145 protein-coding genes, 2 tRNA genes and 1 riboswitch (1 of these 148 only partly in view) are annotated in these 170998 nt (G+C 69.8%); of the genes, 78 read left to right on the top strand and 69 right to left on the bottom strand.

The annotated features are described in order from the left end of the window. The 8 genes from HMPREF9058_RS12745 to HMPREF9058_RS12710 all read left to right on the top strand — a co-directional run. The coding region (locus tag HMPREF9058_RS12745; protein ID WP_009407713.1) for an iron ABC transporter permease at positions 1-932 on the top strand (932 nt) is incomplete at its 5' end. Continuing rightward, positions 929-2191: an ABC transporter ATP-binding protein gene (locus tag HMPREF9058_RS12740; RefSeq protein ID WP_009407599.1), complete on the top strand. Its 1263-nt coding sequence runs from the start codon at positions 929-931 to the stop codon at positions 2189-2191. The genes HMPREF9058_RS12745 and HMPREF9058_RS12740, both read left to right, overlap by 4 nt. A 530-nt stretch (positions 2192-2721) precedes the next feature. After that, positions 2722-3777: a hypothetical protein gene (locus HMPREF9058_RS12735; RefSeq protein WP_009407651.1), complete on the top strand. Its 1056-nt coding sequence runs from the start codon at positions 2722-2724 to the stop codon at positions 3775-3777. A 161-nt stretch (positions 3778-3938) separates the two neighbouring features. Continuing rightward, positions 3939-4430 (top strand): hypothetical protein, encoded by a 492-nt coding sequence (locus HMPREF9058_RS12730; protein WP_009407787.1) that lies wholly within the window; start codon positions 3939-3941, stop codon positions 4428-4430. 123 nt (positions 4431-4553) lie between these two features. Beyond that, complete coding sequence (locus HMPREF9058_RS12725; protein WP_009407703.1) at positions 4554-4994, top strand: YbjN domain-containing protein; 441 nt, start codon at positions 4554-4556, stop codon at positions 4992-4994. Continuing rightward, a complete protein-coding gene (locus tag HMPREF9058_RS12720; RefSeq protein WP_009407492.1) occupies positions 4994-5845 on the top strand; it encodes a hypothetical protein in 852 nt (283 codons plus the stop codon). The genes HMPREF9058_RS12725 and HMPREF9058_RS12720 overlap by 1 nt, the downstream gene beginning before the upstream one ends. Before the next feature lie 390 nt (positions 5846-6235). Then, positions 6236-9271 carry a hypothetical protein gene (locus HMPREF9058_RS12715; RefSeq protein WP_009407623.1) on the top strand — a complete coding sequence of 1012 codons (3036 nt, stop codon included), beginning with the start codon at positions 6236-6238 and terminating at the stop codon, positions 9269-9271. Between the two features lie 314 nt (positions 9272-9585). Continuing rightward, positions 9586-10452 (top strand): glutathione S-transferase C-terminal domain-containing protein, encoded by an 867-nt coding sequence (locus tag HMPREF9058_RS12710; protein WP_009407709.1) that lies wholly within the window; start codon positions 9586-9588, stop codon positions 10450-10452. A gap of 54 nt (positions 10453-10506) precedes the next feature. On the opposite strand, the gene HMPREF9058_RS12705 is transcribed toward HMPREF9058_RS12710, so the two are convergent. Then, positions 10507-11853, bottom strand: a complete 1347-nt coding sequence (locus HMPREF9058_RS12705) for a DUF4921 family protein (protein WP_043538410.1) — start codon at positions 11851-11853, stop codon at positions 10507-10509. A 170-nt stretch (positions 11854-12023) separates the two neighbouring features. Between HMPREF9058_RS12705 and HMPREF9058_RS12700 the strand changes: the two genes are divergently transcribed. Continuing rightward, positions 12024-13634, top strand: coding sequence for a cation:proton antiporter (locus HMPREF9058_RS12700; RefSeq protein ID WP_009407698.1), 1611 nt, complete (start codon positions 12024-12026; stop codon positions 13632-13634). A 377-nt stretch (positions 13635-14011) separates the two neighbouring features. Here the strand turns inward: HMPREF9058_RS12700 and HMPREF9058_RS12695 are convergent, their stop codons facing one another. Then, entirely contained in the window at positions 14012-14671 is a 660-nt protein-coding gene (locus tag HMPREF9058_RS12695) for a GPP34 family phosphoprotein (protein ID WP_009407530.1), read from the bottom strand. Positions 14672-14927: 256 nt separating this feature from the next. On the opposite strand from HMPREF9058_RS12695, the gene HMPREF9058_RS12690 reads away from it, so the two are divergent. The 5 genes from HMPREF9058_RS12690 (at position 14928) to HMPREF9058_RS12670 (ending at position 20234) form a co-directional block, all read left to right on the top strand. Beyond that, positions 14928-18599: a DEAD/DEAH box helicase gene (locus HMPREF9058_RS12690; protein ID WP_043538409.1), complete on the top strand. Its 3672-nt coding sequence runs from the start codon at positions 14928-14930 to the stop codon at positions 18597-18599. A 506-nt stretch (positions 18600-19105) separates the two neighbouring features. Next, positions 19106-19348, top strand: a complete 243-nt coding sequence (locus tag HMPREF9058_RS12685; protein ID WP_043538408.1) for a DUF4244 domain-containing protein — start codon at positions 19106-19108, stop codon at positions 19346-19348. 21 nt (positions 19349-19369) lie between these two features. Beyond that, the gene (locus HMPREF9058_RS12680; RefSeq protein ID WP_009407656.1) at positions 19370-19555 is read left to right on the top strand and encodes a hypothetical protein; all 186 of its coding nucleotides are present in this window, start codon (positions 19370-19372) and stop codon (positions 19553-19555) included. Further along, on the top strand, positions 19549-19863 hold the full coding sequence (locus tag HMPREF9058_RS12675) for a TadE family type IV pilus minor pilin (protein WP_043538407.1): 315 nt from the start codon (positions 19549-19551) through the stop codon (positions 19861-19863). Before HMPREF9058_RS12680 ends, HMPREF9058_RS12675 begins: the two co-directional genes overlap by 7 nt. Further along, positions 19860-20234: an Rv3654c family TadE-like protein gene (locus HMPREF9058_RS12670; RefSeq protein ID WP_009407515.1), complete on the top strand. Its 375-nt coding sequence runs from the start codon at positions 19860-19862 to the stop codon at positions 20232-20234. The genes HMPREF9058_RS12675 and HMPREF9058_RS12670 overlap by 4 nt, the downstream gene beginning before the upstream one ends. Before the next feature lie 190 nt (positions 20235-20424). On the opposite strand, the gene HMPREF9058_RS12665 is transcribed toward HMPREF9058_RS12670, so the two are convergent. The 7 genes from HMPREF9058_RS12665 to HMPREF9058_RS13255 all read right to left on the bottom strand — a co-directional run bounded on the left by HMPREF9058_RS12665 (position 20425) and on the right by HMPREF9058_RS13255 (position 31931). Further along, entirely contained in the window at positions 20425-22569 is a 2145-nt protein-coding gene (locus HMPREF9058_RS12665; protein ID WP_009407539.1) for an ABC transporter ATP-binding protein, read from the bottom strand. After that, positions 22566-24299, bottom strand: coding sequence for an ABC transporter ATP-binding protein (locus HMPREF9058_RS12660; protein WP_009407506.1), 1734 nt, complete (start codon positions 24297-24299; stop codon positions 22566-22568). Before HMPREF9058_RS12660 ends, HMPREF9058_RS12665 begins: the two co-directional genes overlap by 4 nt. Before the next feature lie 210 nt (positions 24300-24509). Beyond that, positions 24510-27443: a DEAD/DEAH box helicase gene (locus HMPREF9058_RS12655; protein WP_009407637.1), complete on the bottom strand. Its 2934-nt coding sequence runs from the start codon at positions 27441-27443 to the stop codon at positions 24510-24512. A 500-nt stretch (positions 27444-27943) separates the two neighbouring features. After that, on the bottom strand, positions 27944-28450 hold the full coding sequence (locus tag HMPREF9058_RS13930) for a zinc transporter (RefSeq protein WP_254654173.1): 507 nt from the start codon (positions 28448-28450) through the stop codon (positions 27944-27946). A 317-nt stretch (positions 28451-28767) separates the two neighbouring features. Further along, positions 28768-29409: a DUF6318 family protein gene (locus HMPREF9058_RS12645; protein WP_139019063.1), complete on the bottom strand. Its 642-nt coding sequence runs from the start codon at positions 29407-29409 to the stop codon at positions 28768-28770. A gap of 409 nt (positions 29410-29818) precedes the next feature. Then, positions 29819-31609 carry a M20/M25/M40 family metallo-hydrolase gene (locus HMPREF9058_RS12640; protein ID WP_009407636.1) on the bottom strand — a complete coding sequence of 597 codons (1791 nt, stop codon included), beginning with the start codon at positions 31607-31609 and terminating at the stop codon, positions 29819-29821. 139 nt (positions 31610-31748) lie between these two features. Beyond that, positions 31749-31931 (bottom strand): hypothetical protein, encoded by a 183-nt coding sequence (locus tag HMPREF9058_RS13255; protein WP_009407476.1) that lies wholly within the window; start codon positions 31929-31931, stop codon positions 31749-31751. A 610-nt stretch (positions 31932-32541) separates the two neighbouring features. On the opposite strand from HMPREF9058_RS13255, the gene HMPREF9058_RS12635 reads away from it, so the two are divergent. The 8 genes from HMPREF9058_RS12635 to HMPREF9058_RS12600 all read left to right on the top strand — a co-directional run bounded on the left by HMPREF9058_RS12635 (position 32542) and on the right by HMPREF9058_RS12600 (position 40776). After that, complete coding sequence (locus HMPREF9058_RS12635) at positions 32542-33435, top strand: hypothetical protein (RefSeq protein WP_050798079.1); 894 nt, start codon at positions 32542-32544, stop codon at positions 33433-33435. Between the two features lie 572 nt (positions 33436-34007). Continuing rightward, entirely contained in the window at positions 34008-35987 is a 1980-nt protein-coding gene (locus HMPREF9058_RS12630; RefSeq protein WP_009407781.1) for a ribonucleoside triphosphate reductase, read from the top strand. A 267-nt stretch (positions 35988-36254) separates the two neighbouring features. Continuing rightward, positions 36255-36965, top strand: coding sequence for an anaerobic ribonucleoside-triphosphate reductase activating protein (locus HMPREF9058_RS12625; RefSeq protein ID WP_043538434.1), 711 nt, complete (start codon positions 36255-36257; stop codon positions 36963-36965). Positions 36966-37022: 57 nt separating this feature from the next. Then, the gene (locus HMPREF9058_RS12620; RefSeq protein WP_009407685.1) at positions 37023-37475 is read left to right on the top strand and encodes a hypothetical protein; all 453 of its coding nucleotides are present in this window, start codon (positions 37023-37025) and stop codon (positions 37473-37475) included. 347 nt (positions 37476-37822) lie between these two features. Next, positions 37823-39454, top strand: a complete 1632-nt coding sequence (locus tag HMPREF9058_RS12615) for a catalase (RefSeq protein WP_175284739.1) — start codon at positions 37823-37825, stop codon at positions 39452-39454. A gap of 125 nt (positions 39455-39579) precedes the next feature. Continuing rightward, entirely contained in the window at positions 39580-39966 is a 387-nt protein-coding gene (locus tag HMPREF9058_RS12610; protein ID WP_043538406.1) for a hypothetical protein, read from the top strand. Positions 39967-40066: 100 nt separating this feature from the next. Beyond that, positions 40067-40378 carry a type II toxin-antitoxin system Phd/YefM family antitoxin gene (locus tag HMPREF9058_RS12605; protein WP_050798069.1) on the top strand — a complete coding sequence of 104 codons (312 nt, stop codon included), beginning with the start codon at positions 40067-40069 and terminating at the stop codon, positions 40376-40378. After that, positions 40375-40776 carry a PIN domain-containing protein gene (locus HMPREF9058_RS12600; protein ID WP_009407595.1) on the top strand — a complete coding sequence of 134 codons (402 nt, stop codon included), beginning with the start codon at positions 40375-40377 and terminating at the stop codon, positions 40774-40776. The genes HMPREF9058_RS12605 and HMPREF9058_RS12600 overlap by 4 nt, the downstream gene beginning before the upstream one ends. Here the strand turns inward: HMPREF9058_RS12600 and HMPREF9058_RS12595 are convergent. Continuing rightward, entirely contained in the window at positions 40771-41409 is a 639-nt protein-coding gene (locus HMPREF9058_RS12595) for a malonic semialdehyde reductase (RefSeq protein ID WP_009407767.1), read from the bottom strand. The genes HMPREF9058_RS12600 and HMPREF9058_RS12595 overlap by 6 nt on opposite strands. Before the next feature lie 456 nt (positions 41410-41865). After that, complete coding sequence (locus HMPREF9058_RS12590) at positions 41866-42651, bottom strand: CPBP family intramembrane glutamic endopeptidase (protein ID WP_009407659.1); 786 nt, start codon at positions 42649-42651, stop codon at positions 41866-41868. A 464-nt stretch (positions 42652-43115) separates the two neighbouring features. Between HMPREF9058_RS12590 and HMPREF9058_RS12585 the strand changes: the two genes are divergently transcribed. Next, positions 43116-43544, top strand: coding sequence for an excalibur calcium-binding domain-containing protein (locus HMPREF9058_RS12585; protein ID WP_009407558.1), 429 nt, complete (start codon positions 43116-43118; stop codon positions 43542-43544). A 224-nt stretch (positions 43545-43768) separates the two neighbouring features. On the opposite strand, the gene HMPREF9058_RS13925 is transcribed toward HMPREF9058_RS12585, so the two are convergent. Further along, positions 43769-44149, bottom strand: a complete 381-nt coding sequence (locus HMPREF9058_RS13925) for a hypothetical protein (protein WP_254654172.1) — start codon at positions 44147-44149, stop codon at positions 43769-43771. A gap of 34 nt (positions 44150-44183) precedes the next feature. Between HMPREF9058_RS13925 and HMPREF9058_RS13920 the strand changes: the two genes are divergently transcribed. Together HMPREF9058_RS13920 and HMPREF9058_RS13660 are read left to right on the top strand one after the other, a co-directional pair. Continuing rightward, the gene (locus HMPREF9058_RS13920; protein ID WP_254654170.1) at positions 44184-44258 is read left to right on the top strand and encodes an excalibur calcium-binding domain-containing protein; all 75 of its coding nucleotides are present in this window, start codon (positions 44184-44186) and stop codon (positions 44256-44258) included. Between the two features lie 541 nt (positions 44259-44799). Beyond that, the gene (locus HMPREF9058_RS13660) at positions 44800-45042 is read left to right on the top strand and encodes a hypothetical protein (RefSeq protein ID WP_175284734.1); all 243 of its coding nucleotides are present in this window, start codon (positions 44800-44802) and stop codon (positions 45040-45042) included. A gap of 78 nt (positions 45043-45120) precedes the next feature. Here HMPREF9058_RS13660 and HMPREF9058_RS12575 read toward each other — a convergent pair whose 3' ends face one another. The 4 genes from HMPREF9058_RS12575 to HMPREF9058_RS12560 all read right to left on the bottom strand — a co-directional run bounded on the left by HMPREF9058_RS12575 (position 45121) and on the right by HMPREF9058_RS12560 (position 48619). Beyond that, positions 45121-46080, bottom strand: a complete 960-nt coding sequence (locus HMPREF9058_RS12575; RefSeq protein WP_254654165.1) for an HNH endonuclease — start codon at positions 46078-46080, stop codon at positions 45121-45123. Positions 46081-46269: 189 nt separating this feature from the next. Next, complete coding sequence (locus HMPREF9058_RS12570; protein ID WP_009407661.1) at positions 46270-47013, bottom strand: cupin; 744 nt, start codon at positions 47011-47013, stop codon at positions 46270-46272. After that, positions 47010-47819 carry an ABC transporter gene (locus HMPREF9058_RS12565; RefSeq protein ID WP_009407802.1) on the bottom strand — a complete coding sequence of 270 codons (810 nt, stop codon included), beginning with the start codon at positions 47817-47819 and terminating at the stop codon, positions 47010-47012. The genes HMPREF9058_RS12570 and HMPREF9058_RS12565 overlap by 4 nt, the downstream gene beginning before the upstream one ends. Beyond that, on the bottom strand, positions 47816-48619 hold the full coding sequence (locus HMPREF9058_RS12560; RefSeq protein WP_009407593.1) for an ABC transporter ATP-binding protein: 804 nt from the start codon (positions 48617-48619) through the stop codon (positions 47816-47818). Before HMPREF9058_RS12560 ends, HMPREF9058_RS12565 begins: the two co-directional genes overlap by 4 nt. A 130-nt stretch (positions 48620-48749) precedes the next feature. On the opposite strand from HMPREF9058_RS12560, the gene HMPREF9058_RS12555 reads away from it, so the two are divergent. Beyond that, on the top strand, positions 48750-49811 hold the full coding sequence (locus tag HMPREF9058_RS12555) for a sensor histidine kinase (protein WP_009407582.1): 1062 nt from the start codon (positions 48750-48752) through the stop codon (positions 49809-49811). Beyond that, positions 49808-50530, top strand: a complete 723-nt coding sequence (locus HMPREF9058_RS12550; RefSeq protein WP_009407704.1) for a response regulator transcription factor — start codon at positions 49808-49810, stop codon at positions 50528-50530. The genes HMPREF9058_RS12555 and HMPREF9058_RS12550 overlap by 4 nt, the downstream gene beginning before the upstream one ends. 137 nt (positions 50531-50667) lie before the next feature. Here the strand turns inward: HMPREF9058_RS12550 and HMPREF9058_RS12545 are convergent, their stop codons facing one another. Together HMPREF9058_RS12545 and HMPREF9058_RS12540 are read right to left on the bottom strand one after the other, a co-directional pair. Then, on the bottom strand, positions 50668-51831 hold the full coding sequence (locus HMPREF9058_RS12545; RefSeq protein WP_009407760.1) for a bifunctional glycosyltransferase family 2/GtrA family protein: 1164 nt from the start codon (positions 51829-51831) through the stop codon (positions 50668-50670). Between the two features lies 1 nt (position 51832). Continuing rightward, complete coding sequence (locus HMPREF9058_RS12540) at positions 51833-52864, bottom strand: phosphodiester glycosidase family protein (RefSeq protein ID WP_009407511.1); 1032 nt, start codon at positions 52862-52864, stop codon at positions 51833-51835. 612 nt (positions 52865-53476) lie between these two features. Here HMPREF9058_RS12540 and HMPREF9058_RS13245 point away from each other — a divergent pair. The 4 genes from HMPREF9058_RS13245 to HMPREF9058_RS12525 all read left to right on the top strand — a co-directional run bounded on the left by HMPREF9058_RS13245 (position 53477) and on the right by HMPREF9058_RS12525 (position 56992). Next, a complete protein-coding gene (locus tag HMPREF9058_RS13245) occupies positions 53477-53671 on the top strand; it encodes a hypothetical protein (protein ID WP_009407662.1) in 195 nt (64 codons plus the stop codon). Positions 53672-53889: 218 nt separating this feature from the next. Next, the gene (locus HMPREF9058_RS12535) at positions 53890-55062 is read left to right on the top strand and encodes an ABC transporter substrate-binding protein (RefSeq protein WP_009407496.1); all 1173 of its coding nucleotides are present in this window, start codon (positions 53890-53892) and stop codon (positions 55060-55062) included. Then, positions 55062-56237: an iron ABC transporter permease gene (locus HMPREF9058_RS12530; protein WP_009407696.1), complete on the top strand. Its 1176-nt coding sequence runs from the start codon at positions 55062-55064 to the stop codon at positions 56235-56237. The genes HMPREF9058_RS12535 and HMPREF9058_RS12530 overlap by 1 nt, the downstream gene beginning before the upstream one ends. Further along, complete coding sequence (locus tag HMPREF9058_RS12525) at positions 56234-56992, top strand: ABC transporter ATP-binding protein (RefSeq protein WP_009407579.1); 759 nt, start codon at positions 56234-56236, stop codon at positions 56990-56992. Before HMPREF9058_RS12530 ends, HMPREF9058_RS12525 begins: the two co-directional genes overlap by 4 nt. A gap of 17 nt (positions 56993-57009) precedes the next feature. On the opposite strand, the gene HMPREF9058_RS12520 is transcribed toward HMPREF9058_RS12525, so the two are convergent. The 5 genes from HMPREF9058_RS12520 to HMPREF9058_RS12505 all read right to left on the bottom strand — a co-directional run bounded on the left by HMPREF9058_RS12520 (position 57010) and on the right by HMPREF9058_RS12505 (position 60727). Beyond that, on the bottom strand, positions 57010-58083 hold the full coding sequence (locus HMPREF9058_RS12520) for a tetratricopeptide repeat protein (protein WP_050798068.1): 1074 nt from the start codon (positions 58081-58083) through the stop codon (positions 57010-57012). Next, a complete protein-coding gene (locus HMPREF9058_RS12515; protein WP_009407598.1) occupies positions 58080-59489 on the bottom strand; it encodes an AAA family ATPase in 1410 nt (469 codons plus the stop codon). Before HMPREF9058_RS12515 ends, HMPREF9058_RS12520 begins: the two co-directional genes overlap by 4 nt. A 245-nt stretch (positions 59490-59734) precedes the next feature. Further along, a complete protein-coding gene (locus HMPREF9058_RS12510) occupies positions 59735-60148 on the bottom strand; it encodes a hypothetical protein (protein WP_009407754.1) in 414 nt (137 codons plus the stop codon). Between the two features lie 76 nt (positions 60149-60224). Beyond that, a complete protein-coding gene (locus tag HMPREF9058_RS13240; RefSeq protein ID WP_254654164.1) occupies positions 60225-60494 on the bottom strand; it encodes a hypothetical protein in 270 nt (89 codons plus the stop codon). 5 nt (positions 60495-60499) lie between these two features. Continuing rightward, a complete protein-coding gene (locus HMPREF9058_RS12505; RefSeq protein WP_009407640.1) occupies positions 60500-60727 on the bottom strand; it encodes a hypothetical protein in 228 nt (75 codons plus the stop codon). Between the two features lie 699 nt (positions 60728-61426). On the opposite strand from HMPREF9058_RS12505, the gene dnaK reads away from it, so the two are divergent. From dnaK to HMPREF9058_RS12465, 8 genes are all read left to right on the top strand, one after another. Then, positions 61427-63286: a molecular chaperone DnaK gene (gene dnaK / locus HMPREF9058_RS12500; RefSeq protein ID WP_009407705.1), complete on the top strand. Its 1860-nt coding sequence runs from the start codon at positions 61427-61429 to the stop codon at positions 63284-63286. Then, positions 63283-63912, top strand: a complete 630-nt coding sequence (locus HMPREF9058_RS12495; protein WP_009407629.1) for a nucleotide exchange factor GrpE — start codon at positions 63283-63285, stop codon at positions 63910-63912. Before dnaK ends, HMPREF9058_RS12495 begins: the two co-directional genes overlap by 4 nt. A gap of 194 nt (positions 63913-64106) precedes the next feature. Beyond that, on the top strand, positions 64107-65150 hold the full coding sequence (locus HMPREF9058_RS12490) for a DnaJ C-terminal domain-containing protein (RefSeq protein ID WP_009407621.1): 1044 nt from the start codon (positions 64107-64109) through the stop codon (positions 65148-65150). Further along, entirely contained in the window at positions 65147-65644 is a 498-nt protein-coding gene (locus tag HMPREF9058_RS12485) for a helix-turn-helix transcriptional regulator (protein WP_009407583.1), read from the top strand. Before HMPREF9058_RS12490 ends, HMPREF9058_RS12485 begins: the two co-directional genes overlap by 4 nt. Positions 65645-65848: 204 nt before the next feature. After that, the gene (locus HMPREF9058_RS12480; protein ID WP_009407498.1) at positions 65849-67300 is read left to right on the top strand and encodes a DUF418 domain-containing protein; all 1452 of its coding nucleotides are present in this window, start codon (positions 65849-65851) and stop codon (positions 67298-67300) included. Between the two features lie 124 nt (positions 67301-67424). Further along, a complete protein-coding gene (locus HMPREF9058_RS12475) occupies positions 67425-68789 on the top strand; it encodes a DUF418 domain-containing protein (RefSeq protein WP_009407676.1) in 1365 nt (454 codons plus the stop codon). Between the two features lie 161 nt (positions 68790-68950). Next, positions 68951-70279, top strand: a complete 1329-nt coding sequence (locus HMPREF9058_RS12470) for a DUF418 domain-containing protein (RefSeq protein ID WP_043538404.1) — start codon at positions 68951-68953, stop codon at positions 70277-70279. A 258-nt stretch (positions 70280-70537) separates the two neighbouring features. Next, complete coding sequence (locus HMPREF9058_RS12465) at positions 70538-70993, top strand: hypothetical protein (RefSeq protein WP_009407644.1); 456 nt, start codon at positions 70538-70540, stop codon at positions 70991-70993. 80 nt (positions 70994-71073) lie between these two features. Here HMPREF9058_RS12465 and HMPREF9058_RS12460 read toward each other — a convergent pair whose 3' ends face one another. Both HMPREF9058_RS12460 and HMPREF9058_RS12455 read right to left on the bottom strand, forming a co-directional pair. Then, the gene (locus HMPREF9058_RS12460) at positions 71074-72339 is read right to left on the bottom strand and encodes a cell wall metabolism sensor histidine kinase WalK (protein WP_043538403.1); all 1266 of its coding nucleotides are present in this window, start codon (positions 72337-72339) and stop codon (positions 71074-71076) included. After that, a complete protein-coding gene (locus HMPREF9058_RS12455) occupies positions 72336-72995 on the bottom strand; it encodes a response regulator transcription factor (RefSeq protein ID WP_009407792.1) in 660 nt (219 codons plus the stop codon). Before HMPREF9058_RS12455 ends, HMPREF9058_RS12460 begins: the two co-directional genes overlap by 4 nt. Before the next feature lie 178 nt (positions 72996-73173). Between HMPREF9058_RS12455 and HMPREF9058_RS12450 the strand changes: the two genes are divergently transcribed. From HMPREF9058_RS12450 to HMPREF9058_RS12435, 4 genes are all read left to right on the top strand, one after another. Next, a complete protein-coding gene (locus HMPREF9058_RS12450; protein ID WP_009407646.1) occupies positions 73174-73641 on the top strand; it encodes a hypothetical protein in 468 nt (155 codons plus the stop codon). A gap of 83 nt (positions 73642-73724) precedes the next feature. After that, a complete protein-coding gene (locus HMPREF9058_RS12445) occupies positions 73725-74900 on the top strand; it encodes a peptidoglycan-binding protein (protein ID WP_009407686.1) in 1176 nt (391 codons plus the stop codon). After that, entirely contained in the window at positions 74897-75610 is a 714-nt protein-coding gene (locus tag HMPREF9058_RS12440) for an ABC transporter ATP-binding protein (protein WP_009407635.1), read from the top strand. The genes HMPREF9058_RS12445 and HMPREF9058_RS12440 overlap by 4 nt, the downstream gene beginning before the upstream one ends. Beyond that, a complete protein-coding gene (locus HMPREF9058_RS12435; RefSeq protein WP_009407569.1) occupies positions 75585-76838 on the top strand; it encodes an ABC transporter permease in 1254 nt (417 codons plus the stop codon). Before HMPREF9058_RS12440 ends, HMPREF9058_RS12435 begins: the two co-directional genes overlap by 26 nt. Before the next feature lie 221 nt (positions 76839-77059). On the opposite strand, the gene HMPREF9058_RS12430 is transcribed toward HMPREF9058_RS12435, so the two are convergent. The 6 genes from HMPREF9058_RS12430 to HMPREF9058_RS12405 form a co-directional block, all read right to left on the bottom strand. Continuing rightward, complete coding sequence (locus tag HMPREF9058_RS12430; protein ID WP_009407609.1) at positions 77060-77242, bottom strand: Rv0909 family putative TA system antitoxin; 183 nt, start codon at positions 77240-77242, stop codon at positions 77060-77062. Between the two features lie 126 nt (positions 77243-77368). After that, on the bottom strand, positions 77369-77842 hold the full coding sequence (locus HMPREF9058_RS12425) for an MmcQ/YjbR family DNA-binding protein (RefSeq protein WP_009407683.1): 474 nt from the start codon (positions 77840-77842) through the stop codon (positions 77369-77371). Between the two features lie 333 nt (positions 77843-78175). Continuing rightward, the gene (locus tag HMPREF9058_RS12420; protein WP_003788881.1) at positions 78176-78385 is read right to left on the bottom strand and encodes a helix-turn-helix transcriptional regulator; all 210 of its coding nucleotides are present in this window, start codon (positions 78383-78385) and stop codon (positions 78176-78178) included. Beyond that, positions 78382-79149, bottom strand: coding sequence for a hypothetical protein (locus HMPREF9058_RS12415; protein ID WP_009407610.1), 768 nt, complete (start codon positions 79147-79149; stop codon positions 78382-78384). The genes HMPREF9058_RS12420 and HMPREF9058_RS12415 overlap by 4 nt, the downstream gene beginning before the upstream one ends. A gap of 309 nt (positions 79150-79458) precedes the next feature. Beyond that, positions 79459-80211: a hypothetical protein gene (locus HMPREF9058_RS12410; protein ID WP_009407779.1), complete on the bottom strand. Its 753-nt coding sequence runs from the start codon at positions 80209-80211 to the stop codon at positions 79459-79461. Positions 80212-80352: 141 nt separating this feature from the next. Beyond that, on the bottom strand, positions 80353-81033 hold the full coding sequence (locus tag HMPREF9058_RS12405) for a hypothetical protein (RefSeq protein WP_043538402.1): 681 nt from the start codon (positions 81031-81033) through the stop codon (positions 80353-80355). Positions 81034-81277: 244 nt separating this feature from the next. Here HMPREF9058_RS12405 and clpB point away from each other — a divergent pair, with 244 nt between their 5' ends. Further along, entirely contained in the window at positions 81278-83959 is a 2682-nt protein-coding gene (gene clpB / locus HMPREF9058_RS12400) for an ATP-dependent chaperone ClpB (RefSeq protein WP_009407594.1), read from the top strand. A 143-nt stretch (positions 83960-84102) separates the two neighbouring features. On the opposite strand, the gene HMPREF9058_RS12395 is transcribed toward clpB, so the two are convergent. The 3 genes from HMPREF9058_RS12395 to HMPREF9058_RS12385 all read right to left on the bottom strand — a co-directional run bounded on the left by HMPREF9058_RS12395 (position 84103) and on the right by HMPREF9058_RS12385 (position 86436). After that, complete coding sequence (locus tag HMPREF9058_RS12395; RefSeq protein ID WP_009407745.1) at positions 84103-85134, bottom strand: DUF3152 domain-containing protein; 1032 nt, start codon at positions 85132-85134, stop codon at positions 84103-84105. Positions 85135-85219: 85 nt separating this feature from the next. Beyond that, positions 85220-85783: an RES family NAD+ phosphorylase gene (locus HMPREF9058_RS12390; RefSeq protein WP_009407513.1), complete on the bottom strand. Its 564-nt coding sequence runs from the start codon at positions 85781-85783 to the stop codon at positions 85220-85222. 62 nt (positions 85784-85845) lie between these two features. Further along, positions 85846-86436, bottom strand: coding sequence for a hypothetical protein (locus HMPREF9058_RS12385; protein ID WP_009407538.1), 591 nt, complete (start codon positions 86434-86436; stop codon positions 85846-85848). Positions 86437-86859: 423 nt separating this feature from the next. Between HMPREF9058_RS12385 and HMPREF9058_RS12380 the strand changes: the two genes are divergently transcribed. Further along, positions 86860-87663 carry a TetR/AcrR family transcriptional regulator gene (locus HMPREF9058_RS12380; protein WP_302621228.1) on the top strand — a complete coding sequence of 268 codons (804 nt, stop codon included), beginning with the start codon at positions 86860-86862 and terminating at the stop codon, positions 87661-87663. A gap of 157 nt (positions 87664-87820) precedes the next feature. Here HMPREF9058_RS12380 and HMPREF9058_RS12375 read toward each other — a convergent pair whose 3' ends face one another. Next, on the bottom strand, positions 87821-88501 hold the full coding sequence (locus tag HMPREF9058_RS12375; protein ID WP_009407541.1) for an HAD family phosphatase: 681 nt from the start codon (positions 88499-88501) through the stop codon (positions 87821-87823). 198 nt (positions 88502-88699) lie between these two features. On the opposite strand from HMPREF9058_RS12375, the gene HMPREF9058_RS12370 reads away from it, so the two are divergent. After that, positions 88700-89710 carry a LacI family DNA-binding transcriptional regulator gene (locus HMPREF9058_RS12370; protein ID WP_009407695.1) on the top strand — a complete coding sequence of 337 codons (1011 nt, stop codon included), beginning with the start codon at positions 88700-88702 and terminating at the stop codon, positions 89708-89710. Between the two features lie 206 nt (positions 89711-89916). On the opposite strand, the gene HMPREF9058_RS12365 is transcribed toward HMPREF9058_RS12370, so the two are convergent. Further along, positions 89917-92748, bottom strand: coding sequence for a GH32 C-terminal domain-containing protein (locus HMPREF9058_RS12365; protein ID WP_009407716.1), 2832 nt, complete (start codon positions 92746-92748; stop codon positions 89917-89919). Between the two features lie 244 nt (positions 92749-92992). On the opposite strand from HMPREF9058_RS12365, the gene HMPREF9058_RS12360 reads away from it, so the two are divergent. From HMPREF9058_RS12360 to HMPREF9058_RS12315, 10 genes are all read left to right on the top strand, one after another. Further along, the gene (locus HMPREF9058_RS12360) at positions 92993-93289 is read left to right on the top strand and encodes a PspC domain-containing protein (protein WP_043538429.1); all 297 of its coding nucleotides are present in this window, start codon (positions 92993-92995) and stop codon (positions 93287-93289) included. A gap of 446 nt (positions 93290-93735) precedes the next feature. Further along, positions 93736-95967, top strand: coding sequence for an NAD(+) synthase (locus HMPREF9058_RS12355; RefSeq protein WP_009407766.1), 2232 nt, complete (start codon positions 93736-93738; stop codon positions 95965-95967). A 302-nt stretch (positions 95968-96269) separates the two neighbouring features. Next, complete coding sequence (locus tag HMPREF9058_RS12350) at positions 96270-96710, top strand: PTS sugar transporter subunit IIA (protein ID WP_009407652.1); 441 nt, start codon at positions 96270-96272, stop codon at positions 96708-96710. Next, positions 96710-97201, top strand: coding sequence for a PTS sugar transporter subunit IIB (locus HMPREF9058_RS12345; RefSeq protein ID WP_009407462.1), 492 nt, complete (start codon positions 96710-96712; stop codon positions 97199-97201). The genes HMPREF9058_RS12350 and HMPREF9058_RS12345 overlap by 1 nt, the downstream gene beginning before the upstream one ends. Positions 97202-97310: 109 nt before the next feature. Continuing rightward, positions 97311-98243: a PTS mannose/fructose/sorbose transporter subunit IIC gene (locus HMPREF9058_RS12340; protein ID WP_009407672.1), complete on the top strand. Its 933-nt coding sequence runs from the start codon at positions 97311-97313 to the stop codon at positions 98241-98243. Positions 98244-98264: 21 nt separating this feature from the next. Next, positions 98265-99122 carry a PTS system mannose/fructose/sorbose family transporter subunit IID gene (locus tag HMPREF9058_RS12335; RefSeq protein WP_009407764.1) on the top strand — a complete coding sequence of 286 codons (858 nt, stop codon included), beginning with the start codon at positions 98265-98267 and terminating at the stop codon, positions 99120-99122. Positions 99123-99351: 229 nt separating this feature from the next. Beyond that, positions 99352-100134, top strand: a complete 783-nt coding sequence (locus HMPREF9058_RS12330) for an HAD family hydrolase (protein WP_009407804.1) — start codon at positions 99352-99354, stop codon at positions 100132-100134. Beyond that, positions 100127-100726 (top strand): hypothetical protein, encoded by a 600-nt coding sequence (locus HMPREF9058_RS12325; RefSeq protein ID WP_009407466.1) that lies wholly within the window; start codon positions 100127-100129, stop codon positions 100724-100726. Before HMPREF9058_RS12330 ends, HMPREF9058_RS12325 begins: the two co-directional genes overlap by 8 nt. Before the next feature lie 82 nt (positions 100727-100808). Further along, on the top strand, positions 100809-101687 hold the full coding sequence (locus HMPREF9058_RS12320; protein WP_009407522.1) for an HAD family hydrolase: 879 nt from the start codon (positions 100809-100811) through the stop codon (positions 101685-101687). A 169-nt stretch (positions 101688-101856) separates the two neighbouring features. Continuing rightward, positions 101857-102660: an HAD family hydrolase gene (locus HMPREF9058_RS12315; RefSeq protein WP_254654163.1), complete on the top strand. Its 804-nt coding sequence runs from the start codon at positions 101857-101859 to the stop codon at positions 102658-102660. 206 nt (positions 102661-102866) lie between these two features. Here the strand turns inward: HMPREF9058_RS12315 and HMPREF9058_RS12310 are convergent, their stop codons facing one another. Both HMPREF9058_RS12310 and HMPREF9058_RS12305 read right to left on the bottom strand, forming a co-directional pair. After that, entirely contained in the window at positions 102867-103313 is a 447-nt protein-coding gene (locus tag HMPREF9058_RS12310) for an N-acetyltransferase (protein WP_009407693.1), read from the bottom strand. A 390-nt stretch (positions 103314-103703) separates the two neighbouring features. Then, positions 103704-105047, bottom strand: a complete 1344-nt coding sequence (locus HMPREF9058_RS12305) for a serpin family protein (RefSeq protein ID WP_009407588.1) — start codon at positions 105045-105047, stop codon at positions 103704-103706. Between the two features lie 309 nt (positions 105048-105356). Between HMPREF9058_RS12305 and HMPREF9058_RS12300 the strand changes: the two genes are divergently transcribed. Beyond that, entirely contained in the window at positions 105357-106721 is a 1365-nt protein-coding gene (locus HMPREF9058_RS12300; RefSeq protein WP_009407808.1) for a PAS domain-containing protein, read from the top strand. Positions 106722-106729: 8 nt separating this feature from the next. Here HMPREF9058_RS12300 and HMPREF9058_RS12295 read toward each other — a convergent pair whose 3' ends face one another. The 3 genes from HMPREF9058_RS12295 to HMPREF9058_RS12285 all read right to left on the bottom strand — a co-directional run bounded on the left by HMPREF9058_RS12295 (position 106730) and on the right by HMPREF9058_RS12285 (position 109209). Then, positions 106730-107980, bottom strand: a complete 1251-nt coding sequence (locus HMPREF9058_RS12295; protein WP_083816399.1) for a methyltransferase domain-containing protein — start codon at positions 107978-107980, stop codon at positions 106730-106732. A gap of 59 nt (positions 107981-108039) precedes the next feature. Next, positions 108040-108115, bottom strand: a tRNA-Thr gene (locus HMPREF9058_RS12290). Between the two features lie 164 nt (positions 108116-108279). Beyond that, positions 108280-109209, bottom strand: a complete 930-nt coding sequence (locus HMPREF9058_RS12285) for a thioredoxin domain-containing protein (protein ID WP_009407630.1) — start codon at positions 109207-109209, stop codon at positions 108280-108282. Positions 109210-109465: 256 nt separating this feature from the next. Here HMPREF9058_RS12285 and HMPREF9058_RS12280 point away from each other — a divergent pair, with 256 nt between their 5' ends. Both HMPREF9058_RS12280 and HMPREF9058_RS13915 read left to right on the top strand, forming a co-directional pair. After that, positions 109466-109906: a hypothetical protein gene (locus tag HMPREF9058_RS12280; RefSeq protein WP_009407725.1), complete on the top strand. Its 441-nt coding sequence runs from the start codon at positions 109466-109468 to the stop codon at positions 109904-109906. 175 nt (positions 109907-110081) lie between these two features. Continuing rightward, on the top strand, positions 110082-110738 hold the full coding sequence (locus tag HMPREF9058_RS13915; RefSeq protein WP_254654161.1) for a hypothetical protein: 657 nt from the start codon (positions 110082-110084) through the stop codon (positions 110736-110738). Between the two features lie 99 nt (positions 110739-110837). On the opposite strand, the gene HMPREF9058_RS12270 is transcribed toward HMPREF9058_RS13915, so the two are convergent. Beyond that, entirely contained in the window at positions 110838-112889 is a 2052-nt protein-coding gene (locus HMPREF9058_RS12270; RefSeq protein ID WP_009407528.1) for a serine/threonine-protein kinase, read from the bottom strand. 354 nt (positions 112890-113243) lie between these two features. On the opposite strand from HMPREF9058_RS12270, the gene HMPREF9058_RS12265 reads away from it, so the two are divergent. The 3 genes from HMPREF9058_RS12265 (at position 113244) to HMPREF9058_RS12255 (ending at position 116497) form a co-directional block, all read left to right on the top strand. Then, a complete protein-coding gene (locus HMPREF9058_RS12265) occupies positions 113244-114371 on the top strand; it encodes an ABC transporter ATP-binding protein (protein WP_003788927.1) in 1128 nt (375 codons plus the stop codon). A 181-nt stretch (positions 114372-114552) separates the two neighbouring features. Next, a complete protein-coding gene (locus HMPREF9058_RS12260) occupies positions 114553-115929 on the top strand; it encodes a DUF4032 domain-containing protein (RefSeq protein WP_009407706.1) in 1377 nt (458 codons plus the stop codon). A 112-nt stretch (positions 115930-116041) separates the two neighbouring features. Beyond that, on the top strand, positions 116042-116497 hold the full coding sequence (locus tag HMPREF9058_RS12255; protein ID WP_043538399.1) for a hypothetical protein: 456 nt from the start codon (positions 116042-116044) through the stop codon (positions 116495-116497). A gap of 195 nt (positions 116498-116692) precedes the next feature. Here HMPREF9058_RS12255 and HMPREF9058_RS12250 read toward each other — a convergent pair whose 3' ends face one another. Further along, positions 116693-117487, bottom strand: coding sequence for an SDR family oxidoreductase (locus HMPREF9058_RS12250; RefSeq protein WP_050798067.1), 795 nt, complete (start codon positions 117485-117487; stop codon positions 116693-116695). A gap of 55 nt (positions 117488-117542) precedes the next feature. On the opposite strand from HMPREF9058_RS12250, the gene HMPREF9058_RS12245 reads away from it, so the two are divergent. After that, positions 117543-118091 carry a TetR/AcrR family transcriptional regulator gene (locus HMPREF9058_RS12245; RefSeq protein WP_009407663.1) on the top strand — a complete coding sequence of 183 codons (549 nt, stop codon included), beginning with the start codon at positions 117543-117545 and terminating at the stop codon, positions 118089-118091. 26 nt (positions 118092-118117) lie between these two features. On the opposite strand, the gene HMPREF9058_RS12240 is transcribed toward HMPREF9058_RS12245, so the two are convergent. The 4 genes from HMPREF9058_RS12240 to ispF all read right to left on the bottom strand — a co-directional run bounded on the left by HMPREF9058_RS12240 (position 118118) and on the right by ispF (position 122824). Further along, the gene (locus HMPREF9058_RS12240) at positions 118118-119359 is read right to left on the bottom strand and encodes a hypothetical protein (RefSeq protein ID WP_009407605.1); all 1242 of its coding nucleotides are present in this window, start codon (positions 119357-119359) and stop codon (positions 118118-118120) included. A gap of 159 nt (positions 119360-119518) precedes the next feature. After that, positions 119519-120517 carry a 23S rRNA (guanosine(2251)-2'-O)-methyltransferase RlmB gene (gene rlmB, locus HMPREF9058_RS12235; protein ID WP_009407464.1) on the bottom strand — a complete coding sequence of 333 codons (999 nt, stop codon included), beginning with the start codon at positions 120515-120517 and terminating at the stop codon, positions 119519-119521. A gap of 64 nt (positions 120518-120581) precedes the next feature. After that, positions 120582-122174, bottom strand: coding sequence for a cysteine--tRNA ligase (gene cysS / locus HMPREF9058_RS12230; RefSeq protein WP_009407478.1), 1593 nt, complete (start codon positions 122172-122174; stop codon positions 120582-120584). 125 nt (positions 122175-122299) lie between these two features. Beyond that, positions 122300-122824 (bottom strand): 2-C-methyl-D-erythritol 2,4-cyclodiphosphate synthase, encoded by a 525-nt coding sequence (gene ispF, locus HMPREF9058_RS12225; protein ID WP_083816402.1) that lies wholly within the window; start codon positions 122822-122824, stop codon positions 122300-122302. A 331-nt stretch (positions 122825-123155) separates the two neighbouring features. Between ispF and HMPREF9058_RS12220 the strand changes: the two genes are divergently transcribed. Continuing rightward, entirely contained in the window at positions 123156-123623 is a 468-nt protein-coding gene (locus tag HMPREF9058_RS12220) for a hypothetical protein (RefSeq protein WP_009407550.1), read from the top strand. A 48-nt stretch (positions 123624-123671) separates the two neighbouring features. On the opposite strand, the gene HMPREF9058_RS12215 is transcribed toward HMPREF9058_RS12220, so the two are convergent. Next, positions 123672-124349: a uracil-DNA glycosylase gene (locus HMPREF9058_RS12215; protein ID WP_009407674.1), complete on the bottom strand. Its 678-nt coding sequence runs from the start codon at positions 124347-124349 to the stop codon at positions 123672-123674. 118 nt (positions 124350-124467) lie between these two features. Between HMPREF9058_RS12215 and HMPREF9058_RS12210 the strand changes: the two genes are divergently transcribed. From HMPREF9058_RS12210 to groL, 3 genes are all read left to right on the top strand, one after another. Next, the gene (locus HMPREF9058_RS12210) at positions 124468-125106 is read left to right on the top strand and encodes a LytR C-terminal domain-containing protein (RefSeq protein WP_009407645.1); all 639 of its coding nucleotides are present in this window, start codon (positions 124468-124470) and stop codon (positions 125104-125106) included. Positions 125107-125112: 6 nt separating this feature from the next. Continuing rightward, positions 125113-126600: a hypothetical protein gene (locus HMPREF9058_RS12205; protein WP_009407658.1), complete on the top strand. Its 1488-nt coding sequence runs from the start codon at positions 125113-125115 to the stop codon at positions 126598-126600. 315 nt (positions 126601-126915) lie between these two features. Continuing rightward, complete coding sequence (groL, locus tag HMPREF9058_RS12200) at positions 126916-128538, top strand: chaperonin GroEL (protein ID WP_003788944.1); 1623 nt, start codon at positions 126916-126918, stop codon at positions 128536-128538. Positions 128539-128766: 228 nt separating this feature from the next. Here the strand turns inward: groL and HMPREF9058_RS12195 are convergent, their stop codons facing one another. The 7 genes from HMPREF9058_RS12195 to HMPREF9058_RS13235 form a co-directional block, all read right to left on the bottom strand. Next, the gene (locus HMPREF9058_RS12195) at positions 128767-129126 is read right to left on the bottom strand and encodes a WXG100 family type VII secretion target (protein ID WP_009407692.1); all 360 of its coding nucleotides are present in this window, start codon (positions 129124-129126) and stop codon (positions 128767-128769) included. A 205-nt stretch (positions 129127-129331) separates the two neighbouring features. Then, complete coding sequence (locus HMPREF9058_RS12190; protein WP_009407516.1) at positions 129332-130741, bottom strand: hypothetical protein; 1410 nt, start codon at positions 130739-130741, stop codon at positions 129332-129334. Between the two features lie 141 nt (positions 130742-130882). Beyond that, positions 130883-132481, bottom strand: coding sequence for a cell wall metabolism sensor histidine kinase WalK (locus HMPREF9058_RS12185; RefSeq protein ID WP_009407667.1), 1599 nt, complete (start codon positions 132479-132481; stop codon positions 130883-130885). Beyond that, complete coding sequence (locus HMPREF9058_RS12180) at positions 132481-133218, bottom strand: response regulator transcription factor (RefSeq protein WP_009407606.1); 738 nt, start codon at positions 133216-133218, stop codon at positions 132481-132483. The genes HMPREF9058_RS12185 and HMPREF9058_RS12180 overlap by 1 nt, the downstream gene beginning before the upstream one ends. A gap of 243 nt (positions 133219-133461) precedes the next feature. Next, positions 133462-134064 carry an NYN domain-containing protein gene (locus HMPREF9058_RS12175; RefSeq protein WP_043538398.1) on the bottom strand — a complete coding sequence of 201 codons (603 nt, stop codon included), beginning with the start codon at positions 134062-134064 and terminating at the stop codon, positions 133462-133464. 302 nt (positions 134065-134366) lie between these two features. Beyond that, positions 134367-135215 (bottom strand): PspA/IM30 family protein, encoded by an 849-nt coding sequence (locus HMPREF9058_RS12170; RefSeq protein WP_009407809.1) that lies wholly within the window; start codon positions 135213-135215, stop codon positions 134367-134369. A gap of 209 nt (positions 135216-135424) precedes the next feature. Next, positions 135425-137602, bottom strand: coding sequence for a TPM domain-containing protein (locus tag HMPREF9058_RS13235; RefSeq protein ID WP_009407611.1), 2178 nt, complete (start codon positions 137600-137602; stop codon positions 135425-135427). Positions 137603-137714: 112 nt separating this feature from the next. On the opposite strand from HMPREF9058_RS13235, the gene HMPREF9058_RS12160 reads away from it, so the two are divergent. Further along, positions 137715-138623: a type 1 glutamine amidotransferase gene (locus HMPREF9058_RS12160; protein ID WP_009407670.1), complete on the top strand. Its 909-nt coding sequence runs from the start codon at positions 137715-137717 to the stop codon at positions 138621-138623. A gap of 73 nt (positions 138624-138696) precedes the next feature. On the opposite strand, the gene HMPREF9058_RS12155 is transcribed toward HMPREF9058_RS12160, so the two are convergent. Continuing rightward, positions 138697-140391, bottom strand: coding sequence for a DNA repair helicase XPB (locus tag HMPREF9058_RS12155; protein WP_009407584.1), 1695 nt, complete (start codon positions 140389-140391; stop codon positions 138697-138699). Positions 140392-140886: 495 nt separating this feature from the next. On the opposite strand from HMPREF9058_RS12155, the gene HMPREF9058_RS12150 reads away from it, so the two are divergent. Continuing rightward, positions 140887-143445, top strand: coding sequence for a helicase-associated domain-containing protein (locus HMPREF9058_RS12150; RefSeq protein WP_254654160.1), 2559 nt, complete (start codon positions 140887-140889; stop codon positions 143443-143445). 152 nt (positions 143446-143597) lie between these two features. Continuing rightward, positions 143598-145304 (top strand): DUF3027 domain-containing protein, encoded by a 1707-nt coding sequence (locus HMPREF9058_RS12145; RefSeq protein WP_009407586.1) that lies wholly within the window; start codon positions 143598-143600, stop codon positions 145302-145304. A gap of 21 nt (positions 145305-145325) precedes the next feature. Here HMPREF9058_RS12145 and HMPREF9058_RS12140 read toward each other — a convergent pair whose 3' ends face one another. From HMPREF9058_RS12140 to HMPREF9058_RS13905, 3 genes are all read right to left on the bottom strand, one after another. Further along, positions 145326-146165: a uracil-DNA glycosylase gene (locus tag HMPREF9058_RS12140; RefSeq protein ID WP_009407600.1), complete on the bottom strand. Its 840-nt coding sequence runs from the start codon at positions 146163-146165 to the stop codon at positions 145326-145328. Positions 146166-146233: 68 nt separating this feature from the next. Then, positions 146234-149302 (bottom strand): hypothetical protein, encoded by a 3069-nt coding sequence (locus HMPREF9058_RS13910; protein ID WP_254654168.1) that lies wholly within the window; start codon positions 149300-149302, stop codon positions 146234-146236. A 317-nt stretch (positions 149303-149619) separates the two neighbouring features. Then, entirely contained in the window at positions 149620-151230 is a 1611-nt protein-coding gene (locus tag HMPREF9058_RS13905) for a DEAD/DEAH box helicase (RefSeq protein WP_254654159.1), read from the bottom strand. A 133-nt stretch (positions 151231-151363) separates the two neighbouring features. Between HMPREF9058_RS13905 and HMPREF9058_RS12130 the strand changes: the two genes are divergently transcribed. Beyond that, entirely contained in the window at positions 151364-152854 is a 1491-nt protein-coding gene (locus HMPREF9058_RS12130) for an NCS2 family permease (RefSeq protein WP_175284737.1), read from the top strand. A gap of 338 nt (positions 152855-153192) precedes the next feature. Here the strand turns inward: HMPREF9058_RS12130 and HMPREF9058_RS14045 are convergent, their stop codons facing one another. From HMPREF9058_RS14045 to HMPREF9058_RS12090, 10 genes are all read right to left on the bottom strand, one after another. Then, on the bottom strand, positions 153193-154284 hold the full coding sequence (locus HMPREF9058_RS14045) for a Tox-REase-5 domain-containing protein (RefSeq protein WP_009407731.1): 1092 nt from the start codon (positions 154282-154284) through the stop codon (positions 153193-153195). A gap of 18 nt (positions 154285-154302) precedes the next feature. Next, positions 154303-154860, bottom strand: coding sequence for a DUF6301 family protein (locus tag HMPREF9058_RS13555; RefSeq protein WP_009407710.1), 558 nt, complete (start codon positions 154858-154860; stop codon positions 154303-154305). Positions 154861-154879: 19 nt separating this feature from the next. Next, positions 154880-155329, bottom strand: a complete 450-nt coding sequence (locus tag HMPREF9058_RS13550; RefSeq protein ID WP_139019051.1) for a DUF6301 family protein — start codon at positions 155327-155329, stop codon at positions 154880-154882. Positions 155330-155525: 196 nt separating this feature from the next. Further along, positions 155526-156089, bottom strand: a complete 564-nt coding sequence (locus HMPREF9058_RS13545) for a DUF6301 family protein (protein WP_009407616.1) — start codon at positions 156087-156089, stop codon at positions 155526-155528. A 39-nt stretch (positions 156090-156128) separates the two neighbouring features. Then, a complete protein-coding gene (locus HMPREF9058_RS12115) occupies positions 156129-156665 on the bottom strand; it encodes a DUF6301 family protein (RefSeq protein WP_009407796.1) in 537 nt (178 codons plus the stop codon). 120 nt (positions 156666-156785) lie between these two features. Beyond that, positions 156786-157427 (bottom strand): hypothetical protein, encoded by a 642-nt coding sequence (locus HMPREF9058_RS12110; RefSeq protein WP_009407601.1) that lies wholly within the window; start codon positions 157425-157427, stop codon positions 156786-156788. Between the two features lie 13 nt (positions 157428-157440). Then, the gene (locus HMPREF9058_RS13890) at positions 157441-157701 is read right to left on the bottom strand and encodes a hypothetical protein (RefSeq protein ID WP_254654158.1); all 261 of its coding nucleotides are present in this window, start codon (positions 157699-157701) and stop codon (positions 157441-157443) included. A gap of 548 nt (positions 157702-158249) precedes the next feature. Then, positions 158250-158786 carry a DUF6301 family protein gene (locus HMPREF9058_RS12100; RefSeq protein WP_009407737.1) on the bottom strand — a complete coding sequence of 179 codons (537 nt, stop codon included), beginning with the start codon at positions 158784-158786 and terminating at the stop codon, positions 158250-158252. 131 nt (positions 158787-158917) lie between these two features. After that, on the bottom strand, positions 158918-159529 hold the full coding sequence (locus HMPREF9058_RS12095; RefSeq protein ID WP_009407643.1) for a hypothetical protein: 612 nt from the start codon (positions 159527-159529) through the stop codon (positions 158918-158920). 59 nt (positions 159530-159588) lie between these two features. After that, positions 159589-161877: a Tox-REase-5 domain-containing protein gene (locus tag HMPREF9058_RS12090; RefSeq protein WP_254654157.1), complete on the bottom strand. Its 2289-nt coding sequence runs from the start codon at positions 161875-161877 to the stop codon at positions 159589-159591. A gap of 22 nt (positions 161878-161899) precedes the next feature. On the opposite strand from HMPREF9058_RS12090, the gene HMPREF9058_RS13655 reads away from it, so the two are divergent. The 7 genes from HMPREF9058_RS13655 to HMPREF9058_RS12060 form a co-directional block, all read left to right on the top strand. Then, entirely contained in the window at positions 161900-162145 is a 246-nt protein-coding gene (locus HMPREF9058_RS13655) for a hypothetical protein (protein ID WP_175284729.1), read from the top strand. 549 nt (positions 162146-162694) lie between these two features. Next, positions 162695-164029 (top strand): MFS transporter, encoded by a 1335-nt coding sequence (locus HMPREF9058_RS12085; protein ID WP_009407702.1) that lies wholly within the window; start codon positions 162695-162697, stop codon positions 164027-164029. 263 nt (positions 164030-164292) lie between these two features. After that, the gene (locus tag HMPREF9058_RS12080) at positions 164293-164964 is read left to right on the top strand and encodes a metal-dependent transcriptional regulator (protein ID WP_003788968.1); all 672 of its coding nucleotides are present in this window, start codon (positions 164293-164295) and stop codon (positions 164962-164964) included. Between the two features lie 449 nt (positions 164965-165413). Continuing rightward, positions 165414-165576, top strand: a riboswitch (cyclic di-AMP (ydaO/yuaA leader). 3 nt (positions 165577-165579) lie between these two features. Beyond that, positions 165580-166398, top strand: a complete 819-nt coding sequence (locus HMPREF9058_RS12075) for a C40 family peptidase (RefSeq protein WP_009407554.1) — start codon at positions 165580-165582, stop codon at positions 166396-166398. Between the two features lie 235 nt (positions 166399-166633). Continuing rightward, entirely contained in the window at positions 166634-167572 is a 939-nt protein-coding gene (locus HMPREF9058_RS12070) for a universal stress protein (protein WP_009407622.1), read from the top strand. Between the two features lie 101 nt (positions 167573-167673). After that, positions 167674-167746 (top strand) — tRNA-Arg (locus HMPREF9058_RS12065). A gap of 219 nt (positions 167747-167965) precedes the next feature. Then, on the top strand, positions 167966-170998 hold the 5' portion of the coding sequence (locus tag HMPREF9058_RS12060; RefSeq protein ID WP_009407468.1) for a hypothetical protein. 1281 nt of this gene lie beyond the right edge of the window; the window shows 3033 of its 4314 coding nt (coding positions 1-3033); its start codon is at positions 167966-167968; its stop codon lies off the right edge, out of view.

Here is a 170998-nt window from a genome sequence, read left to right as displayed (position 1 = left end):
TGCTGGTGGCGCCGATGGCGGTGCTGGTGGCGCGCTCCCTGCAGCGTGACGGCGCCTGGACCCTGGCGAACTACACCGACCTGGGCTCGACCGGCGGGCGCAGCGCCCTGCTCGTGACCGTGTGGGAGGCGGCCGCCAACTCGGTGGCCGTGGCCGTGGCGGCTGCGGCCATCGCCCTGAGCCTAGGGGTGGCGGTATGCCTGGTCGTCTCGCGCCGACCCCGCAGCCGGGCGCTGGCCCGGGTCATCACCGGGCTCGACGCCGCCTTCATGCTGCCGCTGGGCGTCTCCGCCGTGACGGTCGGCTTCGGCTTCCTCATCACCCTGGCGCGCCCGCCGCTGGCCCTGACCCGCTCCTGGTGGATCCTGCCGCTGGCGCAGGCCGTGGTGGCCGTGCCGCTCGTGGTGCGCACCCTGCTGCCGGCACTGCGCGCCATCGACCCGCGTCAACGCGAGGCGGCCGCTGCCTTGGGGGCCGGACCCGGCCGGGTGCTGGCGACCGTGGACGGCCCCCAGCTGCTGCGCGCCGGCGGACTGGCGGCCGGCTTCGCCCTGGCGACGTCGCTGGGGGAGTTCGGGGCGACGTCGTTCCTGGCCCGCCCCCAGGAGCCGACCCTGCCGGTGGTCGTCTACCGGCTCATCGGCAGCCCCGGCTCCCAGAACCAGGGGATGGCGCTGGCCGGGGGCGTCGTCCTGGCGGTGGGCAGCGCCGCCGTCATGCTCGGCTGTGAGTGGCTCCAGACCCGGCTCGGCCCCGGGCGGGGCGGGAACGCGGGCGCGGCGTCGAGGCCCGGTGGGGCGTCGGCGCCTCAGCCGGCTCCGCAGCGCGCGGTATCCGTGGACGCCGGTCGGCATGCGGCGGGCACGACGGGCGGAAACAACGAGACGGCCCGGTCGCGCGGGCCCAGGACGGACGGAGGCGAGCGGCCATGAGCCCGACTGCCAGTGACACCAGTGCTTCTGCGGGCCTGTCCGTGCGCGGGCTCGCCGTGACCTACGGGGACCTGCGCGCCGTCGACGGCGTCGACCTGGAGGTGGCCGCCGGGGAGGTCGTCGCCCTCCTGGGGGCCTCGGGCTCGGGCAAGTCCTCCCTGCTGCGGGCGGTGGCCGGCCTGGAGGATGTGGCCGCCGGCGAGGTCGCCTGGGACGGGCGGAGCATGGTGCGTGTGCCCGTCCACAAGCGCGGCTTCGGCCTCATGTTCCAGGACGGCCAGCTCTTCGAGCACCGCGATGTCGGCAGCAACATCGCCTACGGGCTCACCGGCCTGCCGCGCGCCCAGCGGGACGAGCGCGTGCGCGAGATGCTCGAGCTCGTCGGCCTGCCCGGATTCGAGCGGCGGCGCGTGACCACCCTGTCCGGCGGGCAGGCCCAGCGGGTGGCCCTGGCCCGAGCCCTGGCCCCGGCGCCGAGGCTCCTCCTGCTCGACGAGCCCCTGTCCGCCCTGGACCGGGCCCTGCGCGAGCAGCTGGCCACCGACGTGCGCACCATCCTGCGCCGGCGCGGCACGACGGCGCTCTACGTCACCCACGACCAGGACGAGGCCATGACCGTGGCCGACCAGGTCGGCGTCATGGAGGCCGGCCGCCTCCTGCGCCTGGACACCCCCCAGCGCCTGTGGGCCGACCCCGGAACCAGCAAGGTGGCGCGGTTCCTGGGCTTCGACGTCGTCGGCGACCTCGCCCTCGCCCCCGGCGCGCTGCGCGTAGTGGAGGCCGCGGCGGGGGAACCGAGAGAGCCGGGGGAGCCGGACGGGCCCGCGCAGACGGAGATACCGGCGACACCGGAGACCCTGCCGGCCACTCTGCCGGCCACCGTGCTGGCCTCGCGGCTGCGTCGCGGACAGTGGGAGGTGGAGGTCGAGCTCGACCCCGAGCGGCTCGCCGCGCTGACCAACGTCACCGAACCATCAGAGCACGCTGAACCGGCTGGACGCGCTGAACTGGCTGACGTGACTGAATCGGCTGAGTATGCCGATCTGGTTGGGCTGGCCGAATCAACCGGACCGACTGGTGCTGGAATCAAAGCCGTAGCTGAGAGGCATGCCGGGCGGGTCGATGCTGGCGCGGCGGTCATGGCCGGTACTGCCGGCAGCTGTGAGCCGGCCCGTGCCACCGCCCTGACCCGACGCCCCCACGCGCCCGGGGCGCGCGTCGCCCTGAGCCTCGACCCCGCCCGCACCGCCCGGCTGTAAGACACGGGTGCGGAAGCCCCGTCGTCGCGGTCGTACCTTGTGTCTCGGGATCGAGGGTTAAGGGCACGATCTCGCGACCTACCCTACGACCGCGCGGTTCAACGCCGTTGGGCCACCTGCCGATCACGGAAAGGTCTCGCCGTGCGCGCCAGCAGGGCGGATCGCGCCCGCAGTGACGCCGTGATCCTTGTCACTTGCTGGCGTTTCCCGGCTTGCTCCGGCACGGCCTCCACCAGGACTTTTCTCCCGTGTGGCGCCGCCGTTGTGGGCGGGCGAGAAGCCATAGCGTCGGAGGAATGGCAAGGGGGAGTCCTGCCCGGATGTCGAGCCTGGCGATGCCAAAAGATCACGAACAGGTCGCAGTTGAAGTCTCCAGTTGAGTAGCATCCACAGTGCTGGCAGCCGTGGGCGCCTCTGCGCTGGGCTCGTGCGTCGGCGTTGTCGCCGGCCCCGGGGTCGCGTGTCTCCATCCTCGGCAATCGGCGCCTTCCTCAGTGATAATCCCGATCCTCCACCGCAAGGAGCCTGACATGTCCGCCTACGTCCGCTACTACCGGCGGCTTCAGGCACTCACTCAGCGCCTGAGCACCTACCTGGACCGGTTGGAGGCTCGCGCCCGGGAGTTCGGCGTCAGCTCGGCCCGCACCGCGATGGAGATGCAGATCACCGACCCGGCCTCCGTCTCAGCCTTCCGCTCGGAGGTCGAGGCCCAGATCATGTTCCTGCACACCAAGGCCCAGCGGGTCTTCGCCAAGCACTTCGCCCCCTTCCTGGACATCGACGCCGACCTGTCCATTGATGAGGACCGTCAGCTCTCCGCCCGCCTCCAGGACGCGGCCAACCTCGTGGGCAGCTTCGAGGTGCGCCTTCGCAACATCATCGAGGAGGTCTTCGCCCCCGGCCGTGCCGAGCAGGCCCGCGAGGAGTGGAACCGGGCCATGACCGACTGGCGCCAGGCTCAGTTCTCCTTCACCTGCGACAAGTGCGGCGACCCGGTGCCGCTGCCTGAGCTCTACCACATGCCGGTGTTCATCACCTGCCCGCGCTGCAAGTCGCGCGTGGCCTTCCAGCCCACCGAGGCCATGGCGGCCGCGCCCACCTGGGCCAAGGAGGTCGCCAAGACCACCTGCTACGCCGAGTGGCAGAAGTCCGAGTCGGAGCAGGCCGCCGAGGAGGGTGTGGGCCTGGCCTTCTTCTACTACGTCGACTACGCCATCGCCCACCACCTCATGATGAACCGGCTGCTGCCCTTCTACGTGCGCTCCCAGGGCGGCCAGGAGGCCCTGCGCCGCGACGTGCGCAAGGCGCTGGAGACCCGCACCCACCAGCTGCGCCCCGACGAGGTCTCCCCCCAGTACCACGCCATGGAGTACGTCAACTTCATGGGCGGCCTGGGCCGCTCGGCCCAGATCCTGGGCCAGGAGGGCCTCGAGGACCGCCGCGAGCTCATCCTGCAGACGGTGCGCGACATCATGCGCCCCGACGAGCCCCTGGCCCGCTCCATCCTGGACAACACCTTCACCGAGGAGCTGTGGAGCCAGCAGGCCCATGCCGCCGACCAGCTCTCCTGCGAGGTGCCCCGCTAGCGTTCCCACCCGCCGTCCGCCCGGCCTGGCACGCAGGCGGCGCGCAGACGGCCCGAGCCCGACGGCGCATCGCGCGACTCCTTCGCCGTCCCGTCGGCCTGTCAGCTCTTCGTCCCCCGGGCGGCCCGACGCCGCTCGGAACCGTTCCCGAAAGGACCACCATGGTCGGCTTCCGCAAGAAGTCCCAAGACAGCGCCTCCTTCTCCCGGTCATCCGGTGCTAAGGCGGACGGGAGAGCGGGGGCCGTCTCCTCGGGTGCTGCTCAGCGCTCCCGCACCGGGCGCACCGAGCCCACCGCGCGCGCAGGCAAAGGGCGACGCAGCCCGGCCGCCGGCCGCCGCGGGTACAAGGCCTCCGAGCAGATGGACTCGCGCTGCCTGACCCTGGCCGAGTCGGCCTCCGGCGTCCTGGGGCGCTCCCTGGACCAGGCGCTGGCACGACTCCCGGAGGGTCCCGGCGCCCCCGCCGCCTCCCGGGGCCCCGCCGGACCGGCGGGCGCAGCGGGCCCGGCTACCGGGAACCGCCCCGACGCCGTCGGCGCCCCGCGCTCGACTAGGGGCCGGGGGGCTTCAGCGGGTAGCGTGCGCAGCACACAGGCCGGCGCCGGCCAGGTCGACACGGTCGCGGACATCGCCTCCGACATCGAGTTCTGACGGCCCGCCCTGCGCCTGAACCGGCCCCGAGCCGGCTCACCAGCTGCGCGCCGCACCCCCAAGCGGCGCCATCCGCACCGAATCCGCATCACGTCCCGCACCGGGAAGGAGGCGAGAGATCCCATGAGCGCCCAACCGGCTCTGACCCTTCAGCGGGTCGAGACCTGGCTGTCCCAGCACGACATCACCGCCGGCCCCGAGGAGGACGGCGCCGTCTTCATGGGCTTCCCGGGCTGCGACATCGGCGTCTACCTGCATGACGAGGAGGACGCCCTCGTCGTGGCCGGCATGTGGCGCGGGCGCCCGGCGGCCGAGCGCCTCGATGAGATGCGTGCCTTCATCGATGCCCAGCACCGCTCCACCTACGGCCCGGACCTGGCCGTCACCCCCGCCCACGACCCCGGCCACCTCCTGCTGAGCACCCAGATGGTGGCCTACGTCGGCGCGGGCATGAGCCAGGCCCAGCTCGACGCCTTCATGGATATGGGCCTGGGCATGACCCGCGCCTTCTTCTCCACGGTGGAGGAGCGCTTCCCCGAGCTCGTCACCTGGGAGGAGGACTGATGGCCTGGTGGAATCAGCCGGAGGGGTCGGTGACCCCGACCGTGACCCTCAGGCGGCTCGCCGCCTGGCTGGCCGTGCGCGGCCACCGCTACGACCTCGATCTGTCCGAGGGGGTGGTGCACTTCTCGGTGGCCGGATTCGACTACGTGCTCATGGTGGTCGACCGCCGGATCCTCGCCGTGCGCGCCCACCACCGGCTCGCCGCCACCCGGCCGGGCTCCGCGGAGCTCTCCCGGGTGCGCGCCGTGGCCCAGGAGGTCTCCAGCGGCCGGCTCATCCCCGCCTTCTACACCGAGGTCGACGACGCCGGCCTGAGCCTGTGCGCCGAGGTCCTCACCAACATCGGGGCCGGGCTCGACGACGCCCAGCTGGCCGGCACCCTGGACTTCATCCTCGACGGCGTCGATGAGGCCCTGCGCGAGGTCCTCGACCTTCTGGCCGCCCAGGACGCCGCTGCCGACAGCCGGCCCGACGCCGGGACGGAGGCTGAGAGCGCGCCCCGGGCTGAGAGCGCGCCGGAGACCGTCGGTGAGATCGACACTGAGGGAGAGGACGGCGGGGCGACCGTGATCGCCCTGCCCGATGCGCCCCGGCCCGCCCGGGCCGTCGGCGCCGTCGACCCTGCTGAGGTCGCGGGAGGAGGGCCCACGCAGGTGAGCCAGCAGGCTCCTGCGGTGGCGACGCAGGGCACGGCTGCCGGCATGGCTGCCGACACAGCTGCCGGCATCGCCGACGCGACGGTGGAGATGGCCGCCGTCGTCGACGGGCCGGGCCCCGCAGCCCCGAGTGATGCTGAGGGCGGAACCGGGTCTGAGACAACCGACACCCCCAAGCCCCTGCTCGTGTCCTAGCGCGCGCCGGCCTCGCCGACGCGGTGCGGCGGCATCCGTTGGAAATACTGGAGTGACGGGAGTCGGCGTCGGGGAGCCCGGTCCTGGGGCCGGCCGGTGCGGTCGGAGGGTACCCGCCTCCGACATGCCCCGCGGCCGAGTTGCCGCTGGCCGTTGCAGTAGCGGATTCTATAACTGTTCGGTAACACTGGATGTCGGACAACCGCCCTCTGGACGAAAGGAGCCCGCTATGCCCATGCCGCCGTTCACCGGTGAGCGGTGCGGGATGACGCTCCACCCACGGCATCCCTGGGGTCGGCGGAGCGCATTCCGTGCGTTCTTGCAGCACACGGTGGAAGCCTTCGCCTCATGACGGTGCAACGTCAGGCTCCGCCCGGAAGGACAGACTCCATGACCACACGCGAAGACATCCTCGAGCGTCTGGCCTACGCCGATGCCCTCGGCCACGGCCCCCAGACCTCGGCCCTCATCGCGGAGGCCGTCAGCTGGGCGGACGCACTGGGCGACGAGGACCTGCGGATCGCCACCCGGCTGGCCCTGACCGAGGCCTACCAGCAGGGCAACGAGGCGTGGAAGGCGCTGGCGCCCTTCTCGTGGAACCTCGGCCGCTACCAGCGCCGCCCCGAGGCCTTCGACGACGCCCAGGTGCGCACCCTGCACTGGCACTTCAAGTGGGCGGTGGCCGTGGCGGGCGCCAACCCCAGGGTCTCCAAGGACAAGGTGCGCCAGCTCGAGGCCAGCCTCGAGGAGTTCTACCGCTCCGGGGGCGCCTCCATGCACGTCGTCCACGGTGAGCGCGCCTCGGTCGCCGGCCTGCTGGGTCTCGAGGAGGAGGCCGCCGAGGAGCTGGCCGCCTGGCGGGCCACTCACCGCGACGAGAACGCCGACTGCGAGGGCTGTGACCCCATGCGTCAGGTCGCCTTCGCCTACCGCACCGAGGCCTGGGAGCTTGCCGTGGCCACTGCCGTGCCCGTGCTGACCGGCGCCGTCAGCTGCTCCGTGCAGCCCCAGACCACGCAGTCCCTCGTGCTGCTGCCCCTGCTGGCCTCCGGTCGGCCCCGGGCGGCCTGGGAGGCGCACCTGCGCTCCTACCGGGAGATCCGCCGCAACCCCAAGGCCCTCATCTCCCTGGCCTATCACCTGGAGTACCTGGCCCTTGTGGGGCGGGTGGACCGGGGCCTGGAGCTCCTGCGCCGCCACCTGTCCTGGCTGGCGCAGGCCGAGTCCGCCTATGTGCTGCTGTCGGCTCTGCGCGGCATGAGCCTGGTGCTGCGCGAGGCCGAGCGGGCCGGCCGCGGTGAGGAGGCCCTCGGCGTCGAGGTCCCGGCCGCCGACCTGTGGTACCCGCTGCCGGGACTGGAGGCCTCCACCACCATCTCGCGCGTCTACGCCGAGATGACCGGCTGGGCCCGGCGCCTGGCCCAGCAGTTCGACATGCGCAACGGCAACTCCACCATCTCCGACCACCTGGAGCGTTCCCTGGCCCGGGCCGCCTTCGATGCCGCCCCTGGCGCGGTCCACGGGCTGGGCGTGGAAGTCGACCTCCTGGAGCCCTCCGAGGAGCTGCCCGAGGCGGCCCAGACGAGCCTGACCGTGGACGAGGACGGCGCTGCGCCCGACGTCGCCTCCCTCCTGGGCCTCGTGGCCGACGACGACGGCCTGGTTCAGGAGCACGCGCCCCGCCCGACGTCGTCGAGCCAGGAAGCGGCCGGCCGACGAGCCCGCGCCGCCACCAGCCACCAGAGCGGCGACGCGCCCTTCCCCCTGGTGGACCTCGTGCGGCCCCGGCCGGTGCGCAACGGCGAGGAGGCGGTGCGTCGCTACGTCGACCACCGCCGCACCATCGGCTCCTCGACGATGGACTACTGGTACGTCGTCGACCAGGTGGCCACGCGCGACCTGCTGCCCCCGCGCGGCGAGGAGATCCCGGGACTGGAGTACCACACGGGACTGCTGCGGGCCGCCGCCATGACCTGCCGCACCGAGATGGATGAGGCCATCGCCGAGCGCCTGCGGATCCGCCCCCTCATCGAGCTGGCCTTCGGGCCGCTGGGCGCCTACTACGTGGACCTGCTCAACCTCGACAACGAGATCACCGCCGACTCCATCGCCGAGCTGTCCCAGGACGTCGTGCGCGATGAGCGTCTGCAGCGGGCCACCTCCCTCATCGGGCAGATCGAGGCCCAGGTCGAGGACCTGGTGTCCACCGAGCTGCTCGACCCCGGGGGCACCGATGCCCTCGTTCTGGCCGCCGACGCCCTGCTCGTGGGGGCCTCGGTCCTCACCGACCTGCACGCCAAGGACGAGGCGCTCGGGGCGATCCAGGTCGTCGCCCGCGCCGCTGAGGCCGTCCCCGAGGACCGTCATGCCGAGCGGATGGAGGACATCCTCGACATGGCGCGCGCCGAGGTCCTGGCCGAGTGCGGCGACGTCTACAACGGCTGCCTGCTGGCCGAGGAGGTCATGCGCCGCCACGAGAAGGTCTCCCCGGTCCTGGCCGCCCGCGGTCGGCGCCTGCTGGGCATCTCCTCGATGGAGGTGGGCCAGTTCGACGAGGCCATCGCCCAGTTCCGCGAGCAGGCCAACATCATGCTGGCCGCCGGCATCACCCTGTACGCCGTGGCCTCCCTGCTGTCCCTGGGCTCGGCGCTGGAGGCCTCCGAGCGCTACCTGGAGAGCGCCGAGGTCCTGGAGTCCGCGCTGTCCCTGGCCCAGCGCACCGGGGCCAAGAGCGTCGCCCTGTACCTGCACCGGCTCCTGGCCCAGACCGGCATGGCCATGGGCGAGGAGGAGAGCGTCGCCGAGCACTCGCTGGCCGCCGCCCGCATCCTGCAGGAGCAGGGGCGCCGGGCGCTGGCGGGGGAGTACCTCTCGCATGCGGCGATGGCCGCCTCCAACCTCAAGGACAATGTGGGCGCCGCCGCCCTGTTCCGCCAGGCCGCCGACCTGGAGGACACCCGCACCGACCAGGGCTGCCTGGATCGGGGGCGGGCGCTGCGCCGCTCGGCGCGGGCGCTGGTGGACGACCTCACCCTGCCCATGGCCCGGGGGCGGCTCGACGAGGCCCGCCAGATCATGGAGGAGGCCCGTCAGGCCTTCGCCGGCGTGGCCGACACCGAGGGCTACTCCTCGGCCTGGGAGATCGGCGACTGGCACGACGACATGGCCTGGATCCTGTGGCGCACCGGCCAGAACTGGCAGGCCGTCCAGCACTGCGAGTCCGCCTACGACGGCTACATGGACACCGAGGACCGCGACTCGGCCTCGCGGGCCCTGTGCATGCTGGCCCGCCTGCACGCCGAGCGCGGCGAGCGCGATGAGGCCCTGGCCGCCTGCGCCCGCGTGCGCGACCTGCTGGGCGAGCCGCACTGGGACGGGCATGACGCCCTGGAGTTCGTGGCCTCCGTGGAGGAGACGCTGCGCTGACGTGAGGCGCGGGCTCTGCCGCTGTTGCCCCCGGCCGGGGACATTCCGCGCGGCCGGGTGCGTGTCCTTCCAGACGGGGGCGTTCGACGCCGTCGGGGACCGGAATCCTGTCTCCGAACGCGCAGGATGTCCCCGGCCGAGAGATGGTGCACCCCCACGCGCAGGATGTCCCTGTCGAGTGAGGCCTGTCGTCGTTGTCGGGCGAGAGGTGCGAGATTCCGCCCCGTGAGAATCGGGTGACGGTGGCCGGCGCGCGAGGAATGATTAGCCGTGGGCATCACGACCCCTCGACCGACCCCTCCGGGAGGCATCCCTTGGCCATCGCAGTCTCACACCGATTCTCACCCAGCGGCGACCTTCCCGTGGAGGTGGGGCGCTACCGACTCGTGGCGTCCGGGGCCTGCCCGTGGTGCCGCCGCGTCCTCATCGCTCGGCGCCTGCTGGGCCTGACCGAGGCGATTCCCGTGTCCTGGAGCTACGGCAAGGGCGCGGACGGGTACTGGGAGCTGACCGGCCCCGACGGCGAGCCCGGCGTGGATCCGGCGCTCGGCGCCCGCTCCCTAGCTGAGGTCTACGCGAAGACCCCCGGCTACGAGCCTCCCCCCACCGTCCCGGCCCTCGTGGACACCACCACTGGCCAGGTCGTCAGCGATGACTCCGGTGACCTGCTCTTCGACCTGTCCACCGCCTGGTGGGACCTCCACCGCGAGGGCGCCCCGGACCTCTATCCGCTCGACCGCCGCAACTCCACCGACGCCTGGGACGCCTGGATCGGCTCGCAGATCAACGTCGGCCACGCGGTGGCCACCCACTCCCAGGACCCGGAGAAGGCCGCGGCGGCGGCCAACGGCGTCCTCGTGGGCTTCGACGTCATTGACACTCTCCTGGCCCGGGCCACACGGATGGAGGCCTCCCGCGAGGACGGCCTGACGATGCTCGACGGGCCGGCCCTGTCCGCCGTCGTCGCCATCGGCCAGTACCTGTGCGGCGACAAGCCCACCGGCAGCGACATCCGCCTGTTCACCACCGTCCAGTCCTACGAGTACGGCGGGCGCCAGCACTACCCCGGCGGGGAGGCGCCGTCGATCTCCTTCTGGCCGGCGCTGGCCCGCTGGTTCCGCGCCCTGGAGAGCCGTTCGGGCTGGGTGGGGCCCGAGGAGCGCAGCGCCCTCGGCTGCTGAAGGCTGCGTCGGTCCGGCGCTGGGCCGGCGACGGTCCCCCGGGCCTGCCGGCTGCTACGGCCGGGCGGTGAGGACCGGGTTGTACAGGAGCCGGTTGGGCGCCGTCGGGCACTCCTCGCCCACGGCCATCGGCGCGATGAGCCGGTCGGCCCGCAGGTCCTCCAGTCGCGCCACCACACGGTCGCGCAGCGTCCACGGGTCGATGGTGTTGAGGTAGATCTTCGTGCCGCCCTCGAAGCCCGCCAGGGTGGAGACCCGCCACTTGAGCGTGATGTGCCAGGGCATGGGCTGGTCCACGTCGAGCGGCTTGTGATGCCACTCCTCGTTGCTGGGCACGTCCGCGCCCGTGGCCGCGTGCAGGGCGTGCACCAGGTCAGAGACGGCGTCGACCTCCTCGCGGCTCATGAGCCACGGCTCGGGCATGGCCGACGTCGAGTACACCTCCAGCGTCGGGTAGCGGTGCCCGAACCCGGCGAAGGCCACCGCGTGCTCGTTGCTCGCCACGAGCAGTCCCTGGTAGGCGGCGTAGTCCACTGCCATCTCGTTGTACAGGTTGGGGTTGGCCCGTACCTTCTGCAGCTCCAGCTGGCTGGTGACCCCGCGCTCGTCGATGCCCACCAGCTGCTTGTGCAGGTGGTCGAAGCTCGCCCCGGCCGGCCGCAGCCAGTTCTGGAAGACGGCCACGTAACGCACCCACCGGTTGGCCTCGTACAGGCTGTGCATCGCATGGATCGCCAGGCGCGTGTAGGCGCGGTGCTCGGCCACGCTCAGCGTCCCCGAGCCGGCCAGGCCCGTGGTGTCGTGAGCGTCGTCGATGAAATGGCGCCGGCCGATGATGACGTCATGGCCCCCGGCGAAGAAGGCCGCCAGGAAGGTGTGGCGGGTCCGCTCGTCCATCGAGTCCCAGGAGTCCGGGTCCGCGCCCGCGGCCGCCAGCTTGGTGCGAGCCACCCGCTCCACGTGCTCGACGCCGACCGGGTCAGCCAGGTAGGCCTCCATGCGCTCGCGGGCGGCGTCGGGGATCTCGTAGCCGTGGTTGATGTGCCAGTAGTCGAAGGAGAGGATCTCGAAGAGGTTGGGCACCCGCCGGAACTCGGCCACCGTGTCGAACAGGGCGGAGGCGGCGACGGCGTCGAGGCGCTCGAAACCGCCGTCGGCCCCGCGCACGACGCGCGCCTTCTCCGGAGGCGTCTCCAGGTAGCGCGCTGAGCAGAAGGCGCAGCTGCGGGTGCGGTCGGCCTCCTCCAGCGGGCGGACCTCTGCCACCGGGTGCGAGATGGGCCGGTTGGCGCGGCCCGGCACGGTCCACACCTCGGTGCCGGTGAAGGGACTGATCTGCTTGACCGTCCCATCGGCCAGGCGCGTGAGTGGTTCGGCGGAGGGAGAGTACGGCATGAGCATGCTTCCATTGTGACGCCTTGTGGCGGCTCGCGCGCCCGGTAGCCCCGACAGTGGGCCCGGCCGGCCGAGGTCGGGGTAGTCTCACAGGCTCGTGCGGACCTGCGCCGGACCCGGCCCTGCGCCCCGCACTTCCCCCATCCCCCGCACCCGACTGGAGACAAGGAGACGATATGGCCGAGGTCTTCACCTCCCTGCTGCTCATCGTCGCGGTGGCCTTCGTGGCGCCGCTGATCTCCTGGACCATCCCCAAGCGGCTCGTGCCCGAGGTCGTCCTGCTCATCCTGGGCGGGATGCTCATCGGCCCCCACGGCCTGGGGCTGGCCGTCGAGGACTCCTCGATCGAGCTGCTGCGCGAGCTCGGCGTCGCCTTCCTCTTCCTCATGGCCGGCTACGAGATCGACATCAACGAGCTGCGCGGGGCGGGCGGGCGCCATGCCGCCATCGCCTGGCTGCTCTCACTGGGGCTGGCCTTCGGCGCAGTCAGCGTCATCGGGGTGACCGGAGGGGCGGCGTCGGCCAACGGCATCGCCATCGCCACCGCCATGACCTCCACGGCCATCGGCACGATCCTGCCGATCCTGCGCGACCGCGGCCTGCTGCCCACGGCGGTGGGCGCCTCGATCCTCAACCACGGCGCCGTCGGCGAGGTCGGGCCGGTCATCGTCATGGCGCTGCTGCTGGGATCGCGCTCCACCTGGGCGAGCATGGTGATCCTGGGCGTCTTCCTCATCATTACCCTCCTCATCGTCCGCTTCACCAGCCGCGTCAAGCGCGTGGGACGCCGCCTGGTCGAGGCCATCCACCTGGGGGCCTCGACGACGGCGCAGACCACCATCCGGGCCACCGTCCTGCTCCTGGTGGGGCTGTGCGCCATCGCCGCCATCTTCGACCTCGACGTCATCCTGGGGGCCTTCGCCGCAGGCTTCGTCCTGCGTCACGCTCTGCCCGAGGGGGATGCCGAGTTCGAGGAGAAGCTTGACGGGCTGGCCTACGGGTTCTTCGTCCCGATCTTCTTCGTCACCTCCGGCATGGGCATCGAGGCCGGGCTCGACGCCGGAGACCTGGTCAACCTCCTGGCCTTCTTCGTACTGCTGGTGCTCGTTCGGGGCGTGCCGGTGTGGCTGGCCTCCCGGGCGGAGCGCCGCAGGGACGGCACGCGCATCTACTCGATGCGCCAGAGCCTCCAGATCGCCGTCTACTCGACGACCGCCCTGCCCATCATCGTGGCTGTCACCCAGGTGGCGGTCAGTGCGGGGGCCATGTCGACCTCCTTCGCCTCCACCCTCGTGCTGGCCGGGGTGCTGTCGGTGCTGGTCCTGCCGGCCGCCGGGCTGGCGCTGGGCCACCGGAGCGACCACGTGCCGGCCAACGAGGTGATGCGCGTGGTCCAGGGGCCGGCCGCCCCCGACGGACGCACCCCCGAGGAGGCCACGGCCCCGGTCGGCGAGCAGGTCTCGGAGCCGCGCCGACCGGCGTCGCCGCCCAGTGGTATCAGGCTGCCGGCGGGGGAGCGCACCGCGGCGACAGGCGTGAGGCGGCCGGCGCAGCCCGACCTGGTGGGCCTGCCCGACCTGCGCGAGCAGGCGACACCGGCGATGGCGCGCCAGGCCGAGCTGGGGATGCACGCCCGAGGGCTGTCGCTGGAGGAGTCGCACCGCCTGGCCGCGCGCCTGGCCGAGATCGAGCAGGATCACGCCCTGTGGCGCGAGCGCTGGCACCGCGCGCGCAAGCACGGCGGCACCTCCCGGGCGGCCCGCCGTCGTCGGCCCCGCGGCGAGTGACGGCCCCGGCCCAGCCCTAGTGGCGGCCCCGGCACCGGCCTTCACTGACGGTCCCAGCCTCTCGTCTAGCCTCCTGCCCGTCGTCGTGTCCGTCCTCCCGCCGACCCCCGCCGACAGGGACATCTCACGCGGCCGGGGACGTTCCGCTCCAGCGGGGGACATGGTGCGCGTTCGGTGACAGGATTTCGGTCCCCGACGGCGTCGAAGGTCCCCGCCCGGAAGGACACGCACCCGGCCGCGCAGAATGTCCCCCGCCGCATCCTTCGTCGTGCTGCGCCAGGGGTGGTGTCCCCGTCTGCGCGGAATGTCCCCCGCGGCGCGGAATGTCCCCGACGGGGCCGGGGTGGGGGCGGTGGTGCCCGGAGAGCCGGTCCCGATCAGCTCGACGAGGCCGCCGCAACGCTCCCGGCGGCGATGATGGCCATCGTCACGGCCTCCACGGCCCGCTGCACCGCGCGCCCCACGGGGCTCTCCCCCGCGAGCTCCTTGATCCGGCGCTTGAGCTCGCCGCGGCTGAGACCGGTCTCCTGCTGCGGCAGGACGGTCGGTGCGACACCAAGCGCCTGCAGGATCGACAGCAGGGCGACGTCGGAGGCGGTCGGCGGCTGCACCCCGCGCAGGGCGGCGTCGATGCGGGCGCGCAGCTGCCGCTCGGGGACGGGGTCGAGCGTGGGGTAACTGGGGTGCAGCGAACCGAACAGCCCGCCGGTGTGGATGCGCACCACCCCGGCCGCCTCCAAGGACTCGGCGATGTGGCGGGTGGGGTTGAGCTTGCCCCACGACACCAGGGAGGAGAATCGCTTGCCGTCCTTGGCGGGCAGGATCTCCAGGGCCCGGTCCAGGACGGGGTGCCCGGTCGGCTCGGCGCTGACGATGTAGACGCGGGGGCTGCGCTCCTCGGTCAGGCTGATACGGCCGGCCAGCAGCAGATCGGTGAGTAGCGCGCCGGTGAGCCCGTAGGCCGGGTACGTCATGCGGCTCTCCGGCTTGCCGGAGTCCTTGGTCAGCAGCAGGAACAGCTCTTCACAGGTCAGCATCGCGTTCATGAATCCAGTACAACGCACCGTCATCGGAATGTGATCCACCCGGGGTGCGAGATCCGGGACCGACCTGGCTCCTCCTCACGGGGGAGGCCTCCACCCGCGCGTCCGACCGGGCTACGGCCGGTCGCTCACCCCATCCCTCACCCGGCCCCACGTGACCGGGTGCGAGACCGGCGCCGTTCGCGCCCAGCGTGCGATCAGCAGCCGGACGGCGCCCGAAGTTGTCGTACCGCGCGTTTAACCTGGGGTCATGGCTCGCGCGATTCGGCATGACGACTGGCCGGTGGAGCTCACTGATGACCAGATCATCAGTCGGGTCGGCCACCGGGCCTTTGAGCGCGGCCTGGACTATGCGCGCAAAGGGCGGGTGCGGGGCATCAGCGTCGCCGGGGACGGGGACATCATCAGCGCCCAGTCCAAGGGCTCGGGCGCGCACACCTACCAGACCATGGTCTTCCGTAAGCAGGGCGCCCGCAGCGCCCCGGCATCCTGGGCCGGCACCTGCTCGTGCCCGGTGGGCAGCAACTGCAAGCACACGGCCGCCCTGCTCATCACCGCGCGCGCCCTGGCGCAGGCCGAGCCCGACGTCGCCGCCCCCTCCGGCGGGCCCGCCCCCTGGGAGAGCCGGCTGGCCGACCTGCTGCAGGTGGAGCGAGCCCCGCGCCGTCGGATGGCCCTGGAGATCATCGACGACCCCGGCGACATGTGGGGCACCCCCGCCGGCCTGTCCATGCTGCCGCTCATCGAGGGCAAACGCGGCTGGAACCGGCAGGGCGCCGCCTGGAGCCAGATCGTCTCCGGGGGCCTGGACGACGACGTCGACCCCACCGTCATGGGCATCCTGCGCGAGCTGGCCGGCATGGCCGGCGGCTACGGCTTCTACTACGCCGACGACCGCCTCTCCCTGACGACCGCGCCCGCCCACGTCTGGGATGTGCTGCGCCGCGGGGTAGCGGCCGGCCTGACCCTCACCACCGCTCAGCGCCATGGCATGCCCGTCTACCTTGCCGACGGGCTGCGCGGCGGCATCCACCTCACCCGGGAGGGCGACGGCGACATCGCCATCACCCCTGCCCTCGAGATCGACGACGTCGAGGAGCTGCGCCGCCTCCAGGTCCCCGGACTGCGCCTGAGCTTCTCCCTCATGCCGATCGGCGACCCGGTCCACGGCTTCTACACGTGGATGCCTGGGCGCGAGCTGCTCCTCATGCCGCTCGAGCCGCGCCCCACCGAGGCCCTCTCCCGGGTGCTGCGGGGCGACGGCGAGGCCATCACCATCCCGGCCGGGGACGTCGAGCGTTTCGAGACTGAGCACCTTGAGGCCCTCACCCGGGCGCTGCCGGTCCTGTCCGCCGACACCTCCATCCGCATGCCCCGCCCCACGACGCTGCGCGCCGCGCTCGCGGTCCACGTCGATACCGCCGAGCACCACCTGAGCACCGAGTGGTCCATCCGTTACGTCGGGGAGGACGGCGAGGTCCGGAGCAGTCACGCCCTGCCCGACCTGGCCGCGGCGGCCGAGGGCCGCGTTGAGGACAGGACCGCCGGCCGGGACATTGAGGGGGAGACCCGCCTGGCCCGCGAGGTCCTCAACCACCTGCTGCCCCTGGCCGGGCGGCACCCGGCCCTCTGGCAGCCCCTGGACCTGCGCGGCATGGACACGGCCCGTTTCATGACTGAGACGCTGCCGGTCCTGCGCGAGCTGGAGGCCTTCGATATTGAGGTCGACGACGACGTCCCCGACTACCGCGAGGCCGAGGCCGCCCCGGTCATCACCACCAGCGTCAGCGACGACGAGGACCGTCCCGACTGGTTCTCCCTGTCCGTGCGCGTCCACGTGGGGCAGGAGGAGATCCCCCTTGCGCTGCTCATGGCGGCTGTGGCCACCGGGGAGCCCGAGGTGCTCCTGGAGTCGGGCACCTGGGTGAGCATCGACCGCCCGGAGATCGAGGCCCTGGCCCGCCTCATGGAGGAGGGCCGCGAGCTGGCCGACCCGCAGGCGCAGGGCGAGCTGCGGGTCAGTGCCCTGCACGCCGGCTACTACGAGGTCCTGGAGTCACTCGGCGTCATCGAGCGGGCCACGGCCCGCTGGAAGGAGCGGGTCGGGCGGCTACTGGAGCGGGCGCGCGCCGCCGAGGCCGCGGCTGAAGCGCCTGGTGGACGGTCCGTCGAAGGCGACGACGTGGGCGGCACCGCTGAGAGGACCGGTGAAGGGACCGGCGGGGCGGCCGTGCCCGAGGGGATGCGGGCGACGCTGCGCCCCTACCAGCTCGAGGGCTACCGGTGGCTGGACTTCCTGCGCCAGGCGGGCCTCGGCGGGGTCCTCGCCGACGACATGGGACTGGGCAAGACCGTCCAGGTACTCGCCGCCGTCCAGCGACTCATCGAACAGCGTGAGGAGACCCAAGGGAGCGAGCCGACCAGCTCCGGCGACCCCGGTGAGCCGGAGGGGACCGGGCCGGTGCTCGTCATCGCGCCGACCTCCGTCGTCGGATCCTGGGTGGAGCAGGCCGAGCGCTTCTGCCCGGGGCTGCGGGTCCGGGCCGTGAGGCGGACCGCCGCCAAGCGTGAGGAGACTCTGGCGCAGATCGTGGAGGGCTGCGACGTCGTCGTCACCTCCTACACGATCGCGCGCCTGTGCGAGGAGGAGTTCATCGCCCAGGACTGGGCCTGGGTGGTGTGTGACGAGGCCCAGTTCGTCAAGAACCACACCTCGGCCACCTACAAGGCGGTGCGGCGGCTGCGGTCGCCGTCGACCATCGCGATCACGGGCACGCCGCTGGAGAACTCGCTCATGGACCTGTGGGCGCTCATGAGCATCGCGGCGCCGGGGCTGCTGCCCGACCCGGAGCGCTTCGGGCAGGTCTACCGCAAGCCGATCGACCGCGGGGACGCCGAGGCGCTGGGGCGGCTGCGGCGCAGGATGCGTCCCTTCCTGCTGCGGCGCACCAAGGAGCAGGTGGCCGCGGACCTGCCGGCGAAGACCGAGCAGGTCCTGGCGGTCGAGCTGGGCGCCAAGCACCGCAAGGCCTACGACCAGCGCCTGGCCCGCGAGCGGCAGCGGATCCTCGGGTTGCTGGAGGAGGACACCGCCCAGTCGCGCTTCATCGCGCTCAAGGCGCTGACCACCCTGCGGCAGATGGCGCTCGACCCGGCGCTCGTCGACGGCGAGGACGGGATGGAGCCTGAGACCGCCGAGAGCGCGGGTGGTGAGGAAGCCGGCGAGGCCGCCGGCGGGACGGGCGGTTCCGGCAGGAGGGCGGCCCGCGGCGCGAAAGCCGCGAAGGGCAGGGATGCCGGCGCCCCCGCAACGGGCCGTAGGGGACCGGGGAGGCGGCCGAGCCCGTCGGCCAAGGTCGAGGTGCTGGTCGAGCACTTGGGGCCGATCCTCTCCGAGGGGCACCGCGCCCTCGTCTTCTCCCAGTTCACGCGCTACCTCTCCGGTGTGCGCGAGCACCTGGAGGCCACCGGTGTGCGAACCGCCTACATGGACGGCTCCACCCCCGACCGGCAGAAGGTCATCGACGCCTTCCGGGCCGGCGAGGCCGACGTCTTCCTCATCTCCCTCAAGGCCGGCGGCTTCGGGCTCACGCTCACCGAGGCCGACTACGTCTTCCTGCTGGACCCGTGGTGGAACCCGCAGGCCGAGGAGCAGGCCGTCGACCGCACCCACCGGATCGGCCAGGACAAGCCGGTCATGGTCTACCGGCTCGTCTCGGCCGACACCATCGAGGAGAAGGTCATGGCCCTCAAGGAGAAGAAGGCCGAGCTCTTCGCCCGGGTCGTCGAGGGGGCCGGGGAGACTGAGACTGGCGGCGAGGGTGCTGGTGCCGCCGGTGGTGCGGATGCTGCGGCGGGCTCGGGCGGACTCAGCCCGGCGGCCCTGACCGCCGCCGAGATCCGCGAGCTCATCGAGGGCTGAGGCGCTCGACGTCGTCGGGCGTGGCCTGGGCCCGCCGTGCCCAAGCAACTGCGCTGCGGCCCCCATCCGGTTGTGCCCGGGCGGGGGCTTTCTGCGTGGCCGGGGACATTTTCTTCTGGTCGGGGGCATGTTGCGCGTTGGGGGACGGGATTGCTGTCCCCGACGGCGTCGAATGCCCCCGCCCGGAACGACACGCACCCGGCCGCGCGGAATGTCCCCGGCCGGGAGTGATGGGGTGGCGGCCGGTGGCAGTCTGCACCTCCTCCCCGGTGTCCTCCGCAGCATCCGGCCATCGCGCCGTCGGTGCCTCCATCCACGCGGCCGGGCCGATCGGCCAGGGCTCAGGCGGTCCCCGATGCCACAGAGCCGGGACTGCAGGTGGTCTCCACAGGGCTGACAAGCCCCTGAGCGCGGCGGCTCGGGGCGGCCCGATGCTGGTGGGGCGGGCACGGCGCCCGCTGGGGAGCGGCGGTGTGCTGGTCCCCACCGACCAGAGGAGAACCACCATGAGGAGACCCACCCGGACCACCTTGCGCACCAGCGTGATGCTGGCCCGCCCGAGTGACGCCTCGACGCTGCCAGCGCTCCTGCGGCGCTTGACGAGCAAGGAGGAGGGCATGGCCACCGCCGAGTACGCCATCGGCACCTTGGCGGCCGCGGCCTTCGCCGGCCTGCTGCTGGCGCTCATGCGCTCGGGCAGCCTGAGCGGGGCGTTGCAGTCCATCATCGAGCAGGCGCTCTCGGTGTGATGTGCGCTGTCATCGCAGCAGGTGGGCGCGCTCGCCCCCGAGTGGCCCGGGTACCCGGCGGTGGCCGACGTCGCCGCCCGGGTCCCGCTTCCCGCCGGCATTCCGGCCGCGTGGAACCGCATCCCTCACCTGGTCGCCGGCCCCGACGAGGCCGCTGGGGCGGCGACCAGGGCGGGTGCACCGGAGGAGGAGAGGAGGGGATGGTGACGGCTGAGACGGCGTTGTCACTGCCTGCCGTCGTCCTCGTCCTGCTGATGGTGCTGGCGGCGGTCAGCGCTGGCGTCACTCAGTTGCGGGTGGCCGACGCCGCCCGCACCGCCGCCCGTCAGGCCGCCATCGGCCAGGAGGACTACGCCGGCGCCGCCCAGCGCGTGGCCGGAGGGGTGAGCCTCGGCGTCGAGCAGGGCGAGCTCACCTGCGTCACCGCAGCCCGCCCTGTCCCCGGCCCCCTGGGCGGGCTGGGCCTGACGGCCCGGGCCCGCGCCTGCACCTACACCGAGCCGAGCAGCCCATGAACCGCCCCGGCTGTGACGAGCGCGGCTCGGGGACCGTCTACGCGCTCGGCGTCATCGCCGTGCTGCTGGCCGCGGCAGTCGGCATCACGGGCCTCATCCAGGCCCAGAGCGCCACCGGCCGGGCCCGGGCCGCGGCCGATCTCGCGGCCATCTCCGGTGCCACGGTCCTGTCCTCGGTCGTTGCCCCGGGCGACCCCTGCGCCATGGCGCAGCGCGTGGCTGCAGCCAATGGCGCCTCGGTGAGCGCCTGCTCCGTGGCCGGTGAGGACGTCACCGTCAGCGTCGTCGTCCCGACGACGATCCTCGGTCGACCCCGCCAGGCCACCGCCCGGGCCCGTGCCGGCCCCGTCGACGCCCCACCCACGCCGTGAACCGGCCCGAATCCGGTCGTTGAGACGGTGCGCCCGGGCGCCTGAGGCGTCGAGGACGCACGTCAGCCTTCGACGACGCCTGTCACGGGTACAGTCCGCGAGGCCTACCGTGCATCCTCGAGGGTGGGGACCGGCGAGAACCGGCCTCCACTCGGGCCGGCGCCGCCGGACATCGGGGGCAGTCCGGCCCTCAGTCCTCGACGGCGACGGTGGCGCCGCCCGCGAACTGGGCCGCGTGGAGGCGCGCGTAGGCACCGCCCGCTGCGATGAGCTCATCGTGGCTGCCCTGCTCGACGATGTCGCCGTGCTCCATCACCAGGATGGTGTCGGCGTCACGGATCGTGGACAGACGGTGAGCGATGATGAAGCTCGTGCGGCCCTCGCGCAGCGCGTTCATCGCCTGCTGGACCAGCAGCTCCGTGCGGGTGTCCACCGAGCTGGTGGCCTCATCGAGGATGAGCACTGCCGGGTTGGCCACGAAGGCCCGCGCGATCGTGAGCAGCTGGCGCTCGCCGGCGGAGATGTTCGCGGCGTCCTCCTCCAGAACCGTGTCGTAGCCCTGCGGCAGGGCCTTGATGATGTGGTCGACGAAGCATGCCCTCGCGGCGGCCTCGACCTCCTCATCACTGGCCCTGGGCCGCCCGTAGCGGATGTTCTCGCGGATCGTGCCCGCGAACAGCCACGGGTCCTGCAGGACCATGCCGGTGCGGCGACGCACGTCGTGACGCGTCATGGTGGCAATGTCGCGCCCGTCGATGAGGATGCGTCCCCCGTCGAGCTCGTAGAAGCGCATGAGCAGGTTGACCAGCGTGGTCTTGCCCGCCCCCGTGGGCCCCACGATCGCAACCGTGTGCCCGGGGTCCACCCGCAGCGACAGATCCCGGATGAGCTCGACCTCCGGACTGTAGGAGAAGCGCACGTGCTCCATCTCGATGACACCCGGGCCCGCCGGGCTCTTCGGCGAAGCCGCCGAGGTGCTGGGACCGGTCCCCGCGGCGCCGGTGCTCTTCGGTGCGACGTCGTCGGGACGCTCCTCCTCGGCGTCGAGCAGTTCGAAGATCCGCTCGGCGCTCGCGGTCCCGGACTGCACGGCCGTGGCCATGCCGCCGAGCTGGCCCAGGGGCTGGGAGAACTGCTGGGAGTACTGGATGAAGGCCTGCACATCGCCCAGGCGCAGCGACCCGGAGGCGACCATGGCGCCGCCGACCACCGCGATGGCCACATAGTTGATGTTCCCGATGACCAGCATGATCGGCATCATGATCCCGGAGAGGAACTGCGCGCGCAGCGAGGCCCGGAACAGCTCCTCGTTCTCGGCGGCGAAGGCCTCGCGCACCGAGGCCGTGCGCCCGTAGACCTGCACCAGGGCGTGCCCGGAGAAGGACTCCTCCACCCGGGTGTTGATCTTGCCGGTGCGTGCCCACTGGTGGGTGAAGGCCTTCTGCGAGCGCGGCCCGATCACCCCGAAGACCACACCCATGAGCGGGAACATGATGAGTGCCACCAGCGCCAGCTTCCAGGAGATGGAGAACATCATCCCCAGCACGCCCACCACCGTGAGGATCGCGGTCAGGGCGCCGGACAGGGACTGCTGGAGGGTGTTGGTGACGTTGTCGACGTCGTTGGTCAGGCGGCTGAGCAGCTCGCCGCGCTGGACGGTGTCGAAGTAGCTCAGCGGCAGGCGGTGGACCTTGTCCTCCACCTGGGCGCGTAGCCGGTAGAGGGCCTTGATCGTGATGCGGTTGATGAGCCAGCCCTCAAGCCAGTTGAGCAGGCTTGAACCCACGTACAGGCCCAGCACCACTGTCAGGATCCGGCCCAGGCGGGTGTAGTCGATGCCCGCACCGGGGACGACGTCCATCGCCGAGAGCATCGTGGCGAAGTCATCCATCCCCCGCGCCCGCAGAGCCTCGATGGCCTGGGCCTTGGTGGTGCCGGCCGGCAGCATCGTGGAGACCACGCCCTCGAAGATGACGTTGGTGGCCTGCCCCAGCACCTTGGGGGCCGCCACGGCCAGCACCACCGTGCCCACGGCGGCCAGGGCCACGATCATCAGGGAGACCCGGTAGGCGCCCAGCAGCCCGACCATCCGCTTGAAGGAGGGCCAGAAGGCCTCGGCCTTGCCCGGAGGCGGACCGTCGTGCCAGTCGCCCGAGGCGGCCTGCGCCTCAACGGCCAGCTTGAGGTCCTCCTCGCTGAGCTCATCGGGGCCGACGGCGGCGCTCGCGGCGGTCCGCGCACCGCTCCCGGCCTTCTCGCCGGCGATCTTGTCAGTGTTCTCTCCGGTGTTCCTGCCGGCCTTCTTGCCCATGTGGCTGCTTGCGTTCCTGCTCATGCTGCGGCCTCCGCTCCGAGCTGGGAGGTGACGATCTCGCGGTAGACGGCGCAGGTGGCCAGCAGCTCGGTATGCGTGCCGCTACCCACCAGGTGTCCGCCGTCCAGGACGAGGATCTGGTCGGCCTCGACGATCGTGGAGACGCGCTGGGCCACGATCACCTTCGTGATACCGGCCGTCGCCGGCCCCATGGCCTCGCGTAGCCGCGCGTCGGTGGACACGTCCAGGGCCGAGAAGGAGTCGTCGAAGATGAGGATGTCGGGCCGGCGCACCAGGGCCCGGGCGATGGCCAGGCGCTGACGCTGACCACCCGAGACATTCGTGCCGCCCTGGGCGATGGGTGCCTCCAGCCCCCCGTCCATCTTGGAGACGAAGTCCTTGGCCTGGGCGACTTCCAGGGCCTCCCACAGCTCGTCGTCGGTGGCCTCCTCGCGCCCCAGGCGCAGGTTGGAGGCCACGGTCCCGGCGAACAGGAAGGGCTGCTGGGGCACGAGCCCCATCTGTGACCACAGCGCCTCGGGGTCGGCCTCGCGCACGTCGGTGCCGCCGATGAGCACCTGCCCGCTGCTGGCCTGAAGCAGCCGGGCCAGCAGCCGCACCACCGTGGACTTGCCCGACGCCGTCGAGCCGACGATCGCCGTCGTCGTCCCGGGCTGGACGGTGAAGCTCACCTCTGCCAGGACGCGGGCGTCGGCGTTGGGGTAGACGAAGGTGACGTCCCGCATCTCAACCGTTCCGGGAGTCGGGAAGGTGTCGACGGCGTCGGGGGAGGAGGTGATGGTCGGCGGCGTCGCCAGCACCTCGCTGATGCGCTCGGCGCACACGGCGGCGCGCGGGATCATGATCGTCATGAAGCTCGCCATGACGATGCCCATGAGGATCTGCATGAGGTAGGACATGAAGGCGATGAGGGTGCCGACCTCCACGTCGCCGTCACCGACCTGGTGGCCGCCGAACCAGATGACGCCGACGATCGTCACGTCCAGCACCAGCATCACCAGCGGGAACAGCAGGACGAAGAGCTGCCCCACGCGCTCGCCGACCCGGGCGATATCGGTGTTGGCGTCCCCGAATCGCTCGGTCTCGGCCTCCTCGCGCACGAAGGCGCGGATCACTCGGATGCCGGTGAGCTGCTCGCGCATCACCCGGTTGATGGCGTCGAGCTTGTCCTGGTAGGAGCGGAACAGGGGCAGCATCCGGCTCACGATGAGGCCCACCGCCACCAGCAGGACCGGCACCGACACCCCGATCAGCCACGACAGGCCCGGGGCGCGCGTGACCGCCATGACGATGCCGCCCACCGCCATGACCGGCGCCGTCACCAGCATCGTGGCGCTCATCATCACCAACATCTGGACCTGCTGGACGTCGTTGGTATTGCGGGTGATGAGCGAGCCAGCCCCAAAGGCGGAGATCTCCCGCTCGGAGAAGCCGCTGACCCGGTCGAAGACCTCGCCGCGCAGGTCCCGGCCCATGCTCATCGCCGCGCGCGCCGCGAGATACGTCGCCGCGACCGAACACACGCCCTGGGCCAGGCTCACCCCCAGCATGAATGCGCCCATCCGCCAGATATATCCGGTGTCCCCGGTGGCCACACCCTTGTCGATGATGTCGGCGTTGAGGGTGGGGAGGTACAGGGAGGCCATCACCTGTGCGAACTGAAGCACCAGGACGCACACCAGTAGCCCCGTATACGGTCGCAGGTGCCTGCGCAGTAATCGAACGAGCATGCTGGGAACGTATCAGCCTCACGGTGCGTGAGGGCGAGCATCTCATGAATATGAGGGAGAGCGTCTTATGAATTTTGGTCATGCCCGCGTAGGGGGTGGGCTCACGTCGCGTCAGGTCCGGCGGCTGGATTGACCGTGTCGGACGACGTTGCCACCGCTTCTGCGAGGTGTGACTCGCAGAGCAGCAGGTCGGAGCTCAGTTGCCTCTGGTCACTGGGGTCGAGGGGCGTCCGAGTCGTCCGTTCTGGACAGGTCTCGGTGAGCGGGGTCGGTGGTCGAGGGGGTCTGGGGCGCCGCCTCGAGTAGGAGCCGCAGCAGGACGGTGGCCCCGGCCTTGTCCAGGGGCTCGTTGTTGTTGCCGCACTTGGGCGACTGCACGCAGGAGGGGCAGCCGCTCGCGCAGCCGCAGCCCTCGATGACGGCCAGCGTCGCCTCCAGCCAGTCGCGCCCGGCCCGGTAGCCGCGCTCGGCGAAGCCCGCGCCGCCGGCGTGCCCGTCGTGGACGAAGACCGTGGGCGCCCCCGTCTGCGGGTGCGCTGCGGTTGACAGCCCGCCGATGTCCCAGCGATCGCAGGTGGCCAGCAACGGCAGCATCCCGATGCTCGCGTGCTCGGCCGCGTGCAGGGCCCCGGGAAGGTCGGTGGGCTCCAGGCCCGCCGCCTCGCAGACCTCCTGCGGGATCGTCCACCACACGGCGGCGGTGGGCAGCACGTGCTCGCCCATCTCCAGGGAGTGCTGGGAGACGACCTCCCCGCCCGGCAGCGCCATCCGCTGGTAGCCGGTCACCTGACTGGTGACCTCCACCGAACCGAAGGACCAGGTGATGGTGCCTGCGCCCGGGGGTTCGGGGGCGTCACCGGGGGCAGAACTGGCCCGCCCGCTGCCGGCCGGATCGGGGCCGATACCGGCTGGAACGGAACCGTCGCCGGAGCCGCTGCCGAGACCGGAGCCTGCAGCGGAGACGGCCGGCTCTTCCGGCTCGCGCGCCGACGGCTCACGGCAGTCCTCCGGCGTCGTCTGACCCGGCCGCCCCCAGACCTGCTGCTCGCGCTCGGCGATGATGCGCACGCTCGAGCGCGACCGGGCCCGCGTGCGGTAGCCGACCGCCGCCTTCTGCCGCACGAGGGCGACGTCGTCGGCCAGCTCCTCGACCACGTAGACGCGCCCCTGGTGGACGTAGACCGCGCCCTCGTGGACGGTGGAGTCGGCGGCCGCGCCGTCGACCGTGCCGATGATGACGCCCGTGTCGGCCTCCACCACCGGCACCTCGGGCGGCCCGTCGCCGCGCAGGGAGGTCAGGTCCTGGGGCCGCCCGGGCAGGTTGACGTTCCAGAACCAGCCCGTGGGCCGACGCCGCAGTGCGCCCCGACCCTCCAGCTCGCGCAGCAGGGCGTCGTCGGGCAGGCCGAACAGGGCCAGGTCCGAGGCCCGCAAGGGCGCCTCGGAGGCGGCGGCGCACAGGTGGGGTGCGAGCACGTAGGGGTTGGCCGGGTCGAAGACCGTGGCCTCGGGGGCGGCGAAGACCGCCTCGGGGTGGTGCACCAGGTAGGCGTCCAGCGGGTTGTCGGAGGCGATGAGGACGGCCAGGCCGCGGGTGCCGGCGCGTCCGGCCCGGCCCGCCTGCTGCCCTAGCGAGACGCGCGTGCCCGGCCAGCCGGCGATGAGGACCGCGTCCAGTCCGGTGACGTCGATGCCCAGCTCCAGGGCATTGGTGGTGGCCAGGGCGCGCAGCCGGCCCGAACGCAGGTCGGCCTCCAGGGCCCGACGCTCCTCGGGCAGGTAACCGCCGCGGTAGGCCGACACCGTGCCGACGAGCTCGGGCAGCGAGAGCCCCAGCGTGTGGCGGGCCCGCTCGGCCACGACCTCCGCCGAGCGACGCGAGCGCACGAACACCAGCGCCCGGGCGCCCACGCTCAGCAGATCCACGAGCAGCTCGGCGGCCTCGACGACGGCGCTGCGCCGCGCCGAGGGGTCCTCGCCAGGGTCGCCCGAGTCCGGTTCGGCGCTGCCGGGCGGGGTAGCGCCGCTCGTGACTGGAGGCCGGCGGTGGGCGGCGGAGGCGATGGCGTCGGTGCCGGTCCTCGGCGGGGTCTCTGTTCCCGTGACCTGCTGCGGGGGCGGCGTGACGTTGGGGGTGGGGAGGCTTTCTCCGTCGGCTGTGGCGTGTGTGGGCTGGGGTGCATCGGGGCTCGGGGAGTCCGCGGGGGCCGGACCGCCGTCGCCGGGGGCCGGCAGCACCCAGGGGTCGCGCAGGGCCGGCTGCCACAGGGCCAGGGTGCGCTCCCCGGCGGGTGCGGCGTCGTCGGTGACGGCCACGACGTCGTCGGGCTCGACGCCGATGAGGCGGGCCGCGGTGAGGGCCGGCTCGGCCGCCGTCGCCGAGGCGCACAGGACGACCGGCTGCGGGCCGCGCGGGCGCAGGCGCGCCACGAGTCGCAGGAGGCGGCGCAGCACGAGGGCGACGTGCGCGCCTAGGATCCCGCGGTAGGCGTGGCACTCGTCGATGACGATGTAGCGCAGGCCCCGCAGGAGGCGGCTCCAGCGCTCGTGGCCCGGCAGCAGGGAGAAGTGGAGGAAGTCGGGATTGGTCAGGACGACGTCGGCATGAGCGCGCACCCAGTCGCGCTCAGGCAGGGGAGTGTCGCCGTCGCAGGTGCCGGCGCGCACCGTGCGCAGGGAGCCCGCGGGCGTGCCAGCCTCGCGCTGGACGGCCTCGAGCTCGCCGATGAGCCGGGCCAGGGCGGCGGCCTGGTCGGCGGCGAGCGCCTTGGTGGGGGAGAGGTAGAGGGTGGTGGGGCGCCGGGTGTGGGCGGAGATGCGCGAGTCGGCGCCGGGGGACTGGGCGGCCAGGACGTCGGAGAGCGCCGGCAGCCAGGCCGCCAGGGACTTGCCCGAACCGGTGCCGGTCGCCAGGACCGTGTGGCGGCCGGCGTGGGCGGAGTGCGCGGCGGCGACCTGGTGCGTCCAGGGGCGCTCGACGCCCAGGCGGCGGTAGGCGGCCACGAGGTCGGGGTCCGCCCAGTCGGGCCAGTCGGCGTGGTGGCCGGGGCGGGCCGGGGTGCGCTGGAGGTGGACGAGCCGGCCGTCGCGCCCGCCGATGGACTCCAGGAGCCCGGTGAGGTCGCGTGCGGTCCCGTCTGCCATGGGGCACAGTCTGCACCACCGGTGGATGAAGGCGTCTGTGGGGTCTCGGCGGTGGGTTGTGGGGTCTTGGTGTCACGGATGGCGACTTTTAGGCCGTCCATCGGTTGGCGCGCCTGGGCCTGTATGGCTCTGACCTGCGCATATGCACCGGGGCGTGATGTCCATGAGTCTGGCTCGTCCCTAAAAGTCGCCCACAGTGACACCATTCGCCGAGCGAGCCAGCGGCCTGCTCTCCGGCCGCGTGTGCCGGCTCTGGGGCTTAGGTGCCGTGGGTTGAGTGGGGTCTCGGCGGTGGTCTGAGAGGTCTTGGTGTCACGGTTGGCGACTTTTATGTTACCTGTCGGCTGGTGTGCCCGGGTCTGTGGGGCTCTGGCCAGCGCATACGTGTGCCAGGGTGCGATGTTGTCGGCCAGGTGTGCTCCTAAAAGTCGCCGATTGTGACACCGTTCGCCGGCCGAGCTGGTGGTCTGGGGTGCGGCCGCGTGTGCTGGGTGTGGGGGTTAGTGGCCTTGGGCTTCTTCGGCGTCGTCGGTGAGGTAGGTGATGGCGCGGACCAGGTCGTAGGGGGTGGTGGTCTCGGTGGTGGTGATGGTGCCCTCGATGGGCCGCCACTGGCTCTCGCCGGCGGGGCGGAACCTCGTGGTCCAGGTGGTGGTCAGGGTGGTGGTCACGCTGGTGGCGGTGTGCTGGTAGTAGTGGGTGACGGTCTGGTGGGGGTAGGGGGCGCCTGGGTCGGTGGTGGTTGTGGTGGTGCCGTCTCCCCAGCCCCAGGTGTAGGAGGTGGGGGCGAACTCGACCTCGATGGGGGTGCCCAGGATGGTGGTGGTCTGGTAGCGCACGGCGGGGTTGGTGTAGACGATGAAGGCCTTGGAGATGATGACCTTGGGGCCCGGGGGCTGGCGCGTGATACCCGAGCCGGAAGCGATCAGCGTGGCGGCCTGGCGGGTGGTCAGCGTAATGACGGTCGGCTCTGCTGATGGCTCGGAGGGCTCAGGATCTGGAGCCAAATTGCATGCAGCCCGCATTTTCTTGTTCTCATCTTGATAAGATTTGCAGTTGCCGTGAGGTATCGCTAATTTGGTTTGACTGTCTGAGTACTGCACCGTCGTTCCAGGCGGGCTGGAAGGCTCAGGATGCTCTGCTGGCTGAGGTGGAGTCACAGTTTCACGACGTTCTCCATGAGTGACGACATGATTGTCGCCGGACTCCGCTCCCCAGCTTACAGCTGTTCCAGAGTCCTGAGAGGAACCTGGTGCACTCACGGCACTTGGAGACAGCGCTCCCGCGCATAGCAATAGGGTAATGGTGAAATGGTCGTGGAATTTCATTGTTCCAACACCTTGACTCCGCCGATCATCCAGCGAGTTCCGTTGTATCGGATTGCGAAGTCCAGGACTTGGTTATCTTTGGGGTCGGAAATTGTCGGATCTTTCCCTCCGCCTGGGTGCGACACTACCTTTCCCTGATTGGCGGTGACATCTAGTTCGTTGTAGTCGTATCCGTCGATTTTCTCGTAGTATGTGTAGTTCGTGATTTCTTGGTCCCACTTATCGGTCCATCCGCCGTCCTCGTGGAGCTTGGTGGCTCGATCGATAACGGATTTGCAGAACTGGCAGCGGTCGTCGCTCATCTTTGCTAGTTCGGTGGTGTTGCCGGTCATGTAGGCGTAGCGGTACAGCTCGAGGAAGTACCAGGCCGTCATGGCTGCCCCCTCGCGTGTCTGGTCATTCATCTGCTCGGGCTTGGCCGGTGCGGGTTCGGCCAGGGCGGCATCGCGCTTGGCGCGCAGCTCAGGAGTCAGGGCCGCTTCCCGCGAGGCGGTCGCACTCGCGTTGGCATCAGCGATGCCCTTCTCAGCCCGAGCAACAGCAGCCGACGCGCTGGCACTGGCGCTTGCACTGGCCTCAGCCTTGGCGTCCCTCACCGAGCAGGCCGCCACCCCCAGCGCCAGCACACACACCGCCACCAACCCGGCCACACCCCTGCGGCGGCTGTGCGCGGCAGGGCGGCGCTCCAAGATGGTGACCCGGCCATGGCCGGATGCAGGACGCTGCACACCCACGGGCGCAGCGGATTGTAGGGACGCACTCATCACGGAAGCCTCCTCGCCACCGAAACAACTCCATACCCCGCCCGGCCGGGCGACGCTGTCCGTCCAGACGGTGCATTGACATTACCTGCCCCAACGCCCCCAAACCAGGCCCCGAGGACACCCTGTGGAAAACCTCGAAAAGAGACTCGTGCACCAGCCCCGTCGCACCCGGCCGGGACCTTGATCCACCCCGCTCAACAGGCCGGGGCCTCGGTGCCACTCACTAGGAGTGGTCCCGAGGCCCCGAGGCCGCGCTTGCAGCGGCGGCTTTCTGTGCGCCTCCCTACGCCGTCGCGGCAGCCCGACCTGCCGTGGCAGCGCCGTCGGGAACGCCGTCAGAACTGCTGCTGGTCCACGCGGTGGCGCCCCGGGCGTGCCGGGAACCGGCCTGCAGGAGCACGAGCGCCAGCGGTGCCACCGGCACGATCGCGAAGAACACGGTCACCCACACCGCGCCCAGGCTGAGCATCTCGTGGATGAGCAGGACCGCGGGGGCAAGGATCGCCACGATGATGAAGGCCGCCAGCGCCCCGACCACCGGCCGCACCCGCCTCGGCGCCAGCGCGGTCAGCGCCAGGGCGAGCGTGGGAAGGACCAGGACGTAGGCAGCGCCGGGCAATAGCACCATGAGCGGCACGCAGGCCGCCGCCAGCAGGAGCACCACCGCGGCGAGGGTCTCCTGACCGAGCCCCTCCTTCCACCGCCGCACCACGAAGTGCACCGTGAGCCCGGACCCGATCAGGGCCCCGCCGGCGAACATCCACACCAGCAGCGGGTTCGGCCCGAGCCCGCTCTCCGGCGCCCACTTCATCGCCATGGCCCCGCGCTGCACCAGCCCCGCGGCGGCAGAGGCGAACGCGGCCCGCCACGTCAGACCCCAGACGCTCCCCAGGACCCGCTTCCAGCGCAGCGACCGTGCCCGCACCGCAACGACGCCGAGCGCGGCGATGACGGCCAGGCACCCCAGCCCCGTCCCGACCGCCGCCGGGTAGCGCACCGTCAGCCCCCGCCACAGCTGGAAGAAGTGAAGGTCGCCGTCGGCCGTGAGCGTGGGGGCCTGCCCGTCGAAGGCCCAGGCCCGCGCGAGGTCCAGGACCTGGTCGCCGTAGTGCTGGAGGGTCGAGTGGTCGACGTAGCGCGGGGCGTCGGTGGGGTGGTGGTAGTGCTCGGCCGCCCCAATCGCCGCGATGTTGAGCACCGTGAAACCCTTGGGGATGAACGCCGCCATGTCAGTGGTGTTGGGCATGCGCGCGTACAGCGAGGGGAGGAGCGAGCCGGCCACGGGCTGCTTCACGTGGCTGAGGAAGTAGCCGGCGACGGCCCTGTTGTTCGGGGAGGTCTCGAACATGAGTGCCGGGCCGCTTGTGCCGCGCGCCTCGAGGTTGAGGACCAGGTCGACGCTCTCGTAGTCGGCGCGGTGGTGGCGCATCTCGTTGCGGGCGCCGATGAGGCCGATCTCCTCGCCGTCGGTGATGACGATCTTCAGCGAGTTCTCCGGCTGGCGCCCCTCGGCCTTGAGGGCCCGAAGCGTCTCGACGATGGCGGCCACGCCGTAGCCATCGTCGGCTGCCCCGAGAGAGGTGCCGTCGGTGATGTGCTGATGGCCGCTCTCGTCCGCCTCGACCGTGGCCGAGTCGTAGTGGGCCATGAGCGCCATGGTGTGCTCGGACTTCCCCGGCACGTCGACGACGATCGTGTCGGCTTTCGCGTCCTTGAGCGTCGCCTGCTGCTCGGCGGACAAGTCATCGAAAATCCTCTTGTCCGCCGGGTCGCTGAGATCGAACATCGGGTCGGAGTGCACGGTGGGGGTGTAGTCGAGGTCGGTGAACATGCCGATGACGTCGTCGCGCGCCCGGCCGTGCGCCCCGCGGCGCAGGACACTGTGGGGCTCGTCGGCGAGGCGGTTGATGGCGGCCATGGCGCGCTCGGCGGAGAACGTGGTCGGGTCGGCGGTGGTCGGTGCGGGGGAGGGCAGGATGAGGACGCTCAGGCCCGCCACCAGACCCAGCAGGGCGGCGATCGGGGCCAGCAGGTGCCGGGTGAGACCGGGCGCGGAGAAACGGCGATCAGTCATGGTGTCAGCTTTCCGGACGTGAATCGGTGGTGAATGAGGGGAGGGGCAGCGTCGCCTTCACGCCTTCAGCTCGCCGGTGGTGAGGACAGGGCCCCGGGATGCGGCGTGGGGTACGAACGCGGTGCCAGGCGTGGCCGGCTCAGGCCTTGGGCCAGGCGACGACCAGGCAGACGGCGACGAAGGCGACAGTCAGCGCCACCTGCGTCCAGCCGAGCCAGGCCCGGAGACGCGGCAGGGCGGGCAGATCCGGCCACAGCGTGATGCCCCGGACGATCCCGTACAGGCCGGGCAGCGACACCGCCGCCAGGATCCAGGTGGGCACATACGCCCAGGGCCCCGAGACTGGATGGGAGATATGGGTCTGACCTGCTGCGACGGAGGTCGGGAACGGTGGAAGGGAGAGGTATCCGTGCTCATGGGACCAGGCTGTCGGAGCGTGATCGCCCACACGATCCAGCCACCTGGTCGGTCGATGTCGGGCCAGCCCGACAACACCGTGACGGTCCACGAGAAGGACGGGGTGGCGGGGTGAGGTGGGGTGTCCCGCCCGGATCTGGGTGAGCGCGGGCAACGGTGATGCCGGCGAACGGCCTCCCGTGTGGTCCCGGGCGTGCAGAGGGCCTTGGAGAGGTGGGGAGTGTCCAAATCGGATACAAAGGCGGCAACGAGTACTGAGTGCGCCTGACAGAACCTCATGATTCCGCGGTTCGTATCGCTGGGTGAAACGTTGTTGGGATCCTTTGTGTCCGATTTGGACACCATGCCCGGGCTGCCGGGCGTGATGTCTCTGGACATGGGTGACAGTTCTGTGTCACGACATCGGTGACACTTCGATGGGTCCTGGAGGCCACAGGCTGACGGATGCGCCAGTTGTCCACAGGGCGTCGGCGGCCGGGTTGCACCCACTCCGCAGCCGGGCGGCAATGGGCTCCATGAGCACCTTGGGCACAGACCTGCTCGCCGTTGTTCGTGGCTGCTACGGAGCGGTGCGCGTTCGGGACCTTGACCTGTCCCGCACCCAGCGCCGTCATGTCGCCTCGCTGGTGAGAACCGGTGAGCTCATCGCCTATGAGCATGGGGTTGTCGGTATCCCGGGTGCTGAGCGCGCGGTTGTGCTGGCGCGCATTCATGGAGGGCTCCTCACCTGCCAGGCCGCTATGCGCTACTACGGGCTGCCCGTGGCCCAAGGGACCGAGCAGATTCATCTTGTGGTTGCGCCCGGCAGGCGATTCTCGACCGCCGGGCGGGAGGTGCTCCATGCAGACCGGTACCGGACTCGTATATCGCCAACCTCTTATCCGGTTCAGCCACTCCCTGAGGCGCTGGCTCGTTTCCTGCGCTGCCACGTCCAAGACGACTCCCCACTCATCGCTCTCGATGCGGCACTTCACGACGAGCGCGTTACTGCCGAGCAGATTCGCAATCTGCTTCGCGGCCCCGGCTCGGCTCGGGCGCTTGCTCGACTCGATCGCGCCAGCGACCGGGCCCGTTCCCCGTTGGAGACGCTGGTGCGAATGGACCTTGAGGCTGCGGGCCTGGGCTTTGATGACGGAGTGGAGATCGAGGGAGTCGGCGAGGTGGACCTGGTGATCGAGGACTGGGTGGTCGTCGAGCTCGACGGCTACACCTACCACTGCGACGAGTACCAGTTCGGCCTCGACCGCTGGCGCGACCGCCGGCTCGTCGCCCGCGGCTTCCTGCCGCTGCGCTTTACGAGGAAGGATGTCTATGCACATCAGGTCGTTCCGGACGTGCTGAGGGTCTTGGAGAGGTGGGGAGTGTCCAAATCGGATACAAAGGCGGCAACGAGTACTGAGTGCGTCTGATAGAACCGCATGATTCCGCGGTTCGTGTGGCGCGGTGAAAAGTGGTTGGACTCCTTTGTATCCGATTTGGGCACGAACCTCCCTCAAGAGGGCTTCCACGGTTCCGGTGATGCCACTTCGCCGGGGATGACAGGAGGTCGGCGGCAATGATGCCGGGGCGCGTGGGGCGCGTGGGGCCTGTGGTGAATGATTGCGCGCGGGGATGAGGGGTGTGCTTCCGACCTCGCCCCAACACGCCGGGCAGGAGTGATCTGGACCTCATGTGCGCTCTCCGGGTGGTCCTGCCGGCTCGCGTTCCAGCTTCGACGGCATCCGCGAGATCGTGCGGGAAGGCGTAACCTATCGGGACGAAAGTCCATACCTCTATCGCAAGATGTTGTGGTTGAGATACAATTTAGACACAAGATGATGTGTCTCATCGATGTGATTTGGGAGTATGGTCGGCACCGGTGCCGCCGACCGCCCCGCTCCCCGCAGGCAGCGCGCAGCCGCTGACGGCACCCGGAAGGACCGGCCCTATCCATGCTCGGCAGGGCCGCGAACAGGAACGAGAAGGACCATCGGAGAGACCCGTGCTCGAGAAGAACCTTGCCTCCACCGCCCCCGCAGCTGACGGCTCGGCGCAGCCGCCGGCCGCCACCCCCGCCACCGACCCGCGCCTCGTGGCCCCCGGCTCAGCCGACTCGGCCGTCGCCCGCGGCGAGCGCCCCACTGTGGACGCCATCGCCACCATCACCGAGTACCTGGACCGCTCCGACTGGCGCGTCAACGCCAACGCCAACCAGGGATACTCGCTGGGTGGGATGATGCTCAACACCTCCGGCAAGGTCGTCGCCAACTACTGGCTCAGCCAGGTCTACCCGGCCGTCGCCGGCCAGGCCCACCGCAACGCGGACCTCCACATCCACGACCTGGACATGTTCGCCGGCTACTGCGCCGGCTGGTCCCTCAAGGACCTCCTCCAGCAGGGCTTCAACGGCGTCCGTGGCGCCATCGCCGCCGGCCCCGCCAAGCACTTCTCCTCGGCGGTCGGGCAGATCGTCAACTTCCTGGGGACCCTGCAGAACGAGTGGGCCGGCGCCCAGGCCTTCTCCTCCTTCGACACCTACATGGCGCCCTTCGTCCGCCTGGACGACATGACCTACGCCCAGGTCAAGCAGTGCATGCAGGAACTCATCTTCAACCTCAACGTCCCCTCGCGCTGGGGCACCCAGACCCCCTTCACCAACCTCACCTTCGACTGGACCTGCCCCGCGGACCTCGCGGACGAGCACCCCCTCATCGGCGACGAGGTCTGCGACTTCGCCTACGGCGACCTTCAGGCGGAGATGGACCTCATCAACCGCGCCTTCATGGAGGTTATGACCGAGGGTGACGCCGAGGGCCGGGTCTTCACCTTCCCCATCCCCACCTACAACATCACCCGCGACTTCGACTGGGACGCCCCTAACACCGAGCTCCTGTTCACCATGACCGCGAAGTACGGCCTGCCCTACTTCCAGAACTTCATCAACTCCGAGCTTGACCCCGGCATGATCCGCTCCATGTGCTGCCGCCTCCAGCTCGACCTGCGCGAGCTGCTCAAGCGCGGCAACGGCCTGTTCGGCTCGGCCGAGCAGACCGGTTCGGTCGGCGTCGTCACCATCAACATGGCCCGCCTCGGCTACCTCTACGCCGACGACGAGGCCGCCCTGACCGCCCGGCTCGACGAGTTGCTCGAGATCGGCCGCGACACCCTCGAGCTCAAGCGCACCGTCATCCAGCACCACATCGACGCCGGCCTGTTCCCCTTCACCAAGCGGTACCTGGGCACCCTGGACAACCACTTCTCCACCCTGGGCGTCAACGGCATGAACGAGATGGTCCGCAACTTCACCCACGACGCCTACGACCTGACCGACCCGCGCGGCCACGCCATGTGCGTGCGCCTCCTGGACCACGTGCGCGACAAGATGGTCGAGTTCCAGGAGGCCACCGGCCACCTCTACAACCTCGAGGCCACGCCGGCCGAGGGCACCACCTACCGCTTCGCCAAGGAGGACCGCAAGCGCTACCCCGGCATCCTTCAGGCCGGCACGGAGTCCAACCCCTACTACACGAACTCCTCCCAGATCCCCGTGGGCTACACCGACGACCCCTTCGAGGCCCAGGAGATGCAGGAGGAGCTCCAGACCAAGTACACCGGCGGCACCGTCCTGCACCTGTACATGAACGAGCGCATCTCCTCGGCCGCCGCCTGCAAGGAGCTGGTGCGCCGCTCCCTGACCGCCTTCCGCACGCCCTACATCACCATCACGCCGACCTTCTCCATCTGCCCCGTCCACGGCTACCTCGTCGGCGAGCACCTCACCTGCGACAAGTGCGCCGAGCTCCACCCGGAGGCCGAGCCGGTCGAGTGTGAGGTGTGGACGCGCGTCATGGGCTACTTCCGCCCGGTGCGCTCCTTCAATATCGGCAAGAAGGGCGAGTACGCCGAGCGGCAGATGTTCACCGAGGTCGCCGCCGGCGGCCACGGCCCGGCTGTCTCGCGCCTGAGTGCGGTGAGCGCCTGAGAGGACCCGCCGGGACCGCTGGGCGCCGTCGGATGATCCGGCGACGGCGCCCAGCGGGCTCGGTGTCGCGACGACGCCGGCCCTCGGGTCGGCCCCGCAGCCCGGCAGTTCCCCGCAGTCCCGACAACGTTCCGAGAGGAGGGGGCAGTGACCTCACCGCAGACACGTCCGCCGACCAACTCACAGACTGCCCAGCCGGCCCGGGTCACTGAGGACGGTGCGGGTCGGGGCGCCTCCGCCGGCCCCGACCGCCGGCCCGCTGACGACCTGGTGATCGCCGGGCTCGTCCCCATGAGCACAGTCGACTGGCCTGACCACCTGACCGCGACCGTCTTCCTGCAGGGCTGCCCCTGGAACTGCTTCTACTGCCACAACCAGGCCCTCATCCCCGCCCGCACGCCCGGCCAGGTGGCGTGGGAGGAGGTGCGCGCCCTGCTGCGCCGCCGGCGCGGGCTGCTCGACGGCGTCGTCCTCACCGGCGGAGAGGCCCTGCGCCAGAACGCCCTGGCCGACGCCGCCCGCGAGGTCATCGACATGGGCTTCCAGGTGGGGCTGCACACGGCCGGGCCCTACCCGCGGCGGCTGCGGGACATGATCGAGGCCGGGCTCGTCGATTGGGTGGGGCTGGACATCAAGGCCCTGCCCGAGCACTACGGGCAGGTGGTCGGCCGGGCGAACGCGGCCGCGAGGGCCTGGAAGAGCCTGGAGGTGCTCATCGAGGCGGCCGGCCGCGGCGGGCCCGACTTCGAGGTGCGCACCACCGTGGTGCCCGGGGACGTGACGGCCGACGACGCCGTCGAGGTGGCCCGGCGGGTGCACGCGGCGGGGGCGCGGGTCTACGCCCTCCAGCAGGCCCGCTCCGAGGGGACGAGCGGCGAGTTCGACGTCGTGGCGCCCGGCTGGGATGGGATGTGCGAGCGCATGGCCGAGCGCATCGAGGCCCTGGGCTGGGACCGCTTCACCTATCGCCCGGCGTAGAGGGGGGCGGGCTGCAGTGCTCGCTGATGGAGGCGTCCGCGCTGCTAGCCTCGAAGCATGAGCTACGACATCCTGATCTTCGAGCCTGGGGTGGTTACGGATGAGGACTTTCCCCAGTGGTGGGATCGGGTCTCCCGGTGGGAGGAGCCGCATGACTATGACAGCATTGAGCGCGCCACCCCGGCGATCAGGTCCTTCTATCGCGACCTCGTCCGAACCTTCCCTCCGTTCAACGGCCCCGACGCGCTGAGTGATGACGAGGTCGATGCGCGTCTCGCCCAGGGGCTGCCGGTCGCCGACTACACCATCGGTGAAGACCTGGTATACGTCGGTGTCAGCTGGTCGGCCGCTGATGCGCTGGTGGTGACCGCCGGTGAGCTCGCGTGGACGCACCGGCTCGCCGTGGCGTACGTCAGCGACGACGGAGCGATCGTGCGGCCACCGGACCAGCCGGCGCAGCCCGCCTCCAGCGTCCGGGTGGACTACGTCGTCCAGCACGCCACAAGGTGAAACCGGCCGTGTAAGTGCAGCGTCCGACACCCACCTACACATTAGTGATCCCATTCAGTGGGTCAACTACTGAGACATCTCCTTATTGTTCGGCTATGGTTGCTGACAGGCGGTCATCTCGTCGTCGCGGCTGACAGCGGTCAGCGGTACCCACGGCGCCCTGACCGGCTCAGGCGCACCTCGCGCGTCGCGACACCCCGGCCCGCTGGCCGAGCAAGGAGATACTCATGAACGACACCAACCTGCCCGAGACCCCTCAGGACAGTGCTCCCGCCGGCTGCCCCATGTCCCGCGCCGGCCTCGGCGAGCACCTGCCCAGCCGCAACAACGCCGTCGGCCAGGGCCGTATGACGATGGCCAACGGCTCGCCCGTCTACAACAACCAGGACTCCATGACCGCCGGGCCCCGCGGCCCCGTCGCCCTCCAGGACGCCTGGCTGCTGGAGAAGCACGCCCACTTCAACCGCGAGGTCATCCCCGAGCGCCGCATGCACGCCAAGGGCTCAGGCGCCTGGGGCACCTTCACCGTCACCCGCGCCATTCCCGAGCTCACTCGCGCCGCGATCTTCTCCACCGAGGGCAACCAGTGCGAGCTCTTCATGCGCTTCTCCACCGTCGCCGGCGAGCGCGGGGCCGCCGACGCCGAGCGCGACATCCGCGGCTTCGCCATGCGTTTCTTCACCTCCGAGGGCAACTGGGACGTCGTCGGCAACAACACCCCCGTCTTCTTCTTCCGTGACGGCAAGAAGTTCATCGACCTCAACCACGCCGTCAAGCGTGACCCCCGCACCAACCTGCGCAGCCCCAACACCAACTGGGACTTCTGGACCAGCCTGCCCGAGTCGCTCCTCCAGGTGACCATCACGATGTCCGACCGCGGCATCCCGCTGTCCTACCGCTACATGCACGGCTTCTCCTCGCACGCCTACTCCTTCATCAATGCCGAGGGCGTACGCACCTGGGTGAAGTTCCACTTCCGCTCCCAGCAGGGTCTCGCCAACCTCACGGACCAGGAGGCCGCCACCGTCATCGCCCAGGACCGCGAGTCCAACCAGCGCGACCTGTACGAGTCCATCGAGAAGGGCCAGTACCCCCGCTGGACCATGTACGTCCAGACCATGACCGTTGAGCAGGCCGAGGCCCTGACCGACTTCAACCCCTTCGACCTGACGAAGATGTGGCCCAAGGCGGACTTCCCCTTCCAGGAGGTCGGTGTCCTCGAGCTCAACAGGAACCCCGACAACTACTTCCAGGACGTCGAGCAGGCCGGCTTCACGCCCCAGAACATCGTGCCCGGCATCGGCTACTCGCCGGACAGGATGCTCCAGGCCCGCCTCTTCTCCTACGGTGACGCTCAGCGCTACCGCCTCGGCGTCAACCACCACCAGATTCCGGTCAACGCCCCGCGCGGCGTCGCCTGCCCCCACGGCTTCCACCGCGACGGCGCCATGCGGGTGGACGGCAACGCCGGGTCCCAGAACGCCTACGAGCCCAACTCATACGGCAACTGGCAGGACTCGCGCGAGCTCTCCGAGCCCGTCCAGGCCGGAGGCGACGTCGCCATGTACGACTTCCGCGAGGACGACCACAACTACTACACCCAGCCCGGCATGCTCTGGCGCGCCATGACGCCCGAGCAGCAGCTCGTCCTGTGCGAGAACACCGCCCGCGCCATGGGGGACTCGACCCTGCAGATCAAGCACCGCCACATCTTCAACTGCTACCAGGCGGACCCCGACTACGGCCGTGGCGTGGCCCAGGCGCTGGGCATCGACATCGACAGCGTGGACCTCGACGGCGCCACCGCCGACTCCTACGAGCTGTGGCTCGCGCGCAACCGCGCCAACGCCGAGCTCGACGTCCCGACGTCGCCCGCCGCCCCCGCCTCGGCCGCGAACCTCGGCCCGGCCGGCCGTGACACGAACGTGGCTGACCCGACCGCCCTCACCGACCCGATGAACGACCCCTACGTGCTCTGAGCACTGCGTCCCGGTACCCGACGGCGGCCCGCCACCTCCCGGCGGAGGTGGCGGGCCGCCGTCGGGGATCGCCGTGGGGAGCGGTGTCCATGGTCGGGCGGTGGGGGCGCTACTAGCCTCGGGGCATGAGCTACGACATTATGATCTTCGAGCCGGCGGCGGTCTCAGACGAGGACTTCCCGCAGTGGTGGGAACAGGTCTCCCGGTGGGAGGAGCCGCGCGACTACTACACCACCGAGGGCTCTACCCCGGCGATCAGGTCCTTCTACCGCGACCTCATCCGCGCTTTCCCACCGTTCAACGGCCCCGATGCGCTGAGCGAGGAGGAGCTCGAGGAGCGGGAGGCCGAAGGGCTGCCGGTCGCCGACTACACCATCGGCGCGGACTACATCTACATCGGTGTCGGCTGGTCGGATGCGGACGCGCTCGTCAAGATCGTCGGCCAGATGGCCTGGACGCATCGGCTTGCAGTTGCCTACGTCAGTGACGACAGTTCGATCGTCCGGCCGTAGCGGTGGGCGGGGCTGACGCTGAGTCTCGAGCCTTCGGCCCCGCCTCCGACCCCACAGCCACAAAGTAGTACATGTAGAACATTTGTCGTATTCTCGTGTCATGAGTGCAGTGGGTGACCCGGTTTCTCCGGGGAGCAGGACTGTCGGACTGCGGGAGGTCAATCAGCAGGCCGGGCGGGTCTACCGTGAGGTCGAGTCCACTGGTGTACCTGTGACGGTCACCGACCGTGGCCGCCCGATCGCCCAGATCGTTCCGATCCGTGATGACGAGACCTGGTACGGGCGGATGGTCCGTGAGGGCAAGGTCCGTCGAGCCGCAGGCGACTGGGCGCTGCCCGCCAGGCGGTGGGGGGTGCCTGAGGGTTTCGACCGGGAGCAGTTCCTCCTCGGTGAGCGCGAGGAGGACAGGTGATCTACCTCGACACCTCGGTGGCGCTGCTCTCCCTCCTCGGGCAGCCCGGAGCCGATGAGGCTGCGCAGCTCATCATGGATGCGCACGCCACCGAGGGGCTGGTCTCCTCCTGTTTGCTCACGGTGGAGATGGCTCGGGCGGCGCATCGGGAGCACTTCGATATCCGCGTGGTCGATGAGTTCATCGCGGGAGTGGAGCTCATCGAGATCGGCCCGGATGTCATTGCGCGCGCCAGCGCCCTGACTGGTGAGCTGAAGTCTCTCGATGCCATTCACCTGGCGACTGCGACGCTGCTGGACGATCCTCGCCACCCGGTCACGGTTCTCACTCATGACGCCCGCCTCGCCGACGCCGCCCGGTCCCGAGGCCTGGGCGCGATCGACCCGCTGGGCTCATAGCACCTGATAGACCTCCTCGAAGGGCAGGCGCGGGTTGCGCTCCTGGTAGGCGTCTGGCCCTGGGTGACCGACGTTGATGACCAGCAGCACCTCCACGTCCTGACCGGCGAAGAACTCGGTGGCCAACGCCTCAGCGTCGTCTCCGTTCATGGGGCCGGCTGCCAGCCCGACGGCGCGAATCGCCTGAATGACGTAGGCCGTCTGGATCAGCGCTGAGGCGCGCGCCCACTGTGCCCGCATCTCCGCCCCGCCCTCCTCCAGCAGCCGCTGGTAGCGCTCGCCGCGCGGGTGCAGCCGTGGCAGGGACCCGGTGAAGGAGCGGTCGGCTGCGCATACGAGGGTGAGAGGCGCGCCTGCGGCCTGCTCGCGATTACCGCGGGGAAGACAGGGCAGCAGGCGCTCGCGGGCTGCCGCCGATCGGACGGCTACTACCCGTAGCGGCTGGGCGTTGACCGCCGTCGGCGCCCACTTGGCCAGCTCATGGATCGCCCGCAGCTGGGCGTCGGTCACCGGCTCGTCGGTGAAGGTGTAGGCGGTGCGTGCCCCGCTGAACAGCAGCGAGGCGTCGGACTCGGTCAGGATGGACTCGTCGGGCACAGGGCCCGGAACCGGAACGGGGGAGACGACTGCCATGCTCCGATTCAAGCACGCGCCGTCTCCCCCGGGGCGGATGTTGTCCCGACAAGGCAGTCTTGCTGTCCCCGCCCTTGCTCTCCTCACCCTCCTGACGTGCGGCCTCGCAGCGGGTCTCCGTCGCGCAGGCGATCCATGCGATGGCGGAGAGTGTGCGCTGTGAGGGCCACGGTCCTGCTGCTCGAGAAGTAGCCGTTCTCCTCGATGGAAGGGTGAGGCTCCGGGCCGAGCGCTGTAGGGAATGAGGCAGGAAGTTATGGATGAGAATGCCGCTCCCGGCGCTCGGCCTGACTGTGGTGGTCTGTATCTCCTCCTCGTGTCCCGTGCTGACGGGGCGCCTCGGGCGCCGTCAACAGTGAAGCTGTCGAGGGCAAGCCAACCGGAGCCGGTGTTGCGAGGACGTTGGCGCAAACGCTTATGTTCCCGCAACGCTCGGGCGTGGCGGCGGGAAGTGTTTCAGTACAGGAGGAGGGGCAGGAAGGCGCTGAGGTTGTTGAGGCAGTGGATGCTCGCCGGGTAGAGCAGGTTGCGGTCGGTCTTGATATAGAGCAGCCCGCAGCTGAGTCCGAAGAAGGCGTGCGGGATGACGCTCAGTACCTCGGAGAGCGCGAACGAGTGCATGTGCAGCGCACCGAACAGAACGCTGGAGACGACAACAGCCACCCAGGTCGGTGCGAAGCGCTCGATGAGCCCAATGAGGAGCTGACGGAAGAACATCTCCTCCACAATCGGCCCTACGATCCCGAGCACGACGACGATGATGATCGGCGGGAACATCTGAATGACTTCGGCAACGCTGGCGTCATTCTGCAGGGTTGCTCCGGACAGGCCGGCGAGGTTGAGCAGGGCCGACGAGGCCAGGCCACCGACGAGCTCGATCACCAAGGTGGCGAGTCCGCCCACGATGAGAGTGAGGACGGCCCGCCGCTTACGGGCCGCTACCTGACGGGCGGCCCGGGCCAGCGGGTGGCGGAAGGCGACGCAACCGACGGCGAAGAGAGCGATGTAGAGCGCGAGGCCGGTTGTGGGGCCGGCGTCCCCAGGGATGAGAAAGTGGCCAAGGTGGAGAGGGAAGAAGAAGGCGTAGACGCTCGTGAAGATGACCAGCGCGACGGTGCTCAGTCGGTCGGGCCGGGTGCTTGCGGTCGGAGCCGAGACCGGAGCGGAGTCCGACGGCGCAGGATCCGGTGCTCCGAAGGCGGTCGGCGTCTGCTGGGACAGGGACGTGCGGGAAGTGCTCATGGCCGGAAGTGTGGAGTGGCCGGCCTGCGAGCCACATCGCCCCGGCGGCCGAGCCTCGGTGCGCCCCTCAGACCCTGGTTCGTCAGACTCCGGGTTGACTCCTCCTAAGTCTCACTGAGCCGCCTGAGCGCATGTGCGTTCGGCTGTCGTGGGGATGGAAGTCTACCCAATAATCGTAACAATAAGGGACAATTGTCAAGCGGTCTCACTTCAATTTCTATTCTCGGCAACAGTAAAAAATGTGTATATCAATCCGATTGCATTTTATGGCTGCGTGAGTTATTACTGCCCCTGGAGTGCTTCAATTCTATCGGCTAGCCGCCCACCATCCCTTCTCCTGACTCGAGGCTCTCGTGAACGCGCCCTTTTTGTCCCCTATGTCTCCCATATTTTCCCGTTCGTCTGTTTCATCAGTGTCTTCCTCGACGTCGAGGCGGCGGGGGCTGCTGAGGACCTCGGCTCCTGTGCTCCTCGCCCTGGTTCTTGGCGTTGGAATCGCCGGCTGCGACGACGTGTCCAGCGCCAGCAGTGATGCTGCGTCGTCCGCTGCGCCGGCCGAGTCCCAGCAGGAGGCTGGTGGAGGCGACTCCGCCGCCTCCGAGGAGGTGCCCGCCGAAGAGTCTGGTGAGGAGCCTGCCGCGGAGCCGACGGAGGACTCGTCCGGTTGGAGTGGCTGGCTAGGCGGCTCGGACTCGGGGGAGGGCTCCGAGTCAGGGGCGGACTCCGAATCGGAGTCTCAGAAGAAGTCGGAGTCGGCACCCGAGCCTCAGAAGGAGTTCTACGCCAACTGCAAGGAGGCCAAGGCGGCGGGAGCTGCGCCGATGTACAAGGGTGACCCTGGCTACCGTCCTGAGTTGGACAGAGATGGGGATGGTTCTGCCTGCGACAAATAGGCTCCGTCTTTCGCTGCTGCGAGTTGCTGCCGGCGCTCCACTCAAGGTTTGTTGATAGGTGTCTCGTCGTGTCGCGTGGAGTGCTGTGCGGCATGACGTGACGCAACGTACTGTCTTTTGTTTCCCCTTATCGAGGTTCTCATGAAGGTATTTCCATCCCATTCTGGATTCTTACTGTCCTCCTGCACTGGAGTGAGCCGGCTGGCCGCGCGGATGTCGGGTCGTCAGAGGATGGTGGTGAGGTCGGCGTCCGCGGCCTTGGCCATGGCGACCTGCGCCGGCCTGGCCGGGTGCGGGATTCCGTCCGTGGCTGACGATGCCGGGGCGCCTGCACCGGCAACATCTCCGACGGTGACTGCTTCGCCGTCGCCGTCACCCACTCCGACTCCCTCCCCGTCGCCTACTCCGAGTCCCACCCCATCCCCGACCCCGAGTCCTACGCCGTCGCCGATTCCGACGACGCAGGCCCCGCCGTCGGAGTCTCCTGCACCAGCTGCGACGCAGGAGCCCGAGCCGACACCAGAGGCGACGACGCAGGCCGGCGGTGGCGCAGCGGCTCCCGCGCCCGCCGAGGAGCCGAAGCAGGAGAGCACGTACTTTCCCAACTGCAAGAAGGCGAAGGAGTCGGGTGCGGCCCCCTTGCATCGGGGCGACCCTGGATACTGTGAAGAGCTGGATCGGGACGGGGACGGCGTCGCCTGCGAGTTCAGGTAAGGTCCCGTCGATTCCCGCCGTCTCGAGCGGTGGTGATGCGCAAGTCTCACCTGCTCCATGTGCGTCGTTCGCAACGTCCAGACGTTGCGAACGACGCACATCGGCTTGAGCGGCGGGGACTATGTTCGCGGTAGGTGACGCGTGCTCACATCGTGCGAGGTGAGGTGGCGTGATGTGAGCGGAGATTGACCACGGGCAGACGGGGCCTGCGGAGCCCTCGAATCCAGCGTGCTTTGCGGGCGAGCAGTGCCTGCGATGGGCAGGACTTCACTGACGCCGCCTCAGGCAACTGGTCGGGTGGCTGACCTCCGATTCCGTGTGACGGAGTGGGTGCTCAGAAAGTGTAAGCATCTCAGGAGGCAGGTCGGTCCACACGTGACGCTGCTCGGACTGCGTCTGCTGCGGTGGGTGCCTGAACCTGTGTGCTCCAGGCGCCGATGGCTACCTCCGGGCGGCGGCGTCCCGGGAGGACAGCGACGGGTTCTCTCTGACCGTCCTTGGTCGTGCCGATGACGGTGAACCAGGTCGGCCGGCCGAGGCGGTGGAGCAGATCGGCACCTTCGGGCTCGGCGGCGAGATGATCCATGACTACATCGAGTGCGGCTCTCCAAGTTTGCATCTCAATCCCCGTCTCGGCGTGCGCGCGCAGGAGATCGGCGACGAGCAGCATGACGTCGTCTCGAGCGGTGTCGTCCGTGGGATGCCAGTGCTTGCCGATGACGGCGGCGAGGCGATCGGCGTGTTCAAGCACCGCCGCCTCGGCTTCAGTCGTGATGTCTCGTGAGTGGATCATGATGGGCTCCTTCGAGTGGTGAAAGCCCATTGTCTGGAGTGGTGCGTAGCTTGCTGGAAGCTTTGGGGCCTACCCGACTGTCTGCTCCTCTGTCTGGAGGAACTCTTTGAAGTGTTCGGCAAGGCGGTCGCCATCAGGGCGCATCTGTTTGGCGGCAGGCACGTGCGTCAGGGAGCGGCCTTCAAATGGCAGTAAGCCAGTTTGCAGATGGACGGTCTCGATGCGTTTTGCTCGTGTCGCCACGTGGATACGACGGTCGGCGTCGATGCCGAGGAGGTGACGGTCGTAGGCGGTGTGGTGGAGCCTGCACAGGGCTAAACCATTGCTGACCTCAGGGACTCCCGATTCCCTGGAGTCGGCGATGATGTGCGAGGCTTCCAGGAGCTGTGCGTGCGGAAGATCGCAGACTGCGCAAGAGATCTGGTAGGCACTGAGTACGTGCTCCCTGAAGTCGTGCTGGTGGATACGCGCCTTCGTCCACCGGGAAACGTACTTCTTCTCGATCTGGCCAGAATCCTTGTGATGTGAGGTGGCTGGTGTCGTCTCATCAATGGCGATGATGAACTCCGCATTACGTTCGTCGATGTCAACGATGTAGGCGGGGAATCGGGCGTAATAGAACAGCGTTGACGGGGTCGGCTTCACTCCCACGAGCCAGGCGAGGGGATAGTTCCGCAGAGCGGCTACCTTCATCGCGTCGTTCGCCCACTTCTTCGTGTCGGAGAACTTGTAGCGAAGTAGTCCACTGTCGTCAATCCGGTCGGCGTATGGTGTTTCTTTTCTGGGATCGGGGGCTGCTGTTTTGAATGTCAGGGCGGCCTCAAATTCTTGTGGCTTCCAAATCCCCTGGGATTGATGAGTGAGGCGGAAGTGGTGGCCATGCCAAGAGAAACCGTCCATTAACTCTTTGTGAGTGAAGAGTTCGTGGCCACTCATCTGCTTCGCCTCGAACCACTGCATGGCGGCCAAGTGCGCATCACACTCCTCCAAAGGAGTAAAAATTTGCCGGTCCATGGTGGCGTTCCTCATGAAAAGAGCAGGTGAGAGATGGGGATGTCTGCCTGCGATGGCAGAATGTCTCTGCGAGAGTATATCGCGCGGGAACGATGCTGAGTGATCTGGGTCTACTCGGCAAGGGATAGGGGTGGGAGCGTCCTCACCTGCCCCACCTTCGGATTTGATGGGCGGTGGCTGGGTCGACCTGTGGCGTCCTGATACTCATCCATCCGCCCGCACTAGCCGGACGATGCCGGCGGCCTGGGCGGCCGTCGTCCAGGCCAGGATGATGAGTCCGGCAGAGGCGACGTCCGCCCGCGATGTGTCGGCCGCCAGCCAGATCTGGGCCGCCTGCCCCGGGAGCCAGCGGGCGGCGTCGCCCAGGAACACGGCCAGCTGCGGTGCCAGAACCACCAGCACCACAGCCGCTGTCGAGGCACCAATGACGCTGCGCAGCGCCGCACCGAGCCCAGCCGACAGCAGCAGCACCGCGGTCAACCAGACCACGGTTCTTCCGCCGGCCCACAGCGCCGCCGTCGACATCGCCGGACACGCCGCCAGACTCGCCCCGACCAGGACGCTCGCCGCCACCAGTCCCGTACCGGCCAGCATTATGAGTCGTGCCGCCGCCAACCGCCTCCGCGCCGGCGTCACCAGCAGACTCGTCATGCCCTGAGCCGTGGAGTGCTCGGCACCCGCCGCGGCCACCCCGGCCGCCACGAAGCCGATCTGCACCGCCAGCGTCCACACCGGAGCGACCTCCTCGAAACCGAGGTCCCGCCCATCCACCACGTCACGCAGAACTGACATCATCGTGGCGACCGCCGCCGCGCCCGCCACCGCCGCCGACCACCACATCGCCGGCAGCGTCACCACCTTCACCAGCTCCGCGCGCAGCGCCCGCCCCCAGACTGTCGTCACCCCAGCGGTGGCCCTCACCCTGCTGGTTGCACCGGCTCCGCTCATGCGTCCCGCCTCATCCATACCCAGCAGCACACCGCCGCGCACCCGCCCGCCCATGCCGCGCAGACGGCGGCCGCCATCGGGATCGACAGCAGCTCGACGAGCCGGTCGTAGTTGAGCGTCGTCGGGTTCGCAATGAGCCGCACCGCCGCCGTGTCCGGCAGGAACCGGGCCGCATCGGTGGACTTGATGAGCAGCACCCCCGGCGAGAGCATCGTCGACATCGCGACGAGGACCGTCATCGACACCAGCGCGCTGCGCGTCACCATCGCCAGCGCCATCGACGCCATCGCCGAGAACCCCCACCACGTCAGGATCCCCGTCAGCATCCACCACGGCACCGACTCGAAGGGCACGCTCGACCCCAGCAGGTGCCGGCATAGCGAGTAGGTCGCCGCCCACGCCGTCGCCAGCAGCACCGTCGCAGCCCCCAGCACCACGAGCAGCTTCGCGGCCACCGCCGCCCCGCGTCGCGGCTGCACCAGCATCGTCGTCGCCACCTGACGCGGAGCGCTGGAGGCCCCGCTCGTGCGAGGATCACTCGTGTACTCGCTGACCACGACACTCACCGCCAGCACCACGATCCCCGTGGTCCCCACGTACAGCCCGATGACGCCGACGTCGCCCAGCCGTGCTGGCGCATCCGGGTCGCCGGCCGCCAGCCGCGCCGCCAGGTCATGATCCGTGTAGTACTCGATCAGGAGCGGCAGGACAATCGCCAACGCCGCCCCCAGCCAGGCCCCCGGCAGACCCACCGTCTTGCGCACCTCCGCCGTGACGGAGCGCACCAGTGCCGTCGCCGCGCTCATGAATGGACCCCGTCCTCGCGCTCGGCCTGGCCTGCCCGGTCGGCCCGTCCAGTCCGGCCGGCCTGACCGGCCCCACCGCCGACCTCGCTGCCGGCCTCGCCCCCGGTCGGGGCAGTCAGTGAGAAGAACGCCTCCTCAAGGTTCGCGTAGCCCGCCGCGACCTCCTCCAGCGTCCCGGCCGCCCGCACCCGCCCGCCGGCGATGACGACGACGTCGTCGGCCACCTCAGCCAGCTCGGCCAGAACATGACTGGACAGCAGGACCGTGCCCCCGGCGTCGGCCCGCTGCCGAAGCAGCCTGCGGATCCACCGGATCCCCTCCGGGTCCAGGCCGTTGACCGGCTCGTCGAGGATGAGCACCTCCGGGTCACCCAGCAGCGCCGTCGCCAGCCCCAGGCGCTGCCCCATTCCCAGGGAGAAGGTGCGCACCCGCCGCCCGGCCGCCTCACTCAGCCCGACGACGTCGAGCACCTCAGCCACCCGACGCCGACTGATTCCCGCACCCGAGGCCACCCAACCCAGGTGACCGCGGGCCGTGCGCGAGGGGTGCGCGCCCGAGCCATCGAGCACCGCCCCCACCGTGCGCAGCGGCTCACGCAGCTCGCGGTAGGGGCGACCGCCGATGAGCGCCCGCCCGCCGTCGGCCCGGTCCAGACCCAGCAGACACCTCAAGGTCGAGGACTTCCCGGCGCCATTCGGCCCCACGAATCCGGTGACGCGGCCCGGACGCGCCTCCAGGCTCACGCCGTGAAGCACCTCCCGCGCCCCGTGCCGCTTGACGAGGTTCTCAATAGCGATCATGGGCCAACTCCAGCGCACCGAGCGGCAGCGCGCATCGGCCGCCCAGCCGAGGCGGTCCCGCCGCCTCAGACCCAGGTCCGTCAGACCCCGGTTCGATGAAGCGTCCGAGCCGCCTTCCTAGACTGGCCGCGTGCCAGTCCCAGACGTCCCACCGCGCCACTCGCCGCTCGGGCGCGCCATCACCGGGCTGACCGTGATTGTTCTTGGCCTGGGCACCCTGGTCGGCTACTCCCCGGATCCTTCTCGGCGCGCCCAGATGACGGTGCTGCTCGTCATGGCTGGGCTCGTCGCCGCCTCCCTGTGGCTGCGGCGGCGTGACCGGCGTGCCCACGAGCGGCGCCTGACCCAGGAGACCGCCGCGCGCGCCGTCGCCGAGGACCGCCTCATCATTGCCCGCGAGCTGCACGACGCCGTCTCCGGCAATCTCGGAGCCATCACCGTGCGCTGCGCCGTGGCCCGGCGCCTCGAGACCACCCCCGACGGGCTGCGAACCGCACTCGACGACGTTGAGACCGCCTCCCGCGAGGCCACTGACGCGTTGCGGCGCATGCTCGCCGTCCTGCGCGACGAGAACAGGCCCCCGACGCCCGGGGCGCTGGCGGCCCCGGCGGGACACACACCGGCAGCTGGCCCCGGCCCCGTCAACAGTCTCGCCGAGAGCCTTCGGGAGCTGATCGGCAGGGCCCGCCGCACCGGCGTCACCGTCGATCTCGACGCCGATGCGCCGCACATCGGCGCGGATGCGGGCGCTGCCCAAGCCGCGGCGATGACCGATGGTCTCCCGGCTCCGACGGCGCAGGCCGCTACCCGGGTCGTGGCCGAGGCCCTGGCCAACACTGCCCGCCACGCCGGCCCCACGCGCGCCCGCGTGATCCTCCGCCGGGAGCCGGGACGGCTGCGCATCGCCGTCGTCGACGACGGACCCGCGACCGGATGGGAGCCTCACCCCGGGGCCGGGCAAGGACTGCGCGGACTTCACGAGACCCTGACCGCGCTCGGTGGAACCCTGACCGCAGGACCCCGCGCCGGCGCTCCCGGCTTCGCCGTCGAAGCCATCCTGCCCGTCCCCACCGACGACGCGGCTGGGGCTACCAGCAGCACCCGGGGTTCCGGGGACAGTGCGGGCCCGGAACGCAGAGCCGCCAGTGAGTCACCGGATACCGATCCCAGGAGCGACAGGGGCAAGCCATGACGGACTCCAGCAACGCGCCGACCGACAAGACCGGTGGGTCTCCCGGCGCCCCCATCCGGATCCTCATCGCCGAGGACCAGGCCCTCCTGCGCACCACCCTGGCCGCCCTGCTCGAGGCCGAGCCCGGCATGAGCGTCGTCGGCCTGGCCGAGGACGGTGCCCGCGCGGTCACCCTGGCCGCCGAGCTGCGCCCCGACGTCGTCCTCATGGACATCCAGATGCCGGGCCTGACCGGCATCGAGGCCACCAGAAGGATCTGCGCCGACCCGGTGCTCGCGGCCACGCGCGTCCTCATCCTCACCATGTTCGAGATCGACGACTACGTCCTGGGCGCCCTGCGCGCCGGCGCCTGTGGCTTCCTCCTCAAGGACGCCGACCCCCAGTCCCTCGTTGACGCCGTGCGCACCGTCCATGAGGGGCAGTCGCTGCTCAGCCCCCAGGTGCTGGCCCGCCTCGTGGCCCGCATGCCGAGCACGACGTCGACTGGCACCTCCCGTAGCACCTGGACCGGTGAGGTCGAGGCCCTCACGCCCCGCCAGCGCGAGGTCCTCCTGCTCATCGCCCGGGGCCTGTCCAACAGTGAGATCGAGGTTGAGCTCGGCATCACCCGGGCCACTTGCCGCAGCCACATCACCGCGCTCCTGGCCCGCCTGGGCGCCCGCGACCGCGCCCAGCTCGTCATCGCCGCCTACGAGGCCGGCCTCATCAGCCCCCGCTGAGGTCCACTGGGACGCTCTGGCGCGAGGTCGTACCTTAGGGCGTGAGATCGAGGGGTAAGGGTACGACCTCGAGACCTACGGTACGACCTCGCGGAGGCCGGCACCGCCCTGGTCGCCCCCACCGCCCCGGGCCCGCCTCACCTCCGCTCCTTGAACACCAGTCGGCGCTGCGCCGCATAGCTGGCCACATAGATGGCCCCGTCGCCGAGAACCTTGGCGATCCCCAGCGGAATCCCGACCGCCGTGAGCGCCTTGAGCGCCAGGTAGCTGGCCGCCAGCAGGCTCACCGCCAGGACCGCGTAGCGCACCGCCGTGCGCACCACGGTCCCGCGCCGCGCCCGGAACACCCGGCGATTCATGAAGAAGTTCGCCGTCCCGGACACCAGTCGCGCCCCCACGACCGCCGCCAGCAGGCTGCCCGTCATCGCGAAGATGACCATGACACCCAGCCAGTCGATCCCGAAGCTCGCCAGCGACGCCCCCATGAACCGCAGCAGCGGAGCATAGATCCGCGCCGAGTCCTGCACCGGCCGGAAGTGGGAGGAGGTGTTGCCCGGCTCGTAGACCGTGGCGATCTCCACCTGCTCCACCGCCATCCCCAGCTCGTGAGCGCGCAGCAGCGCGGAGAGCTCGTACTCGTAGCGGTCCCCGGGAACCTCCTGCAGCCACGCCAGCTGCCCGGCCGGGTAGCCGCGCAGACCCGTCTGGGTGTCGCCCAGCCTCCAGCCGGTCGCGCCCCGGAACAGCAGGGCAGTCACGTCGTTACCGATCCGGCTGCGCAGCGGCACCGGCCCGGTGAAGCGCCGCACCCCCAGGGTCATGTGCCCGGTCTCGCGCACCCGCGCGGCTACGGCCTCAATGTCCGACGGCGTGTGCTGCCCGTCGGCGTCGGCGCACACCACGTCCGCCTCGGGCCAGGTGGCGGCCGCGTGAGCCAGGCCCGTGCGCAGCGCCTGACCCTTGCCCTGGTTGACCGGAGAGCTGACGACCTCGGCGCCCCGGGCGCGGGCGGCGGAGAAGAAGGGCGCGTACTGCGGCCCCGAGCCGTCGTCGACGACCAGAACCGCGCAGTCCCGGCGCACACCGCGCAGACGGGCCACGAGCACGGCCAGACGCTCATCGGGCTTGTAGGCCGGGATGAGAACCACGAGCGTCACCGCCGCCCGGGGACGGCGCTCGCCCCCGGTCCGCGCCGCCGTCCGGTTGCCCGCCGTCCGATTGGCAGCGGTCCGGTTCGCGGGGGCGACGACTCGCGGCAGGATGCGCGGCGAGATCTGAAGGGCTGTGTCGGTGCCGTTCATCTCAGGCTCCGTTCGCGATGTAGAGGATGTCGGAGGTGTCGCGCTCGCCCCCGTTGGAGGGCTGGTTGATGATCGAGCCGTTGAAGTACATGGCTGACGAGCCGCCGCCGTCGATGTTGTAGGCGCAGGCGCACCCCAGGTCGGCCATGATCTGGGCGAGCTCGGTCATGGTCACGCCGCGCGAGTAGCCCTCGTTGCGGCCGTCGACGACGACGAGCTTGAGGTGGTTCGTCTCCACCCACCCCACGGCGGTACGCGGCTGCTTGCCCTGGATGGAGTGGTTGCCGACGTTGGTGTCCACCTCGACCTGGTCGATACCGGAGAGCACCTTGGAATCGTTGACCAGCGCCGGCCCGAAGGACAGCGTGTTCCACACGCCTGCGTCCAGAAGCGTCTGGGCCTTGGTAGTGGTCTCGTCGTAGACCTCCACGCGCCCGTCGCTGTAGAAGGCCATGCCGTCGCGCGTGCCGCTGTCGCGGTAGATGACGCCGTTGCGGATGAGGATGCCGTCGCTGCGGAAGCCGTAGTAGTCGCCGTTGATGGCCAGGACGGCGTCGTGCTCAGAGGCCATCGTGGTGGGCTTGGCGACGATGTTGGTGCCGTAGGAGTTGTTGGCGAAGGCGCTGCGCAGGTCGGTGGCGTTGGTGAGCTTGACGTCGGCCACGTAGTAGGTGACGGTGTCGCTGCCCGAGCCCGTGGAGACCTGCTCAATCTTGATGCTCGTATTCGATGAGGAGTAGGAGTTGTCACCGACCGTCACGTTCGTGGCCGGGGACGCCGAGGAGTTGGCCGCGTTCTGTGCCTTGGCCTCCAGCGCGGTGACGTCGCCGACCTCCACGTGTTCGATGACGAAGCGGTTGAGCGCCCAGGCGCTGGTGCCGGTGGCGGCCAGACCCAGGACGGCGGCGCCGCCCAGGAGGAAACGGCGGCGCGGGTGCTTGCTGGACTTCGTGGAGCGGTCGCGCCGGCCGGAGTCGTGGTCCTGGCCGGACTGGGGTGACTCGGGCGGGCTGAGGGTGTCGGAACTGTGCATGACTCAACCGTGTCGGCGCCGCGTATGCCAGACGTAGGTTGACCTTGTGGGTCTCCTGTGAAGCCGCGGCGGGCGTGGTGGCCCCACGAGCGCAGGGATATCGCGATGGACACTCGAGCCGGTCCCGAGGCACAATGAGTGGGAGCCACCCGGCGGCTATCCGGGCGGCTCCCGAAGGGGCTCAGCCCCTCAGGAGCTGAATCAAGCTAATCAGGACTCCGACGGCGGTTGCGAGCGAGCCAACAATCTCGCACCACGTCGGGGTTCTGCGCTGTCCAGCATCCTTCCGTGCCGCATGCCGAAGACGGTCACGCATACCCCTTCACCTCCTTCCGGTGGATCGACACCCTGCTGAATCAAGCAGGAAGGTGCCAGGGCAGATCCGCCGTTGAAGGCCTCCCCACCATGCCACGGCCCTCCGACATCGAGCCGGCGGCTCAAGAACCGGTTTGAGCGACGTCGGAGGATGGCGTCGCATCAGGTGCCAATACTTCAGGAGGGTGAGAGTCCTACGCGGAGACGGTCCCTGAAATCCTTCGACGGGGCCTGGCCTGGGCCTATGGTGAGGGTGGTCGCCGCTCCTGGCGTGACGTTCAACAGGGAGGTGTCAGTATGTTCTCTACCCGAAACATCAAAATTCTCCGGCTGATCGTGGGGGTGCTCGCGATCATCTCCGCGGTCATGAATTTCGCCCAGGGAAACCGGGCGGTCGCGATCATCTTCATCGGCATCGGAGTCATTTTTCTGGCCCAGGTGACGTCATCGTCATCTGATGGCGGTAGTCGCCGTCCTCCGTCGAACTCATGAGCGCCGTCGAGCTTGCGGCGTCGTGGGTGAGTGGCCGGCGTTGGCCCGCTCGGCCTGCGGCGACTCGCCGCAAGCGGCACCTGTGCCAACCTCTACATACCTCCCGTAAGATTTGTATGACCTTACTAAAATTAGATGACATCCCTTGGCAAATTAACTGAGGTAGCCCTAAGGTCCTAGGTGCTTCGTATTCGCCCTCGCCTCACCGAAGGACTCCTATGCGCCGTCGTACTCTGCTCATGGCCCTCCCGCTCACCGCCGTCCTCGCCAGCTGTGGAGTCGCCTCCCGCGCCGGCAAGGGCTCCAGCGCCGGCGCCTCGGCGGGCGCCTCCGGCGGCGGCTTCGAGGTTACCGACGTCGTCGGCCGCAAGGTCTCCTTCAGCGCCCAGCCCCAGAAGATCGTCCTGAGCGAGTCCCGCCACGTGTACTCCCTGGCCTTCCTCAACAAGGACAACCCCATCGACAAGGTGGTCGCCTGGGGAGACGACCTCCAGGGCGCCGCCCCCGACTTTTACGACAAGATCGTCTCCAAAGCCCCCGATGCCGCCAAGCTGCCGAAGATCGGCAACATCGCCAAGGACGGCCTGCCCATCGAGACCCTGGTGAGCCACAAGCCCGACGTCTTCATCATGACCCTGGACGCCTACAAGGCCGCCAAGGAGAAGGGCTACCTCGAGAAGCTGGACGGGCAGAAGATCACCTACGTCGTCACCGACTTCCGCCGCGACCCGGTCAAGAACACCGTCCCCTCGGTCACCCTCATGGGCGCCCTCTTCGACAAGCGCAAGGAGGCCGAGGCCTTCGTCTCCTTCTACAAGAAGCAGGTCGACCCCATCGTGGCGAAGGTGAAGTCCCTGTCCTCCAAGCCCACCACTTTCCTGTGGCGCAGCCCCGGCGTCAACGAGCCCGGTGCCACCTACTCCACCGCGAACCTCGGTGCGATCATCACCGCCACCGGCGGCACCAACATCGCCGACAGCCACCTGTCCGGCGAGGAGGGCACGCTCACCCTCGAGCAGATCATCGCCTCCAACCCCAAGAACATCATCGCCACCGGCGGCGAGTGGCAGAAGCAGAAGATCAACGAAAAAGCCCAGACCAGCTACGTCCACCTCGGCTACAAGGCCGACGAGGCCTCTGCCAAGGCCAGCCTGGAGCAGCTGAAGAAGCAGCCCGGCTTCGAGCAGATCCAGGCCTTCACCGATCGGCACGTCTACGGCATCTACCACCAGTTCTACGACGCCCCCTACAACTTCATCGCCTACCTCACCTTCGCCAAGTGGCAGAACCCCGAGGCCTTCTCCGACGTCGACCCCGCCAAGGTCTGGAAGGAGTTCCACGAGCAGTACATGCCCTGGAAGGCCGAGGGCGTCTTCTTCACCTCCATCTGATGGGAGCGCCCACGGCCAAGGGGCCTTCCGGCGACGTCGCAGCGCACCCGTCCGATACCGCCCGGGTCCCGGACGGGGCGACGTCGGTGACGAAGGCCGACGGGCCGGCCGATGCGCCCACGGACACAGCGGCGTCGGCCTACGTCTCGTACCGCCGTCGAACCGCGCGGCGCGTCGCGATGCTCATGGGGCTGGCCACCCTGCTCCTGGCCGTCTTCCTCGTGGCCCTCATGGTGGGGCCGCTGGGGTTCAGTCCGGCCCAGGTGCTCGGATCCCTTCTCTACGCCGACTACGACCCGTGGGTCGCCAACATCGTCATCAACCTGCGCCTGCCGCCAACGCTCCTGGCTGTCCTGGTGGGTGGGGCGCTGTCCCTGGCCGGCGTGCAGATGCAGACGATCCTCGACAACCCGCTGGCCGAGCCCTTCACCCTGGGGATCTCAGCGGCCTCCGCCCTGGGGGCCGCGCTGGCCATCGTCACAGGTCTCACGCTGCCTGTGGCCACCGGTGCCACCCTGCCAATCGTGGCGATGACGGCGGGACTGGCGGCCTCCCTCTCCATCGCGATGGTCTCGAGGCTGCCGTCGGTGACCAAGGAGATGACGATCCTGCTGGGCATCGCCCTGGTCTTCAGCTGTCAGGCGCTCATGGCGCTCGTGCAGTACCGGGCCTCCACCGAGAGCCTCCAGCAGATCGTCTTCTGGTCGATGGGCTCCCTCATGCGCGCCACCTGGCCGGCCGTGGCCACCGTCTCGACGGCCCTGCTCGTGGCCACGCCCGTCTTCTGGGTCAACGGCTGGCGGCTGACCGCCATCACCCTGGGGGAGGCGCGCGCCGCGGCCATGGGCATCAACGTGGCGCGCCTGCGCGCGTGGACCCTGGTTGGCGTCTCCCTGCTGGCCGCCCTGTCCGTGGCCTTCGTGGGGATCATCGGATTCGTGGGACTCGTGGGGCCGCACATGGCCCGAGGCCTGGTGGGGGAGGACCAGCGCTTCCTCGTACCCGCCTCCATCCTGTGCGGCGCCACCCTGCTGACCGCCGCCCACGCCGCCAGCCAGGTCATTGTGCCCGGTGTCGCCGTGCCCGTCGGCATCCTGACCGCCCTGGTGGGTGTGCCGGTGTTCCTCGCCATCATCTTCGGGCGCCAGCGCTCGGCGGTCAGGAGCGGTTCATGAGCCTGACGCTGAACAACCTCACCTTCTCCTACGGCAGGCGGGCCGTCCTGAAGGGCGTCGACGCCACCTGGGAGACGGGCCAGACGGTCGGGCTGCTCGGCCCCAACGGCGCAGGCAAGTCCACCCTGGTCACCTGCGTGGCCCAACTGCGCCGCCACCTGGGGGAGGTGAGCTTCGCCGGGCGCCGGGGCCACGACCTGCGCGGCACGATCGGCTACATGCCGCAGGGCCTGCCCGGCGACGCCGCCCTGACTGCGCTGGAGTCGGTGCTCACCGCCTCGCGGCGCGGCATGACCTGGCACACGAGCCGGGCCGATATCGACCTGGCCTGGAGCGCCCTGGACGAGCTCGGGGTGGCCGAGCTGGCCGACCGCCCGCTGGGCCAGCTCTCCGGCGGGCAGCGCCAGCTCGTCGCCCTGGCCCAGACGCTCGTGCGCGAGCCCGGACTCATCCTGCTCGACGAGCCCACCTCCGCCCTCGACCTGCGCCGCCAGGTCTCGGTGCTCTCCCACGTGCGCCGGATCTGCCACCGGGACACCGGCCGCCTCGCCGTCGTCGCCCTGCACGACCTCAACCTGGCGGCTCGCTTCTGCGACCGCCTCGCCATCCTCGCCGGTGGGACGATCCGCGCCGAGGGATCGCCCGCCGAGGTGCTTCAGCCCGACATCCTCGCCGAGGTCTACGGGCTGCGAGTGCGGATTGTGCCCGACGGCGACCACGTCATGGTCGCCCCCGAGGCCGAGCAGGGGGCTTGAGCGGGGGCCTGGCGCCGTCAGGCGCTCCGGCCTCGGATGAAGGGGATGATCCGGAGAACGATCCAGCCGAGCGCCAAGTGACCAAGGCTGGCTCCGGCCACGCCGAAGAGAACGGCGTCGGCCCCCCATATCGCACAGATGGTGCCGAGGACGAGCCCCAGCCAGAGAACGACGGCTGCGGCGGACCACAGGCTGAGGAATCGATGGGTCCGGATGAAGGAACGCAGTATTCGCTCGCTACGGCTGGTGAATGCGCGCCGAAACGCCCGAATGCGTGAGTTGGCCGACTGATACGTGGGGATCACCGCCAGGATCAGCGGCAGAAGAAGGAGATTGCCGGGCAGGTTCATGGACCTGACGAGCGGCAGGAACAGCAGCGTCAGGATCGTGGCCCCCCACAACCCGAGGCACGTGCTGCTGGCGAGCTTCATGAGGAAGCCGTCGACCATGAGACGTGACGTCTCATAGTCGGAGGTCTGGGTCGTGTACGCGGCGAGCGCCTTGGCGGCGTCGTGGTGGTTTCCGCGCTCATCGAGCATCCAGGACCGCAGGAGGAGGGCGTCGTCGAACATGGGGTCGAGTGCGAGCGTCTCCTGCAGGGCGGTCTCCGCCGCCTGCGGGTCGGTCTCCATCTGCGCCACTGCCAGAATCATGTGGTTGTCAGCTGAACCCGGTGAGAGCCTGGCGGCCTCACGGGCATAAAACAGCGCCTCCTCCGTGCGCCCCATCCTGATCAGCGCTATGGACGTGAGGGAGAGCAGTGCATCATCCTCGGGGGCCAGCTGCAGGGCCGTCCTCAGAGAGGGCTCCGCCTCCGGATCGCGGTCCTGGGCGATCAGGGCCTCAGCCAGAAGCCGGTGGGCGTCAGGATCATTCGGTTGCACCGCCAGGGCCTTGCGGGCCGCGGCCTCGGCGTCCCCGAAGCGGTCCACACTGTTGTGGGCGAGCGCCATGACCTTGTACGTGATGCTGGCGTTGTCCGGGTAGCCGGCGAGCAGGTGAGCGAGGATCTGCATGGCCCGCTCGTACTGACCGACTTCGATGAGCCAACCGGCCCGAGTGACCTCCTGGCTGTACTGGTCCTCGCTCATAACATGCGGTGCCGCTTCATCCACTCGCGCAGATCCGCATACTCCCCGGAGGAATCGGCGTACTCGATGACGGTGCGAGCGGTCTCGAACCAGGGGCCGGTCGAGGGGCGGACCTCCTGGACGGCCGCGTACATGTCCTGCATGTTCATCAACCGAGGCCGGCCGGTGCGCACCGAGTCGATGAGCGCCTTCTCCGCAGCGGAGTCGCACACGTGCGACAGATCCGCTCCGGTCAGCCCCTCGGTCATGCGCGCCAGGACCTGCAGGTCGATGCCCTCCACGGGGCGCTCACGCAAGTGCGTGTGCAGAATGGTGGCGCGCGCCGGCTCATCCGGAGGCAGGACGAGCAGGGTCCGGTCCAGCCGCCCCGGCCGGCGCAGCGCCGGATCGATGTCCCAGGGGGTGTTGGTGGCGGCCAGGATGTAGACGCCATCGTTGTCGTTACCGATGCCGTCGAGCTCTTCGAGGAGCTGGTTGACGACACTGCGCATACCTGAGTTGCGTGTGAGTGAGCGCTTGATTCCGAGAGCGTCGATCTCGTCGAGGAAGAGGACGCAGGGAGCGTGGTTGCGTGCCTTCTGGAAGATCCTGTGGAGGTTGTTCTCGGAGATGCCCATGTAATGGTCGAGGATGTCAGTGAGCGTCACCGACAAGAACCCAGCACCCATCTCGCCGGCGATGGCGCGGGCGATGAAGGTCTTTCCCGTCCCCGGCGGACCGTACAGGAGCAGGCCGCCGCGCAGGCTCTTGCCGTAGAGCCGGCGCAGCTCGGGATTGCGCATCGGGGCCAGGAAGGAGGCCTCGAGCCGGTTCTTGACCTCGACCATGCCGCCGACGTCGGCCAGGCAGATATCGGCCCGCTCCACCTCCCAGTCCCCCGGGAGGCTGTAGTTGTCGTTACTGACCAGGTGCGACTCGGAGAGAGCCGGGTCGGAGCCGGAGGACTTCTCGGAGGACTCTGAGGACACGAAAGGGGCGGCGGGTCCGCCGTCGAAGTCCTTCTCGGCCCGCTGCCAGTCGAAGTCCTTGAAGTCGTCCGATGCTGTCGAGTCCTTGGGGGCTGGAGCCGCTGGAGAGCTGGGGGCCGAGGGGGCAACTGAGGGGGCAGGGGCCTCGGGGGCTGTGGGTGAGTCGTCTGGGACGTCGACTGGTGACGCTGCGCTGGGCGCCGGTTCTGCTGGCTGCCCCACGGGTGGTTGCGCGGCCTGCAGTGAGAGCGCCCTGGCCATGATGGTGCGGGCACGCTCATCGGTGGGGGCGTACTGAAGGGCGACTGCGCAGTGGGTGACTGCTTCAGCGTTGCGGTCGGCCTCGACGAGGAGCTCGGCCAGGTGGGTGCGCAGCCGGATGTCGTCGGGAGTGGCTTCTACGGCACGCGTCAGGGATTCAATCAGGGGATCGGTCACCCGGTCAGTGTAGAACCGGGAAGGGCGACAGGTGTCGGCGTCACCGTGCGGAACGGTCTGGCCGTACCGTGCACCGCATCACGCATGGGCGCACTGACGCCTCGGTCGGAACTCTCCGTACTCTCAGGACATGACAGCTTCGCCGGCCGCTCCGTCCGACCACGGGCTGAGGATGACCTTCCCCGCCACGCTCCTCATCGCCCTGGCTGCGCTCGCGCTCGAGCGCATCAGCCGGTAGCGCGCGTTCAGGAGGCTGAGCGCAGCCGCGTCGTCGGAAGAGGTAGTTCGATGGCGCCGATGAGGTCCACGGACTTGGCGATGTTGGTGGCCGAGAGGTCCTCCATCGCCCTGGCGACGATGACGCGGTCTCGGTGAATCTCGCGGATCCTGACCCGGGTCCAGCTCGCCTCGCCCGTCTGCAGATCGTCCTCCTCAAGGAGCCAGTCCTCCGCCAGAAGCCGCAGGCCGATCGCGTCCAGGACCGCCTCGGCCTCATCGAGCTCCATGGCCTCGCCGCGCCGGGCCCACAGCCGGTCATACGGGATGAACCGGCCGTCCGCACTCATCTCGATATAGCCCACGTGCTCGCCGTCCTCGCGGCGCAGGTGGTCGAAGACGTCCTCGGGATCGGGCAGGCCTTCCGGTGGCGGGGCACTCATGCGTGCCAGGTTATCGGGCTGGCGAATGCCTCCCCATCAGCGCAGGCCTGTTGCTTCCGACGTGGCCTGATCTACTTCAAGCCACGAGTGGCTGATAGCGCTGGCGAGCTGCCTCACCGGAGGTTCCGACCATATTTCCAATGGCCGCCCAGGACATCCCAGCATCCCGAGCACCTCTGATGGCATCAAGGACATGCCGTTCGGCCTGGGCCTGTTCAGCAACTGCGTCTCGCAAGGCCGCTAATGCGGCCACGTCGACCTCATCGGCTGCGACTGGCTCGTAGCTCTCGAATCGAGCGGCCAGCTCGTCGGCATGTGTCAGGATCTCGTCAACAGTACGGGGCATCGTCATCACCTCAGAAACTTCTCTCGGGCACGCATGGCGTGGACGATGACGATTGCGGTGATGCCTTGAATGTAGCCAATCTCGAGAACAAGGGCAGCCCGGTTGGCTCCCAGGAGCATGGTGAAACCATCTCCCATGTCCCAGGCCCGGATGGGGTGGTGATAGGCGTGAAGGATGTCGGCCTCGCTCAGGCCGTGCTTCAGCGCCGATCTGGCAATGATCGGATCGTCCACAGATCCAAGGTAACTTGCGGCGCGCTGTTTGGTCGAGGGGTGTGGTCCCGGGGTGACGCCGGTGGTTGTCGCAGGTTTGACTGCCCGGTGAGCGTGCGGATGCCGCAGATGTGTTGGCTGACATCGGCGTGGAGCGGGGCGCTCATATGCGCCAGGCTATCGGGCTGGTGAATGCCTCCCCATCGGTGCAGGTCTGGCGCTTTTGCTGACTGGTGTCACGATTGGCGACTTTTCCGGGGGTGGTACGGCATCTGCCGGCAACCTCGCAGAGGTGACTTGGGGGCGTCTGTGCTGGTCAGGGCTGGTTGCGGGGAGGGGGAGTGTGGCGGGGCGAGGCTGGTGGGCTCTGAAAAGTCGCCAATCGTGACACGTCGGTGGTGCGTGGGGCTGGGATGCGCCGCTCTGACGCGGCCGGAACCGTCCGTCACCTTGTCGCAGCCAGGGCGCCTCGTGAGGCAAGTGGCTCGCGCTGTGCTCACATGGCAGACCTGTGTCACAGGTCACTGTAGACCTCGGGAATGGACTGCGACCCACCAAGGTTGAGCCAGTCAGACTCAAGGTTGTATGCAGTCAAGTTGACAGAGCCTGACTCAATCACAATCCTGAGTGCATACGACTCAACCTGAAGGCGCCGGAACCTCCGGCCCTCACCTCGAACATCGACTGACAACACCTCAGCAATCACAAGGAGCACATCACATGGCACGCGCTGTCGGTATCGACCTGGGTACCACCAACTCTGCTATCGCCGTCCTCGAGGGTGGCGAGCCCACCATCATCCCGAACGCCGAGGGCGGTCGCACCACCCCCTCCGTCGTCGCCTTCTCCAAGTCCGGCGAGATCCTCGTCGGCGAGATCGCCAAGCGTCAGGCGGTCACCAACGTCGACCGCACCATCTCCTCGGTCAAGCGCCACATGGGCACCGACTGGTCCGTGGAGATCGACGACAAGAAGTACACCGCCCAGGAGATCAGCGCCCGCATCCTGGCCAAGCTCAAGGCCGACGCCGAGGCCTACCTGGGTGAGCCCGTCACCAACGCGGTCATCACCGTCCCGGCCTACTTCAACGACGCCGAGCGCCAGGCCACCAAGGAGGCCGGCACCATCGCGGGCCTGACCGTGGACCGTATCGTCAACGAGCCCACCGCCGCGGCCCTGGCTTACGGCCTGGACAAGGGCAAGGAGGACGAGCTCATCCTCGTCTTCGACCTCGGTGGCGGTACCTTCGACGTCTCCCTGCTCGAGGTCGGCAAGGACGACGACGGCTTCTCCACCATCCAGGTGCGCGCCACCAACGGTGACAACCGTCTGGGCGGTGACGACTGGGATGCCCGCATCGTCGACTGGCTGGTCAAGCAGGTCAAGAGCAAGGACGGCGTGGACCTGTCCAAGGACAAGATCGCCATGCAGCGTCTCAAGGACGCCGCCGAGCAGGCCAAGAAGGAGCTGTCCTCGGCGACCTCCACGAACATCAACCTGCAGTACCTCTCCATGAGCGAGTCCGGCCCCATCCACCTCGATGAGAAGCTCACCCGCTCCAACTTCCAGGAGATGACCGCGGACCTGCTCGAGCGCACCAAGATCCCCTTCCACAACGTCATCAAGGACGCCGGGGTCAAGGTCTCCGACATCGACCACGTGGTCCTCGTGGGCGGCTCCACCCGCATGCCCGCCGTCGCCGACGTGGTGCGCGAGCTGACCGGCAAGGACCCCAACAAGGGCGTCAACCCCGATGAGGTCGTCGCCGTCGGCGCGGCCCTCCAGGCCGGCGTCATCCAGGGCGACCGCAGCGACGTCCTGCTCATCGACGTCACGCCGCTGTCCCTGGGCATCGAGACCAAGGGCGGGGTCATGACCAAGCTCATCGAGCGCAACACGGCCATCCCGACCAAGCGCTCCGAGGTCTTCTCCACCGCCGAGGACAACCAGCCCTCCGTGCTCATCCAGGTCTACCAGGGCGAGCGCGAGTTCGCCCGGGACAACAAGCCGCTGGGCACCTTCGAGCTGACCGGCATCGCCCCGGCCCCCCGTGGCGTGCCCCAGATCGAGGTCTCCTTCGACATCGACGCCAACGGCATCGTCCACGTCTCGGCCAAGGACCGCGGCACCGGCAAGGAGCAGTCCATGACCATCTCCGGCGGCTCCGCCCTGCCCAAGGAGGACATCGACCGCATGGTCAAGGAGGCCGAGGCCCACGCCGAGGAGGACAAGAAGCGCCGCGAGGACGCCGAGACCCGCAACTCCGCCGAGCAGCAGGCCTACTCCATCGAGAAGCTCCTCAAGGACAACAAGGACAAGCTGCCCGAGGACGTCCACTCCGAGGTCTCCGAGGCCGTCGCCGACCTCAAGAAGGCCCTCGAGGGTGACGACATCGAGCCGGTCAAGACCGCTCAGGAGAAGCTGAACTCGGTGGCCCAGAAGGTCGGCGAGGCCCTCTACCAGGCCGACGCCGCCGCCCAGGCCGCGGGTGACGCCTCCGCCTCCTCGGCCGGCTCCACGTCCTCCGACGACGAGGACATCGTGGACGCCGAGATCGTCGACGACGAGGACTCCAAGTGACCTCGGCCGGCCCCACCCCCGAGAACGAGGGCGTCGACCCCGAGCTCCAGGCGGCCGTCGAGTCGGCCTTCGAGGAAGTGCCCGACGACGTCCGTGAAGGACTCGCCCAGGGCTCGCCCGAGGGCGCGGCCGGCCAGGCCGACGCCGCCTCCGATGAGGCGGCGGGGGAGGACCCCCTGGCCCAGGCGCAGGCCCAGGCCGCTCAGGCGGCCGACGACCTGGCCCGGGCCCGGGCGGACCTCTACAACCTCCAGCAGGAGTACCAGGGGTTCGTGCGCCGCTCCCGTGAGGGCGCGGCCTCCCACCGGGACGCTGGTGCCGCCGGCGTCGTCGAGGCCCTCATCCCGGTCCTCGACGAGATCGAGCTGGCCCGCCAGCACGGCGACCTGACCGGCACCTTCGAGACCACGGCCGGCAAGCTCGAGTCGATCCTGGCCGAGAAGTACTCCCTGGAGCGCTTCGGCGCCGTGGGTGAGGTCTTCGACCCCACGCTGCACGAGGCCCTCATGGCCACCGAGTCCAGCGAGGTCACCGAGCCCACCATCGCCGCGGTCCTGCAGCCCGGATACCGCCTGGGTGAGCGCGTCGTGCGCGCCGCCCGCGTCCAGGTCGCCAACCCGGCCTGATACCCACCGCACCACACACCCCGGCCCGACGGCGGACCCGAGCCAGCAGTTCTGGCGGGTCCGAGTCCGCCGTCGGGCCGGCTGGTGCACCAGGGCGCCCCAGGCCCAGGGCCGCGGAGCCGTCCACCCCCACAATCTTCAGCTTCAGTAAGGAAAACCCACGATCACCCGGATAAGGAGGCGGTGAGACGACCATGGCCAGTCAGGACTGGATGACGAAGGACTTCTATGCGGTCCTCGGCGTGAGTAAGGACGCCGACGCCGCCGCGATCAAGAAGGCCTATCGCACACTCGCAAAGAAGTACCACCCCGACCGCAACCCCGACGACGCCGCGGCGGCCGAGAAGTTCAAGGAGATCGGGGAGGCCTACGCGGTCCTGTCCGACGAGGCCGAGCGCAAGCAGTACGACGCGATCCGCTCGATGGCCGGAGGCGGCGCCCGCTTCCAGGCCGGTGGCCCGGGAGGGGCCGGTGGCGCCGGCTTCGAGGACATCTTCTCCTCCATGTTCGGCGGCCAGGGAGGCGGCGTCCGCTTCGAGACCGGCGGCGGCGCCGGCGAGCCCGACCTTGACGACCTGCTGCGCATGTTCGGCGGCACCCCCAGCCCCACCCGCTCCGGTGGCCGTTCCGGCCCCTTCGGATTCGGTGGCTTCGGTGGCTTCGGTTCCCAGCCCCAGCCGCAGAAGGGCTCTGACGTCCTGACCTCGGCGACGCTGGACCTGCGCGACGCCGTCGCCGGTACCACCGTGGAGCTCACCGCGGACGGGCGCACCATGAAGGTCCGCATCCCGGCCGGTGTGCGTGACGGCCAGAAGATCCGCCTGCGCGGCAAGGGCCGAGCCGGCCTGAACGGCGGCGAGAACGGCGACATGGTGGTGACCATCAGCATCAAGAAGCACCCCGTGTACTCGGTCGACCCGGTCGACGGCGCCAACCTGCGCATGGACCTGCCGGTCACGCTGCGCGAGGCCGCCCTGGGCGCCACGGTCGAGGTCCCGTTGCTCGACGGCGGCACCTCCAAGATCAAGATCAAGCCCGGCACCTCCTCGGGCACCGTCATGCGCCTGCGCGGCAAGGGCGCCACCACCGGGAAGAAGACCGGCGACCTGCTGGTGACCATCCAGGTGGCCGTGCCCAAGAAGCTCTCCAAGGCCGCCAAGCAGGCCCTCGAGGCCTTCGATGAGGCCATGGGTGACACCGACCCGCGGGCCACCCTCATGGAGGAGGCGGCGACATGAGCCGGCACCGGGCCGGGCAGGGCCTGGGGCACCTGGCCGACGACGCCGCCGAGCGCGCGGTCTACGTGGTCTCGGTGGCGGCCGACCTCGCCGGGATGCACCCCCAGACCCTGCGCCAGTACGACCGGCTCGGGCTGGTCAGCCCCGCCCGGACCCGCGGGCGGGGTCGGCGCTACTCCCACCGCGACGTCGAGCGCCTGCGTCGCATCCAGTCCCTGTCCCAGGAGGGCATCAACCTCGAGGGCATCCGCCGCATCCTTGCCCTGGAGGCTCGCGTGGAGGAGCTGGAGGCCGACAACGCCCGCATGCGCAGCCGCGAGGCCGTCGTCCAGCGGATCTTCGCGGCGGCGGCCGACGGCGAGGTTCAGGTCGTCGCCCCCGGGCGCCAGGGCCGTGGACCCGCCGCGCGCCACCCCGGGGCGGGGCGCGCACGCGCCGCCGGTACAGCGGGAGGCGCGAGCACTGCGCTCGTGCCCGTGCGCCGGTGGTACTGACCGACACGGATTGGAACTGACTGGGACTGACGAGCGCCGGCGGGCAATGATGAGCGCCGGTGCGTCCTGGATGCAGACACTGAGACGCGGTCACTGATGCGGTACTGAGCCCATCGGCCGCTGCGGCGGAACAGGCGGCCGGCCCCCGCACCTCATTCTCCAGGCGGATGCCGCCGGTCTACAACCGCCCGTAAGGTTCCGCTCATGCGGATGACGACCTCCTTCACCGGTGCCCGGGGCGTGCGATACCCCGCCCCCGACGTGGCCCGTGGCTTCATGCTCCTGCTCATCGCGGTCGCCAATGTTCCGTCGTGGAACAAGATGCCGAACGGGGCCGAGCCTCCGGTCTCCTCCGTTGACGGCTGGTGGATGTTCGTCCGCACGCTGGTGGTGGACCACCGGGCCTACCCGCTGTTCGCGATGCTCTTCGGCTTCGGGCTCATGACCATGATTAACCGGCGCATCGCCTCCGGGACCGAGACCTACCTCGCCTCCCTTCCCGGCGCGCCGGAGGGCCGCGAGCCGATGCCGCACGAGGCGGCCTGGGCCCGCGAGATGGCCACCATTGACGCCTACCGCCTGGTGCGACGCCGCGGCTGGTGGATGCTGCTGATCGGATTCGTCCACGGCCTCGTCTTCCCCGGTGACATCATCGGCGCCTATGGGCTGGTCGCCGTCCTCCTGGCCAACCTGCTGGCCCGCAAGAACTACTCGGCGCTCTACCTCACCGGGGGCATCATCTCCGTGCTGGCCCTGGCGACGTATCTGGCCTCAGGGACCCTGTCGGGCGGCGACACCCTGACGGCCTCCGGGGAGCAGTCGGTCTCGCTGACAGTGGCGCTGCTCTGGGTCGTCACCAATGCCCTGCAGTGGGCCGTGGTGCTGGTCGTGCAGGTGCTCATCGCCCTTATCGTCCCGGCTGCGGTGATCGGTGCCCGCCTGGCCGACACCGACCTCCTCACTCATCCGGAGCGGCACCGGCGCCTGTTGATCTCCGTGGGCCTGGGCGGTCTGGCGCTGGGGGCACTCGCGGCGTTCCACGGCGCGCTGACGCTCGCGACGACGGCGCAGCTCTGGCCGTGGGACTTCGCCATGACGGAGTTCTTCGGCCTGGCCGGCGCCTGCGGCTGGCTGGCGCTGCTGGCCCTGTATGCCGGTGGGCCCAGGCCGGATGGCCGGCTGACTGGCCTGCGCTGGCTGGCTTCCGCCGTCGGCCGCCGTTCCATGACCGTCTACCTGAGCCAGACGATCCTGTTCGGCATCATCTTCGGCGTCGTTCCACTCCTGGTGACGGGCAGGCGCCTGTGGATGGGGCAGGCCGCGGCCGCCCTCGTCGCCCTGGGTGTCTGGCTGGCGAGCGTGGTCCTGTGCGCCGTTCTGGAGCGCGGTGGTCATGCCGGACCCTTCGAGACCCTGCTGCGCACGGCCGTCGCCCGCAGCGAGCGCAGGAGGCCGACGCCGCCGCCCCCGCCCGCCGTCTGGCCCGGGATGCAGGCGGGACCGTGGCCGATGATGCAGATGGGGACCCACCCGGGAGCGCCGGCGCCGATGCAGCCGGGCATGCCGCCAGTGGCTCAGCCGGGAGTCCAGCCGGAGGCACCGGTCCAACCGGGCATGCCGCCTGCGCCGCAGCCGGGACCGCAGCCGGCCCCCTGAGCCGGCCCGACCCGGGGCCGTCCGCCGGAAGAATGGCCGGGCGGCAGGCTCCACCTTTCGGTGGACATGATCTCGGCGCTTAAGGCGGACGCCGCGGAACCCCTGGTTTTCATACGGTCGAGTCATGAACACGACGACTTCCTCCGCGACCTCATTCACTGGTTCCCGCGGCCTGCGCTACCCCGCCCCCGACGTCGCCCGCGGCTTCATGCTGCTGCTTATCGCCCTGGCCAATGTGGGGTACTGGGTGGCGGGTCCCGAGGGCCGTGCGCCATCGACCGCCGACAGGACCTGGGCCTTCATACGTGCCCTATTCATCGACCAGCGCGCCTACCCGCTGTTCGCACTGCTCTTCGGCTTCGGGCTGGCCACCATGGTCAACCGGCGCATGGCATCGGGCATCGACGCCCACTGCCAGCAGTTGACCGGCGGGCTCCGGGCGCCGTCGGCGGCTGAGCTCGACCAGGCCCGGGAGCAGGCCGCCATCGACGCCCGCCGCCTCGTGCGGCGCCGCGGCCTGTGGATGGTCCTGTTCGGGCTCATCCACGGCGCCTTCTTCCCCTCGGAGATCATCGGCACCTACGGCATCGTCGCCGTCGTCTTCGCCGGGTGGTTCGCCCACAAGCACCACAAGCGCCAGCTGGCGGTCTGCGCCCTCATTCTTCTGTTCCAGATCGTGACGGTGGTCCTGGCCATGCTCATGGGCCCCGGAGGTGAGGCGGCCGGTGTGGCGGGGCCCGCTGCCCCGGCGGCGGCACCCACCGGAGCAGGCGAGTCCGTGGCGTCAGCGCTGCCCTGGTTCGTGACCAACGTGAATGAGTGGTTCTTCACCGCCCTGGGAGCCGCCTTCACCACGATGGTTCTTCCCGCCGCCTTCCTCGGTGCCCGCCTGGCCGACACCGACCTCATCTCCCACCCCGAGCGCCACCGCGGTCTGCTGACGGTGGCCGGGATCGGCGGCCTGGCCCTGGGGGCACTCGGCGCGCTTCACGAGCTCCTGGTCCCGCTCACCAGCGCTCAGTCCTGGGAGGCCGACTCCGCCCTGATCATGATCCTGGGTCTGGCCGGGGGCTGCGGCTGGCTCGCCGTCCTGGCCCTCTACGCCGGCGGGCCGACGGCGGACAACCGGCTGACCGGCCTCAGGAGGCTGCTGTCCAACGTGGGGCGCCGCTCCATGACCGCCTACCTGTCCCAGACGGTCATGTTCGCCGGCATCTTCGTCATCGCGCCGCGACTGACCGGGAGGTCCGTGTCGCTGGGAGTGACGGCATCCGCAGCGGTGGCGGTGATGGTCTGGCTGACGACCGTGATCCTGTGCGCGGTGCTTGAGCGGCTCGGCATGCCCGGTCCCTTCGAGTCCCTCCTGCGCATCGCCGTCGCTCGCAGCGAGCGCAGCCGCACGAACCCGTTCCCCCAGCAGATCCCCGCCCAGCGCGCGGCCCAGTTCCTCGGTCGGTCGACGAGCGCCCCGGTTACCGCGGGAGCCTGAGAGCGGGTCGGGTGCCCGATGCCATCGCAAGAGGGAAGAGCCCTGGTCCTCCGGGAGGAGGACCAGGGCTCGGTCCACTCTCCGGGGAGGAGAGGATCAGCCTGCCACGATGGCCCCGGAGGGGGAGGTGGCTCTGGCGGCTGATCCCTAACGTGGAGGGCATGAAACTTGCGACGTCATTCACCGGCACTCGGGGGGTGCGCTATCCCGCCCCGGACGTGGCCCGTGGCTTCATGCTCCTGCTCATCGCCCTGGCCAACCTCCCCTTCTGGACCGATGTGACGCACGCTTCCGCCCCATCTGACGCGGTCGACACGGCATGGCTGTGGGTGCGCTCCCTCCTGGTCGACTCGCGCGCCTACCCGCTGTTCGCGATGCTCTTCGGCTTCGGACTGGTCACCATGGTCAACCGGCGCATCGCCTCCGGTGCCGCGTCCTACCTCAGCTCCCTGCCCGGCGTGGAGGACGGCCGTGAGCCGACGTCGCAGGAGGCGGCCTGGGCCCGTGAGCAGGCCACCGTCGATGCGCGTCGACTGGTGCGGCGTCGGGGCTTGTGGATGATCCTCTTCGGCGCCGTGCACGCCGTGCTCTTCTCCGGTGACATCATCGGCCCCTACGGCCTGGTCGCCGTCATCTTCGCCGGCTGGATCGCCCGCAAGCACTGGAAACGGGCCGTGGCCTTCTGCACCATCGTCGTTGTTGCCGGCACCACCACCTTCCTCAACATGGGCAGCTTCCTGGCCTCCCAGGGCACGACCTCGGCGGCTGACGCGCACCAGGGGGCCGGCGCCTCGACCGATACGGTCCTGTCCTACGTCTCCGACGGACTCCTGGCCTGGGGTGGAAGCCTGGTCTCGGCACTGTTCTTCTCCATGATCGTTCCGGCGATGTTCCTCGGTGCCCGGCTGGCCGACACCGATCTCATCACCCACCCCGAGCGCCACCGCCGGCTCCTGGTCGCCGTCGGCCTGGGCGGTCTGGGGATCGGTGCCGCGGGCGGTATCGGGTTCGCCGTGTGGGCCGCGGGCGGCTCCCTGGTCGCCTGGACCATGCCCCTTCACGCGGCCACGGGCGTGGCCGGGGCCTGCGGCTGGTTGGCGCTGTTGGCCCTGTACGCCGGCGGGCCGAGGCCGGATGGCCGGTTGACGGGGCTGCGCCGGCTGGCCTCCAGTGTGGGGCGCCGCTCCATGACGGCCTACCTGAGCCAGACCTTCCTCTTCGCCACCATCTTCATGGTTCTGCCCGCCCTGACCGGGATCGAGCTTCACCTGGGCGAGGCCCGGGCCGCCGGGATCGCGCTGGCGGTCTGGCTGGTGACAGTCGGTCTGTGCGCCGCCCTGGAGCGCGGCGGTCACGCCGGCCCCTTCGAGACCCTGCTGCGCACCGCCGTGGCCCGTAGTGAGCGCCGACGCCGGCTGCCGGCCCCTCCTGCCCCTGCGACCCCGGCCTCACCGGTGGGCACCTCCAGCACCTACGACCTGGTGCGCTGAGAGCCCGGAACGCAGATAGGCGCCCAGGACGATGGGGAGGGCTTCCCCGCGGGCCGGCGGGTGCGTTCCAACACGGCCTTCAGGGATTCTGTATGGTGGGATGGCCCGATGACCGCCTTCAGGGCGCGTCATCGCACCATGCCCTGAGGACTGTGAGTCGCCTCGCAGAACGCGAGGGGTCACTTGAGCGTTTCACAGGGCATCGTTGACACGGTAGCCTGCCTGCGTCCCCAACTCTGAAGGAAGCGAACAGTCCTCATGACTCAGCCCCCCAACCCTGGTCAGCCCTTCTACCAGCAGCAGCCCTCGGCACCCTCGGCTCCGGCCCCGGGGCAGCCCTACCCGCCCCAGCAGCAGTTCCAGGGCGCTCCCGGCGCGCCTGCTGCTCCCGGCGCCCCCGGCCAGCCCTTCCCGCAGGCTCCGGCGGGGGACAGCTTCATGGGCAACCTCTTCGACACCGCCAAGCCCTTCGCCGAGAAGTTCGGCAAGGTGCTCTTCTACATCGCCGCCATCGCCCTGGTCGTGAGCTGGCTCTACTCGGCTTACAAGGCCGGCGACCTCACCGGTGGCCACGACATCCAGCTGGAGGGCGGGAACTTCAACTTCGGCAGGTTCCTGCTGAGCCTGCTCTTCGACGCCCCCTGGGTCGTCGCTGAGATCGGCCTCATCCGCCTCTTCATCGAGCTGGTCATCAACTCCGGCAAGAAGAACTAGTCGCCGCCCGGCGGGGTCTCGTCTCCGCCGCAGCCAGCTGCTCGACCCTGACGGTCGCCGGCCCGCGTGGCCGGCGACCGTCAGTCGTTGGGGTCGGCTGTGCTCGAGGCATCCTCGACCTGTCCCACCGGGAGCTCGAGGACGGCCGTCAGACCGCCGTCGGGGTTGGCGCTCAGGCGCAGCTCGCCGCCGTGCGCGGTGGCCACCGCCGTGACGATGGCCAGGCCCAGCCCGTGCCCGGAGCCCCGGGTCCGCCCCCGCCCCTCGCCGCGCACGAAGGGCTCGCGCAGGGACTCCACGCTCTCGGCCGCCACCACGGGGCCCTCGTTGCGGATCGTCAGGCGCATGCCGTCGTCCAGACGCGCCATGCCCACAGTGATGCGGCCGCCCTCGACGTTGTAGCGGGCCGCGTTGCGCAGCAGGTTGGAGACGCTCTGGCGCAGCAGCACCGGATCCCCGGGGACCCGGGCGGGCAGCAGATGGGTGGAGACGTGAAGCCCGCGTTCGGCGACCTCCGCAGCGATGAGGCCCAGGGCGTCACGGACCGTGGCCTCCATGTCCACGTCCTCGTGGGCCAGCTTGCCGGACTGGGCGTCGGCCAGGTCCAGCAGGGCGTCGATCGTCTCCCGGTTGGCGCGGTTGGTCTCCAGGACCCGGGTCAGCACCCGGCGCAGATCCTCGGCCGAGGCCTGCGGGTCGGACAGGGCGACGTCGATCATCGTCTGCGTGGTGGCCAGGGGAGTGCGCAGCTCGTGGGAGGCGTTGGCCGCGAACCGGCGGTGGACGGAGAAGGACCGCTCCAGGGAGGCCAGCATGTTGTCGAAGGTGTCCGCCAGGTCGTGGATCTCGTCGCGCGGGCCGGACAGGTCCAGCCGCTGACTGAGGTCGCCCGAGGCGGCGCGCTTGGCGGCCGCATTCATCGAGGACAGCGGCTGCAGCATCCGCCCCGCCAGGATCCAGCCGACGGTCCCGGAGAGCACCACGAGCAGCGCCAGCGCGCCGACGGCCGAGCGCATGATGCTGCTGAGCAGATCGAACAGGTTCGTGTCCACCTTGGCGGCCTCGCCGACCTGGGAGACCGGCACGGCGGCGGTCTCCCCGACCGGGTCGCCGATCTGGATGCTCAGCGTGACGTAGCGCGTGTAGAAGTAGACCAGGGCGATGAGGACCACGCCGGCAGCCGTCACCATCCCGGCGTAGGTCAGGGTCAGACGGGCCCGGATACTCAGGTGCCGGGCGCGACGCATGTGCTCCGTGCGGCCAGGCCGGGCGCCGTGGGGCCAGCTGTCGGCGCCGGGCCGCGCCGCGTCGTCGGCCCGGGTCCCCGCAGCCCCCTGCCCGCTCATGCGCTGAACCTGTAGCCCGCGCCGGGGACCGTCTGGATCACGCGCGGCTCACCGAGCTTGCGACGCAGGTGGGAGATCGTCACCCGCGTGGAGTTGGTGAAGGGGTCGGCGTTGGCGTCCCAGGCCTTCTCCAGGAGCGTCTCGGCGCTGAGCACCCCGCCCTCGGCCTCCATGAGGACCTGAAGGACCGCGAACTCCTTGGGACTGAGGTGAATGAAGCGCCCGTCCCGGTAGACCTCCCGGCGGAAGGGATCCAGGCGCACCCCGTGGGCATCGAGGACCGGGGTGCGCGCCGGCTGGCTGCGTCGCCCCAGGGCCCGCAGCCGGGCCACCAGCTCGGGGAACTCGAAGGGCTTAGTGAGGTAGTCGTCGGCTCCCAGCTCGAAACCGCCCACGCGCGCGTCCAACGTCCGGGACGCGGTGAGCATGAGGACCCGCGTGCTGGGGTGATCGCGCACCACCCGCCGGCAGACCTCGTCGCCGTGGACCACGGGCAGGTCCCGGTCCAGGACGATGATGTCGTAGTCGTTGACCGCCACCTGCTCCAGGGCGCTGGCCCCGTCGCCGACGACGTCCACGGCCATCGCCTCACGCCGCAGCCCGGTGGCGATGGCCTCAGCCAGGTACTCCTCATCCTCCACGACGAGCACGCGCATCGCCCTGCCTCCTTCACTGTGGATTCTTTCGGCTGGTCCCTCAGCGAACCAGCCGCTGTGTTGCCACAACATAAGCGAATTTGTGAACCCCGTGGCAACACCGCTCCCGGTTGGCTGTTCCCCGAACGAACGGACGCCACCGCGCCCCGACCCACGTGAGCCGAAAGGACCCTCTCCCATGAAGCAGCCCCTCAACACCCGGATCCTCACCCGCGCCGCCACAGTGCTGACCTGCGCCGTGTGCGCCGTCGGCCTCATGACCGGATGCTCCCAGGGCTCGAAGGCGGACTCGGCCGCCTCCGCCTCCGCCACCAGCGGGGACGACTACCTGCTCAAGATGGCCAAGTGCATGCGCGACAAGGGCATCGACGTCTCCGACCCCGACGCCAACGGCAACGTGCAGTTCCCCGACAACGAGGCCGCCACCAAGGCCGCCCAGGAGTGCGAGCAGATCGTCGGCCCCGCCCCCGGCACCGAGGACCTCGCCAAGCCCGAGACGCAGCAGGACCTGGTCAAGGCCGCCGAGTGCCTGCGCAAGGAGGGCTACGACGTGCCCGACCCCGAGGCCGGCAAGGGCATCCAGATCAACGGCGACATCCCCCAGGACGTCATGAACAAGTGCTTCTCCCAGGTCGGGAGCAAGTAACACCGCGCCCCTGCAGGCGCCACCAGACCACAGGCCCGCGCGGCCAGGCTGCCGCGCAGACACACACTCAGACAGGCAGACACATGGATCAGACCACCACCTCCACGCAGGCCGACGACGGCTCGACCGGCACCGCGGACAAGCCGGGCACGGCCCACCGCACCCGACGCCGGGCCTTCCTGGCCATGGGTGCCGCCGCGATCCTGGCGGCGGGCGCTGGTGCGGGCGCCTTCGCCTCCAGGTCGGGCCCCTTCGCGGCCAAGGCCAAGCCGACGACGTCGACCTTCAGCGGCGCCACCGACACCGTCACCAAGGGCGACCTCCAGGGACAGACCTCGGTGTCCGGGACCCTGCGCTACTCCGACTCGCGCAAGTTCAAGTCGGGCTTCGAGGGCGTTCTCATCCAGGTGCCGGCCTCCGGGGCCGTCCTGACCCAGGGCGACGTCCTCTACCGAACCGGCAACGAGACCGCCTACCTCATGCGCGGCAACCTGCCCGCCTGGCGCAGCTTCGAGGCCGGCATGGAGGACGGCGAGGACATCCGCCAGCTCGAGACGGCCCTGCGGGACCTGGGGTACTTCGACTACGAGCCCGACGACCACTTCAGCTGGGCCACCACCAGCGCCATCCTGAAGTGGCAGAAGGACCTCGACCTGCCCCGGACCGGGACCCTCCCACTGGGACGGATCGTCTTCACCCCCGGGGATCTGCGCGTGGGGACGGTCACCGCCCGCGTGGGGGACCGCGTCGCCGCCGACACCGAGCTCTTCGACGTCACCTCCACCACCCAGGTGGTCGACGCCAACATCAAGCTCTCCGACCAGAAGCTCGCCGTTGCCGGCACCGCCGTGACCATCAAGCTGCCCGACGCCAAGAAGACCGCCGGGAAGATCACCTCCGTGGGTACCCCCACCGAGAAGTCCTCCGGCTCCGGGTCCGGCGCCGGCTCCGGCTCGGGTGAGTCCAAGGAGCGGGTCATCCCCATCACCGTCACCCTCACCGACGCCTCGGCGACCACCAACTTCCAGGAGGTCTCCGTCACCGTCGACCTGCCCAGCGAGAAGCGCACGGGCGTCCTGTCGGTGCCGGTCGGGGCCCTGCTGGCCCTGAGCGCCGACCAGTACGGCGTCGAGATCGTCGAGGCCGGCGGCACCACCCGCAAGGTGCCGGTCACCATCGGGCTGTTCGCCGGCGGGCGCGTGGAGATCTCCGGTCAGGACATCTCCGAGGGACAGCGAGTGGTGGTGCCGCAGACATGAGCCGCATCCTGTCCCTGCGCGACGTGAAGCGCACCTACGGTGAGCCGCCCGTGGCCGCCTGCGCGGGCGTGAGCCTGGAGATCGACGACGGCGAGTTCGTCGCCATCGTCGGCCCCTCCGGCTCGGGCAAGTCCACACTCCTCAACCTCATCGGCACCCTGGACCGGCCCAGCTCCGGCACCGTCGAGATCGACGGCGTCGACGTCGGCTCCCTGTCCGACGCCAAGCTCTCGGCCCTGCGGGCCAGCCGCATCGGCTTCGTCTTCCAGCAGTTCCACCTGGCAGACGGCGTCAACGCGGTCGACAACGTCGCCGACGGCCTGCTCTACAGCGGGGTCCCCCGCTCCGAGCGGCGCCGGCGCGCCCGGGCCGCCCTGGAGCGCGTCGGCCTGGCCCACCGGCTCGACCACCGCCCCCACCAGATGAGCGGCGGCGAGCGCCAGCGGGTGGCCATCGCCCGGGCCGTCGTCGGCGAGCCCCCGCTGCTGCTGGCCGACGAGCCCACCGGGAACCTCGACTCCACCTCCGGGGCCTCGATCGTCGAGCTCCTTCACGAGCTCCACGCCCAAGGCACCACGATCATCGTCATCACCCACGACAACGAGCTGGCCGCCCAGCTCCCCAGGCAGATCGCCATCCGCGACGGCCGCATCGTGGGGGACTCAAGCCTGAAGGAGATCGTCCATGACGACGTCTACGCACCGGCGTGACCGGTCCGCGGCCGAGCGGGCCGGCCGCGCCCCGGTCCGGCGGATCCAGCGCTCGCGGCTGCGTCTGGCCGACGTGCTGCGCCTGGGAGGCACCGGCATCAAGGCCCGCCCCACCCGCGCCTTCCTGTCCGCACTGGGGATCGCCATCGGTATTGCCGCCATGATCTCGGTGGTGGGCATCTCTGCGTCCAGCCGCGCCCAGCTCTCCGCCCAGCTCGACTCGCTGGGGACCAACCTGCTGACGGCCACCGCCGGCCAGGACCTCTTCGGTAACTCCTCCTCCCTGCCGCAGGACAGCGTCGGCAAGGTCCGCCTCATCGACAACGTCCAGAGCGCCTCGAGCACCGGGCTGGTCAAGAACTCACTGGTCTACCGCACTCCGCTCATCGACAAGAACGCCTCCGGCGGCATCACCACCCTGGCCGCGGACAAGTCACTGCTCGACGTCGTGGCCGGACAGGTGGACAAGGGCACCTGGCTCAATGAGGCCACCAGCAAGTACCCGGCCACGGTCCTGGGGCAGACGGCGGCCCAGCGCCTCGGCGTCGTCTCACCGGGAACCAAGGTGTGGATCGGCGGGAACTGGTTCACCGTGGTCGGCATCCTCAAGCCGGTGGTGCTGGCCCCCGAGCTCAATAATGCCGCTCTCATCGGTCAGGGAGTGGCCAGCGACCTGCTGGGGCACGACGCCAAGCCGACGACGGTCTACACGCGCAGCCAGGACGCCGCCGTCCCCACGGTGCGCAAGCTGCTGGCGCCGTCGATCTCGCCGCAGGCCCCCAATGAGGTCAAGGTCTCGCGCCCCTCGGACGCGCTGGAGGCCAAGAACGCGGCCGACAAGGCCTTCACCGGCCTGCTGCTGGGCGTGGGCTCGATCGCCCTGCTCGTCGGCGGCATCGGGGTGGCCAACACGATGATCATCTCGGTGCTCGAGCGCCGTCGGGAGATCGGACTGAGACGGTCCCTGGGGGCGATGCGCGGACACATCCTTGTGCAGTTCATGACCGAGGCGCTGCTGCTGGCCTCCCTGGGCGGCGCCCTGGGGTGCATCATCGGGATCGGGGTGACCGCCGGGATGTCGGCCGCCAACGGCTGGCCCTTCAGTCTGCCGGTGATCGCCGTTGTCGGCGGTCTGGGAGTCACCATCGCCATCGGCGCCCTGGCCGGCGTGTACCCGGCCGTTCGGGCCTCCCGCACTCCTCCGACCGCCGCGCTCAACGCGCAATAGGCGAGCGCCGCCGGCCCGAGGGGAGGCTGATGAGACGTCCCGGTGGGAGACGGCTGGGCCCCGTGGTGGCGGCACCGGACTGTGGCGGCCGGTGCTTGAAAGAGATGGGGAGAGCCCAGCTGGCCGGGAACGCGTGAGGGCCCCGCACCGAACGGTGCGGGGCCCTCACTCCTGCGATCAGAAGACCGCGGTGCCTGTGGGTAGGCAGGCTCTCAGCCGGGTCACTCCGTGCCGAGCTTGCCGTCGACGGCGTCGCGGGCGGCGTCGATCTTGTCGTCGTACTTGCCGCCGGTCGCCTTCTTGGCAGCACCGGCTGCGGCGTCCAGCGCCTTGTCGCTGATCGCCTCGGCCTTGTCGGAGCTGAGAGCGTCACCGGCCTTCTTCGCCAGGTCATCAAGTCCCATCTGTGTCTCCTTCCGTCGGGTGGCCAGACGTCGGATGACGACGGCCTCGGCTGAATAGTGCCAGGTTTGCGCACCTGCGTCATCTGAGGTCGGCTCGGCCGCCGGCGGTGCCATCGGGGCGGCGCCTCACCACTGCCAGGTGGGGCGGGCGGGGGAGCCTGCGGCGTCGGCCAGGAGGACGGCCTCGCGCACGCGGCGGGTCAGGAGGGATAGGACGAGTCGGTAGGAGTCCTCGACCATGGCGGTGGCCTCGTCCGCGTGGTAGTCCGGGCTGGTGAGGTCGATGCTCACCCAGTGCCGCTTGGACTGGTGGAATCCCGGCTCCACCCACTCGAAGGTGGCCCGCACGGCGACGACGTCCTCGGGGTCGAGCTTGACGTTGGCCAGGAGGCGGCCGTCGGTGTGGGGGATGAGCAGCAGGAAGAGGCGGGGGCCCACGGAGGCGACAGGGATGTCCCACTCGGGCTTGTGCCCCGCCCAGGCGCCGGGCAGCGTGGCCGCCTTGGCCAGGAGCTCGTCGCGCCGGGCAGCCGCGGTGGCCTCGTCGACGCGCGTGGAGGACCCGTCGGGGCGAGGGCTGCGGCGGAGCGGTGCGGTCATCGACGTCGAGCCTACGTCCTCCCCCGCGGCTGGAGGACATGGTGTGCGGCCGGGTGCAGGAACTTCTGGCCAGGGACATCCTGTGCGGCGGGGTGCGGAAACTTCCGGCCGGGGACATCCTGCGCGTGCGGGGACGGGATTGCTGTCCCCGACGGCGTCGAATGCCCCCGGCTGGAAGGAAAAGTCCCCGGCCGCGTGGAGTGCCCCCTCCCGCGCAGCCCCCGGACATGAGAGAAAGTCCCCGGCTGCGTGGAGTGTCTCCGGCTGTAGGGAATGGTCCCCGACGGCGAGGACTGGCGGCGGGAGGGGCGCCGGGGACGCGTACTGGGCGGGTCAGTCCGACACGACCTCCAGCAGCTCTCCGACCGAGCACCCCAAGGCCTCGCAGATGGCGCAGAGTGTGGAGTAGCGAATGGCCTTGGCGCGGTCGTTCTTGAGCACGGAGAGGTTGACGGTGGTGACCCCGACCTTCTCGGAGAGCTCCACGAGCGTCATCCCGCGGGCGGCCAGCAGTTCATCGAGGTGGCAGACGACGCGACTCACACGAGCCCCTCGGTCTCCTCGCGCAGCACGGTGTTCTCCGCGGCCAGCCTGCCGGCGCGCTGGTACACGCGGTGCAGGGCGAGCAGCAGATGCATGGCGAGGATGAGGATGATGATGCTCTTGAGGGTCGGGATGTCGTTGCCGGTGGGGATGAACCCGGTCAGCTCTCCGTCTGCTCGGGCACCGGTGAGGTACTCGTCCGAGATCGCCATGCCTGAGATGTGCAGCGCTAAGGCGCTCAGCTGCTGTCCCAAGAGCAGCCAGAACAGGTGACCGCCCCGAGTGAAGAGGTGGTCGACGAATCCTGCTCGGTTCGGGCGGATCGCGGCGATGAACCGGATGAAGGCGACGGCGCAGGCCGCGATGAGGAGGAGGTGGATGACGATAACCAGGCCGACGAGGAACCGCGCGCCGCCGGACATCCCATGCAGAATCCCGTGGCTCACCGAGTAGCCGCCGAGCATCTCCATCGTCGCGTGCTTGAAGGACAACTGCTGGTCCAAGGCGGGGTCGCTGTCGGTGAACTCCAGCAGCAGTCCGCGGCCGTCGATGAGGCCCCACAGGTTGGAGCCGAGCGTGTAGAAGGGGGACAGGCACAGCAGGAACACCAGGAATGAGGTGAAGGCCAGGCTGCCGGTGCCGACGCCGGCGTCGGCACCGGGGGTGGCTCCGGCGTCATTCGTTGGGGACTGGTCGGCGGTCACCTTGCCGTCGAGGTCGGTGCCAGGGGTGGTGTCCGAGCCGGCTTCAGTGCTGGTCGTCATGATGACACTCCATATCGACTATCGATGCATCGATAGTCGATATGGTGCGCCTGCCTGCCCGGCTTGTCAACCATTCGTCCTGGACTCCGGGGTGGTGTCATCGGTCGGTGTCGATGGCTTCGCACAGAGGTGCCGCCCGCTGCCGGGGACATGGCGCGCGGTCGGGTGCAGCCCGCTCCCGGCGGGGACGGCCCACGCGTTGGGGGACGGGATTCTGGTCCCCGAACGCGCGAACCGCCCCCGGCCGGACAGAAATGTCCCCGACGGCGTCGAAGGTCCCCGGCTGAAGGAGAGAGTCCCCGAACGCGCTCAGTGGATCGTGTCGAGGATCGTGTTGGTGATCTCCTTCGCGTCCTGCGAGTTGCTGGCCGACACGTTGATGGTCGCATAGGTGGTGCGGCCGCCCGTGGACGGGGAGGTCGGCACCATGATGATGCTCCCGGCGAAGACGCTGCCGCCCTGCTCCGTCAGATAGACCGCTGCTGCGGCCTCGCCATGGGGGGTCTGTTTCGTCGAGTACTCCTGGAGCCTTCCGCCTTGAGCGGTGAGCTGCGACTTGAGGTCGGATTCGGACGGCAGGGAATCCGAGGGCTGTGTCTGCGAGAGCACGCTGACGTTGTTGTGGAACTGGAGGGCGTTCGCGTCCCTGGCCCGGTAGAAGAGGTCGTATGTGCCCAGCGTCTGCTCGAAGTCGGCGCGACTCATGTTCAGGTTCTGGGCGATCGCCTCCTTCTCCGCGGCGGAGAGTGTCTTGACGTCCACCCAGTCCTTCGGGACGGTGAAGGTGAGGCCGGTGCTGGCGCCGGTGACTTCCTGGCTGTCGGCGGGGATCGGCTTCGCCGACGCGTCGTCCTGGCTGGATGAAGTGCTGCCGGCGGAGGTCTCCTTGTCCTTGTCGTCCTTCTCCTCGGTGTCGCTCGTCGCTGAGGCCGAGGCGCTGTCGGAGGCGGCTGAGCTGGAGGTGCCGGAACCCCGAGTCGCCTGGGAACAGGCGGTCAGCACGGGGGCTGTGGTCAGAGTGAGGACGGCCAGTGCGGTCGCAGCGGTGCGTAGGCGTTTCATGATGCTCCAGTGCCTGAGATCGGGTGTGGCAACCAGGACATCACCTTCCGGCGGGAATGCTCGATGGAGACGACTCCCCGTCGTGGGGCCGCGGGGCTCGTGGTGGCTGGGCAGCGCGAGGCCCGTCGTTGCGCCCGCCCGTCAGCGGACCGTCGTGAGGATGGTGGACACGATGGTGTTGACCTCCTCGGCGCTGCCGGCGGTCACGGCGATGCGCACGTAGGTGCCCGACGACGTCGGAACGGCGATGACCGCGCCGGCCGTCTGGGTGCCCTGAACCTGTGCGGTGGAGGTGTCGACGGCGGCCTGTCCGTAGGTGGACGGCTTGGTGGAGTAGCCCGTCGGCGTGCCTCCCTGTCGGGTGATGATCTCATCCAGGCTCGCCTGGGACGGGGGCGTGGAGGAGGTCTCGGCCTCCTTGGCGACCGCGACGCTGTTGAAGGACAGGCCACCGCTCTGCGAGAACCGGCCGTAGAAGGCGTCGGTGCTGTTCAGACGCTGGGTGAGGGTGGAGGGGTCCACCCCCTGGGCCCGGGCGAGCAGCGCCTTCTGGGCCTCGGGAAGAGCGTTGAGGTCCTCCCAGTCCTCGGGGATCGCGAAGGTGAGCCCGGATGTCGGTGCGGTGACCGCCTGGTGGCCCGCCGGGATGGAGGGGGTCGTGCTGCCGGAGGCGCTCGCGCCGCCCCCGCTCGACGACGTCGCCGTGGCCGCGGGGGCCGAACCGGTTGCTGCGGCCGAGCCCGCCGACGAGGGGCTGGTCTGCGAGCAGCCCGCCAGAATGAGGATGGTGGCCAGGGCCAGGGTGGCGCGCGTGGTTCTCATGAGGTCTCCGGGGTGAGGACGGGGTCGTGATGTGACGATAGCGGCGTCGTGGAACAACGGTGTTTCAAGCGGTTGGTTGGCATGTTGCAGGTCGGCGCGATGACCGGCGGAATGTCTCCGGCAGAACCCCAATGAGTAGTCCACGTCACTGCCGGTCTCAGAAGTTGAGTGGAATAGACTCAACTCTGCGAAGGTTGTGGTGACCAGAAGACGCAACACGTCACTACCTCTGAAGGAGATCCGCATGGACACCAACTACACCACCAAGTCGCAGGAGGCGATCTCCGGGGCCATGCAGGCCGCCGCCGCGGCCGGCAACCCCCAGATCGCGCCCGCGCACCTGCTCGTTGAGCTCCTCTCCCAGCCCGACGGCGTCGCCGCCGGCCTCCTGGCCGCGGTCTGCCCCGACGCGGCGGCCCGCCAGGCTGTCGGCGCCTCCGCGCGCCGCATCCTCACCCAGCTGCCCGCCTCCTCTGGCTCCTCCATGACCCAGCCTCAGCCCTCGCGCTCCCTGCTGGCCGCCCTCGAGGCCGCCTCGACGGTCGCCAAGGAGCTGTCTGACGAGTACATCTCCACCGAGCACCTGCTCATCGGCCTGGCCAAGGGCGACGCCTCCGGCTCCGCCCCCACCGTGGCCCGCATCCTGGCCGACGCCGGCGCCACCCCGGAGGCCCTCATCGAGGCCCTGCCCCAGGTCCGCGGCTCGTCCCGCGTCACTTCCGCCAACCCCGAGGGCACCTACAAGACCCTCGAGAAGTACGGCACCGACCTCACCGAGGCCGCCCGGGAGGGCCGCCTCGACCCGGTCATCGGCCGCGACGCCGAGATCCGCCGCGTCGTGCAGGTCCTGTCCCGGCGCACCAAGAACAACCCCGTCCTCATCGGGGAGCCGGGCGTGGGCAAGACCGCCGTCGTCGAGGGCCTGGCCCAGCGCATCGTCGCGGGCGACGTCCCCGAGTCCCTGCGCGGCAAGCGCCTCATCTCCCTGGACCTGTCCGGGATGGTGGCCGGCGCCAAGTACCGCGGTGAGTTCGAGGAGCGCCTCAAGGCCGTCCTCAAGGAGATCAAGGACTCCGACGGCGAGGTCATCACCTTCATCGACGAGCTGCACACCGTCGTCGGCGCCGGTGGCGGCTCCGAGGGCGCCATGGACGCCGGCAACATGCTCAAGCCCATGCTGGCCCGCGGCGAGCTGCGCATGGTGGGAGCCACCACCCTGGACGAGTACCGCGAGAACATCGAGAAGGACCCCGCCCTGGAGCGCCGCTTCCAGCAGGTCTTCGTCGGTGAGCCCAGTGTCGAGGACACCGTGGCCATCCTGCGCGGCATCGCCCCCAAGTACGAGGCCCACCACCAGGTGACCATCTCCGACGGCGCCCTCGTGGCCGCCGCGACCCTCTCAGACCGCTACATCACCGGTCGCCAGCTGCCCGACAAGGCCATCGACCTGGTCGATGAGGCCGCCTCCCGGCTGCGCATGGAGCTCGACTCCAGCCCCGTCGAGATCGACGAGCTGCGCCGTCGCGTGGACCGCATGCGCATGGAGGAGGCCTACCTGGACGAGTCCATCGAGGACGTCTCCAAGGCCGACCCGGCTGACGTCGAGCGCCTCGAGCGCCTGCGCGCCGAGCTGGCCGACGCCTCCGAGGAGCTGGCCTCGCTCAACGCCCGCTGGGAGGCCGAGAAGGCCGGCCACAACAAGGTCGGTGAGCTGCGCGCCGCCCTGGACGAGATGCGCACCCGCGCCGACCTGGCCGAGCGCGAGGGCAACTTCGAGGAGGCCGGTCGTCTGCGCTACGGCGACATGCCCGCCCTGGAGCGCCAGATCCGCGAGGCCGAGGCCGCCGACGACGCCGCCGAGCAGACCGCCGGCGAGCCCATGATCGCCGAGAAGGTCGGCGCCCCCGAGATCGCCGAGGTCGTGGGCTCCTGGACCGGCATCCCCGTGGGCAAGCTCCTCCAGGGGGAGACCGAGAAGCTCCTGACCATGGAGGACGTCATCGGCGAGCGCCTCATCGGCCAGAAGGCCGCCGTGGCCGCCGTGGCCGACGCGGTGCGCCGCTCGCGGGCCGGCATCTCCGACCCCGACCGCCCCACCGGCTCCTTCCTCTTCCTGGGTCCCACGGGCGTGGGCAAGACCGAGCTGGCCAAGGCCCTGGCCGAGTTCCTCTTCGACGACGAGCGCGCCATCGTGCGCATCGACATGTCCGAGTACTCCGAGAAGCACTCCGTGGCGCGCCTCGTGGGCGCCCCTCCCGGGTACGTCGGCTACGAGGAGGGCGGCCAGCTCACCGAGGCCGTGCGGCGTCGGCCCTACTCCGTGGTCCTTCTCGACGAGGTCGAGAAGGCCCACCCCGAGGTCTTCGACATCCTCCTGCAGGTGCTCGACGACGGCCGCCTTACCGACGGCCAGGGGCGCACGGTCGACTTCCGCAACGTCATCCTCGTGCTCACCTCGAACCTGGGCAGCCAGTTCCTCACCGACCCGCTCACCAGCCCCGAGGAGAAGCGCAACGGGGTCATGAGCGTGGTCCAGGCCTCCTTCAAGCCGGAGTTCCTCAACCGCCTCGACGACATCATCATCTTCGAGGCCCTCTCCAAGGAGGAGCTGGGCGAGATCGTCGAGATCCAGCTGGCGCGCATCGCTCAGCGCCTGACGGACCGGCGCCTGAGCCTGGAGGTCACCGACGCCGCCCGCAGCTGGCTGGCCGACGAGGGCTACGACCCCGCCTACGGGGCCCGGCCACTGCGCCGCCTCGTCCAGCGCGAGATCGGCGACCGCCTGGCCCGCATGCTGCTGGCCGGGGAGGTCCTCGACGGGCAGAAGGTCGTCGTCGACAAGGTTGACGGCTCCGAGGGGCTCACGCTGCGGGCCGAGGGCGAGGCGCACCCGCCGTCGGCCTCCTCGGCGGCGTCGCCGGCCTGATCCCGGAACCCGACCGAGCCCACCGCCTGGAGCAGAGGCTGTGACAGGCCAGTGATGAAGGGGCGGGCCCACCTGAGTGGTGGGCCCGCCCCTTTGTGCTGCCAGCGCGCTGCCGGCTCACGCTGCCGGCGGCGTCGCGGACCTCAGCCGGGCTGGTTGTCCTGGGTGGGCCAGGCGTTGTACACGCAGCCGCCGGCCAGGTCGTGGCTCTGCTGAGCCATGAGCGGGGCCTTGAGGCCGGCCCCGGCGCAGAACTCGTGCTCGTGGCCGAGGAAGTGACCCACCTCGTGGTTGGTGACATAGGTGCGGTAGGAGTCGACGTCGGGGTAGGTGACGGCGCCCCAGTTCCACCGGTCGGAGTTGATGACCACGTTGTCCCCGTTGCGGCAGCTCCACATGCCGCCGGTGTCCAGCGGTGAGCACAGGGCGTCGGCGCTGGGCGGCGTGGCGATGTTGAAGGTGAAGTCCGCGCTCGCGGGGTCGGCCACCGGCTGGAAGGAGGTGTTCTGCGCGGTGGGCCAGCCGCGCTCGTCATTGAGGATGCGCTCCACGATGGGGGCCGCCGTTGCGGCGTCGACATGTGTGCCGCCCTCGACCCGCAGCACGTAGCGGTAGACGGTGGCGGCCGCGGGGCGGGAGATGGGCACGGCCGGTGCGATGGTCCAGCTGCCGTTGCCGACGGCGCCGGAGTGCGCGAAGCCCTCGGAGTCCAGCTGCGGGGACGGCAGCGCCGAGGCCGACGGCGTTGATGAGGCGGAGGGGGTGGCCGAGGCTGACGGCGAGGCCGCGCGGCTGGCGGACGCCCGGGCGGAGGGCTGGGCCGCGGCCTTGGCCGGGGTTGCGGACCGGCTTGCGGAGGAGCTAAGCGGCAGGGCAAAACCGGGGTGGAGCCCCCAGGCTCGCAGTCCGACGACGATCAGGGCCAGTGCCACGACGAAGGTCGTGCCGTACAGGAGCCGGTTGCGGGCGCGACGCCGACGTCGCTCCCGGCGGGCGATGGTGAGGGCTCGCCGGCTGGCGGGATCGGGCGCGTCCGACGAAGGGCGCTGCGGGGAGGGCCGGCCCTCAGGGCTGCGTCGATGACCGGCGGATGTTCGACGGCGTCCAGGTGCCGACGATGAGGCGCGGCCGGGGCGGGAGGGGCGCCGCGGCGGCTGCGGGGTCGAGGGACGCATGCGACCATCGTAGGGGCGTGCGCCCGACCGACCCGCCGGGAGGTGCCCCTGCGCGCCCAAGGTCACATGCGGCGTCGGGGTAGGCTCAGACGATCTCGTAGCCGATGTCGGGGGCGAGCGTCTTCAGCAGGGCGTAGAGCGTGGCGTCGGCCAGCGGGGCGGTGTCCCGGGGCAGGGTCGGCAGGCTGTCGCGCGCGGGGGAGAACAGCACTGTCATCTCGCTCCCGGTCATCGTCGAGCGGGCGCGCAGACCGTCGATGTCGGGCAGCTGAATCCGGATGGCTCGCGCCCAGGCTCGGCACGTCGAGCGCAGGGCGCTGTCGAGGCTGACCGAGGCTCCGTTGCGCAGCGCCCAGGTGCTGGTGAGATCGAGCAGGCGCAGCGGACGAGTCGCCTCCCAGACCTGCAGAAGGGGCATATCGCTGTGCGTGTCGATGACGCGGGTATCGGCGAAGACCTCCGCGACGCACGTGAGTAGGTCGTCGGCGGTGTACAGGACCCCGTGCTCCGGATGCTCCCCCGTCGGCAGCGGGTGCGGATCCCAACGGCATCGCGGGTGCGGCCCCCAGGTCCGCAGCTCGCCCCACGGCAGGGGATGAGGGCTGTGTGCGAAGGCGACGCGGGCGAGCTCGGCGTGCTCCACCGTCACGATGTCCTCCGGGCGGGTGTGGAGCGTCGACGGCGGTTGTGGAGGATTCTTCGGTCGGGGACTCACCGGTGGTCCGCATCCGAGAGCTGCTGGACGACCGCCGCCGGGTCCCCGCCGGCGATCAGCCACTGCGCGGGTGTCGCCCCGTCGAGCAGCTCGGGGTCCGACGTCGTCATCCGCGCCTCGATGGTGGCCGGCGTCAGCCCCTCGCGCAGGGTGGGCACCACCGTTGCCAGGCCCGGGATCGGGCGGCCCTCATGGAACTGCCACGTGGGGAACCTCAGCGACCGCGCCTCGCGGTAGGCGTAGAGAGTGCGCCCGGCCGCTCGGGTGATCGTCGTCGTTGTCCGGCTGAGCAGGGTGGCGACCTGGCGGGTGCTCAGAGAGCGCGCCAGCGTGCAGGCCGCCTGGACGGCCTCATGCTGGGCGGTGAGCTGCTCGGCGTACGTGCGATCGGACAGGATGCGCTCCACTGTGCGGGCTGTGGACTTGCTGCGGCCGCGAGGGGTGGTTCGGGCCAGGAAGTCGGTCATGCCGGCGGACACCGGGCCGGCGCCGCCCTGCGACGTGCGGGCAGTGGCCTCGCGCATCGCGTCCGCGAGCTCCTCTTCGCCGAGGTCGAGCTGGTCGAGCAGTCCGGCAAGAACAGTCATGGCACGAGTGTAATGCATTGAGTTTGCATGTGCATGCGTACACGATGCGCCTCGGTGGCCCCTGATGGGGGTGGTGGCCGGTCGTCAGGGAGGCTCGCGGCATGTATTTGAACCGGAAACAAGAATCTCGCAAGTGTTACACAACTGTGACCAATGTGGCGCTGCACTGCGAACCTGGATGAAATCACCAAAGAGCCTGGGTGTCGACGGGAGGTTGCGGTGGCCAGCAATCCCAGCAGCCCCAACAGACCGCGCGGTCGGGGAACTCTGTGCTGGTAGGAGCCGGTTAATTGTGTGAAAACCGAGACCAAGTCGTCACTCACGTCACGGGGAGGGCACGTGGAGGTCACACTTGAGCGGATTATTCCGATGAGGGCCTTTCTGCCTTGCAATTCCCTTACTGGAAGGTGCCATGATGCCGCCATGAACACTGTCAGTACCCCGACTTCGCCCCAAGCTGCCCCGGCTAGGCGGCGCGGACCCGGGCGCCCCCGAGCGGGTAGCGAGGACAAGCGAGCACGCATCCTCAATGAAGCCGTGGTTCTCTTCGGAGAGCACGGGTATGCCGGCACCTCCCTGGCCGACATCGCCAACGCGGCAGACATTTCCAAGGCCGGACTCCTGCACCACTTCTCCTCCAAGGACGAGCTCTTCTGCAAGGTGCTGGAGCGCCGTGACCGCGAGGACGCCCTGAGCATTCTCGTGGAGTCCCCGGCCGTCGAGGGCGACGCCGCTGAGGCTCCCGTCGACACCATCGGCAACCTGGACACCCTCGACGTCGCGGGTGCCTCCGACCTGGACGGCAACCCCTGGGCCCTGCTGGAGCGCTACATCGAGCTGCTCGAGCGCAACGTCGCTCACCGGGACCTCACGGCGATCTACACCGCGACGGCGGTCTCGGTCCTTGATGCCGAGCACCCCGCGCACCGGTGGATGGCCAACCACCTCAACAGCGCCGTCGAGCGCTTCGAGTCCAGCTTCGAGGCCGGCAAGACCGCCGGGCTCGTGGACCCGGAGATGCCCTCGCGCCTCGTGGCGCGCAGCCTGGTCGCCCTCATCGATGGCCTCCAGCTGCAGTGGCTGTGCTCGACGACGCCCGGGACGGCCGCTGCGGAGTCCCTGTCCACCGACCTGGTGGCGGAGATCCGCCTCTACGCCGACTGCCTGCGCAGCCAGTGGGAGGTCCAGGAGACCCCGGAGACCCCTCAGCGCCCTAAGGCCGCCTGACGGTCAGAGGCGCCGCGTCGCCCTGGGCTCGGCGCCTCCACGAATCCTCATCTGAATCCCTATCCATCCCATCCGGCTCGGGAACCTCGTGTTCCCGAGCCGGTCCTGTCCTCGGGCGCCGGTCGTGAGCGGGTGGCCCGCCTGATTCCGGGCCGATTCAGCGGTCCGCCCACAGCAGCAGGTGCGGGGTGATCGAGGCCAGGTCCGGGACGACGACGAGGCCGGGGTCGGCCGGGAAGTGCTTGGTCGTCCCGATCTGCACGACGTGGATCCCGTTGCCCCGGGCCGAGGCGGCCCCCGTGGGGGAGTCCTCGACGACGACGCAGTCCTGGGGACGCAGGGCGAGGCGCTCGACCGCCGTGGCGTAGGGCAGCGGATCGGGCTTGGCGCCGACGCCGTCGTCACCGGTGACCAGGACGGCGAAGACGTCGCCGAGTGCGGAGGCCACCTTCTCGACGATCCGGCGCGGTGAGGCCGACACGATTCCCTGGGCCAGCCCCACCTCTGACAGTGCCGAGGTGATCCGCAGCGCCCCGGGCAGCAGGGGAGGGGCGGCGCTCACGGAGGCCTCGACGTCGTGCGCGATCGCCTCGAAGACCTCCTGCGTGGCCGGATCGTCCCAGGAGCGGGTGGCGCCGGTGGCGGCAATGAGCTCGCGGGCCTGACGGATCGAGGCTCCCGTCATCTGGGCGACGAGCTCGGGGCGCGGGTCGCCGCCCAGGGCCTGGCAGTGGTGGATGAATGCCTCGTCCCAGAAGGGCTGGGAGTCCATGAGGGTGCCGTCCATGTCCCACAGGACAGCGCGCACCGTGAAGTTGGGAGTGGGGGAGGTCGTCATGAGAAATAGCCTAGCCGGAGGGTGGCGCGGCGCACAGGTACTGGGTGCGCTGCCTCATGACCCGCCTGCCGGCGCTCAGGGTTATGCGCTGCGTCCTCGTCCTGGCAGACTGCCGTCAGGACGCCAGGTGGTGCACGTGCCGGAACCCAACGGGGTGTGCAGGTGGCGGCGCAGTCGGAGGGGCCGGGAGGAGAGCGGGTGGGCGACACCTACAGGACCACGATGGCGGACGTGGCCAAGGCGGCCGGCGTCTCGCGCACCACGGTGTCCTTCGTGCTCAACAACCGCGACGGGGCTCGTATCCCACCGCAGACCCGCGAGCGCGTCCAGCAGGTGGCTGCCGAGCTCGGCTACCGCCCGCACGGCGGGGCGCGGGCCCTGGCTTCGCGCCGGTCCTCCCTGATCGGCCTGGTCTCCGAGATCGTTACCAGTCCCTTTGCCGCCGCCACGATCCGCGGGATCCAGGACAGCGTCCGGGCCGCCGGCTACACCCTGTTCATCGTGCCGACCTCGACGGAGGCCACCGTGGATGGCGAGGCCTTCGAGACGCTGCTGAAGTCCCGGGTCGAGGGGATCATCTACGCCACCGGCTGGAACTGTCGGGTTCGCATGCCGGCGCAGGCCCGCGAGATCCCCACCGTCCTGGTCCACTGCATCGACCCGGTCTCCGGCCTTCCCTGCGTGCGCCCTGACGAGGAGCAGATGGGGCGCCTGGCCGCGCAGGCGCTCCTGGAGGGCCACCACCGCGACATCGGCGTCATCGAGCTCGACCCCAACGACGGTGAGGCCGCTCCGGGGCGGCGCGTCGGCTGCCGGACCTACCTGGAGCAGGCCGGCATTCCTTGGAGCACCGTGCACGTGGCTGTCGGCCACGGCACCGCCCGGGACGGGTATGCGGCTGCCTCCCGCCTCCTGACGGACCATCCCTGGCTGACCGGGCTGGTGTGCGGCAACGACTGCATGGCGATGGGGGCCTATGCCGCGATCCGTGAACAGGGGCTGAGGGTGCGTGAGGACGTGGCCGTCATCGGGATCGACGACCAAGAGCTCATCGCCGACCAGGTCCATCCGGCCCTGACGACGGTCGCGCTGCCCTTCGAGGAGATGGGACAGGTGGCCGTCTCCCACCTGCTGGCCCTCATGGAGGGCGAGGAGGTGCCCGCTGAGACGCTCCTGCCGGGCACGATCATCCGTCGCTCCTCGGCCTGACAGCGCATCGTGCCGTCTATGCGGCCGGGGACATTGTGCGCGTACGGGTGCGGAACCTTCCCGGCGGGGACATGCTGCGCCGTCGGGGACAGGATTCCGGTCCCCGACGGCGTCGAACGTCCCTGACCGCACCGAAATGTCCCCGACGGCGTCGAATGTCCCTGGTCGCAGGGGAAGGTCCCCGGCCGTGAGGGAGACGCTGCCGCTCAGGAGTGCCGACGGCGCAGGCGCAGCGTGTAGGCGCCGGTCGCGGCGGCGGCCGCCCCCAGGACGCCCAGGGTCAGGGAGGTGCCGGTGCGGGCCAGCGGGAAGCGGGCGGAGACGCTCTTACCGGCCGCAGCGGCGGTGGGGCTCGCCGACGCCGATGCCGCCTTCGCCTGGCCGCGGGCCGGCCCCTGGACGGCGGGCTTGCCGGCCCCGGGGGAGTCGGGGCCCTCGGCCGGGGCACCGGCGTCCTGAACGGAACCCAGGTGCCACAGGCTCAGGGAACCCAGATGTGCCGTGCCGCCCTCGGCGTAGAGCGAGACCCCCGTGGCGTCCTGTTCGGGGTAGACGGTCTGGGTGATGACCGGAGTGCCGTCGGCCACGAAGACCTCCACGGAGTGGGCGTCAACAATGATGCGCAGGTGGACCTGTCCCTTGCTGTCCGGTGACAGCGGCGCGGTGGACCGGGCCGGGAACTTCGGGGAGAAGTCGGTGACCCCGGAGTGGGTGCGGTCCACGACGAGCTGCTTGGCCTGGGAGTCGTAGCCGATGAGCGTGTACTGCTCGCCGTTGTCGAGGACCTTGAGACCGGCGAAGGAGGAGGCGCCGGGGCTCAGGTCCACGCTGATGTCCAGGGAGGTGCCCTGAGCGGCCTTGCCCAGAGAGGTCTCTCCCGCCGGGATGTCGGTGTCCTTCCGGGTGAGCTCCTGGCCGGTGCGCAGGGACTCCAGGGCGGTGACGGGCTGAGCGGTCAGGCGCAGCTTGCCGTTCACCCGGGTCAGTCCCATCTCGCGCACCGTGGACATGGCGGTGCGCCAGGTGGTGGTGGGCAGGTCGCGCACGTAGGCCCAGTTGCTCATCCAGCCCACCTGGTAGCGCTTGCCGTTGGGGACGTTGTCCCAGGTGACGGCCGCGTAGTAGTCCTTGCCGTAGTCCAGGCGCGGGACGACGTCGGCCCCGGAGAAGGCCTTGGTGTCCGACTGGAGAATCTGGTCGACCATGAGGTGGCCCCAGTCCTCGGCGTTGCCGTTGTGGTCCTCGATGACGAGCCGGGCCTTGCGGCCCTTGTAGGCCGTCACGTCCATGCTCGTCCACTCCAGGGTCCCGGAGTTGTTGCCGGTGGCGGAGGCGACGACCTTGCCGTCCACGACGAGGTTGACGGAGGTGTTGTCCGCGATGGGGGAGGCCTTCTTGTCCGAGGCGCGCACCTCGTCCAGGAGGATGTGTCCCCAGGGGCCGGTGGCCGTGTCGGTGACGACGATCTGGGCGGACTTGCCCTTGAGATCGCTGACGTCCCAGCTCTGCCAGTTGAGCTCCTCCAGGTTGCGGCCAGTGGCCGAGCGCACCACCTTGCCGTCGACGACCAGCTCGACGACGCTCACCCCGGAGCCCCCGTCGGCGCCGCCCTCGGGGCGTGGGTTGTTGCCGCCGCCCATGAGGAGGTTGAGGTAGGGGGAGTCGATGGTGAAGGTCGGTGAGGTCGCGGTGCCGGTGGTGGCATCCGAGCCCTGCCCGGTGGCGGCGTCGAGATAGGTGTTGAGCAGCCCGGCGCTGGAGTGGTTGACCAGCGGCTGCTGGCCGGGGGTGGCGCCCTGAGGTGGCGTGGCCCCGAAGGCACTGCCCTCCACGGTCCAGCCCTCCCAGGAGCCGTCGAAGCCGGCCAGGAGCCTGCCGCCGCCGTTGTCGCCGGTGGCCTGCGGGTTGTAGGGGTGCTTGCCGCCGGCGGTGCGCAGGTTGATGTAGGACGAGGAGACCGTGAACTCATCCGAGGTCAGCGTGCCGGTGTCGGCGTCGCCACTGCCGAAGGAGTCCACGTAGGCCTTGCCCTGGTGACCGGGCAGGTCCCCGGTGGCCGGGCCCGAGCCGAAGGCGGCGCCGTCGGCCTTCCAGCCGGCGTAGCCGTTCTCGAAGTCGGCCAGGGTCGTGCCCTCATCGCCGGCGTAGTGGGGAATCTCGTCGGGGGTGAAGGTGGTGCCGTCCCAGCTGCCCACGAAGTACTGGGCGGAGTCGGCCACCGTGACCACAAGGACCCACTTGACCTCCTTGGAACTGCCGTCGACCGGCAGCGGAAAGAAGTCCGGGCACTCCCACACCGCCGAGGTGATGCCCTCCCCACCGAAGCTGGACTGCTCGGTCCAGTGGATGAGGTCGGGGGAGGAGTAGAAGGAGACCCGGTGCTCGGTGGCGTGGGAGACCACCATGGTCCAGCGCCCGGAGGTCTGGTCCCAGAAGACCTTCGGGTCGCGGAACTCCTTGGAGCCGATGTCCAGGACCGGGTCCCCGTTGTTGTACAGGTTCCAGGTGCGGCCCTTGTCCGTGGAGTAGGCCAGGGACTGGGACTGGTTGCCGCCGACGTCGGCCCGCGTCCACACCGCGACCATGGCCGGGTTGTCCGGACTGCCCAGGCCGGAGGTGTTCTTGGTGTCGATGACCGCCGATCCGGAGAACACCCCGTACTGCGAGGTGTACGGGATCGCCACCCCCAGCTCCTGCCAGTGCACCAGGTCCTTGGAGACGGCATGGCCCCAGGACATGTTGCCCCAGTCCGAGCCCTCGGGGTTGTACTGGTAGAACATGTGGTACTCGCCGTCGTAGTAGACGAGTCCGTTGGGGTCGTTCATCCAGTTCTTCTGGGGGGTGTAGTGGCTCTGCGGGCGCCACCGCTCGCCGGACTGGTCGGCCTTCGGCGGCGCCGGTGCGGCTGGTGCGTTCGGTGCGACGGAGGCCGGTCGGGCCTGGCCGGAGGCGGCTGCGGGCATGGAGGTCAGCGTAGAGGCGGCTGCCAGCAGGCAGAAGGCGGTCAGGGCGCTGAGTGCTCGGGTGGTCCGACTCATGTGCTGTCCTCCGGGAAGCGGGCTCGGCGTGAACGAGGGCGGGCGCCGTTGCGGGTCGGGGTGGTGCTCAGGGGCTGCAGCCCCGTTTCCCACGCCGATCCGATAACGCGCGTTAGCGCCGGTAATAAGTTACGCGGCCCCTCGACGTCGGGCAAGCACCCGGGGTCATTCCCGATCAGCATCGGGGACTTCTCAGGGTGCTCCCCGATAGTCGATGGCGGGCCTCATCGTCCAGACTGTTGCCATGACGCAGCAGCAGTACCCCGGTCAGTTCAGCCAGTCCGCCCGCTCCGAGGGCGGGGGCTCCGCCTCCGGTCGGACGGGCGAGTTCTTCCGTTTCTGCGACTCCCTGCCCCGCCGTTCCCGCGAGCACCGCATTCTCGGTGGTGTCTGCGGGGGGCTGGCCGAGGCCTGGAACATGCCCGTGACCGCGGTGCGCGTCGGGGTGATCCTGGCCAGCTTCCTGCCCGGCCCCATGTTCCTGGTCTACGTCGGAGCCTGGTGCCTCATGCTCGACGAGCCCGCCCCCGCCCAGTACTGACTGTTCCCAGCCTGCCCGGGCGGGTCCGAGCCGACCGGCCCGGGCCGTGACAGTCCTCCGGAGACCTTGAGCGCTTCGGTAACACGACCCGTACCAGACTCACGACTACCGACATCGGCCGAGGACGTCGACGTCCTCGGCCTCGTAGAAAGAAAGGTGATGGCTGTCTCTTCGCTCTCCTCAATGCTTCTCTCCTGCCGTCTGTCCATCACTCGTTTTCTCCTGACGCATGCCCGTCCCTGCTGCCATCGGTTCCAGGCGGCGCCTCGGGTCCACGCGTGAGTGATGGGCTGCGCCCACCTCGCCGCCCCCGGTTCCACGGGTGACGTGGTGGGCGCAGTGCGTGGCGGCGCCCATCGGCCGGAGCCCGGAGCAGGCAGCGTTCCCGGCCGTGACACGGGGGCGGCGGCTTCGCGGGAAGGCGCCGTCGATGGGAGGATCGAGCCGTGACCGACACCGTGAATGACGCCGTAACCGACGCCGTGACTGCTCCAGCGACTGACATCGAGTTCCTCTCCGCCTACGACCAGGGCTTCGCCCGCGTCGCCGCCGTCACCCTGCCGGTGGTGCCCGTCGACCCGGCCGCCAACGCCGCCGCCATCATCGAGCAGGCCCGTACCCTGGCCGAGGACGGCGTCTGCCTGGCCGCCTTCCCCGAGCTGTGCCTGACGGGCTACGCCATTGACGACCTCCTGCTGTCCGACGTCCTGCTGTCCGACGTGCTCGCCGCCATCGAGACCCTGCGCGCCGCCAGCGCCGACCTCCTGACCGCTCTCGTCGTCGGCGCGCCCCTGCGCCTGGGCGACCGCCTCTACAACTGCGCCCTGGTCATCCAGGGCGGGCGGGTGCGCGGCGTCGCCCCCAAGTCCTACCTCCCCACCTACCGGGAGTTCTACGAGAAGCGGCACTTCGCCCCCGGCGACGCCCTGCCCGCCGGGGTGGAGAGCATCGAGCTGCCCGGTGTGCACGGCGGTTCCGGCAGCGGCGACGGCGTCGAGCCCTCAGCCCGGGTCCCCTTCGGGGCGAACCTCCTGTTCGAGGTCGAGGACGTCCCCGGCCTGACCTTCCACGTCGAGGTCTGCGAGGACATGTGGGTGCCCGTCCCGCCGTCGTCGCTGGCGGCGCTGGCCGGGGCGACGGTCCTGGTCAACCTCTCCGGCTCGCCCATCACGGTGGGGCGGGCCGAGGACCGTGAGCTGCTGGCCCGCTCCTCCTCGGCCCGGGGACTGGCCGCCTACGTGTACGCCGCCGCCGGGCAGGGCGAGTCCTCCACGGACCTGGCCTGGGACGGCCAGACCCTCGTCTACGAGAACGGCGAGCTGCTCGGCACCACCGAGCGCTTCCCCGACGGGCCGCGCGCCACCGTCGTCGACGTCGACATCGAAGGCCTGCGCGCCGAGCGCCTGCGCCAGGGGACCTTCGCCGACAACGCCCGCACCTTGAGCTCCCCGGTCGCCGGCGCCCCGACCGCGGCCACCACCTTCACCGACCCGGCGGCCTTCCGGCGCATCCGGATCGACGCCGCCGACCTGGCCGCCCCGCGTACGGATATCGGCCTGCGCCGCCGCGTGGACCGCTTCCCCTTCGTGCCCGACGACCCGGCCCGGCTCGCCCAGGACTGCTACGAGGCCTACAACATCCAGGTGGCCGCCCTCGTCCAGCGCCTGGGGGCCATCGGCAACCCCAAGATCGTTATCGGTGTCAGCGGCGGCCTGGACTCCACCCACGCCCTCATCGTCGCCGCCCGCGCCATGGACCGCCTGGGCCGGCCCCGCTCGGACATCCACGCCATCACCATGCCCGGCTTCGCCACGAGCGCCGGCACCCGCCGCAACGCCGAGGACCTCGCCGTCGGCCTGGGCTGCACCTTCGAGGAGCTCGACATCCGGGCCACCGCCACCCAGATGCTCACCGAGATGGGCCACCCCTACGGCGAGTACGCCCGCACCGGGGTCCTGCCGGAGGGAGCGAGCGAGCGGGACCTCTACGACGTCACCTTCGAGAACGTCCAGGCGGGCCTGCGCACCGACTTCCTCTTCCGCATCGCCAACCACCGCGGCGGCATCGTCCTGGGCACCGGGGACCTCTCCGAGCTCGCCCTGGGCTGGTGCACCTTCGGGGTGGGCGACCAGATGGCCCACTACGGCGTCAACGCCGGCATCCCCAAGACCCTCATCCAGCACCTCATCCGCTGGGTGGTGGCCGAAGAGCTGTTCGACGACGCCGTCGGCCGCACGCTGCTGTCCATCCTGGACACCGAGATCAGCCCCGAGCTGGTGCCGGCCGAGGCTGGTGGCGCCATCCAGTCCACCCAGGCCAAGATCGGCCCCTACGCCCTGCAGGACTTCACCCTGTGGCACGTGCTGCGCCGCGGCTCGCGCCCCAGCCGCATCGCCTTCCTGGCGCACAAGGCGTGGGCGGACGCGCAGAGCGGGGACTGGCCCGAGGGGCTGCCGTCGTCGGAGAAGGTGGCCTACGACCTGCCCGAGATCCGGCGCTGGCTCGAGCTTTTCCACCGGCGCTTCTTCACCAACCAGTTCAAGCGCTCCACCCTGCCCAACGGGCCCAAGGTGGTGGCCGGCGGCTCGCTGTCCCCCCGGGGCGACTGGCGCATGCCCTCCGACGCCGCCGCGACCGCCTGGCTGGCCGAGCTCGAGCGCAACGTGCCGCGGGCGTGAGGCTCCCGTGAAGAACCGGGACTATTGTCCTATGATGTGAGGCACAACACAATGTGACTCCTGAGGTCCGCCTTGTTCGGGATTGATTTGAGCAAAGCGCATATTTACGGCGAAAAGTTACGGCGATGTTCTGGTAACGCGCGTTACCAACGTTGGTTTTGTGCGCTTCTGTGTGAAAGTGGTGGGCGCCTGAGTGGTGGCGATCACGCTGATCCTTTTTATCGTCGCCATGTCACACACGTTGCTGTTGCCCAGGCCATACACACCTTCGGCGGCAGCCCGGATGGGAAAGGTCCCCGCCCATGGTCTGCCTGGTCGTAGCCGCGCACGGACACCTGGCTGAAGGTCTTGTCGCCTCCTCAGCGATGATCGTCGGTCCCAGTGACGACGTCGTCGCCGTCACCTTCGAACCCTCCGAGGGCCCCGATGACCTGCTGGCGAAGTACGCCGCCGCGGTCGAGGCCTCCTCCAGCCAGGAGTACCTCATCCTCGTCGACCTCTTCGGCGGCAGCCCCTACAACGCCGCCGCCCGGTTCGCGGCGGGGCGCGACGATGCCGACGTCGTCACCGGCGTCAACCTGCCCATGGTCATCGAGGTCCTGTCCCGACGTCTGACCGGCGCCGGTCTCGCCGAGCTCGTGGAGGCCGCCCGCACCTCCGCCGTCGACGGCGTCAAGGTCCTCTCCGAAGTCTTCACCCCTGCCCCCACCACCACTTCCGACGATGAAGGAGACGAGCTCTGATGGACGTCAAGCTCCTGCGTATTGATTCCCGCCTGGTTCACGGACAGGTCGCCAACAACTGGGCCGGATCCCTGGGCGCTGAGGCCATCCTCGCCGTCTCCGACGGCGCCGCCAACGACGAGCTGCGCAAGACCCTCATGCTGCAGACCGGCGGCGGCAAGGTGAAGGTCCACGTGCTGGGAGTGGAGAAGGCCGCGCGCGTCTACAAGAACCCCAAGTACGAGACCCTCAAGGCCGTCATCGTCGTCGAGACCCCGGCCGACATCGTGCGCCTGCTCGACCTGGGCGTGGAGGCCAAGGAGGTCAACGTCGGCGGCATGACCTTCAAGCAGGGCACCAGCCAGGTCTCCCAGGCCGTCTACGCCAGCCCCGCCGACGTCGAGGCCTTCAAGGAGATCGACTCGCGCGGCATCAAGCAGTACATCCAGCAGGTGCCCTCCACCGCGAGCTCCGACCTCATGGGGGCCCTCAAGGAGAAGGGCCTGCTCTAAGGGCGCGGCCTTCGTCCCCACACCTCCCTCGCACACCTCCATCCCGTCACCCTTCGGTGGCGGGCTCAGCAGGAGTGTGCTGTCAACCCTCACATGAGAGAGACATACCGTGCATGACATCAATCTGATCCAGATCATTCTGGTCACGCTCGTGGCGTTCGTCGCGGGTATGGCCAGCGTCCTGGACGAGCGGCAGTTCCACCGCCCGCTCGTCGCCTGCACCCTGACCGGTATCGCCCTGGGCAACCCCGCCGTCGGCATCATGGTCGGTGGCTCCCTGGAGCTGCTCGCCCTGGGCTGGATGAACGTCGGTGCCGCCATGGCTCCCGACTCCGCCCTGGCGTCCACCGTCTCCACCATCATCGCCGTGGCCTCGGTCGGTGACGCCTCCTCCACCAAGGGCGCCATCGCGGCCGCCATCGGTGTGGCCGTCCCGCTGGCCGTCGCCGGCCAGGCCCTGACGATCTTCGTGCGAACGATCGCCATCTTCTTCGCCCACCAGGCCGACCGCTTCGCCGAGCAGGCCAACTACCGGGGTATCGCCATCATGCACTTCACGACCCTGGGTCTGCAGGGACTGCGTGTGGCCATCCCGACCGCAGTGGTTGCCGCACTGGCCTCGGGCGACACGGTCAAGCACGCCCTCGACGCCATTCCGAAGGTCATCACCGAGGGCCTGGGCATCGCCGGAGGCTTCATCGTCGTCGTCGGTTACGCCATGGTCATCAACATGATGAAGGCGCGCAAGCTCATGCCCTTCTTCTTCCTGGGCTTCATCTTCGCCACCTTCGCCACCACCGTGGGCGGCTCGGCCTCGGTCAGCGACCACAGCAAGGGTATCGACAAGTGGGTCATCGACCTCGCTCCCAACGGCGCCACCCTTGTGGCGCTGGGCATTCTGGGGGCCTGCCTGGCCGTCATCTACGTCCAGCTCAACCCCGAGTTCCACGACTCCGTGCGTCTGCCCGCCGCCGCCTCCCCCGCGGCCAGCGGCGGCTCCAGCAGCGACCTGGATGACGACCTCGACGACGAGCTCGACTGAGCTGGAAGAAGGAAGACTGTTATGACTACTGAAACCGCTCCGGCCACCTCGGAGAAGATGCTCACCACTCGTGACCTGCGCCGGATGTACTGGCGCTCCACCTTCCTGCTCGGCTCCTTCAACTTCGAGCGCATGCAGGCCATGGGCTTCTGCTACACGCTCATGCCCGCCATCCGGAAGTTCTACCGCGACGACAAGAGCGCCCAGGCCGCCGCTCTCAAGCGGCACCTGGAGTTCTACAACACCCATCCCTGGGTCTCCTCGGTCGTCTTCGGCGTCACCGCCGCCATGGAGGAGCAGAAGGCCAAGGGCGAGGAGATCTCCGAGGAGACCATCACCTCGGTCAAGGTCGGCCTCATGGGGCCGCTGGCCGGCGTCGGCGACCCCATCTTCTGGGGGACCGCTCGCCCCGTCCTGGCGGCGCTGGGCGCCTCCCTGGCCCTCAACGGCTCGATCGTGGGCCCGCTGCTGTTCTTCGTCGGCATCAACCTCCTGCGTGTGCTCACCCGCTGGTACGGCCTGAAGTTCGGCTACGAGCGCGGGACCGAGATGGTCACCGAGGTCGGCGGTGGGCAGCTCAAGAAGATCACCCAGATGGCCGCCATCATGGGTCTGTTCGTCATGGGCGCCCTGGTCTCCAAGTGGACCACCATCAAGTTCCCGACCGTGGTCTCCAAGGTCGCCGACCCCGACACCCAGATCGTCAAGGTGACGACCGTTCAGAGCATCCTCGACCAGCTGCTGCCCGGCCTGGCGGCGCTGGGCCTGACCTTCCTGTGCATGTGGCTGCTCAATAAGAAGGTCAACGCCCTGTGGATCATCCTGGGCATGTTCGCCTTCGGCATCCTGGGGCGCTGGACCGGCTTCCTGGGAGTCTGACGACGGCATCCGCATCCCGTCTCTGAGCGGGGAGGGGGCGTAGGACTTGCTTCCAGCCCTCTCCCCGTTCCGTGTGTTCGGTAGAATGCGCGGGGCCGGCGCCGGCTCTCCCGGCGCGCCATCAGTGCTCCACCGGGGCCGTCCGACGCCTTCTCCCGGCTCTCCTCCTCCCGCCCCGTTCCGCTCCGACGTCGTCCCCGTCCTCCGCCCCCTCAAGCAAGGAACCCGCGTGACCCGACTCCTCGTCACCGACCTGGACGCCACCATCGTCTTCGACCGCTCCGTCTCACCTGCCGACCGTGAGGCCATGGCCCGCTGGCGGGCCGCCGGCAACCTCCTGGCCGTGGACACCGGCAAGTCCTCCTTCGCCACCCGCGACGTCCTGGCGCCCCTGGGCGTCGACTTCGACTACGGCGTCGTCTTCACCGGGGCGGTCCTCATCGACGGCGGCTATCAGGTCCTCTCGGCCCGCTACCTGCCCGACGGCGTCGCCCGCGACGTGGCGACCCGCACCGTTGACCTGCCGGGGGTGACCACCTACGCCACCACCATCGAGACCGACTACATCCTGGCCGACAACAACGAGGAGATCTCCTCCATCCTCGCGGTCTTCGAGCACCTGAGCCTGGAGGAGATGGACGCCCACCGCTTCATCGGCGTGCCCCTGCGCGTCACCGACGACGCCCTGCGCGAGCGCCTCCACCACGACCTCACCCGGCGCTGGGAGGGCGTCCTGGACTGCCACCGCAACCAGGAGTTCCTCGACCTCGTGCCCGCCGGCGCCACCAAGGGCGCGGGCCTGCGCGCCCTCCTGGACGGGCCCCTGGCGGGACAGGATGTCGAAGTCTGGACCATCGGCGACTCCTGGAACGACCTGGACATGCACGCCGTCGCCGACCACGCCGTCGCCCTGCCCTGGTCCCCGCCGGAGGTGACGGCCGCGTGCGAGACCACCGTGGGCTCCATGGCCGAGCTCATCACCACGATCCTGGAAGGCGACCGGCATGAGTGAGAACAGCAAGACCGACGGCGCACGGACCCTGGGCGCCCGGGTGCGCGACTGGTTCAACGGCGGGGATCCCGACGGGCGCGCCAAGCTGCGCGCCTGGGCCACCGGGGAGGACGGCCGCTGGCGCGGCTACACCCACTCCATGGGCAGGTACGTCACCTGGCTCATGGTCATCGCCTGCGTCCTCTACCCCTTCACCCGGGGCATCGGCTCGATCCTGGCCCTGCTCGTGGCCATCTTCCTCATGGGCGGACGCGCCATGATCGAGCGGCAGGTGCGCCGCGACGTCTCCGACCTGGAGGAGGCCAAGCGCCAGTGGGGGCTCACCCGAAACCCCGAGTACCTGCGGTTCATGACCCTGCGCGCCGAGGGGCTGCTCGAGGACAACAAGATCCTCACCCCCGACTCGCGCAGCCTCCTGCAGGGCTACGCCCAGTGGGCCCACGAGCGCCTGGAGCGCGAGGACAAGAAGCAGGCCAAGAAGGCCCGCAAGGCCGAGAAGAAGGCTCGCCGGGAGGGAACGGGTCACGAGTCTGACGAGTCCGCTGACGCTGCGGCGAAGAATGAGGAGAATAAGGCTGCTGACGGCTCCTAGCGATTCTGGGCGGCTCGAGGGTCGCCCGCAGGCCGCTCTGAGGCGGCTGGAGACCGGCAGGACCGGAACGGAAAGGACTCCCATGCCACGCAGGCTCATCTCCACCGACCTGGACGGCACCATCGTCTTCAACGGGACGATCTCGCTGCGTGACCGCGAGGCCATGGCCCGGTGGCGGGCGGCCGGCAACCTCCTGGTCATCAACACCGGCCGGTCGGTCTCGGCGCTGGAGCACGTCGTGGTGCCCATGGGCCTGGAGTTCGACAACGCCATCCTCTACACGGGGGCCGCCATCGTGGATGAGGACATCCGGGTGCAGTGCTCCACGGCGCTGCCGGCCGGCGTCGTCGAGGACATCCTCGACTTCGTCGAAGGGGCGCCGGGCGTCACCGTCTTCACCACTGGGCTGGACGAGGACCTGCTCATCTACGACACGATCGGCTCCGGCTCCGAGCTGCTGACCCTGTTCCGGCCGGCCACCCGGCGCGAGCTCGACGGGCGCGAGGTCATCGGGGTGCCGATGCGCTTCACCGACCCGGAGATGGCCGCACGCACCGAGACCTACCTGCACCGGCGCTGGGAGGGGCAGGCGGCGGGCTTCCGCAACCAGGACTTCATCGACGTCGTGCCCGCCTCGGCCTCCAAGGGGGAGGGCCTCAGGCGGCTGGTGGCGAGCCTGGTCGAGCCGCCCGCCGGGGAGACGGACGGCAGGACCGGGGAGGGTGCGTCCGGGGAGGCGCCGGTCGGCGGCTCGGCGGGGCTCGACGTCGGTCCGTGGACGGCGGAGCCGGTAGAGACCTGGTCCATCGGGGACTCCTGGAATGACATCTCCATGCATGCCGCTGCCGACCACTCCTACGCCCTGCCCTGGTCGCCGCCGGAGGTGGTGGCCCAGTGCGACGGCACGGTCTCCAGCCTCGCTGACCTCATCGACTCCCTCATGGGGCGACCGGCTTTCTAGTCCCCACACACTTCGACAGAAACTTCAGAATCGACGCGGCTCCGGGTCTGTTTTGAAGATTCGGTCGAAGTGTTGCGGCGTTGCGGCGTTGATGCGCCGGTGGGCTGGGGTGTCGCGGCGCGCGGCGGGAGCGGAGCGGAAGCGGGGAGTGCGGGCTATGCTCGCCGGCATGCGTTTGCTCGCCACGGATCTCGACGGCACCCTCGTCTTCCACCGCGCCGTCAGGCAGGCCGACGCCGAGGCCCTCGTGCGCTGGCGGGCCGCCGGCAATCTCCTCGTGCTGGCCACGGGGCGCTCGGTGCGGCTGGTGCAGCACGCCGTCGAGGTGGCCCGGGCCTCGACGTCCATCGGCCTGGACTACGACTACGCCGTGTGCGCCACGGGCACGACCGTCATCGACGCCGCAGGTCGGGTCCACCGCACCCGGACGCTTGAGGCCGAACAGGTGCGGGCGGTCGTGCGGGCAATCGGCGATGTCACCCAGGCCCCCGTCTCCGTGTTCGCCTCAACCCTCGAGCGCGACTACGTGCTGGACGACCCGATCGGCCTGTCCACCGACCAGCGCACGCCGCCGGACCGCTTCACCGCGGCGCCCCTGTCGCAGGTTGCGGGCCTGGGAGTGACCTCCATGCCGTTGCACATCCCCGATGTTCGGGCCGCCGCGGCGCTGGCCAGCGGCCTGGAGGAGACGGTGGAAGGCATCAGTTGCACCCGCTCGACCGGCTTCGTGGACGTCACGGCCGCAGGCGAGTCCAAGGGGATGGGCCTGGGCCGGCTCGCCGAGCTGCTGGCCGACCAGGGCATGGAGGTCAGTGAGGTGGCCGCCGTGGGCGACTCCTGGAATGACATCTCGATGTTCGAGCAGGCCGACATCCCCTGCGCGATGGCCGGTGCCCCGGGCGAGGTCGTCGAGGCCGCCGGCGGGCGCACCACCCCAAGCGTGGCCGCCTTCGTCGACGCCCTGCTGGCCTGAGGGCGCGTGGAGGCTGGGCCCGCTCGCTGCGCCCGTGCCTTCCGACCGCCTTGGGTGCACACACTTCGACCGAATCTTCAGAATCGACGCGGCTCCGGGTCCATTTTGAAGATTCGGTCGAAGTGATGGCGGTGGTTGGTGCCAGCGGCGGTGTTGCCAGCCCGCGGTGAGGAGACGGCCGCCGAGGGGCCGCGGGGCGCGCCCGCTCAGGCCTGGGCGTAGCGGTAGACGTTGGTCTCCCGCAGCTCGAAGCCGGCGCGGCGGTAGAGGCGGTTGGCGGCCTCGCGCGTGGGGCGGGAGGTGAGGTCCACGGTGCGCGCGCCCAGCTTCCCGGCGTGCTCGACGGCGGCCTCCACGAGGGCCTGCCCGGCGCCCTGGCCGCGGGTCTCACCGTCGACGACGACGTCCTCCACCCAGGCGCGCAGGCCCGTGGGGATCGTGAAGGTCGCCAGGGTGAGCATGCCCAGGATCGGTGCGTTCTGGCCGGCCTCGGCCTCAGGCCGGAAGACGAAGAGGAAAACCCCCTCCTGAGCGATGAGGGCCTCGCACTGCTCGGCGGTCAGCGCCGGGGCGCTGCGGGAGAGCTGCGGGATGAGGCGCTCCATGGCCTCGACGATCTCCGGGCTGGAGGTGGTGACGAGCTCAACGGTCATGAGGAGTTCTCCTGCTGGTTCAAAAGAGGCGGCGGGCCGAGACGGGTTGGTCCCGCGACGGCTTCCTGTCAGCCCTGGAGCCTACCGTCTGGGAGCGCTCCGAGCGGCGAGATGCCCCACCGACCGGAAGAATCTAGCGGAGAGTCTCGGCCGGTGAGGTGGGGCGCCTGGGTTTGTGGAGAACCTGGGCTCATGGGGTGGCTCGGCCGGGGGAGCCTGAGCGACAGGGCAAGGGCTGGCAGGGTGGAGTTCCCTGACCGATAGGGCACCTCGGCTGTTGGAATGGTTGCGCTGGGGCGCCTGGGCTCGTGGGGAGCCTTGGCCGACGGGCCACCTTGGTTTGCGGAGCCACGGTCCGAGGGTGCCCCGGCCGGCCGCCAGCAGGCCCGGTCAGGCCGAGCCGCTGATCTCCTTGACGGTGGGATCCATGATGGCGGCCTCGAGCAGAGCGGTGCCGCTGGTCAGGTCCCGCAGTCGCAGCACGTAGGGGTGGTCCACCGTGAACTCGACTGGCTTGGTCTGCTCCGCCGGCGCCGCCATCGCCGCTGCCTGGCCCTCGCTCAAAGCGGCTGCGACGGTGCCCTCCTCATCCAGGATGAGGCGTATCTGCTGGACCACCTGGGTCAGTGCCAGCTCGGGCGCGATCTTGTCCAGGCCCTCGGGCTTGAGTCCCTGCTCCTTGAGGAAGTCGAGGAGCTCCTTGGGCTCGGAGGTGAGGTCCAGCTTGGGCAGTGCCAGCTCCACCTCTCGGGGGCGCACCTTGTCCAGGGCCTTGGATGCCTCGGCCCATGTGCCGGCATCCATGGCACTCGGCAGGGTTCCGGCGTCGGGCAGGACGACGTCGAGAGCGAGGTCGGAGTCCCTGCCGTCCTCCCCGCCGGCGTAGGCCAGGCGCACTGCCGCCCAGCCCTTCCCGGTGGCGTGGGGGATGGAGCGCGTGTCGTGCATGAGGTCGGCCTTGACGGTCTTGCCCCCGGCGAGCGTGAAGTTCTTCTGCGAAGTGCTCCCGGCCTCGAAGGGGGATTCCCACTGGGCCGCGAAGAGCAGCGCGTTCTGCACCACCAGGCGGGTGTCCTGGGTGACATCTATGCCGCTTTCCGGGATGAGGCCGGCCGTGTTGCGTGAGGCCCAGGCATTGAGGTTCTCCTTCATGGAGCTCACGCCGACCTGCTCGATCTCAGTGGAGAACCAGCGCAGCACCGCATCGAGGTAGGTCTGCTTGACCTTGAACTTCTTGTCGTCGGAGATGAGGGCGTGGTTGGCCAGGTGAACGAGCGGCTTGTCGGGGGCCTTGTCCGGGTCGAAGCCCTTGAGATCACTGTCGTAGCGGTTCAGGGAGTTCTGGATGGCCGACCAGGCCCGGTCGCGGTCTTCACCCGAGAGCCCCAGGAGCGCGTCATAGCCCTGGGCCGCAGCGTCCGTGGCGCCGTCGGCCAGGATCGCCAGGACGAAGGCGAGACTGAGAGGGGAGGCCAACGCCGTCGCGGCCGAGTCCTCCTTGAGGTAGTGGGTCAGGAGCTTGCTCCCGAGCTGTTCGCAGGCGGTGGCGGCCTTGGTCACCTGGGAGGCGACGTCGGAGAGACTGACCTTCTCGTGGGCGACCTTGGAGGTCAGCTGCGTGCCTGAGGCCAGGGAGCAGCCGCCCAGCAGCGCCACTGCTGCGGGAACCAGGGCGCCCAGTGCCAGCACCTGACGACGGGCCAAGCCGCAGTGCTCGGAGGCGGACAGGCTCATCAGAGGATCACTCGGGGTCATGGCGCCAGGTTAGGGAGCCCGCCCGGCCCTGTCAGCGCCTTGGCGCGCTCACACCATGGGGAATCATCCCCGGGCCGGTGGCGGGTGGGCCGCAGCAGCTTGCGCCCGTGACCACTCGATCGGCAGAAAACGGCCCCATCGCGCCGTGACCACGGTGACGCGTTCTCCCTGCGGGATCAGCCGCCTCGAAGGCCGCTCAAGAGTAGGCTTCCGACCAAGGTCCCACAACGCCCCGCAGGCCCCGCAGCTCCGACGCCGCGCGCCTGCGCCGCCCCAGGAAGGTCACTCATGGTCGAGTCCGCCGCTCACGTCGAGCACGTCTTCGCCGCCGACGAGCTCTTCTTCTCCACCACGGACTCCCACGGGCGCATCCGCCGCGCCAACTCCACCTTCATGCGCCTGTCCGGCTACCCGCGCGGCGCCCTGGTGGGGCGGGCCCACAACGTGGTGCGGCACGCGGACATGCCCGCCGGCCTGTTCCGCTCCATCTGGGACGCCATCGAGGAGGGCCGGGCCGCCAGCGCCTACATCACCAACCGCTCCTCCGACGACGGCCACTACCGGGTCTTCGCCACGATCGTGCCCTCCGGCTCCGGCTACCTGTCGGTGCGCACCCTGCCGATGCTCACCGACCTGCGTGACGACATCGAGGCCGCCTACGCTCGGGTCCGCGACGTCGAGGAGGCCTCCGCCGCGGCCGGCTCCACCCGCCGGGAGGTGGCCGCCGCCGGGCAGGCCGCCCTCCAGGCCGAGCTGCAGGCCCTGGGCTACGCCGACGCCATCGACTTCACCCGCAGGGTGCTGGTCGCCGAGGTCGGTGAGCTGCTGGCCCACGGCGTCGGCATCCCCGACAGCCCACAGACCGAAGGCCCCGTGGCCCGCATCCTGGGGGCCATGGGCCGGATCGAGGCCGAGACCGCCGGGCTGGTCGGCATCCTCCAGGAGGGGCAGCGGCTCGCCGACCTCCTGGGCGAGAGGGCCGGCGAGATCGAGGCCCTCTCGACCCGCCTGGGCACCCTGCGCGAGGCCATGCGCGCCGTCGGCACCGACGTCGAGGTCCTGGGCCACGGAGAGCAGGCCGACGACGTCGCCGCGCGCTGCCAGCAGGTCGACGCCCTGGTCCTGGAGTGCTCCGAGCAGCTCCACCCGCTGAGCAGCCAGATCGAGGCGCTGCGTGGCGACCTGGACTCGGTGAGCTTCCGCATCGCCCTGGCTCGCCTGCACAACCTGGCCGCTGGGCTCTTCGCCCTGCAGATCCTCCAGGGCCAGGACGAGGTTGACGCCAACGACGCCGTCGGCAGCCTCACCGAGCTGTGCTCGGCGCTGAGCGACGGCGCCGACAACCTGACCCAGCGCGTCGGCCTGCTCGACGCGCGCCGCGAGCTGGTGGGTGGCGAGCTGGATGTTGTGGCCGAGGATCTCGGCGTCATCCAGGGCCCGATCCTGGAGGTTCTCGAGGCGGCCGCAGCCGCCGGCGCCGGGCAGGCCGACTCCGTGACCACCGCCCGTACCCTGGCCGAGCAGGGCTTCGGCGAGGCCCGGGACCTGGCCGACCTGGCCGTGCGCCTGCGCGACCTCGAGGTCCCCTTTGAGGCCGAGGCCATCAACAGCGCCCTGGCCGACGTTCGCGCCGCCCTGGCCGAGCTCGGCTAGCCGCGGGTTCAGTCCCGCACCAGCTCCACGAGTACCTCGGCGTGATCGGTGTGCGGGAACATGTCGAACAGGCGCGAGCGCACCACCCGCATCGAGGGCAGGTGCGCCAGGTCCGTCGCCAGCGTGCGCGGGTTGCAGGAGGAGTAGAGCACCCGCTCCACGCCGGAGGCCTCGATCCGAGTGGCCAGCTGCTCCCCGATCCCGCGCCGGGGCGGGTTGACCACGAGCAGGTCCGGGCGCCGCGCCCCGGCGGCGCGATCCCCGGCGGCCGGGTCCAGGACGTGGGCGTCACCGGCCTCGAAACGCACCAGGGCCGGGTCCAGCCCCATGAGGTCGGCCGCCGCGCGCGCCCCGTCAATGGCCGGCGCCGAGACCTCCACCCCCAGCACCTGCCGGCCTGGCGCCGCCAGGGCCAGGGCGAAGCCGCCGACGCCGCAGAACAGGTCCCACACCCGGGCCGGCTCGGCCTCCTGGGCCCAGTCGCGGGCGGTGGCGTAGAGCGCCTCGGCCACGGCCGTGTTGGTCTGGAAGAAGGAACGGGTGGGTAGGTAGAGGGGCAGCTCGACGTCGTCGGTGCGCCGGCCGGCCCGGCCACCGAGCTCCGGGGACGGCAGGCTCAGGCGCATGAGGAGGCGGTCCTCCTCGGTCAGGACGATCTCCTCGGGTCCCTCGATGACGGCCTGGTGGACGCTCTGGATGTTGACTGCGGCCACCGCCAGCTGAGGCAGGCGCCGGTGCAGGTCCGCCAGGGCGGCGCGCAGCCGCTCCAGGTAGCGGCGGGAGCGCAGGACGAAGCGCACCATGAGGTCGTCGTCGGGGGAGGCGGTCACCAGGACGTACTTGAGCTCGCCGCGGCGCGCGGGCACGTCGTAGGGGCGCAGGCCCAGCTCGGTGATGAGGTCGGCCAGCACCGGCAGGGCCACCTCGATGGCCGGCACGTGCAGCGGGCAGGTGCGCAGGTCGACGCCGCACCCGGCGCCGTCGAGGATTCCCAGGGTGGGGCGGGCGGCGGTCCCGGCCACCGCCATCTTCGCCTTGTTGCGGAAGCCGGTGGGGGCGCTCGCGGCCGGTGCCTGCCACAGCTCGGCCGGGATGTGCTCGGCCAGGAGGGCGGCGACGCGTGACTGCTTGGCGGCCAGCTGGTCGGGCATCGGCAGGGACAGGTGGGGGCAGGATCGGCAGGTGCCGGCGTCGTGGAGGGCACAGGACGCCGCGTCTGCTGCGGTCACCGACATGTCCCCTCCCGGTGGTGCGCTCATGGCCGGGCCGTGGGGCTGCGACAGGAGTGACCGGGCCCCGGACGGCTGCGGGCGATGAATGGAGCCGCTTGTCGGACTCGAACCGACGACCTGCTGTTTACAAGACAGCTGCTCTACCAACTGAGCTAAAGCGGCGCGCGGCCGGCCAGGCGGCCGCAGGTGCGTGGGACAGTCTGACACAGACCGCCCCACGGCGGGAAACCAGGGGAGACGGTACTGCGCCCGTCGCCGCCCGGGCCTGTGAGTGCTGGGAGGAGCCTGTGCTGGACGCCGCCCCGGGCAGGCGCGATGGGCCCCGGTCAGCCCTGCTGAGTCGGCTGCGGGCTGGGCTGCTGAGACGCCTGCTGGCTGGGCTGCGCCGTCGGGGTGGCGGCGGCGACGAGCTCGGTCAGGGAGGTCCGAGTCTGAAGCTTGTTCAGGTCGACCTTCTCGCCCTTGAAGAAGACGGTGGGGGTGCCCTCCAGCTTCCGGGCCTTGAAGGCCTCATCGCCGAGCGTGACCCACTTGCCGTACTTGTCGGAGTCGACGGCCGCCTTGAACTTGCCGGAGACCTCCTTGGGGACGTTCACCTTGGTGGCGGCGGCTACCAGGCCCTCCACCGTCATGTTGCTCTGGTTCTTGGTCTGCAAGAACTGGGAGAAGATCTCGAAGGCGGCGTTGTGGAAGCTCAGGGACTGGGCCGGGGCCTCATCGAGGACCACGCCCATCGCGTTCATGACGACGCTGGTCCACTCCTGCTCGAGGAGCTTGCAGGGGTGGAGGGCCAGGGTGATCTTCTTCTCGCTCAGGAGCTGGTTGATCTCCTGGGTGTGGAGGCCCTCGAACTGGGCGCAGTGAGAGCAGGAGTAGTCGAAGTAGATGTCCAGGACGGGGGCCGAGGCGGCGACGGTGTCGAGGGCGGGGCCCTCACCGTAGGTCCAGGAGGCATCGGAGAGGACCTGCTTGGGGATACCACTCTGGTTCGCCTTCGCGGTGGCCAGGCCCTCGCTCGGTGCGGGGAACTTCGACGACGCCTTGTTGTCCTTGGTGCCGTTCTTGGCCTCGATGCCGCGGTAGGCGAGGTAGCCGAGCCCACCGGTCACTCCCAGGCCTGCGACCCCGATGAAGCTGCGGCGGGCGATCTTGTTGCGGCGCTCGCGGCGGGCTGAGGCCTCGCGCAGCTCCTTGGCCTTGAGGCGCGCGGCCTCACGGCGCTGGGCCTTGGTCTGGCGGGGCTGGTTACTGGACACGCGGTGCTCCTTGTGGTGCGGTGACGAGCGGACGACCAGGAAGACGAAAAGTCAACGAGTGATGGCTGTCGTGACGACATTCTGCCCGAGGATCCTGGAGGAAACCACGCCTGGTGTCTGCCGGTGGCGGATTGTGACGCATCGGTCGTCGTTGTCCCGGCGCGTGCAGTCGGGGTCGGGCAGAATCGGGGGAAATCAGACCGAACGGTTCGAGAGTGACCGGGTGGAGGGGATTGTGACCATGATGGATGGGCCTATGGGCGGTCAGATGGAGGAGCAGATGGTCCTGCTCCAGAACATGTCGACTGAGTGGGGCCGTTGGATGCAGTCCCTAGACGCCCGGGAGGTCGTGGTGGAGGTCGAGGGGGTGGGGACGCGCGCCGCCGTGACGAGCCGGGTGCTCAGGCCCCGTGGCATTCTGCGCCGTGCCCAGTGGGCCGAGAACGAGATGCCCGTTGAGCTGGTCCGTGAGGCCGTGCGCCTGCGGGCGCTCATGGCCCACCCCCGTGGCGGGACCTGGACCTGGGCGGCGCTGTCCATGAAGAGCAGCGAGGGCTACAAGCTCATCTCCGACTTCGACTATGACCGCGAGCCGGTCCTCGACCCGCCCTACACGGCAGAGGACTGCGCCAAGGAGCTGGAGGTCTTCCCCCGTGACCCCGGCGCGATCCCCGACTGGATGAAGATCGGGGTCTGAAAGCAGAGGAGCGGCCCGGAGGGGTGCGGCGGGAGCAAAGGGCGCGCGACTGCATCAAGACGTGCCGCAGCAAGAGTGCGGGAGAGTGGGTTGACGTCAAGTACTCAGAGAGACCCGGGAAACCCGGTGGCCTCGAAGTGTGAGGTTTTGTTGCGTGGCTGGCTGACTGAGGGCGATGGTGCTGATGAGCCTGATTCGGGTAGGGTCGGCCGCTCTGATATTGAGTGAGCGGGGGAATTGCGTGAGTGAGATGCGGGAGCCTGAGGCCGTGGCGTCCTCTGGTGGTTACTACACCATGCTGGAGTCGGCCCCGGAGGTCGACCCGGCAAGGCGGTCTGTGGCGGGCTACGGCGCCTTTCCTGCGCCTGGGGATCCGGGTGCGTCGGCCCCTGGGGTGGTGCCTGCGCCGATGATGGCTCCAGTGCCTGTGAAGGCGCCTGCTCCGTCGGGTGCTGAGGCGTGGAGTGCAGGGCTGTTCGGGCTGTTGGCGCCTCTGCCGATCCTCGACGTGCTGCTCGCCATGGTGGCGATGATCGTGGTCGGCCTGTGGAACAAGAAGGACCTGCGTGAACCGGCCCGGACGAATCGCCGCCTGGCGGCGAGCTGGGGACTGACGCTGTTGCTGGTGGAGCTGGCTCTGTTGGTGATCCAGATCGCCCTGGTCTCCATCGCGCACAGTTTCTATGAATCGCTGCCTTTCATCCCGTGGGGCACCCCGATCATCATGGCGCTGGTCATGGTCGGGGTCCATGTGCTGGTGTGCACCGTCCAAATGATCCGGGCCTACCGCGGCAAGACCCTCCGCTTCGGAGGCTTCCCCTTCTTCCGCTGACCATGCCCTCGCCGGAGTCAGCAGTGAGTCCAGCGCCACCGCGGGCCCCGGAGGTGGAAGTCGCCGGGCAGCCATGGCGCTCGCCGCTGAGGCGGCATCTCAGCTCGCGAAGGGGACCAGGCTCGGAATCGGCAGCGCTCCGGCGAATGTCAAGATGCAGAACAAGGCGCCAACACCCAACATGGCCATGACCAGGTTCCTTCGGACATTGTCGCTGGGGGTGAAGGAGTTGAGAAGATGCGCCCCACCGCGTCGCGTCGCCGCCCCCCACGGTGCCAGCCACAGGATGAGAAGGTACAAGGAGACCGCGGCGAAATAGAGGAAGTAGATGCGACTACTGGGGGGTAACGATCCGAGAATCAGTGCGTCGTCGTTCGCTGCACCCGCCGAGTAAGTGGTCGTGAGGAAGATGGCCGTGGTCCCCAGGGCCAGAAGAAAAGCGAAGCCAACAGAGATCGCCGAACGCACCAGGTACCACGGGGTCATGGCCCACATGCGGGAGTCGTCCGACGGCGAGGTGCCGCCCCGCTGAAGCCGGTTCCAACGCCGAGCGTCCTGGGCCCGGCCCACAGCGCCGGCCACCACTGTCAGAATCGCCCCGACAATCGCCATCAAGCCCGGCCTGACGATCCCGATGGAGGCCAGCATGAACCACATGGCCAGCATCGCCAGCGGACGACGTACCGGCTCCTGCGCCCACCGGGGCAGCTCCCCGGGACGTCTGGGAGCGTTGCCCCGGCTGATCTGCGCCCCCCGGGCGCCAGCTGCCATCGGTCCCGCCATCGCTCCCACCGAAGGCGCAGCCGTCGGACCGGCGACGGCCTGGGAGTAACCGGGCTGATACGCCGTCGGATGCTGACCCGAATAGGGGAACATCGGCACCTGCCCCGACGGCGCCGGCCGCGGGTACGCCCCCGAGGCGGCCGCAGGTGCAGGAGCGCCCACGCCGTACTGCATCGACTGCGCCCCCCGTGAGGGCATCGCCGAACTGTTCTGGTACCACTGGCGCGGCGGGATGGCCGGTGGGGGCTGAGTGGAAGCGCCGGACGCGGCCGACGGCGCCGAGTACCCGTACCCTCCTTCCGCGCCGGAGGGCGCGGAGACGGGGCTGCCGTAAGCGGCCGGGGAGGCCGAGGTCGCGCTGCGAGCATCCCGAGGTGACCCCGAGGTCGAGCCGTAACCCGGGATGAAGGTGCTGGTGTTCCGCTCCAGCTCGCTGAACTCCGGCTCCTCGTCCTCGGGTCCCAGGAGCCGGTCGACCGCCTCCTGCCCGGTCCCGCCCTCGGCGATCTCATCGAGCACCTCCAGCAGGCCGTCCGGGGTCAGACGGTTCTCCGCCTCAGGGGCGAGCGCCGCAGTGAAGGCCCGTGCCAGCGCCGGGCACTCCTCCTCCAGGTTCCCCAGCTCCGGGGTGCCCGCGTAGACGCGCCGGAAGACCACCTGCCAGGCGCCCGAACCGAAGGGTGCCAGACCGGTGACGGTGAACAGAAGCACGCCCGCGCAGGCGTACCAGTCGACGTCGGCATTCGGCTCCCCGCCGTCGAGCATCTCCGGAGGGATGAACCCCGGCGTACCGGTGACCTGGCCGGTCTGCGTGAGGCGGACGTCGTCGGCCACCTGGGCGATGCCGAAGTCGATGAGAACCGGCCCCTGCGCGCCGAGCATGACGTTGGAGGGCTTGAGGTCGCGGTGGATGACGCCGGCGGCGTGCACCGCGCGCAGTGAGTCGACCAGTCCGTGGGCCAGGTCGGCCAGGTCGCGGGCGTCAGTGGTCAGGTCGTAGACGCCCTCGTGCTCCACCTCGTGCTGCAGGGTGGGACCCTCGATGAGCTCGGTGATGACGAAGGTGATGCCCTGGGAGCCGTCCCCGGTCTCGATGTCCAGGATGCGCGCCACGCGCGTGTCCCTCACCCGGGCCAGGACGCTGGCCTCCCGGTCCAGGCGGCGCCGAGCCGTAGGGTCCGCGGCGATCTGCGGGTGGAGGATCTTCATGGCCACATGGCGCCCACCCTCATCGGTGGCCTCCCACACCACGCCCATGCCGCCGGCGCCCAGGCGACGCAGAAGCCGGTATCCCCCCACTGAGGTGCCGGCGCGCAGTTTGCTCAGGGTGACCGGCTCGCCCGGGTGCGCGTCGAAGTTCTGCGTCATGGCCCCCACAGTACCGGCCCGGATTCGCTCGTGGGCGCCCCGAACCTGTGGGGCTCTTCGCCCGACTGTGGGCCATGTCGCGGGAGTAAAGCCAGTGGTGGAGCCGGATTGCCGGTATCGGGTCGGGCGGATTCCGACGGCGGGGATGGGGAGGTCTCCACCGTCCGCCATCGCCGTCGAGGACCGCGCTGACTGATTGCTGAGAATCTCTGGTCAAAGCGGGAAACCTGTGTCAAGATGAGCCCGTCCGCGGTCGAACGGCTGATCGCGGCACGTGTCAATGCGGACACGCATCGGCACCTTTCACGACGGATCGTCCGGCACGTACCTGCCGGTGAAGGGATAGCACCACTCATGGCAACTGTGACTTTCGAGAACGCCACACGTATCTACCCGGGCAATGACCGCCCCAGCGTTGACGCTCTCAACCTCGAGATCGCCGATGGCGAGTTCCTCGTACTCGTTGGCCCCTCCGGCTGCGGTAAGTCCACCTCCCTGCGCATGCTCGCGGGCCTGGAGGACGTCAACGCCGGTCGCATCCTCATCGGTGACCGCGACGTCACCGACGTTCAGCCCAAGGACCGTGACATCGCCATGGTCTTCCAGAACTACGCGCTCTACCCGCACATGACCGTGCACGACAACATGGGCTTCGCCCTCAAGATCGCCGGCACCCCCAAGGCCGAGATCGACAAGCGCGTGCGCGAGGCCGCCAAGATCCTCGGCCTGACCGAGTACCTGGACCGCAAGCCCAAGGCCCTCTCCGGTGGTCAGCGTCAGCGTGTGGCCATGGGCCGCGCCATCGTGCGCAAGCCCAAGGTCTTCCTCATGGACGAGCCGCTGTCCAACCTGGACGCCAAGCTCCGTGTGCAGACCCGCACCCAGATCGCCTCGCTCCAGCGCTCGCTGGGCGTCACCACGGTCTACGTCACCCACGACCAGACCGAGGCCCTCACCATGGGTGACCGCATCGCGGTCCTCAAGGACGGCGTGCTCCAGCAGGTCGGCACCCCGCGCGAGATGTACGACCACCCCGCCAACGATTTCGTCGCCGGCTTCATCGGCTCGCCGGCCATGAACCTGGGGCAGTTCACGGTCAAGGGGGACGTCGCCACCGTCGGCGCCGCCAAGATCCAGCTGTCCAAGGCGACCCTGGACGCCATCACCCCCGAGGACGGCGGCAAGGTGACCATCGGGTTCCGCCCCGAGTCGCTCGACGTCGTCTCCGCCCAGGACGAGCACTCCATCCCGGTGCGCCTGTCCTTCGTGGAGGAGCTGGGCTCCGACGCCTACATCTACGGTGAGCTCGTCGGCGCCGAGGAGTCCGAGGCCAAGCTCGGCTCCGGTGAGGACTCCAGCCAGATCATCGTGCGCGTGCCTCCGCGTACCGCCCCCGAGCCGGGTGAGACCGTCTACGTGCGGATCCGCCCCGGTCAGGAGCACATCTTCTCCGCCTCCACCGGCAAGCGCCTGCCCGCCTGAGGATGCTGAGCACGACGGCGCCGTTCCCCTTCCTTGGGGGCGGCGCCGTCGCCGCGCTCACCGCGGGGGCCGGTGGCCCACGCGTCCGGCGGGGAGGTTCAGCGGCCGGCACTGTCAGAAGTGTGGTCGGCGGCTCATGTCTTGGAAAGCAAATTGGGTTCTGGCCTGAAAGAATGACCTCATGTCCCAGTCCATGAAGATCACGGCGGCGACCATTGATCCGGCGCTGCTCGACCTCCCCTGGGAGACGCCGCTGGAGGAGTGGCCCACCGAGGTCCTCGCTGCGCTGCCCCGTGGTCTGTCCCGCCACATCGTGCGCTTCGTCAACCTCTCCGAGCGCGTCATCGCGGTCAAGGAGATCGGCGAGGCCGTGGCCCACCGCGAGTACGAGCTCCTGCGCGACCTGCTGCGCCTGGGGGCGCCCTGCGTGCATCCGACGGCGGTTATCACCGGCCGCAGCAGCGTCACCGGTGAGGAGCTCAACTCGGTGCTCGTCACTGAGCACCTGTCCTACTCCCTGCCCTACCGGGCGCTGTTCAGCCAGTACATGCGACCCGAGACCGCCACCCGACTCATCGACGCCCTCGCCGTGCTGCTGGTGCGTCTGCACCTGCTGGGCTTCTACTGGGGGGACGTGTCCCTGTCCAACACGCTCTTCCGCCGTGACGCCGGGGCCTTCGCCGCCTACCTGGTGGATGCCGAGACCGGGGAGCTCTACCCCGAGGGGCTCACGGACGGCAAGCGCCTCTACGACATCGACGTGGCCCGCACCAACATCATCGGTGAGCTCATGGACCTCCAGGCCGGCGCCCTGCTGGAGCCGACCGTGGACACCATTGAGGTGGGGGACCGGATCGTCAGCCGCTACACCGAGCTGTGGGACGTGCTCACTGCCAAGGAGTCCTTCTCCATGGATGAGCGCTGGCGTCTGCGCCGCCGGGTCGAGAAGCTCAACGAGATGGGCTACGACGTCGCCGAGCTCGCCATGAACACCGACTCCGACGGCAACCACATCACCATTCAGCCCAAGGTTGTCGACGCCGGCCACTACCACCGTCAGGTGATGCGACTGACCGGCCTGGACGTCCAGGAGCGTCAGGGCCAGCGCATGCTCAACGACCTGGAGGCCTACCGGGCCATCACCGGCCGCAGCGAGGACCCGATTGAGCTGGTGGCCCACTCCTGGCTGGCGGAGGTCTTCGAGCCCACGATTCACTCCGTCCCCGTCGAGATGCGCCGCAAGCTGGAGCCCGCGGAGATCTTCCACGAGATCCTCGAGCACCGCTGGTACATGTCCGAGGCCCAGGACCGCTACGTCACCACCCAGGAGGCGGTGGAGGACTATGTGGCCACGGTGCTGCCCCAGCACCGTGACGAGCGGGCCTACCTGGGGGTCGGCGACACCCAGGAGATGGAGGCGATCGTCGTCGACGACGACACCGATGAGCCGATGCCCGAGGACGACGCCGAGTTCGCCGCCCGCGACGAGCAGACCCTGGCCGACTACGCCGCCAACCCCTTTGGCTTCACCGCCGGTATGAAGTTCAAGGGGGAGTAGGGCGCGCCCAGCAGGCCGGCTGGTGCGTCGTCGTTCGCGCCCGGTAACGCCTGGCCGGTTGATAGTCTGGTCTCACATCAGTTGAGACGACGAGAAGGGCCGTGACGGGGATATGAGCCAGGACGTGCCCGCATTCCAGGCCCTGCCCGGGGCCACGCCACAGAACAGCGCGTTCATTGACCTGTACTTCGACCCGTCCGTCTCACTGCCGGGCAAGAGCACCGTGTCCATCACGATCAACGGCTGGTCGATGCGCCTGTCCGCGGGTCAGTTCGTGAGGATCGCGGTGCCGCCGGGGCCGGTGAAAGTCGTCTCCTACCACTTCGCGGCCTTCCTCAGTCCCAAGCCGCGTCTTGAGTTCGTCGTGCAGCCCGGCCAGGTGGTCCCGGTGTTCTACCGCGCCTCGATCCTTCGTGGCGACCCAGGGGCGCTGAGCATAGGAAAGCACCGCGGCATGTCCCGAACCGAGAAGGGGGCGCTGATCTTCGTGCTGTTGGTGCTGTTGCATATTCTCATCGCTGGCGTGGTGCCGATGTTGCTCTTCTTGAACTCGGGGATACCTGAGTAGTGCGCCGGCGCACGTGCTGCTTGCGGGTGCGGCTTGCGGGCGGGGACATTGCGCGCGGTCGGGTGCATGTCGCCCCGGAGGGGGACACCTCACGCGTCCGGGGACAGGATTCCGGTCCCCGACGGCGTCGAAGGTCCCCGGCCGTAGAGAAATGTCCCCGGACGCGTGGGCTGCCTCCACCGGTGATCCTGTTGGCTAGAGGCAGCGTCGTTCTTGTAGCCACTGCGCGTAGGTGGGACCCGCTGCAGGGACGTCCTCGCCGGGAACCAGTACGCCGCGACGGAAAGCGAGTCCCCAGCCGGTGGGAACCACCAGGGGGACCGGCTTCGCCACGAGGCTCGGCAGCTGTGCGGTCATCTCCCACAGCGTCATGACCTCTGGTCCTGCGACCTGGTAGGTCTGACCGTCGGTCTCGCTCAGGGCCGCCCGAGCCACCGTCTCAGCAACGGAATCGAGGCTGACCGGCCGCATCCTCATCGAGGGAACCAGTGAGACGGGGCCGTAGCGCATGCGCTCCATGTTCTGCTCGGCGAACTCGAACCACTGGGTCGAGCGAACCAGTGACATGCGCTTGCTCAAGTCTCGAGCAAGCCGCTCCTGCGCGCACTTGCCCGCGAAGTAGCCGTAGCCCTGCACCTCCGGAAGGTCGCAGTTGACGATCGACAGCAGGACATGCCTGGCTCCCAGGGCGTTCGCGGCCGCGGACACGGCGCGGGTCGAGCGCGTGAAGAACTCGGTGGCGACCCTCTTGCTGGTGGTGAACCGTCCGGTGGCCTCCACGATGACGTCCGCGCCGGACAGTGCGACAGCTCCGTCGTCGCGCAGGACGTCGAAGCCGGTACGGCGCGAGTGCAGCGTCACCTGCGCCCCGGTCGCCTGCAGAGCGCGCTTGATGGCTTTCCCTGAGTCACCTGCCCCGACAACTGCCACCTTCACTGCGGTCGCCTCCTCATGGCCCGATCCGGCCGTCGCGTAGACCTCTACGATCATAGAGTGTTCTATGATCGTAGAGGTCACTGTGGTCGGAAGGCAAGGAGCAGGCACGATGGGGCGCAGGGAGCACATCGGCGATGCCGGGATCGGGCTCATCGCCCGTGACGGGGTGCATGCCCTCACTCATCTGCAGGTCGACACGGAGGCGGGTCTGCCCCGCGGGTCGACCTCCTACTACGCCCGGACTCGCCGTGATCTGCTGGCGCTTGTGGTCAACCGCCTCTCCGAGGGCTCACAGGCTGACATCGACGACCTTGAGATCCCCGCGTCGGTCAGCCGGCAGGAGGCCGCCGAGATCGTCGTCGGCATCCTGGAGCATATGGCGCGGCGTGCGGACGCCCAGGCCGCGCGTGGGGCTCTGCTGTTCGAGCTGCGCGAGGACGTCGAGCTCCGGGAGCTGCTCACGGCGGAAGCGCCGGTCAGGCAGCCGCTGACGCATCTGGCCGAGCGGATACTCCTTGCTGCGGGTATCAACCAGGCCTCTGCTCACGCTCCCGATCTGGTGGGGCTGGTGGACGCCCTGCTCATGTACCAGGCGGCCAGGGCGGCGCCCGTGAACGCCCGCAGGGTGCTGAGGGCCTACCTCGAGGGTCTTGACTGACCGGCCCGCTGTGCGGCGCGACGCTTCTAGGCGCCGAGCTCCTCGGCGACCAGGGCCATCTCCTCGTCGGCGCGGCGGCGCAGCTCGCGGTGACGCGTCCAGGAGGCCAGCGAGACCTCGGTGATGGCGTCCACCAGCAGGAAGGCCCCCACGGCCGCCATCCCGCCCGGGATGCTGCCGGTCGAGCGACGACGGCGCACGGCGGCCCCCACCAGGGCCCCGCCCAGACCCGCCTCGAGCAGCGCGGCGCCCCGCACCGCCCACGGCTTGTCCGTCACCGTGCGCACATAGCCCTGCCAGAAGGCCGAGCCCGGGGTGGAGGGGTCGGCCAGCAGCAGGCCCACGCTGCGGCCCACCGCGTTGGACAGCCCGCGCGGCTCGTGCACGACGACGCCGGGAACCTCCACCGGCGCCAGGCGGCCGGTGAGGACCTCCAGCACCCAGTCGGGCAGGCCCAGGGCCTCAAGCATGGCCGCGAATCCGTCGATGCCGGGCTTGACGATGGCGGTGGCCGCGGCCTCCAGGTCCGCGCCGGGTACGGCGTCAACGATCCCCGACGCATCGGTCAGGTCCGCCAGCAGCTCATCCACCAGGGACCTCAGGGCCGGGCCGGGCTCCTTGACTCCGCCCCACACGTAGCGCGACGTCATGCCCCAGGAGAAGACGGCGTCGTCCTCCGGGTCCCCGGTGCGGATGGCGCGGATGGACATGTCCTCGGAGTCGGAGGTCAGCACCAGGGCCGGCAGGGACTCCTCGTCCCAGCCGAAGGTTCCCAGCTCCGTGCCCTCACCGGAGTACATGACGATGCGGCGCTCCAGACTCGGCGTCGAGGCCACCGCCAGGGGCCGCTCCAGCAGGGTGGCCTGCAGCGGCACCATGTAGGCGCTCATTGGGGAGATCACCACGGTGCGGGCACTGGCCGAGCCGTGGTGGGAGATCGAGGGCAGCTCGACGTCGTCGGGCAGGGCGTTGAAGGTCGCCGGGCCCACGGCGACATCGGCCGTGAACTGTCGGGCCAGGGACTCCACGAGCTCACTGACGCTCGGGCCGGGCACAACGCCCCCGCGCGAGGGCGGCGTCACCGCGACCCGGCCCTCGACGTCGGTCATGAGGGTCAGGCTCAGCAGGTGGGTGGTGGCCGGGAACCACTCCAGGCGCACGACCACCCCGCGCTCGGCGAAGGCGTCGGCGACCGCCTCCGGCGTCGTACCCGGCGCGATGAGCACGCCGTCGGTGCGGTTCCAGCGCTGCGAAGCGTCCTGGGCCATGGGGACCTCCTGTGGATCGGATGCGGCCCATTGTGTCAGCAACGGGGCCGTCTTGGAGAAGTGTAAACCGGGCGCTTTTCCTGCCGGGGTGGCCGGATCCGTCGGATCGGCAGGATCGGCAGGCTCTGTCGGGGCTGGGCCGGTCCTGAGCGGCGGAGGTCAGCTGCTGGCGCCGGCGGCCCGACGCCGCAGACGGTCGACCTCGTAGAGGCTGATACCCGTGGCCACGGCCGCGTTGAGGGACTCCACGCTGCGGCTGATCGGCACCGAGGCCAGCACGTCGCAGGTCTCGCGCACCAGGCGGGACAGGCCCGCGCCTTCCGCGCCGGTGACCAGCACCAGGGGTGAGTCGGCCAGGGTGAGGTCCTCGATGACCGTGCTGCCCGAGCCGTCCAGGCCGACGACGAAGCAGCCCTCCTTCTTCAGCTGCTCCAGGGTGCGCACGAGGTTCGTCTCGCGGGCCACGTGCACCCGGGCGGCGGCGCCGGCCGACACCTTCCACACGGTGGCGTTGACGCCCACCGAGCGGCGCTCGGGGATGATGACGCCGTCGGCCCCGAAGGCTCCGGCGCTGCGCAGGACCGCGCCGAGGTTGTGGGGGTCGGTCACCTGGTCCAGGGCCACGAGCAGCGGCGTGTGGCCCAGGGCGCGGGCGCTTTCCAGCAGGTCGCGGGCCGTGGTGTACTCGTAGGCGGGCACCTCGATGGCCACGCCCTGGTGGGTGGCGGAGTCGGTCAGGGCGTCCAGGTCCAGCTTGGTGGTCTCCAGCACCGGGGCGCCCAGCAGGGCGGCGCGGCGCACCACGGCGCCCAGGCGCTCGTCGGACTGGGCGGAGACCGCCATGAAGACCCGGGTAATGGGCACCGAGGCGTAGGCGGCCTCGGCCACGGCGTTGCGCCCGCACAGGATCTCGTGGCCCTCGGGCACGTCGAAGCGGCGCTTGATCTTCTCCAGCTGCTTGGCGCGGGTGGGCTGGGCGGCCCGGGACTCGGCGCGGGCCTTCGCCCGGGCCTTGGGGTGGCCGACGCGGTTCTCCGCGCGCGGGGTGGGGCCCTTGCCCTCCAGGCCCTTGCGGCGCTGGCCGCCCGAGCCCTTCGTGGGGCCCTTCTTCGAGCCGGGGCGGCGCTTGGCGCCGGGGTACTGCTCGTTGCCGGGCATCCGGCCTCCTGTTCGTGACGGTGCGAGTGTGCAGCGAAAGAGTTGTGGGTGGTGGGCGGGCCGCTCAGGCCAGGTGCCAGCGGGCGCCCGAGGGGGAGTCCTCGACGACGACGCCGGCCCCGGTCAGCTTGTCGCGCAGGGCGTCGGCGCGCGCCCAGTCCTTGGCGGCGCGGGCCTGGGCCCGCTCGTCGAGGTCGTGGCGGATGAGCCGGTCGAGGGCCTCCATGGCGGCGCCGCCCTGGGAGGAGCCGGCGCCGTCGAGCACCCGGGTGCGCCAGGGCTCGGACAGCGGGTCCAGGCCCAGGACGTCGAGCTGGGAGCGCAGGTCCAGGGCGAGGCCGGTCACCGAGGCGCGCAGGGCGTCGTCGGCCCCCTGGCCGCCGCTCGGGGCGGCCTGGGTGAGGGCCACGTTGAGGGCCTTGAGGGTGGCGTGGATGACCGCCATGGCGCCGGCCAGGTTGAGGTCCTCATCCATGGCGGCGGTGAACTCGGCCGGCAGGGCCCGGGCTCGCACCTGCTCGGCGGGGGCGTCGACGGGGTTGGCGTCCTCACCGTCGCAGAACTCGTAGGCCCGCAGGATCGCGCCGGACAGGCGCTCCCACAGGGCGGCGGCGTCAGCGAGGGTCTCCTCGGAGAACTCCACGGTGGAGCGGTGGTGGACGGTGCCCAGGGCCAGGCGCAGCACGGCGGCGTCGTAGCGCTTGAGCAGCTCGGCCACCACCAGGGAGTTGCCCAGCGACTTGCTCATCTTCTCGCCCTTGATGGTTACCCAGGCGTTGTGGACCCAGTGGCGCGCGAAGCCCCAGCCGGCGCCGTGGGACTGGGCCTGCTCGTTCTCGTGGTGCGGGAAGCGCAGGTCGATGCCGCCGCCGTGGATGTCGAAGGTCTCGCCCAGGTAGCGGCGGGACATGGTCGAGCACTCCAGGTGCCAGCCGGGCCGGCCCCGGCCCCAGGGGGCGTCCCAGGCGGCGTCAGCCGGCTCGGTGGGCTTGGCGGCCTTCCACAGGGCGAAGTCGCGCGGGTCGCGCTTGTCGGCCTCGACGTCGTCATCGAGCTGGGACTCGTCCTCGGTGGTGGCCAGGTCCTCCAGGCGCTGGTTGGTGAGGGAGCCGTAGCCGGGCAGGGATCGCACGTCGTAGTAGACGTTGCCGGACTCTCCGACGTAGGCGTGGCCGGCGTCCAGCAGGCGCTGGACCAGGTCGATCATCTCGGGGATGTGGCCGGTGGCGCGCGGCTCGTAGGTGGGGGCGTCCACGCCCAGGGCGCGGTAGGCGGCGTCGAACTCCCGCTCGAAGCGCTGGGCCCAGGCCCACCACGGCACCGGCGGCTCGGCGGCGGCGGACTTGCTGAGGATTTTGTCGTCGATGTCCGTGACGTTGCGGATGAGGCGGACCTCCTGGCCGCCGCGCTCGAGCCAGCGGCGCAGAACGTCGAAGGCGATGCCGCTGCGCATGTGGCCGATATGGGGCGAGCCCTGGACGGTGGCACCACACAGGTAGATCGTCACCAGGCCGGGGGTGGCCGTGGGGGCCAGCGGCACGATAGCGCGGGCGGCGGAGTCGTACAGACGCAGGGCCGGTGCGTCCGCCTGGGCGGCGGAGTCGGCGGAGTCGGCGGGGCCCGCGGACTCAGGGGGCTCAGTGGGGGTGATGCTCACAGGCACAGGCTACCTGGCCGCCCGCCACCGGTGTCTACCAGGACCAGGACTTTTTCCCGAGGTGCCCGACGTCGCGGTCGTACCTTAGTCCTCGGGATCGAGGGTTCAGGGTACGACCTCGAGGGCTAACCCACGACCGGGCGAACGGCGTCGGGGACCGGGTAGACCAGGGCGGTGGCGACGGCGAGCAGGCCCTCGGTGCGCCCCAGGAAACCCAGGTGGTCGGTAGTGGTGGCGGAGAAGGAGACCCGGGCGGAGGCGGCCTCGGACAGCGCGCGGGAGGCCTCCGCGGAGCGGGCGGCCACGCGCGGGCGCTCACCCACGAGCTGGACGGCGATGTTGCCGATCTCGAAGCTGGCCTCGCGCACCCGGCGGGCGGCCTCGCTCAGGAGCGCAGTCCCGGAGGCCCCCTTCCACTGTGGCTCGGCAGTGCCGAAGTTCGAGCCCAGGTCGCCCAGTCCGGCGGCCGAGAACAGGGCGTCGCAGCAGGCGTGGGCGACGACGTCGCCGTCGGAGTGACCGGCCAGGCCCACCTCGCCGGGCCACTCCAGGCAGGCCAGGTGCATGGGGGTGCCCGAGTCGGGGGCGGCGAAGGCATGCACGTCGGTGCCGATGCCGGTGCGCGGCAGGAACTGGGCGATCTGGTTCAGGTCGATCGTGGCCGGGCCGGCGGCATGGCGGGCCCGGGACGGTGCCGGGGCCTGCGAGTCGGGAGCGGCGGGTGAGGCGTCACCGGGGACGACGCCGGTGGAGGCGGCGTCCATGGGTTGAACAGCGTGGGATGACTGGTCTGACTGGCGTGCGGACATGGGGCCGTGTCTACCAGATGGTCCCCGGCCGCGTTCCGAGCGGCCCGGCCGATCGTCGTCGGCCCGGTCTGGTGGTGGGCCGGAAGGGCAAGCGCTATGCGGTGGCGGCCTGCCGGCCAAGGTCACAGTCTCGCCGGTACTCAGTGAAGGCGGAAGCATTTATATTGCCGCCATGATTATTTGGCGTGGCTGGGGAATTCTGGGTCTGTTTGTCACTCTGGCGGGAGTATTCGGCTCTCTGACAGTCGTGGAGGCGCTGCTGGGGACCAGCGAGTCGGCGTTAGCACTGGGCGGCGGAATAGGGTTTCTGCTGGCAGGGGTGGCCAACTTCTTCCTTGGTCGGTGGCTCAACATCATTCGCCCGGCTCAGAATGCTGAGGACTTCCGCAACCAGCTGCGGGCCGATCTGTGGGAGCGAGTGGCCAACGATGCCTTCCAGATGGCTCCCGGTGCCCCGGAGCCGTCTTCCGAGGCGGAGGCTGCTCAGCAGATCGAGCAGGTCGTGGCCGGCGAGAGTCGCAATGCGGAACGGGCGGGACGTAACATCCACACCTTCTTCTTCATCCCCCTTCAGTGGCTTGGTGCGCTCGAGTGCATCGGAGGTCTCGTGTTCTCCTTCTACTCGCCCTTCGCCGGCTGAGCAGCTCTCACGGGCGCGATCCTGCGAATGGGGCCCGGCCCTCGACGTTCAGGGCAGGCGCCAGTCCACGGGCGCGGCCCCCATCTCGGTGAGGATCGCGTTGGCGCGGCTGAAGGGGCGTGAGCCGAAGAACCCGCGCGAGGCCGACAGTGGGGACGGGTGCGGTGAGGCGATGATGGGGGTCTGCCCCAGCATCGGGGTCAGCGACTGCGCCGGCCGCCCCCACAGGATCGCCACGAGTGGGCCGCCGCGCTCCACCAGGGCCTCGATCGCCCGCTGCGTCACCCTCTCCCAGCCCCAGCCCTTGTGCGAGGCCGGCGCCCCCGGGCGAACGGTGAGCACCCGGTTGAGCAGCATGACGCCCTGCCGGCACCACGGCGTCAGGTCCCCCGACGTCGGCCTGGGCACGCCCAGGTCACTGACCAGCTCGCGGAAGATGTTCTCCAGGCTGCGCGGCGGCTTGACGCCGGGCGCCACCGAGAAGCTCAGCCCCATGGGGTGACCCGGGGTGGGGTAGGGGTCCTGGCCGACGATGAGGACGCGCACATGCTCCATCGGGTAGGTGAAGGCGCGCAGCACGTCGGTCCCCGCCGGGAGGTACCCGACGCCGGAGGCCACCTCCTGGCGCAGCCGCTCCCCGATCTCATGGACCGTGGGCTCCACGGGGGCCAGGGCGCGCGCCCAGGAGGGATCGATGATCTCGGACAGGGGCTTGGCGGATGTCACGCCGCGAGCCTAACGGCCCACCTGCGGCTCCGCAGGATTCTGCCGGGCCCGATGTCACCGCCTTGTGAGCCGGACGTGGTGAGCAATACCCGACGAATGACGCTCGGACCGGTATCTTGTGAGCGTGAGCAACTATGACTACCCCGAGGACGAGTTCGACGTCGGCGATGATGACGGCCCGGTTCCTGTGGGCGTGCACCGTGCCCAGGTGCCCAGGTGGCGCAGCTGGGTGCCGCTGCTGGCGATCATCATCATTGTCCCGGCGCTCGCCTGGGGCGCGGTGACGCTGTTCCTCAACGGTTCAGGAGGCTCCGGCTCGTCGGACGCGGTCTCCTCCTCTCAGCCCGCCCAGGGCGGACAGGCCGGTGGCAAGAAGAACGCGGACAGCAAGGGCGACAAGGGCGACAAGGGCGGCGCCGCCTCGGCCAAACCCAGCGCCTCGGCCAGCGCCTCCGGCAACGTGGACTTCAACACCGGGGTCTCGGTGGCCAACGGGACGAACACCGACGGCCTGGCCAAGGGGGCCAGCGAGAAGCTCACCAACGGCGGCTTCACCGCAGTGGAGGTCATCCCCGGGATCTACGAGAACGCGGAGCCGGCCCAGTCGACGGTCTACTTCAGCTCCCCGCAGGCCCGGCCCGCGGCCGAGGAGGTCGGCAAGCGCCTCGGGATCAGCAACGTGGTGGAGGGCACCGCGGAGAACACCCAGGGCGCCTCGATCGCCGTCATCCTGCGTGACGACTACAAGCCTCAGTAAAGGGGCATGAGGCCACTGGCGCTTCCCGGGCGTCGTCGGTTCCTGACTCTCGCCGCGGCGGTCCCGCTCACCGCCGCCGCGGTCCTCTGGGGCGGCTCGCGCCTGGTGGGTCTCGGCCGCCGCGCCCCGACGTTGCTGAGCGGCGGGCTCGTCGTGGGCGGGGGAGGGGGCCTGTACCCCCTGGCCCCGGGTGACACCGTTGCCTACGTCCCGGGGACCCGCCTGCCTCGGGCCCCCGAACCGTGGGGCCTGACGACCTCGCAGCAGAGCGCCCTGGCCCGTCAGGCGCTTGCCCGCCGCCAGGCTGCCCGCCTTCCTCAAGGCCGGTGGGCGGACCTGGCCGACGGCGCCCTGACCGACCTGCTGGCCCTGACCGGACCGGCACTCATGCCCGGTCCGATGATCCCCGCCGGCCCTGCTGACCCGTCTGCCGAACCTTCCGCCGGGTCGACGCCGCCCCCGACTCCCACCTCCGCCGGGGGCGCCGGGCGGGAGGGGCGCGACTCGCGCGAAGCCCTGCCGCCGGGGGCCGAGGTCTTCCCCCCGGGTGCGGTCGTGGCGGCGCCCATGAGCATCTGGCGCTACGTCTGGCCCCGGGACGCCGCCTTCGCCGCGGCCGCCCTCAGTGCCGTGAACCTGGCCGATGAGGCGCTGGGCGTTCTGGGCAACCTGGCCTCCTGGCAGCGGGCCGACGGCGGCTTCGAGGCCCGCTACACCAGCAGCGGCCGCGTGCCGGACAACCGCCCCGCCCAGGCCGATGGCGCCGGATGGTTCCTGTGGGCCGCGGGCCGGCTCCTGGCCGACGGCGTTCCCGCCGCGGACCTGCGTGACCGCCTGGGCGCGCCCCTGGCGCGCGCCGCCTCCCGGCTCCTGGGGATCACGGACACGCCCTCCCACCTGCCGGCGGCCTCGCCCGACTACTGGGAGGTCGCCGAGACGGTCCTCACCCTGGGGACGGCCGCTCCGGTGCTCCTGGGGCTGGAGGCGGCGACGGCGCTGGCCCGGGCCGGGATCGACCTCGGCGGCCCCGCTCAGGCCCTGGCCGAGCGGGTGACAGCGGTGCGCAGCGCCATGGAGCGCAACTTCGCCCCCGCCTGGGGCCGCCATCTGCGGCGCGACGACGTCGACGCCGCCATCGCCCTGGTCCTGCCTCCCTTCACCCGGCCGCTGGCCGGGGCCCGAACAGTGCGGCAGACGGCGGCCGCACGCATGCACCGCCCCACCGGGGGCCTCGCCCCGGGAGCGGGCTGGCGCGATGACGGTATCTCCTGGACACCGGAGACCGCCCTCATGGCCTGGTCGGCCCTGGCGCTTGGAATGGAGGAGGAAGGGACCCGGCTGCTGGCGTGGCTCGAGGCGCACCGCACCGCTGCCGGCGCCCTGCCTGAGAAGGTCCTGGCCGACGGCGCCCCGGCGGGGCCCGCGCCCCTGGCCTGGACCTGCGCACTCATCCTGCTGGCCACCGCCTCACGGACCGAGGCCCCGCCCTCCTGACTCAGGCAGCCTCCCCTAGGCAGGACCGGCTGCGGGACCTCCCGCTGGCCCACCCGCGGGCCCGGCGGGATTCCTTGCTTCGCCGTCGGAGGATTCAGTGCCGATGAGAACTGAGCTCCTTGCACTCAAGGGCTGAGAGTGCCAGCATTGCGGTTAGCACTCGGGCACCTCGAGTGACAAAGCATCTTTGAATGCACCAAGTTCATCCAGGCTGGAACGTGAGGGCCGGCGTCGGGCGTGACGTGAACGCCCGGGACCGACCCGTCCGTCGCGGGCACGAACCGGCCGCCCCTACCACGCAGTGGAGGAAACTCAATGTCCAAGATCATCGCCTTCGACGAGGAGGCCCGCCGCGGCATGGAGCGCGGCCTCAACACCCTCGCCGACACCGTCAAGGTCACCCTGGGCCCCAAGGGCCGTAACGTCGTGCTCGACAAGAAGTGGGGCGCCCCCACGATCACCAACGACGGCGTGACCATCGCCAAGGAGATCGAGCTCGAGGAGCCCTACGAGAAGATCGGCGCCGAGCTCGTCAAGGAGGTCGCCAAGAAGACCGACGACGTCGCGGGCGACGGCACCACCACCGCCACCGTCCTGGCCCAGGCCCTGGTGCGCGAGGGCCTGCGCAACGTCGCCGCCGGCGCCAACCCGATCGCCGTTCGCCGCGGTATTGAGAAGGCCGTCGCGGCCGTCGTCGAGCGCCTGCTGGCCGACGCCAAGGAGGTCGAGACCCAGGAGGAGATCGCGGCCACTGCCTCCATCTCCGCCGCCGACGAGCAGATCGGTGCCTTCATCGCCGAGGCCCTGGAGAAGGTCGGCCACGAGGGCGTCGTCACCGTCGAGGAGTCCAACACCTTCGGCCTCGAGCTCGAGGTCACCGAGGGTATGCGCTTCGACAAGGGCTTCATCTCCCCCTACTTCGTCACCGACCCCGACCGCCAGGAGGCCGTCCTGGAGGACGCCTACGTCCTGCTGGTCGAGTCCAAGATCTCCAACGTCAAGGACCTGCTCCCGCTGCTGGAGAAGGTCATGCAGACCGGCAAGCCGCTGGCCATCATCGCCGAGGACGTCGAGGCCGAGGCCCTGGCCACCCTCGTCGTCAACCGCATCCGCGGCACCTTCAAGTCCGTGGCCGTCAAGGCCCCCGGCTTCGGTGACCGCCGCAAGGCGATGCTGCAGGACATGGCCATCCTCACCGGCGGTACGGTCATCTCCGAGACCGTCGGCCTCAAGCTCGAGAACGCCACCCTGGAGGACCTGGGCCAGGCCCGCAAGGTCGTCGTCACCAAGGACGACACCACCCTGGTCGAGGGCGCCGGCGACAAGGAGGCCATCGAGGCCCGCACCGCCCAGATCCGCCTGGAGATCGAGAACTCCGACTCCGACTACGACCGCGAGAAGCTCTCCGAGCGTCTGGCCAAGCTGGCCGGCGGCGTGGCCGTCCTCAAGTCCGGTGCCGCCACCGAGGTGGAGCTCAAGGAGCGCAAGCACCGCATTGAGGACGCCGTGCGCAACGCCAAGGCCGCCGTCGAGGAGGGCATCGTCGCCGGTGGTGGCGTCGCCCTGCTCCAGGCCGCCGAGGTCCTCGACACCCTCAAGCTCGAGGGCGACGAGGCCACCGGCGCCGCGATCGTCAAGGTCGCCGTGGAGGCCCCGCTCAAGCAGATCGCTGCCAACGCCGGCCTCGAGGGCGGCGTGGTCGTGGACCGCGTGCGCAACCTGCCCACCGGTGAGGGCCTCAACGCCGCCACCGGTGAGTACGTCAACCTGCTGGCCGCCGGCATCGCCGACCCGGTCAAGGTGACCCGCTCCGCCCTGCAGAACGCCGGTTCCATCGCCGGTCTGTTCCTGACCACCGAGGCCGTCGTGGCCGACAAGCCCGAGCCCCCGGCCGCCCCGGCCGACGGCGGCGCCGGCGACATGGGTGGCATGTACTGATCGACGTGACTGCCGACGAGCCAGTCAGCACCCGGTAGCCCGGCCGCGACGTCGGCCGGTCCCGGAACTGCGGCGGGCCGTCTCTCACACACGTGAGGGGCGGCCCGCCGCCGTATCCGTACCTGTCTGTACTGGGCGGGTCGGCTGGGCCTGTGCGGGCAGGACCGGGTGGCGCTCACGCTGAGGCCGGACGGCGCAGTCCTGAGCGAGCCTCGCCGTCGGCGCCTCCTACCAGGCGCCCAAGGGCGCCGAGCCGGCGGCCGGTGCGGGAGCCGGTGTGGGCGCGGGAGCCGGCGTTGAGCCGGCGAAGCGGCCCTGGTTGGAGGTCTCGGCGTCGTCGTAGCACACGGCGGCGTTGTCCAGGGCCAGGCTGATCTGATCGAGGTTGGACTGCACCTGGATCTGGGTGAGGTGCCAGTCGGCCGCGCAGGCGGCCATGGAGTCCGACGCCGTCCCGGTCCAGCAGGACTGGAGCAGGCCGATGTCTCCCCGCATGCCATCGACCTCGGTCTGGATCGTCGCGATGCGGGTACGGGTCCGGGCGGCGGTGTCAGCCACCGCGGCAGTATCGACGGAGTAGGTGGGCATGAGGGGCGTCCTTTCGTGAGAGGCGGCCCGAGGGCCGTGCGCGGTGTGCTGGTGGTGCACCGAGGTGCGCGCTGTGCCTCTCACGGTAGGGGCCCGGCCGGCGGCGTACCGGGCGAGGATCCGGCCCTGTGGAGGGGGCCTGCAGATCGTGGCCTGTGGCCCCGCAGACGGCGGGCCGTCCCTGAGGGAAGGAGAGGCCGGAGCCTCAGAGGTCCCCGGCGCCGTCGTCGATGATCTCCTCGGTGATGGGGGCGATCTCGCCGGTGCGGGCCTCGCGCAGCTCCTTGGCCTCCTGGGTCTTGGCCCGAAGCTTCTCGGTGAGCTTGTCCCGCTCGGCCTGGACCCGGGCGCGGCGGTCCTCGCCGTCGTCGGAGCGGTTGCGTGAGCACATGAGCAGGTCCAGGTCCGCGATGCACGACTCCATGGAGGCGGTGTGCGTCATCGCCTCCTCGCCGTCCTTGTCCTCGCGCCCCTCGCCGCGCTCAGCGGGCGCCTCGACGGGGCGGCGTGCTGGGGCCACGGCCGGGATCCCGCGGGCGGGGGTGCGCGGCGAGGAGGCGCTCGACGGGGAGGAGGATGATGCCGGAGCCGCCGGCGATCCTGAGGACGCCGTGGTGGCCGGGGCGCTGGGTGTCGTTGCGCTCGACGGAGGGACCGTGGCTCGCAGGGCCCTGAGCTCGGTGGGATTCAGACGCAGGGTGTCGCCGTCCTGGGCGGGGCCGGCCAGGGGGTCCTCGGCGGGCAGCGCCTGGAGGCCCAGCGGAGGGGTGCGAGGGGCGCGTTCGGCGGCCTCGCCCAGTTGCCCGGGAACGGGGCCGGTGGCGCCGGCAGGATCGCCCACGGGGGCGGCCGGTGCGGGACGCGCCGGTTCCTGAGCGGCCCCGGCCTCCGGGGCCTCCGGGACCGCCTGCGCTCCCTGCTCATCGGTGAGCTTGGCGAGCTTCTCGTGGAGACGTCGCTGCTCGGCCGCCAGGTTCTCGCGGGCCGGGTGCTCCCAGCGCTGGCCCAGCGGGGAGTGGAAGAGATGATCGCGGTCCAGCAGGCGGGAGACGATCGTCAGGCGGCCGCGCAGGTATTCCTCCACGGGGATGTGGGAGTACTCCTCGCGCAGAAGCCGCACGTACTCGGTGTAGGTCTGGGGGTCCACGGCCAGGGTGCCCAGGTCGGCGTCGATGAGGGCCTGGGCGTCGATGTCGTCATCGGCGAGCATGTGCCGCTTGAGGTTGACGATGAGGCTGCACACCCGCTTGACCGTCTCCATCGGGACACCCAGGTGACGCAGGTCGGCCTCGGCGAAGGCGGCCGAGGCGGTCTCGTCCTCGCCGCCGTTGCCGCGGATGACCTCCTCGACGTCGGAGGAGAAGACGCAGCCGTGGTACCAGCAGGCGACCCGCATGATGTCCGGGTCGTGCGACTCCTCGGCCAGTTCATCGACCCGCGCGAGCATGTCGATGAGGTGGCGAAGATTGTGGAAGCGACGATCCGGTGTGGACCAGCGCTCAATGAGGAGCTCGCCGGCGGAGCCGATCGCCTCTGGGGGCTGCGTGGCGCCGATCGCCTTCACCGAGCGGGTGAAGGCGGGCAGAAGCCATTGCGGTGCTTCGATAACACCCATGGGTCAGTCTCCGTGTTGGAAATGGAACGCGTGCCATCGTAGGACTGTCCTCGCCGTGACGTCGACGTGACACAGTGTCTGGCGTGCCACTCTTATCGTGATCGAGGCCCGCCGGCGCTGCCTGAGGTGCAGCGGCGAGGCCTACCAGGCCGGCGCGGGCGGCAGCTCGATGTGGACGGTGGCGCCGCCGCCGGGGGTCTGGAGCATCTGGACGGTGCCTTTGTGAGCGGCCACGATCCCCAGCACGATCGCCAGTCCCAGGCCGGAGCCTCCGGTCTCCCGGTTGCGGGAGGTGTCCGAGCGGTAGAAGCGCTGGAAGACCTTCTCGGCCGCCTCCGGTGGCACGCCGTGACCGTGGTCGCGGACCTCGACGACGACGACCGGCTGCGCCGTCGGGTTGGCCCGCGGGGGCGCCATGCCGATGGCGATCTCCACCGGCGTCCCGGAGGGGGTGTGGCGCACCACGTTGCCCAGCAGGTTGGTGAGGATCTGGGAGAGGCGGTCGCGGTCACCGATGACCTGGAGCGAGGGGGCCTCCTTGCCGGCGGCCTCGTCGCGGGGGTCGAGGGGGATGAGGCCGCAGTCGCGCTCGGGGGCCAGCACCATCATGTCGCTGAGGGCCCCGGCGGCCAGGTCGGTGAGGTTGACCGGCTCCATCGACATCTCCCGGCCCTCGTCGATCCGGGCCAGCTGGAGGAGATCGTCGACGAGGCGCCCCATCCGGTTGGACTCGGTCTCGATGCGCCCCATGACCTCACCGGTCTTGTTCGCGGGCACCCCGCCCATCCGGTAGAGCTCGCCGTAGCCGCGGATGGCGGCCAGGGGGGTGCGCAGCTCGTGGGAGGCGTCGGAGACGAAGCGCGTCATCCGCTCCTGGGCCACGACCTGGGCGGCGAAGGAGCTCTCGTTCTGGGTGAGCATCGTGTTGATCGCCCGCTGCAGCGAGCCCACCTCCGTGGTGCGTGGCTCGGTGACCAGAATGCGTGCGGACAGGTCGCCGTGGGCGATCCGGGCGGCCACGCTCTCGATCTGGCGCAGGGAGCGGAACGAGCGGTGGACCAGGTAGGTGGCGAAGAGGGCGCCCACCGAGATGATCGAGACGTCGGCCAGGGCCACTACGAGGCGGGTGCGTTCGACGGTCTCCATGACGTCGCTCAGCGGGAGGGCCAGGGCCACGGCGCCGGTGTACTCGCCGGTGTTCTGGTCCCGGATGAGCAGGGTAATCATCCGCCACTGGTGGCCTGGCTGATCGGAGTTGACCGTCGTGATCGGGAAGTCGTTCTTGTCCGCGTGGGCCAGGGCGCGCCGGTAGTCCAGGCCCTTGATCTGTGGCCGGCCGTACGTGGCGGCGGTGTCCGGCGAGATCCACTCCCCGTTGCGGGTGGGGTCGAGGTACTCGGCCTTGACGTAGTAGTTCGAGGGGAAGGTGGTGCTGCTGGTCCCGCCCTCGCGGATCTGGGCCAGTCCCTGGCTTCCGATGGCCACGGAGGTGGTGCGCAGCTGGCTGTCGATCTGGCCCATCATGTGGCTGTAGAGCAGTGAGGTCACCACGAAGGAGACGACGATGAGCCCGATGGCGAGCAGGCCGGTGGTCATGAGGGTCAGGCGCGTGCGCAGCGGCATCGCCTGCCAGGGCCGCTGAATCGCGGTGATCGGGTGCCATCGGCCCCGTTTGATCGGGCGGTGCTGCTTACCGGACGACTTGGCCGGGCGCGTGCTCCCCCCACGCGCCGCCGCCATCACTCGGCCTTGGGTTCGCGGAGCATGTAGCCGACTCCGCGACGAGTCTGGATGAGCGGGGTGACGGGCTGGCCGTCGGCGCCCTGGATCTGGTCCACTTTGCGGCGCAGGTAGGAGATGTAGGACTCCACGATCGCGGCGTCGCCGTTCCAGTCGTACTCCCAGACGTGATCGAGGATCTGGGCCTTGGACACGACGCGCCCGGCATTGAGCATGAGGTAGCGCAGGAGCTTGAACTCGGTGGGGGACAGATCCACCTCGACCTCGGCGCGGTACACCTCGTGGGCGTCCTCGTCCAGGACCAGGTCGGCCACGCGCACGACGCCGTCGTCCTGGTTCTCAATGGCGTGGGTGCGGCGCAGGATGGCGCGGATGCGGGCGATGACCTCCTCCAGCCCGAAGGGCTTGGTGACGTAGTCGTCGCCGCCGACGGTCAGGCCCTGGACCTTGTCCGCCATGTCATCGCGGGCGGTCAGGAAGAGGATCGGGGTGGTCACGTCACGCTCGCGCAGGCGCCGGGCCACGGTGAAGCCGTCCATGTCGGGCAGCATGACATCGAGGACCACCAGGTCGGGGGATGTCTTCTCCACCGTCTTCAGCGCGCCGTTGCCGTCGCCTGCGATCGAGACCTCGAAGCCTGCGAAGCGCAGGGACGAGGCCAGCAGGTCGCGGATGTTGGGTTCATCGTCGACGACAAGGAGGTGAGCTTCGGTGCGGGACTGCTGGGAACGCTCCATGAGTCTCACCATTCCTTCAGTTTCTGGTCGTTTCCTGAACGACTTCCGAACGGTCGCTGTTGATAGGTCAAGTGGTTCGTGTGACCTCGCACCAATTGTAGACCCAGAAAGTCTTGGAATTCCCACAAAACGGGGGAGCTGTGTGGTTGCTGCTTGAACCGGGGTGATTGCCTGCGACTCTCCGGTGAGTCGGGCTGTGACATGAGGCGGGGCGGCGACACCTGTCGCCGCCCCGCCGTCGGGTCAGAGGAAGGCGAGAGGGTCGAAGTCCTCCAGCGGGATGATGCACACGCGCGGTAGCGGGATGGTGAAGGCCTTGACGTCACTCTCCAGGTCGTAGATCGTCAGGCCCTCGCCCTCCAGGGCGGCCAGCTGGGCGTTGAGGAACTCGCGGAAGCACAGGATCCCCACCGTGGCGCCGGCCTGCAGGAGCCGCTCGATGTGGGGGATGTAGTCGCCGTCGTGGCTGCCCAGCAGGACGTGGGCGTCCTGACCGGACTCGACCCGCTCGGCCAGCGCCTCCAGGGTGCGCTGAATACCGATGTCGACGACCTTTTCGTCATTGCTTCCGGACCCGGCCAGCGGCACGGGGCGGTAGTCCATGGCCAGCAGGGCCTGGATGAAGCTCATGGGCATATGGCCGCTGGTGGCGTTGAGGAAGAACAGGGCGCGGGCCTCGTCCCCCTCACCCTCGGCGGCGTCGGCGGAGGACAGTTCGTCGCAGTATGCGAGGACCCGGTCCCAGCGGGGCCGCTCCTCAGGTTCGGGACGCCGCCCCAGCACGCTCATGCCGAGGGTGGCGTCAATGTTCTCGCCATCGACGAGAAGATAAGTCGGTACGCTCATGGGGCTCATGCTACCGGTCACGGCGTCCAGTAGCCTCCGACGACGCTCGGTGACACCGCACCGATACCAGCATCTCCGTGACACCGATGGGTGCGGTCTGCGTGGTCGGGGACAAAGCTCGCCCGGTGGGGGCGTTCGACGCCGTCGGGTGCGGAAATCCTGTCCCCGCAGGCGTGAGATGTCCCCGGCCCGGATTGCTCGACGTCGAGGTGCACGAAGCCGCCCGGTGCTCATCGGGATGATGAGCACCGGGCGGCTTGCGGGGCTGAGGCGCCTGGGTGGCGTGGTGAGGTCAGCTCATATCAGTAGGAGGAGGTCTCCTCGCCGGCCGGCTGACCCTGGTTCTTCAGGGCCGCGAAGGCGGCGTTGATCGCGTCGTCGTCACCGTCGGTGATCTGGGCGGGGGCCTGCTGCTGGGCGCCCGGAAGGGCCGGGTTCTGCCCGGACTTCAGGGCCGCCAGCCGGGCCTCGGCCTCCAGACTGGTGCCGGAGGCCTCGAGCTCGGCGAACTGGGACTCCAGGGAGGAGCCGGCCAGCTCCATCTGCCCGGCGGCCTGGGCCTCGACCCGACGCACCTGGTCCTCGTAGCGGGACAGCTCGCTGGTGGGGTCCAGGACGTTGATGGAGCGGATGGCGCCCTGCACCTTGACCTGGGCCTCGGCGGTCTTCTGACGGGCGATGAGCTGGTCGCGCTTGGAGCGCAGCTCGCCGAGCTTGACCTCCATCTGCTGCAGGCCGGTCTTGAGCTGCTCGACGACCTGACGCTGGGAGGCGATCATCGGCTCGGCGGCCTTGGCCTCGTTCTCCGCCGTGATCTGCTTGGTCAGCGCGATCTTGGCCAGCGAGTCCCACTTGTCCGCGCCGGCCGTGTCACCGCCGGAGCGCAGCTGGTCGGCCTTGCGGGAGGCGGCCAGGGCCTTGTTGCCCCAGTCCTTGGCCTCGGCGACGTCGGCGTCGTGGTCCTTCTCGGCCAGACGCAGGTTGCCGATCGTCTGGGCGACGGCGTCACGGGCCTCGGCGATGGACGCCGTGTAGTCCCGCACCAGCTGGTTGAGCATCTTCTCCGGGTCCTCGGCGCGGTCCAGGAGCGCGTTGATGTTGGCGCGGGTGAGCTGGGCGATGCGCCCCAGGATCGACTGCTTCTCAGCCATGGTTGTTCGTCCTTCCGTCGAGCTGCGACGTCGGTGTGGGCAGGTATGGACCCGGCGCTCGCCGGGTGGTCGCCAGGTGGTGGCCGGTGGGCCAGGCGGATCAGGCGTCATGATCGCAGGTCCTGGCGCTCGGCGTCATGCGGGCGGGGGCCGCATCGCTCAGGGCATGACTGGAGTGCGACCGGGGCTGGACGCCGGCAGGACGCGGCTCAGAAGTCGCCGCCGCCGTCGAAGAAGCCGCCGCCTCCACCCGAGAAGTCCCCACCGCCGGAGAAGAAGCCGCCGCCTCCGCCCCAGTCGCTGTCGTGGTGGTGGGAGCTCCAGCCGCCGTAGTTGTGGCCGCCGCCCATCAGCAGCCCGCCCAGCAGGAGCGAGCCCAGGTCGAGCCCGCCGCCTGAGCGGCCATAATCGCGGGAGTAGGAATAGCGCTCACCGGAGTTCGGGCTCCACGAGCTCGACGATCCGCGCACGTCGGCCTCGGCCAGGGCCTGGGCCTGGGCCACGAGCGGCTCGGCCGCCGCGACCTCCGCCAGGGCGGCCACCGGGTCAGTGGTCTGGACGGTGGTGGCGGCCGTGGCGTGACGGGCGGCCTCACTGAGCGCGGTGCGCGCCGAGGGGCCCACCGCCCCGCGATAGGTGGTGATGTAAGAGGTCACGGACTCCACCTGGGAGTTGAGGCGGGCCAGGCGCGAGCCCAGGGAGGCCCGGGCGCGCGAGTCGTTCTCCTCGCGCTCGCGGGCCGGGGCCAAGGCGGCGTCGATGGCGGCCTCGGCCCGGGCCAGGTGGTCCAGGGCGGCCAGGGGATCGCCGCTCGGGTTGGCGCCACTGGCCTGACGGCCCTCGGCGACGGCGGCCTCGGCGTCGGCCACGAGCGGGGCCAGGGTCGCCGCCGGCACCGCGCCCTCCAGGCGCTTGGCGTCCACCAGGTCCGAGGAGATCGAGGCGATGGCCGCCTCCAGATCCTTCGCCGCGCTCTGAAGGCGCTCGCGGGCCCCGGTGACCTGGGCGGCCAGTTGACCGGCCTGGGCGATGGAGCCCTGGGCGATGCGGACCTGCTCGACCGCCGTCGCCTCCTGGGAGGCCTCGACGCTGGCGCGGGCCTGGTCCAGGGCGGTGCGCCCCGCGGCCAGCAGGCGGCGGGCCTGCTCGGGGGCCTGGGCCACACTGGTCAGGGAGGAGGCCGGGTAGGCGGCGCTGAGCGTCACCAGGATCGTCTCGGCCATGACGATGGCCTGCTCGGTCTCATCGGCGCGCTGGGCGGTCTCGGCGATCGACGTCGGCAGGTTCGCCTCAATGCCGCGCCGCTTGTTGAAGGCCTCCTCCTGGGCGCGGATCTCACCGACCGCCTCCGAGCAGTGCTGGAGGATCTCGGTGTACATCTGGCGCTGCTGCGGCTCGGTCTCGGGGATGTCGTCGTCGAGGATCTTGCGCAGCTCGAAGCACCGCGACAGGTGCTTGCGGGCGCTGTCCAGGGCGGCGGTGAAGGCGTCCGTGGCGGACAGGCCGAACTGCGCCTGCGCGTAGGACAGCTCCTCGGCGGCGGCGCGCACCGTGTCATCGGCCTGGACCAGGGCGCTGCCGGCCTGGGTGCGCAGCTGCTCCACCGTCATCGCCGCGGGGCCCGTGGGCTGGTTGCCGGGGGCGCCGCCCTGATTCCTGCGCTTGCCGAACAGCATGTCGTCGTTCTCCTTGTTCTTCCTGCGCTTGTACACCGTCCAGGCGGCGGCCCCGCCAGCCGCGACCGCGCCCCCGCCCAGCAGGAGCGGAAGCGCCGAGGAGCCTGAGTCACCCGAGCTGCCCGAGCCCGATGAGCCGGACATGTTGTCCGGGATGGCGGCCACGGCCTCGTCGTAGTTGCCTGCGCTGAGCTGCTTCTTGATGGCCGAGTCGATCCGCTTGTAGTCGGACTCGGAGAACTTCGAGGAGTTGTTGTGCGCCTGCAGCTTGTAGCTCTTCGAGGCCGAGCCGTCGGAGGGGATGTTGATGACCAGGAGCATGTCGTCGCGCCCCAGCTTCGTGTCCTTGAAGGCCTGCGCGGCGATGGCGGAGGCCTTCTGGCTGGAGTCGGAGACGGTCAGCACCCACAGGCCCACGCCGTACTTGGAGGACATGGTGTCCACGGCCTGCTGGGCCTTGGAGGCATCCAGGATCCCGAGCTCATCGGTGACGTGCTCGCTCAGGGTGGTCGACGCCGCCGGGAGGGCCCGTGGCGCGCCCGCCGAGGTCTGCGCGGAGGAGTCCAGGGCCAGGGATGCGGAGCCGGGCGTCGTCGGAGCGGCCGCGGCGCCGGCCGAGATCCCCAGCAGCCCCAGGGCGGCCGCCGTCGCGACGCCGGAAAGGGCCATCTGGTGCCAAGGACGGGGGAGTGGGGGCTGCTGGTTCTTCATCCGGGCCATCGTCCCCGCCGGGGAAGGGTGTGAGCAAGTCGTTTCGCCTCAGGCGGCACGCCTGCGCCTGTCACTGCGCGCAGGCAACCGAACCGGCGGCAGAATGTCGCCCATGACTGACACGCTCACGATCACCGTCATCGAGCCCGAGGAGCTCGCGCCCGTGGGGCGCCTGGGGGAGTGGCTCTTCGCCGAGGGTGCCTCCCTGCGCATGGTGCGCCCCTGGCGGGGCGAGCCCATCCCTTCCCTGGACGAGATCGGCGACGGCCTCGTCGTGCTGGGCGGTTCCATGAGTGCCCACGATGAGGGCGAGCACCCCTGGCTGGCGGACCTGCGTGAGCTGCTGCGCGGCGTCGTCGCCGACGACGTCCCCGCCATCGCCATCTGCCTGGGTGCCCAGGTGACCGCCGAGGCCCTCGGGGGCTCCACGGCCGTGCCAGCGCTGGGCAACGACGAGGTCGGTGTCGTCGAGCTGACCATCACGGCCGCCGGCGAGAGCGACCCGGTCTTCGGGGCCGTGGCAGCCGAGGCCATCCGTGCCGCCCACCGCGCCGGAATCTCCACCTCCGACGGCACCCGCCTGCCCGTCATCGTCTCCCACCACGACGCCGTCACCCACCTGCCTGAGGCCGCCACCCTGCTGGCCTCCTCCGACCGCTCCCCGGTTCACACCTGGCGGGCCGGGCGACTCCTGGCCTTCCAGCACCACCCCGAGTCCGACCCGGCGCGCGTGGCCTACTGGCGCACCCGCGACGCCCTCAACGACCTGGCCGGAAGCATGGACGCGGCCTCCCTCCAGGCCGCCCGCGATGCCCTGGAGGTGGCCGCCGGCCGGAGTGCCGCGCCGGGCGCCGCCGGAACCCACGGGGCCACGGCCGCCGACCTGCCCGAGGCGGCCGCCAGCGCCGGGGCCGCTGCCCGTGAGCAGGCCGAGAGGGTCGACCCCGCCATCCAGGCCTTCGGCCGCAGCCTGGCCCGCGTCCTCGTGCGCAACGTGCGCGCCCGCCGCCTGGCGCGCTGACCGGGCTGCCGGCCCTCACCGGTCCAGCCGGCCCGGTTTGTCCGGCTGCGCCTCGTGCGCCGTCGGGTCGGGCTCAGTTGTTCTCGGTGAGGTCCTCGGCGTCGATGATGGCGTAGGCGTAGCCCTGCTCGGCCAGGAAGCGCTGCCGGTGGGCGGCGAACTCCTGGTCGGCGGTGTCGCGGGCGACGACCGTGTAGAAGTGGGCCTGGCGGCCGTCCTCCTTGGGGCGCACGATCCGCCCGAGCCGCTGGGCCTCCTCCTGGCGTGAGCCGAAGGAGCCCGAGACCTGGATCGCGACGCTCGCCCCGGGCAGGTCGATGGAGAAGTTCGCGACCTTGGAGACCACGAGCGTGCGGATCTCCCCGCAGCGGAAGGCGTCGTAGAGGCGCTGGCGCTCGCGCACCGTCGTCGCCCCGGTGATGACGGGGGCGCCCAGGTGCTCGGCGATCTCGGTGAGCTGGTCCACATACTGGCCGATGACCAGGGCCGACTCGCCCTCGTGCCGGGCCAGGAGGGCCTCGATGATCGGCAGCTTGCGCGGTGAGCAGGCGGCCAGGCGGTAGCGCTCCTCGGGCTCGGCGGTCGCGTAGGCCATGCGCTCACCGGCGTCGAGGGTCAGGCGCACCTCGGTGCAGATCGCCGGGGCGATCCAGCCCTGGTTCTCCAGGTCCTTCCAGGGGGCGTCGTAGCGCTTGGGGCCGATGAGGCTGAAGACCTCGTCCTCGCGGCCGTCCTCGCGCACGAGGGTCGCCGTCAGACCCAGGCGGCGGCGCGCCTGCAGGTCCGCGGTCATGCGGAAGATCGGGGCGGGCAGGAGATGGACCTCGTCATAGACGATGAGCCCCCAGTCATGGGAGTCCAGCAGGTCCAGGTGCGGGTAGACGCCCTTGCGGCGAGTGGTGAGCACCTGGTAGGTGGCGATCGTGACGGGGCGGACCTCCTTGCGCGAGCCGGAGTACTCGCCGATCTCCTCCTCGGTCAGGGTGGTGAAGCGGATGAGCTCCTCCTTCCACTGACGCGCCGAGACCGCGTTGGTGACCAGGATGAGCGTCGTCGTCGAGCTCTTGGCCATGGAGGCCGCACCCACGAGGGTCTTGCCGGCCCCACAGGGCAGCACGACCACGCCCGAGCCACCCGCCCAGAAGCTCTCCACCGCCTCGCTCTGGTAGGGGCGCAGTTGGAAGGTGGTGGGGGAGTCGGTCAGGGTGATGGGGTGGGCCTCGCCGTCGACGTAGCCGGCCAGGTCCTCGGCCGGCCAGCCCAGCTTGATGAGCACCTGCTTGAGGTGACCGCGCTCGGAGGGGTGGACGACGACGTCGGCCTCCCCGAGCCGGGTCCCCAGCAGGCCCTTGGTGCGCTTGGAGCGCATGACCTCCTCCAGGACCGGCACGTCGGTGGCGTGCAGGACCAAGCCGTGGGCGGGGTCGGTGAGCAGCTGGAGGCGGCCGTAGCGGCTCATCGTCTCGGCGATCTCGGTGAGCATGGCGTGCGGCACTGGGAAGCGGGAGTAGGTGATGAGGGTGTGGACGACCGTTTCCGCGTCCAGGCCCGCGGCACGCGCGTTCCACAGGGCCAGCGGCGTGATCCGGTAGGTGTGGATGTGCTCGGGGGCGCGCTCCAGCTCGGCGAAGGCGGCGATGGCGCGGCGGGCCTGCCCGGCCTGGGGGTGGGCGACCTCCAGGAGGACGGACTTGTCGGACTGGACGATGAGCGGGCCGTCGGGGACCGAGGACACCGGGGACGCAGGATCGCTGGGCGTGGCGGACATGGGCGGGAGTATCCCAAGCCGGGGCGGCGCGCCGCCGTGACGGAGGAGACGTTCCTCTTCCAGCGGGAGTGGCTGCTTCGGGCGGAAGGGGCGGGCCGGGCTGGCCTTATGCCTGCGCGCGAGCGCAGTTGACAGCGCTCAACCAACAGTGACGACACATCCATTCGCGTCATGACCGCGTAAGTGCAGCTGGCGAGCCGGATCCTGGGCTGCCGTGGCGGCGTGCGAGCCGTGGGGTGCGAGCCCGAGCCCCGGAGGTGGGTTGGAAGGTGCTACAAGGGGCCAGGAAGGGTGACATCTGCGGGGTTGTGTCCACATCGGTGACAAAGGCGCGAGGCGCGCTGCGGCCTGCGAAAGAAATCCGCATGATTCTGCGGTTCGCGTTGCTGGCCTCAGGGGCGGTGAGGTCCCTTTGTATCCAATGTGGACACCGGCGCCCTTCATCCAGGCTCCCCGCTCTGTCCGTGAGTGGGGCGGGGGCGTATTTTGGTGCGGATGAGCCCTTCCGCCTCCACCCAGGACCTCGCCGTGCACCTGACGGCGCTGCCGGACCGCGAGGTCGCCGCCCTGCTGGTGGCGCGCCCGGACCTGGCCGCGCCGCCGTCCTCCTCCTTCCTGGCACTGGCGACCCGCGCGGGGGCTCCGGGCAGCATCGAGCACGCCCTGGCCGGGCTGGACGCGCCGACGCTGGCCGTGGCTGAGGCGGTCGTGGCTCTCAACCGCCTCGATGAGTCGGGCCGGGCGGGCGGAGCCGGGCCGACCGAGGTTGCCGAGGTGGTCGGGAACAGGCGGGTCGGCGGTGTCGGTGGGGCCAGCGGCGAACCGGCCGACGGCGAACCTCTCGGCGATCCCGCAGACCAGCCGGCCGACCCGGCCGGCCTGGACAGCGCGGCCAGTGTTGACCTGGCCGGGCTGGTCACCGCCCACCTCCCACTGCCTGCTGAGCAGGTCACCGAGGCATTGGAGCACCTGGGCCGGTTGGCGCTCGTCATCGAGGGCAGGCCCGCGGCCGCGCTCGAGGCGGCCTTCGGGCCACACCCCTTCGGCCTGGGGCCCTGGGCTGCTGAGCCCTTGAGCGCCGAGCAGCTGCCACCCACCCTGGAGGAGCTGAGCGAGGACGCCGCCGGTGGAGGCGGCAAGCCGGTCATCTCGGCAGCCTCTGTGGAGATGCTCCAGGCCCTCACCTGGGGGCCGCCGGCCGGCACCCTGCGCGCGGGCGGCACCGCACCGGGTGCGGCCCCGCTCATCGAACGCGGCTGGCTGGAGCGCAGCAGCGATGCCCACGGGCGCACCCGCTTCATCCTGCCGCGCCAGGTTGCCCTCGCCCTGCGTGGCGGCCGCCTGACCCGTGAGCCCCTGACCACCCCCGGGGCCGGCGACCTGGAGACGGTGGGCGCCGACGTCGTCGCCTCCGAGGCCTCCTTCCACGCCGAGGAGGCCGTCCGGCTCGTGGCCGCCCTCCTGGAGGAGTGGGGCCGCGAGGGCGGGACGATTCGCCGCACCGGCGGAGTGAGCGCGCGTGCTCTGGCCCGCACTGCCGACGCCCTCGACCTGGAGGCCGACGCCGCCGCCCGCATCATCGAGATGGCCGCGGGTGCCGGGCTCCTGGGGCTCGACGACGACGGCACCGCCTGGGTGCCCTCCTCCCTGGCCGCCGGCTGGCTCACCGACAGCCTCCCGCAGCGCTGGGCGCCGCTCGCCCTGGCCTGGTCGGGCAGCGCCCGCATCCCCTGGCTGACGGGGACCCGCGATGACGACGGGACTCTGCGCGCCGTCCTCAGCCCGGCCCTGGAGGCCGGGTGGGCGGCGCGACTGCGCGCTCGTGTGCTCGCCCTCCTGGGCGACCTCCCGCCGGGGGCCAGCGCCACCCCCGCCTTTGTGCGGGCGGCCCTGACCTGGCAGAGCCCCCGGCGCACCGTCCCCGGCGGGGCCATCTCCGCGGTCCTGGCCGAGGCCGAGACCCTCGGGATCACCGGCGGCGGGGCGCTCACCGAGGCCGGCAGGATCCTCGCCCGACGTGCTGCGGCGAGCCTCGACGAGCAGGCCCCCGGACTCAGCGGCGGCCCCACCGACCCCGGAGACGCCGGCCGCGCCGAGGAGGCGGGCGGCGAGGCACACGCCGAGCCGCTGTCGGACGACCAGGCCCTCACCGCCCTGGAGGCGGCGCTCGCCGCAGACCTGCCGGCCGCCGTCGAGATGATCCTCGTCCAGTCCGACCTCACCGCCATCGTGCCGGGCCGCCCCGCCCCCGAGCTGGCCGCGCTGCTGGAACGTACGAGCGTCGTCGAGTCGCGCGGCGGAGCGCTCACGGTGCGCTTCACGCCCGAGTCGGTGCGTGGCGCGCTCGACGTCGGCTACCGGGCCGAGGAGATCACACAGGAGATCGGTCGTTACAGTCCCACGCCTTTGCCGGACTCGCTGAGCGTGCTCATCCAGGACGCCGCCCGCCACCACGGGGCGGTGCGCGTGCGAGCCGTGTCCGCGCTGCTGCGGATCGGCGACGAGGCCACGGCCGCCGGGCTCCTGGCCGAGCCGCGACTGCGGGACCTCGGCCTGGACCAGGTGGCGCCCGGCATCCTTGTGGCCACCGCGAGCGCCGGGCAGGTGCTGCGCGAGCTGCGCGCCACCGGGTTGGCGCCGGTGACCGAGGACGCCAGCGGCCACCTGGTGGTCGGGCCGGCCACCGCGCAGCAGGCCTGCCGGGCCCCCGAGCCGACGCGCCCCGGCAGCGAGCACTCGGTGCGACGGCGTCGGCCCGGAAGACGCGAGCTGACGACCCTCGTAGGGCGGCTGCGCGTGGGGCAGGAGGCGCTGCAGGCCGCCGGAGAGACGGCTGTGGCCACCGACCCGGTGCACGCCCTGGCGGTGCTGCGCCAGGCCCAGTCCTCGCGCTCGCGGCTGCGGCTGAGCCTGGCCGGCCCCGACGGCGCCGTGCAGGAGCGGCAGGTGCGGGTCATGGCCGTCGAGCCCGGGCGGGTTCGCCTGCGCGACGTCGTGCGCGAGACCGAGCTGACCGTCGCCGTCCACCGCATCGTCTCGGTCGAGGCGAGCTGACGGTTCACTCACTTACCAACAAAATCTTCACAATCGACGCGTATCTGTGTCGATTATGAAGATTCGGTCGAAGTGTGGGCGGGCGGGGCGGTGTGCCCAGGCCAACCCGCGTGGGCCGGGGCAGTTTCAGGAGCCTCCCCTACACTGGCCGAGTGACCGACACGATCGACTCTCACACCGATGCCTCAGGCGAGCCCGTGACCGGGACCGACTCGGGTTCTCCGGCGGGTGCCGCCACCGGGATGCGTACCTCCACGGCGACCCTGGAGCGCCCGGCCCCGGCACCGAGTGCGGCCTCGCCCTCTCCGACGCCGGCCCCCGTGCCGCGCGCCGGCGCCCTGCCGACCCCCGCTGAGCAGGCCCTGGCCGCCAAGGACAAGACCCTCACCTCCCCGGCGGCCATTGAGCTGGCCCGCCGCGCGCTGGAGGAGGTCACCGACCCCATCACCGTCGGCGAGTACGTGGCCGCCGCGCCCGACGCCGAGCGCCTCGTCACCCACCTGTTCGACTGCACCCTGAGCGGCTACCGCGGCTGGCGCTGGGCGGTCACCCTCAGTCGCGTCCCGCGCGGCCGCACCGCCACCGTCTGCGAGGTGGAGCTCCTCCCCGGCGAAGAGGCCCTCCTCGCGCCCGCCTGGGTCCCGTGGGCCGAGCGTCTCGAACCCGGCGACATCACCCGCTCCGACCGCCTGCCCCGCAAGGAGACCGACGAGCGCCTCGAACCCGGGTGGGAGGCCACCGGTGAGGACGCCGACGCCGTCGCCCTGGACGAGCTCGACCTGGGCCGTCCCCGAGTCCTGAGCGCTCAGGGCGTCGCCAGCGCCGCCGAGCGCTGGTACGGCGGCGACCACGGCCCCGAGGCCGAGGGTGTCCGCAAGGCCCACGCCACCTGCTCCACCTGCGGCTTCTTCGTGCCGATGGCCGGCGCCCTGCGCGCCATCTTCGGCGTGTGCGCCAACGAGTGGGCCGCCGACGACGGCAGCGTCGTTTCCCTGGACCACGGCTGCGGCGCCCACTCCGAGACCGACCTGCCCGACCAGGGCCCGGAGTGGCCCATCAACCCCTCGCGGGTCGACGACCACCTCATGGTGCCGCTGAGCACCAACGGGCTCGACCTGCGCGAGGGCCGCAGTATCGCCGAGCTCGCCGCCGAGCAGGGCGACGACGTCGATGCCGAGCCGGGTGGTGCCCCCGCCGAGGACTCGGCCGACGTAGCGGACGCCCCCGGTCAGGGAACCGGTACGGAGTCCTCCGCTCAGAACGCCGACGCCCCCGCCGACGCCGCGAAGACCACCACGGACTCCGACGCCCAGGAGGCTCAAGCCGAGGACGGCGTCGCCGGCACGGATACCACTACGCCCGCGGCCGAGGTGCAGATGGAGGAGCCCGGGACGAAGACCACCAAGAAGTCCGCTGCGTCCGAGCAGAAGCCCGCCGCGAAGCGTTCCCGTCGCGCGGCCACCTCGACGCGCCGCCGTCGCACGGCCGACTCTCCCGAGGAAGCCTCCGAGGAACGCAGCAGCCGCCTGGTGGGGTTCGACCTGGGAGAGCTCGAGCGGGCGACCGCCGCGGCGTCGGCCTCCTCAGCCCCTGATGCTGCGAGCGCCGCCGAGTCTCTTGAGGTAACAGCGGATCGGCCTTCACCGGCCCCCGCCGGAGCCGAGTCCAGTGACACGCCCAGCGAGCGGGCCGCCTCGGCCCGCGCAGCCGTCGCCGATCTGTCCCTGGCCCTCGGGATCGACATGCCCCAGGACGACGCGGCCACCGGCGACACTGAGAACGCCGAGTCCGACGCCCCCGCGGAGCAGTCGCCGCGGACCCTCGCCGAGCTCGAGGCCATCCTGCCCAACCGCTCCTGATACCGCCTCAGCCGCAGTCCGTCAGCATGTGTCAGCGAGGCGCTTGGCGGTCGCCAGCACGTCATCGAGCATCGCCTCAGTGAGCCGACCGGTGAAGGTGTTCTGCTGGCTGGGGTGGTAGCTGCCGAGCAGTGTCACCGCCCTGCCATCGGGCGTCATCAGCTCCGCCGTCGCCCCATGGCCGAAGCGCGGCTGGGGGCGGGGGAGGACCCAGCCGGCCTCCCGGGTGACCCGCAGCACCGCGCCCCATCCGATCCCGCCCAGCGCCAGCAGCACCTTGACCTCAGGCATGAGGGCGATCTCGCGGGCGAGCCACGGCGCGCAGGTGGCCCGCTCGACGGTCGTCGGCTTGTTGGCCGGCGGGGCGCACCGCACGGCAGCGCCCATGCGCGCTCCGGTGAGCCGCTGCCCGTCACCTGCCGCCGTCGAGGTGGGGGACGCAGCCAGGCCCGCCCGGTGGAAGGCCGCCCACAGCCAGTCCCCGGAGCGGTCCCCCGTGAACATGCGGCCGGTGCGGTTCGCCCCATTGGCCGCGGGTGCCAGCCCGACGACGTAGATGCGGGCATCTGCCGACCCGACACTCGCCACCGGTCGCCCCCAGTACGGCTCATGGGCGAAGGAGGCGCGACGGCCGGTCCGGGCCACCTCCTCACGCCAGGCCACGAGGCGGTCGCAGGCACGGCACACCGTGACCCGGGCATCGAGCGCGGACAGATCCGACGATGCACCGGCCAGGCGCGCCACGTCGGCGGCCGATCGGGCTACAGGTGTTGCGGCAGTAGCGGGATCGTCTGGCCATCCGGTCCCGGGAGGGACCGGGGAATCGAAGAACGCTCCGGTGACGGGGTGCGGATCTGCCATGCCCTCAATTGTGAGCGCGTGGAGCGCTCCGTAGGCTGAATTCCGTTACCGGTGAGGAGTTGGCCCACTCATCGCCAGGTGGCCCCGGAGGTGCCGACGGCGAGCCGCATCCCCTTGGGGTCGCGCACGAAACCGGCCTCACGCAGGAGGTCGCTCACGGCCGGCGCCAGCGTGGTGACCCCGTTGAGGGACTCCACTACCGTGCGGCGCCTGACCGCCGCTGCCCCCTGGCGCGCGAACATCGCCTGCCTGTCGGCCGCCAGCGCGGTCAGGGCGCGCGCCAGCTCCTCGCGCGTGGACGTGTAGGAGATGAGGACCTTGAGGTTCTCCGAGGCGTAGAGCACCGGGGCGCCACCCAGCACGACGACGCTCGCCCCCTGGCGCCGGACCGGCGGGCCACCCGTCTCCCCACCGCCGCCCCCGGCCGACTCGCCGAGGCCAGCAGGTAGCACCGGCTCGGGCCATCGCACCCCGCGCCCGATGAGACAGGCCGGGTCCTTGAGATCGAGGACGACCGGTGTCTCCGCCGCGCCGTCGGGGCCGTGGGTGAGGGACCGCAGCCGCTCGACGCTTTCCCGTTCGGCGAACTGCGCCGGCCCCAAGCCTTCAATGAAACTGCCACGCAGAATCACCCCGGTCTCCTCCATGCGCCGCAGCACCGGCATGAGGGGCCCGAGCCCTCCCGTCCCGCCGAAGGCCAGGGCGAGGTCGCGGCAGACGACCCCGTAGCGGTCCAGAAGTGACTCCACCTCCGCGATCGCCCGCTCCTCATCGCCGACCGGAGCGCACGACAGCCTCATCCAGGAGGTGGAGGCCACCACGGAGGACAGCCGCCCGGCCGCCGTTGCCTCCCCGGTGCGCGGCATCTCCATCATGAGGCGACGTCCCCGGCGGCTGCGCACCCGCCGTGAGGACGGGGCAGTGCGCGGCCCTGCCGCGGGCGCCAGCGCCCGGCGCACGGGCTCGAAGGAGCGGCCCGTGGCGGCCCCCTCACGAACCAGCCTCCAGAGCTCCTCCCCGGTGACTCCCGTCTCCCTGCCCGTCGGCGCCTCCGGCTCACCCGGGGCGGTCGCCTCCCCGGCGACCGGCGCCAGGGCGGAGTCGGTGGGGAAGAAGGCGATCTCGCCCGGCGCGGGGATGTCGTCGGCCCCGGGCCTCACCCGGGCCGCACCGGATCGGGACGCCGCATCGCTGACGGGCCTCGCCTGCCAGACGACCTCCCCGGCGGCGATGAGCTCATCGAGCATGGCCGGCCGGTAGTCGATCACGCGCGCGGGCAGCACCACCGACTCCCACAGGCCGGCCGGCAGCCACACGCCCTCCAGCGCCGCCAGGGCCTCCGCCAGGGCGTCGACGCCGCCGCCCGGCTCATCCAGGCCCGCCCTCTCCAGTACGAGACGCTGGAGAGCCGCAGGTGGCACCGGTGCGACGGCGGCCCGCGCCCGGTCCAGGGAGCGGCGGCGCACCCGGGCGAGGATCGCCGACTCCATCCATCCCGCCGCACCCAGGTCCACCAGGGAACCGTCCCCGGCCAGCTCGGCCAGGGCTCCCTCCGCTACTGCCGTCCCCAGCCCGAAGGCCTGCGCCACGCGCTGCGGCGTCACGGTCGTGTGGGTGCGTGCGTAGCGCAGAAGCAGGTCGTTCAGCGGCGAGCGGGCCGCTGCCTTCCGCTCGACCGCGACACCGGCTGTGGCCCGCTCCAGCGCCCAGTCGGGGACCTCCGCTCCCAGGGCCCGCCGCAGAGCCGGGGCGTCCTCGACCCGGGCCCACAGCTCTCGCCCGCCGACCCTCACCGCGGCGGCTCGGCGCGTCCCGTCCAGCTCGGCGAGCGCCCGACTGACCTCGCGCTCGACTGCGTGCGTGTCCGCGCGTTCGACGTCGTCGTCTGTCCCGTCCGCGCCGTCGCCTTGCCCGTCCTCCCCCGGCTCCCGCCCGCCGACGTCGGTGCACCGCGCAGCCAGCTCGGCCGCGCTCAATGGGCCCAGCTCACGCAGAAGATCGGCGATCCCCTCAGCGTCGGCGCGCACCCGCCTGCCGGGGGCCAGGTGCTGGAGCTCGGCCTCCACCTGAGCCAGGACCTCGTCGTCGAGCAGCTCCGCGACGCCACCGTCGCCCAGCAAAGCAGCCAGCGCCTTGGGGTCCAGGGAGAGCAACTGGGCCCGGCGCTCGGCGTGGGGCAGGTCCTCCTGGTAGATCAGGGTGCTCGCGTACCCGAACAGCAGTGGGTGGGCGAAGGGCGACGGCTCACTGGTGACGGCCTCGACGATACGCACCCGGCCGGAGGCGAGACGCTCCATGAGGTCGGTGAGCGCGGGCAGGTCGTAGTACTGCTGGAGGCACTCGCGCGCCGCCTCCACGCTGACGGGGAAGTCCCGGAACTGGCGGGAGGCCTCGAGCAGCTGTCCGGCCTTGACCCGCTGCAGCCACAACGGCGTGCGGCGCCCCGGGCGGGCGGCGGGCATGAGCAGGGCGCGGGCGGCGCACTCGCGGAACCGGGCCGCGAACAGCGCCGTCGTCTCGATCCGGCTGCGTACCAGGGAGGAGATCTCCGCGGCGTCGAAGGTGATGAGCCCGGCCCCCGGGAGACCGCCCTCAACCGGTGGGATCTGCAGGACGATGCCGTCGTCGGCCACGATGGTCTGCGGGCGCACCCCCAGCAGCTGGTGCACCCGCTCCCGGATCGCCATCGCCCAGGGCTCGTGGACGCACCGACCCAGCGTGCTGTGGACGATGATCCGCCAGCTGCCGGACTCGTCCTCATAGCGCTCCAGGACCAGGGTCTCATCCGTCGGCAGGGCGCTGGTGGCTCGGTACTGCTCGCGCAGCAGCGCCAGCAGGTTGCTGCGGGCATGAGCGTCCAGCCCCGCCTCCGTGAGCCGCCACCGCAGTGCCCGCTCGCCCTCCGACTCCCCGGCTCCCGCCTCTGACGGCAAGGAGTTCTGCGCCTCACGCAGGAAGACGCCCTTGGCGAGCCCGGTGGCCGCAGGTCTGCCCAGCCCCTCGCCCCTCCAGAACGGCAGGCGGGCGCTGCGCCCCTCAGCCGGGTCGACGACGACGCGGTCCCCCGTGATCTGGCGGATCCGCCAGCTCGACGTCCCCAGCGTGATGATGTCGCCCCGGCTGGACTCGTGCACCATCTCCTCGTCGAGCTCCCCGACCCGCCGCCGCCCGGCATCCTGCGCCCCCTCGGGCAGGACGACGGGGAACATGCCCCGGTCCGGGATCGTTCCCGAGGAGGCCACCGCCAGCCGCTGCGTGCTGGGCCGGGCACTGAGTTCACCGGTGGTGCGGTCCCACACGATCCGTGGCGAGAAGTCCGCCAGATCCGCCGAGGCGAAGCCGCCGGCCAGCAGCTCCAGGACCGAGTCGAAGGCTGGGCGCGGCAGCGAGGAGTAGGGGGCCGCTCGCCTGACGGTGGCGAGCCAGGCCTCGGCCGTCAGCCCCTCCGCCACACTCACCGCGGCGACCGTCTGCTGGGCCAGCACGTCCAGAGCATTGGATACCAGCTCGGTGCGCTCGATCTCCCCGGCGCGCATCCCCTCGGCGGCGACGACGGCGTCCACCAGGTGAGTGCGCTCCACGGGGTAGATGACGCCGCGCGGCCGCCCGCCCACCCGGTGGTCGGCGCGCCCCACCCGCTGCAGGCCCGCCGCGACCGACGGGGCGGCGCCACCTGGAGCACGAGGTCGACCGAGCCGATGTCGATGCCGAGCTCGAGGGAGGCCGTGGCCACCACGCACCTCAGCTCGCCCGCGGCCAGCTCCCGCTCCACGCCCAGACGCTGCTCCTTGGAGACTGACCCGTGGTGTGCCTTGGCGATCACCGGGGCGCCCGCCGCCAGGGGCTCGGTGTGCGAACCGGTTCCCATCTCCCAGGACTCCCGGTGAACCGGTACCTGCGGCGCTGGCGCCACCGCCCCGAGACGCGCGGCATAGGCCTCGTTGAGGTGCGCGGTGAGCCGCTCGCAGGCGCCCCGGGAGTTGACGAAGACCAGCGTCGTGCGGTGGGCCAGGACCTGGTCGAGGATCGCGTTCTCAAGGTGCGGCCAGATCGAGGCCGACACCCGGGCGGGCACCCCTGCACCGGGCCAGTCAGTCCGCCCCGCCGCCATGGCCCGGCCCAGCGCCTTATCGGAGCGCCAGGCCTGCGAGGACCCTGCCCGCCCGATCCCGGAGGGCCGGGAGCCGCGGCCGCCACCCGCGCTCGCGGGAGCTGCCAGGGCCCGCTCCATCCGGGTGCGCCGGTCCGAGATCGCCGGAATGCGGGCCATGTTCTCTACCGGCACGGACACTGTCACCTCCGGTGTCGCCCGGCCGTCGTCGGAGATGATCGTCACCGGGTGCGGCCCTCCGAGGAAGCGGGCGACCTCATCCGGCGGCGAGACGGTGGCGGACAGGCCGATGCGCTGCGCCGGCCGCCCCAGGAGGTCATCGAGGCGCTCCAGGGACACGGCCAGGTGCGTGCCGCGCTTGGAGCCGGCGAAGGAGTGGATCTCGTCGACGATGACCGTCTCCACCGTCCGCAGCGTCTCCCGCACGGCGCTGGTGAGCATGAGATAGAGCGACTCCGGCGTCGTAATGAGGATGCTGGGCGGGTGGCTGCGCAGCCGACGACGCTCCCGCGCGGGCGTGTCCCCCGAGCGCACCCCCACCGAGATCGGGCGGGTGGGGCCGACGGCGCGGATTCCCGCCAGCGGCCGGCGCAGGTTGCGCTCCACGTCCGCTCCCAGCGCCTTGAGCGGGGAGATGTAGAGGACCCTCACGCCGTCGGCCCCGCCCTGCGCGCCCCCTCTTGCCGCCTCGGCCCCCTGCTCCTCCGCGGCCGGCTCCTGTCCTAGGCGGTCGATGGCGGACAGGAAGGACGCGAGCGTCTTGCCCGAGCCGGTGGGGGCGATGACCAGGGCGTTCTCACCCCGGCCGATCGTGGCCCAGGCCTGCTCCTGCACCGGGGTGGGACCGGTGGGGAAGGCGTCGAGGAACCAGGTGCGGGTGGCTGAGGAGAATCCCTCCCAGCCCGGCTCGCGCGGACCTGCCGCGGCGGCCGGGTCCTCTGCTGCCTCGGTCACGGCCATCACCTCCTCCCGTCCGGTCTCACCGACCATCCTTCCACGAGGGTGTGACAGTAATTCCGGGGTCTAAGCGATGGGGCGAGCGCCGGTGGGAGCGGTGACGACAGCGCTCAGTTTCGCTCAGCGCGTGATGATCTGGAAGAATGCCGCCGTGAGCACACGTACCCCGACGAAGTCCTCATCTTCGTCCTCGCCCAGTCAGGTCTCTCGACTGGATCGGTTCTTCCACATCACTGAACGCGGTTCGAGCATCTCCCGAGAGATCCGTGGCGGCATCGTCACCTTCTTCTCGATGAGCTACATCCTCGTCCTCAACCCCGCGATCCTATCCAAGGCGAGTCCCCCGGGAACCGAGGCCCAGCTCGCCGCAGGCACCGCCTTCGTCGCCGCAGTCATGACGATCCTCATGGGCGTCGTCGCCAACTACCCGATGGCCCTGGCCGCGGGCCTGGGGATCAACGCGATGGTCGCCTACACCCTCGTGGGCACCCAGGGCATGACCTACGCCGACGCCATGGGCCTCATCGTCATCGAGGGCATCATCATCCTTGTCCTCGTGCTCACCGGTTTCCGGGAGGCCGTCTTCAAAGCCGTCCCCGACCAGCTCAAGACCGCGATCTCCGTGGGCATCGGCCTGTTCATCGCGCTCATCGGCCTGGTGGACGCCAAGATGGTGCGCCGCGGCGGCACACCCCTGGAGCTGGGCCTGGGCGGCTCCCTCCAGGGCTGGCCGGTCCTCGTCTTCCTCTTCGGGCTCTTCCTCATGGTGGTGCTCCACGTGCGCAAGGTCCGCGGCGCCATCCTCATCGGCATCGCCTCGGCCACGGTCCTGGCCATCATCATCGACGCCGTCACCCACCTGGGCCCCTACAACGACGAGACGATGCCCGGTCCCGACAACCTCACCGGCTGGTCCCTGTCCGAGCCGCGCCTGGACGGCTTCCCGGTGGACCTGCCGAGCCTGTCGACGCTGGGCCACTTCAGTCTGCTGGGCAGTGTGCACAAGGTCGGGATCGTCTCGGTGATCCTCCTGGTCTTCTCCCTGCTGCTGGCCGACTTCTTCGACACGATGGGCACCATGGTCGCCATCGGCGCCGAGGGCGACCTGCTCGACGAGCACGGCAACCCGCCCAAGACGCGCGAAATCCTCGTCGTCGACTCCCTGGCCGCCATCGCCGGTGGTGTCGGGGGCGTCTCCTCCAACACCTCCTACGTGGAGTCCGCCGCGGGTGTGGGGGAGGGGGCCCGCACGGGCCTGGCCTCGGTGGTCACCGGCTGCATGTTCGCCCTGTCCATGTTCTTCGCACCGCTGGTCAAGATGGTCCCCTACGAGGCGGCCACCCCGGCGCTGGTGGTGGTCGGTTTCCTCATGATGATGCAGGTGACCGACATCGACTGGAAGTCCCCGGAGATCGCCCTGCCGGCCTTCCTGACCATCATCATGATGCCCTTCTCCTACTCGATCACCAACGGGATCGGGGCCGGCTTCGTGGCCTACCTGGTCATCGAGGTGGCGCAGGGGCGGGCGCGGAGGATCCATCCGCTCATGTGGGTGGCCTGCGCGATGTTCGTCGTCTACTTCACCCTCGCCCCCATCAAGGCGATCCTCGGCGTGTCCTGACGAGGGCCGGCGGCCTCCGACGGAAGCGCCGGAGGCCGTCCCTCATTGGGTGATGACGGTGTCAGTGTCCATATCTGCAGCAAAGGCTGCGAACGGCCTCGTTCCTTCGGAGGCAAACCGCATGATTCCGCGGTTCCTGCTGGTGAGGTGAGCGTCGTTGAGTTCCCTTTGCTGCAGCTATGGACACTCCTGTTTCTGCGGGCGACTTTCCGCTCCTCTCAACCCGCGCCTCACGCCCCCGGCCAAGGGGGCGTTTCACGTGTTTCGGAGGTCGACGAGGGGCGGAGTCGGCGGTTCTGCTTGCTGACTGAAGCGGGCCGCGCGCAGCGGTTGGGTGTTCACCATTGGTTGAGGATGGTGGGGTAGGTGTCGGGGGTGCCGAAGGTGAAGATGGCGCCGTTGCCCACGGGAGCGGTTGCGGTGGCCAGGTGGGCGGCGCGCTGGTAGTGGGGTGAGTCGGAGGCGAAGAACATCTTCCATCCGTCGCTGTAGTTGAACGGGGCTGGGCCGTCGCGGTCGAGGTTCCTGATGGGGTGATTGCTTCGTGTCAATCCTCCAATGATGTTGGGGCCGAATAATTCCGCGGTTGTGTGCATGAGGGCATCAGCGAGGTCCTCACTGGCATCCAAAGCATTCCCGAGTGCAGAGCCGATCATGAGTTCCACGCTGGCATGGCCAAGGTTGGGCATGTTGAAAGTCAGCATGAGTTTGTTGCCCTGACCGATCTGTCCACAGAACGCAGGAGTGAGACCGAATTCAGGGAACCTGGAAACGGTTTGTGACTGATAGATGCGATGCTGGAGGAGTTCTAAGTCGACTGGTGGAGCCTGCTCAGATTCCTGGTGGCTGTTTGAGGTGGGGAGCCACAGGGCGAGAGATGGGTGCAGATATCTGATTCGCTGTATCCACTCCCAGACTCGGCGACCTTCTGAGATTGGATCACCAAGAGCTTGCCGCTTCATGGTGAGACGCCACCTCATGATTGATGGCTGTAAGTGACCTGGTGATGGACGATGAGTGGGGTAGTTGCGGTAATCAGGAGGACTGTCGACAAGGCGGATTCTCGATGGGAAGAAGCCGTCTGTCTGCAAGTTGCTGAGGTGCTTGAATGCGGCGTGTTCCGCGATGTGCCAGTGGATGGGGGTTGTGGCTCCCGCATTGTGGACGGCTTCAAGTCTCCTCAGTGCCGAGTCAACGAGTCCACCATTTCCATAAACTGAGGCCGTCCAGTTCGTCTCTATGAACTTGAGTAGCCCCTCACCTTTGGCGTCGACGAGAATACCATCCCGGTATCCATCGAAGGACACGTCCCCAACGTGGTAATAGTATTCTGCAGGAACATTGGTGACCTGCTCTTTGTAATACAGATTACGTGCGAGTGTGGCTTCTAGGTCGTTATTGGTTCCGTGGGCATCAATATTCTTGCGCATGAATTATGTGGACTGCTTTCAGTTGCGCCGATGGTCTGCGAGGCCATGAATGGCCTGCAAGATTCTTTCTGTTTGTTCGGGAGAGTGGATGCGCATCTTGAGGTATGTTTGATTGAGGATGAGAGCCAGCGAGGCATGATGTGGAAGTGTCCAAGTGCAACACTGGCCGGCTTCGTTGTTGAAGGTATTGGGCTTTCCGTACAGGTTTGATATGGCGTTCAGATAGTCGCTGTAGATTCTATTGACGATAGGAGTTGTGATTGATAATAGTTCATCGGGAACGCGGGGGGTGAGTTCCACGTCGACACCAGATATTATGGTTGGATTCAATGAATCGAATCGGACGGTCCCGTTGTCGGTGCTCCCGTAAGGGAAGGGGGTGCCGAATACCTCATCTTGCCCCAGCATGACCACCCAGTCGCATTGACTACAAAGAGTGAGGGCTTTCTCCCTGCTGATGGGCCAGAGTTGTTCGGCCCAGACCTTCACCAAAGCGGCTAAGTCGTCGGCGGAGTAGACGGAGGCTTCGAGATCCATAAAACTTCTGTTGCTGCTCGTGACGGAGAGGTTGTCCATACAGGCCTCCTATCGGCTATCAGCTAAGTATCGCGTCCACGGTTGCTTCTGGTGATCGGACGTACACCTCGATGAAAGTACTTCCCGGTGAAAGAAAGACGGAGGATCCGTTCTGGAGAATCCAGTCCACATACAGTCCAGTTTCCTCGTATTTTTCCTTAGGGTTTCCGTAAAGTGATGAGAATGCACTCAGGTACTCCCTGTAGATTGAGCCTGTTATCGCTGCTGTTATCTCCCCAAATCTAAGCTGGGCACGTGTGGTGACCATGACGTCAACACCTGAAGTAAGGCTTTGGTCGCCATAGTTAATGAGGATATGACCGTCGGGCTCTCCGTTGCTGACTGGAGTGCAGAAAGAGGAGTAGCAGCCGGGAGAGGCAGTCCATCCGCACTGGTCCCGTAATGTGAAAGCCTCCTGCATGGTCAAAGGCCAAGGGGCCTCCGTCCACGCTTTGATGATAGCTGCCATCTGATCTGGATGGTAAGCATAAAACGTAGTGCCAACCGATTTACTGTAGTCTCGAATTGCTATCGCACTGTTCACCGTAGTCTCCTCAGTGTGGCATTATGACATGGTGCTGTCACCTCACAGAGGTGTTGCACTAAAACCAATCAGTGTGAGTTGGTCATGAGGGTTGGGGTCATATGCGTGTGTTCGGTGATGATTAGGGGATGTCGGGGCCGTACTCGTTCTCGTAGTATTTCCATAACGCTTCACTTTCTGTTTCGACGGGAGAGCAGATTTTGATCTTAATAAAAGTCGCGACAGAGTAGAGGGTTATCGACACATTACTATGCAGCGTCCATGTAGAATATGGCCCGGTGCTGTAGGTGTCGTCTTCGGGCGTGCCATATAGCGCCGATAGTGCGCTTCGATAGTTTGTGTATATGGACTGTGTGATGGAGGATATCTGCGACGACTTTAGCTCGATAGGGGCTCTGGTGGTCATTCTGGAGTTGATGCTGCCTACTAGGTTGCCGTTCTTAATATCTTTCGTGATAGCTCCGTCCAACTCCCCATTGCTCACCTGGGTGCTGAATAAGGTGCCGTCGCCAGGGGCGGGGATCCAACCGTACTGGTCGCGGAGTGTGAAGGCCTCAGCGAGGGTGATGGGCCAGGCGTGCTCGGCCCAGGTTTTCACGATGGTGACCATCTGCTCGGTGGTGTATGCGTAGAAAGGAGTGCCGGCATGCCGGCTGTAGTCCTGAATACTCGGTGGGGTGTTCATGATTCTCCTGCCATGTGGGCGAGTGTTCTGGGCAAGCTTTTACATCTCTCCTCCTTCATCGAAGTAGCGTTGCTGTGCTTCGGCAAGGTCTGTCGTAGCAGGGGATTCGATGGTGGTGGACAGAAATCGTCTGGTGGCTGCGATGGCCATGTTTGCTCGAGAGGGCAGATACCACTGCGTGATTGCCACGTCCTGGTCGGACTCTGAGTCCCCGGCTCCGTATAACGAGTTGAATGCACTGATGTAAGAGGCGTAGGCATTCTGAATCCTCACTTGTATCTCGGGTGGAGTATCTTGTGGGAGTCGAGAACTCAATCTGAATCTAACTTCTGCGGCTAAGTTTTTGTTTTCGACATCTATGCCAATGAAGCCGTCTTCGTCGCCGCTGCTGACTGGGGTAGTGAAGATGGTTTCGTCGTCGGGGGCTGGTTTCCATCCGAACTGGTCTCGCAGGGCGAAGGCCTCGTTGAGGTGCATGGGCCACCTGTGCTCGGCGATGGCTCGGATGATCGCCACCCCCTGCTCCACTGGGTAGATTCGGAATGTGGGGTCGTTGTTGGTCTGGTGGGTGTTCATGACCTTGTACCTGTTGAAAGAGAAGTGTCTGGATGGCCTTGGAACTGGCGGTCAACGTTAGGTCGGGCGTCTGTTCTGTTTGGGAACGTAACTGGGCTGTGGCCTGCAGAGGTTTCATGTTCACCATTGGTTGAGGATGGTGGGGTAGGTGTCGGGGGTGCCGAAGGTGAAGATGGCGCCGTTGCTTACGGGGGCGATGTTGGTGGCCAGTTGGGTGGCGCGTTGGTAGTGGGGTGAGTCGGAGGCGAAGAACATCTTCCAGCCCGGAACGTAGAAAAAGGGGTAGGGCTTATCTCTGTTGAGGTTCTTGATGGGGTGGTCGCTTCTCGACAGGCCTCCAATGATGTTGGGGCTGAATATACTTGCGGTGGTGTGCATGAGGGTGTCGGCCAGTTCCTCGCTGGCGTCCAGCGCAGACCCGAGCGCCTCTCCGGTCATCAGGCCGATGCCGGCGTTGCCGGGGGTGGGCATGTTGAAGCTCAGATCGAGCTTGTTGCCCTGTCCGATCTGTCCTGAGAAGGCTGGGGCGAGGCTGAAGTCTGGGTAGCGCGAGGTGGTTTGAGCGTCGTGGATGTACTGGAGGAGGTAGTCCTGGGTGATGGGTGGGGACTGTTCTGCTTCTTCACGGCTTTCGGCGGTGGGGCGCCACAGGTCCAGGGAGGGGTGCAGGGGCCTGACCCGCTGGATCCACTCCCACACCCGACGTCCCTCCGATACCGGGTCACCAAGAGCCTGCCGTTTGAAACTGAGGTCCCACCTCATGGATATTGCTCCTTTAGTGGAAGTGCTGGGGGTACTCGATGTAGGGGTCGTGCTCTGCGTGGTTGACCCACTGGTCGATGACCTGTTGAGGTGTGATGCCGGGGGTGAGGATGGTGTGTCCGTCGAAGACGCTGGTAGTGAACCACAGCACCAGATTCGGGTCGGGGTTCAGTGAGCGAACCCAGGCAGCGATATCGGCAGCCTCCTCACAATCTAATGCGCCATCAGCGGAGATAAGCTTATTGTCGCGAAAATGACTGACGGTGACTGCCATGTCCTCAGGGTTGATGATGATGTCGACGTCAGTATCGCGCTCATACTCTCTCCATCTCAGGACCCTACTCCCAGGCCATCTTTTGTTGGACTCGAGAAGGAAATTATTTGCGTCTATTATCATACCCGTTGCGCTAAGTTCTGGAAATAAGAAGCTAACACTCATGGTTTCCTCTGCGTCAAGGTGTCGTGGAATTACGTAAACAGTCAAGGTGATGTTGGGGTCGAGGGATTTTCCTGCTCTGTTTCCTAGGTGTGTCACAGTTTCGGGAGTGTTGGTCGCCGAAGCTTATTCATAGGACTAGTCGAGGCTGGCATCTGTGCATAAGCCCCGTATTCACATACACCCCTTGAGTAATCCTCAAGGAGTAAGGGTGTCCAACCCTGCTGGTGGACTATATTTGCTCGGTCCGGGTTCTCACGGTAGTGATCATCTGCTCGGTGGTGTATGCGTAGAAAGGAGTATCGGCATACCGGCTGTAGTCCAGAATGCTTGGTGGGGTGTTCATGATTCTCCTGCCATGTGGGCGGGTGCTTTGGGGAAGGTCGTCATATCTCTCCGCCTTCATCGAAGTAGCGCTGCTCCGCCTCGGTCAGGTCTGTCATAGCGGGAGAGTCGATGGATGCGTACAGAAGGCCGCTGGTGGCGGCGATGACCACACTTGCTCGTGAGGGTAGGAGCCACTGCGTTGACGCAACCTCTGGGTCGGGGTCGGAGTCCCCTGCTCCGTACAGTGCGTTGAGTGTTTCGACGTAAGAGTCATAGACGCTCTGGGTCATGGCCTGTATTTCGGGTGGAGTCTCCTCGGGAAGTCGGGTGCTCATGCTGAAGTTAATTTTGGATGCTAGGGTGCTATTGGTGGTATCGAGACCGATGAAGCCATCCTCTTCACCGTTGCTGACTGGGGTCGTGAAGAATCGGCCGTTGTCAGGGGCTGGTTTCCATCCGAACTGGTCTCGCAGGGCGAAGGCCTCGTTGAGGTGCATGGGCCACCTGTGCTCGGCGATGGCTCGGATGATTGCCACCCCCTGCTCCACTGGGTAGATTCGGAATGTGGGGTCGTTGTTGGTCTTAGAGGCGTTCATGACCTCGTACCTGTTGGAGGTGATGTGTCTGGATGGCCTTAGACTGGCGACTAAGGCCAGGCCGGGTGTCTGTTCTGTTTGGGAGCGTTACCAGCTGGCCGTACCTCGGGGCCTCGCATGCTGGTTGGGTATCACCACTGCTCGAGGATGGTGGGGTAGGTGTTGGGGGTGCCGAAGGTGAAGATGGCGCCGTTGCCCACAGGGGCGATGTTGGTGGCCAGCTGGGTGGCGCGCTGGTAGTGGGGCGAGTCTGAGGCGAAGAACATCTTCCAACCTGGGATGTAATTGTAGGGCTCTGGGGTGGGGTTGAGTGGGTGGTCCTTACGGGTCAGGGCTCCGATGGTGTTGGGGGTGAAGATGGTGGCGGTGGTGTACATGAGGGTGTCGGCGAACGCCTCGCTGGTATCCAGGGCGGCCCCGAGAGCCTCGCCGATCATCAGGCTCACACCGGCGCTGCCTGGGGTGGGGGTGTTGAAACTCAGTTCGAGCTTGTTGCCCTGGCCGATCCGTCCGGAGAAGGCTGGGGCCAGGCCGAAGTCGGGATCGTCGGAGATGGCTTGTACGCCGTGGATTAAGTGGAGGAGGTAGTCCTGGGTGATGGGTGGTGCCTGTTCGGCTTCCTGGGGGCTGTCGGCGGTGGGGCGCCACAGGTCCAGGGAGGGGTGCAGGGGCCTGACCCGCTGGATCCACTCCCACACCCGACGCCCCTCCGATACCGGGTCACCAAGAGCTCGCCGCCTCATGTGTAGGCTCCATTCCATGGTCGTGGTTCCTTTCCTTGCGGTGCTGGTTGTCTGAGATATTAGTTGGGTGGTGTGTGGAAGAGCTCGATCTCGGCAGGGAACTCGCCTGACTTCTGTCGATTGAAGAGCTCGTCGAAGGTTTCTTTTTCTGCAATGTGCCATTGGATGGGGGTGTCGGTGCCGGTGGCTCGCACGGCCTTGACCTGGTCCTTTCCCATCTGAAGCAGGCCTTTCTTGACACGTTTCACCTCTCCTGTTTCTGGGTCGGTCTTATAGGTGCTTTTTGGTTCGTTCGACCAGTCTCCTTTGATGGGGTTGGCGTAGCCGGGGCCTTTGGCGTCGATGAGGGCGAAGCCGTCGTAGCCGTCGAACTCGACGCCGTTGACGATATAGGACTGTTCGATGGGGACTCTGGTGATCTGCTCCTCGTAGGCTTGGGATCGCGGTGAGCCGTAGTTCTTCCCTTCTCCCCACAGGCCAGGTCCCCCGTCGGAGCGTCCGGGTCTGGGGGTGCGCAGCCCGGGGTAGTGGATGCCGGCGCGGGGGTTGAGGCCCCTGTGGGCCTGGGCGCGGGCGAAGCGTTTGACGGGTTTGGCGGCCTGTGCGGTTTTCGCGGCATAGCCGGCGCCGCGCAGGGCTTTGCCTCCGGGGATGATGGCCATGGCGGCCAGGCCGGCGTCGGCAGCAATCTCGAGGTCGTTGTGTGTGTCCAGGTAGTGGCCGGTGGTGCCCCAGGGGTCCCGCATGAACTGGGCGGTGGGGCGGGCGGCGTCCAGTGCGGTGGCGATCCCGAGTCCCACGCTGAAGGCCAGGCCAAGGGTGCCCCCGGACAGGAAGACGACGGCGGCGCCGAAGAGGACCAGGGCGGCCTTCTCGGTGGGGCTCATGGACTCCCAGACCGCTGCGAGCATATCCAGGATGCCGGCGAACCAGAAGGTGGGCAGCCCGCTGAGGCGCTGATTGAGCTCGGTCACCACAGGCGGCACGACGGTGTAGATGATCCAGGCTCCGGCCAGGGCCGCCGCCGCGGCCAGGGCCGAGGTGGCCCAGCGGTGGGGACCGGCGTCGAGCGCTCGTCGTGCGGCCAGATCGCGGGCGATGCGATGCTCGGCCCAGGCCTGCAGGAACAGGCGGGGGCGGCGGGATGTGGCCGCCTGAGCCAGGGCGAGCCTGAGCCGGTGGGCCTTGGCCCTGGCGGCGGCTGCCGCCTCGACGACGTCGGCGCCCCACCTGCCCGCCACCCCACCAGGCGGTCCCTGGGGCGTGCCCGGCCCGCCACCCGGCCCGGCGAGCGTGCGCGCGTAGCCGCCCAGGCGCATCACCCGGGCATCCAGGAGGATCGCGACGACGAGCATCACCAGGAGCAGCCAGCCCCGGCCCTGACCAGAACCAGCCATGCTGCTCGTGGTCCCGACGATCGGCCAGGGAGCCTCACCCTTGGTAGCGCCCCAAGCCTTAACGACGCGCTCGCCCGTGAACCAGTTGGTGCTCGCGGTCGTGGAGTTCGTCGCCATGTGGTCGACGATCGCCACCCACAGCACACCCAGGGGCAGCCCCAGGGCCATGCAGCGCAGGGCGACCCCGAAGGCGGGGTGATGGTGCCTCGCGCGCCACCACAGGTGCCGCGCCAAGCCGATGCTCACGGCCACCAGGCCGGTGACAATGGCGTGCCCCGCATAGGTCACCGGGCCGGGGAACGCGTCGGCGAACGGCCAAAGGCTGAAGGTATGAGCGTGTATGCACTCGATGATTCCCTCTGGGTCCTCGGGACATACCGCCTTGGACAGCTGCAACCCCGGGGTGTTTCCGAGGACGTACGTCAGGCGCCGGGCGACCTCCTCGACCGCCATGAAGCCCGCCCCGCAGGCGACCCCCAGGACGAGCCAGTCCTGAATGAGCAGCCGGCGCACCCGCCCCGGGGCGATGACCGTCACCAGACAGATGGGGGCGAGCTTGGCCAGCTCCTCGACGACGCTGGCGATCACGACCTGCGAGGCCGCATGGTCCACCGGCACTCTCGCCGCGGCGGCGACCTGGAAGGAGAGCCACCCAACGGCCCCGGCCCACGGCATGGACAGGGCGAAGACACTCGAGGTCATGCCCCAGGAGACGGTCTTGCCCCGCGCCAGCCAGAAGCAGACCGCCACGATCCAGAAGCAGCCGATCCAGGCGCCCAGCACCGTCCTGGCCAGTGGGGATACGGCCAGTGTCACCGCCACGATCAGCAGGCTCACCCAGGTCAGCACCATCCGGACCCGCGTCAGGACGCGGAAGGCCCGAAACTGCAGAAGGAAGCCGCCCAGGCGCTCCCACCACTCCAGGCGCACCGGCGCCCCGTCCAGGTTCAACGAGGACGCGGCCGAACGGTCAGTGGAAGGCGATGCCGGCGCGGCCGGAAACGCCTGGGGCGCGGCGACCGGCGCGGGCCCCGAGGGCGGCACTGGCCCCGTCGTCGTCGGCATCGCGGGCCCTGTCCCCGCCGTCGGCTGCCCAGGTCTCGTCGTCGTCGCCTGCGCGGGCATCAGCCCGTACTGCCCCGTCGAGGCCGGGGGCGCCGCAGGAGCAGGAGGTACGGCACCGGCCGGAACACCTTCCGACGGCGCCACCCGACCGTAGCCGGGCGCCGCCGTCGGCCCGGACGGGTGGCCGGTCTGGGCGCCACCGGAGCCCGGCATGATCCCGTACGACGCACCCGGCGCTCCGCCATGGCCGCCAGGACCCTGTGCCCCAGGCACTGGGGCGGAAGACCGGCCGGCCTCCTCGACGGGGACGCCCCCGTCGGGCGGCGCCGGCGCTGCATGTCGTCCTCGTCGTGTCCGCTCCGGAGCCGCGTGCCTACCCCGGGGCTGCCGCTCCTGCTCAGGCTCCTGGCCGTATGAGCCCGGCACATATCCCTGGCCGTTATCGTTCAACGCCCACCCCTCTCTCATGAGCCGTTCAGCGGCGTGACCAGTTTGTTACCAAACGGCCGGGAGTGTGGCGGCTTTCCCGTCATCCCATGTCCTTCGTCGTCATCAGGGGTGGCGCCCACCGCGGGGAATCGTTGGTGCCTCTAGGGCTACCCTTCTCAGATGGGGCGTTCGTCGCCTGGGCGGCACCGTCCGGCACCACCCCTGACACTCGTCAACCCGCCCCACGTCGTCACCACGTCAGGACATGACCCGCATGACCTCACCGCGCCGCCCCGGCGGTGGCATCTTCGCCTCCTTGAGATTCCACAACTACCGGATCTGGTTCCTGTCCGCCCTCGTGGCCAACACCGGGACCTGGATGCAGCGCGTGGCTCAGGACTGGCTGGTGCTGCGCGTCCTCACTGACGACTCCGCCTCCGCCACCGGCCTGACCACGGCCCTGCAGTTCCTCCCGATGCTGCTGCTGTCCGCCCATGCGGGCCTCGTCGCCGACCGGGTCGACCAGCGAAGGTTCCTCATCCTCACCCAGAGCGCCATGGGCCTGGTCTCCGCGGTCCTCGCCGTCGACGTCCTCGCCGGCACCGCCCACCTGTGGCACGTCTACCTGGCCGCCTTCCTCACGGGCGTCGCCGCCGCCTACGACGCCCCCGCCCGCCAGACCTTCGTGGCCCGGATGGTGCCCGCCGAGCACCTGTCCAACGCCGTGGGCCTCAACTCGGCCTCCTTCAACGCCGCCCGCCTCCTGGGACCGGCCCTCGCCGGCGTCGTCATCACCTGGGTGGGCGCCGGCTGGGTCTTCGCCGTCAACGCCGCCACCTTCGTCTTCCCGGCCGTGGCGCTGGTCGCCATGCGCGTGAGCGAGCTGGTGGACATGCCCCGCGCCCGCCGCGCCGCCGGCCAGCTCCGCGAGGGCCTGACCTACCTGCGCGGCCGCACGGATCTGGTCGTCATCATCGCCGTGGTCGCCGTCGTCTCCATGCTCACCCTCAACTTCCAGGTCACCATGGCTGCGATGGTGCGCACCGTCTTCCGCCTGGAGTCCGACGCCTACGGCACCGTCTCCTCGGTCTTCGCCGTCGGCTCCCTCTCCGGTGCCCTGTGGGCGGCCCGACGTCGCAACCCCCGCCCCCGTACCGTCGTGCTGGCGGCCCTCGCCCTAGGGGTGTTCACCCTCCTGCTGGCCGTCATGCCCACCTATCCGACCTTCATGGTCATGACGATCCCGGTGGGTCTGTGCGTCCTGACCCTCCTGACCAGCGCCAACCAGACCGTGCAGATGACCACCGAGCCCTCCATGCGCGGGCGCGTCCTGAGCATCTACATGATGTTCTTCCTGGGGTCGACGCCGCTCGGCTCCCCGCTCATCGGCTGGGTGGCCGACACCTGGGGGCCGCGCACGGCGATAGCGGTCGGCGGTCTGAGCGCCGTCCTCACCGCGCTGGTCGCCGCCGCCTGGAGCTACAGGCACTGGAACCTGTCCCTGCACTACTCCTCCACCCGCCCCTACCTCCGGGCCGCGCCGAAATCACCGACACCACCGAAGCCGCCGCAGTCCCCGCAGCAGACCCGCGCTGACGACGCCGACTAGCGTCGACTGACACCCACCGGACGCCGCTTCACACCGCACGACCGGACCGCACCGGGCTCTGAACGAGTAATACGTACGCTACCCGTGGCGCATCTCCCTGACACTGGGGAATCCTCCCCAGCCGAGGATCGGCGCGCTTTCAGGTGGTACTGGCCCACATCACAGGGTGACGCCTATCCTGGCGAGGAACGCGGTTCGGTGAGCGAGCCCTTCCGAAGGCATCGAATGTCCGCGGTAACCCACCTCAAGCAGGAGCCCACCCCATGACCGAGCTGATCGACACCACCGAGATGTACCTCAAGACCGTCTATGAGCTTGAGGAGGACGGCGTTCCCCCGCTGCGTGCCCGCATCGTCGAGCGTCTCGACCACTCGGGTCCCACGGTGTCCCAGACGGTGGCGCGCATGGAGCGTGATGGTCTCATCAAGGTTGCCGAGGACCGCTCCCTGGAGCTCACCGATGAGGGCCGCAGGCGTGCCACCGACGTGATCCGCAAGCACCGGCTCGCTGAAAGACTGCTGCTGGACGTCATCGGCATCGAGCGCCGATTCGTCCACGACGAGGCCTGCCGCTGGGAGCACGTCATGAGCGAGCAGGTCGAGGAGCGCCTCGCCGACATTCTCGACGACGTCTCCACCGACCCCTTCGGCAACCCCGTCCCGCCGCGGACCGCGGAGCACCCGCGACCCTCCGCCGATGAGGTCAGTGTGGACCGCTTCGCCGGACGCGACACCGTCACGGCCGTCATCAGCCGCATCGGGGAGCCGATCCAGGCCGACGCGGAGCTCCTCGCCGGCCTCGAGGACGCGCAGATCGTCGCCGGGGCCGAGGTGGAGCTGCGTGTCAGTGCCGGCGGAGTGCGCCTCGTCGGGTCCTCCGGTGATCCCGTCGTCCTGGCCGACGACGTCGCCCGCCACCTCTTCGTGCGGCGCTGAGCGCCGACGCTCGACCTGCCTGTCAGCCCCCTCAAGGAAGCCTGAAAACACCCTGTGCAGGCAGAGGGTTCAAGGGTGTTATCTGTCTCAGGAAGTGAGATGTGTGGGGTCCGTCTCGGTGACGGTGTGACAGTCGTCCGAACTCCCTCGCTGTGGGGTCCCATAGTTGCTGGGACAGAGGGCCTATGTTGGGGCTCCGTCGAGGCCCATGCAATTTTTCCGCGTCATCTCGCGCTTTTCCGGTTCTTGTTGTGAGTGCGCCGATGGACTGAGGTCCCTGGGGCAATATGGATAAAAGCGAGAAGTGCTTCATAGTGCTTCGGCTCACAAGAGTGTGTGACAACTGGCCGTGACGAAGCGTGGGTCTGTCATGTAGCGTTCAGGTCGTTGCCGCAGACAACCGTCTCGGTGATGTCTCGGATCGGGGCTTAGTCCTGCCGCTCGGTCTGAGGCTCGTGGAACCAACAACTCAAGTGGCAGGAACGGGGGAACCAACTACCGGTCGCCCAGGCGAACAGCCGAAGCGGCCTTGGGGTGAAGCCCGCATCTGCGGGCCGGACGTCTCCAGTCCGAACCCGACAGCTCACCTCGTCGGCTCAACAGGAGAAAGCATTCATGTCCTCACGCACCACCGCACGTCACCGCAAAGCCACCCGCGCCCTTACCCCACTGGATGACTTTGCTCCCACCGCGCGCCGCGGTCTGGCTGTCGCCGCTTCGTCCGGCCTCGCCCTGACCATGATGGCTTCGGGAGCCAACGCCGCCGGCCACAGCGAGGTCACCTCCTCCGGCACCATCGAGGCTTCCGGCGTGACCCCCGGGGTCGGCATCTTCGCCGCCAATGCTCGCGAGGCCCTGGCCGCCCGCCAGCAGGTCACCATGTCTCAGGTCAACTGGGTCACCGAGGCCGCACCTGAGGTGGAGGCCGTTGCCCCCGCCCCTGCGGCTCCTCAGGCGCCCGCCGCTCCCGAGGCCCCCGCCGCCCAGGCCGAGCAGACCTCCTCCGAGGCCGCCGCCCCGGCTGCTGCTGACCAGGGCACTGACTCCGCTGCCGCCGACACGCAGGCCGCTCAGGCCACCCCGGCCGCTGCGCCGACCGGCGCCGCCAACTCCTCTGTCGTGGCCATCGCCATGCAGTACGTCGGTTCCCCCTACGTGTGGGGCGCCTCCGGCCCGAGCGCCTTCGACTGCTCCGGCTTCACGCAGTACGTGTACGCCCAGGTCGGCATCAACCTGCCCCGTACCTCCTCCGAGCAGGCCGTGTCCGGCACCCCGGTGTCCGCCTCTGAGGCCCAGCCCGGCGACCTCGTCACCTGGCCCGGCCACGTCGGCATCTACGCTGGTGACGGCAAGGTCATCGACGCCGGCAGCGAGGACACCGGTGTGGTCTACCGCGACCTCTGGGACTCCCCGAGCTTCGTCCGCGTCGGCTGATACCAACGCTGAAGTCTTCACCGTGAGGGGTGAGCGCCATCAGGCGCTCGCCCCTCACGGCGTGTCAGGAGGGTGGGGTCGGTCGATGCCGCTCAACGCCGGTCACTGCCGGTCAACGGGGCATCTCAAGGGAGCAAAACGAGGACAAGCCCTTCATGTGGTGGTCCCCACACCCCTTTTCGGGGCAGAATGTTCCTAGGGTCGTAGACCGTGATCTCGAGAAAGGGCAGATCCCATGACTGATGACAATGTCGTCCTCGTTGGAGTCGATGGTTCACCGGAGTCCCTGGCGGCAGTGGACTGGGCCGTGGCGCGCGCTGAGTGTCAGGGCTGGCGCGTCCACATCCTGTGCGCCTACTCCCTGCCCTCCTTCACCACCGCCTCTCTCGACGGCGGCTACGCGGCGCTCGATGACTCGGCCATCAGGTCCGGTGCCCAGGCCGTCATCGATGAGGCCGTCGAGCGCGTCAAGAAGTCCGGCGTTGCGGTCACCTCCTCCCTGGAGACCGGGGACCCGGCCGGGGTCCTCGTCGACCTCTCGGAGGAGGCGACGCTGGCCGTCGTCGGCACCCGGGGCGGTGGCGGCTTCGCCGACCGGCTCCTGGGAACCGTCTCCTCGGCCCTTCCCGCGCACAGCCACTGCCCGGCCGTCGTCGTGCCCCAGCACAATGAGGGAGCCGACTACACGCCGGTGCGCCGTATCGTCGTCGGGGTCGACGGCTCCTCCTCGGCCCGCCGGGCCCTCAAGTGGGCCGTGACCGAGGCTGAGGCGTGGGGCGCCGAGCTCACCGCCATCGCCGCCGTGCCGATGGCCTCCGGGGCCGGGGCGCTGGCCTGGCTGCCGGCCGCCGTCGACCGCGAGCAGGTCCTGGCCGACGTCCGCTCCGGACTCGACCGCGCCATCAACGAGGCCCTCGAGGGCCACGAGGGCGTCACGGTGCGCCGCCACGCCCTGGACGGCAATCCGGCCGAGCTCCTGGCCGAGTTCTCCACCGCCGTGGACCTCATCGTCGTCGGCTCGCGTGGGCGCGGGGGCTTCTCCGGTCTCCTGCTGGGCTCCACCAGCCAGGCCGTCCTGTCCCACGCCTCCTGCCCCGTGCTGGTCGCGCCGACGCACCACGCCAAGGGGGAGCGGCGCACCTCGCGCACCTCCACCCCGTGGGGCCGGGCCTGAGGCCCCACCTGCCGCGGCGAGCACGCCTCCGCTCGCCGCGGCGCCACCCCGCGGCCCGAGTGGTCATGGGTGGGGCGATCCGCTGGTAGTCTTCCCTCCAGGCCCTCGTAGCTCAGGGGATAGAGCACCGCTCTCCTAAAGCGGGTGTCGTTGGTTCGAATCCAATCGAGGGCACTGACACCACCGGGTCCGCTCGGCAGGCCTCGCCGCCCGACGGACCCGATCGATTCCACCCGGTGTCCCTGCACGCCGGTGGCTGGCGCACTGCGCGTCGGCCGATGCCGGCCGGCAGATACCGGTGCTGGCGGGCGCCGGCCGACGCCGGCCCATGGGGCGTGCCACGCCGCGGTGCGTCTCCACGCCCAAGGGTCGATCGGCCTATATCTTGAGCATATGACGCCTTCGTTCTTCTCCTTCGGCCGCAAACGGCGCGATGCTGCCCTGCGGGAGGATGAACGCAAGGGTGCCCGATCCTCGGCCGGCTCGGATCAAACCGCGAGCCGAAGGCGTTTCGCCGCGGATCTGGGGGCTGTGGCCGCCGCACCGCGCCAGCCCGAGCCCGCTCCCGCACCGGAGCCTCCCGCCCCTGCTCGCCCCGCGCCCGCACCGCCGCTGAGCGCGGCGGACGTCGAGCGGCGCGAACGCATTGACACGGCTCTGTCCACCTGGCGCAGCCAGCTCGTGGACCTGGGGGGCGTGGCCAGCCTGGACGACATCTCCCTGCTCGACGGCGTCGTCGACCTCACCGCCGCCCACCCCTCCGGCCTGGCCCAGCTCTACGCCGGCCGCCCCACCAACCTGTCCAGTATCGTGCGCGAGCGCAACGCCCTGGGTGAGGCCCGCCAGTCCCTGCGCGAGGTCTCGGCGCGCACCGATGTCCTGGCCCGCCAGTTCGGCGTCGCCCCGGTCTACCTGGCCATCGGGGTGGCCACCTGGAATGAGACGGTCCCCGAGGACGGCGAGGAGGACGGCAGCATCCACCTGGCCGACGGCGCCTCACCGGAGGCGGACCTGACCGCCCAGATCCCGCACGTCGAGCGCATCGCCGCCGAGCACGCCGCCCGCAACGCCCTGGCCGCCGCCGGCCTGACCGTCCCCGAGGCCCCCTCGGCCCCGCGCGTGCGCACCGTCAACGCCCCCGTTCTGCTGCGCCCCGTGCGCCTGACCACGGCCACCGCGGACGCCACCCTCACCCTGGACCCCACCATCGAGGTCAACCCGGTCCTCACCCGCGCCCTGCGCCGCTACCAGTGCACCACCGACATCGGGGACATCGCCCGCGCCGCCCTGTCCTCGGCGGGCTTCACGCCGCGTGCGGCCCTGGCCCGCATCGGTGCCCTGGGCCGGCAGTTCCTGCCCGGCTTCGAGATTCACGAGCGCCTCGTCGTCGGCGCCTTCGTCCACCCCGGCCAGGCCCTGGTGGAGGACTTCGACGCCGTCCTGGAGCGCTCGCGCACCTCCGCCCTGGTTGCCGCCATCGCCGGGGACGAGGGGGCCCGCGAGGCCCTCAGCGTCGAGCTTCCCCCCGCCGTCCCCACCGACCGGGTCCCCGGCGCCGAGCGCGGCGTGGGCGACCTGGAGCCCGCCCAGCTCGACGTCATCGAGGCGGTGGGCACCGGGGCGAGCTTCCTCATCGACGCGCCCCCCGGCTCCGACGTCGCCGGCACCCTGGCCGCCGTCTTCGCCGACGCCGCTGCCTCCGGGCGCACCGTCCTGCACGTGCCCGCCACCAGCGCCGACGGGCACGCCGTCGCGGCCGCCCTGCGTGAGGAGGGCCTGGGATCCATGGTCCTGGACCTCACCGAGGACGCCGCCTGGCGCCAGCACGCCTCCGAGGGCATCCGCGAGAGCCTGGGCGTCCAGCCGCCCCAGCTCGACGTCGCCGGGATCATTGCCTCACGCGACCGCCTCACCTCGGTCCGCTCCCGCCTGGACCGCTACGTGCGCGCCCTGCACCGGCCCCGCGAGCCCTGGTCGGTCTCCGCCTACGAGGCGTTGCAGAAGCTCGCCGAGCTCACCAGCCGGCGCGACCGCGCAACCACCCGGGCCCGCATCGACGCCGAGCACCTGGGTCGCCTCGACGAGGACGGCCGGGAGCAGGCGCTGACCCTCCTGCGCCGCGGGCACACCCTGGGACTGTTCACCCCGGAGGTCTCCTCCAGCGCCTGGAACGGGATCCCGGTGGAGGACATGGATGAGGCCACCGACGCGCTCGTCCACCTGCGCGCCCTGGCCAACGACCTGCTGCCCACCATCCAGGAGCACACGGCCGTGGTCGCCCGCACCACCGGCCTGAGCCGGGCCCGCAACCTGGGCCAGTGGATCGAGCAGCTCGACATGTTCGACGGCGTGCGCGAGTCCCTGGACGTCTTCCTGCCCGAGGTCTTCGAGCGCTCCGCCGCCGACATGGTCATCGCCACCGCCTCCAAGCGCTGGCGCGACGAGCGGGGCATCCACATGGACGGCTCGCGGCGCCGGCGCTTCACACGGCAAGCCAATGACCTGGTGCGTCCGGGCCGCGTCGTCGACGACCTGCACGCCGAGCTGGTCAAGGTCCAGCGCCGCCGCGAGGTGTGGCGCCGCCACGACCCCGACGGCGGCTGGCCCCGCCTGCCCCAGGGCCTGGACGAGATGCGGCGCACTGCCGGCCGGGCCCGCGGCGCCGTGGCCGAGGTGCAGCCGCTGCTGGGACGCGCCCAGGACTCCCCGGTGCTCATGGAGATGCCCCTGGAGGATCTCCTGGAGCTGGCGCGTTCCCTGGCCGCCGACGACCTCACCGCTCAGAAGCTCCCCGAGGTCAACCGCATCCGCACCGAGCTCGAGACCCTGGGACTGAACGACTTCGTGGCCGACATGGCCGCCCGCGGCGTCGAGACCGACCAGCTCGAGCCCGAGCTCACCTACTGCTGGTGGTCCTCCCTGCTGGCGCAGATCCTCACGGCCGACCCCGACCTCGGCGGTCTCGACGCGCGCGCCCTGTCCCAGATGGCCGTCTCGCTGCGCGAGCTCGACGCCGCCCACACGCGCTCCCTGTCCGGCCCTGTGGCCCAGGCCTGCGCCCGGCGGGTGCGGGCCGCCGTCGAGCAGGACAAGGCCGACGCGCGCGCCCTGTACATCGCCCTGGCCCGCGAGGACGGGGTCCCGCTGCGGGAGATCATCGACGCCCACCCCATGGCCCTGCTGGCCCGGCCGATCTGGATCGTCCCGCCCACGCTCGTGCCCCAGATCTTCTCGCCCACCGCAGTGGTGGACCTGGCCGTGCTGGACGCCTCCACGCCCATGCCCGTCCCGCAGGTGCTGCCCGCCTTCGTGCGCGCCGAGCAGGTGCTCGTCGTCGGCGACTCCCGGCGCGCCACGACCGGCCTGGCCGCCGAGCTCGGCCCGCTCCTGCCCTCGCGGACCCTGCCGACGGCCCGCAACAGCCTC

Origin of the sequence: Actinomyces sp. oral taxon 175 str. F0384 (assembly GCF_000223355.1) — a bacterium.
Taxonomy (GTDB): Bacteria; Actinomycetota; Actinomycetes; order Actinomycetales; family Actinomycetaceae; genus Actinomyces; species Actinomyces oris.
Note: the sequence above shows the minus strand (reverse complement) of the source record. Positions and strands in the feature narration are given on the sequence as shown.

Bases quoted from the DNA above. Each gene is read 5' to 3' on its own strand.
- HMPREF9058_RS13915 (WP_254654161.1), top strand. From the start codon at position 110,082: ATGGTGCTGATGAGCCTGATTCGGGTAGGGTCGGCCGCTCTGATATTG.
- HMPREF9058_RS12240 (WP_009407605.1), bottom strand. From the start codon at position 119,359: ATGGCCCAGGACGCTTCGCAGCGCTGGAACCGCACCGACGGCGTGCTC.
- HMPREF9058_RS13235 (WP_009407611.1), bottom strand. From the start codon at position 137,602: ATGAAGAACCAGCAGCCCCCACTCCCCCGTCCTTGGCACCAGATGGCC.
- clpB (WP_009407594.1), top strand. From the start codon at position 81,278: ATGGACACCAACTACACCACCAAGTCGCAGGAGGCGATCTCCGGGGCC.
- HMPREF9058_RS12375 (WP_009407541.1), bottom strand. From the start codon at position 88,501: ATGACGACCTCCCCCACTCCCAACTTCACGGTGCGCGCTGTCCTGTGG.
- HMPREF9058_RS12365 (WP_009407716.1), bottom strand. From the start codon at position 92,748: ATGAGTCGGACCACCCGAGCACTCAGCGCCCTGACCGCCTTCTGCCTG.
- HMPREF9058_RS12195 (WP_009407692.1), bottom strand. From the start codon at position 129,126: ATGCCCACCTACTCCGTCGATACTGCCGCGGTGGCTGACACCGCCGCC.
- HMPREF9058_RS12150 (WP_254654160.1), top strand. From the start codon at position 140,887: ATGAGCCCTTCCGCCTCCACCCAGGACCTCGCCGTGCACCTGACGGCG.
- HMPREF9058_RS12305 (WP_009407588.1), bottom strand. From the start codon at position 105,047: ATGAGCCTGTCCGCCTCCGAGCACTGCGGCTTGGCCCGTCGTCAGGTG.
- HMPREF9058_RS12270 (WP_009407528.1), bottom strand. From the start codon at position 112,889: ATGACGCAGAACTTCGACGCGCACCCGGGCGAGCCGGTCACCCTGAGC.
- HMPREF9058_RS12185 (WP_009407667.1), bottom strand. From the start codon at position 132,481: ATGGCGGCGGCGCGTGGGGGGAGCACGCGCCCGGCCAAGTCGTCCGGT.
- HMPREF9058_RS12635 (WP_050798079.1), top strand. From the start codon at position 32,542: ATGAGCACCTTGGGCACAGACCTGCTCGCCGTTGTTCGTGGCTGCTAC.
- HMPREF9058_RS12700 (WP_009407698.1), top strand. From the start codon at position 12,024: ATGGCCGAGGTCTTCACCTCCCTGCTGCTCATCGTCGCGGTGGCCTTC.
- dnaK (WP_009407705.1), top strand. From the start codon at position 61,427: ATGGCACGCGCTGTCGGTATCGACCTGGGTACCACCAACTCTGCTATC.
- HMPREF9058_RS12690 (WP_043538409.1), top strand. From the start codon at position 14,928: ATGGCTCGCGCGATTCGGCATGACGACTGGCCGGTGGAGCTCACTGAT.
- HMPREF9058_RS12560 (WP_009407593.1), bottom strand. From the start codon at position 48,619: ATGATCGCTATTGAGAACCTCGTCAAGCGGCACGGGGCGCGGGAGGTG.
- HMPREF9058_RS12640 (WP_009407636.1), bottom strand. From the start codon at position 31,609: ATGACTGATCGCCGTTTCTCCGCGCCCGGTCTCACCCGGCACCTGCTG.
- HMPREF9058_RS12725 (WP_009407703.1), top strand. From the start codon at position 4,554: ATGAGCGCCCAACCGGCTCTGACCCTTCAGCGGGTCGAGACCTGGCTG.
- HMPREF9058_RS12615 (WP_175284739.1), top strand. From the start codon at position 37,823: ATGACGATGGCCAACGGCTCGCCCGTCTACAACAACCAGGACTCCATG.
- HMPREF9058_RS12345 (WP_009407462.1), top strand. From the start codon at position 96,710: ATGGACGTCAAGCTCCTGCGTATTGATTCCCGCCTGGTTCACGGACAG.
- HMPREF9058_RS12695 (WP_009407530.1), bottom strand. From the start codon at position 14,671: ATGCTGACCTGTGAAGAGCTGTTCCTGCTGCTGACCAAGGACTCCGGC.
- HMPREF9058_RS12100 (WP_009407737.1), bottom strand. From the start codon at position 158,786: ATGAACGCCTCTAAGACCAACAACGACCCCACATTCCGAATCTACCCA.
- HMPREF9058_RS13550 (WP_139019051.1), bottom strand. From the start codon at position 155,329: ATGGCAGCTATCATCAAAGCGTGGACGGAGGCCCCTTGGCCTTTGACC.
- HMPREF9058_RS12545 (WP_009407760.1), bottom strand. From the start codon at position 51,831: ATGAACGGCACCGACACAGCCCTTCAGATCTCGCCGCGCATCCTGCCG.
- HMPREF9058_RS12565 (WP_009407802.1), bottom strand. From the start codon at position 47,819: ATGAGCGCGGCGACGGCACTGGTGCGCTCCGTCACGGCGGAGGTGCGC.
- HMPREF9058_RS12535 (WP_009407496.1), top strand. From the start codon at position 53,890: ATGCGCCGTCGTACTCTGCTCATGGCCCTCCCGCTCACCGCCGTCCTC.
- HMPREF9058_RS12385 (WP_009407538.1), bottom strand. From the start codon at position 86,436: ATGACTGTTCTTGCCGGACTGCTCGACCAGCTCGACCTCGGCGAAGAG.
- HMPREF9058_RS12605 (WP_050798069.1), top strand. From the start codon at position 40,067: ATGAGTGCAGTGGGTGACCCGGTTTCTCCGGGGAGCAGGACTGTCGGA.
- HMPREF9058_RS12115 (WP_009407796.1), bottom strand. From the start codon at position 156,665: ATGAACACCCACCAGACCAACAACGACCCCACATTCCGAATCTACCCA.
- HMPREF9058_RS12520 (WP_050798068.1), bottom strand. From the start codon at position 58,083: ATGAGCGAGGACCAGTACAGCCAGGAGGTCACTCGGGCCGGTTGGCTC.
- HMPREF9058_RS13910 (WP_254654168.1), bottom strand. From the start codon at position 149,302: ATGGTGCACGAGTCCAGCCGGGGCGACATCATCACGCTGGGGACGTCG.
- HMPREF9058_RS12430 (WP_009407609.1), bottom strand. From the start codon at position 77,242: ATGGGACTTGATGACCTGGCGAAGAAGGCCGGTGACGCTCTCAGCTCC.
- HMPREF9058_RS12255 (WP_043538399.1), top strand. From the start codon at position 116,042: ATGAGCCAGGACGTGCCCGCATTCCAGGCCCTGCCCGGGGCCACGCCA.
- HMPREF9058_RS12140 (WP_009407600.1), bottom strand. From the start codon at position 146,165: ATGGCAGATCCGCACCCCGTCACCGGAGCGTTCTTCGATTCCCCGGTC.
- HMPREF9058_RS12295 (WP_083816399.1), bottom strand. From the start codon at position 107,980: ATGAGCGCACCACCGGGAGGGGACATGTCGGTGACCGCAGCAGACGCG.
- HMPREF9058_RS12180 (WP_009407606.1), bottom strand. From the start codon at position 133,218: ATGGAGCGTTCCCAGCAGTCCCGCACCGAAGCTCACCTCCTTGTCGTC.
- HMPREF9058_RS12440 (WP_009407635.1), top strand. From the start codon at position 74,897: ATGAGCCGCATCCTGTCCCTGCGCGACGTGAAGCGCACCTACGGTGAG.
- HMPREF9058_RS13240 (WP_254654164.1), bottom strand. From the start codon at position 60,494: ATGCCCCGTACTGTTGACGAGATCCTGACACATGCCGACGAGCTGGCC.
- HMPREF9058_RS12085 (WP_009407702.1), top strand. From the start codon at position 162,695: ATGACCTCACCGCGCCGCCCCGGCGGTGGCATCTTCGCCTCCTTGAGA.
- HMPREF9058_RS12715 (WP_009407623.1), top strand. From the start codon at position 6,236: ATGACCACACGCGAAGACATCCTCGAGCGTCTGGCCTACGCCGATGCC.
- HMPREF9058_RS12250 (WP_050798067.1), bottom strand. From the start codon at position 117,487: ATGATCGTAGAGGTCTACGCGACGGCCGGATCGGGCCATGAGGAGGCG.
- HMPREF9058_RS12380 (WP_302621228.1), top strand. From the start codon at position 86,860: ATGAACACTGTCAGTACCCCGACTTCGCCCCAAGCTGCCCCGGCTAGG.
- HMPREF9058_RS12300 (WP_009407808.1), top strand. From the start codon at position 105,357: ATGGTCGAGTCCGCCGCTCACGTCGAGCACGTCTTCGCCGCCGACGAG.
- HMPREF9058_RS12730 (WP_009407787.1), top strand. From the start codon at position 3,939: ATGGTCGGCTTCCGCAAGAAGTCCCAAGACAGCGCCTCCTTCTCCCGG.
- HMPREF9058_RS12705 (WP_043538410.1), bottom strand. From the start codon at position 11,853: ATGCTCATGCCGTACTCTCCCTCCGCCGAACCACTCACGCGCCTGGCC.
- HMPREF9058_RS13890 (WP_254654158.1), bottom strand. From the start codon at position 157,701: ATGGCAGTCACCGTCAGTCATTTTCGCGACAATAAGCTTATCTCCGCT.
- HMPREF9058_RS12525 (WP_009407579.1), top strand. From the start codon at position 56,234: ATGAGCCTGACGCTGAACAACCTCACCTTCTCCTACGGCAGGCGGGCC.
- HMPREF9058_RS12485 (WP_009407583.1), top strand. From the start codon at position 65,147: ATGAGCCGGCACCGGGCCGGGCAGGGCCTGGGGCACCTGGCCGACGAC.
- HMPREF9058_RS12480 (WP_009407498.1), top strand. From the start codon at position 65,849: ATGCGGATGACGACCTCCTTCACCGGTGCCCGGGGCGTGCGATACCCC.
- HMPREF9058_RS12220 (WP_009407550.1), top strand. From the start codon at position 123,156: ATGATTATTTGGCGTGGCTGGGGAATTCTGGGTCTGTTTGTCACTCTG.
- HMPREF9058_RS12610 (WP_043538406.1), top strand. From the start codon at position 39,580: ATGAGCTACGACATTATGATCTTCGAGCCGGCGGCGGTCTCAGACGAG.
- HMPREF9058_RS12155 (WP_009407584.1), bottom strand. From the start codon at position 140,391: ATGTCCGCCACGCCCAGCGATCCTGCGTCCCCGGTGTCCTCGGTCCCC.
- HMPREF9058_RS12550 (WP_009407704.1), top strand. From the start codon at position 49,808: ATGACGGACTCCAGCAACGCGCCGACCGACAAGACCGGTGGGTCTCCC.
- HMPREF9058_RS13555 (WP_009407710.1), bottom strand. From the start codon at position 154,860: ATGGACAACCTCTCCGTCACGAGCAGCAACAGAAGTTTTATGGATCTC.
- rlmB (WP_009407464.1), bottom strand. From the start codon at position 120,517: ATGCCCGGCAACGAGCAGTACCCCGGCGCCAAGCGCCGCCCCGGCTCG.
- HMPREF9058_RS12460 (WP_043538403.1), bottom strand. From the start codon at position 72,339: ATGAGCGGGCAGGGGGCTGCGGGGACCCGGGCCGACGACGCGGCGCGG.
- HMPREF9058_RS12740 (WP_009407599.1), top strand. From the start codon at position 929: ATGAGCCCGACTGCCAGTGACACCAGTGCTTCTGCGGGCCTGTCCGTG.
- HMPREF9058_RS12350 (WP_009407652.1), top strand. From the start codon at position 96,270: ATGGTCTGCCTGGTCGTAGCCGCGCACGGACACCTGGCTGAAGGTCTT.
- HMPREF9058_RS12335 (WP_009407764.1), top strand. From the start codon at position 98,265: ATGACTACTGAAACCGCTCCGGCCACCTCGGAGAAGATGCTCACCACT.
- HMPREF9058_RS12435 (WP_009407569.1), top strand. From the start codon at position 75,585: ATGACGACGTCTACGCACCGGCGTGACCGGTCCGCGGCCGAGCGGGCC.
- HMPREF9058_RS12160 (WP_009407670.1), top strand. From the start codon at position 137,715: ATGACTGACACGCTCACGATCACCGTCATCGAGCCCGAGGAGCTCGCG.
- HMPREF9058_RS12095 (WP_009407643.1), bottom strand. From the start codon at position 159,529: ATGAGGCGGCGAGCTCTTGGTGACCCGGTATCGGAGGGGCGTCGGGTG.
- HMPREF9058_RS12395 (WP_009407745.1), bottom strand. From the start codon at position 85,134: ATGCGTCCCTCGACCCCGCAGCCGCCGCGGCGCCCCTCCCGCCCCGGC.
- HMPREF9058_RS12570 (WP_009407661.1), bottom strand. From the start codon at position 47,013: ATGAGCGGAGCCGGTGCAACCAGCAGGGTGAGGGCCACCGCTGGGGTG.
- HMPREF9058_RS12190 (WP_009407516.1), bottom strand. From the start codon at position 130,741: ATGGGTGTTATCGAAGCACCGCAATGGCTTCTGCCCGCCTTCACCCGC.
- HMPREF9058_RS12675 (WP_043538407.1), top strand. From the start codon at position 19,549: ATGGTGACGGCTGAGACGGCGTTGTCACTGCCTGCCGTCGTCCTCGTC.
- HMPREF9058_RS13545 (WP_009407616.1), bottom strand. From the start codon at position 156,089: ATGAACACCCCACCGAGTATTCAGGACTACAGCCGGCATGCCGGCACT.
- HMPREF9058_RS12360 (WP_043538429.1), top strand. From the start codon at position 92,993: ATGACGCAGCAGCAGTACCCCGGTCAGTTCAGCCAGTCCGCCCGCTCC.
- HMPREF9058_RS12665 (WP_009407539.1), bottom strand. From the start codon at position 22,569: ATGAGCAGGAACGCAAGCAGCCACATGGGCAAGAAGGCCGGCAGGAAC.
- HMPREF9058_RS12445 (WP_009407686.1), top strand. From the start codon at position 73,725: ATGGATCAGACCACCACCTCCACGCAGGCCGACGACGGCTCGACCGGC.
- HMPREF9058_RS12170 (WP_009407809.1), bottom strand. From the start codon at position 135,215: ATGGCTGAGAAGCAGTCGATCCTGGGGCGCATCGCCCAGCTCACCCGC.
- HMPREF9058_RS12205 (WP_009407658.1), top strand. From the start codon at position 125,113: ATGAGGCCACTGGCGCTTCCCGGGCGTCGTCGGTTCCTGACTCTCGCC.
- HMPREF9058_RS12260 (WP_009407706.1), top strand. From the start codon at position 114,553: ATGTCCCAGTCCATGAAGATCACGGCGGCGACCATTGATCCGGCGCTG.
- HMPREF9058_RS12655 (WP_009407637.1), bottom strand. From the start codon at position 27,443: ATGGCAGACGGGACCGCACGCGACCTCACCGGGCTCCTGGAGTCCATC.
- HMPREF9058_RS12620 (WP_009407685.1), top strand. From the start codon at position 37,023: ATGAGCTACGACATCCTGATCTTCGAGCCTGGGGTGGTTACGGATGAG.
- HMPREF9058_RS12475 (WP_009407676.1), top strand. From the start codon at position 67,425: ATGAACACGACGACTTCCTCCGCGACCTCATTCACTGGTTCCCGCGGC.
- HMPREF9058_RS12410 (WP_009407779.1), bottom strand. From the start codon at position 80,211: ATGAAACGCCTACGCACCGCTGCGACCGCACTGGCCGTCCTCACTCTG.
- HMPREF9058_RS12070 (WP_009407622.1), top strand. From the start codon at position 166,634: ATGACTGATGACAATGTCGTCCTCGTTGGAGTCGATGGTTCACCGGAG.
- groL (WP_003788944.1), top strand. From the start codon at position 126,916: ATGTCCAAGATCATCGCCTTCGACGAGGAGGCCCGCCGCGGCATGGAG.
- HMPREF9058_RS12720 (WP_009407492.1), top strand. From the start codon at position 4,994: ATGGCCTGGTGGAATCAGCCGGAGGGGTCGGTGACCCCGACCGTGACC.
- HMPREF9058_RS12595 (WP_009407767.1), bottom strand. From the start codon at position 41,409: ATGGCAGTCGTCTCCCCCGTTCCGGTTCCGGGCCCTGTGCCCGACGAG.
- HMPREF9058_RS12490 (WP_009407621.1), top strand. From the start codon at position 64,107: ATGGCCAGTCAGGACTGGATGACGAAGGACTTCTATGCGGTCCTCGGC.
- HMPREF9058_RS12310 (WP_009407693.1), bottom strand. From the start codon at position 103,313: ATGACCGTTGAGCTCGTCACCACCTCCAGCCCGGAGATCGTCGAGGCC.
- HMPREF9058_RS12670 (WP_009407515.1), top strand. From the start codon at position 19,860: ATGAACCGCCCCGGCTGTGACGAGCGCGGCTCGGGGACCGTCTACGCG.
- HMPREF9058_RS12540 (WP_009407511.1), bottom strand. From the start codon at position 52,864: ATGCACAGTTCCGACACCCTCAGCCCGCCCGAGTCACCCCAGTCCGGC.
- HMPREF9058_RS12325 (WP_009407466.1), top strand. From the start codon at position 100,127: ATGAGTGAGAACAGCAAGACCGACGGCGCACGGACCCTGGGCGCCCGG.
- HMPREF9058_RS12245 (WP_009407663.1), top strand. From the start codon at position 117,543: ATGGGGCGCAGGGAGCACATCGGCGATGCCGGGATCGGGCTCATCGCC.
- HMPREF9058_RS13245 (WP_009407662.1), top strand. From the start codon at position 53,477: ATGTTCTCTACCCGAAACATCAAAATTCTCCGGCTGATCGTGGGGGTG.
- HMPREF9058_RS12590 (WP_009407659.1), bottom strand. From the start codon at position 42,651: ATGAGCACTTCCCGCACGTCCCTGTCCCAGCAGACGCCGACCGCCTTC.
- HMPREF9058_RS12685 (WP_043538408.1), top strand. From the start codon at position 19,106: ATGAGGAGACCCACCCGGACCACCTTGCGCACCAGCGTGATGCTGGCC.
- HMPREF9058_RS12425 (WP_009407683.1), bottom strand. From the start codon at position 77,842: ATGACCGCACCGCTCCGCCGCAGCCCTCGCCCCGACGGGTCCTCCACG.
- HMPREF9058_RS12465 (WP_009407644.1), top strand. From the start codon at position 70,538: ATGACTCAGCCCCCCAACCCTGGTCAGCCCTTCTACCAGCAGCAGCCC.
- HMPREF9058_RS12130 (WP_175284737.1), top strand. From the start codon at position 151,364: ATGATCTGGAAGAATGCCGCCGTGAGCACACGTACCCCGACGAAGTCC.
- HMPREF9058_RS12075 (WP_009407554.1), top strand. From the start codon at position 165,580: ATGTCCTCACGCACCACCGCACGTCACCGCAAAGCCACCCGCGCCCTT.
- HMPREF9058_RS12450 (WP_009407646.1), top strand. From the start codon at position 73,174: ATGAAGCAGCCCCTCAACACCCGGATCCTCACCCGCGCCGCCACAGTG.
- HMPREF9058_RS12510 (WP_009407754.1), bottom strand. From the start codon at position 60,148: ATGAGTGCCCCGCCACCGGAAGGCCTGCCCGATCCCGAGGACGTCTTC.
- HMPREF9058_RS12660 (WP_009407506.1), bottom strand. From the start codon at position 24,299: ATGCTCGTTCGATTACTGCGCAGGCACCTGCGACCGTATACGGGGCTA.
- HMPREF9058_RS12320 (WP_009407522.1), top strand. From the start codon at position 100,809: ATGCCACGCAGGCTCATCTCCACCGACCTGGACGGCACCATCGTCTTC.
- HMPREF9058_RS12265 (WP_003788927.1), top strand. From the start codon at position 113,244: ATGGCAACTGTGACTTTCGAGAACGCCACACGTATCTACCCGGGCAAT.
- HMPREF9058_RS12455 (WP_009407792.1), bottom strand. From the start codon at position 72,995: ATGCGCGTGCTCGTCGTGGAGGATGAGGAGTACCTGGCTGAGGCCATC.
- HMPREF9058_RS12110 (WP_009407601.1), bottom strand. From the start codon at position 157,427: ATGAGGTGGGACCTCAGTTTCAAACGGCAGGCTCTTGGTGACCCGGTA.
- HMPREF9058_RS12080 (WP_003788968.1), top strand. From the start codon at position 164,293: ATGACCGAGCTGATCGACACCACCGAGATGTACCTCAAGACCGTCTAT.
- HMPREF9058_RS12315 (WP_254654163.1), top strand. From the start codon at position 101,857: ATGCGTTTGCTCGCCACGGATCTCGACGGCACCCTCGTCTTCCACCGC.
- HMPREF9058_RS12415 (WP_009407610.1), bottom strand. From the start codon at position 79,149: ATGACGACCAGCACTGAAGCCGGCTCGGACACCACCCCTGGCACCGAC.
- HMPREF9058_RS12530 (WP_009407696.1), top strand. From the start codon at position 55,062: ATGGGAGCGCCCACGGCCAAGGGGCCTTCCGGCGACGTCGCAGCGCAC.
- HMPREF9058_RS12405 (WP_043538402.1), bottom strand. From the start codon at position 81,033: ATGAGAACCACGCGCGCCACCCTGGCCCTGGCCACCATCCTCATTCTG.
- HMPREF9058_RS12280 (WP_009407725.1), top strand. From the start codon at position 109,466: ATGGGCGGTCAGATGGAGGAGCAGATGGTCCTGCTCCAGAACATGTCG.
- HMPREF9058_RS12735 (WP_009407651.1), top strand. From the start codon at position 2,722: ATGTCCGCCTACGTCCGCTACTACCGGCGGCTTCAGGCACTCACTCAG.
- HMPREF9058_RS14045 (WP_009407731.1), bottom strand. From the start codon at position 154,284: ATGCGCAAGAATATTGATGCCCACGGAACCAATAACGACCTAGAAGCC.
- HMPREF9058_RS12175 (WP_043538398.1), bottom strand. From the start codon at position 134,064: ATGAGCGTACCGACTTATCTTCTCGTCGATGGCGAGAACATTGACGCC.
- HMPREF9058_RS12470 (WP_043538404.1), top strand. From the start codon at position 68,951: ATGAAACTTGCGACGTCATTCACCGGCACTCGGGGGGTGCGCTATCCC.
- HMPREF9058_RS12575 (WP_254654165.1), bottom strand. From the start codon at position 46,080: ATGAGGAACGCCACCATGGACCGGCAAATTTTTACTCCTTTGGAGGAG.